The 227,917-nt window shown below is 73.3% G+C and carries 199 protein-coding genes, 2 pseudogenes and 4 riboswitches (1 of these 205 running past the window's edge); of the genes and pseudogenes, 104 read left to right on the top strand and 97 right to left on the bottom strand.

The window, feature by feature from the left end; genetic code table 11:
• Window positions 1–367 precede the first annotated feature (367 nt).
• On the top strand, window positions 368–961 hold the full coding sequence (locus ACZ4FH_RS09875; protein WP_467303605.1) for a TetR-like C-terminal domain-containing protein: 594 nt from the start codon (window positions 368–370) through the stop codon (window positions 959–961).
• A 60-nt stretch (window positions 962–1,021) separates the two neighbouring features.
• Entirely contained in the window at window positions 1,022–1,678 is a 657-nt protein-coding gene (locus ACZ4FH_RS09880) for a hypothetical protein (protein WP_467303606.1), read from the top strand.
• Window positions 1,679–1,852: 174 nt separating this feature from the next.
• Here the strand turns inward: ACZ4FH_RS09880 and ACZ4FH_RS09885 are convergent, their stop codons facing one another.
• The 4 genes from ACZ4FH_RS09885 to ACZ4FH_RS09900 all read right to left on the bottom strand — a co-directional run bounded on the left by ACZ4FH_RS09885 (window position 1,853) and on the right by ACZ4FH_RS09900 (window position 6,475).
• Complete coding sequence (locus tag ACZ4FH_RS09885; protein ID WP_467303607.1) at window positions 1,853–3,211, bottom strand: GH1 family beta-glucosidase; 1,359 nt, start codon at window positions 3,209–3,211, stop codon at window positions 1,853–1,855.
• Between the two features lie 20 nt (window positions 3,212–3,231).
• Window positions 3,232–4,071, bottom strand: coding sequence for a carbohydrate ABC transporter permease (locus tag ACZ4FH_RS09890; RefSeq protein ID WP_383648035.1), 840 nt, complete (start codon window positions 4,069–4,071; stop codon window positions 3,232–3,234).
• Window positions 4,072–4,144: 73 nt separating this feature from the next.
• Window positions 4,145–5,155 (bottom strand): carbohydrate ABC transporter permease, encoded by a 1,011-nt coding sequence (locus ACZ4FH_RS09895; protein ID WP_467303609.1) that lies wholly within the window; start codon window positions 5,153–5,155, stop codon window positions 4,145–4,147.
• A 9-nt stretch (window positions 5,156–5,164) separates the two neighbouring features.
• On the bottom strand, window positions 5,165–6,475 hold the full coding sequence (locus ACZ4FH_RS09900) for an ABC transporter substrate-binding protein (RefSeq protein ID WP_467303610.1): 1,311 nt from the start codon (window positions 6,473–6,475) through the stop codon (window positions 5,165–5,167).
• A 145-nt stretch (window positions 6,476–6,620) separates the two neighbouring features.
• On the opposite strand from ACZ4FH_RS09900, the gene ACZ4FH_RS09905 reads away from it, so the two are divergent.
• Window positions 6,621–7,979: an ROK family transcriptional regulator gene (locus ACZ4FH_RS09905; protein WP_467303611.1), complete on the top strand. Its 1,359-nt coding sequence runs from the start codon at window positions 6,621–6,623 to the stop codon at window positions 7,977–7,979.
• A 94-nt stretch (window positions 7,980–8,073) separates the two neighbouring features.
• Here ACZ4FH_RS09905 and ACZ4FH_RS09910 read toward each other — a convergent pair whose 3' ends face one another.
• From ACZ4FH_RS09910 to ACZ4FH_RS09920, 3 genes are all read right to left on the bottom strand, one after another.
• Complete coding sequence (locus tag ACZ4FH_RS09910) at window positions 8,074–8,625, bottom strand: hypothetical protein (RefSeq protein WP_467303612.1); 552 nt, start codon at window positions 8,623–8,625, stop codon at window positions 8,074–8,076.
• Between the two features lie 182 nt (window positions 8,626–8,807).
• On the bottom strand, window positions 8,808–9,893 hold the full coding sequence (locus ACZ4FH_RS09915; RefSeq protein ID WP_467303613.1) for a LacI family DNA-binding transcriptional regulator: 1,086 nt from the start codon (window positions 9,891–9,893) through the stop codon (window positions 8,808–8,810).
• A gap of 8 nt (window positions 9,894–9,901) precedes the next feature.
• Window positions 9,902–12,412: a glycoside hydrolase family 3 C-terminal domain-containing protein gene (locus ACZ4FH_RS09920; protein WP_467303615.1), complete on the bottom strand. Its 2,511-nt coding sequence runs from the start codon at window positions 12,410–12,412 to the stop codon at window positions 9,902–9,904.
• A gap of 298 nt (window positions 12,413–12,710) precedes the next feature.
• On the opposite strand from ACZ4FH_RS09920, the gene ACZ4FH_RS09925 reads away from it, so the two are divergent.
• Together ACZ4FH_RS09925 and ACZ4FH_RS09930 are read left to right on the top strand one after the other, a co-directional pair.
• Window positions 12,711–13,688 carry a hypothetical protein gene (locus ACZ4FH_RS09925; RefSeq protein ID WP_467303616.1) on the top strand — a complete coding sequence of 326 codons (978 nt, stop codon included), beginning with the start codon at window positions 12,711–12,713 and terminating at the stop codon, window positions 13,686–13,688.
• A 122-nt stretch (window positions 13,689–13,810) separates the two neighbouring features.
• The gene (locus ACZ4FH_RS09930; protein WP_467303617.1) at window positions 13,811–15,169 is read left to right on the top strand and encodes a transglycosylase family protein; all 1,359 of its coding nucleotides are present in this window, start codon (window positions 13,811–13,813) and stop codon (window positions 15,167–15,169) included.
• On the opposite strand, the gene ACZ4FH_RS09935 is transcribed toward ACZ4FH_RS09930, so the two are convergent.
• Window positions 15,139–16,377, bottom strand: a complete 1,239-nt coding sequence (locus ACZ4FH_RS09935; RefSeq protein WP_467303618.1) for a DMT family transporter — start codon at window positions 16,375–16,377, stop codon at window positions 15,139–15,141. The two genes, ACZ4FH_RS09930 and ACZ4FH_RS09935, sit on opposite strands and share 31 nt — an antisense overlap.
• 223 nt (window positions 16,378–16,600) lie before the next feature.
• Here ACZ4FH_RS09935 and ACZ4FH_RS09940 point away from each other — a divergent pair, with 223 nt between their 5' ends.
• Window positions 16,601–17,314 (top strand): (2Fe-2S)-binding protein, encoded by a 714-nt coding sequence (locus ACZ4FH_RS09940; protein WP_467303619.1) that lies wholly within the window; start codon window positions 16,601–16,603, stop codon window positions 17,312–17,314.
• A 58-nt stretch (window positions 17,315–17,372) separates the two neighbouring features.
• Here the strand turns inward: ACZ4FH_RS09940 and ACZ4FH_RS09945 are convergent, their stop codons facing one another.
• The 3 genes from ACZ4FH_RS09945 to ACZ4FH_RS09955 all read right to left on the bottom strand — a co-directional run bounded on the left by ACZ4FH_RS09945 (window position 17,373) and on the right by ACZ4FH_RS09955 (window position 20,910).
• Window positions 17,373–17,828, bottom strand: a complete 456-nt coding sequence (locus ACZ4FH_RS09945; RefSeq protein WP_467303620.1) for an ATP-binding protein — start codon at window positions 17,826–17,828, stop codon at window positions 17,373–17,375.
• A 188-nt stretch (window positions 17,829–18,016) separates the two neighbouring features.
• The gene (locus ACZ4FH_RS09950) at window positions 18,017–19,642 is read right to left on the bottom strand and encodes a sensor histidine kinase (RefSeq protein WP_467304020.1); all 1,626 of its coding nucleotides are present in this window, start codon (window positions 19,640–19,642) and stop codon (window positions 18,017–18,019) included.
• Window positions 19,642–20,910 carry a PP2C family protein-serine/threonine phosphatase gene (locus tag ACZ4FH_RS09955; RefSeq protein ID WP_467303621.1) on the bottom strand — a complete coding sequence of 423 codons (1,269 nt, stop codon included), beginning with the start codon at window positions 20,908–20,910 and terminating at the stop codon, window positions 19,642–19,644. The genes ACZ4FH_RS09950 and ACZ4FH_RS09955 overlap by 1 nt, the downstream gene beginning before the upstream one ends.
• Window positions 20,911–21,093: 183 nt before the next feature.
• Between ACZ4FH_RS09955 and ACZ4FH_RS09960 the strand changes: the two genes are divergently transcribed.
• Both ACZ4FH_RS09960 and ACZ4FH_RS09965 read left to right on the top strand, forming a co-directional pair.
• A complete protein-coding gene (locus ACZ4FH_RS09960; protein WP_467303622.1) occupies window positions 21,094–22,578 on the top strand; it encodes an SDR family NAD(P)-dependent oxidoreductase in 1,485 nt (494 codons plus the stop codon).
• 348 nt (window positions 22,579–22,926) lie between these two features.
• A complete protein-coding gene (locus ACZ4FH_RS09965; protein ID WP_383635514.1) occupies window positions 22,927–23,103 on the top strand; it encodes a hypothetical protein in 177 nt (58 codons plus the stop codon).
• A 76-nt stretch (window positions 23,104–23,179) separates the two neighbouring features.
• Here the strand turns inward: ACZ4FH_RS09965 and ACZ4FH_RS09970 are convergent, their stop codons facing one another.
• A complete protein-coding gene (locus tag ACZ4FH_RS09970) occupies window positions 23,180–23,554 on the bottom strand; it encodes a fluoride efflux transporter FluC (RefSeq protein WP_467303623.1) in 375 nt (124 codons plus the stop codon).
• The gene (locus ACZ4FH_RS09975; protein ID WP_467303624.1) at window positions 23,551–24,021 is read right to left on the bottom strand and encodes a fluoride efflux transporter FluC; all 471 of its coding nucleotides are present in this window, start codon (window positions 24,019–24,021) and stop codon (window positions 23,551–23,553) included. The genes ACZ4FH_RS09970 and ACZ4FH_RS09975 overlap by 4 nt, the downstream gene beginning before the upstream one ends.
• 197 nt (window positions 24,022–24,218) lie before the next feature.
• Between ACZ4FH_RS09975 and ACZ4FH_RS09980 the strand changes: the two genes are divergently transcribed.
• Genes ACZ4FH_RS09980 through ACZ4FH_RS10020 form a run of 9 tightly spaced genes read left to right on the top strand, consistent with a single transcriptional unit; the run spans window position 24,219 to window position 32,361 of the window.
• The gene (locus tag ACZ4FH_RS09980) at window positions 24,219–25,181 is read left to right on the top strand and encodes an urea transporter (RefSeq protein ID WP_467303625.1); all 963 of its coding nucleotides are present in this window, start codon (window positions 24,219–24,221) and stop codon (window positions 25,179–25,181) included.
• Window positions 25,182–25,233: 52 nt separating this feature from the next.
• On the top strand, window positions 25,234–25,539 hold the full coding sequence (locus tag ACZ4FH_RS09985) for an urease subunit gamma (protein WP_383635527.1): 306 nt from the start codon (window positions 25,234–25,236) through the stop codon (window positions 25,537–25,539).
• A gap of 2 nt (window positions 25,540–25,541) precedes the next feature.
• Window positions 25,542–26,432 (top strand): sirohydrochlorin chelatase, encoded by an 891-nt coding sequence (locus ACZ4FH_RS09990; protein ID WP_467303627.1) that lies wholly within the window; start codon window positions 25,542–25,544, stop codon window positions 26,430–26,432.
• Entirely contained in the window at window positions 26,429–26,881 is a 453-nt protein-coding gene (locus ACZ4FH_RS09995) for an urease subunit beta (RefSeq protein WP_383635532.1), read from the top strand. The genes ACZ4FH_RS09990 and ACZ4FH_RS09995 overlap by 4 nt, the downstream gene beginning before the upstream one ends.
• The gene (gene ureC / locus ACZ4FH_RS10000) at window positions 26,881–28,605 is read left to right on the top strand and encodes an urease subunit alpha (protein ID WP_467303628.1); all 1,725 of its coding nucleotides are present in this window, start codon (window positions 26,881–26,883) and stop codon (window positions 28,603–28,605) included. The genes ACZ4FH_RS09995 and ureC overlap by 1 nt, the downstream gene beginning before the upstream one ends.
• Before the next feature lie 5 nt (window positions 28,606–28,610).
• Window positions 28,611–29,360, top strand: coding sequence for an urease accessory protein UreF (locus tag ACZ4FH_RS10005; protein WP_467303630.1), 750 nt, complete (start codon window positions 28,611–28,613; stop codon window positions 29,358–29,360).
• Between the two features lie 27 nt (window positions 29,361–29,387).
• The gene (gene ureG, locus ACZ4FH_RS10010; RefSeq protein ID WP_467303631.1) at window positions 29,388–30,008 is read left to right on the top strand and encodes an urease accessory protein UreG; all 621 of its coding nucleotides are present in this window, start codon (window positions 29,388–29,390) and stop codon (window positions 30,006–30,008) included.
• Window position 30,009: 1 nt separating this feature from the next.
• Window positions 30,010–30,969, top strand: a complete 960-nt coding sequence (locus tag ACZ4FH_RS10015; protein WP_467303633.1) for an urease accessory protein UreD — start codon at window positions 30,010–30,012, stop codon at window positions 30,967–30,969.
• Window positions 30,970–31,011: 42 nt separating this feature from the next.
• A complete protein-coding gene (locus tag ACZ4FH_RS10020; RefSeq protein ID WP_467303635.1) occupies window positions 31,012–32,361 on the top strand; it encodes an ammonium transporter in 1,350 nt (449 codons plus the stop codon).
• A 36-nt stretch (window positions 32,362–32,397) separates the two neighbouring features.
• Here the strand turns inward: ACZ4FH_RS10020 and ACZ4FH_RS10025 are convergent, their stop codons facing one another.
• From ACZ4FH_RS10025 to ACZ4FH_RS10035, 3 genes are read right to left on the bottom strand one after another with little or no spacing between them, the layout of a single operon-like run.
• Window positions 32,398–33,813 (bottom strand): lipase maturation factor family protein, encoded by a 1,416-nt coding sequence (locus ACZ4FH_RS10025; RefSeq protein WP_467303636.1) that lies wholly within the window; start codon window positions 33,811–33,813, stop codon window positions 32,398–32,400.
• 34 nt (window positions 33,814–33,847) lie between these two features.
• Window positions 33,848–34,375 carry a DUF1990 family protein gene (locus tag ACZ4FH_RS10030; RefSeq protein WP_467303637.1) on the bottom strand — a complete coding sequence of 176 codons (528 nt, stop codon included), beginning with the start codon at window positions 34,373–34,375 and terminating at the stop codon, window positions 33,848–33,850.
• A complete protein-coding gene (locus ACZ4FH_RS10035; RefSeq protein ID WP_467303638.1) occupies window positions 34,372–35,226 on the bottom strand; it encodes a YndJ family protein in 855 nt (284 codons plus the stop codon). The genes ACZ4FH_RS10030 and ACZ4FH_RS10035 overlap by 4 nt, the downstream gene beginning before the upstream one ends.
• Before the next feature lie 198 nt (window positions 35,227–35,424).
• Between ACZ4FH_RS10035 and ACZ4FH_RS10040 the strand changes: the two genes are divergently transcribed.
• Window positions 35,425–36,597 carry a DUF6777 domain-containing protein gene (locus ACZ4FH_RS10040; RefSeq protein WP_467303639.1) on the top strand — a complete coding sequence of 391 codons (1,173 nt, stop codon included), beginning with the start codon at window positions 35,425–35,427 and terminating at the stop codon, window positions 36,595–36,597.
• 148 nt (window positions 36,598–36,745) lie between these two features.
• Here ACZ4FH_RS10040 and ACZ4FH_RS10045 read toward each other — a convergent pair whose 3' ends face one another.
• The gene (locus ACZ4FH_RS10045; RefSeq protein ID WP_467303640.1) at window positions 36,746–38,107 is read right to left on the bottom strand and encodes an FAD-dependent oxidoreductase; all 1,362 of its coding nucleotides are present in this window, start codon (window positions 38,105–38,107) and stop codon (window positions 36,746–36,748) included.
• A 284-nt stretch (window positions 38,108–38,391) separates the two neighbouring features.
• Here ACZ4FH_RS10045 and ACZ4FH_RS10050 point away from each other — a divergent pair, with 284 nt between their 5' ends.
• From ACZ4FH_RS10050 to ACZ4FH_RS10095, 10 genes are all read left to right on the top strand, one after another.
• A complete protein-coding gene (locus tag ACZ4FH_RS10050) occupies window positions 38,392–40,458 on the top strand; it encodes a SpoIIE family protein phosphatase (protein ID WP_467303641.1) in 2,067 nt (688 codons plus the stop codon).
• 196 nt (window positions 40,459–40,654) lie between these two features.
• On the top strand, window positions 40,655–42,076 hold the full coding sequence (locus tag ACZ4FH_RS10055; RefSeq protein ID WP_467303643.1) for a wax ester/triacylglycerol synthase family O-acyltransferase: 1,422 nt from the start codon (window positions 40,655–40,657) through the stop codon (window positions 42,074–42,076).
• Between the two features lie 119 nt (window positions 42,077–42,195).
• On the top strand, window positions 42,196–43,179 hold the full coding sequence (locus ACZ4FH_RS10060) for an aldo/keto reductase (RefSeq protein ID WP_467303644.1): 984 nt from the start codon (window positions 42,196–42,198) through the stop codon (window positions 43,177–43,179).
• A 1-nt stretch (window position 43,180) separates the two neighbouring features.
• Complete coding sequence (locus ACZ4FH_RS10065) at window positions 43,181–43,492, top strand: L-rhamnose mutarotase (protein ID WP_383635574.1); 312 nt, start codon at window positions 43,181–43,183, stop codon at window positions 43,490–43,492.
• Window position 43,493: 1 nt separating this feature from the next.
• The gene (locus ACZ4FH_RS10070) at window positions 43,494–44,351 is read left to right on the top strand and encodes an amidohydrolase family protein (protein WP_467303646.1); all 858 of its coding nucleotides are present in this window, start codon (window positions 43,494–43,496) and stop codon (window positions 44,349–44,351) included.
• Between the two features lie 34 nt (window positions 44,352–44,385).
• Entirely contained in the window at window positions 44,386–45,246 is an 861-nt protein-coding gene (locus ACZ4FH_RS10075; protein ID WP_467303648.1) for an Fpg/Nei family DNA glycosylase, read from the top strand.
• Between the two features lie 49 nt (window positions 45,247–45,295).
• The gene (locus ACZ4FH_RS10080; protein WP_383635583.1) at window positions 45,296–46,048 is read left to right on the top strand and encodes a LytR/AlgR family response regulator transcription factor; all 753 of its coding nucleotides are present in this window, start codon (window positions 45,296–45,298) and stop codon (window positions 46,046–46,048) included.
• Between the two features lie 65 nt (window positions 46,049–46,113).
• The gene (locus tag ACZ4FH_RS10085) at window positions 46,114–46,476 is read left to right on the top strand and encodes a hypothetical protein (RefSeq protein WP_383635586.1); all 363 of its coding nucleotides are present in this window, start codon (window positions 46,114–46,116) and stop codon (window positions 46,474–46,476) included.
• Window positions 46,473–47,954, top strand: coding sequence for a sodium/solute symporter (locus ACZ4FH_RS10090; RefSeq protein WP_467303651.1), 1,482 nt, complete (start codon window positions 46,473–46,475; stop codon window positions 47,952–47,954). The genes ACZ4FH_RS10085 and ACZ4FH_RS10090 overlap by 4 nt, the downstream gene beginning before the upstream one ends.
• A complete protein-coding gene (locus ACZ4FH_RS10095) occupies window positions 47,951–49,141 on the top strand; it encodes a sensor histidine kinase (protein ID WP_467303652.1) in 1,191 nt (396 codons plus the stop codon). Before ACZ4FH_RS10090 ends, ACZ4FH_RS10095 begins: the two co-directional genes overlap by 4 nt.
• A gap of 18 nt (window positions 49,142–49,159) precedes the next feature.
• Here ACZ4FH_RS10095 and ACZ4FH_RS10100 read toward each other — a convergent pair whose 3' ends face one another.
• Window positions 49,160–49,669 carry a hypothetical protein gene (locus ACZ4FH_RS10100; protein ID WP_467303654.1) on the bottom strand — a complete coding sequence of 170 codons (510 nt, stop codon included), beginning with the start codon at window positions 49,667–49,669 and terminating at the stop codon, window positions 49,160–49,162.
• A gap of 157 nt (window positions 49,670–49,826) precedes the next feature.
• Here ACZ4FH_RS10100 and ACZ4FH_RS10105 point away from each other — a divergent pair, with 157 nt between their 5' ends.
• On the top strand, window positions 49,827–50,024 hold the full coding sequence (locus ACZ4FH_RS10105) for a zf-HC2 domain-containing protein (protein ID WP_383635598.1): 198 nt from the start codon (window positions 49,827–49,829) through the stop codon (window positions 50,022–50,024).
• On the opposite strand, the gene ACZ4FH_RS10110 is transcribed toward ACZ4FH_RS10105, so the two are convergent.
• On the bottom strand, window positions 49,958–50,527 hold the full coding sequence (locus ACZ4FH_RS10110; RefSeq protein ID WP_450686216.1) for a sigma-70 family RNA polymerase sigma factor: 570 nt from the start codon (window positions 50,525–50,527) through the stop codon (window positions 49,958–49,960). The two genes, ACZ4FH_RS10105 and ACZ4FH_RS10110, sit on opposite strands and share 67 nt — an antisense overlap.
• 196 nt (window positions 50,528–50,723) lie before the next feature.
• Window positions 50,724–51,185 (bottom strand): universal stress protein, encoded by a 462-nt coding sequence (locus ACZ4FH_RS10115; protein WP_467303657.1) that lies wholly within the window; start codon window positions 51,183–51,185, stop codon window positions 50,724–50,726.
• 163 nt (window positions 51,186–51,348) lie between these two features.
• Here ACZ4FH_RS10115 and ACZ4FH_RS10120 point away from each other — a divergent pair, with 163 nt between their 5' ends.
• Window positions 51,349–52,188 (top strand): polysaccharide deacetylase family protein, encoded by an 840-nt coding sequence (locus ACZ4FH_RS10120; protein WP_467303658.1) that lies wholly within the window; start codon window positions 51,349–51,351, stop codon window positions 52,186–52,188.
• Window positions 52,189–52,190: 2 nt separating this feature from the next.
• On the opposite strand, the gene ACZ4FH_RS10125 is transcribed toward ACZ4FH_RS10120, so the two are convergent.
• On the bottom strand, window positions 52,191–52,853 hold the full coding sequence (locus ACZ4FH_RS10125) for a class F sortase (RefSeq protein ID WP_467303660.1): 663 nt from the start codon (window positions 52,851–52,853) through the stop codon (window positions 52,191–52,193).
• 313 nt (window positions 52,854–53,166) lie between these two features.
• Here ACZ4FH_RS10125 and ACZ4FH_RS10130 point away from each other — a divergent pair, with 313 nt between their 5' ends.
• A complete protein-coding gene (locus ACZ4FH_RS10130; RefSeq protein ID WP_467303662.1) occupies window positions 53,167–53,784 on the top strand; it encodes a hypothetical protein in 618 nt (205 codons plus the stop codon).
• Window positions 53,785–53,876: 92 nt separating this feature from the next.
• Here ACZ4FH_RS10130 and ACZ4FH_RS10135 read toward each other — a convergent pair whose 3' ends face one another.
• From ACZ4FH_RS10135 to ACZ4FH_RS10145, 3 genes are all read right to left on the bottom strand, one after another.
• Window positions 53,877–54,446: a hypothetical protein gene (locus tag ACZ4FH_RS10135; protein ID WP_467303664.1), complete on the bottom strand. Its 570-nt coding sequence runs from the start codon at window positions 54,444–54,446 to the stop codon at window positions 53,877–53,879.
• Window positions 54,447–54,631: 185 nt separating this feature from the next.
• Entirely contained in the window at window positions 54,632–55,399 is a 768-nt protein-coding gene (locus ACZ4FH_RS10140) for a bestrophin-like domain (protein WP_467303665.1), read from the bottom strand.
• Between the two features lie 15 nt (window positions 55,400–55,414).
• Complete coding sequence (locus ACZ4FH_RS10145; RefSeq protein WP_467303666.1) at window positions 55,415–55,546, bottom strand: hypothetical protein; 132 nt, start codon at window positions 55,544–55,546, stop codon at window positions 55,415–55,417.
• A gap of 1,058 nt (window positions 55,547–56,604) precedes the next feature.
• On the opposite strand from ACZ4FH_RS10145, the gene ACZ4FH_RS10150 reads away from it, so the two are divergent.
• On the top strand, window positions 56,605–57,423 hold the full coding sequence (locus ACZ4FH_RS10150; protein WP_467303668.1) for an SAM-dependent methyltransferase: 819 nt from the start codon (window positions 56,605–56,607) through the stop codon (window positions 57,421–57,423).
• Window positions 57,420–59,594 carry a putative bifunctional diguanylate cyclase/phosphodiesterase gene (locus tag ACZ4FH_RS10155; protein ID WP_467303670.1) on the top strand — a complete coding sequence of 725 codons (2,175 nt, stop codon included), beginning with the start codon at window positions 57,420–57,422 and terminating at the stop codon, window positions 59,592–59,594. Before ACZ4FH_RS10150 ends, ACZ4FH_RS10155 begins: the two co-directional genes overlap by 4 nt.
• Before the next feature lie 18 nt (window positions 59,595–59,612).
• On the opposite strand, the gene ACZ4FH_RS10160 is transcribed toward ACZ4FH_RS10155, so the two are convergent.
• Complete coding sequence (locus ACZ4FH_RS10160) at window positions 59,613–60,509, bottom strand: LysR family transcriptional regulator (protein WP_467303672.1); 897 nt, start codon at window positions 60,507–60,509, stop codon at window positions 59,613–59,615.
• 95 nt (window positions 60,510–60,604) lie between these two features.
• Between ACZ4FH_RS10160 and ACZ4FH_RS10165 the strand changes: the two genes are divergently transcribed.
• The 3 genes from ACZ4FH_RS10165 to ACZ4FH_RS10175 are packed head-to-tail and all read left to right on the top strand — an operon-like array spanning window position 60,605 to window position 64,006.
• Window positions 60,605–61,312 (top strand): succinate dehydrogenase, encoded by a 708-nt coding sequence (locus tag ACZ4FH_RS10165; protein ID WP_467303674.1) that lies wholly within the window; start codon window positions 60,605–60,607, stop codon window positions 61,310–61,312.
• Window position 61,313: 1 nt separating this feature from the next.
• Window positions 61,314–63,263, top strand: a complete 1,950-nt coding sequence (locus ACZ4FH_RS10170; protein WP_467303676.1) for a fumarate reductase/succinate dehydrogenase flavoprotein subunit — start codon at window positions 61,314–61,316, stop codon at window positions 63,261–63,263.
• A complete protein-coding gene (locus tag ACZ4FH_RS10175) occupies window positions 63,260–64,006 on the top strand; it encodes a succinate dehydrogenase/fumarate reductase iron-sulfur subunit (protein ID WP_467303678.1) in 747 nt (248 codons plus the stop codon). Before ACZ4FH_RS10170 ends, ACZ4FH_RS10175 begins: the two co-directional genes overlap by 4 nt.
• 81 nt (window positions 64,007–64,087) lie before the next feature.
• On the opposite strand, the gene ACZ4FH_RS10180 is transcribed toward ACZ4FH_RS10175, so the two are convergent.
• Window positions 64,088–65,854, bottom strand: a complete 1,767-nt coding sequence (locus ACZ4FH_RS10180) for a glycosyl hydrolase family 18 protein (protein WP_467303680.1) — start codon at window positions 65,852–65,854, stop codon at window positions 64,088–64,090.
• Between the two features lie 258 nt (window positions 65,855–66,112).
• On the bottom strand, window positions 66,113–68,533 hold the full coding sequence (uvrA, locus tag ACZ4FH_RS10185) for an excinuclease ABC subunit UvrA (protein ID WP_467303682.1): 2,421 nt from the start codon (window positions 68,531–68,533) through the stop codon (window positions 66,113–66,115).
• A gap of 136 nt (window positions 68,534–68,669) precedes the next feature.
• Between uvrA and ACZ4FH_RS10190 the strand changes: the two genes are divergently transcribed.
• Window positions 68,670–69,158 (top strand): phosphatase domain-containing protein, encoded by a 489-nt coding sequence (locus ACZ4FH_RS10190; RefSeq protein WP_467303684.1) that lies wholly within the window; start codon window positions 68,670–68,672, stop codon window positions 69,156–69,158.
• 37 nt (window positions 69,159–69,195) lie between these two features.
• On the opposite strand, the gene ACZ4FH_RS10195 is transcribed toward ACZ4FH_RS10190, so the two are convergent.
• Window positions 69,196–69,411 (bottom strand): dodecin, encoded by a 216-nt coding sequence (locus ACZ4FH_RS10195; RefSeq protein WP_383635651.1) that lies wholly within the window; start codon window positions 69,409–69,411, stop codon window positions 69,196–69,198.
• Between the two features lie 202 nt (window positions 69,412–69,613).
• Here ACZ4FH_RS10195 and ACZ4FH_RS10200 point away from each other — a divergent pair, with 202 nt between their 5' ends.
• The 3 genes from ACZ4FH_RS10200 to ACZ4FH_RS10210 all read left to right on the top strand — a co-directional run bounded on the left by ACZ4FH_RS10200 (window position 69,614) and on the right by ACZ4FH_RS10210 (window position 72,727).
• Window positions 69,614–70,870, top strand: coding sequence for an extracellular solute-binding protein (locus tag ACZ4FH_RS10200; protein ID WP_467303686.1), 1,257 nt, complete (start codon window positions 69,614–69,616; stop codon window positions 70,868–70,870).
• 190 nt (window positions 70,871–71,060) lie between these two features.
• Window positions 71,061–71,879: a GNAT family N-acetyltransferase gene (locus ACZ4FH_RS10205; RefSeq protein WP_467303687.1), complete on the top strand. Its 819-nt coding sequence runs from the start codon at window positions 71,061–71,063 to the stop codon at window positions 71,877–71,879.
• Window positions 71,876–72,727, top strand: coding sequence for a lysophospholipid acyltransferase family protein (locus ACZ4FH_RS10210; RefSeq protein WP_467303688.1), 852 nt, complete (start codon window positions 71,876–71,878; stop codon window positions 72,725–72,727). The genes ACZ4FH_RS10205 and ACZ4FH_RS10210 overlap by 4 nt, the downstream gene beginning before the upstream one ends.
• On the opposite strand, the gene egtD is transcribed toward ACZ4FH_RS10210, so the two are convergent.
• Genes egtD through egtA form a run of 4 tightly spaced genes read right to left on the bottom strand, consistent with a single transcriptional unit; the run spans window position 72,670 to window position 77,046 of the window.
• A complete protein-coding gene (gene egtD / locus ACZ4FH_RS10215) occupies window positions 72,670–73,632 on the bottom strand; it encodes an L-histidine N(alpha)-methyltransferase (protein ID WP_467303689.1) in 963 nt (320 codons plus the stop codon). The genes ACZ4FH_RS10210 and egtD overlap by 58 nt on opposite strands.
• A complete protein-coding gene (gene egtC / locus ACZ4FH_RS10220; RefSeq protein WP_467303690.1) occupies window positions 73,629–74,384 on the bottom strand; it encodes an ergothioneine biosynthesis protein EgtC in 756 nt (251 codons plus the stop codon). The genes egtD and egtC overlap by 4 nt, the downstream gene beginning before the upstream one ends.
• Window positions 74,384–75,733 carry an ergothioneine biosynthesis protein EgtB gene (egtB, locus tag ACZ4FH_RS10225; RefSeq protein ID WP_467303692.1) on the bottom strand — a complete coding sequence of 450 codons (1,350 nt, stop codon included), beginning with the start codon at window positions 75,731–75,733 and terminating at the stop codon, window positions 74,384–74,386. The genes egtC and egtB overlap by 1 nt, the downstream gene beginning before the upstream one ends.
• Window positions 75,730–77,046: an ergothioneine biosynthesis glutamate--cysteine ligase EgtA gene (gene egtA / locus ACZ4FH_RS10230; RefSeq protein WP_467303694.1), complete on the bottom strand. Its 1,317-nt coding sequence runs from the start codon at window positions 77,044–77,046 to the stop codon at window positions 75,730–75,732. Before egtA ends, egtB begins: the two co-directional genes overlap by 4 nt.
• A gap of 147 nt (window positions 77,047–77,193) precedes the next feature.
• Between egtA and ACZ4FH_RS10235 the strand changes: the two genes are divergently transcribed.
• Window positions 77,194–78,036 (top strand): TIGR02452 family protein, encoded by an 843-nt coding sequence (locus ACZ4FH_RS10235; RefSeq protein ID WP_467303695.1) that lies wholly within the window; start codon window positions 77,194–77,196, stop codon window positions 78,034–78,036.
• A gap of 132 nt (window positions 78,037–78,168) precedes the next feature.
• Here ACZ4FH_RS10235 and ACZ4FH_RS10240 read toward each other — a convergent pair whose 3' ends face one another.
• Window positions 78,169–78,636, bottom strand: coding sequence for a type II toxin-antitoxin system PemK/MazF family toxin (locus ACZ4FH_RS10240; protein WP_467303696.1), 468 nt, complete (start codon window positions 78,634–78,636; stop codon window positions 78,169–78,171).
• A 121-nt stretch (window positions 78,637–78,757) separates the two neighbouring features.
• Between ACZ4FH_RS10240 and ACZ4FH_RS10245 the strand changes: the two genes are divergently transcribed.
• Entirely contained in the window at window positions 78,758–79,780 is a 1,023-nt protein-coding gene (locus tag ACZ4FH_RS10245; protein ID WP_467303698.1) for a LacI family DNA-binding transcriptional regulator, read from the top strand.
• 370 nt (window positions 79,781–80,150) lie between these two features.
• Window positions 80,151–80,378 (top strand): hypothetical protein, encoded by a 228-nt coding sequence (locus ACZ4FH_RS10250; protein ID WP_467304022.1) that lies wholly within the window; start codon window positions 80,151–80,153, stop codon window positions 80,376–80,378.
• A 34-nt stretch (window positions 80,379–80,412) separates the two neighbouring features.
• Here the strand turns inward: ACZ4FH_RS10250 and trxA are convergent, their stop codons facing one another.
• Window positions 80,413–80,784 (bottom strand): thioredoxin, encoded by a 372-nt coding sequence (gene trxA, locus ACZ4FH_RS10255; protein WP_383635686.1) that lies wholly within the window; start codon window positions 80,782–80,784, stop codon window positions 80,413–80,415.
• 116 nt (window positions 80,785–80,900) lie between these two features.
• Between trxA and ACZ4FH_RS10260 the strand changes: the two genes are divergently transcribed.
• Window positions 80,901–82,352, top strand: coding sequence for a dihydrolipoyl dehydrogenase family protein (locus tag ACZ4FH_RS10260; RefSeq protein ID WP_467303701.1), 1,452 nt, complete (start codon window positions 80,901–80,903; stop codon window positions 82,350–82,352).
• A 9-nt stretch (window positions 82,353–82,361) separates the two neighbouring features.
• Here the strand turns inward: ACZ4FH_RS10260 and ACZ4FH_RS10265 are convergent, their stop codons facing one another.
• A complete protein-coding gene (locus ACZ4FH_RS10265; protein ID WP_467303702.1) occupies window positions 82,362–82,931 on the bottom strand; it encodes a histidine phosphatase family protein in 570 nt (189 codons plus the stop codon).
• A 139-nt stretch (window positions 82,932–83,070) separates the two neighbouring features.
• Window positions 83,071–83,164, top strand: a riboswitch (adenosylcobalamin (AdoCbl) riboswitch).
• A gap of 45 nt (window positions 83,165–83,209) precedes the next feature.
• On the opposite strand from ACZ4FH_RS10265, the gene ACZ4FH_RS10270 reads away from it, so the two are divergent.
• Window positions 83,210–83,425, top strand: a complete 216-nt coding sequence (locus ACZ4FH_RS10270) for a CbtB domain-containing protein (RefSeq protein WP_467303704.1) — start codon at window positions 83,210–83,212, stop codon at window positions 83,423–83,425.
• Between the two features lie 27 nt (window positions 83,426–83,452).
• Window positions 83,453–84,232: a CbtA family protein gene (locus tag ACZ4FH_RS10275; protein WP_467303705.1), complete on the top strand. Its 780-nt coding sequence runs from the start codon at window positions 83,453–83,455 to the stop codon at window positions 84,230–84,232.
• A gap of 72 nt (window positions 84,233–84,304) precedes the next feature.
• Here the strand turns inward: ACZ4FH_RS10275 and ACZ4FH_RS10280 are convergent, their stop codons facing one another.
• Together ACZ4FH_RS10280 and ACZ4FH_RS10285 are read right to left on the bottom strand one after the other, a co-directional pair.
• Entirely contained in the window at window positions 84,305–84,817 is a 513-nt protein-coding gene (locus ACZ4FH_RS10280) for a GNAT family N-acetyltransferase (protein ID WP_467303707.1), read from the bottom strand.
• 123 nt (window positions 84,818–84,940) lie between these two features.
• Complete coding sequence (locus ACZ4FH_RS10285) at window positions 84,941–85,297, bottom strand: tetratricopeptide repeat protein (protein ID WP_467303708.1); 357 nt, start codon at window positions 85,295–85,297, stop codon at window positions 84,941–84,943.
• A gap of 142 nt (window positions 85,298–85,439) precedes the next feature.
• Between ACZ4FH_RS10285 and ACZ4FH_RS10290 the strand changes: the two genes are divergently transcribed.
• The 3 genes from ACZ4FH_RS10290 (at window position 85,440) to ACZ4FH_RS10300 (ending at window position 87,740) form a co-directional block, all read left to right on the top strand.
• A complete protein-coding gene (locus ACZ4FH_RS10290) occupies window positions 85,440–86,405 on the top strand; it encodes a pirin family protein (RefSeq protein WP_467303709.1) in 966 nt (321 codons plus the stop codon).
• A gap of 159 nt (window positions 86,406–86,564) precedes the next feature.
• Window positions 86,565–87,008, top strand: coding sequence for a hypothetical protein (locus ACZ4FH_RS10295; protein WP_467303710.1), 444 nt, complete (start codon window positions 86,565–86,567; stop codon window positions 87,006–87,008).
• A gap of 369 nt (window positions 87,009–87,377) precedes the next feature.
• Window positions 87,378–87,740 (top strand): hypothetical protein, encoded by a 363-nt coding sequence (locus ACZ4FH_RS10300; RefSeq protein ID WP_467303711.1) that lies wholly within the window; start codon window positions 87,378–87,380, stop codon window positions 87,738–87,740.
• A 7-nt stretch (window positions 87,741–87,747) separates the two neighbouring features.
• On the opposite strand, the gene ACZ4FH_RS10305 is transcribed toward ACZ4FH_RS10300, so the two are convergent.
• Window positions 87,748–89,544, bottom strand: a complete 1,797-nt coding sequence (locus ACZ4FH_RS10305) for a hypothetical protein (RefSeq protein WP_467303713.1) — start codon at window positions 89,542–89,544, stop codon at window positions 87,748–87,750.
• Between the two features lie 369 nt (window positions 89,545–89,913).
• Window positions 89,914–90,137, bottom strand: a pseudogene (locus tag ACZ4FH_RS10310) (hypothetical protein); the annotation flags it as partial.
• A 19-nt stretch (window positions 90,138–90,156) separates the two neighbouring features.
• Between ACZ4FH_RS10310 and ACZ4FH_RS10315 the strand changes: the two are divergent.
• Window positions 90,157–90,327 (top strand): annotated as a pseudogene (locus tag ACZ4FH_RS10315) (ECF transporter S component); the annotation flags it as partial.
• Window positions 90,328–90,452: riboswitch (cobalamin riboswitch) on the top strand. It abuts the pseudogene before it with no gap.
• 47 nt (window positions 90,453–90,499) lie between these two features.
• A complete protein-coding gene (locus ACZ4FH_RS10320; protein ID WP_467303714.1) occupies window positions 90,500–90,892 on the top strand; it encodes a hypothetical protein in 393 nt (130 codons plus the stop codon).
• Window positions 90,893–90,947: 55 nt separating this feature from the next.
• On the opposite strand, the gene metE is transcribed toward ACZ4FH_RS10320, so the two are convergent.
• From metE to ACZ4FH_RS10345, 5 genes are all read right to left on the bottom strand, one after another.
• The gene (gene metE / locus ACZ4FH_RS10325; protein ID WP_467303716.1) at window positions 90,948–93,266 is read right to left on the bottom strand and encodes a 5-methyltetrahydropteroyltriglutamate--homocysteine S-methyltransferase; all 2,319 of its coding nucleotides are present in this window, start codon (window positions 93,264–93,266) and stop codon (window positions 90,948–90,950) included.
• Window positions 93,267–93,436: 170 nt separating this feature from the next.
• Window positions 93,437–93,653, bottom strand: a riboswitch (cobalamin riboswitch).
• A gap of 144 nt (window positions 93,654–93,797) precedes the next feature.
• Window positions 93,798–94,892: an NUDIX domain-containing protein gene (locus tag ACZ4FH_RS10330; protein WP_467303717.1), complete on the bottom strand. Its 1,095-nt coding sequence runs from the start codon at window positions 94,890–94,892 to the stop codon at window positions 93,798–93,800.
• 142 nt (window positions 94,893–95,034) lie between these two features.
• Window positions 95,035–97,335: a methyltransferase, FxLD system gene (gene fxlM / locus ACZ4FH_RS10335; protein WP_467303718.1), complete on the bottom strand. Its 2,301-nt coding sequence runs from the start codon at window positions 97,333–97,335 to the stop codon at window positions 95,035–95,037.
• 109 nt (window positions 97,336–97,444) lie between these two features.
• Window positions 97,445–98,929, bottom strand: coding sequence for an NUDIX domain-containing protein (locus ACZ4FH_RS10340; protein ID WP_467303719.1), 1,485 nt, complete (start codon window positions 98,927–98,929; stop codon window positions 97,445–97,447).
• Between the two features lie 64 nt (window positions 98,930–98,993).
• Window positions 98,994–100,925 (bottom strand): ATP-binding cassette domain-containing protein, encoded by a 1,932-nt coding sequence (locus ACZ4FH_RS10345; protein ID WP_467304023.1) that lies wholly within the window; start codon window positions 100,923–100,925, stop codon window positions 98,994–98,996.
• A gap of 483 nt (window positions 100,926–101,408) precedes the next feature.
• On the opposite strand from ACZ4FH_RS10345, the gene ACZ4FH_RS10350 reads away from it, so the two are divergent.
• Entirely contained in the window at window positions 101,409–102,629 is a 1,221-nt protein-coding gene (locus tag ACZ4FH_RS10350) for an alpha/beta hydrolase family protein (RefSeq protein WP_467303721.1), read from the top strand.
• Between the two features lie 93 nt (window positions 102,630–102,722).
• Here the strand turns inward: ACZ4FH_RS10350 and ACZ4FH_RS10355 are convergent, their stop codons facing one another.
• Window positions 102,723–103,184, bottom strand: coding sequence for a DUF1348 family protein (locus ACZ4FH_RS10355; RefSeq protein ID WP_467303723.1), 462 nt, complete (start codon window positions 103,182–103,184; stop codon window positions 102,723–102,725).
• 144 nt (window positions 103,185–103,328) lie between these two features.
• Here ACZ4FH_RS10355 and ACZ4FH_RS10360 point away from each other — a divergent pair, with 144 nt between their 5' ends.
• Entirely contained in the window at window positions 103,329–103,895 is a 567-nt protein-coding gene (locus ACZ4FH_RS10360) for a TetR/AcrR family transcriptional regulator (RefSeq protein ID WP_467303725.1), read from the top strand.
• A 172-nt stretch (window positions 103,896–104,067) separates the two neighbouring features.
• Here ACZ4FH_RS10360 and ACZ4FH_RS10365 read toward each other — a convergent pair whose 3' ends face one another.
• The 3 genes from ACZ4FH_RS10365 to ACZ4FH_RS10375 are packed head-to-tail and all read right to left on the bottom strand — an operon-like array spanning window position 104,068 to window position 105,949.
• Complete coding sequence (locus tag ACZ4FH_RS10365; protein WP_467303726.1) at window positions 104,068–104,268, bottom strand: CDGSH iron-sulfur domain-containing protein; 201 nt, start codon at window positions 104,266–104,268, stop codon at window positions 104,068–104,070.
• Window positions 104,252–104,935, bottom strand: a complete 684-nt coding sequence (locus tag ACZ4FH_RS10370) for a HemK2/MTQ2 family protein methyltransferase (RefSeq protein ID WP_467303727.1) — start codon at window positions 104,933–104,935, stop codon at window positions 104,252–104,254. The genes ACZ4FH_RS10365 and ACZ4FH_RS10370 overlap by 17 nt, the downstream gene beginning before the upstream one ends.
• A 51-nt stretch (window positions 104,936–104,986) precedes the next feature.
• A complete protein-coding gene (locus ACZ4FH_RS10375) occupies window positions 104,987–105,949 on the bottom strand; it encodes an iron-containing redox enzyme family protein (protein ID WP_467303729.1) in 963 nt (320 codons plus the stop codon).
• 540 nt (window positions 105,950–106,489) lie between these two features.
• On the opposite strand from ACZ4FH_RS10375, the gene ACZ4FH_RS10380 reads away from it, so the two are divergent.
• On the top strand, window positions 106,490–106,816 hold the full coding sequence (locus ACZ4FH_RS10380) for a plasmid stabilization protein (RefSeq protein ID WP_467303731.1): 327 nt from the start codon (window positions 106,490–106,492) through the stop codon (window positions 106,814–106,816).
• A 93-nt stretch (window positions 106,817–106,909) separates the two neighbouring features.
• On the opposite strand, the gene ACZ4FH_RS10385 is transcribed toward ACZ4FH_RS10380, so the two are convergent.
• On the bottom strand, window positions 106,910–107,431 hold the full coding sequence (locus tag ACZ4FH_RS10385) for a cysteine hydrolase family protein (protein ID WP_467304024.1): 522 nt from the start codon (window positions 107,429–107,431) through the stop codon (window positions 106,910–106,912).
• Between the two features lie 25 nt (window positions 107,432–107,456).
• Window positions 107,457–108,641, bottom strand: coding sequence for an alcohol dehydrogenase catalytic domain-containing protein (locus tag ACZ4FH_RS10390; protein WP_467303732.1), 1,185 nt, complete (start codon window positions 108,639–108,641; stop codon window positions 107,457–107,459).
• A 390-nt stretch (window positions 108,642–109,031) separates the two neighbouring features.
• Here ACZ4FH_RS10390 and ACZ4FH_RS10395 point away from each other — a divergent pair, with 390 nt between their 5' ends.
• Entirely contained in the window at window positions 109,032–109,481 is a 450-nt protein-coding gene (locus ACZ4FH_RS10395) for an Asp23/Gls24 family envelope stress response protein (RefSeq protein WP_467303734.1), read from the top strand.
• Between the two features lie 86 nt (window positions 109,482–109,567).
• Here the strand turns inward: ACZ4FH_RS10395 and ACZ4FH_RS10400 are convergent, their stop codons facing one another.
• Together ACZ4FH_RS10400 and ACZ4FH_RS10405 are read right to left on the bottom strand one after the other, a co-directional pair.
• Window positions 109,568–110,137: a DJ-1/PfpI/YhbO family deglycase/protease gene (locus tag ACZ4FH_RS10400; protein WP_467303735.1), complete on the bottom strand. Its 570-nt coding sequence runs from the start codon at window positions 110,135–110,137 to the stop codon at window positions 109,568–109,570.
• 131 nt (window positions 110,138–110,268) lie between these two features.
• A complete protein-coding gene (locus tag ACZ4FH_RS10405) occupies window positions 110,269–111,726 on the bottom strand; it encodes a serine/threonine-protein kinase (protein WP_467303737.1) in 1,458 nt (485 codons plus the stop codon).
• Between the two features lie 98 nt (window positions 111,727–111,824).
• A riboswitch (ZMP/ZTP riboswitch) is annotated at window positions 111,825–111,910 on the top strand.
• Window positions 111,911–111,932: 22 nt separating this feature from the next.
• On the opposite strand from ACZ4FH_RS10405, the gene ACZ4FH_RS10410 reads away from it, so the two are divergent.
• A complete protein-coding gene (locus tag ACZ4FH_RS10410) occupies window positions 111,933–112,799 on the top strand; it encodes a bifunctional 5,10-methylenetetrahydrofolate dehydrogenase/5,10-methenyltetrahydrofolate cyclohydrolase (RefSeq protein ID WP_467303739.1) in 867 nt (288 codons plus the stop codon).
• Between the two features lie 33 nt (window positions 112,800–112,832).
• On the opposite strand, the gene ACZ4FH_RS10415 is transcribed toward ACZ4FH_RS10410, so the two are convergent.
• Window positions 112,833–114,311 (bottom strand): aminotransferase class I/II-fold pyridoxal phosphate-dependent enzyme, encoded by a 1,479-nt coding sequence (locus ACZ4FH_RS10415; RefSeq protein ID WP_467303740.1) that lies wholly within the window; start codon window positions 114,309–114,311, stop codon window positions 112,833–112,835.
• 252 nt (window positions 114,312–114,563) lie between these two features.
• On the opposite strand from ACZ4FH_RS10415, the gene ACZ4FH_RS10420 reads away from it, so the two are divergent.
• Window positions 114,564–115,529, top strand: coding sequence for an LLM class F420-dependent oxidoreductase (locus ACZ4FH_RS10420; RefSeq protein WP_467303741.1), 966 nt, complete (start codon window positions 114,564–114,566; stop codon window positions 115,527–115,529).
• Window positions 115,530–115,568: 39 nt separating this feature from the next.
• On the opposite strand, the gene ACZ4FH_RS10425 is transcribed toward ACZ4FH_RS10420, so the two are convergent.
• The 3 genes from ACZ4FH_RS10425 to ACZ4FH_RS10435 form a co-directional block, all read right to left on the bottom strand.
• A complete protein-coding gene (locus tag ACZ4FH_RS10425; protein ID WP_467303743.1) occupies window positions 115,569–116,213 on the bottom strand; it encodes a LysE family translocator in 645 nt (214 codons plus the stop codon).
• 64 nt (window positions 116,214–116,277) lie between these two features.
• On the bottom strand, window positions 116,278–116,745 hold the full coding sequence (locus tag ACZ4FH_RS10430; protein WP_467303744.1) for a DUF2871 domain-containing protein: 468 nt from the start codon (window positions 116,743–116,745) through the stop codon (window positions 116,278–116,280).
• A gap of 112 nt (window positions 116,746–116,857) precedes the next feature.
• Entirely contained in the window at window positions 116,858–117,652 is a 795-nt protein-coding gene (locus tag ACZ4FH_RS10435) for an MmyB family transcriptional regulator (protein WP_467303745.1), read from the bottom strand.
• Between the two features lie 98 nt (window positions 117,653–117,750).
• On the opposite strand from ACZ4FH_RS10435, the gene ACZ4FH_RS10440 reads away from it, so the two are divergent.
• The gene (locus ACZ4FH_RS10440) at window positions 117,751–118,509 is read left to right on the top strand and encodes a dienelactone hydrolase family protein (protein WP_467303747.1); all 759 of its coding nucleotides are present in this window, start codon (window positions 117,751–117,753) and stop codon (window positions 118,507–118,509) included.
• Between the two features lie 174 nt (window positions 118,510–118,683).
• Window positions 118,684–119,007, top strand: a complete 324-nt coding sequence (locus ACZ4FH_RS10445) for a hypothetical protein (RefSeq protein WP_467303748.1) — start codon at window positions 118,684–118,686, stop codon at window positions 119,005–119,007.
• 25 nt (window positions 119,008–119,032) lie between these two features.
• Here ACZ4FH_RS10445 and ACZ4FH_RS10450 read toward each other — a convergent pair whose 3' ends face one another.
• Window positions 119,033–119,812, bottom strand: coding sequence for a class I SAM-dependent methyltransferase (locus ACZ4FH_RS10450; RefSeq protein WP_467303749.1), 780 nt, complete (start codon window positions 119,810–119,812; stop codon window positions 119,033–119,035).
• 56 nt (window positions 119,813–119,868) lie between these two features.
• Here ACZ4FH_RS10450 and ACZ4FH_RS10455 point away from each other — a divergent pair, with 56 nt between their 5' ends.
• Complete coding sequence (locus tag ACZ4FH_RS10455) at window positions 119,869–120,894, top strand: ArsR/SmtB family transcription factor (protein WP_467303751.1); 1,026 nt, start codon at window positions 119,869–119,871, stop codon at window positions 120,892–120,894.
• 52 nt (window positions 120,895–120,946) lie between these two features.
• Here ACZ4FH_RS10455 and ACZ4FH_RS10460 read toward each other — a convergent pair whose 3' ends face one another.
• The 8 genes from ACZ4FH_RS10460 to modA form a co-directional block, all read right to left on the bottom strand.
• Complete coding sequence (locus tag ACZ4FH_RS10460) at window positions 120,947–121,744, bottom strand: helix-turn-helix domain-containing protein (protein WP_467303753.1); 798 nt, start codon at window positions 121,742–121,744, stop codon at window positions 120,947–120,949.
• Between the two features lie 15 nt (window positions 121,745–121,759).
• The gene (locus ACZ4FH_RS10465) at window positions 121,760–122,521 is read right to left on the bottom strand and encodes an ABC transporter permease (protein ID WP_467303754.1); all 762 of its coding nucleotides are present in this window, start codon (window positions 122,519–122,521) and stop codon (window positions 121,760–121,762) included.
• Window positions 122,518–123,333 (bottom strand): ABC transporter ATP-binding protein, encoded by an 816-nt coding sequence (locus ACZ4FH_RS10470; protein ID WP_467303755.1) that lies wholly within the window; start codon window positions 123,331–123,333, stop codon window positions 122,518–122,520. Before ACZ4FH_RS10470 ends, ACZ4FH_RS10465 begins: the two co-directional genes overlap by 4 nt.
• Window positions 123,334–123,443: 110 nt before the next feature.
• On the bottom strand, window positions 123,444–124,706 hold the full coding sequence (locus ACZ4FH_RS10475) for an arginine deiminase (RefSeq protein ID WP_467303756.1): 1,263 nt from the start codon (window positions 124,704–124,706) through the stop codon (window positions 123,444–123,446).
• Between the two features lie 48 nt (window positions 124,707–124,754).
• Window positions 124,755–126,209: a basic amino acid/polyamine antiporter gene (locus ACZ4FH_RS10480; protein WP_467303758.1), complete on the bottom strand. Its 1,455-nt coding sequence runs from the start codon at window positions 126,207–126,209 to the stop codon at window positions 124,755–124,757.
• A 181-nt stretch (window positions 126,210–126,390) separates the two neighbouring features.
• Complete coding sequence (locus ACZ4FH_RS10485) at window positions 126,391–127,485, bottom strand: ABC transporter ATP-binding protein (protein WP_467303759.1); 1,095 nt, start codon at window positions 127,483–127,485, stop codon at window positions 126,391–126,393.
• Window positions 127,482–128,339 carry a molybdate ABC transporter permease subunit gene (gene modB / locus ACZ4FH_RS10490; RefSeq protein WP_467303760.1) on the bottom strand — a complete coding sequence of 286 codons (858 nt, stop codon included), beginning with the start codon at window positions 128,337–128,339 and terminating at the stop codon, window positions 127,482–127,484. Before modB ends, ACZ4FH_RS10485 begins: the two co-directional genes overlap by 4 nt.
• Window positions 128,336–129,157 carry a molybdate ABC transporter substrate-binding protein gene (modA, locus tag ACZ4FH_RS10495; RefSeq protein ID WP_467303761.1) on the bottom strand — a complete coding sequence of 274 codons (822 nt, stop codon included), beginning with the start codon at window positions 129,155–129,157 and terminating at the stop codon, window positions 128,336–128,338. Before modA ends, modB begins: the two co-directional genes overlap by 4 nt.
• Before the next feature lie 239 nt (window positions 129,158–129,396).
• On the opposite strand from modA, the gene ACZ4FH_RS10500 reads away from it, so the two are divergent.
• Entirely contained in the window at window positions 129,397–129,876 is a 480-nt protein-coding gene (locus ACZ4FH_RS10500; protein ID WP_467303762.1) for a molybdopterin-dependent oxidoreductase, read from the top strand.
• Here ACZ4FH_RS10500 and ACZ4FH_RS10505 read toward each other — a convergent pair.
• The gene (locus tag ACZ4FH_RS10505) at window positions 129,869–130,864 is read right to left on the bottom strand and encodes a DUF3533 domain-containing protein (RefSeq protein WP_467304025.1); all 996 of its coding nucleotides are present in this window, start codon (window positions 130,862–130,864) and stop codon (window positions 129,869–129,871) included. The two genes, ACZ4FH_RS10500 and ACZ4FH_RS10505, sit on opposite strands and share 8 nt — an antisense overlap.
• 226 nt (window positions 130,865–131,090) lie before the next feature.
• Between ACZ4FH_RS10505 and ACZ4FH_RS10510 the strand changes: the two genes are divergently transcribed.
• Both ACZ4FH_RS10510 and ACZ4FH_RS10515 read left to right on the top strand, forming a co-directional pair.
• Window positions 131,091–131,600, top strand: a complete 510-nt coding sequence (locus tag ACZ4FH_RS10510) for a DinB family protein (protein WP_467303763.1) — start codon at window positions 131,091–131,093, stop codon at window positions 131,598–131,600.
• A gap of 269 nt (window positions 131,601–131,869) precedes the next feature.
• Window positions 131,870–133,453 (top strand): TROVE domain-containing protein, encoded by a 1,584-nt coding sequence (locus ACZ4FH_RS10515; protein ID WP_467303764.1) that lies wholly within the window; start codon window positions 131,870–131,872, stop codon window positions 133,451–133,453.
• A gap of 67 nt (window positions 133,454–133,520) precedes the next feature.
• On the opposite strand, the gene ACZ4FH_RS10520 is transcribed toward ACZ4FH_RS10515, so the two are convergent.
• Together ACZ4FH_RS10520 and ACZ4FH_RS10525 are read right to left on the bottom strand one after the other, a co-directional pair.
• Window positions 133,521–134,477 (bottom strand): aldo/keto reductase, encoded by a 957-nt coding sequence (locus ACZ4FH_RS10520; RefSeq protein ID WP_467303765.1) that lies wholly within the window; start codon window positions 134,475–134,477, stop codon window positions 133,521–133,523.
• Window positions 134,474–136,393: a DUF8034 domain-containing protein gene (locus tag ACZ4FH_RS10525; protein WP_467303766.1), complete on the bottom strand. Its 1,920-nt coding sequence runs from the start codon at window positions 136,391–136,393 to the stop codon at window positions 134,474–134,476. Before ACZ4FH_RS10525 ends, ACZ4FH_RS10520 begins: the two co-directional genes overlap by 4 nt.
• A 133-nt stretch (window positions 136,394–136,526) precedes the next feature.
• Here ACZ4FH_RS10525 and ACZ4FH_RS10530 point away from each other — a divergent pair, with 133 nt between their 5' ends.
• From ACZ4FH_RS10530 to ACZ4FH_RS10540, 3 genes are all read left to right on the top strand, one after another.
• Window positions 136,527–137,351 (top strand): amidohydrolase family protein, encoded by an 825-nt coding sequence (locus tag ACZ4FH_RS10530; protein WP_467303767.1) that lies wholly within the window; start codon window positions 136,527–136,529, stop codon window positions 137,349–137,351.
• A gap of 122 nt (window positions 137,352–137,473) precedes the next feature.
• Complete coding sequence (locus ACZ4FH_RS10535) at window positions 137,474–138,460, top strand: acetylxylan esterase (RefSeq protein ID WP_467303768.1); 987 nt, start codon at window positions 137,474–137,476, stop codon at window positions 138,458–138,460.
• Window positions 138,461–138,528: 68 nt separating this feature from the next.
• The gene (locus tag ACZ4FH_RS10540) at window positions 138,529–139,236 is read left to right on the top strand and encodes a GntR family transcriptional regulator (RefSeq protein ID WP_467303770.1); all 708 of its coding nucleotides are present in this window, start codon (window positions 138,529–138,531) and stop codon (window positions 139,234–139,236) included.
• A gap of 118 nt (window positions 139,237–139,354) precedes the next feature.
• On the opposite strand, the gene ACZ4FH_RS10545 is transcribed toward ACZ4FH_RS10540, so the two are convergent.
• The 6 genes from ACZ4FH_RS10545 to ACZ4FH_RS10570 form a co-directional block, all read right to left on the bottom strand.
• Window positions 139,355–141,283 carry a right-handed parallel beta-helix repeat-containing protein gene (locus ACZ4FH_RS10545; RefSeq protein ID WP_467303771.1) on the bottom strand — a complete coding sequence of 643 codons (1,929 nt, stop codon included), beginning with the start codon at window positions 141,281–141,283 and terminating at the stop codon, window positions 139,355–139,357.
• Window positions 141,284–141,437: 154 nt separating this feature from the next.
• Window positions 141,438–142,352, bottom strand: a complete 915-nt coding sequence (locus ACZ4FH_RS10550; protein WP_467303772.1) for a carbohydrate ABC transporter permease — start codon at window positions 142,350–142,352, stop codon at window positions 141,438–141,440.
• A 10-nt stretch (window positions 142,353–142,362) separates the two neighbouring features.
• Window positions 142,363–143,292, bottom strand: coding sequence for a carbohydrate ABC transporter permease (locus tag ACZ4FH_RS10555; protein ID WP_467303773.1), 930 nt, complete (start codon window positions 143,290–143,292; stop codon window positions 142,363–142,365).
• Complete coding sequence (locus ACZ4FH_RS10560) at window positions 143,271–144,515, bottom strand: ABC transporter substrate-binding protein (protein WP_467303774.1); 1,245 nt, start codon at window positions 144,513–144,515, stop codon at window positions 143,271–143,273. Before ACZ4FH_RS10560 ends, ACZ4FH_RS10555 begins: the two co-directional genes overlap by 22 nt.
• A 186-nt stretch (window positions 144,516–144,701) precedes the next feature.
• Entirely contained in the window at window positions 144,702–146,720 is a 2,019-nt protein-coding gene (locus ACZ4FH_RS10565; protein ID WP_467303775.1) for a heparinase, read from the bottom strand.
• The gene (locus ACZ4FH_RS10570) at window positions 146,717–148,015 is read right to left on the bottom strand and encodes an alpha-L-fucosidase (RefSeq protein ID WP_467303776.1); all 1,299 of its coding nucleotides are present in this window, start codon (window positions 148,013–148,015) and stop codon (window positions 146,717–146,719) included. The genes ACZ4FH_RS10565 and ACZ4FH_RS10570 overlap by 4 nt, the downstream gene beginning before the upstream one ends.
• Window positions 148,016–148,124: 109 nt before the next feature.
• On the opposite strand from ACZ4FH_RS10570, the gene ACZ4FH_RS10575 reads away from it, so the two are divergent.
• From ACZ4FH_RS10575 to ACZ4FH_RS10585, 3 genes are all read left to right on the top strand, one after another.
• On the top strand, window positions 148,125–148,955 hold the full coding sequence (locus ACZ4FH_RS10575) for an RraA family protein (protein WP_467303777.1): 831 nt from the start codon (window positions 148,125–148,127) through the stop codon (window positions 148,953–148,955).
• A gap of 672 nt (window positions 148,956–149,627) precedes the next feature.
• On the top strand, window positions 149,628–150,422 hold the full coding sequence (locus tag ACZ4FH_RS10580) for a YhjD/YihY/BrkB family envelope integrity protein (protein ID WP_467303779.1): 795 nt from the start codon (window positions 149,628–149,630) through the stop codon (window positions 150,420–150,422).
• Between the two features lie 189 nt (window positions 150,423–150,611).
• A complete protein-coding gene (locus tag ACZ4FH_RS10585; protein WP_467303780.1) occupies window positions 150,612–154,889 on the top strand; it encodes a S8 family serine peptidase in 4,278 nt (1,425 codons plus the stop codon).
• A 41-nt stretch (window positions 154,890–154,930) separates the two neighbouring features.
• On the opposite strand, the gene ACZ4FH_RS10590 is transcribed toward ACZ4FH_RS10585, so the two are convergent.
• From ACZ4FH_RS10590 to ACZ4FH_RS10615, 6 genes are all read right to left on the bottom strand, one after another.
• Window positions 154,931–156,913: a SpoIIE family protein phosphatase gene (locus tag ACZ4FH_RS10590; protein ID WP_467303781.1), complete on the bottom strand. Its 1,983-nt coding sequence runs from the start codon at window positions 156,911–156,913 to the stop codon at window positions 154,931–154,933.
• A 184-nt stretch (window positions 156,914–157,097) separates the two neighbouring features.
• Window positions 157,098–157,658, bottom strand: a complete 561-nt coding sequence (locus ACZ4FH_RS10595; RefSeq protein WP_467303783.1) for a DinB family protein — start codon at window positions 157,656–157,658, stop codon at window positions 157,098–157,100.
• Between the two features lie 103 nt (window positions 157,659–157,761).
• Entirely contained in the window at window positions 157,762–158,595 is an 834-nt protein-coding gene (locus ACZ4FH_RS10600) for a phosphotransferase (protein ID WP_467303785.1), read from the bottom strand.
• Complete coding sequence (locus ACZ4FH_RS10605) at window positions 158,592–158,891, bottom strand: DUF1905 domain-containing protein (protein ID WP_467303786.1); 300 nt, start codon at window positions 158,889–158,891, stop codon at window positions 158,592–158,594. The genes ACZ4FH_RS10600 and ACZ4FH_RS10605 overlap by 4 nt, the downstream gene beginning before the upstream one ends.
• Before the next feature lie 73 nt (window positions 158,892–158,964).
• Window positions 158,965–159,537 carry an NUDIX domain-containing protein gene (locus ACZ4FH_RS10610; protein ID WP_467303787.1) on the bottom strand — a complete coding sequence of 191 codons (573 nt, stop codon included), beginning with the start codon at window positions 159,535–159,537 and terminating at the stop codon, window positions 158,965–158,967.
• Window positions 159,538–159,676: 139 nt separating this feature from the next.
• Complete coding sequence (locus ACZ4FH_RS10615; RefSeq protein WP_467303788.1) at window positions 159,677–162,403, bottom strand: hypothetical protein; 2,727 nt, start codon at window positions 162,401–162,403, stop codon at window positions 159,677–159,679.
• Window positions 162,404–162,625: 222 nt separating this feature from the next.
• On the opposite strand from ACZ4FH_RS10615, the gene ACZ4FH_RS10620 reads away from it, so the two are divergent.
• Window positions 162,626–162,808: a hypothetical protein gene (locus ACZ4FH_RS10620; protein ID WP_467303790.1), complete on the top strand. Its 183-nt coding sequence runs from the start codon at window positions 162,626–162,628 to the stop codon at window positions 162,806–162,808.
• A gap of 219 nt (window positions 162,809–163,027) precedes the next feature.
• The gene (locus ACZ4FH_RS10625) at window positions 163,028–164,839 is read left to right on the top strand and encodes an ABC transporter ATP-binding protein (RefSeq protein WP_467303792.1); all 1,812 of its coding nucleotides are present in this window, start codon (window positions 163,028–163,030) and stop codon (window positions 164,837–164,839) included.
• 42 nt (window positions 164,840–164,881) lie between these two features.
• On the opposite strand, the gene ACZ4FH_RS10630 is transcribed toward ACZ4FH_RS10625, so the two are convergent.
• Window positions 164,882–165,865 (bottom strand): helix-turn-helix transcriptional regulator, encoded by a 984-nt coding sequence (locus ACZ4FH_RS10630; protein ID WP_467303793.1) that lies wholly within the window; start codon window positions 165,863–165,865, stop codon window positions 164,882–164,884.
• A 297-nt stretch (window positions 165,866–166,162) separates the two neighbouring features.
• Here ACZ4FH_RS10630 and ACZ4FH_RS10635 point away from each other — a divergent pair, with 297 nt between their 5' ends.
• From ACZ4FH_RS10635 to gap, 3 genes are all read left to right on the top strand, one after another.
• A complete protein-coding gene (locus tag ACZ4FH_RS10635) occupies window positions 166,163–167,572 on the top strand; it encodes an aminopeptidase P family protein (RefSeq protein WP_467303794.1) in 1,410 nt (469 codons plus the stop codon).
• Window positions 167,573–167,649: 77 nt separating this feature from the next.
• Window positions 167,650–168,606: a GlxA family transcriptional regulator gene (locus ACZ4FH_RS10640; RefSeq protein WP_383635918.1), complete on the top strand. Its 957-nt coding sequence runs from the start codon at window positions 167,650–167,652 to the stop codon at window positions 168,604–168,606.
• 106 nt (window positions 168,607–168,712) lie between these two features.
• A complete protein-coding gene (gap, locus tag ACZ4FH_RS10645; protein ID WP_467303797.1) occupies window positions 168,713–169,711 on the top strand; it encodes a type I glyceraldehyde-3-phosphate dehydrogenase in 999 nt (332 codons plus the stop codon).
• A gap of 81 nt (window positions 169,712–169,792) precedes the next feature.
• On the opposite strand, the gene ACZ4FH_RS10650 is transcribed toward gap, so the two are convergent.
• The 3 genes from ACZ4FH_RS10650 to ACZ4FH_RS10660 form a co-directional block, all read right to left on the bottom strand.
• Window positions 169,793–170,794, bottom strand: coding sequence for an NEW3 domain-containing protein (locus ACZ4FH_RS10650; protein ID WP_467303798.1), 1,002 nt, complete (start codon window positions 170,792–170,794; stop codon window positions 169,793–169,795).
• A 23-nt stretch (window positions 170,795–170,817) separates the two neighbouring features.
• Window positions 170,818–172,248 (bottom strand): Gfo/Idh/MocA family protein, encoded by a 1,431-nt coding sequence (locus ACZ4FH_RS10655; protein ID WP_467303800.1) that lies wholly within the window; start codon window positions 172,246–172,248, stop codon window positions 170,818–170,820.
• A 153-nt stretch (window positions 172,249–172,401) separates the two neighbouring features.
• Entirely contained in the window at window positions 172,402–173,619 is a 1,218-nt protein-coding gene (locus tag ACZ4FH_RS10660) for a four-carbon acid sugar kinase family protein (protein ID WP_467303802.1), read from the bottom strand.
• Between the two features lie 157 nt (window positions 173,620–173,776).
• Between ACZ4FH_RS10660 and ACZ4FH_RS10665 the strand changes: the two genes are divergently transcribed.
• The 5 genes from ACZ4FH_RS10665 (at window position 173,777) to ACZ4FH_RS10685 (ending at window position 178,779) form a co-directional block, all read left to right on the top strand.
• Window positions 173,777–174,229 carry a flavodoxin family protein gene (locus ACZ4FH_RS10665; protein ID WP_467303804.1) on the top strand — a complete coding sequence of 151 codons (453 nt, stop codon included), beginning with the start codon at window positions 173,777–173,779 and terminating at the stop codon, window positions 174,227–174,229.
• Between the two features lie 183 nt (window positions 174,230–174,412).
• The gene (locus ACZ4FH_RS10670; RefSeq protein WP_383635937.1) at window positions 174,413–174,526 is read left to right on the top strand and encodes a putative leader peptide; all 114 of its coding nucleotides are present in this window, start codon (window positions 174,413–174,415) and stop codon (window positions 174,524–174,526) included.
• Window positions 174,527–174,599: 73 nt separating this feature from the next.
• Window positions 174,600–175,823 (top strand): LLM class flavin-dependent oxidoreductase, encoded by a 1,224-nt coding sequence (locus ACZ4FH_RS10675; protein ID WP_467303807.1) that lies wholly within the window; start codon window positions 174,600–174,602, stop codon window positions 175,821–175,823.
• An 18-nt stretch (window positions 175,824–175,841) separates the two neighbouring features.
• A complete protein-coding gene (locus tag ACZ4FH_RS10680) occupies window positions 175,842–177,233 on the top strand; it encodes an NtaA/DmoA family FMN-dependent monooxygenase (RefSeq protein WP_467303808.1) in 1,392 nt (463 codons plus the stop codon).
• A 91-nt stretch (window positions 177,234–177,324) separates the two neighbouring features.
• Window positions 177,325–178,779: a hypothetical protein gene (locus tag ACZ4FH_RS10685; RefSeq protein WP_467303810.1), complete on the top strand. Its 1,455-nt coding sequence runs from the start codon at window positions 177,325–177,327 to the stop codon at window positions 178,777–178,779.
• Window positions 178,780–178,802: 23 nt separating this feature from the next.
• Here the strand turns inward: ACZ4FH_RS10685 and ACZ4FH_RS10690 are convergent, their stop codons facing one another.
• Both ACZ4FH_RS10690 and ACZ4FH_RS10695 read right to left on the bottom strand, forming a co-directional pair.
• Window positions 178,803–179,735 carry an aminoglycoside phosphotransferase family protein gene (locus ACZ4FH_RS10690; protein ID WP_467304026.1) on the bottom strand — a complete coding sequence of 311 codons (933 nt, stop codon included), beginning with the start codon at window positions 179,733–179,735 and terminating at the stop codon, window positions 178,803–178,805.
• Window positions 179,736–179,816: 81 nt separating this feature from the next.
• Complete coding sequence (locus tag ACZ4FH_RS10695) at window positions 179,817–180,314, bottom strand: nuclear transport factor 2 family protein (RefSeq protein WP_467303812.1); 498 nt, start codon at window positions 180,312–180,314, stop codon at window positions 179,817–179,819.
• A gap of 209 nt (window positions 180,315–180,523) precedes the next feature.
• Here ACZ4FH_RS10695 and ACZ4FH_RS10700 point away from each other — a divergent pair, with 209 nt between their 5' ends.
• The 3 genes from ACZ4FH_RS10700 to ACZ4FH_RS10710 all read left to right on the top strand — a co-directional run bounded on the left by ACZ4FH_RS10700 (window position 180,524) and on the right by ACZ4FH_RS10710 (window position 184,622).
• Entirely contained in the window at window positions 180,524–181,903 is a 1,380-nt protein-coding gene (locus ACZ4FH_RS10700; protein ID WP_467303814.1) for a hypothetical protein, read from the top strand.
• Window positions 181,904–182,091: 188 nt separating this feature from the next.
• Complete coding sequence (locus ACZ4FH_RS10705) at window positions 182,092–183,333, top strand: AAA family ATPase (RefSeq protein WP_467303816.1); 1,242 nt, start codon at window positions 182,092–182,094, stop codon at window positions 183,331–183,333.
• Window positions 183,330–184,622, top strand: coding sequence for a vWA domain-containing protein (locus tag ACZ4FH_RS10710; RefSeq protein WP_467303817.1), 1,293 nt, complete (start codon window positions 183,330–183,332; stop codon window positions 184,620–184,622). The genes ACZ4FH_RS10705 and ACZ4FH_RS10710 overlap by 4 nt, the downstream gene beginning before the upstream one ends.
• A gap of 70 nt (window positions 184,623–184,692) precedes the next feature.
• Here ACZ4FH_RS10710 and ACZ4FH_RS10715 read toward each other — a convergent pair whose 3' ends face one another.
• A complete protein-coding gene (locus tag ACZ4FH_RS10715) occupies window positions 184,693–185,271 on the bottom strand; it encodes a TetR/AcrR family transcriptional regulator (RefSeq protein WP_467303819.1) in 579 nt (192 codons plus the stop codon).
• A gap of 253 nt (window positions 185,272–185,524) precedes the next feature.
• On the opposite strand from ACZ4FH_RS10715, the gene ACZ4FH_RS10720 reads away from it, so the two are divergent.
• From ACZ4FH_RS10720 to ACZ4FH_RS10735, 4 genes are read left to right on the top strand one after another with little or no spacing between them, the layout of a single operon-like run.
• The gene (locus ACZ4FH_RS10720) at window positions 185,525–186,088 is read left to right on the top strand and encodes a (2Fe-2S)-binding protein (protein WP_467303821.1); all 564 of its coding nucleotides are present in this window, start codon (window positions 185,525–185,527) and stop codon (window positions 186,086–186,088) included.
• Window positions 186,085–187,077 carry an FAD binding domain-containing protein gene (locus ACZ4FH_RS10725; RefSeq protein ID WP_467303823.1) on the top strand — a complete coding sequence of 331 codons (993 nt, stop codon included), beginning with the start codon at window positions 186,085–186,087 and terminating at the stop codon, window positions 187,075–187,077. The genes ACZ4FH_RS10720 and ACZ4FH_RS10725 overlap by 4 nt, the downstream gene beginning before the upstream one ends.
• Complete coding sequence (locus ACZ4FH_RS10730) at window positions 187,074–189,212, top strand: xanthine dehydrogenase family protein molybdopterin-binding subunit (protein ID WP_467303824.1); 2,139 nt, start codon at window positions 187,074–187,076, stop codon at window positions 189,210–189,212. Before ACZ4FH_RS10725 ends, ACZ4FH_RS10730 begins: the two co-directional genes overlap by 4 nt.
• Window positions 189,205–190,341, top strand: coding sequence for an XdhC family protein (locus ACZ4FH_RS10735; protein WP_467303825.1), 1,137 nt, complete (start codon window positions 189,205–189,207; stop codon window positions 190,339–190,341). Before ACZ4FH_RS10730 ends, ACZ4FH_RS10735 begins: the two co-directional genes overlap by 8 nt.
• Before the next feature lie 79 nt (window positions 190,342–190,420).
• Here the strand turns inward: ACZ4FH_RS10735 and ACZ4FH_RS10740 are convergent, their stop codons facing one another.
• Window positions 190,421–190,936, bottom strand: a complete 516-nt coding sequence (locus tag ACZ4FH_RS10740) for a GNAT family N-acetyltransferase (protein WP_467303826.1) — start codon at window positions 190,934–190,936, stop codon at window positions 190,421–190,423.
• A gap of 588 nt (window positions 190,937–191,524) precedes the next feature.
• On the opposite strand from ACZ4FH_RS10740, the gene ACZ4FH_RS10745 reads away from it, so the two are divergent.
• Window positions 191,525–193,714, top strand: a complete 2,190-nt coding sequence (locus tag ACZ4FH_RS10745) for an alpha-galactosidase (RefSeq protein WP_467303828.1) — start codon at window positions 191,525–191,527, stop codon at window positions 193,712–193,714.
• A gap of 42 nt (window positions 193,715–193,756) precedes the next feature.
• Here ACZ4FH_RS10745 and ACZ4FH_RS10750 read toward each other — a convergent pair whose 3' ends face one another.
• From ACZ4FH_RS10750 to ACZ4FH_RS10770, 5 genes are all read right to left on the bottom strand, one after another.
• Complete coding sequence (locus tag ACZ4FH_RS10750) at window positions 193,757–195,397, bottom strand: ABC-F family ATP-binding cassette domain-containing protein (RefSeq protein WP_467303829.1); 1,641 nt, start codon at window positions 195,395–195,397, stop codon at window positions 193,757–193,759.
• A gap of 66 nt (window positions 195,398–195,463) precedes the next feature.
• On the bottom strand, window positions 195,464–197,098 hold the full coding sequence (gene abc-f, locus ACZ4FH_RS10755; RefSeq protein WP_467303830.1) for a ribosomal protection-like ABC-F family protein: 1,635 nt from the start codon (window positions 197,096–197,098) through the stop codon (window positions 195,464–195,466).
• Between the two features lie 253 nt (window positions 197,099–197,351).
• A complete protein-coding gene (locus tag ACZ4FH_RS10760; RefSeq protein WP_467303831.1) occupies window positions 197,352–197,954 on the bottom strand; it encodes a TetR/AcrR family transcriptional regulator in 603 nt (200 codons plus the stop codon).
• Between the two features lie 48 nt (window positions 197,955–198,002).
• The gene (locus ACZ4FH_RS10765) at window positions 198,003–198,965 is read right to left on the bottom strand and encodes a quinone oxidoreductase family protein (protein ID WP_467303832.1); all 963 of its coding nucleotides are present in this window, start codon (window positions 198,963–198,965) and stop codon (window positions 198,003–198,005) included.
• A gap of 108 nt (window positions 198,966–199,073) precedes the next feature.
• Entirely contained in the window at window positions 199,074–200,738 is a 1,665-nt protein-coding gene (locus ACZ4FH_RS10770; RefSeq protein WP_467303834.1) for an IclR family transcriptional regulator domain-containing protein, read from the bottom strand.
• 164 nt (window positions 200,739–200,902) lie between these two features.
• Here ACZ4FH_RS10770 and ACZ4FH_RS10775 point away from each other — a divergent pair, with 164 nt between their 5' ends.
• The 7 genes from ACZ4FH_RS10775 to ACZ4FH_RS10805 are packed head-to-tail and all read left to right on the top strand — an operon-like array spanning window position 200,903 to window position 207,530.
• Complete coding sequence (locus ACZ4FH_RS10775; protein ID WP_467303836.1) at window positions 200,903–201,688, top strand: CoA transferase subunit A; 786 nt, start codon at window positions 200,903–200,905, stop codon at window positions 201,686–201,688.
• Window positions 201,685–202,332, top strand: a complete 648-nt coding sequence (locus tag ACZ4FH_RS10780; RefSeq protein WP_467303838.1) for a CoA transferase subunit B — start codon at window positions 201,685–201,687, stop codon at window positions 202,330–202,332. Before ACZ4FH_RS10775 ends, ACZ4FH_RS10780 begins: the two co-directional genes overlap by 4 nt.
• On the top strand, window positions 202,329–203,153 hold the full coding sequence (gene pcaH, locus ACZ4FH_RS10785; RefSeq protein ID WP_467303839.1) for a protocatechuate 3,4-dioxygenase subunit beta: 825 nt from the start codon (window positions 202,329–202,331) through the stop codon (window positions 203,151–203,153). Before ACZ4FH_RS10780 ends, pcaH begins: the two co-directional genes overlap by 4 nt.
• Complete coding sequence (gene pcaG, locus ACZ4FH_RS10790) at window positions 203,153–203,737, top strand: protocatechuate 3,4-dioxygenase subunit alpha (RefSeq protein WP_467303840.1); 585 nt, start codon at window positions 203,153–203,155, stop codon at window positions 203,735–203,737. The genes pcaH and pcaG overlap by 1 nt, the downstream gene beginning before the upstream one ends.
• Window positions 203,724–205,103, top strand: coding sequence for a 3-carboxy-cis,cis-muconate cycloisomerase (gene pcaB / locus ACZ4FH_RS10795; RefSeq protein ID WP_467303842.1), 1,380 nt, complete (start codon window positions 203,724–203,726; stop codon window positions 205,101–205,103). The genes pcaG and pcaB overlap by 14 nt, the downstream gene beginning before the upstream one ends.
• Window positions 205,104–205,155: 52 nt before the next feature.
• Window positions 205,156–206,352: a bifunctional 3-oxoadipate enol-lactonase/4-carboxymuconolactone decarboxylase PcaDC gene (gene pcaDC / locus ACZ4FH_RS10800; RefSeq protein ID WP_467303844.1), complete on the top strand. Its 1,197-nt coding sequence runs from the start codon at window positions 205,156–205,158 to the stop codon at window positions 206,350–206,352.
• A 2-nt stretch (window positions 206,353–206,354) separates the two neighbouring features.
• Window positions 206,355–207,530: a 4-hydroxybenzoate 3-monooxygenase gene (locus tag ACZ4FH_RS10805; RefSeq protein ID WP_467303845.1), complete on the top strand. Its 1,176-nt coding sequence runs from the start codon at window positions 206,355–206,357 to the stop codon at window positions 207,528–207,530.
• A 47-nt stretch (window positions 207,531–207,577) separates the two neighbouring features.
• On the opposite strand, the gene ACZ4FH_RS10810 is transcribed toward ACZ4FH_RS10805, so the two are convergent.
• Window positions 207,578–208,522, bottom strand: coding sequence for a TauD/TfdA dioxygenase family protein (locus ACZ4FH_RS10810; RefSeq protein WP_467303847.1), 945 nt, complete (start codon window positions 208,520–208,522; stop codon window positions 207,578–207,580).
• A gap of 593 nt (window positions 208,523–209,115) precedes the next feature.
• On the opposite strand from ACZ4FH_RS10810, the gene ACZ4FH_RS10815 reads away from it, so the two are divergent.
• The 7 genes from ACZ4FH_RS10815 to ACZ4FH_RS10845 all read left to right on the top strand — a co-directional run bounded on the left by ACZ4FH_RS10815 (window position 209,116) and on the right by ACZ4FH_RS10845 (window position 217,970).
• Window positions 209,116–210,321, top strand: coding sequence for an ROK family protein (locus ACZ4FH_RS10815; protein ID WP_467303848.1), 1,206 nt, complete (start codon window positions 209,116–209,118; stop codon window positions 210,319–210,321).
• 89 nt (window positions 210,322–210,410) lie between these two features.
• Window positions 210,411–210,491 carry a putative leader peptide gene (locus ACZ4FH_RS10820; protein WP_383636766.1) on the top strand — a complete coding sequence of 27 codons (81 nt, stop codon included), beginning with the start codon at window positions 210,411–210,413 and terminating at the stop codon, window positions 210,489–210,491.
• A gap of 413 nt (window positions 210,492–210,904) precedes the next feature.
• The gene (locus tag ACZ4FH_RS10825) at window positions 210,905–212,497 is read left to right on the top strand and encodes an ABC transporter substrate-binding protein (protein ID WP_467303849.1); all 1,593 of its coding nucleotides are present in this window, start codon (window positions 210,905–210,907) and stop codon (window positions 212,495–212,497) included.
• Window position 212,498: 1 nt separating this feature from the next.
• The gene (locus ACZ4FH_RS10830) at window positions 212,499–213,443 is read left to right on the top strand and encodes an ABC transporter permease (RefSeq protein WP_467303850.1); all 945 of its coding nucleotides are present in this window, start codon (window positions 212,499–212,501) and stop codon (window positions 213,441–213,443) included.
• Window positions 213,444–213,447: 4 nt separating this feature from the next.
• The gene (locus ACZ4FH_RS10835) at window positions 213,448–214,335 is read left to right on the top strand and encodes an ABC transporter permease (protein ID WP_467303851.1); all 888 of its coding nucleotides are present in this window, start codon (window positions 213,448–213,450) and stop codon (window positions 214,333–214,335) included.
• Window positions 214,332–216,191: an ABC transporter ATP-binding protein gene (locus tag ACZ4FH_RS10840; protein WP_467303852.1), complete on the top strand. Its 1,860-nt coding sequence runs from the start codon at window positions 214,332–214,334 to the stop codon at window positions 216,189–216,191. The genes ACZ4FH_RS10835 and ACZ4FH_RS10840 overlap by 4 nt, the downstream gene beginning before the upstream one ends.
• Window positions 216,192–216,305: 114 nt before the next feature.
• Complete coding sequence (locus ACZ4FH_RS10845; protein WP_467303853.1) at window positions 216,306–217,970, top strand: MFS transporter; 1,665 nt, start codon at window positions 216,306–216,308, stop codon at window positions 217,968–217,970.
• On the opposite strand, the gene ACZ4FH_RS10850 is transcribed toward ACZ4FH_RS10845, so the two are convergent.
• Window positions 217,967–220,093 carry an MMPL family transporter gene (locus tag ACZ4FH_RS10850; RefSeq protein WP_467303854.1) on the bottom strand — a complete coding sequence of 709 codons (2,127 nt, stop codon included), beginning with the start codon at window positions 220,091–220,093 and terminating at the stop codon, window positions 217,967–217,969. The genes ACZ4FH_RS10845 and ACZ4FH_RS10850 overlap by 4 nt on opposite strands.
• A gap of 212 nt (window positions 220,094–220,305) precedes the next feature.
• Complete coding sequence (locus ACZ4FH_RS10855) at window positions 220,306–222,597, bottom strand: exo-beta-d-1,3/1,6-glucosidase (protein WP_467303855.1); 2,292 nt, start codon at window positions 222,595–222,597, stop codon at window positions 220,306–220,308.
• Window positions 222,598–222,743: 146 nt separating this feature from the next.
• On the opposite strand from ACZ4FH_RS10855, the gene ACZ4FH_RS10860 reads away from it, so the two are divergent.
• Both ACZ4FH_RS10860 and ACZ4FH_RS10865 read left to right on the top strand, forming a co-directional pair.
• Window positions 222,744–223,343, top strand: a complete 600-nt coding sequence (locus ACZ4FH_RS10860) for a TetR/AcrR family transcriptional regulator (protein ID WP_467303856.1) — start codon at window positions 222,744–222,746, stop codon at window positions 223,341–223,343.
• Window positions 223,344–223,672: 329 nt separating this feature from the next.
• Window positions 223,673–226,672, top strand: a complete 3,000-nt coding sequence (locus ACZ4FH_RS10865) for a carbohydrate binding domain-containing protein (protein WP_467303857.1) — start codon at window positions 223,673–223,675, stop codon at window positions 226,670–226,672.
• Window positions 226,673–226,749: 77 nt separating this feature from the next.
• On the opposite strand, the gene ACZ4FH_RS10870 is transcribed toward ACZ4FH_RS10865, so the two are convergent.
• Window positions 226,750–227,634 (bottom strand): carbohydrate kinase family protein, encoded by an 885-nt coding sequence (locus ACZ4FH_RS10870; RefSeq protein WP_467304028.1) that lies wholly within the window; start codon window positions 227,632–227,634, stop codon window positions 226,750–226,752.
• A gap of 226 nt (window positions 227,635–227,860) precedes the next feature.
• Here ACZ4FH_RS10870 and ACZ4FH_RS10875 point away from each other — a divergent pair, with 226 nt between their 5' ends.
• A protein-coding gene (locus ACZ4FH_RS10875) for a hypothetical protein (protein ID WP_467303858.1) crosses the window boundary here: on the top strand, window positions 227,861–227,917 show its start. Its footprint extends 402 nt past the window's final position; 57 of the gene's 459 nt are visible here — the first part of the coding sequence; its start codon is at window positions 227,861–227,863; its stop codon lies beyond the right edge, outside the window.

Consider the following 227,917-nt stretch of genomic DNA (forward strand, 5'->3'; position numbering starts at 1 on the left):
CGCGGACGCGCACCGCCTCCCGGCGCGCCCGTTCCCTTGACACCTCCTCGGCCCCGACGCGACACTGACACGGCGAGGGAGAGCGCTCTCCCGGCTGAATGGAGGGGAAGGACCGACGGGTGGGACCGTCGGCCGGGCCGCGCGCCGGCCTTCATCCGGCCTTGGGGAGGAGAGCGCTCTCCGTCTTGCCCCGGAACTGCCCGTGCCGTCCCACTCCCCGCTGTCGGCGCGGTGCACCGGCCCGTGGCGGTCGCGACCCCGTGACCGCCGCGGGCCGAAGGTGTTCCCGGCCGGGCGGTCCGGATCCGGCTGTGTATATTCGGGACAAAGCTAAGGGGTCTAGGAAGCACGGCTGTGGGGGTACGGAATGGCACGCGCGGGGCTCACGACCGACCGGGTCGTGGCGGCGGCGGCCGATCTCGCCGACTCGATCGGCTTCGACCGGGTCACCATCTCCGCCCTGGCCCGCGGCTTCGGCGTCAAGGACGCCAGCCTCTACTCCCATGTCAAGAATCTCCAGGACCTGCGCACCCGGGTGGCCCTGCTGGCCGCGGGCGAGTTCATCGACCGCATCGAGGCGGCCGTCGCCGGCCGGGCCGGCAAGGACGCGCTGACCGCCTTCGCCGACGCCTACCGCTCCTTCGCCCTGGAGTGCCCCGGCCGGTACCGGGCCACGCAGATGCGCGTCGACCCCGAGACCGTCGCCGCGTCCCCCGCGTACCACCGCACCCTCGACACCACCGCGTCCATGCTCCGGGCCTACGGACTCACCGAACCCGACCTGACCGACGCCGTACGCCTGCTCCGCAGCACCTTCCACGGATTCGCCGCCCTGGAGGCGGCGGACGGCTTCGGCGCGGCCCGCTCCGTCCAGACGTCCTGGGAGCGCGGTGTCGAGGCCCTGCACTACCTCCTGGAGCACTGGCCGGCCGCCGTGGGGGAGGCGGACGGGCCGGAGTGAGAGCGGCCGGATACCGGCCTTCTCCTGTTCCGGCCGCCCCTCCCGGGGGAAGCTGTCCGTATGGACGCAACCGATCGGGCGGACGCCGTCGCCCGTGATCTCCGGACGGCGCTGGACCGGACGACCGACCTCACCGACGACCCCGTACGGACGGCCGTGCGGCGGCTCCTGACGGCCGCCGCCGACAGCGCCCTGGCCGCCGACTGGGTGGCCGCCCAGCGGTATCTGACCGCCGTGATCCACCTCGACGAACAGGCCGCGCCGATCGCCCGATCGTTCGCGCAGGCGCTGGAGTTTCCGTACGAGGTAACGGAGTTCGGGCGGCCCGAGGACGCCCGGCCCCGCCCGCACGCCCCCTGTGACGAGGACGTCCTCCAGACCAAGTCCGTCCGTGTGCCGCACCGACCGGCCGACGACGTCGTGACGACCGACGGCACCGGCCCCACCGGCATCGTCGAGTCGGCCGCCCAGGCGCTCGCGCGGCAGTCCGAAGCCGGGCTGATCAACGAGATCCTCGCCGGCGGGGCCGTGGCGGCCTCCGTGACCGCCGCCGCCTCCGTGGCCCGAGCGAAACTGGAGGCGACGACCCAGCGCCGCAAGGACACCCTCGACGCGGAGACGGAACGGCTCAGGATCGCGTCGGACGAACGGGTGGCACGCCTCCAGGCCCGGCACGGGGCGGGCGATGAGCCGGAGGCCGATGTGGAGGGGGGCTGACGCGGGGCGGGGACAAGCGCCGGGGTGACGGACGTGGGGACCGCTCCGACGGAGGCGGAACCCCGGGGCGACGGACTATGAGTCCGTTGCCCGGGACTTCCGGAACCCCGAAACCCCCGGCGGCGGCGGTGATCCGTCGCGGCCGGGGGTGGTGGGGGCCCTCGCGGGGAGGGGTCAGGAGGCTCTGCGGTTGCGGTGGGCGCGGGTCTCCTGGATCAGTTCGGCGTAGCGTCGGCCGCTGGTCTTCACCGTGCGGCGCTGGGTGGCGTAGTCGACGTGGACGAGCCCGAACCGCTTGTCGTAGCCGTAGGCCCATTCGAAGTTGTCGAGGAGGGACCAGGCGAAGTAGCCGGCCAGCGGGGCGCCCTTGCGGACGGCGCGGGCGCAGGCGGAGAGGTGCTCCTCCAGGTAGCGCGTGCGCTCGGGGTCGTGGACGGAGCCGTCGGGGAGGACGACGTCCTGGTAGGCGGAGCCGTTCTCGGTGACGTAGAGGCGCTGGACGCCGTACTCCTCGGTCAGGCGCAGCAGCAGTTCCTCCAGGCCCTGGGCGTGCACCTCCCAGTCCATGTGGGTGTGGCGGGAGCCGGGGAGGTAGACCTGCTTGGCGTGCGGGACGGGCCCGGCCGGGTCGGCGGTGACGACCTGGCGGAAGTAGTAGTTCACGCCGAGCCAGTCCAGCGGTGCGGAGATCAGCTCCATGTCGCCGTCCTGGACGGGGAGTTCGACTCCGTACAGATCGAGCATGTCCTGCGGGTAGCCGCGGCCGAGGATCGGGTCGAGCCACCAGCGGTTGGTGTGGCCGTCGCCGCGGACCGCGGCCGCGCGGTCCGCCTCGCGGTCGGTGGCCGGTTCCACCGGGCTGAGGTTGTTGACGATGCCGACCCGCGCGTCCGGGGACGCGGTGCGGATGGCGCGGACGGCCAATCCGTGGCCCAGGTGCAGATGGTAGGAGGCCCGGACCGCGGCGGTCAGATCGGTGAGACCCGGGGCCATGGTGCCTTCGAGGTGGCCGATCCACGCCGAGCACAGCGGCTCGTTGAGGGTCGCCCAGTCCTTGACCCGGTCGCCGAGGCGGTCGACGACGACCGAGGCGTACGCGGCGAAGTGCTCCGCGGTCTCGCGTACGGTCCAGCCGCCCCGGTCCTGGAGGGCCTGGGGGAGGTCCCAGTGGTAGAGGGTGGCGAAGGGGGTGATCCCGGACTCCAGGAGACCGTCGACGAGACGGTCGTAGAAGTCGAGACCGGCCTCGTTGACGGGGCCGTCGCCGCCCGGGACGACGCGCGGCCAGGCGACCGAGAAGCGGTAGGCGCCCGCCCCGACCTCCTTGATCAGGGCGATGTCCTCCGGCACCCGGTGGTAGTGGTCGCAGGCCACGTCGCCGGTGTCGCCGCCGGCCACCTTCCCCGGGGTGTGGGAGAAGGTGTCCCAGATGGAGGGGGCGCGGCCGTCCTCGGCCACGGCTCCCTCGATCTGGTACGCGGCCGTGGCGACGCCCCAGGTGAAGCCGGCCGGGAGGGCGCTGAGGTCGTTCACCGGATTCCTTTCCGTTGCGGTCACTTGACGGCTCCCGCGGTGAGCCCGGCCACCAGGTAGCGCTGGAGCAGCAGGAACCCGGCGACGATCGGCACGCTGACGACGAGCGAGGCGGCCATGACCTGGTTCCAGTACACGTCGTTCTGCGTGGCGTAGCCCTGGAGCCCGACGGCGAGCGTGCGGGTGGTGTCGTTGGTCATGACGGAGGCGAACAGGACCTCGCCCCACGCCGTCATGAACGCGTACACCGCGACGGCGACGATGCCGGGCACCGCGGCCGGGACGACGACCCGGAACAGGGCGCCGAGCGGCCCGCATCCGTCGACCAGCGCCGCCTCGTCCAGATCCCTCGGGATCGAGTCGAAGTAGCCGATGAGCATCCAGATGGAGAACGGCAGCGAGAAGGTCAGATACGTGAGGATCAGGCCGCCGCGCGAGCCGTACAGGGCGATCCCGGTGCTGTTCCCGATGTTGACGAAGATGAGGAACAGCGGCAGCAGGAAGAGGATGCCCGGGAACATCTGGGTGGACAGCACCGTGACGGTGAAGACGCGCTTGCCGCGGAACTTGTAGCGGCTCACGGCGTACGCGGAGAACACCGCGATGATCACCGAGAGGACCGTCGCCGTGCCCGCCACGATCAGCGAGTTGACGAAGTAGCGGGCGAGCGGGACGGTCTTCCAGATGTCGAAGTACGGCTTGACGGTCAGCCCGGACGGGATCCAGTGGAACTTCCCGGACACGTCCTGGAGCGGCTTGAGCGAGCTGCTGATCATGACGTAGACGGGCAGCAGGGCGAAGAGCGCCAGGAACGTCAGGATGACGCGGCGGGTCCACAGGAAGGACTGCGGCGCGGCCATCGGCGAACGGGTGCGGGAACGGGGGCGCGAGCGCGTTCCCCGCTGGGCCGGCAGCGCGGCCGGCTGGGCGTGGCTAGGCATGGGAACCCTTCCTTCCGCGCGAGGTGACGAACAGGTAGACGGCCGTCACGAGCAGCAGGAACAGCAGCAGGAGGACGGACATCGCGGATCCGGTGCCGAAGTTCCAGGTGACGAACGACGACTGGTAGATGTGGATCGAGATGAGGTCCGCGTTCTCCGGCGCCGCCTTCCCGAACAGCACGTACGGGGTGTTGAAGTCGTTGAACGTCCACAGGAACAGGACGAGGACCAGGACCTGGTTGACCGGGCGGAGCGAGGGCAGTGTGATCTTGCGGATCTGCTGCCAGATGCCGGCACCGTCGATCGAGGCGGCCTCGTACAGTTCGCGCGGGATGTTCTGGAGGCCGGCCATCACGATGAGGAAGGCGAACGGCCAGCCCTTCCAGACCGAGACGATGATCAGCGCGTAGATGCTGTTGTCCCCGATCAGCCAGAACGACGGCTGGTCGGTGAGCCCGAGCTGGTCGTGGATCACGTGGTTGATCAGCCCGTTGTCCCGCTGGAACATGAACGCCCAGGTGATCACGGCCGCGTAGACGGGCAGTGCGTACGGGACCAGGAAGATCGCCCGCAGGATGCCGCGGCCGCGGAAGTTCTCCTGGAGCATGATCGCCGCCGCGACACCGAACAGCCACGCCAGGCCGACGGCGAAGAAGGTGAAGACACAGGTCACGAAGAACGAGTGCAGCAGTGCCTCGCCGATCGGGGCGTTGATGTCGACGGCGACCTTGAAGTTGTCGAAGCCGCTCCAGGGCGCCCCGCCCCAGTTGTTGATGTAGAACTGCGTGAGCTGGCGGAAGCTCATCACGATCCCGATGATCATCGGGATCACATGGACGAGGAGTTCGAGCAGGACGGCCGGCAGGAGCAGGAGATAGGGCAGTCCGCCCTGGCGGATCCGGTCGGGGATGCGCGGCAGTCTCCTGCGCGCACCCCCGGTGCCCCGGCTCGTCACCCCGCCCGACGTCCGCTTCGGGTGGTCGGTGGTCACGGTGGCGGTCATGAAGCTGCCTTACTGCTGCATCGTCTGCTGGGCCTTTTCGAGGCGCGCCTTGACGGATTCGGTGGTCACGGGGCGTCCGGCCGCGGCATCGGCCCACAGTTCCTTGACGGCCGTGCCGACGGCGGTCTCGAACTGCGACTCGTTGGGCACCTGCGGCAGCGGCGCGGCGCTCTTGGCCAGGGTGTCGCGCAGCACCGCCAGGTCGGGCGCGGAGAACGCGGCGTCGGCCTGGGCGGTCTTGACCGGCGGGATGGACCCGTAGGTCTTGTTGAGGAGCTTCTGCTCGGCGTCGCTCGTCATGAACTTCACGAACTTCTTGGCGCCGTCGAGGTTCTTGGTGTTCTTGAAGACCGCCATGTTGATGCCGGCGACCATAGAGTTCACGTTCTTGCCCTGGCCGGGGGTGCCGGAGGCGACGGGCACGGGGGCCGCGCCCCAGTCCTCGGGCTTCATGCCCTGGGAGGCGAAGGTCGAGGCGGCGGCCTGCCACAGCACCATCGCGGTCTTGCCCTTGGCGAAGTCCGTCAGGGACTGGTTCTGGGCGTACTCGGCGTTGCCGGGCGCGATGATCTTGTCCTTGGCCATGAAGTCGATGTACTGCTTCACGGCCGCGACGGCGCCGTCGGAGGTGAAGGTCGGCTTGCCCTCGGCGTCGAAGAAGTCCGCGCCGTGCTGCTGGCCCAGGACGAAGGTCTGGTGGATGTTGTTGGAGAGGTTCGAGCCCTCCGCGCCCAGGCCCCACTTGCCGTCCTTGGACAGCTTCTTGCCGTCCTCGACCAGCTCGTCCCAGGTGGCCGGCGGCTTGGTGATGCCGGCCTCGGCGAAGCTCTTCTTGTTGTAGTACAGGGCGTACGCCAGGGAGTACAGCGGCACCGCGGACGGGTCCTTGCCCTCGGCGCCGGCCGAGGCCACCGCGGAGTCGACGAAGCGGTCCCGGCCGCCGATCGCGTCGAAGTTCTCCTTGCTCCACGGGAGCAGCGCGCCGGTCGCCTGGAGCGAGGCGGACCAGGTGTTGCCGATGTTGAGGACGTCCGGGCCCTGACCGGACGTGGTCGCCGCGAGGATCCGGTTGAGCAGGTCGGCCCAGGGCACGACCTCCAGCTTGACCTTGATGCCGGTCTGCTCCTCGAACTTCTTCAGCTCGGGGGTCAGGATCTTCTTGTCGGCCTCGATGCTGGGGCCCTGGTTGGACGCCCAGTAGGTGAGGGTCTTGGGCGAATCGTTGCTGCCGCCCGAGGACGTGCCCCCGCCGCAGCCGGTGACTCCGGCGGCGATGGAGACGGCGAGGGTGGCGGCTGCCGCGGCTCTGATGGTGCGCATACGGGATGGCCCCTTTCCGGGGAGGAAGGCCGTGTCCGGGAACCGAACGACCTTCAGGGCTTAATTTATGACGTGATTTAAGAGGTGAGAGAAGGTCGCGTCAAGTCCCGCGGTCGCGGTATGTTGCGGGAAGGGAAGGAGCCACATGGCTGAGCGCAACAGACGGACCGTGCGTGACCTGCGACGGGGCAATCGGGCCCGGGTTTTGCAACGGTTGTATTTCGACGGCCCGCTGAGCCGCCAGGAGCTGGGTCCCGCCACCGGGCTGAGCTCGGGTTCCATCAGCAACGTTGTTGCGGAACTCGTCGCGGAGGGCCTGCTGGAGGAGGCCGGCGTCGTCGACTCCGACGGCGGCCGCCCCCGCACGCTGCTGCGGGTCGCCCCCGGCGGGGGGCTCCTCGTCGGCATCGACATCGGCGAGACCCGGATCAGGGTCGAGCTGTTCGACCTCGCGCTCACCGAGCTGGCCCGTACCGAACGCCTGCTGGCCCAGCACGGCTACGACGTCGACCGCATCGTCGGCCATGTCCGCAGCGGCGTCTCCGACGTCCTGCGCGACGCGGGGGCCGACCCGCGCTCACTGCTCGGCATCGGCATCGGCGTCCCGGGCATCATCGAGCGCGACGCCCCCGACGGAGCGATCGGCGACGTCGGCTCGGTCGTCCACGGCCAGACCATCGACTGGAGCGCCGTCCCCTTCGAACGGCTGCTCCGCGACGCCGTCAAGGTCCCCGCCGAGGTGCCCTTCTTCATCGACAACGGCGCCAAGACGCTCGGCCAGGCGGAGATGTGGTTCGGCGGCGGACGCGGCGCGGGCGCCTCGGCCATCGCCCTCATCGGCTCCGGCGTCAACGCCTGCGTCAACCGAGGCGAACTGCTCGACGACGACCGCGACAGCATGGCCCTCGAATGGGGCCACACCACCGTGCAGCTGCGCGGCCGGCGCTGCCGCTGCGGCTCGATCGGCTGCCTGGAGGCGTACGCGGGCGCCGAGGCCATGCGCCGGCGCTGGCACGAGGCGGGCGGCCCGCTGCCCGCCGACGCCGACGACGAGACCGCGCTCGCGGCCCTGCTCGCCGCCGCCTACCCGGACGGCGGGGCGGACCCCGATCCGCTGGCCCTCTCCCTCCTGGACGAGACCGCCGAATGCCTCGGGGCCGCCCTCGGCGACCTGATCAACCTCTTCCTGCCCGAGCGGATCCTCATCGGAGGCTGGGCCGGCCTGCTCATCGGCCCCCATCTGCTGCCCGACATCCGCCGCTACGCCGAGGAGTACGCGCTGCGCCACGCGGCGGCCCGCACCACCATCGAGATGGGGCGCCTGGGTCCCGACGCCGTGACGGTCGGCGCCGCCACGCTGCCCCTCGCGGACTTCCTGGCCCGGGGCGGCAGCCGCCCGGCCCCCGAACCGCAGCCCGCCACCCCGACCCCCGGGTTCCGCACGGCCGCCGACACCGTACGGAGCAGGGAGCGCGCCCGCACCGCGTCGGACGCGACGGGGTGAGGCGCGCGCCGCGACCGGGGCGGGCCGGGCATCGCCCGCCCGGGCTCCGGCCCGTGGCGGCCCGGGGGCGGGTCCTGAGGCGGGGCGTCGCGGATCAGGACGAGGTCCTCGGCGCCGGGCGCCACTCCGCGGACCAGGGCACGTCCCGGGCCACGGCTCCCGGCACCCCGAGGCTCGCCCGCGCGTGCTCCACGTAACGGCTGCGTGCGGCGCGGAAGTCCTGGAAGGCCTCGTCCCAGTCGTGCTCGCCCTCCATCGGCACGCCCCGGGCCAGGCACTCCAGCCGCCACAGGCAGTGGTCCACGGTCTTCGAGGCGGTGTTCGCCTCCGTGTCGCCGAGCAGCCCGAGCGTCTCCGACAGGGCCGACCGGCGGGCCTCCAGCTCGCCGAGTTCGGCCAGCACCTCCGGAGTCGGCTCCAGCTCCACCGGGCCGGACACCAGCCCCCGGGCGGCGGCGACCCCGTGGTACCGGGCCGCCAGCTCCTTCACCGCGTGGGCGTACTCGGCATAGGCCGTCAGCCGCCGTTCGTCCCACCGGACGGACTGCTGCCTGCGCCACCGGGTCCGCTCGTTCAGGCTGGTCACCAGGAACGACAGGAGCGCCCCCAGGCCGACACCCGCGAGGGGAAGAATCCGTTCGGTCATGCTCACCAGGGCCCCCGATCACCACGCACCACGACCGTCCGATCCTTTACGGTGCCCACCGCCCGGCACAACACCCCGTGGGAGGCATGATCGAAAAGAGGGCCCCGGCCCGTGTCCGGCCGGTCACGGACGGGGCCGCGACGCCGACGGGCAGGCCACCCCAGGGCCGTGTCGGACCTTCTCTACGCCGAGTCCCGGACCACCAGGGCCGGTTCGAAGACCACCGAGGTCGCGGCGCCGTCCGGCTTGCCCAGGCGTTCGATCAGCAGCCGGGCCATCTCGGCCGCCATGGCCTCCACCGGCTGACGGACCGTCGTCAGCGGTGGCCGGCACGCGGACGCCGCGCTGCTGTCGTCGAATCCGATCACGGCCACGTCCTCGGGCACCCGCTTGCCGTGCTCCCGCAGCACATGGCACGCGCCCACGGCCATCAGATCGTTGGCCGCGAACACCCCGTCGAGATCCGGGTGCTCGGCCAGCAGCCGTTCCATGGCCGCCTCGCCGCTCTCCTGGGTGAACTGCCCCTCCGCGATCGGGGTGTACGCATGGCCGTGCCGCGTCATCGCCTCGCGGAAGCCGGTCAGCCGCTCCTGGCCTGCGGGCACGTTCAGCGGACCCGCGATCGTCGCCACCCGGCGGCAGCCCCGGGCCAGCAGATGCTCCGCGGCCAGCCGGGCACCGTCCTGGTGGGCCAGATCGACATAGCTGATCCGGACCGGCCGGGCCGGGCGCGCGTACAGCACCGCAGGGAGCCCGGCGTCGGTGAGCAGCCCCGGCAGCGGGTCCTCCGCGTGCGTCGACACCACCAGCGCGCCGTCCGCGCTGCCCTGCCGCAGGAACGACACCACGTCCTCGCGCGCCCGGGAGGTCTCCGCGAACATCAGCACCGGATGCATCCCGCGCGGCCGCAGATAGTTGACCACCCCGGTCACCACCCGCCCGAAGAACGGGTCGGCGAAGACCTGGGCGGTGAACGACGCCCCGTCGTCCGTCTCCGTCCCGTCCGCCCCCTCGACCGGCTCGGACTCCACGCCCGCCCCCGACACCACCAGCGCGATGGCGTCGGTGCGGCGCGTCACCAGGGAACGCGCGGCCCGGTTGGGCGCGTAACCGGTCTCGGAGACCGCCCGGCGCACCGCCTCCTGGATCACCGGGTCCACATTGCGTACGCCGTTGATCACCCGGGAGACGGTGGCGCGGGAGACCCCGGCCGCCCTCGCCACGTCTTCGAGAGTGGGTGTGCCGGCCGGTCGCGGGTCATCCGTCATGAGCGCATTTATAGCATCAGCGGAGAGCGCTCTCCATCGTGCTCCGAACCGTTACCGGATCCTTTCCCCGCCGAGTCCCGCGGCGCCTGGGCCACGAGCCCGGCGGCAAGCGGCAGATCGCCCGCCGAACGCCCCGCGAGCAGCGTGAACCCGCCCGGCTCCGTCTCCCAGCCGCCCCGCTCGGGCGACCAGTGGGCCAGGGCGCGCCCGCCCAGCCGGACCACCGCGACGGCGCTCCCGCCGGGATCGGCCTCCACCGCCGCGTATCCCACGAGACGGCGCACCGGCCGCTCCACGGCCGACTCCTTCCGCGCCAGATACACCTGCACCACCTCGCGACCGCGCCGCCGCCCGGTGTTGCGCACCCGGACGTGGACGTCGAAGGACTCCCCGGGCGCCACGGACGCGGGGGCGGTCAGCTCCTGGTACTCCCAGTCGGTGTACCCGAGGCCGTGGCCGAACCAGTACGCCGGCGCGGCGCCGGAGCGCAGCCAGGCCCGGTGGCCGATGTGCGGGCCCTCCTCGTAGCGCAGCGTCCCGTCCGGGCCCGGCGCGGTGGTGAGGACGGGGACGTCGCGCTGCGCGGCGGCCCAGGTCGTGGGCAGCCGGCCGCCCGGCTCGGCCCGGCCGAACAGCACGTCCGCCAGACCGTCACCGGCCTCCTGCCCGGGGAACCAGGCGAGCAGCAGCGCGGGCACCCGCGTGTGCCAGGGCAGGGCGACCGGACCCCCGGAGTTGACGACCACGACCGTGCGCGGATTGGCGCGGGCCACGGCCCCGACCAGCGCGTCCTGGCCGTCCGGCAGGGCCAGATCCGTACGGTCGTGCCCCTCCGACTCGCTCTGCTCCGTCGTTCCGACGACCACCACGGCGACATCGGCCACCCGGGCCGCCGACACCGCCTCGGCCAGCGCGCGTTCGGGATCGGCCGGGGGCGGTGCGGCGGCGAGGACCGTCGCCACGCCGGAGCCCGGGGTGAGCGAGCGCCGGGCCACCACCTCCACCTCCCGGTCCGCCACCAGCGCGGCGCGGCCGGTGCGCAGGGGCGGGGCGACGTGGACCCGGGTCGGGTCGTCGCTGTCCACGGGGAACGTGCCGTTCAGCACCTCGTGCCCGTCCACCGAGAGCGAGAGATCGCCCCAGCCGCCCACCGCCCAGGTCCACTCCCCGCTCGCGCCCGGCCGGAACAGGGCCCGGATCTCCACCAGGGCGGCCGCGCCGGCCGGGACCGACGGTTCCACGATCCGCCCGGACAGCCGGTGCTCGGCGTGCAGTTCGCGGCCCCCCGCGTCCAGCAGGCGGACGAGCACGCCGGGTTCGCCGGTGCGCGGATCGCGGGACCGGTCGCGGCCGAGCGGGACCGGGCGCGGCGACGGCGGCAGTCCCGGCCGGTAGGACACGGCGGCCGCCCCGTCCAGCGCCTTCTCGATCCCGGCCAGCGGGGTGACCACGCTCTCGGGGAACACCTCGGCGCTGCCGCCGCCCTGGACGCGCACGGCCGTGGCGTGCGGCCCGATCACGGCGACCGAGCGCAGGGCCGCCGGGTCGAGCGGCAGCAGGGCGGCGTCGTTGCGCAGCAGCACCGCACCGGCGGAGACGGCGCGGCGCAGCAGGGCGCGGCCGGCGTCGGGGGCGGGGGCCGGCCGCCGGGCGGGGCGGGCCGGTCCCAGCGCGTCCACCCGCCCGGCCAGCCGCAGCAGCCGGCGCACCTTGTCGTCGATCGTGCCGGCGGACACCAGCCCCCGTTCCACCGCGTCCAGCAGCCCCTCCGCCCACGGCCCCTGCGGGCCCGGCATCGCCAGGTCCTGGCCGGAGCGCGCGGAGTCCAGCAGGGTGCGCACCCCGCCCCAGTCGGAGACGACCGCCCCGTCGAAGCCCCAGGCGTCCTTCAGCGGGCTCTCCAGCAGGGGGGAGGCGGACATCGTGACGCCGTCCACCCGGTTGTACGCGGACATCACCGCCCACACCCCGGCCTCCACGGCGTCCTCGAACGGGGCGAGATAGACCTCGCGCAGGGTCCGTTCGTCCATGCGGACGTCGACGGTCAGCCGGTCCGTCTCCGCGTCGTTGCCCACGAAGTGCTTGGCGGTGGCCGCCACTCCGCCCGACTGGATGCCCCTGATGAGCGCGGCACCGGTCCGCCCGGTGAGCAGCGGGTCCTCGGAGAAGCACTCGAAGTGCCGTCCGCCCAGCGGGGAGCGGTGCAGATTGAGGGTGGGGGCGAGGAGTACGTCGACGCCCTTGCGGCGGGCCTCCGAGGCGAGCAGGGCGCCGAGTTCGGTCTGCAGCCGCTCGTCCCAGGAGGCGGCGAGTGCCGTGGGGGAGGGCAGGACGAGCGAGGTCTCGCGTTCGTCCCAGGTCTCGCCGCGCACCCCGGCCGGCCCGTCGGAGAGGGTGAGCTGCCGCAGCCCGAGCGCCGGCTCGCCGTGGGTGCGCCAGGTGCTCGCCCCGGTCAGCAGCCGCACCCTTCCCGCCGTGTCGAGCTTGTCGAGCAACGCATCGATCTCTTCGTCCGTCATGGCGGCCGTGCTCCTTCGCGCACCGCGCTCCCACACAGTCGGAGAGCGCTCTCCCGGGATATCGCGCCCAGCGTCGCTGGCCGACGCCGACCGTGTCAATGGGGGCCCGGGGCATCCGGACCGTCACGGCGGACGCGGAGCGGGCGGGTCCCGGCCGGGTCGCCAAGACCCCGCCGGCCCCGCGACGGCGGGGCCCGGGTGCCGTTCCGCAGGCCCCGGCCGACGTCGTACGCCCGTCGGGAACCTCGGGGCAGCGCGTAGGATGCCTGCGGTCTTCGGTCCCGGGGGAGGGTGCACGATGTCCGGTGGACGTACGAGACGGCTGCGCGGTACGGCCGTATGCGCCCTGCTCGCCCTGGTCGCGGCGTGCGGCGGAGGCGGGGGAGCCGGTCCGGAACCGGGTCCGTCGCCCTCCGCGGCCGTCTCGCTGAAGCTGGAGGAGATGGCCCCCTACACGGACTGGCTCGGCATGATGCTGCACCTCTCCAACGGGGACACCGCCCGGCCGGACGTCGTCGTACGGGTGCACATCGGATCCGGCCATTCCGGAGGCGCCCTGCCGGACGTGGAGGAGAAGTCGGGCCACGGCTGGACGGACCTGCCGCTCACCGAGGACGGGAACGGTGCCTCCGGCACGTTCCGGATGAGCCTCCCCAGCGGAGGGGCGACCGCCTTCCTGGGTCTCACCCCGCACGCGGGACCCCGGCTGGAGGGGGACGCGCTCCCGCTGGACATCAGCGTGTCCGACGGCAACCGCACGCTCGTCCGTGCCCACGGCGGCGTACATCCGATGGCGCTGTCGCTCGACCGCGCCCGGCTCGACGAACCGGCCCCGCTGGACCGCGGGACCTGGACCGAGGTGCGCTACACCGCCACCAACCTTTCGCGCACCGCCTATCCGCAGGCCACGGCCCTGGCCGAATTCCGCGCCTGCGTGACCGGGCTCGACGGTCCGCAGTCCTCCGGCACCTGCGGTCCGGGCTCGGACAACCGCCGGGTGACGGCGGAACTGCGCGTCCAGTGGTACGACGACGGCCGGTGGAAGGACGTGACCCCGCCGGACGACGGCTCCCTCGGCGGCGACACCCTCACCCTGGCGGTCGGAGAGCTGCCCGCGGGCGCCGTGCGTCCGATCCGGCTCCGCTTCGCCGGCGCCCGCACGCTGGACGGCGGCGTCCGCCTGCTCACCCTCACCGCCCGGGTGACCGGACAGGCCCCGGGCGCCTCCGCGCGCTCCGTGGGAACCGCCCCGTCCACCACCTTCGCGCTCCGCTGACGCCCCGTACGCCCCTCTTTCGGACCCTTGGCCGGAACTCGCTGTGCCCTTGTCATCACCCGTTGTCTGCACATAAGTTGACCGCTTGCGACGTGTCCTACAGCCAGTGGGGGAGCCAAAACATGGCCGCGAACGGACGGCACCGCAAGTACCAGCCGAGCCGCGTCAACCGTGTCTCGCTGACGGTGACGGCGGGCGGTGCGGGCATCGCCCTCCCGCTGATCACCGCCGCCTCCGCGGGCGCGGCGTCGGCGGACGTCTGGGAGAAGGTCGCCGCGTGCGAGTCGAGCGGCAACTGGCACATCAACACCGGCAACGGGTACTTCGGCGGGCTCCAGTTCACCCGGTCGACGTGGGCCGCGTACGGCGGGACGGTCTACGCGCCGCGCGCCGACCTGGCCACCCGGGACCAGCAGATAGCCATCGCCGAGAAGGTCCTCGGGGGCCAGGGACCGGGCGCCTGGCCGGTCTGCTCGGGGAAGGCGGGCCTGTCCCGGGGCGGGGACGCCCCCGACATCAGCCCGCAGACCGAGCACACGTCCCCGGTGACGAAGGCGAAGCCCGCCACCCGGGCGTCCGCGGCCCCCAAGGCCGCCACCCCCGCCGCGACCCCGACGACCGTGCCCGGTGTGCGCGACTCGTACACCGTGGCGCGCGGCGACTCGCTCTCCGGGATCGCCGCCGAGCGCCATGTCACGGGCGGCTGGCAGCGGCTCTACGCGGACAACCGCTCCGTCGTCGGCGACGACCCGGACCTGATCTTCCCGGGGCAGCGCCTCAGCATCGGGGGCGCGGCACGGACGGTCTCCTCCACGCCGGCGAAGAAGAGCGCCACCTCCCCGGACCACTCCAAGGACGCGTCCGCCGGCCAGAAGCGCGCGGCGTCGAAGGCGGCGCCCGAGGCGGCCCACCCCGCCGCGCCCAAGGCCGCACAGCCCGAGCACACCCAGCAGGCCCGGCCGGGGACGGCCGCCACCCAGAAGCGGACGCACCCCGCGCCCGCCGCGAAGCCCCGGCAGACGCACCCGGCCAAGCCCAAGAAGGCCGAGACCCACAAGCCGCAGCGGACACAGAAGCACACCGGGCTCACCGCCCCCGTCGCCGCCCGCACCGGCACCCCGTACCACCAGTCCGGTTCCTGGGCGAGCGGCTACCACACGGGTGTCGACTTCCCGGTGCCCACCGGCACCTCGGTGAAGTCCGTGGCGCCCGGCACGGTCGTCTCGGCGGGCTGGGGCGGGGCGTACGGCTACCAGGTCGTCATCCGGCACGGCGACGGCAAGTACAGCCAGTACGCCCACCTCTCCTCGCTGCTGGTCCGCTCCGGCCAGCACGTCGGCGGCGGACAGCGCATCGCCCGCTCCGGTTCGACCGGCAACGTCACCGGACCGCACCTGCACTTCGAGATCCGCACGGGCCCCGGCTACGGCTCCGACATCGACCCGCTGGCCTACCTCAGGGCGGGCGGCGTCAGCGTCTGAACGCCGGGCCGGTCACCGGTCCCGGCGGCGGAGCCCACGGGCTCGGCGCCCTTGCGCCCGCCGCCGCCCGGACGCGGCTCCGGTCCGAACTCCACCCGGTACAGCCGGTGGTGCAGCGGCGGTGCCGGGATCGCCTCCAGCACCACCGAGGGGCGCTTCGGGTTCTGGGGCGCGGGCAGGGGCACCGCGGCCGGGGAGACCGGCCCGTCCGCCGTCGGCGGTCCGTCCGGCCGGCCGGACGGTGTGCCCACCGGGGCCGGCGCGCCGGCGGGCCCGGCGAAATCCTGGCCCTCCGCGCGGGCGGGGGCGAGCGTGGAGGAGGAGGCGGATCCCGGGTCGGCGGAGTCCGCCGACGCGTCCGCACCGCGCTCCGCGCTCATCCGTTCGGTGGTGAGCATGATCAGACCGCCCGCCGCGACCGCCCCGCACACCAGGGCGAGCAGGGTCCCCGCCGTGCCGTGCCGGAACTGCTCACCGAACAGCGTGAGCCCGACCGCCGCCGCCACCACCGGATTGACCACGGTCACGGTGGCCAGCGGAGCCGTCAGCCCGGCACCCCGGTACGCGGCCTGGGACAGCAGCAGCCCCGCCCCCGCGAGCGCCCCGATCACCAGCAGCGACGGCAGCCCCTCGCCGACCTGACCGGACGTCCACCGCATCGCCACGGTCTTGGTGAACACCGAGGCGATCCCGAAGGCGACGCCCGCCGCACCGGCCAGGACCACGCTGCGCACCACCGGCCGCCGCATGACCCGCGAGAGCAGCATCAGCGCCGCCACCGCGCCGAACGTCACCACGGCGAGCATCAGCTGCTGCGGACCGCCGAGCGCGTGCGCGTCCGAACTCCCGGTCAGGGCCAGCAGTCCGGCCAGACCCGCGGTCGCCATGACCGCGCCGCGCCAGGCGGTCGCCCCGGCCCTGCGGCGCACGAACACGGCCGCCATCGGCAGGGCGAAGACTATGGTCAGCGCGCCGAGCGGCTGGACGAGGCTGAGCGGCCCGTACGCCAGCGCCACCACGTGCAGCAGCGCGCCCAGACCGTTCAGCACCACCGCCGCCCACCAGACGCGGTTGCGCAGCGGGGTGAGGGAACCGCCGTCCTCCGTGGCCGCCGCCACGCGCTCCTGGACGATCGCCCCGGCCGCGTAGGCGACCGCGGAGACCAGTGACAGCAGCACGGACAGCGCGAGGGAACTCATGTACACCACGATCTCCCTTCAAAGCCTCCGCGTCGTCGTCCCTGAGACGGCGATTTCACGTACTGCTTTGGTAGTACGGGAGCAGCCCGGGTGTCCTCCTCCCGACGGTAGTCCTCCTCGCGGGTGACGTCAGAACGATCATCCCGCGGCGGTACGGTGAACGGCGGACCGTGGCACGGCCGGTGGCCGCGGCACCACGGCACGTGACCGTGCGAGGGGAGGCGGGGACCGGATGACGAAGGGCGAACCGGCAGGTCCGGGCGGGTTCTTCGCGGTGGCGACGGCCCCGGTGCCGGGCGGCGCGCACCGGCCGCTGAGCCGGTTGTACGCGGGGGAGGACGCCCCGCTCACGGCGCGTGTCGACACCGTCGCCCAGCGGCTCGGAACACCGGAGCGGCGGGTCGCCGCCTCCGTCGCACAGCTGGGTCTGGCGTCCCGGCTCTGGTCGCTCGCGCTCGGACCGGCGGCGCTCACGGGCACCTTCCCCGACCCGCGGCCGGAGCTGCTGTGCTGGGACCCGGGGGCGGCCACCCCCGACGACCTCCGGCTCGACGCGGACAGCCGTCTGCCCGGCACCGCCGACCGGATCCGGGAGGCGGTCCTCCACGGCCATCTCGTCCCGCTCGTCGCGGCGGTCCGCCGTGACACCCGGGTGTCCGAACGGCTGCTGTGGGGCAACGCGGGATCCGCGCTGGCGGGCGCCGCCGGGCAGTTGACGGCGTGGGCGCGCACGCACGGACGGCCGGACGCCGCGGCCCGCGCCCGTGCCCTGGCCGCCGGACTCCTCGACGACCCGCTTCTGCGCGGCACGGGTGCGCCGTACGGCCCCCGCTTCCGGCGGCGCACCTGCTGCCTCTACTACCGGGCCCCGGGCGGCGGGCTGTGCGGCGACTGCGCCCTCGACCACGTGCCGCGCGGAGGCCGGGGAACGGCCGGGAGCGCCTGAGGGCGCCCGCTGTGGATGTGGGGCGGGCGGCGTCCCGCCCGCCCCACGGCTCGGGCGTTCAGCTGCTCAGCTGGAACTCGGCCCGGATGCGCTTGCCCACCGGCACCCGCTCGGCGGTCAGCCGGTCGCAGACCGCCACGACGATCTCCATGCCGTGCCCGCCGGGGCGCGTGGGATCGGGGGCGTACAGATGCGGAAGGGACGTGCTGCTGTCGTACACGGTCACACTGACGCGCTGCGCGGTGCCCTCCAGCTCCAGCAGGTACGGGCCCTGGCTGTAGCGGTCCGCGTTGGTGACCAGCTCGCTCACCGCCAGCATCAGATCGCTGCGGGTGTGCTCACCGAAGACCGCCAGCCATTCGACGGCCAGGCGGGCCAGGAATCGGTCGGCCAGGGCGCGGGCCCGCGCGATGCAGCCCGGCTCGCCGTCGAAGACCTCGGCGCTGTGCAAGACCTCCGGCGGCCGGTCCCGGTCGGGACACCCGGCCGACCGGGAGGTGACCTGTTCGTTCATGTGCTCCCGCCAGGGCGACGCAGGGGAGGTCGGTGACCATGTCTCGGCGTCCGCATACCCGCGCACGGCCGTCCCACTCCGGACAGGGCCCGGTGGATCCCCGGAGATCCGCCGCGCCCCGGCCTCCGGCCGCCGCGGCGGCGGGCGGTCGTGCCGGGACCCGTCGGACGGCCCGGGGCGCGGGGCGCTCACGCGGGTCCTCCCGGAGCGGGCACGGGGACGGCGGGGTCCGGGCGGTCGGCGGCCGGTCGCGGGCGCTGCCCGTCGACGGGCAGGGTGAACCGCACCCGGGTGCCCCCGGTGTGCTCGACGTCGATGCCGATCCCGCCGCCGTGGACCTCGACGATCTTGCGGCAGAGCGCCAGCCCGATCCCCGTGCCCTCGTAGGCGTCCCGGCCGTGCAGCCGCTGGAAGATCACGAAGACCCGCTCGGCCGACTCGGGGGCGATGCCGATGCCGTTGTCCGTCACCGACAGCTGCCAGGTCCCGTCCTGCCGGACGCAGTCGATCCGGATCCGGCACGGAACCTCCGGCCGCCGGAACTTCACGGCGTTGCCGATCAGATTCCGCCACACCATCGCGAGCGCGGTCGGATCGCCGGTGACCTCCGGCAGCGGGGCCTCGCGGACGACGGTGGCCCCGGACTCCTCGACGACGAGTGCGAGATCGGCCAGGGCGCGGTCCAGGCAGGCGTCGAGCGAAACCGTCCGCCACCGGTCGTGGACCCGGCCCACCCGCGAGAAGGTCAGCAGATCGTCGATGAGCACCTGCATCCGCGCCGCCCCGTCCACCGCGAAGTCGATGTACTGGTGGGCGCGCTCGTCCAGCTCACCGCCGTACCGTTTCTCCAGCAGCCGGCAGAACGAGGCGACCTTCCGCAGCGGCTCCTGGAGGTCGTGCGAGGCCACATAGGCGAACTGCTCCAACTCCGCGTTGGAGCGCCGCAGCTCCTGCGCCTGCCCGTCCAGCAGCGCCTCGCGCTCCCGGGACCCGGCCAGCTCGTCGACGATGCGCCGGCGCATGTCCTCGACGGCGGCGGCGACCGCCCGGACGTCGGAGGGGCCCCGCACCTCGATCCGGTTGCCGAAGGCCCCCGCCCGCACCCGGTCGGACGCGGCGCTCAGCCGGTTCAGCGGCCGGCCCACCGTCCGGTGCAGCAGCAGACTCAGCGAGACCACCGCCAGCAGCAGCCCCGCGACCAGGGCGATCACCACCTCGTCGCGCGTGGTGCGGGCCCGCTCCAGATCGGCGCGGGCATGGTCGCGCGCCGTGTCGAGATGGTCCTGCTGCGTGGCGTACAGGCGGCGCAGCGTGTCGAACCCGTCCTTGCTGCCCCGGATCGGCTGCGAGGTCTCCGAGGCCGGGCCGCTGCTGCGGACGGCGGCGATCAGCGGCTGCGCGTGATGCGCGCGCCAGCCGCGCGCTGCGGCCTCGATCCGGTCCAGGTCCTCGGCGAAGGGCTGTTCGTCCCCGACCAGCGCCCGGACCCGGGCCAGCCGCACCTGTTCGGCCCGCCGCCCCGCCTGGTACGGGTCGAGGAAGGAGTCGTCGCCGGTCAGCGCGAAGCCCCGCACCCCCGTCTCCTGGTCGAGCAGGGCGTTCTGGAGCTGGAAGGACGAGGACCTGGCGGGCTGGATCCGGTCCACCAGCTCCGTCGTGCGGTCGGACATCCGGGACAGGACGAGACCGCCGGTCACCAGCGCCCCGCACACCACGAGCACGAAGCCGCCGAGGATCAGATGGACCCAGTTCTGCACGGACAGCCGCGCGATCGCACCCGGACGGTACGGATCCGTCGAGGGGCGCGGACGGATCACCACGCACCCCCGCGCGCCCAGCCCAGATGCAGCACCGCCACGTCGTCGGCGAGCCCTCCGTAGGGTGCGGCGGCCCGGGACGCCTCGGCGACCAGCGTGTCGACGAAGGGGCGGGCGCCGAGCGAACCGTTTCGGCGGGCCAGGGCCAGCAGCCCGTCCTCGCCCAGCCGGGTCCGCGGGCCGGTGCGCCCCTCGAAGAGCCCGTCGGTGAACAGCACGATCCGGCCGTCCGCGGGCAGCGCCAGCTCGGACACCGTCCAGCGGCCGGTGCCGGGGAGCACCCCGAGGGCGAGCCCCGGATCCGGCTCGGACCAGCTCACCGACGTGCCGCTGCGCAGCAGCAGCCCGGGGTGCCCGGCCCTGACCACGTCGACCCGGTCGCCGCCGGGCGGGAACGACAGCGAGGTGAGCGTGGCGAACAGATGCGGGTCGGACCGCTCGGCGACCAGGATCTCCTCCAGGACCCGGACCTGTTCGAGCCGGTCGGTCCCGCACAGCACCGCCGTGCGCCAGGCCACCCGCAGACAGACCCCGAGCGCGGCCTCCGCCGCCCCGTGCCCCGAGACATCGCCGATCACCGCGTGCACGGTCCCGTCGGACGTCTGCACCACGTCGTAGAAGTCACCGCTCAGCAGCCCGTGGGCCCGTCCCGGCTCGTACCGTGCCACGGCCTCGAAACCGCCGTCGCGCAGCAGCGGCACCGGCAGCAGCCCGCGCTCCAGCCGGGCGTTCTCCTGCGCCATCAGCCGGTTGGCGCGCAGCGCGCCCGCCGCCCGCTCGACCTGCTTGCGCTGGAGCGCGTACCGCACGGAGCGGCCCAGGACCTGCGGATCGAGCCGGCCCTTGACCAGATAGTCCTGGGCGCCGGTGGCCACCGCGGCCAGCCCGGTGTCCGCCTCGGCCGTGCCGGTCAGCACCACCACGGCGGCGTCGGGCGCCGACTCCACGAGCCGGGTGACGGCGTCCACACCCACCGCGTCGGGCAGATGGAGATCGAGCAGCACACAGCAGGGCGTACGGCAGCCGGCCAGGAACGTGCGGGCCTCGGCCAGCGTCCGGCACCAGGTCAGCGCGGAGTCCAGCTCGCCGTCCGCGAGCATCTCCTCGACCAGCAGCGCGTCCCCCGCGTCGTCCTCGACGAGCAGGATCACGGCGTCGACGTCCCACACCGAACCACCGCCCGCGGGGCCGGGGCCGTGCTGGGCCGGGACGGCGTCGACGCGGACCGGGGACACCTCCGCCCCGCCCGCAGGAAGTTCCGTCACGTACCGCCCCCAGGGCCTCGCCTCGCCGTATCGCAGGGAAGCATATGTGACGCAACTGCGGCGGAAACGGCCGGTGCGCGGCCCGGCCGGGGTCCCCCTCCGCCGATGCGGAGCAGCCCCGGGCCCATGGCAGACTTGACCGGGGCGTTCGCCGCCACGAGGGACACAGACAGAGGAACGGCAATGACGGTGACAGAGGACAGCCCGCAGACCGGGCCCGGCATCGGGGAATTCGGTCCCGGGATCGACCCGGAGCGGCTGGCCGTCTGCCTGGGCGTGCTCGACGAGCTCGACTCCATCGAGGTCGACCACCCGGACGCGATCGCGGTGCGCCGGGCCACGGCCGGAATCTACCGGACCGTGAAGCAGCGCCGCCGCCAGGAGCGCCGGGCCGCCAAGACCGCGCACGACAAGGCCGTCACCGAGGCCACCGCGACCGGCTCCGCCGAGCGCATCGACGACGAGACGCAGGGCGTCCTGCCGTCGTCCACGGCCACCGCCGAGATCGCGGGCGTGCTGCGCCGCCCCCGCTCCTGCTACGTCTGCAAGACGCGGTACGTCGAGGTCGACGCCTTCTACCACCAGCTCTGCCAGGACTGCGCCCGCGAGAACCGGGCGCGCCGCGACGCCCGCACCGACCTCACCGGGCGCCGGGCGCTGCTCACCGGCGGACGCGCCAAGATCGGGATGTACATCGCGCTGCGGCTGCTGCGCGACGGCGCCCACACCACCATCACCACGCGTTTCCCCAACGACGCGATCCGTCGCTTCAAGGCGATGCCGGACAGCGACGCGTGGATCCACCGGCTGAAGATCGTCGGCATAGACCTGCGCGACCCGGCCCAGGTCGTCGCGCTCGCCGACTCCGTGGCCGCCGAGGGGCCGCTGGACATCCTGATCAACAACGCCGCGCAGACGGTCCGCCGCTCGCCGCAGGCCTACAGCGAGCTGGTCGCCGCCGAGTCCGCCCCGCTGCCCGCGGGCGAACTGCCCTCGGCCGAGGTGATCGGCACCTTCGGCAGCGGTTCGGTGGACCGGGTGGCCGCGCTGCCGGCCGCCCGCTCGGAGGGGCTGACCGCGCAGGACGTCACCGAACTCGCGCTGGTGACCGGTTCGGCGTCGCCGGCCCGGATCGCCGCGGGCACCGCGATCGACGCGGGCGGGCTCGTTCCGGACCTGCACGCCAGCAACAGCTGGATCCAGACAGTCGACGAGGTGGAGCCCATCGAGCTGCTGGAGGTCCAGCTCTGCAACTCCACCGCCCCCTTCATCCTGATCAGCCGGCTCCGTCCGGCGATGGCCGCGACCGCCGCCAAGTACGCCTACGTCGTCAACGTCTCCGCCATGGAAGGCGTCTTCGGGCGCGGGTACAAGGGCGCCGGCCACCCGCACACCAACATGGCCAAGGCCGCGCTGAACATGCTGACCCGCACCAGCGCCCAGGAGATGTACGAGAAGGACGGCATCCTGATGACCGCCGTCGACACCGGCTGGATCACCGACGAGCGCCCGCACCCGGACAAGATGCGCCTGGCCGAGGAGGGCTTCCACGCCCCGCTCGACCTGGTCGACGGCGCCGCCCGGGTCTACGACCCGATCGTGCGCGGCGAGTCGGGCGAGGCGCTGTACGGCTGCTTCCTCAAGGACTACGCGCCCGCCAACTGGTGAGCGCGGCCGCCACCGGGCGGCACACGGACCCCAAAAGACCCGGCCGGACACCATTCCGGCCGGGTCTTTCCCTGTGGAATGGCCGAAAGTGACTCACTGCACACGTTCCATCGAGCAGGGAAGCGCTCATTTGGTTACGCTGAGGGGAACGGACGCCACCAAGGGATCCACGAAGACCCCTCGGCCGTCCTGGGACAGGTCCGTCAACCGGACCGGCGTCCCGCCCCTCACCCGGCGCCACCGCGACCGAACAGATCCTGCCCTGCCCCGCACATGGGCGGTCGACGACCGGATATGACGCCGTAGCGTCGGTTGCGCCCGGGGCTACGCGACACAAAGGAGTGCGCGGTGACCACACCCGAACTGACGAAGCACGAGAACCGGCCCGCCGAACGACGCGGAGAGCGGGCCCGCCGGCCCGAGACCCTCCGCAACATCGAGGTCTGGGCCCGCTCCGCACCGATCCGGCTGGCCGGTTACGAGGACGACCTCGCCGAGCCGCACATCCTGCCCGGCATCGACTGAGTGCTCCGCCCCCGGTCACACCGGCTCCGGCCCCGCCCCGCCCAGGGACGGGGCCGGAGCCGTTCTCACGGAGCGGTCAGAAGACGGCGTCCGCCACGGCGGCCCCGCCGAACGAGAGCCCGACACCCGCGGCGACGGTGAGCACCAGATACCCGGCCGCCAGGGCCAGCCGGCGGGCCGAGGTCAGGGTGAGCAGTTCGTACGAGAAGGTCGACCAGGTCGACAGCGCCCCGCAGAACCCGGTGGCCAGCAGCAGGTTCAGCCGCGTGCTCAGCTCGCCGTCGGTCACCGCCTCCGCCAGGAAGCCGAGGATCAGGGCCGCGCCGGCGTTGGCCGCGAAGGTGCCCCACGGGAAGACGCTGTGCAGACGGAACTTGGCGTCGACGCCGAGCAGATAGCGCAGCGGCGCCCCCACCAGCCCCCCGGCCAGGACGAGCAGCATGTCGGTCACGGGGCGTCGTCCTCCGTGCGGTAGGAGCGCCCGAAGGCGAGATGGGTGAGGAGCGCGCCCGCGGTGACGGCGGCCAGCGCGGCGACCACCGTCAACACCAGACAGCCGACCGCGTATCCGGGCTCGTCGTTGTCGAAGAGCTGGCGCACGTTGTCCGTGTAGTGCGAGAAGGACGTGAAGCCGCCCAGGACCCCGGTGCCCAGCAGCGGGCTGATCAGCCGGGGTGCCTGTGGGAAGCGCAGCTTCAGGGTGACCATGAGCACGCCCATCAGAAAGCAGCCCACGGTGTTGACCAGCAGGATCGTCCAGGGGAAGGCGGTCACGGCCGTCGGCCAGATGTCCTCGGCGCCGTGCCGGGCGGCGGCCCCGGCGGCGCCGCCGACCGCGACGACGGCCACGACGGACCACTGCACCCCGGGGTGGTGGTCGGGGTGGGTACGGAGGTGCAACCTCATCTTCCGGCGCATGCCGCGAACCTACGGAACGGGTGCGCGCCCGGCAGGCCCGAGCGCGCCCACCGGACCGCGGCTGTACCTGACTGGCCTACCGGACGCGCACACGGGGTGAGAAGGTCACCACTCTGTGCGTGGATGGCATATGTCGTCATATGCCACACCGCACTCCCGCGCGTGGGGCATCGTCTGTCGCGCCCCTGGAGCACGTCATGCCCCTCGCCGAGCCGGACATCGTCCGGCGGCTGGAGAGCCGTCAGCCGTCCGCGTATCTGCTGGCCTCCTTACGGGGCGTCGGCCAGGTCGACTTCCAGTCGAGTCTGCTGACCGGGGCGGCGATCCTCGTCGGACTCTGGGTGGCGGGCTGGGAGACCGGCCTGTTCGCCACGCTCGGCACCTTGATCGCGACCGCCACCGCCTACGCGCTGGACGTCGACCGGGGCAAGATCGCGCTCGGCCTCCAGGGCTTCGCCGGCTGCCTCACCGGCATCGCCCTCGTCTCCTCGCTGGGCCACCACCCCGCCACCTATGTGCTGACCGTGATCGGCGCCGTCATGTGCACCGTCCTCATGGCGACGCTCAGCACGTTCCTCACCCCGTACGGCCTCACCCCCATGACCGCCCCCTTCTGCCTGGTCTCCGGGGTGATGGTGGTCGGAGCCCCGTCCTTCTCACGCGTCTGGCACGGGGCGCCCAAGGCGGTCTCCAGCACCACCAGCGGCGACACCGCCATGTCGTGGGACGTCCTGTGGCACGCGTTCTTCAACAACGTCTCGCAGATCTTCCTGGTCGAGAGCTGGTACGTCGGCCTCATCATGCTCGTCGGCCTGGCCCTGGCCTCCGTGCGCGTCGTGCTCTACGCCGCCCTCGGCAGCGTGACCGGGATCGTCGCCGCCTGGCTCCTCGGCGCCCCCACCGAGCTGATCTCCAACGGCATCTACGGCTACAACGCGGTCCTCGTCGCCATCGCCCTGGGCGCCGTCTTCATGGCCAACACCGTCTGGACCGGCGTCTACGCCCTGTTCGGCGCGGCGGCCAGCACCGGGCTCACCGCCTCGCTGACCTCCTTCTTCAAACCTTTCGGCGGCCACACCTTCACCTGGCCCTTCATCCTCACCACCTGGGCCCTGCTGGCCGCCGTACCGCTCCTGCCCCGTCTGCGCCGGAGCGACTGACCGCACCCGGCCCCGCCCCCACCCGCCCGTTCACCCCAGGAAGGTACCGACGATGAACCTCGCCCCCCGCGAGATCGACAAACTGCTCGTCTACGTCGTGGCCGATCTGGCGCGCAAACGCCAGAGCCGCGGACTCAAGCTCAACTACAGCGAATCGGTGGCGCTGATCACCGAGGCGATCCTCGAAGCGGCCCGCGACGGCAAGAGCGTCGCCGACTGCATGGAACTGGGCCGCCATGTCGTGGGCGAGGCCGACACCATGGACGGCGTACGGGAGATGCTCGGCCTGCTCCAGGTCGAGGCGTCCTTCGTGGACGGGACCAAGCTGGTGTCCTGCCACGACCCCATCGGCGGCTGACCGTGGCCGAACGCGGCGCCGTCATCGCCGTCTGCGGCCACGAGGCCGCCCACGGGAGCGCCCTGGACGGCCTCGCGGCCGACGGGGTGACCGTCGTCCCCGCCGGGCGCGCCCTGTTCCGGACCGTCACCGCCCACGGCCGCCGGGGCGAGGAGACCGTCGTCGTCCCCATGACGCTGGGCCGGGAGCCCGGACTCGTCGCGGACACCGCCCGCACCCTGCGCGCGGTCCCGCCCGGCGCGCGCGGCACCACCCTGCTCGCCGCACCCTTCGGCACCGCCCAGCACCTCGTCGGCTGGCTGCGCGCGGCGGCGGGACGGGTGGAGGAGAGCACCGCACTGCTGATCACCGCCCCGGCGGGGGACCCCTTCGAGGACGCCGAACTCCACCGCGTCGCCGCGCTGGTGCGCCGCTACGGCCGGCAGGGCCTCGTCGAGGTGGCGTTCTCCGGCGGCGACCCCGATCCGGCCGAGGGCGTCCGGCGGTGCCGGCTGCTCGGCGCGCGGCGGGTGGCGCTGCTGCCGGCCGCGTTCGCGCTGCCGGAGGCGGCCGGGGCCGACGGGACGGTGCCGGTGGACCCGGCGGAGCCGCTGCTCTCGCCACCGGCGCTGCGCCGGGTGCTCGCGGAGCGGGTGTCCGACGCCCGGCGGCGGTGGCGGGAGTACGGCGACGACGGCGTCGCCGCCGGTCTGACCGCCGCCGACGACCACGGCCACTCCCACACGCACCCGCCCGGCGAGGACCACGGCCACGGCCACGCGCACCCCCACCCCCACGCGCACCCCCCGGACGACGCGCACGGCCACGGGCCGCACGCGCCGGGACCCCCGCATCCGCACCACCCTCACCCGTCCGCCGCCGGCGCGGACCGAGCCATCGGGAGCATCGCATGACGTTCCGTCAGAAATATCTGTACGGCAAGGACCCCATCGAACTGAACGCGGGCCGCCGCACCCTCAAGGTCAAGGTGAGCAACACCGGTGACCGCGCGGTGCAGGTCGGCTCCCACTACCACTTCTTCGAGGTCAACTCGGCCCTGTCGTTCGACCGCCAGGAGACGCTGGGCATGCACCTCAACATCGCCGCCGGCACCTCCGTGCGGTTCGAACCCGGCGGTTCGCGCGAGGTCGAGCTCTGCGCGTACGCCGGAACCGGCCGGCTCGTCGGCTTCAGCGGACTGCTCAACGGCAGCCTCGCCTCCCACCCGGCCCGTTTCGAAGCCTTCCGCAAGGCCATCGAGATGGGCTTCCAGGGCGCCCGGGAAACGGCCGGTTCCGGCAAGGGCGCCAAGGGCTCGTCCGGTTCCAAGGCCGCCAAGGAAAAGAAGAAGGGTTCGCGCTGATGCCCATCATCCCGCGCAAGCAGTACACCGACATGTTCGGCCCGACGGTCGGCGATCGCTTCTACCTCGCCGACACCAACCTGCTCGTCGAGGTCGAGAAGGACTACAGCGAGGGCCTGTACGGCGACGAGGTCGTCTACGGCGGAGGCAAGACCATGCGCGACGGCATGGCCGCCGACCCGCAGGCCACCGCCGCCCAGGGCGCCCTGGACACCGTCATCACCAACGTGGTCGTCATCGACCCGGTGGTCGGCGTCGTCAAGTGCGACATCGGGATCAAGGACGGCTTCATCGTCGGCATCGGCAAGTCCGGCAACCCGCAGACCCAGAACAACGTCGACCCGGACCTCGTCATCGGCCCCGGCACCGAGGCCATCGCGGGCGAGCACCTGATCGCCACCGCCGGCGCCATCGACACCCACGTCCACCTGATCGCCCCGCAACAGGCCGAGCAGGCGCTGACCAACGGCATCACCACCCTCATCGGCGGCGGCACCGGCCCCTCCGACGGCTCCAACGGCACCACGTGCACCCCCGGCCCGTACAACATCGCCAAGCTGCTCCAGGCAGCGGAGACGATGCCGGTCAACCTCGGCATCATGGGCAAGGGCAACGGCAGTCTGCCGGCCGCCCTCAACGAGCAGGTGGAGGCCGGTGCCTGCGGGCTCAAGGTCCACGAGGACTGGGGCGCCACCCCGGCCGTCATCGACAACGCGCTGAACGTCGCCGACGCCCACGACGTCCAGGTCTCCATCCACACCGACAGCCTCAACGAGAGCGGCTTCTTCGAGGACACCCGCTCCGCGATCGACGGCCGCGCCATCCACACCTTCCACAGCGAGGGCGCGGGCGGCGGTCACGCCCCCGACATCCTGCGGATCGCCGGAGAGCCCAACGTCCTGCCGTCCTCGACCAACCCGACCCTGCCGTACACCAAGAACTCGGTCGACGAACTCCTCGACATGGTGATGGTCTGCCACCACCTCAGCCACGACATCCCCGAGGACGTCTCCTTCGCCGACAGCCGGGTCAGGGCCGAGACGATCGCCGCCGAATCGGTGCTCCACGACCTCGGCGTCATCAGCATCGTCTCCTCCGACTCCCAGGCCATGGGCCGCGTCGGGGAGTCCTTCACCCGCTGCTTCCAGATCGCGCACCACTGCAAGGACAAGCTCGGTGTGCTGGAGGGCGACTCCAAGCGGAACGACAACGAGCGGGTGCTGCGCTACCTCGCCAAGGTCACCATCAACCCGGCCATCGCCTCCGGCATCGCCGACCACGTCGGGTCCATCGAGAAGGGCAAGCTCGCCGACATCGTGCTCTGGCCCATCCACTCCTTCGCCGCCAAGCCGAAGATGGTGATCAAGGGCGGCATCATCTCCTGGGCGCAGATGGGCGACCCCAACGCCTCGCTGCCGACCCCGCAGCCGGTGATCTACCGGCCGATGTTCGGCCAGTACGGCAAGGCCCACCAGGCCACGCACGCCACCTTCATGTCGCAGGCGGGCATCGCCGCCGGGGTTCCCGAGGCACTCGGCCTGGAGCGCAAGGTCCTCCCGGTGCGCCGCACCCGGACCATCGGCAAGCACAACATGGTCCGCAACGACGCCCTGCCGGACATCCAGGTCGACCCGGAGACGTTCAAGGTCACGCTCAACGGCAAGGTCGCCACCATCGACCCGGCCGAGAAGCTGCCCCTCAACCACCTCTACTTCCTGGTCTAGGGGCGATGTACCGCAACGAGAGCGAAGCCCGCGAGGAGGCCGCCACCGCGACCGGTGGCGGCGCCGGGGCGGGCCTCGGGTCCCTGCTGGTCAGCCTCCAGCTCACCGACTCCGCCTTCCCCAGCGGCTTCTACACGCTGTCGCACAGCCTGGAGGGGTACGCGCAGGCCGGGGCCGTGGACGCCGAGAGCCTGCCGGACCTCCTGGGCGACCTGCTGCGGCACGGCGTCGGCCCCGCCGACGCCACCGCGCTCGCGCTCGCCCACCGCGCCACGGCGGCGGGCGAGCCGGACGCCGTCGTCCGCGTCGACCACCATCTGCTGGCCACCAAGCTCGGCCGGGAGATGCGCCAGGCCGCCACCCGGACCGGACGCCAGCTCCTCGACCTGGGCAGCGAGGTCTTCGGACGCCCGGAGATCGCCGGCTACTTCGAGCGCGTCGTGCGCGGCGAGGCACCGGGCACCCAGGCGGTGGCGGCCGGCGTCATCTACGCGGCGACGGGCGTCCCGGCCCGCCAGGCCGTCGCCGCCGATCTGTTCGCCTTCTGCGTCAGCTTCGCGGGCGCCGCGCTGCGGCTCCGGCTGACCGACCACCGAACGGCGCAGACCCTGCTGCGCGGCGCGGCCCCCGTCATCGAGGAGACCGTCGAGGCGGCCCTGCGCCGCGATCTCGACGACCTCGGTGCCACCGTCTTCGCCTCCGACATCATGTCCGGCCGCCACGAGCGCGCCGAGGCCCGGCTCTTCGCGAGCTGACACCCACTCATTCCCCGAGGGAGCACCATGGACGACAACGTACTGCGGGTCGGCATCGGCGGACCGGTCGGATCCGGCAAGACCGCGCTCATCGAGGCGCTGGTCCCCGTCCTGATCGGACGCGGCCACCGTCCCGCCGTCATCACCAACGACATCTACACCCAGGAGGACGCCCAGCACGTCCGCCGCACCCTGGCCGGAGTGCTCGAACCGGAGCGGGTCGTCGGCGTGGAGACGGGCGCCTGCCCGCACACCGCCGTGCGGGACGACCCCACGATGAACCTGGCGGCCGGCGCCGAGATGCTGGAGCGCTTCCCGGACGTCGACACGCTGCTCTACGAGTCCGGCGGCGACAACCTCACCCTGACGTTCAGCCCCGCGCTCGTCGACCTCTTCCTCTTCGTGCTGGACACCGCCGAGGGCGAGAAGATGCCCCGCAAGCGCGGCCCCGGTATCACCGACTCCGACCTGCTCGTCATCAACAAGATCGACATCGCGCAGTACGTCCGCACGGACATCGGCGTCATGGAGTCCGACGCCCACCGGGTCCGGGGCGAGCGCCCCGTCGTCCTCACCGACTGCCTGACCGGCGTCGGCATCGACGACATCGCGGTCTTCCTGGAGTCGCGCCGCAAGGTGCTGATCTGACATGACGCTCGCCCCGCACCGGCCCCGCGCCGACCGCCTCGCCGAGGACTACTACACCCCCGTCCGCGTCCCCCCGGAGGTGGCGTCCCTGGCCTCCGTACCGGACACGCTCGCCCCCGGCTCCCCGGCCAAGGTGGGCATCCTCGACCTGGCCTTCGCGGTGCGGGGCGAGCGCACCGAACTCGTCGAGCGCTACCAGAAGACCCCGCTCCAGATCATGCGGCCGCTCTGGATCGACCCGGCGCGGCCCGGCATGAGCTACGTCTACATGATGGCGACCGGCGGCGGGATCGCCCAGGCGGACCGCTACCGGATGGACTTCCGCTGCGGCCCGGACACCGAGGTCCACCTCACCACCCAGGCCGCCACCAAGATCTTCCGCATGGAGCACGACTACGCGAGCCAGCGGGTGCACCTGACGGCCGCGGCGGGGAGTTACGTCGAGTACCTGCCCGACCCGCTGATCCCGTTCCGGGACGCGCGCTTCTACCAGCGCACCGAGGTCACGGTGGCCCCGGGCGCCACCGTCGTCCTCGGCGAGACCGTCACCGCCGGACGCCTCGCCCGCGGCGAGCGCCACGCCTACCGGGTGCTCGCCACCGATCTGCGCATCGCCCGGCCCGACGGCGCGCTCCTCGCCCTGGACACCCTGCGGCTCGCCCCGGGGCGCGACGGCGCGGGCGTCCTCGGCCCCGGGGTCTTCGCCGGCCGCGACCACGTGGCCACGCTCTACGCGGTGACCGACCGGGTCCCCGCCGCCGCGCTGGCCGACGCCCTGCACGACGCGCTCGACGGGCTCGGCGTGCTCCACGGGGTGAGCGTCCTGCCCCACGACTGCGGCGCCTGGGCGCGGGTCCTGGACGACAGCCCGGTCCTGGTCGCCGCCGCGCACGAGGCGGCCCACCAGGCCGTACGCCGGCTGCTCACCGGTCACCCCGCGCCCGATCTCCGCAAGCCGTAAGCACCCGGCCCGCCCCGCCCCCACGACCCGAGGGATCCGCCGATGAACACCGCTCCCGCGCCGATGCCGGCCGCGTACGACTCCGGCGACACCGCCTGGCTGCTGGCCTCCACCGCCATGGTGCTGCTGATGACGCCCGGCCTCGCGTTCTTCTACGGCGGCATGGTGCGCACCCGTCAGGTGCTCATGATGATCAAGATGAGCTTCGCCGCGCTGGCCTTCGGCACGCTCGTCTGGTGGGCCATCGGCTACACCCTGGCCTTCGGCCCCGACGTCGGGGGCGCCGGACTCATCGGCAACCTCGATCACGTCTTCATGCACGACATCGGGCTCACGACCCTGACGGGCCACATCCCCACCTACGTCTACAGCACCTTCCAGATGGGCTTCGCCGTCATCACCGTGGCCCTGGTCAGCGGCTCGATCGCCGACCGCGCCACGATGAGGGGCTGGCTCGTCTTCGTCGTGCTCTGGCTGCTCATCGTGTACATCCCCATCGCCCACTGGGTGTTCGACCCCGACGGCTGGATCGTGAAGCACCTCGGCGCACTCGACTTCGCCGGCGGGCTCCCGGTGGAGCTCAACTCGGGTGTCGCCGGGCTGGCCGTCGCGCTGGTGCTGCGGGCACCGCGCGACTTCGCCCGCCGCGAGGAGCGCCCGAACAACATTCCGCTGGTGGTCATCGGTGTCGGGCTGCTCTGGTTCGGCTGGTTCGGCTTCAACTCCGGTTCCGCGCTGACCGACCAGGGCACCGCCGCCGCGGCCTTCATCAACACCCAGCTCGGCGCCGCCGGCGCGATGGTCACCTGGCCGCTGGTGGAGAAGTGGCGCACCGGCCGGGTCACCACGATGGGCGTCGTCTCCTCGGCCGTGGCCGGCATGGTCGCGATCACCCCGGCCTGCGGCGAGATCAACACCCTCGGAGCCGTGATCACCGGTCTCGTCGTCGGCGCGGTGTGCGCCTTCGCGATCACGCTCAAGTTCCGCTTCAACGTGGACGACACGCTCGACGTGGTCGGGGTGCACGGCGTCGGCGGGCTGATCGGCCTGATCATGGTCGGCCTCTTCGCCACCGCCCGGATCAGCGGCAAGGAGGGCCTCTTCTACGGCGGCGGCTGGGGGCTGCTCGGCAAACAGCTCGTCGCGATCGTCTCGGTGATCGCCTTCTCCTTCGTCCTGACCTGGATCATCGCCAAGGTGGTGGACCTGACCGTCGGCTTCCGCGCCAAGGAGGAGTACGCGAACGTCCCCGGCGAGGAGGTGGAGCGCGCCTACGACTTCCAGACCGCGGAGCGGCTGGGCGCGCTGGTCTCCGGCGCCCGGGTCAGCAGCGACGACGAACTCGTCAAGCAGATCAGCCGGCTGCTGCGCGCCCGCGACGCGGACCGCTAGGGCGTCGCCGAGCAGGCGGGACTTTCCGGACACGCCTTAGGACGGTCCGTTCCGGGTCGGGGCCATGAAGGTGCGGACGGGGACGCGGTGCCACCAGCGGCCGGTGGCCCGCAGTTCGCTCCAGGTGGTGTACCGGTAGCGGAAGACCCGGGCGCGGACGTACGCCGGGGGCGCGTCCGGGAACGGATCGTGCCGCAGCAGCCGCAGCGTGTCCCGGTCACCGGCCAGCAGCCGTTCCACGAACGGGCCGAACCAGGGCCGGGCGTACGCGGGGGAGAGCGCCGCGAACCACATCATCCAGTCGAGCCGCAGATGGTACGGGGCGAACTGGCGCGGCAGCCGCCGGGGATCGCCCGGTCTCCCGTGGAAGCCGTACTCCCGCCAGACCGTCCCCGGGTGGAGTTCCCGTTCGTTGGTGCCCTCGACCACCACCTCCAGCCGGACCCGGCTGACACTGCCGAAGGCTCCGTACGTGTTGACGAGGCGCAGTGGGTCGAAGGAGCGGTTCATCACCTGGTGGCGGGAGACCAGATTGCGGGCCGGGCGGTAACTGAGGGCCAGGACCAGCGCGGTGACGGCGACGACCAGCACCTCGTACCAGAGGGGAGCTTCCGGGAGGGCCGGCCGGGACCCGGCGACGAGCGGCCAGTCCACGGCCGGCAGCGCGAGCGCGATCGTCAGCCAGTTGAGCCAGGCGAAGTTCCCGGAGAGCACCAGCCACAGCTGGGTGACGATCATCAGGGTCGCCGCCGCGCCCGCCACCGGCTGCGGGGTGAACAGCAGGAACGGGACCAGCAGCTGGGTCACATGGTTGGCCGCCGCCTCGGCGCGGTGCAGGGGGCGCGGCAGATGGTGGAAGAACCAGCTGAGCGGCCCCGGCATCGGCTGCGTCTCGTGGTGGAAGTCCAGACAGGTCAGCCTGCGCCAGCACGCGTCGCCCCGGATCTTGATCAGTCCCGCGCCGAACTCCACCCGGAACAGCAGCCAGCGCAGCAGCCACAGCACGAGCAGCGGCGGCCCGGAGTCGTCGTTGCCCAGGAAGACGGCGAGGAAGCCCGTCTCCAGGAGCAGCGACTCCCATCCGAAGCCGTACCAGACCCCGCCGACCTGCACGATCGACAGGTACAGCACCCACGGCACCGCCCACAGCAGCAGACACGCCCACAACGGCACGGCGCGGTCCGCCCCCGCGAGCAGGGCGACGGCGACCGCGCACCCCGTCCACGCCACCAGGGCGAAGAGACGGTCGGAGAAACCGAACCGGAAGAGTCCCGGGGCGGTGCGCCAGGTCGTGCGCCGCAGCACGTCGCGGGCGGGCAGCATGCCGCGGTCGCCGATCAGCGCCCGGAACTGGAGGGCGGCGGTGAGGAAGGCGGTCAGATAGACCACGGCCAGGGCCTTCTGGAAGATCAGCCGGCCCAGCTCGTACCCGTCCGCGGTGAACCACTGCATCGCCTCCAGTATCGGCCCGCCACCGGCCCCCGGCTCATCGGCCCCGGGCCCGCCGCTCCTGTGCGACCAGCCGCCGCAGCGTGCGGCCCAGCCGGCGCGCGTACCAGCGTTGCGCCACGGGAACGAGCGGCCCGGCGAGCCGGGTGTACCAGCGGGCGGGCCGGCTGAACGCCATCACGGTGAAGGTGACCGTGCCGTCGTCCGCCAGCTCGGCCACGAAGCACTCCTCGCCGCTCTCGGGGTGCCCGGTCAGCGTTCCGTACGCGAAGCCGGTCCGCTCGTTCCCGTACTCGGCCCAGATCACCCGGCAGGGCGCGCTGATCCGCAGCCGGCCGAGGGCCGCCGCCACCCGAACGGACGCACCGGGCTCGGCGCGCGCGGACGAGGCGGTGACCCGGGCCCCGGAGGCCCGGTGCATCCGGAAGCCGGTGATCGCCGCGCCGGCGGCCTCGAAGTCGGCGCGGCCGTGCCCGACGCGGGTGCGGTGGTGCAGATGGTGGTAGCCGTCGGGCAGCGGGCCGAGCCGGGTGGCACCCGCTTCGGGGTAGCTGAGGGCGTTCACGCGGACCTTCCTCCGGTGGGGACGGGGCGGCCGAGCCGCTGCCAGGCGAGCAGGGAGCAGAGGGCGAAGCCCAGGGCGTTGCCGACGCCGTGGGTGGCGGCCATCCAGGCGAGGGTGGGGTGCGGGATCCCGGTGGCCTCGCCCAGCGCCCAGCTGAGCGCGAGGACCATCGTGACCGCGAGCACGGCGGACGAGGCGCCGAGCAGGAGCCGGGTGGTCCGGTCGCCCGCGCCGGGCCGCACTGTGCGCCAGGTCAGCAGGGCGACGCCCCACATCCCGGCGGTGAGCACGACGGCGCCGGCCAGTTCGGCGTAGTCGCCGACGAAGTAGCCGCCCAGGACCAGCAGGGTGCCCAGCGGCACGCTCAGCGCGGCGAACCGTCCCGCCGGACCGGCCTCGGCCCGGCAGACGAGCCCGGCGACCAGCGCTGCGGCGAAGCCCGCGAAGTGGAAATGCGGCACGGTCAGCGCCAGGATGCCGGTGCCGAAGCCGAGGAGCGGCTGTCCGGCGCGTTCGGCGACCAGAGCGGCCGCCGCGACGGCCGGAGTGACGAGCGCCGTCAGCAGCGCGATCTCGGCGGGCGCGGTCCGCCACGCCCGCAGCGGCGCGGGACGCCGAAGCAGCCGGGGCGGGGCGTGCAGTGCGAGGAGGAGGGCGCCGGCCGCGTAGCAGAGCGCCGGGGCTGTCGCGGCCGGACCGCGCGGCAGCCACAGGGAGACCGCCCCCGGTACGGCGAAGAGCGGCCAGAACCGCTGGATCCGGTCCAGCGACGGGTCCCGCGTCAGCCGCAGCCCCGTCGGCACGATCACCAGCATGCCCAGCATCACGATCAGGTCCACCAGGACCCCCATGGCGGACCACCCCCTTGATTGAACGTGTTCAAGCAGTGTCGCGGCCGACTCTAGAACCTTTCTTGAACGTGTTCAATACGGTGGGGGAGTGGCGGCCCGCACCCCGGGCGCACCGCACCCGCCCGCTTGCGGCCCACGGGGAACTGCGGCAGACATGAGGAGACCCGAACGGACCCGTGACCAGGCAGGAGACCCCACGTGCACGCACCCCCGCGCCTGCGCCACGCCGTCCTCGCCACGCTCTGCGCCGGCCTGCTCGCCACCACCGGCTGCGCGCGGAACGCCCCGGGCGGCGGCCTCGGGACCGAGGGCACGGCCGGTGCGGGCGAGATCCTGCTCCAGCCGGCCGCCGCGCACGGCCCCGACCCGTTCACCGCGTCCACGGCGCGCCGCTCCGGGGCGGCGGCGAGCGCCACCCCGTCCCACCGGGCCCCCGCCCCCGAGGGCTCCGGCCCGCACACCCTGCCCGGATCCACCCCCGGCCTCTACGGCGGCGTCCGCTCCGTCTCCTCGTGCGACGTGGCCCGCCAGATCCGCCTGCTCGCCGCCGACCCCGCCCGGCAGAAGGCCTTCGCCCGTGCCGCCGGGGTCCCCGCGGCCGAGGTGGCCGGCTTCCTGCGCGGGCTCACCCCGGTCGTCCTGCGCGCCGACACCCGTGTGACCGACCACGGATTCCGCGACGGCGCCGCCACCGCCTTCCCCGCCGTCCTCCAGGGCGGCACCGCGGTCCTGGTGGACGGGCGAGGCCTGCCGCGGGTCCGCTGCGCCTGCGGGAACCCGCTGGGCCGGCCCGCCGGCGCGGACGGTGTGCGGGTTCCGGAGCGGGGAGAGGCGTGGACCGGCTACGACCCGGCCCGGACCGTCGTCGTCGCACCGGCGGCCCGCGCCCTCACGGAACTGCTCGTCGTCGACTCCGCGCACGGCCGGTGGATCGCCCGGCCCACCGGCGACGAGGGGGCCCGCGACCACGCTCCGGCCGAGCCCCCGCCCTACGCGCCCGAGACGGACATCACCGGGCCGCTGCCCGGGACCTCCCCCGCGCCGAGCGCGCGGCCGAAGCCCGAGACCCCGGCGCCGGAGGACTGCCCGCCCGCCGGGACGACACCGCCGGGCGAGGCCGTCGTGGCGCCGCGTGAACCGGGTGCGGCGAGGGACTGCCCGGTGCCGAGCGGTGAGCCGACCGGCGGCCTGCCCGAACCGTTCCCCGGCATTCCGACCGACGAGCCCACCGGCACCCCGGCCGACCCCGACGCACCGCCGGAGGACCTGGTCCCGCTGATGACGGACGAGCCCCAGACCTCCATCCGGCTGCCGTTGCGCGAGAACGCGGGACGCCCGCCCGGGGACGGCCGGGGAACCGTCTACGGCTGACGGGCGGGCGGTCCCGGTGCCGTCCGGGGGCCCGCGCGGCGGTCGCGCTTCCCGGTCCTCCGGGTCCTCCGGAGCCCGTCACGGCCACGGCGAAGGCCCCGGTCCACCCATGCGGGTGGACCGGGGCCTTCGCCGTACGGACCGGGGCTCAGGCGCCCGAGGCGTCCAGCATGCCCTCGCGCTCCACGACCTTCACCCGCTCGCGGCCCTGGGCCTCACCGAGGGCGCGCTCGTGCGCGTCCAGCCGGTGCCAGCCCTCTCGGGTGGTGTAGCGGACGCCGCGCGCCTCCAGGAACTCGGTCACGGCGGACGGCTCCGGACGCTCGGGTGCGGGCAGCCGGCCCTCGGCGTGGTCCTCCAGGAGGCAGGCGACCGTCTCGTTGGCGTCGCCCTTGGTGTGCCCGATCAGCCCGATCGGACCGCGCTTGATCCAGCCGGTCACATAGACCGACTCCAGGGGCTCGCCGCCCTCGATCACCCGGCCCGCGGCGTGCGGGACCGTGCCGGAGGCCACGTCGAAGGGGAGCTTCGGCAGCTCCTGCGAGTAGTAGCCGACCGCGCGGTAGACGCTCTTCACGTCCCAGTCGGTGTGCCGGCCCGTGCCCCGGACGTTGCCCGTGCCGTCCAGCTCGGTGCGCTCGGTGCGCAGACCGGTGACCTTGCCGTCCTCGCCGAGGATCTCCACGGGGGACTCGAAGAAGTGCAGGAAGAGCTTGTGCGGACGGTCGCCGACATCGCGGATCGCCCAGTTCTCCAGCGTGGAGGCGACCATGTTGGCCTGCTTGTTGCCGCGCCGGGTCTCGATCGAGCCCTGGTCGTAGTCGATGTCCTCGGGGTTGACGATGACCTCGATGTTCGGCGAGTGGTCCAGCTCCCGCAGCTCCATCGGGCTGAACTTGGCCTGGGCCGGTCCGCGCCGCCCGAAGACGTGCACCTCCAGCGCCTTGTTGGCCTTGAGGCCGTCGTAGACGTTGGCCGGGATCTCGGTCGGCAGCAGTTCGTCGGCGGTCTTGGCCAGGATGCGGGCGACGTCCAGCGCCACGTTGCCGACGCCCAGCACGGCGACCTTCTCGGCCTCCAGCGGCCAGGTGCGGGCCACGTCGGGGTGTCCGTCGTACCAGGAGACGAAGTCGGCGGCGCCGTACGAACCGTCCAGGTCGTGGCCCGGGATGTCCAGGGCGCGGTCGGCGTCGGCGCCGGTGGAGAAGATCACCGCGTCGTAGAAGGTGCGCAGCTCGTCCAGGCCGATGTCGTTCGGGTAGTCGACATTGCCGAAGAGGCGGAGCTGCGGCTTGTCCAGCACCTGGTGCAGCGCCTGCACGATGCCCTTGATCCGCGGGTGGTCAGGGGCCACGCCGTAACGGATCAGGCCGAAGGGGGCGGGCATCCGCTCGAACAGGTCGATGGAGACGCCCGGGTCGGCGGCGGCATCGGATTTCAGCAGCGCGTCCGCTGCGTAGATGCCGGCAGGACCGGCTCCGACGATGGCTACGCGGACGGGGCGTGTCATGGAGGGCTGTTCCTTCGTACGGGTGTGCGGGAGCGGGGCGGGCCGTGGTAAGGCTTGGCTTACTCCGCCCCACGCACACGGTAGTCGCTGGTCGGGGCCGGTTCCGGGGCGGGGCGGCGTTCCGCGGCCGCGTCCGGTGGGCCGCGCGCGTGCCCGTCCGCGGAATTCCGTGCGATTCCCGGGGTGCGGCCCGGACGGCCGGGTCCGGAAATGTGTTCCATCCCACGTTCAGCAGATGGACGGCTCACTCGAAGAATCGGACAAATGGTGGCAGAGTGACCCACATGGATGATCGGGTAGCGGGTGCCCAGTCACTCCCGGACGCATGGCCCGCCCACCCGGATCTCAGCCTGGCCCTGAACCGTATGGGCACCTTCGACTGGGATCTCGACAGCGGCCTCATGTACATGGACCAGGCGGCCCTCGATGTCTTCGACCTGCGCGCCGACGAGTACGACAACAATCCGCTCACCCTCGGCAGCCGGGTGCCGACGGACGAGGGCGTACGGCTCGACGCCATGGTCACGGAGGCCCTGAAGAACGGCGAGGCCAACTACGGCGCGTACTTCCGGATGCTGCTGCGCGACGGCACCCTGCGCTGGACCCACACCCAGGGCTTCGTCCGCCGCGACGAGACCGGGCGCCCCCGCCGCATCATCGGCATCGTCCGCGACGCCACCCGGGAGCTGGCCGAATCCACCGCCCGCCAGGAGCTGGACGAGGAGCGGCGGCGGCGCACCAGCCTGGTCGAGGCCACCACGGCGGCGCTGGCCCACGCCCGTACCGTCAAGGACGTCATCGACGTGCTCAACAACTCCCGGCCGCTCGCCCACCTCGGCGCGACCAGCCTGGTCATGGGGCTGATCGAGGCCGGTCGCATCCACCTGGTGGCGGACGGGCCCGAGGGCTCCTTCGTGCCCGGGACGCGCTACACCCGCACCGACGAGCAGTACCCGATGAGCGAGGTCGTGCGGACGCTCGCCCCCCGCTTCATCGAGTCCGCGGACGACTTCGCCGAGTCGTACCCCGTCCTGTGGCCCCACATCAGCCATCTGGGCATCACCTCCGCCGCCTATATGCCGCTGATCGCCCAGGCCCGCCCCATCGGTGCCCTCGGACTGCTCTACAGCGACAAGGACGGATTCACCGACGACGAGCGCAACCTGCTGGTCGCACTCGGCAGCTCCATCGCCCAGAGCCTCCAGCGCGCCATGCTCTACGAGCAGGAGCACGACCTCGCCGAGGGGCTCCAGCAGGCCATGCTGCCGCGCCGCATCCCCGACGTGCCCGGTGCGCAGATCGCCGTGCGCTACCGCTCGGCGCGGCTGGGCCGGGACATCGGCGGCGACTGGTACGACGTCATCCCTCTCCCCGGCGGCCGGGTGGGCACCGTCATCGGCGACGTCCAGGGCCACGACACGCACGCCGCCGCGGTCATGGGCCAGCTGCGCATCGTGCTGCGCGCGTACGCCGCCGAGGGGCACAGCCCCGCCACCGTCATGGCGCGCGCCTCCGTCTTCCTCCATGAACTCGACACCGACCGCTTCGCGACCTGCACCTACGCCGAGGCCGATCTGACCACCGGTGTCGTCCAGATCGTCCGGGCCGGACACGTCGACCCCCTGGTGCGGGAACCCGACGGCAGCTGCCACAAGGTGTCCGTCGAGGGCGGGCTGCCGCTCGGCCTCTCCGCCGAGTTCGGCCGGCTGGAGTATCCCGTCAGCACCCTCGAACTGGACCCCGGCCAGGCCATGGTGCTGTTCACCGACGGTCTGGTCGAGATGCCGGGCGCGGACCTCGACGAGGGCGTGCAGCTGCTCACCGCGATGGTCACGAACGGCCCCCAGGACCTCCAGGCGCTCGCCGACCGGCTCTGCGCGGCGGTGGACGAACGCGGCGGCGAGGACGACGTGGCCGTGCTGCTGCTGCGCCGCAAGGCCGCCCACGCCCCGCAGCCCGGCGGCCGGCTCCAGCAGCACGTGGCGCAGAACGACCCCGAGGCGCTGAGCGCCGCCCGCCACATGATCCGCGCCGCCGTCCGGGCCTGGGGTGCCAAGGACCGCGCCGACGAGGTGGAACTGGCCGCGGACGAGCTGACGACCAACGCCCTCATGCACACCGACGGCGGCGCGATCGTCACCATCCGCGTGCTCGCCGGGGCCGAGCGGCGGCTGCGCGTCGACGTGGAGGACCGTTCCAGCGCGCTGCCCCGCCGACGCGACGCGGGGGAGTCGGGCGTCTCGGGGCGCGGGCTGATGCTCGTCGACCGGCTCGCCGACGCCTGGGGCGTCGAATCGCGCGGCACCGGCAAGTGCGTGTGGTGCGAGTTCGTCATGCCGCCGCGCGACTGAACGGGGGAGCGCCGCCGCGCGGTACCGGTCCGACGGCCGGTGCCCTGACGGCGTCTGAGCGCTACCGACAAGTAACAGAACGTAACATGTCTGTCCTTGACCGTAACCGACCGCTGGGGATTGACTGCGGGGAGTGGTCGCATCCGTTCGGCCATCCGCCCTCGACGAGCGTTCGCCCCCGACGACATGAGGAACCTTGGGCACCGAGCTACTGGCACCTCTCGACCTGGCCTTCTGGCACCTGGAGTCCGACGCGCATCCCATGCACCTCGGCGCGCTCGCCGTCTTCGCCCCGGGCCCCGGCTCCCGGCCCGGCCCCGACGCCCTGCTCGACCTGCTCGGCACCCGCGCCGCCGCGATTCCCCGGCTGCGGATGCGGGTGCGCGACGTCCTGCTGCCCGTCGGCGGCGCCGCCTGGTCGGTCGACAAGGACTTCGACGTCCACCGCCATGTGAAGCGGGTACGGGTCGACGCCGCGCCCGGCGGCGGCGAGGACGCCTTCATGGCGGGCGCCACCCGGCTCGCCGGCGAACTGATGGAACAGCCGCTGCGCCGGGGCAGGCCGCCCTGGCAGATGTACCTCCTCGACGGGGGCCCGGACGGTCCCTTCGCCGTGCTCGTCAAACTCCACCACGCCCTCGCCGACGGCATGCGCGCCGTCGCCATCGGGGCCGGGATCTTCGACGAGATCGCCTCGCTCACCCGTCGCGCCGGGAACGGTGTCCCGCCGGGCCGGGTCCGCCCCGTGCCGCCGCGCTCCTGGATGCCCGGCCCGCGCCAGGTCGCCGGACTCGCCCTCGGACGCATCGAGGGCCTCGGCCGGGCCTTCGGAGTGGGGGCCTCCCTGGTGCGCGCCAGCCGCCTCGATCTGCGCGGCGTGCCCGCCCTCAGCGCCGGCTCCAGCGGCACCAGGCGGCTGGCCACCGCCGATCTGGACCTGGACGCGGTGCGCCGCATCCGCCGCGAGACCGGCGGCACCGGCAACGACGTCCTGCTCGGCGTCGTCGCGGGGGCCCTGCGCCGCTGGATGCTGGAGCGCGGCGAGCCGCTGCCCGGCACCGAACCCCGGGCCCTCGTCCCCGTGTCGCGCCGCCGCCCCGGCGGTCCGGCCGCCGGGAACGGCAACCGGCTCTCCGCGTATCTGCTGGGCCTGCCCGTCGCCGAACCCGACGCCCGGGAGCGGCTGCGCCTGGTGCGCGAGGCGATGGACCGCAACAAGGCGGCCGGGCCGCTGCGCGGAGCCGGGGCCGTCGCCGTCCTGGCCGACCAGCTGCCCTCGCTGGCCCACCGGCTGGGCGCGCCGCTCGCGGGCAACGCCGCCCGGATGCTCTTCGACGTGCTCGTGACCAGCGTCCCGCTGCCCCGCTCCGCGCTCTCCCTCGCGGGCTGCCCGCTGCGCGCCCTCTATCCGATGGCGCCGCTGGCCCGGGGCCAGTCCCTGGCCGTCGCGCTCACCACGTACGGCTCGACGGTCCAGCTCGGGCTGGTCGCCGACGGGAAGGCGGTGCCCGACCTGGACCGGCTGGGCCGCTGCGCCGAGGAGGAGGTGTCCGCGCTCCTGGACCTGCTGCCCCCGGCCTCCCGTATCCCCGCCGGATCCACACCGACTCCAGAATAGATCGGACAGGTCCATGCGATTTCCCGATGGTTGGTGGTCACACGGGTGTTGACGCGCCCAAGTGATCCGATGAATATTCCTGTGTGCGGGAAGCGATCATCGGAGAGGGCGGCCGACACATGCGGCGCAGCAGACTGGGAAACAGCGCGGTCGACATCACCGAACTGTCCTTCGGGGCGGCCGCCATCGGCAATCTCTTCACCGCCGTGGAACCGGCGCGGGCCGCCGCGGCCGTGGACGCCGCCTGGGACGAGGGCGTCCGCTACTTCGACACCGCCCCGCACTACGGGCTCGGCCTCTCCGAGCGCAGACTCGGCGCCGCCCTGCGCCACCGGCCCCGCGACGCGTACGTGGTCTCCACCAAGGTCGGCCGGGTCCTCGACCCCCTCCCCGACACCGGACCCACCGCCCCCGGCACGCTCTCCGAGGGCTTCGACGTCCCCGCCACCCACCGCAGGCGATGGGACTTCAGCGCCGCCGGGGTCCGCCGCTCCCTGGAGGACAGCCTGGAGCGCCTGGGCCTGGACCGGATCGACATCGCCTACCTCCACGACCCGGACGACCACGCCGAGACCGCATTCCGCGAGGCCTACCCGGAGCTGGAGAAACTGCGCGCCGAAGGGCTGATCGGGGCCATCGGGGCGGGCATGAACCAGACGGAGATGCTCACCCGCTTCGTCGTCGAGACCGATGTCGACGTCGTCCTCTGCGCCGGCCGCTACACCCTCCTCGACCAGTCGGCCCTGCACGACCTGCTGCCCGCCGCCGAGGCGCGGGGCCGCAGCGTCGTCATGGGCGGCGTCTTCAACTCCGGACTCCTCGCCGACCCGCGCCCCGGCGCCACCTACGACTACGCCGCCGCCCCCCTCACCCTCCTGGACCGGGCGCTGCGGCTGAAGGCCGTCACCGAACGCCACGGCGTCCCGCTGCGCGCCGCCGCCCTGCGCTACCCGCTCGCCCACCCCGCCGTCGCCGGCGTCCTCGTCGGCACCCGCTCCCCGATCGAGGTGCGCGACGCGGCCGCCCTGCTCCGCACCGAGATTCCCGACGCCCTCTGGGACGAACTGCGCACCGAGGGCCTGCTCACCGAGAACGGACAGTGACATGCGCATAGCCCTGCACACCAAGGTCCGCGCCGACCGCACCGCCGCGTACGACGCCGCCCACCGCGAGGTCCCGGCCGAACTGACCTCGGCCATCCGCGCCGCGGGCGCCTCCTCCTGGACGATCTGGCGCAGCGGCACCGACCTCTTCCACGTCATCGAGTGCGACGACTACGCCCGGCTCATCGCCGCACTGGAGAAGCTCCCGGTCAACATCGCCTGGCAGGCCCGGATGGCCGAACTCCTCGACGTCGCCCACGACTACTCCGCCGACGGCGCCGACGCCGCGCTGCCCGTCGTCTGGGAACTGTGAGATGACCGCCCCGCACCGGACCGTCGACGCCCACCACCACGTCTGGGACCTCGCGGTCCGGGACCAGGACTGGATCACCGGGGAGGCCCTGGCCCCGCTGCGCCGCGACTTCACCCTCGCCGACCTGGAGCCCGAGGCCCGTGCCAACGGGGTGGACGCCACCGTGCTCGTCCAGACCGTCACCGTCGCCGAGGAGACCCCCGAACTCCTGGCCCTCGCCGCCGGCGGCGGCCTCGTCGCCGGAGTCGTCGGCTGGAGCGACCTCACCGCGCCCGGCCTCGCCGACACCCTGGCCGCCCTGCGCGAACTCCCCGGCGGCGACCGGCTCGTCGGACTGCGCCACCAGGTCCAGGGCGAGAGCGACCCGGAATGGCTGCTCCGCGACGACGTGCTGCGGGGACTGGCCGCGGTCGCCGACGCCGGACTCGTCTACGACCTCGTCGTCCTGCCCCGTCAGCTGCCCGCCGCCGTCCGCGCCGCGGCCCTGCTGCCCCGGCTCACCTTCGTCCTCGACCACGCGGGCAAACCGCCCATAGCCTCCGGCGCCACCCGCCCCTGGGCCGACGACCTGCGCACGCTCGCCGCCCTCCCCAACACCGTGTGCAAACTCTCCGGCCTGGTCACCGAGGCGGACGTGCACCACTGGACCGCCGACACGCTCCGCCCGTACGCCGACACCGTCCTCGACGCCTTCGGACCCGGCCGTCTGATGTTCGGCTCCGACTGGCCGGTCTGCCGGCTCGCCGCGACGTACACCCAGGTCGTCGACGCCGCACACACCCTCACCGACGGCCTGAGCGACACGGAGCGGGAGGCCGTCTTCGCCACCACCGCCGAACGCGTCTACGGCCTCCGGTAGGCAGGGCGCCACCGGCTGCGGCACGCTGGGAACCATGCCCGAACTCCCGGAGGTCGAAGCGCTGCGGGTCTTCCTCGACGACCATCTGGTCGGCCGGGACATCGCCCGCGTCCTGCCCCTCGCCATCAGCGTCCTCAAGACCTACGACCCGCCGCTCACCGCCCTGCACGGTGCCGAGGTCACCGGCGTCCGCCGGCACGGCAAGTTCCTCGACATCGAGGCGGCGGGGCTCCATCTGGTCACCCATCTCGCGCGCGCGGGCTGGCTGCGCTGGAAGGACTCCTTCCCCGCCGAGCCGCCCCGCCCCGGCAAGGGGCCGCTCGCCCTGCGCACCGTCCTCGCCGGCGGCGACGGTTTCGACCTCACCGAGGCCGGCACCCAGAAGCGCCTCGCCGTGTACCTCGTCCACGACCCGGCCGAGGTCCCCGGCATCGCCCGCCTCGGACCCGACCCGCTCGACCCCTCCTTCACCCGCGACGCGTTCGCCGCGCTGCTCGCGGGGGAGCGGCGGCAGATCAAGGGCGCCCTGCGCGACCAGTCCCTCATCGCCGGCATCGGCAACGCCTACAGCGACGAGATCCTGCACGCCGCGAAGATGTCCCCCTTCAAGCTCACCGCCCACCTCACCGACGACGAGACCACCCGCCTCCACACCGCCCTGCGCACCACGCTCGCGGACGCCGTCGCCCGCTCCGGCGGGGTCGGGGCCGGGCGCCTCAAGGCCGAGAAGAAGAGCGCGCTGCGCGTACACGGACGGACCGGCGAGGCCTGCCCCGTCTGCGGCGACACCATCCGCGAGGTCTCCTTCAGCGACTCCTCGCTCCAGTACTGCCCCACCTGCCAGACCGGCGGCAAGCCGCTCGCCGACCGCCGGATGTCCAAGCTGCTCAAGTAGAGGCGCCCCGCACCCCCGCCGACGGCCCCCGCACCCCTAGGATCCCGCCATGCTGCGCGTACTCGCCGTCGACGACGAAGAACCCGCGCTGGAGGAACTGCTCTACCTCCTGCGCGCCGACCCCCGCATCCGCAGTGCCGAGGGCGCCACCGGCGCCACCGAGGCGCTGCGCCGGATCGGCGGCGCCGTCGACGCCGGGCCCGACGACCCCTCCGCCATCGACGTCGTCTTCCTCGACATCCACATGGCCGGCCTCACCGGACTCGACGTCGCCCAGCTGCTGGCCGGGTTCGCCGCGCCCCCGCTGATCGTCTTCGTCACCGCGCACGAGGGCTTCGCCGTGCACGCCTTCGACCTCAAGGCCGTCGACTACGTGCTCAAACCCGTACGGCGCGAACGGCTCGCCGAGGCCGTGCGCCGCGTCGCCGAACAGGTCGGCGACCGCTCCGCCCCGGTCCACGACACCGCGCAGGACCAGATCCCCGTCGAACTCGGCGGGGTCATCCGCTTCGTCCCGATCGACGACATCGCCTACGCCGAGGCCCAGGGCGACTACGCCCGGCTGTACACCGCCACCGGAAGCCACCTCGTCCGGGTACCGCTGACCACCCTGGAGGAGCGCTGGCGCACCCGGGGATTCGTCCGCATCCACCGCAGGCACCTGGTCGCGCTCGGCCGCATCGACGAACTGCGGCTGGACGCGGGCAGCATGAGCGTGCGCATCGGCACCGCGGAGCTGGCCGTCAGCCGCCGGCACACCCGCGCCCTGCGGGATCTGCTGATGCGGCAGACCGGCCGCTGACCAGCGCCTACCCCGTACCCGGCCCCCTTCCCAGCGGGGCCGGGTGCCGCCTACACTCCGGCCCCATGTCCGCAGAGCCAGCGCCCCGGCGTGAAGTGGTGACGGGGGAGCCCCGCCGGGTGCGTCCGCTGCCGCGCTACCGCACCCAGTCGGAGATAGACGAGCAGACCGCGCTCGGCGGTGCCTACGTCCGCTCCCTGATGCGCAGCCAGCTGCGCGCCGGACTCACCGCCTTCACCGTCCTCGCCGTCGTCGTCGGCACCCTGCCCGTCGTCTTCGCCGCCCTGCACAGCTCCGCCGTCGTCTGGGCCGTCCTCGGCTTCGCCGCCTACCCGCCGCTCACCCTGACCGCCTGGTGGTACGTGCGCCGGGCCGAGCGCAACGAGCGCGACTTCGCCCGGCTCGTGGAAGGCCGCCCCGCCCAGTGAGCCGTACGTACGCGGTGGCGGCGGTCGCCGCCGTCGTCCTCGCCACCGTCCTCGTCGGCGGGTTCGGACTGCGGATCTCCCGGACCACCTCCGACTTCTACGTGGCCTCCCGCACCGTGCGCCCCCGGCTCAACGCGGCGGCGATCAGCGGCGAGTACCTCTCCGCCGCCTCCTTCCTCGGCATCGCCGGACTGGTGCTGGTGCACGGCCCCGACATGCTCTGGTACCCGGTCGGCTACACCGCCGGCTATCTGGTGCTCCTGGTCTTCGTCGCCGCCCCGCTCCGCCGCTCGGGCGCGTACACCCTGCCCGACTTCGCCGAGGGCCGCCTGGAGTCGCGGCAGGTGCGCCGCCTCGTCAGCGTCCTCGTCGTCGGCGCCGGCTGGCTCTACCTCGTCCCCCAGCTCCAGGGCGCCGGACTCACCCTGAAGATCCTCACCGGCGCCCCCGGCTGGCTCGGCGACGTGCTCGTCGCCTCGGTCGTCGTCCTCGCCGTCGCCGCGGGCGGCATGCGCTCCATCACCTTCGTCCAGGTCTTCCAGTACTGGCTGAAACTGACCGCGCTCCTGGTCCCCGCCCTCTTCCTGGTGCTGGCCTGGCAGGGCGACGGCCGCCCCCGCGTCACCTTCGACGAACACCTCTCCGTCTTCCGCGCCGACCATCCGCTGTACGCCACCTACGGACTCATCGTCGCCACCTTCCTCGGCACCATGGGCCTGCCGCACGTCGTCGTCCGCTTCTACACCAGCCCCAACGGCCGCGACGCCCGCCGCACCACCGTCGCCGTCCTCGCCCTGATCGGCGTCTTCTACCTGCTGCCCCCGGTCTACGGCGCCCTCGGCCGGCTCTACGCCCCCGAACTCATCCACGGCGGCGACGCCGACGCGGCCGTACTGCTGCTGCCCGGCCGGGTCATCGGCGGGCTCGGCGGCGATCTGCTCGGCGCCCTCATCGCCGGCGGCGCCTTCGCCGCGTTCCTCTCGACGGCCTCCGGACTGACCATGGCCGTCGCCGGCGTCATCACCCAGGACGTCCTGCCCTCGCGCGGCGTACGCCACTTCCGGCTGGCCACCGTCCTCGCCATCTCCGTGCCGCTGGGTGGATCGCTGCTGGTCAGCAGGGTCCCGGTGGCCGATTCGGTGGGGATGGCCTTCGCCGTGTCCGCGTCCTCCTTCTGCCCGCTCCTCGTCCTCGGCATCTGGTGGCGCCGGCTCACCCCGCCCGGCGCCGCCGCGGGCCTCGTCCTCGGCGGCGGCTCCGCGCTGCTCTCCGTCGCCATCACCGTCAGCGGCGCGGTCCGCCCGCCCGGCTGGGCGCACGCCCTGCTCGCCTGGCCCGCCGTCTGGTCCGTCCCGGTCGGCTTCCTCGCCATGATCCTGGTCTCGCTCGCCACCCCCGGCCGGATCCCCGCCGGGACCAACGCCGCGATGACCCGCTTCCACCTGCCGGAGGCCCTGACCGCCGGGAGACACCGATGACCGCGACCGCCTGGTCCGCCGTCGTGCTGCTCGCGCTGCTGCTGTTCGCCGCGGGGCTGCTGACCGGCCGGCGCACCGCGCGCCCCGTCCGCACCAGCGACGTCGGCACCCCCGTCGAGCACGCCACCTTCGAGACCCTCCACACGGCCTCGCTCGCCGCACCCCCGCTGCGCGCCGGACTCACCGAGGAGAGCGCCCGCAGGTCGGCCCGCCGGCTCCGCTCGCTGCTGGGCACGGACGCGCTGTGCCTCACCGACCGCGAGGGCGTCCTCGTCTGGGACGGCGAGGGCGGCCACCACGCCCGGCAGGTCATGGACGAGGTGGGCGACCTCCTGGCCACCGGCCGCGACACCGCCTTCCACAGCGACTGCGAGGACCTGGACTGCCCGCTGCGCTGGGCCGTCGCCGTGCCCCTCACCGTCGACCACCGGGTGCTCGGCGCCCTGATCGCCTACGCCCCCCGCGAGTCGGCGGTGCTGGCCCGCGCGGCCGGAGAGGTCGCCCGCTGGGTCTGCGTCCAGCTGGAACTGGCCGAACTCGACCGCTCGCGCACCCAGCTCATCGAGGCCGAGATCCGGGCCCTGCGCGCCCAGATCTCCCCGCACTTCATCTTCAACTCACTGGCCGCGATCGCCTCGTTCGTCCGCACCGACCCCGAGAAGGCCCGGGAACTGCTCCTGGAGTTCGCCGACTTCACCCGCTACTCGTTCCGCAGCCACGGCGACTTCACCACCCTCGCCGACGAACTGCACTCCATCGACCAGTACCTGGCCCTGGTCCGCGCCCGCTTCGGCGAACGGCTCTCCGTCACCCTCCAGGTCGCCCCCGAGGTGCTGCCCGTCGCCCTGCCCTTCCTCTGTCTCCAGCCCCTCGTGGAGAACGCCGTCAAACACGGCCTGGAGGGCGCGGTCACCTCCAGCCGCATCACCATCAGCGCCCTGGACGCCGGCTCCGAGGCCGAGGTCGTCATCGAGGACGACGGCACGGGCATGGACCCCGAACGGCTCCGCCACATCCTGCGCGGCGAGGGCGGCACCTCCACCGGCATCGGCCTGCTCAACGTCGACGAACGGCTGCGCCAGGTGTACGGGGACGACTACGGACTCGTCATCGAGACGGGCATCGGGGCCGGGATGCGCATCACCGTACGGCTGCCGAAGTACCGCGCCGGGGTGCACGGCTCCTGAGGCCGGCCGCCGACGCGCTCAGTAGAGGTGGATCGCCAGATGTCCCAGCGGCAGCCCCAGCTGCCAGGCCGGCGTCCACACCTGCGCGGCGTCCTCCGCGTCCGGCTCGCCGGCGCCGGTCTCCTCCCAGGGCAGCGGACCGATCGTCTCCAGGTCCGCGGCCAGCAGCTCCGTCTCCTCCAGCCACCGCCACGCCCCGCGCGCCAGCGCCAGATCCGGGTCGGGGCCCGGTGCGGCCGCCTCCGAGGCGTCGAGCCGCTCGCAGATCCAGCGCCGCCACGGTGTCCCGTACGCCGTCAGCAGCCGCAGTTCGTCCACCCGCGCGGCGGGCAGCGCCTCGGCCACCGCGCCGTCCGAGAGGAAGATGGTCAGCGCCAGCGCGTCCCGTCCCGCCCGGTACTCCAGGGTCGCCGGTTCCATCAGGTCCCCGGTCCGCAGCAGTTCGTCGGCGAGGTACTCCGCGTACATCCAGGCCATCGGGACCAGCAGTTCGCCCCCGCCGGCCGTGTCATGACGTTCCGGACGCATTCCGTCCCGTTCCTTTCCCTTCCCGGTACCGGACCGGGCGCCGTCGGCGGCCGGCTCCGGGCCGGCCCCCACGCAGCATTGAACCGGGGCGGCGCGCCCCGCGTGGCCAGAAGGGCAGGATCCGTCGGACCCGATCCGTCACAGACACGAGGTTGCGATGACCGCCGACCCGGGGGAGGGAGCACATGTGCGTGAGCTGCTCGGCGCCTATGTCCTGGACGCGCTGCCGGCCGAGGAGGCGGACGAGGTGGCCCGTCACCTGCGGCGCTGCGACCGCTGCACCGCCGACTACGCGGCCGTGCTGGAGGCCGCCGCGCTGCTGCCGCTGCTGAGCGCGGAGGACCTGCTGGAGTAGCCGGGCAGATTGCGGGAGAGCACGCGCAGGGCGTAGTAGGAGCGCGATTTGACCGTTCCCGCGGGTATGCCGAGCACCTCGGCGGTCTCGCCGACGCTGAGCCCGCGGAAGTAGATCTGGACGAGCACCGCCCGGTGTTCGGGGCTCAGCGTGCGGACCGCCTCGCGCACATCGAGCGCGGCGACGGTGGAATCGGCCGTGTCCCGGACGGCGGGGGCGCTCTCCAGCACGGCGTCGCCGACCTCCGCGGGCCGGGCCAGCCGCGATCTGCGGGCGTCGATGGCCAGGCGCCGCCCCACCGTGAACAGCCAGGGACGCATCGACTCGTACGGCCCGTCGAAGGCCTCCGGGTGCTGCCAGGCGCGCACCAGCGTCTCCTGGAGCAGGTCCTCGGCCCGCTGCCGGTCGCCGAAGGTCAGCCCCAGCAGGAAGTGGAACAGGGCGGGCCCGTGCTCACGCTGCAGATCCGCGAGTGCCCGCTCATCGGTCGTCGTCGTGGTCATGGTGATCGCCCTCTCCGCCCCGGGCCCCGCGGCCCCGCTGCCGACGGCGGTATACGAACGCATTCGCGCCACGGGCAACAGGACAAAAGCGGTCCCGTGCGACGAGCGGTCGCACCGAGCGGCGAATGGTGCGGTGAACGGTCGGACGGCGGCCCGGAAGGGGACGGAAGGGGTACGGGAGGCGAACGCGCGAGCGCTACGGGACCACGGTGACGGGCCAGCGCCCGGCCTTCACCAGGCGCACGGCCACCGATCCGACGAAGCGGTGCCCGGCCGATTCCGAGGCGCCCACCACGACGGCGTCCGCCTTCAGTTCGTCCGAGGCCGTCACGAGCCCGTTGTACGGATCGCCCCGGAAGGTGTGGAACTCCCAGCGCACGTCCCAGATGTCCTTCATCTTGTCCGTCGCCGTCCGGATCTCCTCGATCAGCCCCTCGGCGACCTCCGCGGTCGCGTCACCGACCGGCGCGCCCAGCGCGGCACCCGCCGCCAGGACCGGCTGGACGTAGACGAGGGCGAGCATGGCCCGCTGGCGCCGGGCCAGGCCGGCCGCGTACGCCGCCGCCCGCATCGAGGACTCGGAACCGTCGATGCCCGCAACGATCACTTTCGGTCCGTCTGTGCCACGTTCGAACTGGTGAGGCTGGTGTTCTGTCACGGCAGGAGGCTATCGGTCGCCGTGGCCCGTCCCGGTCCGGCCTCCCGTCCGCCCTGGCGCGCTGCTGCCGATGGCGCCCGTACGCTCCCTCCATCGGGTGCAGAACCGGACGGATCCGGTGTCGTTGTGCGGGCCGGCCGTGCGCACGTGCGAGCAGTGGGGCATGAGAGACGTTTCCACGCCGCGCAGCCGCCGCACCCTGCTGGGACTGGCGGCCGTACTGGGCGCCGCCACCGCCGTACGCCTGACCGCGGCGGACTCCGCGGGGCCGCCGCCCCACCGCCCCGCACCGCCCGCCGCGGCCGCCGGCCCGCAGCCCGCGGTGGCCGCCCGGCCGCTCGCGTACCGGCTCAGGCCCATGACGGCGGACAATCCGCCCCCGTACCGTCCGGCGGCGCCCCCGGTCCGCACCCGGCCGTTCGAGGAACTCCCCGACATCGGCCGGGCCATGGTCCTCAGCTTCGACGACGGCCCCGACCCCCTCTACACCCCGCACATCCTGGACACCCTGCGCACCCACGACGTCCGGGCGATGTTCTTCCTCTGCGGGGAGATGGCCCACGACAACCGGGACCTGGTGCGCAGGATCGCCGACGAGGGCCACACCCTGGGCAACCACTCCTGGACCCATCCGCTGGTCACCGGCCTGTCCCGGGCCGGGGTCACCGACGAACTGGGCCGCACCAGCGACGTCATCGAGGAGATCACCGGCGCCCCGCCGCTCTGGTACCGGGCGCCCTACGGGGCCTGGAACCGCAACTCCTTCGAGATCGGCGCGTCCCTGGGCATGGAACCGATGGCCTGGACCGTCGACACCCTGGACTGGACGGTGCCGGGCGCCGACACGATCGTCCGCCGGGTCCGCGACGGCGCGGCCCCCGGGGTCGTGGTGCTGTCGCACGACGCCGGGGGCAACCGTTCGCAGAGCGTCGCCGCCCTGCGCCGCTATCTGCCGGAACTGCTGGACGACGGCTACCGGCTCACCGTGCCGCGCAGGCGCTGACGTCAGCGGGTCGCGACCAGGCGGGCGAAGGCCACGACATTGCCGTCGTAGCCGTTGGCCTTCGTGTAACCGCCGCCGCAGGTGATGACCCGCAGTTCGGCGCGGCCGGTGTCGCCGTACACCCGGGCACCGGGGAAGTCGTTCTTGGAGAACACCTCCACGCCGTACACCTCGAACACCGCGACCCGGTCGTCGCTGCGGGTGATCTCGATCCGGTTGCCCTTGCGCAGCGAACCGAGCCCGTAGAAGACGGCGGGCCCCGCCTGGTTGTCGACATGGCCGACGACGACCGAGGTGCCGATCTGCCCGGGTGCGATGCCGTTCTGGTACCAGCCGGCGAGATTGGGGTCCTGCGGGGGCGGTGTCTCGATCCAGCCGTCCGGGTCGAGGTTCACGTCGATCACCGGCGCGTCGACCCGGATCGCCGGGATGGCCACCCGGTCGACGGGGGCGTACGCCAGCGGCTTCACGGCGGGACCGTTCGCCACGGGGGCGCCCGGCGCGTCCTTCTGGAGCCCCATCGAGGCGGCCGCCACCGGCTGCGGCGGACCCGGCGAGAGGTCCGCGCCGTTGCGCATCAGCGCGAGACCGGTGAGCATCGCCAGCGCCAGCGCGCCCCACGGCGAGTGTCTGATGCGTTCGGGGCGCCAGTTGTCCCGGCCCATGGTTCTCCCTTCGTCGCGACGAGGGGAACGCTAGGCCGGGGGCGCCCCGGCGGCATGACGGGAAGGGCGAACGGGTGGCGGCGAACCGGGGCACTTCTCTTCGGAGTAGTGCCCGGACAAAACTTCTGACGGTCCGTGACCTGCGGGTCCGTCAGCGCCGGTGCCGTCCGCCCGGCGTGTCGGATCACCGTAGTGGAGCAGTCCCGAAATGCGGTGGATCAAGGTTCTGGTGAGGGTTCGTCATGGGAGGCGTTCTCGTCGATCCATCCCGGCGCACAGAGCCCCGGGGCGCTTCCCGCTGGAGGTTCGTACGATGCGTGCTACACGCGCTCTCGTGGTCGCCGCGACCGCGGTCGCCGCCCTCGGGCTCGGCGCCCCGATGGCCGCGGCCGGTGGAGACGTCGGCGGCGGCCAGAACAACGGCAACAACCAGAACGACTGGAACGACCCGGGCAACTGGGACAACGGCGGCAACGGCAACGGCAACAACAACGGCAACAACAACGGTGACGGGAACGGGCGCGGCCGACCCAACGGTCCGAACAACGTGACCGTCGACCCCGAGCGCGTCCACCAGGGCGCGGCCATGCAGGTCAGCGCCGAGGGCTGCGGCCGGGGCGGCAGCGTCTCCTCGAACGCCTTCCGCACGACCCGCCTCTCCGCGGGCCGCGTCGGCCACGCCCGGGTGCGCATCCTCAACGACGCCACGCCCGGTTCGTACAACCTGACGGTGCGCTGCGACGGCACCGACCGCACGGCGAGCCACCGCTTCACGGTGCTCGACAGCCGCGGTGCGCAGGGCGGCCTGGGCGGTTCGATGGCCGCGACCCCGGCCGAGATGGGTGTCGGCGCCGGTCTGGTTGCCTCGGCGGCCCTCGGCGGAGGCATGTACGTCATGCGCCGCCGGAGGGCGGGCCATGGGGCGATCTGACCGCGGGGACGCCCCCGCCGGACCGATAACCGACGTCGCCCCGGGTCCTCCACGAGGACCCGGGGCGACGTGCGTTCCGCTGTCGGCACCGGTCAGTGCGAGCGGTTCTCCCTGCGCCGCCGCACCATGAAGACGGTGCCGGTGGCGGCGGCGACCGCCAGCGCGGTGCCGGCCACGATCTCACCGGTGTCCACACTGTCGATGCTTCCGCCGAGGCCGCCCTGCACCCCGGCCGGGGAGACCGTCGATCCCGGGGAGACGCCCGGTGCGGGCGAGCGGGTCGAGCTGGTGGTGGGCGAGGCCGAGGCGGCGGCGACGGTGAGGTTCACCTTGGCCGTGGAACTCGGCGAGGTGTTGCAGATGAACGTCACCTCGTAGACGGCACCGGGCTTGGCGTCCCAGTCGACCGTCGCCCGAGCGGTCCCGTTCCGGGGAATGGTGACGGTGTCGAACACTCCCGAGGACGCCGTGGCGGTGGTGGAGCAGCCCATGGCGGCCAGGGTGACCTGACCGCCCGGCGAGATCACCGATGGGGTGACGGTGTATCCGCCACCGCTGGGCGGACCGCCCGTGGTCGCGGCGTACGCGGTCACGGCCGGGCCGGACAGGGCGAGTGCCGCGGCACCGAGCAGGGCGACGGGAGCGACACGTATTGCGCGCATGGTGAATCCTCCGGGTCCCCGAGGAGCAGTTGCGGAACGGATTTCCACAAAGCGTCAGAAATGCACCTCGATGCGGCCACGCTAGAAGTGCCGCATTTCGCCCGCGATCGGGGAACGGCCAATGGGGCTTCGCTGTCCCCCGAGCGGCGGACCGCCCGGGGGACGGACGGCCCGCCGGACAGGACCTAACCCCCGGTCACCTGGGGGAACAGATCCAGGAACGGTGCCTCGGTGGCCGACAGGCCCCGGCCGAAGGGGGAGTCGAAGTCCCAGATGAGGAAGAGCAGGAAGGCGATCAGCACACTGAAGAGACCCGCCAGCAGCAGCTCGCGGAAGGTGCGCCGGATCTGGAGCGTGAAGATCAGCCCCACCGTCACCAGTGCCCCGGTGACGAGGCCGAACCAGACCACGCCCGGCATCGTGGCGCCGGCGCTCTGGCCGCGCGCGGTGCGGGCGTCGTCCGCGGCGGCGACCTGGTCGACCAGCGGCTGATAGGCCTGGCCCTCGTAGTCGTTCTTCGGGTGGTAATCCGTGACGTCGGCCCGGACCCGGTTCAGCAGTTCCGTGCCGCGGTCGTCGAGCCTGCCGTGGTCGGTCATGACACGCCATTCGTGGTGCACGACATAGCTCACATAGGCGTCGACATCGGCGCGGATCCGGGTGCGCACCTCCACGGGGTAGGCCGAGGAGCGGGCGCTGACCTCGTGCAGCGCCTGGGCCTCCTGCCGTACGTACTCCTGCGCGGCGCCGCGTCCCTCCCAGACGCCCGCGATGGCCAGGCCCAGCACGATCGCGTACACCACGCCGATCATCATCGTCATGTACTCGATGACGTCCGGTGTTTCGGACGGGTCGTCGTCCTCGGGCAGCCGTCGGTTGCTGAGGACGGCGATGGTCAGCACGACCGCGCAGGCCGCGGCCATGGCGAGGGTGAGAACAAGCCATTCCGACATGGATGCCTCCGTGGGTCATCGGGAGCGGGGCCGCAGCACGGCGACGGCGAACACCGCGGGCGCGGTGATCATGAGGGTGAGCGTGACCAGCGAGGTGTGGCGCCGGAGCGTCTTCCGGACGGGACGGCGGTACGTGGGCAGGGCCACGGGGGCCGCGGACGTCGGGCGCACGGACGGGGCCGGCGCGGGTGAGGGGGGTGGCGCCGGCTCGGGAGGCGAGGGTGAGGGCGGCGGCGGAGGCGGTGGCGCGGGCGTCGGCCGGGGCTCGGGCGACGGCGGTGGGGGAGGAGGTGGGGGTGGGGGTGGAGCGGGTGGCGGTGGCGGCGCGGGTGGCGGGGCCGGAGTGGGCGTGGGCTCCGGGGTGGGTGAGGGCTCGACCGGTCCGGCCCAGCAGTCGTCGTCGCCGCTGACGGCTACCGAGGAACCCGTGCCGTCCTCCCCGATCGACGCGTAGGCGCAGCTGTCGGCGACCGCGGGCGCGGGCGCGGTCAGCAGCCAGGTCAGGGCGACGGCCGCGGTCAGCCGGCCGATGAGTGATCCGTACACGACGGGGAGCATGTTCCGGGCCGGGGAACGGCACGCCGGAGTGTCGCCCGGTTCGCCCGATGGAGCGGACCTGGAGCACCCGGTGTTTGGGACCCGGGAACCCTCGGCGTACGGATGGGGCGGGTGCGCGCCCCGGGACGGGCGCTCCGGGACCGGTGGCAGCGGCATCTCTCGTCACAACAGGCCCTTCTTTCACGGGAGTTCACACCACGTGACCCGCTCGCGTGCGGGAGACCGGGCTCCCGCGTGTTGACGCCGGGGTGCGGTCGGAGTGCGGTCGGAGTGCGGCCGGGGCCGGGCGGGCGGCGGGAGCCGACGGGGAATTGCGAAGGCGACGGTGCGAAAGGCCGGTGCGGGTCAAGTCGGCCCTTCGCGGGGCCCGTCGTGCGAAGTGGCCGATTGTTGTGCCTGTGGCCCAATCTGTTCGGTGAGCTGGGGAAGAGGGCGGGAATGCGTTGTCCGGGCGCCCTTCCCGTTCGCCGTGGAACGGTGAATGTCACGCGTAGCGACGGGACGGTTGCACATGCCACTGGTGTGTGACCAATAACGGACCGCTAATTTCCGTTTCCGCTCGCTCTCTTGGCGGTGGATCAGTAGCCTCTGGTCAACACTGACCATGAACATGGCCGGATCGCCGTGGCGACTTGTTGGAGACATCGATGGAGCGTCCCGCCTGGGCACCGCAAGGCATTGACATTTCGGTGCCGAGCGTGTCCCGAATGTATGACTTCTATCTGGGCGGCTCGCACAATTTCGAGGTGGACCGGGAAGCGGCCCGCAAGGCCATGGAGTTCATGCCGGGACTTCCCAAGGTGATGCAGGCGAACCGCGCCTTTATGCGCCGCGCCGTGCGCTACGCGCTGGACGAGGGCGTCAACCAGTTCCTGGACATCGGATCCGGGATACCGACTTTCGGAAACGTCCACGAGGTCGCCCAGGCGATCGACCCGAAGTCGGTCGTCGCCTATGTGGATCACGACCCGGTCGCGGTCGCACACAGTCAGGCCGTCCTGGAGGGCAACGACCGCGCCGTGATCGCCACCGCCGATCTGCGCCGCCCCGAGGAGATCCGCGACCACCCCGAGGTCGCCAAGCTGCTCGACCTCGACCGGCCGGTGGCCCTGCTCCTCGTCGCCGTACTCCACTTCATCGAGGACGCCGACGACCCGCAGACCGCCGTCGCCGCCCTGCGCGACATGCTCGCCCCCGGCAGCCTTCTCGTCGTCACCCACGCCTCGTACGAGGGGATCCCGCTCACCCAGGAGCAGGCGGGCGGCGCGGTCGGCGTCTACAAGGACATCCGCAATCCGCTGATCATGCGCTCCAGCGCCGAGATCGCCCGGTTCTTCGACGGCTACGAGATGGTCGAGCCCGGTCTGGTGGCCATGCCGGACTGGCGTCCCGAGACCCCGGGCGCCCCGGAGAACGAGGACCCGTACGCCTTCTCGGGCTTCGCCGGAGTGGGACGCAAGGCGTGAGCATTCCCGCCCAGCAGTCCGAAGCCCCGGACGCGGAGCCCGACGGGCCCGAGGACCGGCTCCGGAGATTCGCCACGATCTGGAGCCGGGCCATCTTCCCCTCCACGGCCACCTCCATGACCCGGCCGGAGTTCGAGCAGCATCTGCTCCCCCTGGCCCGGACCCTCGACGGCATCCTGCACGCGCACCCCTTCGACGCGGCACCCGCCGCCGCCGTGGGCACCGCGCTCGTCGCCGCGCACTGCACGGACCCCGACGCGCTCAGCTCCACGCTCGGTGTCGTCGATTCGTACCTGGTGCTCTACCTCGGCGGCAACGGACCCCAGGCCCTGTCCACCGAGGACGGCAGGTCGCGGGCCGCGCGCATCCAGCACGCGGTCGCCGGAGGCTTCTCCCAGGCACTGCGCGAGCGCACCCTCGCCGAGCAGGAGGCGATCGCCCGTTCCGCGCTCGCCGCGCGCTCCCAGGCCGAACAGGCCCTGCACGCCACGGAGGCCCGCTTCCGCGCGGTCTTCAAGGACGCCGCGATCGGCATCGGCATCGCCGACCTCGACGGCCGTGTGCTGGAGGTCAACGACACCCTGACCCGGATGTTCGGCGGCCTGGAGAACCACGTCCTCAGCCACCGCATCAACGAGTGGGTGCACCCCGAGGACTCGCCGCTGGTCTGGAAGTACTACAACGAGCTGGTACGCGGCGAACGCGAGCACTACCGGGTCGAGAAGCCGTACTACCGCAACGACGGCACCGTGCTGTGGACCAATCTGACGGTCTCGCTGCTGCGCGACGCCGAGGGCCGGCCGGAATACCAGCTGGCGCTGCTGGAGGACACCACCGAGCGCCGGCTGCTCAACCTCCGGCTGCGCTACGAGGCCACCCACGACGCGCTCACCGGTCTGCCCAACCGCACGCTCTTCTTCGAGCGCCTGGAGAAAGCGCTCTCGGCGGGCGGCGGCCGGCGCTTCGGCCTCTGCTACCTGGACCTGGACGGCTTCAAGGCCATCAACGACAGCCTCGGCCACGCCTCGGGCGACCGGCTGCTCGTCGAGGTCGCGGACCGGCTGCAGAGCTGCGCCACCGCGCCCGGCGAGATGGTCGCGCGGCTCGGCGGCGACGAGTTCGTCGCCCTCACCACGGGCCCCGACACGGCGGACGAGGTCGACGAGCTGGCCTGCCGGATCCTCGGGGTCCTCGGCACGCCGATCCGGCTCGACGGACGCGAACTCAGCGTGCGCGGCTCCATCGGCGTCGTGGAGGGGCCGGCCGGTGAACGCAGCGCCGCCGAGGTGCTGCGGAGCGCGGACATCACCATGTACCGGGCCAAGTCCGCGGGCGGCAACCGCTTCGAGCGCGCCGACGCGGAGGCGGACGCCCGCGCGATCACCCGGCACGGGCTGACCACGGCGCTTCCGGCGGCGCTGGAGCGCGGCGAGTTCTTCATCGAGTACCAGCCGCTCGTCCATCTCGGCGACGGTTCGGTGCACGGTGCCGAGGCGCTCGTGCGCTGGTGCCATCCGCAGCACGGGGTGCTGGGGCCCGACCGCTTCATCGCGCTCGCCGAGCACACCGGGCTCATCGTGCCGCTCGGCCGGTGGGTGCTGGAGGAGTCGGTGCGGCAGGCCAACTTCTGGCAGGAGCGGCACAGCGACGGCGGTCCCCTGCGGATCAACGTCAACCTCTCCCCGGCCCAGCTGCACCACCCCAATCTGGTCGCCGAGACGGTGGACGTCCTGGAGCGCTCGGGGCTCGAAGCCGGCGCGCTCTGCCTGGAGGTCACCGAGTCCGCGCTCATCGGGGCCGACGAGGACCTGCTGAAGCCGCTGCGGCAACTGTCCGAGATGGGCGTCGACATCGCCCTGGACGACTTCGGCACCGGCTACTCCAACCTCGCCAACCTGCGACGGCTGCCGGTCAGCGTGCTCAAGCTGGACCGTTCCTTCACCCAGGGGATGCAGCACCACCCGGCCGACCCGGTGGACCTGAAGATCGTCGAGGGCATCGTCTCGCTGGCCCACAGCCTGGACCTGGCCGTGACGGTGGAGGGCGTGGAGACCGGGGCGCAGGCCGAGCAGCTGCGCAAGCTGGGCTGCGACACGGCGCAGGGCTGGTACTACGCCCGCCCCGGCGCGCCGGACCGGATCCACTCGCTGCTGCTGGCCGACGCCGTGTGAGCCGGCCGGGCGGACGCCTCAGACCGTGTCCGCCCGGCTGGTCAGCAGCATCCGCTGCAACTCGCGGGCCGCGCGCGGCGGAGCCACGTCGCTGCGGTGCGCCAGCGCGATCGTGCGCCGCAGGCCCGGCCGGGCCAGCGGCGTCGTCCGCAGATCGCGGCCCGCCCGGCCCGCCACCATGCTCGGGACGACGGCGGCGCCCAGCCCCGCCCGGACGAAGCCGAGGACCGCGTCCATCTCCCCGCCCTCCACGGTGAACGAGGGCTCGAAGCCCTCCGCCCGGCAGGCGGCCACGGTCAGCTCGCGCAGGTCGTACCCGTGACGGAACATCACCAGCGGAACGCCCTCCAGATCGGCGATCCGGACCTCGCCGCGCCGCCCCGGCCGCGGCGCGTCCGCCGCCGAGACCACGACCAGGTCCTCCTGGAGCAGTTCGACGGTGGTCAGCGCGGGGGAGGCCGCCGGCAGCGGGAGCACCACCAGGGCCAGATCGAGGGCGCCCCGGGCCAGCTCCCTGACCAGGTCGTGCGAACCGCCCTCCTCCAGGAGCAGCTGGATCCCCGGATGCCGGTCGTGGAAGGCGCGCAGCACATCGGGGAGGAGCCCGGTGCAGAGGCTGGGGGTCGCGCCCAGCCTGACCCGGCCCCGGCGCAGCTGGGCCAGCTCCTGGACCTCGTGGCGCGCGGTGTCCGCGTCGGCCAGGATGCGCCGGGCGAGCGGCAGCAGCGCCTCGCCGGCGTCCGTCAGTGCGATGTTCCCCCGGGCCCGGCTGAACAACTCGGCGCCCAGCTCGTTCTCCAGGGCCCTGATCTGCTGGGAGAGCGAGGGCTGCGAGACATGGACCTCCTCCGCGGCCCGGGTGAAGTGCCGGGTCTCGGCGACCGCCACGAAATAGGTGAGCTGCTGGAGCTGCATGGATCCAGCCTACCCCCATCGATAGGGAACCCCTATGGATATCAGCCGGTCCATGTCTTGGACTGATCGGGCCCTTCGCCCCTAGCGTCGTGCTCATGGCATTGGCAACGCGGACGGACCGACGGCCGTCCATGACGCGCACGCTCTGGGACTCGTCCGTCGGCAAGAAGACGATCATGGCCGTGAGCGGTCTGATCATGCTCCTCTACTTGGTCGTCCACATGCTGGGCAATCTGAAGATCTTCTTCGGGTCCGACGAGTTCAACGGCTACGCGCATTGGCTGCGGGTGATGGGCGAGCCCTTCCTGCACCACGAGTGGGCCCTGTGGATCGTCCGCGTCGTCCTCGTCGCCGCCGTCGTGCTGCACGCCGTCTCCGCGTACCAGCTCAGCCGGCGCGACCTGCGGGCCCGGCCCGACCGGTACGTCCACCGCAAGGCCCGAACGAGCTACGCCACCCGCACCATGCGCTGGGGCGGCATCATCATGGCGCTCTTCATCGTCTGGCACATCCTCGACCTGACCACCGGCACCGTGCACTCGGGCGGCTTCCAGTCCGGGCACCCGTACCAGAACGTCATCGACACCTTCTCCACCTGGTACGGCAACGTCATCTACATCGTCGCCGTGGTCGCCGTGGGGCTGCACGTCCGGCACGGGTTCTGGAGCGCCGCGCAGACCCTCGGCGCGGGGAGCGCGAGCCGCGACCGCGTCCTCAAGACCCTGGCCGACGCCCTCGCCCTGGTGCTGACGGTGGGCTTCGTCTCCGTACCCGTCGCGGTCATGACCGGAGTGGTGAGCTGACATGAACGACTACACCCGCTACACGACCGGGGAACCGGTCACCGACACCAAGGCGCCCGAGGGGCCCGTCGCCGAACGCTGGGACACCCGGCGCTTCCAGGCCAAGCTGGTCAACCCGGCCAACCGCCGCAAGCACACCGTCATCGTCGTCGGCACCGGCCTGGCCGGCGGATCGGCCGGCGCCACCCTGGCCGAACAGGGCTACCACGTCGTCCAGTTCTGCTTCCAGGACTCGCCCCGCCGGGCCCACTCGGTCGCCGCCCAGGGCGGCATCAACGCCGCGAAGAACTACCGCAACGACGGCGACTCGGTCCACCGGCTCTTCTACGACACGGTCAAGGGCGGCGACTTCCGCGCCCGCGAGTCCAACGTCCACCGGCTCGCCCAGATCTCCGTCGAGATCATCGACCAGTGCGTCGCCCAGGGCGTCCCCTTCGCCCGCGAGTACGGCGGCCTCCTCGACAACCGCTCCTTCGGCGGCGTCCAGGTCTCCCGCACCTTCTACGCCCGGGGCCAGACGGGGCAGCAGCTCCTGCTCGGCGCCTACCAGGCCCTGTCGCGGCAGATCGCCGCGGGCAACGTCGAACTGCACGCCCGTACCGAGATGCTCGACCTGATCGTGGTCGACGGCCGGGCGCGCGGCATCGTCGCCCGCGACCTGATCACCGGGAGGATCGACACCTACTTCGCGGACGCGGTCGTGCTGGCCAGCGGCGGCTACGGCAACGTCTTCTACCTGTCGACCAACGCGATGAACTCCAACGCCACCGCGATCTGGCGCGCCCACCGCCGGGGCGCCTACTTCGCCAACCCGTGCTTCACCCAGATCCACCCCACGTGCATCCCGCGCACCGGCGACCACCAGTCGAAGCTCACCCTGATGAGCGAGTCGCTGCGCAACGACGGCCGGATCTGGGTGCCGAAGGCCCGGGGCGACGACCGGCCCGCCGCCGAGATCCCCGAGGACGAGCGCGACTACTACCTGGAGCGGATCTACCCCGCCTTCGGCAACCTCGTGCCCCGGGACATCGCCTCCCGCGCCGCCAAGAACGTCTGCGACGAGGGCCGCGGCGTCGGACCCGGCGGCCAGGGCGTCTACCTGGACTTCGCGGAGGCCATCGAGCGGATGGGACGCGCGAAGGTCGAGGAGAAGTACGGCAACCTCTTCGACATGTACGCGCGGATCACCGCGGAGAACCCGTACGAGACCCCGATGCGGATCTACCCGGCCGTGCACTACACGATGGGCGGGCTCTGGGTCGACTACGACCTCCAGACCACGATCCCCGGACTGTTCGCGATCGGCGAGGCCAACTTCTCCGACCACGGCGCCAACCGCCTCGGCGCCTCCGCGCTGATGCAGGGGCTCGCGGACGGCTACTTCGTCCTGCCGTCGACCATCAACGACTATCTGGCCCGCAACCCCCACCACGACGAGATCGACACCTCGCACCCCGCCGTGGAGGAGGCCGTCGCCGAGACCGAGGACCGGCTCAACCTGCTGCTGGCCGTCGACGGCGACCGCACCCCCGACTCCTTCCACCGGGAGATCGGCGAACTCATGTGGGAGTACTGCGGCATGGCCCGCACCGAGGAGGGCCTGCGCAAGGCGCTCGACCGGATCCCGCGGATCCGCGAGGAGTTCTGGCGCCGCATCAAGGTCCCCGGCACCGGCGAGGAGTTCAACCAGTCCCTGGAGAAGGCCAACCGCATCGTCGACTACCTGGAGCTCGCCGAGCTGATGTGCCTCGACGCGCTGCACCGCGCCGAGTCCTGCGGAGGCCACTTCCGCGAGGAGTCGCAGACCCCGGACGGCGAGGCCGCCCGCCGGGACGAGGAGTTCTCCTACGCCGCGGCCTGGGAGTTCTCCGACACCGGCGAAGCCCCCGTCCTGCACAAGGAAGACCTCGTCTTCGAGTACGTCCACCCCACCCAGCGGAGCTACGCATGAAGCTCACCCTGCGCGTCTGGCGCCAGAAGAACGCCGACGCCCCCGGCGCCATGTCCACCTACCAGGTGGACGGCATCTCCCGGGACATGTCCTTCCTGGAGATGCTCGACACCCTCAACGAGGAGCTCATCCTCGCCGGCGAGGATCCCGTCGCCTTCGACCACGACTGCCGCGAGGGCATCTGCGGCGCGTGCAGCCTCGTCATCAACGGCGACGCCCACGGCCCGGAGCGCACCACCACGTGCCAGCTCCACATGCGGTCCTTCGAGGACGGCGACACCATCGACATCGAACCCTGGCGCGCCTCGGCCTTCCCGGTCGTCAAGGACCTGGTCGTGGACCGCTCGGCCTTCGACCGGATCATCCAGGCCGGCGGCTACATCTCCGCCCCGACCGGCACCGCGCCCGACGCGCACGCCACCCCGGTGCCGAAGCCGGACGCCGACTTCGCCTTCGAGCACGCCGAGTGCATCGGCTGCGGCGCCTGCGTCGCGGCCTGTCCCAACGGTTCGGCCATGCTCTTCACCTCGGCGAAGGTCAACCATCTGAACGTGCTGCCGCAGGGCGCCCCCGAGCGCGAGACCCGGGTGCTCGACATGGTGGAGCAGATGGACAGCGAGGGCTTCGGGGGCTGCACGCTCACCGGGGAGTGCGCCACGGCCTGCCCGAAGGGCATCCCGCTGCCGTCGATCTCGGCGATGAACAAGGAGTGGCTGCGCGCCACCCGCAAGGTCCGTCGCTGAACCGGGTCCGGACCCGCCGGTTCCCGGTCCCGGAGGCCGCCCGCCTCCGGGACCGGGAGGTCCCGCGCCGTGTCCGGTGCGTCAGGAGGCGACGGAGAGGTCGTCCGCGTAGACCGTGCCCTGTCCGTACCAGCCGTGCACATAGACCGTCACCGTGCCGGAGGCCCCGGTGGTGAAGGCCACCGACTGCTTGGCGTACCCGCTCGACGAGCCCCAGGTGCTGGCCGTGGCACCGCCCCGGACCCCGAGGTAGCCGTAGCTGCCCTGGACGTACCCCTGAAGCGTGTACTTCGTGTTGGGCGACAGGGTGAGCGTCTGGGTGCACTCACCGGTCTGCGAGCCGGTGGCCGCGACGGCCAGGGCGTGCGCACCGCCGTGCACCGGCGTGGAGACGACCGCGCCGCCGGACTCACAGGTCCAGGGGCCGAGCGCGCCGCTCTCGAAGTCACCGTTGACGAGCGCCCCGGTGCCCCCGCCAGGACCGGACACGGTCAGGGTGTACGGCGCCGAGTGGCTGAGCGTGCCCGCGGTGCCGGTCACATTGATGGTGTACGTGCCCGGCGCCACCGAGGAGGTGGTGGCGAGCGTCAGGGTGGACGTGCCGCCCGCGGTGACCGAGGCCGGGCTGAGCGTCGCGGTCACCCCGGCCGGGGCGCCGGTCGCCTTCAGCGCGACGGTCTGCGCGCTGCCCGAGGTGACGGCCGTCTTCACGGTCGCCGTGGCCGAACCGCCCGGTGCCACCGTCGCCGACCCGGGGCTGACCGCCACCGAGTAGTCGTCGGTCACCGGACCGGACCCGCCGCTGGTGAACGGGGCGAAGGTGTGGCTGAAGTACCAGGTGTCCTGCGCGATTCCGGAGCAGGTGTCGCTGCCGCCGGTGCCGGGGCAGCCCCCGTTGTCGCGCTGGAGCGCCCAGAACGACAGGGTGCTGACGCCCTTGGAGACCGCCCAGTTGTAGACCTGGACGGCGTCGGCCGTGGTGAACGTCTCGGCCGGGCCGTAGTCGTCGATGCCGGGCATCTCGATGATGCCGGTCATGCCCCACAGCTGGGCGTCGGTCTTCGACGGGTACAGGTTCGCCAGCTGGCCCTTGAGCCCGGTGATGGCGGTCTGGGTGTCGTTCGCCATGTTGTGCGAGGCGCCGTCGTAGTAGTCGAACGTCATCAGGTTGACGACGTCGACCTTGGCACCGTTGGACACCGCGTTCTGCAGCACCGCGAGTCCGCTCTCGGCGAGCCCGTGCGTGGTGGTCGGCAGGGTGTACGAGAACTGCACCGAGCGCCCGTTGGCCGCCGCCCAGTCCTGGACCTTCTTGATCGCCTTGTTGCGGCGGTCGATCCCGGCGCTGTTCTCCAGCGAGTTGTCCTCGATGTCCATGTCGAGGCGGGACACGTCGTAGGTCGTGATGACCTTCTCGTACGCGGCGGCGATGGCGTCGACGTCCGTACAGCTGTCGGCGATCTCGGTGCCGGTGTTGTCGGCGGTGAAGCCGCCGAACGAGGGGATGACGTCACCGCCGCGCGAGCGCATGGTGGTGAAGTCGGTGCCGAACTCGGACTGCGCGATCGGGGAGCCCGAATCGCCGTTCCAGTAGACGGTGCACGAGCCCTTGGTGGCGGCCTGGATGAAGGCCATGGTCAGGTACTTCGTACCGGACGCCTGGGCGAGCGCGGCCGGGCTGTCGCCGTTCCACGCCTCGAAGTACGGGGCGAAGACATGCGCGGGAAGGGGGGTGGCGGCGGTGGCGGCGGCCTGCGCGCCGGAGCCCGATCCGAGGACCAGACCTGCGGTGGCGACGACGGTGGCCATGGCGCTCAGGACGGCGCCGACTGTTCGTGGACGTCTCATGGGGCAGCTCCCAGCGGGGTGAGACAACGGGCGGATCGCACGGCTCTGCCGCGTCCGTGGGGGACGCGGTCCGTTCCTGTGATTCCCGGCCGGGGTCACATGCCGCACAGCCATGTGCGCCGTGGGCATGCCCATGATTGGTCTGGACCAGGTAACTGTCAACATTCTTTACTGTTTCATGTCCTGCGCCGACCCCAAGGGCAACTCATGCGGCGACGAGGAGAGTTGGAGAGGGCCGGATCCCTCGTCCGCAGCGCGTCACAGCCGCAGCGCGGCCCGCAGATACCCGGCCGTCCGGCTCTCCGCCGCCCCCGCGACCTCTGACGGCGGGCCCTGGGCGACGATCCGTCCGCCCCGGTCACCGCCCCCGGGGCCGAGGTCGATCACCCAGTCGGCACCGGCCACCACGGCCATGTCGTGCTCCACCACCACGACCGTGCCGCCCGCGTCGACCAGCCCGTGCAACTGCCGCATCAGCACCTCGACATCGGCCGGATGCAGCCCCGTCGTCGGCTCGTCCAGCAGATAGAGGGTGCGGCCCCGGCGGGCCCGCTGGAGCTCCGCGGCCAGCTTGATCCGCTGCGCCTCGCCCCCCGACAGCTCGGTGGCCGGCTGGCCGAGCCGCAGATATCCGAGCCCCACGTCGAGCAGCGTCCGCAGACTGCGCTCGGCCGTGGGCGTGTCCGAGAAGAAGCCGGCCGCCGACTCCACCGTCAGATCCAGCACCTGGGCGATGTTCAGCCCCCGCAGCGTGACGTCGAGCGTCTCCGGGTTGTACCGCGCGCCGTGGCAGTCCGGGCAGGGCGCGTACGTACTGGGCAGGAAGAGCAGTTCCACCGAGACGAAGCCCTCGCCCTGGCAGGTCTCGCACCGCCCGCCCGCCACGTTGAACGAGAACCGGCCGGCCCGGTACCCCCGCTCCCGGGCCAGGTCCGTGGCCGCGAACAGCTTGCGCACCACGTCGAACAGACCGGTGTACGTCGCCAGATTGGACCGGGGCGTCCGGCCGATCGGACGCTGGTCCACCTGGACCAGCCGGTCCACCGCCTCCAGCCCCTCGGCGGACGCGCACCCCGGCGCCGGATGCTCCTCGGCCCCCTCGTCGTCGCCGGCCGCCCGCCGGTCCGCGAGCACCCCGGCCAGCACCTGGCCCACCAGCGTCGACTTCCCGGAACCGGACACCCCGGTCACGGCCGTGAACACCCCGAGCGGGAACGCCGCGTCGACGCCGCGCACATTGTGCCGCTCCACCCCGCGCAGCCGCAGCCACCCCGTGGGCGCGCGGACCTCGCGCACCGGGGCGGGGGAGTCGTCGAACAGGAAGCGCCGGGTCGCCGACTCCGGGACCTGCGCGAGCCCCGCCGGAGGACCGCTGTGCAGCACCCGCCCGCCGTGCTCCCCGGCCAGCGGACCCACGTCGACGAGCCAGTCCGCCCGGCGCACCACGTCCAGCTGGTGCTCCACGACGAAGACCGTGTTGCCGGCCTCCTTCAGCCGCCCGAGCACCCCGAGCAGCGCCTCCGTGTCCGCCGGGTGCAGCCCGGCCGAGGGCTCGTCCAGGACGTAGACGACACCGAAGAGCCCCGACCGCAGCTGGGTGGCCAGCCGCAGCCGCTGGAGCTCGCCGGACGAGAGCGTCGGAGCCGTACGATCCAGGCTCAGATACCCCAGGCCCAGCTCCGTCACCGTCCCGATCCGGGCCAGCAGATCCGCCGTCAGCACCCGGGCCGTGCCGTCGCCGCCGGCCGACGCCAGGACGTCCGCCAGCTCCGTCAGCGCCAGACCCGCCAGCTCGGCGATCGTCCGGTCCGCGAACGTCACCGCCAGCGCCTCGGGCCGCAGCCGGCTCCCGCCGCAGACCGGGCAGGGCGCGCTCGTCAGGAAGCGTTCGGCCTTCGCCCGCAGCGCCCGGCTCCGGGAGTCGGCGAAGGTGTGCATCACATAGCGGCGCGCACTCATGTACGTGCCCTGGTACGGGCGCTGGATCCGTCCGGCGTCGCGCACCGGATGCACGGTCACCACCGGCTGCTCGTCGGTGAACAGGATCCATTCCCGGTCCGCCGGGTCGAGGTCCCGCCACGGCCGGTCGATGTCGTACCCCAGCGCGTCCAGCACATCGCGCAGGTTCTTGCCCTGCCACGCCCCCGGCCAGGCGGCGATGGCCCCGTCCCGGATCGACCGGCCCGGATCGGGCACCAGCAGCTCCTCGGTGGTGCGGTGCACCCGCCCGAGGCCGTGGCACTCCGGGCAGGCCCCGGCGGCCGTGTTGGGCGAGAAGGCGTCCGAGTCCAGGCGTTCGGCCCCCTCCGGATACCGCCCGGCCCGGGAGAACAGCATCCGCAGGGAGTTGGACAGCGTCGTCACCGTCCCCACCGAGGAGCGGGCCCCCGGCGCCGACCGGCGCTGCTCCAGCGAGACGGCGGGCGGCAGTCCGGTGATCTCCCCGACCTTCGGCGCCCCCACCTGGTGGATGAGCCGACGGGCGTACGGCGCCACGGACTCGAAGTAGCGGCGCTGGGCCTCGGCGTAGATGGTGCCGAACGCCAGCGAGGACTTGCCCGAGCCCGAGACGCCCGTGAAGACCGTCAGGGTGTCGCGCGGGATGTCGACCCGCACGTCCCGGAGATTGTGCTCGCGGGCGCCGCGCACCCGGACGTACGGATCGTGGGGGGTGGTCATGGGGGTGGGACTCCGTACGGTTCGGATGGGCTGACCGGGGCAAAGGGTCCGATTCCAGGGCGGGCCGACGATACCGCGCGGGCCGGTGCGCCGCTCCGGGTGGCAGGACGGGGCCGGGAGTTGATTTGCTGGGGCCATGACGGACGACGCCCGGCCGCTGGCCGTATTCGACCTGGACGGCACGCTCGCGGACACCGCGCACCGGCAGCACTTCCTGGAAGGATCCCCGCGCGACTGGGACGGCTTCTTCGCCGCCGCGTCCGAGGACCCGCCGCTGCCCGAGGGGGTCTCTCTGGCCGTCGGCAGCGCCGAGGAGTGCGAGGTCGTCTATCTGACCGGCCGGCCGGAGCGCTGCCGCCGGGCGACCGTGGCCTGGCTGGCCCGGCACGGGCTGCCGGAGGGGCGGCTGCACATGCGCGCCAACCACGACCGGCGCCCGGCCCGGCGGACCAAGCTGGAGATCCTGGAGCGGATGGGGCGCGAGCGCGCGGTCCGGATGCTGGTGGACGACGACGAGCTGGTCTGCGACGCCGCCGAGCGGGCCGGATTCACCGTGGTACGCGCCCGCTGGGCGGCCGCCTCGCCCGCGCTGAAGGACGCGCAGGAGCGCGAGGGGCGCACCTGAGGGTCCGACGGATGCCGGGCCCTCGGGCCCGGCCTGGTCAGGTCGGATCGTCGAGCCGGAACCCCACTTTCAGGCCGACCTGATAGTGCTCGATTCGGCCATCTTTGATCTGGCCGCGTACCTCTGTGATCTCGAACCAGTCGAGATTGTGCAACGTTTCCGAAGCTCTTGTGATGCCGTTGTGAATGGCCGCGTCCACCCCGTCATGGGAGGTTCCTACGATCTCTGTGACGCGATACGTGTGGTTTGACACCTTTTGTCTCCTCTCGCCTCTACCAAGGTGCCCCACCGCGGCGAGGTTCGCGAGTGATCGACTGCCGACGCGCCGCCCCCGAGCGCCTTGACCAAAGGATTTGGTACATACCAAAATCCAGCCACGCCCGTGCGAGCGCAGCCCGCAGTCCCCCACACCGGGTCCTCACATATTGTCGAGCCGTTCCGCAGAAGGTGACCCCGTGAAAAACCGTGTGCTCGTCGGATCCCTTGCCCTGGTTTCCTCCCTCGCCCTGGGCGGGTGCGGCTTGATTCCCGGTTCGGGCGGTTCGGGCAGCAAGAAGGTCACGATCTGGCTGATGAAGGACAGCGCGACCAGCGACTTCCTGGACCGGTTCAAGAAGTCCTACGAGGAGGAGCACTCCTCGATCGAACTGGAGTTCAAGATCCAGGAGTGGGGCGGAATCGGACCCAAGGTTCTCGAAGCGCTGTCGGGCAAGGACACCCCCGACGTCATCGAGGTCGGCAACACCCAGGTCGCCACCTACGCCCAGACCGGCAACCTGCGCGATCTCACCCTGGAGTCCATGCGTGACCTGGGCAGCGAGGACTGGATCCCCGGTCTCGCCGAGCCCGGCAGGATCGGCGGCGTCCAGTACGGAATACCCTGGTACGCGGCCAACCGCGTGGTGATCTACAACAAGGACCTCTTCGAGGAGGCGGGCATCAAGACCCCGCCGAAGACCAGGGACGAGTGGATCGAGGACAGCGAGAAGCTGAACCGCGACGGCAATCAGGGCATGTATCTGCCCGGCCAGAACTGGTACGTGCTCTCCGGATTCATCTGGGACGAGGGCGGCGAACTCGCCAGTGACAAGGAAGGCGACTGGCAGGGCAAGCTCGACACCCCCGCGGCGCTGCGCGGCATGGACTTCTATTCCCGGCTCCAGGCCATGGGCGACGGTCCCAAGGACGCCGACGAGGAAAAGCCCCCGCAGACCGATGTGTTCGCCAAGGGGAATGTCGCACAGATCATCTCCACCCCCAGTTCCGTGCCGCTGATCGAGAAGGCCAACCCCGAACTCAAGGGAAAGCTGGGCTTCTTCCCCATCCCGGGCAAGACCGCCAAGGCACCCGGCTCCGTCTTCACCGGCGGCTCCGACCTGATCGTCCCGCAGAAGGCCGACCAGCGCAGCGCCGGCTTCGAGGTCATCAAGGCCCTCGCCGGGGAGAAGTGGCAGACCGACCTCGCCAAGAGCATGAACTACGTGCCCAACAAGCACTCGCTCGCCAAGGTCGTCGAGGGCGACGAGAGCACCGCGGCCATGGCCGAGGGCGCCAGGCGCGGCCACGCCACCCCCAACTCGCCGCAGTGGGTGTCCGTCGAGTCCGACAACCCGATCAAGCCGTACATGACGGCCGTCCTCCAGGGCGAGGACCCGAGGACCGCGGCGAAGCGGGCCTCCGAGAAGATCACCGCCCTGCTCGCCGGCAGCTGACACACCGCAGGACGGCCCCGCCGCACCCCGGCGGGACCGCACCGCACCACGGGATTCAGCCGTCGCACATCCGGACGCTCCATGGCGGACACGTCGAATCCAGCCGGTCACGGAAGAAGTAAGGAGCCGGGCCCCGCACACCCGCGGGCGCCCGGCAGCCGCCCTTGCCGACCCGTCCCCGGAGTCCGTCATGCATGTGCTGCCCTCCGACCCGCCCACCGCCACCCCCTCCCTCCCGGCCCAGCGGCAGACCCGGACCACCGCACCACAACCGCCCCGCTACCGGGTCTGCCTCGCCACCGACCAGGCCGGAATCCGCGCCGCCCAGCGCCTGCGCCACCAGGTCTTCTCCGCCGAGTTCGGCGCCCGGCTCGACGGCCCCGAACCCGGACTGGACACCGACGCCTTCGACGCCTACTGCGACCACCTCCTGGTCCGCGAGACGGCCACCGACGAGGTCGTCGCCACCTACCGGCTGCTGCCGCCCGAACGCGCCCGCATCGCCGGCCGCCTCTACGCCGAGACCGAATTCGACCTCACCCGCCTCGCCCCGCTCCGCGACGACCTGGTCGAGGTCGGCCGCTCCTGCGTCCACCCCGCCCACCGCGACGGCGCCGTCATCGCCCTCATCTGGGCCGGACTCGCCCGCTACATGGAGCGCACCGGACACAACTGGCTGGCCGGCTGCTGCTCGATCCCGCTCTCCGACGGAGGCGCGGCCGCCGCCGCTGCCTGGGAGACCGTACGGACAACGCACCTGGCCCCCGAGGAGTACTGGGTCTCCCCGCACCGGCTCTGGCCCACCCCCGCCGCGCTCCCCGGCACCCGCACCGGACTCGCCGGACTGCCGCCGCTGCTCCGCGGCTACCTCCGGCTCGGCGCCCGGGTCTGCGGCGCCCCCGCCCACGACCCCGACTTCCACACCGCCGACCTCTACGTCCTGCTCTCCCTGCGCGCGACCGATCCCCGCTACCTGCGCCATTTCCTCTCGCTCGCCCCGCAGCAGTGAGCGCCTGGCTGCCCGTCTCGCCCTGCACCCCGGCCGGCTGCGCCACCCGCACCGGCCCGGCCCGCCACCCGCTCGCCGCGGCCGCCCTGCTGCTCACCGGGTGCGCGGCCGTCCTGACCGGAGTGCTGGGCGCCCCGCTCGCCCTGCTCCTGGGCCCCGCCGCCCGCGCGGGACTCGTGCGGACCTGGGCGTACGCGGTGATCCGCGCCTTCGGCGTACGGGTGCGGATCACCGGCCCGCCCCCGCGACGGCTGCCGGGGCCCGGCCCCCTGGTCGTCGCCAACCATGTGTCCTGGCTCGACATCCCGCTGGTCGCCGCGGTGTGCCCCGGCCGGATGCTCGCCAAGAGCGACATCCGGCACTGGCCGGTCCTCGGACCGCTGGCCGCGTTCGGCGGCACGCTCTTCGTGGAACGCGACCGGCTGCGGGCCCTGCCCGCCGCCGTGCGCACGGTCACCGGGGCGCTCGGGCGGGGGGACCGGGTGGTCGTCTTCCCCGAGGGGAGCACCTGGTGCGGGCGCGGATCCGGCGGCCGGTTCAGACCCGCACCCTTCCAGGCGGCGATCGACGCGCGCGCCGCCGTCCTGCCGCTGCGCATCCGCTATCGGGCACCGGGACCGGCCGGAGGCGTCCCGGTGCCCGCCGGGGCCGCCGCCTTCGTCGGGGACGACCCGCTCACCGCCTCGCTGTGGCGGGTGGTGCGGGCGGCCGGGCTGACCGCCGAGATCCACGTCCTGGCGCCGATCCCGGCGGGCAGCGTGCCCGGCCGCCGCGCGCTGGCCGCCCTCGCTCAGTCCACGGTCGCCAGCGACAGCGCGAACCGGCCCGCCGCGTCCGTCCACCACTGAGCCAGGCGCAGCCCGGCGCGGGCCAGTTCCTCCCGCACCCCGTCCTCGCGGAACTTCGCCGACACCTCCGTCCGCACCTCCTCGCCGTCCTCGAAGGGGATCACCAGATCCAGTTCCGGAATCTTCACGGTGAGCGCCCTCCGCGCCCGCAGCCGCATCTCGATCCACTCCTCGCGCGGATTCCACCGGGCCACGTGGGCGAAGTCCTCCGGCACGAAGTCGGCGCCCAGCTCCCGGTCCACGACCGACAGCACGTTCCGGTTGAACGCCGCGGTCACCCCCGCCGCGTCGTCGTACGCCGCGACCAGCACCTCCTCGTCCTTCACCAGATCCGTCCCCAGCAGCAGCGCGTCGCCGGGGGAGAGCAGGGCGCGCACCGACGCCATGAACACCGCCCGTTCGTCCGGGAGCAGATTGCCGATGGTGCCTCCCAGGAACACCACCAGCCGGGGCCCCGGCGTCACGGGCAGCTCCAGACGCGCGGTGAAATCGGCGATCAGCGCGTGCACGGACAGCTCGGGCCGCTCCGCCAGCAGCGCCTTCGCCGCCCCGCGCAGCGCGCTCTCGCTCACATCGACGGGCACATAACTGTGCAGCTCCGGCAGCGCGTCCAGCAGATGCCGGGTCTTCTCGGAGGAGCCCGACCCCAGTTCGACCAGGGTGCGGGCCCCGGTGGCCGCCGCGATCTCCTCGGCGCGGTCGATCAGGATCTCCCGTTCGGCCCGCGTCGGGTAGTACTCGGGCAGCCGGGTGATCTCCTCGAACAGCTCGCTGCCCCGGGCGTCGTAGAACCACTTCGGCGGCAGCGTCTTGGGACGCCGGGTCAGACCGTGCAGCACATCGGCGCGCAGCGCCGCGTCCGTCGCGTCCTCCGGCAGGGTGCGGGTCAGCAGGAAGGGACTCACTCGGTGGGCTCCTTGAGCGGGGTCAGCAGGACTTCGGAGCGGGTCGCGGTCAGCAGGGTGCGGTCGGGGACCTCGCGCCAGCGCGGATCGTCGTCGTACGGCTCCGAGGCGACGACGGTGTGCCGGCCGGGCTCGGACAGGTGCCACAGGGTGTCTCCCCAGGCGGTCGCCACGATGGTGTGCCCGTCGGTGAGCAGCAGATTGAGCCGGGAACCGGGGGCCGCCTCGTCGACCTCCCACACGGTGGCGGCGACGGCCCGGGGCAGGGCCTCGCCCGCCGCCAGCCGGTGGCGGACGAGCGCCCAGACCAGCGCGGAGTCGCAGCGGGCGGTGAGGCCGAGCAGTTCGGCCGGGGCGAGCGTGGCGGCGGGGCCCGTCAGGGAGCCGGGCCACCCCTTCACCGCACCGTTGTGGCTGAACAGCACCCCGTCCGCGCGGAACGGCGCGGCCGCCGCCTCACCGTCCGGATCCGCCTCGGTGGCGTCCCGGACCGCGGCCAGCAGCGCGTGGCTGCGCACCACGCGCGCCAGATCGGCGAAGGTCTGGTCTCCCCAGACGGGCCCCTGCCGCCGGTAGCGGGCGGGCTCCGGATCGCCCTGCGCGTACCAGCCGACACCGAACCCGTCGGCGTTGACCGTCCCGTACCGCTGCCGGCGCGGCTCCCACGACTGGCGCACCAGCGAGTGCGGCGGCTCGGTCAGCAGCACGCCGAGCGTCACCGAAGGTCCCAGATAGGCGAGATGACGGCACATCACAGATCCCTGGCGGTGCGGAAACCGGAGAAGATCTGCCGCCGCACGGGCAGGTCCCAGTTGCGGAACGTGCCCCGGCAGGCCACCGGGTCGACCGCGAAGGAACCGCCCCGCAGCACCTTGTGCTCCGGGCCGAAGAACACCTCCGAGTACTCGCGGTACGGGAACGCCGCGAACCCCGGATACGGCAGGAAGTCGCTGGACGTCCACTCCCACACGTCGCCGATGAGCTGACCCGCGCCCGACGGCGCCCGCCCCGCCGCGTACGCGCCCGCGGGCGCCGGACGCAGATGGCGCTGCCCGAGATTGGCGTGCTCGGGCGTCGGGTCCTCGTCGCCCCACGGATAGCGCCGGGAGCGCCCCGAGACCGGATCGTGCCGGGCGGCCTTCTCCCACTCCGCCTCGGTGGGCAGCCGGCGCCCGGCCCAGCGGGCGTAGGCGTCGGCCTCGTACCAGCTCACGTGCAGCACGGGTTCGTCGGCCGGCACGGGCTCGGTCACCCCGAAGCGGCGGCGCAGCCACTGTCCGGCGTCGCGGTGCCAGAACAGCGGCGCCGAGAGCCCGTGTGCACGGACCATGGCCCACCCCTCGGGGGCCCACCAGCGCGGCTCCGTGTACCCGCCGTCCTCGATGAACGCCTGGTACGCGGCGCAGGTCACCGGCGCCGTGTCGATATGGAATCCGGGCACCTCGCGGCGGTGCGCGGGGCGTTCGTTGTCGAGCGCCCACGGCTCGGTCGACGTCCCCATGGTGAACGGACCGCCGGGGACCAGGACCTCGGCCGGCAGCATCGCGGAATCCACCGCCCGGGGCGGTTCGGGAGCGTCCAGCGCGGCGGGCCCGGACCGCAGCTGATGGGTGATCAGCATGGTCTCGTCGTGCTGCTGCTCGTGCTGCGCGATCATTCCGAAGGCGAACGCGGACCGCATCAGCGGACGGTCGCCCAGCGGCGCGGACTCCAGGACGTCCAGCGCCCGCCCGCGCACCTCGCGGGCGTACGCGCGCGCCTCGGCGGGCGGCAGCAGCGGCAGCGAGGGACGGGTGGCGCGCGGATGCTCGAAGGCGTCGTACAGGCCGTCGATCTCCGGGCGCATGGCCTCACGGCCGGCCACACCGCGCAGCAGCCACAGCTCCTCCTGGTTGCCGATGTGCGCCAGGTCCCAGACCAGCGGCGACATCAACGGGGAGTGCTGGGCGGTCAGTTCGTGGTCGTCCACGCTGTCGGTCAGCAGCGTGGTGCGGGTACGGGCGGTGAGCAGCGCGTCGAGCGCGCGGGCGCGCAGCGCCTCGGGCTCCTCGTCCGTCGCCGTGCCGTGCGGTCCGGGCGCGGCACCGGGGGATTCGGTCATGACAGGGTCCCCTTCGCATGGGCGGGAGTCCGGTCCCGGCCGGTCGTCAGCAGTACGCGCAGATCGTCGGCGGGACATCGCCCGCGCGCGACGTAGCGGTCGCGGAAGGCGGCCACCGCGTCCTGCACGCGCGCGGTCGCGCCCCTGCGGGGCAGTGCCTCCAGCGCGAGGTCGAAGCAGACGGTGGCCGCCGCGCGCAGCTCCGGGTCGGTCAGCCCGTCCCGGGCCGCGGCGACCCAGAGCGGATTGCGCGGGGCGGACGGCGCGCCCGCCGTCTCGGCCAGGGGTTTGACGGTGCGGTACACGGTCTCGGCGGCCTCCGGGTCGTCGAACAGGGCGGCGGTCACGGCGAGCGGCACCAGCCAGCCGTCGTCGCCGGACTGGGCGTCGATCATGCGCAGTTCCAGATGCCCGCGCGGCCGTACCGGCGGGAACAGCGTGGTCATGTGGTAGTCGAGATCGGCCCGGTCCGGGCGCCGGGGGTGTCCGGACCGGATCCAGTCCCGGAAGGTCAGCCCCTCGGGCACCGCCCACGGCCCCTCGTCGCCCCGGATGCACAGCACCGGGGTGTCCAGCGCGTGGGCGGCCCAGGCCTCGCGCGGCGGCAGCTGCCCGGAGGGCGCCAGGGTGCGCAGCGGGTCCAGATCGGCCCACAGCGACTGGCGCGTCGACCGCCAGGGGGTCGGCCGCCCCAGCCGGAAGGGCGAGTTGGCGAACGCCGCGACCAGGACCGCGCCCAGCAGATGGGAGAGCTGCCAGCGCCGCCCGTACCCGAGCGGCCCCGGCTCCTCCTCCCCGGCGTCCAGACAGACCTGGACCGACGCGCTGGTGCACATCATGGCGCGGCCCGCCGGGCCGCACCGGTCGAAGGCGGCCTCCATGGCGTCGTACCGGGGTTCGCGCAGCGTCCGGTACGGCGGATTCCAGGGATCGACGCCGAGCCCCGCGGGGACGAGGTCCAGGGTGTCGAGGGTGTCGCGGACGGCGACGAGATCGGCGGCGGTTTCCTCGATGCACGCCATGAGGGAGGCGGCGGGGCGCGAGCTGAGCTCCAGCTGGCCGCCGGGTTCGAAGGTCAGTGCCGCGTTGAGGGGAAGCGCCCGGACGGCCTCTGCGGCGGTCCGGAGTCGGTGGGGCGAAACGGGTTTCCGCGGCTGTTCACGGTCGTGGAGCAGCCATTCGAGTTCGACGCCCACGATCCTGGGCGGTCCCGTCTTGAAGCAGATGCCATGCAGTAAATCCTCCGCCTCGCCCTCGCCGAGCGGGGTGCTCTGGCCGGGCGGACCGTGGCCGCCGGGTGTGTCGGATGACATGCCGGGCCTCCTGTTCCGGTGCGTCCGTCCTACCCAAACCCCTGCCGGGGGATCGCACAAGGGTGCCCCTGTGCGACGGAAATTCGTTTGCGGCCGGGCCGCCCGGGGGCCGACGATGCCCCGTATGCACCATAAGGGGGACGGGCCGTGAGCGCCCGGCTGCGCGGCATCGCGCGCGAGACCGAGACCATCGTCGCGGAGGGCGGCTACCGCACCGCCGACGGCCGCGAGGTCAGCATCCAACGGGCCCTGACGGCGGCCCTGTCCGGGACCAGGCTGTACGGCCCGGATCCCGTTCCGGTCGCGGTCCTCGACCGCGACCGCACCCCGGTCTTCGAGGTCACCGGGGAGAGCAGCCTCGCGGCGGCCGCCCGGATGACCCGGGAGGGTCCGGGCAAGGTCGCCGTGCTGAACTACGCGTCCGCGCGCAACCCCGGAGGCGGCTATCTCAACGGGGCGCAGGCGCAGGAGGAGGCCCTGTGCCGCGGCTCGGCGCTGTACGCGACGCTGCTGAGGGCGTCCGAGTACTACGCCCACCACCGCGCGGAACGCAGCGCGTTCTACACCGACCGGGTCATCCACTCGCCCGGCGTACCGGTCTTCCGCGACGACCGGGGCCGGCTCCTCGACGTCCCGTACACGGCGGGATTCCTCACCTCGCCCGCGCCCAACGCGGGGGTGATCCGCGCACAGACCCCGGAGAGGGCCCACCGGGTCCCGGCCGCGCTCGCCTCGCGCGCCGAACGGGTGCTGGAGGTCGCGGCGGTCCGGGGCTACCGGCGGCTGGTGCTGGGCGCCTGGGGCTGCGGGGTCTTCCGCAACGACCCGGCCGAGGTGGCGGGGGCCTTCCACGCCCTGCTCACCGGCGGCGGGCGGTTCGCGGGCCACTTCGAGCAGATCGTCTTCGGCATCCTCGACCGGAACGAGGACTCACCCACCCGGGCCGCGTTCGCCCGCACGTTCGCGGAACAGACCCGAGTCTCACCCTGAAGTCGAGGTCGAGGTCGCGGCGCGGCGGGCGCCTCTCAGCCCCCGCCCGGCCGGGCGTGCTGGGCCGTTCGGGTCGGTGACCGGCGGTCACCGAGGCCGGTCACCCGGGCGGGCGACCGGCCCTACCGGCCGTCAGCGCCAGCCGTAGCGCTCCCGGAGCCGCCCGGCCACCAGGTCGAACCTGTCCCGGTCGAGCGCGCACGCCTCGCGCCGCATCCCGTCCTCGTGCACCCGCAGCACCCGGTCCAGATCGACCCAGGACGGCCGTCCCGAGCTGTCCCAGGGCCCCGCGCCCAGCGCCACCCACTCGCGGTCCCGGTCGTGCTGCTTGCTGGAGAGCTGGACCGCGAGCAGCGTGCCCGCGGCCTCGCGGGCGACGACGAGCACCGGCCGGTCCTTGCCGCGCCCGTCGTTCTCCTCGAACGGCACCCAGGTCCAGACGATCTCGCCCGGATCGGGGTCGCCGTCGCGGTCGGGGGCGTAGGAGGTGCGGACCGGCCCCACGGCCTGCGGATCGGCCTCGGTGGTGGCGGAGGAGCCGGAACGGCCGGGGAAGGCGGCCGGGTCGTCGGTGCTGTCGCTGCGGTGCTGGAAGGTCATCGCCACACCGTAGGACGCGCGCCCCGGCCGGTGCGTACCGGGTCCGGCCGATGGAACCGGGGCCCAACACCCGCCCCGGGGCGGGTGTCCGCCGCACCGGTCTGGGAGACTGCCCGACGCCATGAGTCAGTTACCCAAGCAGCCCGCCGAAGGCCCCGTTCCGACCAGCGCCGATGTGGCGCGGCTCGCCGGCGTCTCCCGGGCCACCGTGTCGTACGTCCTCAACAACAACACGGCCGTACGGATCAGTGATCCGACCCGCCGTCGGGTGCGGGAGGCGGCCACCGAACTCGGCTACGTCCCGCACGCGGCCGCCCGGAGCCTGCGCGCCGGACACTCGCGCATGGTGCTCCTGCCGACGGCGCACTTCCCGTCCGCACCCCTGCACCAGCGCTTCCTGCACGGCCTCGAAGCCGGTCTGCGCCGTCTCGACTACACCGTCGTCCAGTACGGATCGCTGGGCCTGGGCCCGCAGGACGCCGCCCGGTCCTGGGCCGAACTGCGGCCCGTCGCCGTCATCGCCCCCGGCTCGGTCCCGCTCACCCCGTCCGGCATCGCCCTGCTGCGCCGCTCCGGCGCGAAGGCCATCCTCACGCTCGGACCGCAGCCGGTCGCCGGGGCCCACGCGCTGATCATGGATCAGCGGGAGGTCGGCGACAGCGCCACCCGCCATCTGCTGGCACGCGGAAGGCGCCGGATCGGTGTGGTGATGCCCGAGGAACCGGAACTCGCGCTCTTCGCCGAGCCCCGGCTGGCCGGCGCCCGCCGCGCCGCCGAGGCCGACGGGGCCGCGGTCGAGGTCCTCCCCCTCCGCTACACGGAGGAATCCGCCGCCGGACTCGCCGCCCGCTGGCCCGCGCTCGGCCTGGACGGCGTCTTCGCGTACGACGACACCTACGCGATGCTCCTGATGCGCGCCCTGCAGGACGCCGGAGTCTCCGTACCCGGGGACACCGCCCTGGTCGGCGCGGACGACTCCGTGCTGGGGCGGCTGCTGAGGCCGCGGCTGAGCAGCGTGCGGATGGAACTGGCCACCGTGGAGCCGCTGGCCGACCTCGTCGACCGCCTCGTACGCCACCCCGGTACGGAACCCGAACGGCACGATCTGCTGAGGGCCCGCACCGTCCCCCGGGAATCCAGCTGACCGGACCGCCCGACGGCGCGACGTGCGGGGCGGACCGCTCGTGCTTAGCGTCGTGACCATGAGCCATCCGCAGAGTTACGAGATCCTGATCGTCCCCGCCTTCACCGACGGCAGGCCCGTGGTGGAGCAGGAGACCGGCGCGGACGCACCCGGGGGCGGCGGTGGCGGCGGGACCGCGGCGGAGGATTCCGGAACGAAGGCGTCCGGCGGAGCGGCCGCGGCGGAGAGTTCCGGAACGAAGGGGTCCGGCGGCGCCGCGGAGGCCACCGCCCGCCCGGAGGGCTCCGACGCCCCGGCCCGCGCGGCGACGCCTGGCGGGTCGGGCACCGGCCCCGCCGGTGGTTCCGGCACGCCCACGGGCGCCACGCGCGTGTCCGGAGGGGACACGGGCAATCTGGGTCCCGGCCCCGCCATCCGCTCGGCGGTCGTCGCCGCCACGGGCGAGACCGGCGAGTCGGGCTATCCGCGCTACGCGGGCGACGGCATGGTCGCGGACATCGACCCCGCGACACACACCGTCGAGGCCCTGCTGGTCGACGGCGCCGAACTCGACTACGGACTCTCGGTCCGCGTCTCCGAGCGGAGCGTCGGGGGCTGAACCGCCCCGTGCAGGGCCTGCGGCGGCGGAGGGCCTACTTCTGGCCCTTCTGCTGCTCCTCGACGGACTTGCGGACCTCGTCCATGTCCAGCTTCCGGGCCTGGCCGATCACGTCCTCCAGGGCCGCCTCCGGCAGCGCGCCGGGCTGGGCGAACACCGCCACGTTGTCCCGGACGATCATCAGCGTCGGAATGGACCGGATCTCGAACGCCGCCGCCAGCTCCTGCTGCGCCTCGGTGTCGACCTTCGCGAACACGAGGTCCTGGTGACGCTCGGACGCCGCGTCGTAGACCGGCGCGAACTGCCGGCACGGGCCGCACCAGGAAGCCCAGAAGTCGATCAGGACGAATTCGTTGTCACTGACCACCTGATCGAAGTTTTCCTTGGTGAGCTCTACCGTGCTCATGCTCTGCTCCCTCTTTTCCGTGCCCGTATCGACGTGTCCGGCACAACGGTGTCCGTGCTCGCGGTATTCCGCCTGCCCATGTGGCCGCCCCGCACACCCATGGCCAGAATGGGCCCATGACATCTGCCTCTGCTGTGGAGCCCCTCGCGTACGACGTCGTGGTCATCGGCGCGGGCCCGGTCGGTGAGAACGTGGCGGACCGGGCGCGCGCCGCCGGGCTGAGCACCGCCGTCGTGGAGTCCGAGCTGGTCGGCGGCGAGTGCTCCTACTGGGCCTGCATGCCCAGCAAGGCCCTGCTGCGCCCCGTCGTGGCCCGTGCCGACGCCCGCCGCGTCCCCGGCCTCGCGCAAGCGGTGCGGGGCCCGCTGGACACCGCGGCGGTGCTCGCCCACCGGGACGCCTACGCCTCGCACTGGAAGGACGACGGACAGGTCGCCTGGCTGGAGGGGATCGGGGCGGTCGTCCACCGCGGACACGGCCGTCTCACCGGCCCCGGGGCGGTCACGGTCACGGCCCCCGACGGCACGGAGCACCCGCTCACCGCCCGGCACGCCGTGGCCGTCTGCACGGGCAGCCGGGCCGTCGTCCCCGCGCTGCCCGGCATCGACACCGCCCGCCCCTGGACCAGCCGGGAGGCCACGAGCGCCAAGGCGGTGCCGGACCGCCTGGTCGTCGTCGGCGGGGGAGTGGTGGGCGTCGAGATGGCCACGGTCTGGGGCGCGCTCGGATCGCGCGTCACCCTGCTCGTACGCGGCCGGGGACTGCTGCCCCGGATGGAGCCGTTCGCCGGCGAGCTGGTCGCCGAGGCGCTGAAGGAGGCGGGCGCCGACCTCCGTACGGGTGTCTCCGCCACCTCCGTACGGCGGGACGCCCCCGACGGACCGGTCGTCGTCACGCTCGACGACGGGGAGACCGTCGAGGCCGACGAGATCCTCTTCGCCACCGGCCGCGCCCCGCGCACCGACGACCTGGGCCTCGAAACGATCGGCCTGGAGCCCGGTTCCTGGCTCACCGTCGACGACAGCTGCCGCGTCGAGGGCACGCCCTGGCTCTACGCGGTCGGCGACGTCAACCACCGCGCCCTGCTGACGCACCAGGGCAAGTACCAGGCCAGGATCGCGGGCGCCGCCATCGCCGCCGGGGCACGCCGGGAGGGCGCGGGCCCCGAGGCGTCCCCCTGGGGCCCGTACACGGCCACGGCGGACCACGCGGCCGTGCCCCAGGTCGTCTTCACCGACCCCGAGGCGGCCTCCGTCGGTCTCACCCTGGCCGAGGCGGAACGGGCCGGCCACCGCGTCCGCGCCGTCGACTACGACCTGGCGGACGTCGCCGGGGCCGGGCTGTACGCGGACGGCTACCGCGGCCGGGCCCGCATGGTCGTCGACCTGGACCGGGAGATCCTGCGCGGGGTCACGTTCGTCGGCCCCGGCATCGGCGAGCTGCTGCATTCGGCGACGGTCGCGGTGGCCGGGGAGGTCCCCGTCGACCGGCTGTGGCACGCGGTTCCCGCGTATCCGACGATCAGCGAGATCTGGCTGCGGCTGCTGGAGACGTACCGGGACAGCTGAGGCGGGTGCTTACCGGGGTGCGAGGGGCCGCCCGCAGCGCAGGTTCCACCGCCCGGACCGGCCGCCGAGTTCGGTCAGGGTGAGCGGCGGGACGTCGAGCCGCCAGAACGCGGCCGCCGGGAGGTCCAGCGCGTGGACGGCGGCGGCCCGCACCACGGCGGGTTCGGCGACCGCCAGCACCCGGTCCCGTCCGTCCGCCGCGTCGGCGGCCAGGGCGTCGAGCCAGGCCCCGGCCCGTGCGCACAGGGCGAGCAGGGACTCACCGCCGTGCGGGGCGGCGCCGGGGTCCGCGAGCCAGGCGGCCACGGCATCGGGTTCACGCGCGGCCACCACGTCCAGCCGCTCCCCGGCCCAGCCGCCCAACTCCCAGTCACGGACAGCCGGTTCGACGTCACACTCCAAGCCCAGGGCGTCGGCGGTCGCGGCGCAGCGCCGGGAGGGCCCCGTCACGTACCGGTCGGCGGCCGGCACCTGCGCGGCGGCCGCCCGCGCCTGCCGGAGCGCGGCCCCGTCGAGCGGCCCGTCCCCGGCGAACCGGGCCTCGCGCAGCCCCTGGTTCATCGCCGGTGAGATCAACATCACCCGTACCGTCACAACCGCTCTCCACTCCCTGAACAAGGGTCACCCGCCCAGGCCCACCATGGCATCCGTCCCGTCCCGAGCCCTCCCCGGGCACCATGGCGGCAGCCGCGTACAGGCTGTATGGTCGCGTCGACATGACGAGGGTGTGACGGAAGTCCGGTGAGAATCCGGCACGGTCGCGCCACTGTGAACCCGCACCTGTGCGGGAAGTCAGACCCGGCACCTTCGTCTCAGGCACCACGATCGGGACGCGTGTTCCCTCAGGAGGTTCTGCCATGGCCCAGTCCGCTGCGCCCGCCACCGGCGCACCCGCCATCACCCCCCTCTCGCTGAAGGCCATCGCCCCCTGGGCCGCCTTCTTCGGCATCCTCATGCTGATCCTGCTCTACTTCGTCGGCGCCGAGCAGGGCGCCACCGCGCTCATCTCCGGTGAGGGCGTACACGAGTGGGTCCACGACGGACGCCACCTTCTCGGATTCCCCTGCCACTGATCCAGCCGCTCCATCCAGGGGAAATCCATGAACTCCATATCTGTCAGAGCCCTGCTGGTCCGCGGCATGCTGGCCGGCCTGATCGCCGGTGCCTGCGCGCTGCTGGTCGCCTACTTCCTCGGTGAGTCGCGGGTCGACGCGGCCATCGCGCTCGAAGAGGCGCACGCGCACGGCCACGACCACGGCGGCGGCGAGGAACTCGTCAGCCGCACCCTCCAGTCCACCGCGGGCCTCGCCACGGGTGTCCTCGTCTTCGGCGTCGCCGTGGGCGGCATCGCGGCGCTCGTCTTCTGCTACGCGCTCGGCCGCGTCGGCCGGTTCGGTCCCAGGGCGACGGCGGCGCTGATCGCGGGTGCCGCCCTGCTGACGGTGTACCTCGTGCCGTTCCTGAAGTACCCGGCGAACCCGCCGGCCGTCGGCAACCCCGACACCATCGGCAAGCGCACCACGCTGTTCTTCCTGATGGTGGCCCTCAGTGTGCTGCTGGCCGTGGCGGCCGTCATCATCGGCAAGCGCCTGGCCCCGCGGCTGGGCAACTGGAACGCGAGCATCGCCGCGGGCGCCGGCTATCTGCTGGTCATCGGCCTCGCGTACGCCTTCCTCCCCTCGTACGACGAGGTCGGGAAGGACTTCCCCGCCTCGCTGCTCTGGGAATTCCGGCTGGCCACACTGGCGGTCCAGGCCACCCTGTGGACCGCCTTCGGCCTGGTCTTCGGTCATCTGACGGAGCGCCTGCTGCTGCCCGCTCCGGACCGCTCGGCGGCCGGTAACGGCACGGCGAAGCGGACGGCGGCCGCGACCGGCTGACGTCGGAACGGACACGGACGGAGCCCGCCGGGAACGAACCGGCGGGCTCCGTCCGTTGAACGGGTGCCCCGTTCAACGGCTGTCGTCGTCGCGGCCGTCCCAGTCGACCCGGTAGTGCTTCAGCCGCTCGTCCTCCTTCACGAACCGCATACCGGCCGCGGTCATCACGTGCTGGGACGCGGTGTTGTCGAGGTCGGTGTCCCCGTGCACGCAGGCGACGCCCCGTTCCCGGGCGAACCGGAGGAGGGCGCGCAGCGCCTCGGAGGCGTAGCCCTTGCCCCGTACGGAGGGCACGAGGCCGTATCCGATCGTGACGTGACCCCGGCCGTCCGGCGCCCCGTGGAAGCCGATGCCTCCCACGACCAGGCCGTCCGCGCGGAGCTGTATCGCGTACGAGCCGAACGGTGTGGGGTCGCCGCTCGTCGCGCAGTCGGCGAGGAAGCGGGTGGCGGCGGCACGCTCGCCGGGGGAGGGGAAGCCGGGGGCCCACCGTTCCCCGGCGGCGGGGCCGCCCGCCGCCACCCGCTCGGCGTCGGCGACGGTCATCGGACGGAGCAGCAGACGCGCGGTGGCGAGATCGTTCATGCCCGTGGCGTATCACGCGCCCCGCCGGGCCCGCACCCGAATAGAAGGGGGATGCGGACCGGCGGGCTCCCGGACGTGTCCGGTCGCGGGCCCGGAACGGGGCTCCGGACCCGGCCCGGCATCTCAGGCGTCACCGTTCGACGGAAAGTCCCCGGCGAGCGCGGCGGCCATCCGCAAATGCGTGTCGGCCTCGGCCTGCCTGCCCTGGCGCTCCAGCGTGCGCCCGAGCATCAGCCGGGCGTACTCCTCGACGGGGTCGCGCTCCAGGACGGCGCGCAGCTCCGTCTCGGCCCGGACGAGGCGCGCCGAGTGGTAGTAGGCGCGCGCCAGCAGCAGCCGCGGCGCGACCTGCTCGGGAACCTCGTCGACGAGACCGGTCAGGATCCGGGCGGCGGTGGTGTACTCCTTCGCTTCGAAGAAGAACCGGGCCCGCTCCCAGCGCTCGGCGGCGGTGCCGAACTCGTAGTAGGCGTCGCTCATGTGACCCCCTCGGTCGAAGGCGGTGCCGGGCCGGTCCCGTACCTGTCCGTACGCCACAACACCGATAGATGGTTTAACATTCCACTAAATATTCGGCGTGGATTCCAGCCTGCCGGAGTCGCACGGGAATAGGTTGAGCGCCATGAGCAATCTCGATCGCCAGGCCGCACTCTCCGTCTGCGGAGGGAGGGGCTTCGTCGTAGCCGAGCCCGTACGCGAACTCCTCACCCCGCGCCACGTCCGGCTCGGTGAGTCGACCGAGGTCCGCAGACTGCTGCCGAACCTGGGCCGCCGCATGGTCGGCGCCTGGGCGTTCGTCGACCACTACGGCCCCGACGACATCGCCGACGAGCCCGGAATGCAGGTGCCGCCCCACCCGCACATGGGCCTCCAGACCGTGAGCTGGCTGCACGAGGGCGAGGTCCTCCACCGCGACAGCCTCGGCAGCCTGGAGACGATCCGCCCCCGCGAGCTCGGCCTGATGACCTCCGGCCGCGCGATCAGCCACTCCGAGGAGAGCCCCCGGCAGCACGCCGCCCTCCTCCACGGCGCCCAGCTCTGGGTCGCCCTCCCCGACGCCCACCGCGACGTCGAACCCCACTTCCAGCACCACACGGACCTGCCCACCGTGGTCGCCCCCGGCCTCACCGCCACGGTCATCCTCGGCACCCTCGACGGCGCCACCTCCCCCGGCACCGCCTACACCCCCATCGTCGGCGCCGACCTCGCCCTCGCCCACGGCACCGAGGCCCGCCTCCCCCTCGACCCCGACTTCGAGTACGCCGTCCTCTCCATGTCCGGCGAGGCCGAGGTCGACGGCGTCCCCGTCCTCCCCGGCTCCATGCTCTACCTCGGCTGCGGCCGCACGGAACTCCCGCTGCGCGCGGAGTCCGACGCGGGGCTGATGCTGCTCGGCGGCGAGCCGTTCGAGGAGGAGATCATGATGTGGTGGAACTTCGTGGGCCGCACCCAGGACGAGATCGAACGGGCCCGCGAGGCCTGGATGAACGGCGACCGGTTCGGCACGGTGCGGGGCTACGACGGCGCCCCGCTCGCCGCCCCCGAACTGCCCCCGGTCCCGTTGAAGGCGCGTGGCCGGGTGCGCTGACCTGAGCTTTCTTCGACCAGGTGTGCCAGGACGGATGCTGACCCTGTCCTGACTGTCCTGACTGTCCTGACTGCCCGTCAGGCGTGAGTCGGGTGCCGCTGGCGATGGTGTGGCAGACAGGGGAGGGAGGGCACGGAGGCGACGTGCGAGGATGCGGGGATGTCTCGTCGATCACGCCTTCTGTCGTGGGCCGCCGTAGCGGCCGTATCTGCCGCACTGCTCGGCCTGCTCCTCTACGCCTTGGACGACAAGCGTGACAACGAGGCCTTCCCGGCCGGCACGGAAGCCACGTCACCTGCGGTGGCTCGGACTGCGCGTGAGCATCTTCACCTGTCCCGCCCGTCGGGGAAGGAGAAGACGGTGCGGATGACGGTAGACGGCATTCTGCGCGAACAGCACTACAACAGCGTTTCGGGCACCCTGGACTTCCTCAACGATGAGGGCGAGGTCGTCGACCGGGTTCCCTTCCATCAACGGGCTCTCGCCGAAGGGCGGATAGAGAGCTCGACCAGCGAGCACACTCCGAACCAGCACGTCGAGGACATCACCTCGGTCAAGCTTGGACCCGGCCTGAAATTTTCACAGTGGCGCGCCGAGCCCTAAGCGTCGGCGGAGAGCCCATGGTGTCGTTCGGGCGTCTCGGCGAGATCGGCGAAAGGGAGTCTCGACTGCGGCAGATCCGTTCCGGCAGACCGTGCACGCGGACCTGATTCACGACAGGATCCTGACGAAGCTGAGCTCGTGAAAGTCAGGGTTCCGTGGCTGGTGGCGGTGTGCCCGTCAGCCGTTGCGCCGGACTGCCCAACTCGCTTTCAGGGGAGGTGGATTGGCGAAGGCTCACCCCCGTCGGGCGAAAATCGGGGCTCCACAGGTGCGGACCGCCAGGAGGACCGCGCGCGGGGAGGAGCCGGCGCGTGACGGGGCCAAGGGAGAGGGTGGCAGGTGACGTGGCCGCGTCCGTAGAGTGTCGGGATGGGACTCTTCAAGCGCAACAAGGCGACGTCCGGCCTGCTGCTCGTGTCCGACAGGGGCATCCAGCGAGTGGAGACCGCCTCGTACGGGATGGACCTCGTGCAGGAGGTCGCTCGTCTTCTCGGTTCGGAGCACATACGCTCCACCAAGGTCGGTGAGGAGCTCACCCTCTGGTACGCCGAGGACGGCCCGGGACGGGCGCGCTCCGGCCCGCCCAACCCCGTGGCCAGCCGGCTCGCGGCCGATCACGGCGCGGCGCCCGTAACCGGTCCCGCCGTCGTCACCGGTCCGCTGCTGTACGGCAGCCCGTACCCGCTGAGCGCCGAGGAGATCACACAGGTCTCGGGGCGCCTGCACGTATAGCCGCGGCTCAGCCGGCCATGGCCGCGACGACGCGGGGCAGGAGTACGGCGTTGGCGCTGCCGAGGGACACCCTCACCGGCTGGGGCCTGCCCCGCTCATGGATCCACACCAGGCCGTCCGCGACCTCGACGTCCGTGAGCGAACCCCAATCGGCCTCCATGACCCCGCGCAGCGTGAGCCCGCCGCGGTGCACGCGCATCTCGCCCACGGTGAACGACCCGCCGCGCCGGATCAGGTCGAGATGCTCCGCGAGCAGCCGGGGCTCAAGGACGCGCTGCGCGAACTCGACCAGGGCCAGCCACCCTTCGGGGGCTTGGGCCCTCTTTCCGCCCTTGCTCCATGTCAGATTCCCCAGGCTCTTAGGTGAGTTCCCGTATCTGCCCACGCCGAACGTGTACGTATTGGTGTACATGGAGGGGACCAGGAAGCCCGCGTGTTTGGTCCGCGAGACGGGATACCGGACCCACTCGATCTCCTCCCAGCCCAGCGCGTCATGGCCGTACGTGATCCGCTGCCGGTCGGCGACCACGTGTGTCGTCCAGCCGACCAGACTGTCCACGAAGGGGCGCTCGGGGGCCTCCGGGCGCGGGGCCGCGGGTCGCGGAGGCGCCGTGCGCGGGGATGTCGTGCGTGGGGATGCCGTGCGCCGGCCGTTCGCGCCTGCATAGGCCCGCAGCCACGCCGGTACGTCGGCCCGCGGGTAGGCGGCGAGGTCGTTGCGGTAGTGCGTGGGGGCGAGCAACTGCCCGTCGGGGAGCCGCTCGTCACCGTAGTCGTACTGGGTGGAGACCTGGGCGTCGCCGCCGGGCCCCTTGGTGACGGCGACCATCAGACGCAGCCACGGTCCGGCCGGCATGGCGGCCGCGAGGTGGCGCTGGCGGCGCACGAGGAGGGCTGTCTGCTCCGGCACCCGTGCCTCCATGGGCCGTTCCTGCTGCCAGAAGCACAGATCGGCCGTCTCGGCGGAGACGGCGCAGGAGAACGTTGCCACCATGCGCTCCCACCGCTGGGGTCCGCACAGCACCAGCTGGCGGGCGATCTCGTCGGTCAGCGCGGTCACGCGGGCCGCCGTCACGTCCTCGGGCGGCGTACCGACGACGGTGAAGTCAGCGATCGCGCCCGGCTGCCCGGACCGGGCATCGAGGCGCTCGAACTCCGCCTTGAGGCCGTTCATGAACGCCTCCTCGGCGGGCGGACGCCGTACGAAGGCCTCCTCCGCGGTGAACAGGGCGCGGGCCTGTTCGGGCGGGATCGCGGAGGTGACCTCCTTGATCCGCCCCGTGTCGCCGACCATGAACACCGAACGGCCGACGGGCATGTCGAGAAACGCCATGGGATCGCTGTCGTCGACGTCGACGGGCGCGTAAACGCTCCAGCCCGCGGCGAACCGATCCGCCACCAGGCCCTGGGCCGGGTAGTCCAGGCCGCCGGTGGCGATGTGCTCCTGGACCAGGGCGATGGCGCGCCGCTCGTCGATGCGTCCGACCGGACCCGGCTGCGGGGCCCTGCCCAGCGGATGGCTCGGGTCCGCCCCCTCCGGGCCCGGGTAGTGGTGCGTGAGCTCGAACCACAGGCGCATCTCGTCGGCGGTCACGGCGTCGGTCCCGGGGGTCACCGCATCCCACGTACCTCCGGGATCGCGGGCGTAGAGCCCGACGGACTCCCCCTGGGAGACGGTCACGTAGTCGCAGGCATGGATATCTCCGTACGCGGCGACCACGGCGAGCGATGGCGCGGCGGGGCGCTCTTCGCACGCGATTTCCCTGCCGTCCATGCCTATCGCGGCCAGTACATGGCGGGGCATCAGCACCACTCCCTCGCAGAAACGGAGGCACGACCGTAGCCCAGGACGACCATCGGGGCGAAGCAGGGGTCCCCTTTCGGGGCCGCCCCCTCAAACGGTGGGAGCGCTGCTACAACACCACCCGGACGACCGGGTACACGATGCGCGCGGGCCGCTCGTGCCGCCCCCATGGGAGTAAGGGGGAGGGGGCCACGGACTGCGAGCCCCGCGCCAGTCGTCGCGGCGGGCCACCCCGCGGGATGTCCCCTGGCTGGGAGGCGTTCTCCCCGTATGGATGGAGGACACCGGCGGGTCGTGCGTCCGGCGGAGGCCGGTGCCGCCGCGCAGGCGGGCCCGCGCCTCATGGTGCGGGCCCGCCGTCGGATGCCGTCAGGCGCCCCACCGCAGGGCGATCGTGTCGCCGACGCCGATGGAACGGTTGCGGGGGAAAGGGCCGAGCGGTCGACACTCGCCTTCCAGGTGTTGGACCCGCTGGTGACCTGGCCGGTGAGCGGGGTGAGCTGTCCGGTGCCGGAGGAGGGGGTGACGCCGCTGACGCTCGTGGCCGCATCGAGAACCGCCCCGAGCGTCGTCGTGGGGCCGGTCGGGGCGAGCTCGCTGTCCGGATACCTCTTCGACCTGGCCACCTCGCTCGGCTGGGACACCGGTCGCGCGGTGACGAACTTCGTCTGCGTCCTGCTGGCCGGTCCCGCCGTGCTCACCACGTTCCGCAGGGCGTCGCGCCGCGCCCGCTTCCGCGCTCCGGTCCGGTTCGCCGCTCCACGGGCGGCGGACGGTCCCCGGGCGCATGAGACGATGACCGCCGATCAGGGCGACGGGGATCAGAGGAAGCCGGTGTGAATCCGGCGCGGTCCCGCCACTGTGACCGGGGAGGACCCGGGAGCCAGAGACTCACTCCGTCGCCACCTCCACGACATTCCGGGGCGGACCTCCCCGGCGAGAGGCGGACGGCGGCATGCCGGAATCAGCGATCCCTTCGGCCACGGCCCCGAGCGCGGTGACAGCCTCCGCACCCAGCAGAGTGACGGTGTGCCGGGACTGCTGCTGCGGCACGGTCAAGGTGCCGGGCGACCACGCGGCCCAGGCCGCGCGGCTGCGTGCGGCCGTCCCGGTGCGCGTCTCGGTGTGTCTGGACGTGTGCGAACAGGCCAACGTCATCGTCGTGCAGCCGTCGGCCGAAGCCCGTCGCGCGGGAGCACGGCCGGTATGGCTCGGCCTGGTCAACGATTCCGACGCGACCGAGGACGTGGTCGCCTGGGTGCGCGCGGGAGGTCCGGGAGTGGCGCCGATGCCCGAGATCCTCGACCTGTACGTCTTCATTCCGAGGAGCCGCCCCGCGCCCTCGTAGAACAGCCGGCCGGGGGCCGGGACGCCCGTCGCGTCCCGGCCCCCGACCCCGCTCGTCAGCCGGCGGGCAGCTCGCCACGGACGGTACGGGCCGCGGCGACCAGGTTCTCCAGGGAGGCCCGGGTCTCGGGCCAGCCCCGGGTCTTCAGGCCGCAGTCGGGGTTGACCCACAGGCGTTCGGCGGGAACCGCCTCGAGGCCGGTACGCAGAAGAGCCGCGGCCTCCTCGGCGCTCGGGACACGGGGCGAGTGGATGTCGTAGACACCCGGCCCGGCCTCGCGCGGGTACCCGTGAGCGGCCAGTTCCCCGGCGACCTGCATATGGGAGCGGGCGGCCTCCAGGCTGATGACATCGGCGTCGAGGTCATCGATGGCCTGGACGATGTCGCCGAACTCCGCGTAGCACATATGGGTGTGGATCTGGGTGTCCGGCCGCACTCCGCCGGTGGTGATCCGGAACGCCTCGGTGGCCCAGGCCAGGTAGTCCGCACGATCGGAAGCCCGCAGGGGCAAGGTCTCGCGCAGCGCGGGTTCGTCCACCTGGATGACCGAAGTCCCGGCCGCCTCCAGATCGTTGACCTCGTCGCGCAGGGCGAGCGCGACCTGTCGCGCGGTCTCGCCGAGCGGCAGGTCGTCGCGGACGAAGGACCAGGCCAGCATGGTGACCGGCCCGGTGAGCATGCCCTTCACGGGACGGTGGCTCAGCGACTGGGCGTACGAGGTCCAGCGCACCGTCATCGGCTCGGGACGGGAGATGTCGCCGGCGAGGATCGGCGGGCGGACGTAGCGGGTGCCATAGGACTGGACCCAGCCGTGCCGGGTGGCGAGGTAACCGGTCAGCTGCTCGGCGAAGTACTGCACCATGTCGTTGCGTTCCGGCTCGCCGTGCACGAGGACGTCGATGCCCGCCTTCTCCTGGAAGGCGATGACCTCCTGGATCTCGGCCCGGATGCGCTCCTCGTAACCGGCGTGGTCGATGCGGCCGGCCCGCAGGTCGGCACGGGCCGCGCGCAGCTCACCCGTCTGAGGGAAGGAACCGATGGTCGTGGTCGGAAGCAACGGCAGACCCAGGTGCGCCCGTTGCGCGCGCGTCCGTTCGGAGTAGGGCTGCGAACGACGGCCGTCCGCGTCCGTCACGGCCTCGGACCGGGCGCGCACGGCCGGGTCCCGGGTGATCGGGGAGGCCGCGCGGGAGGCGAGGGCGGCCCTGTTGGCGGCGAGCTCGCCGGAGATGCTGTCGGTACCCCGGGCGAGGGCCGTGGCCAGGGCGACGATCTCCGCCGTCTTCTGACGGGCGAAGGCGAGCCAGCGGACGATCTGCGGCTCGGCGTCCCGCTCGGCGGTGGCGTCCAGCGGTACGTGCAGAAGGGAGCACGAGGCGGCCACATCGACGCGGTCGGCCAGCCCGAGAAGAGTGCCGAGCGTGGCCAACGACCCCTGCAGGTCATTGATCCAGATGTTGCGGCCGTTGACGACACCGGCCACCAGACGCTTGCCCGGCAGACCCCCGACGGCCGCCAGGGCGTCCAGGTTGGCTGCGCCGGTCCCGGTGAAGTCGAGTGCCAGCCCCTCGACCGGAGCCTTGGCGAGGACCGGCAGCGCGTCGCCGAGCCGGTCGAAGTAGGTGGCGACGAGCAGCTTCGGGCGGTCGGTGAGCCCGCCGAGGACGCGGTAGGCGCGCTCGGCGGCCTTGAGTTCGGCAGGGGTGCGGTCCTGGACGAGTGCGGGCTCGTCCAGCTGCACCCACTCGGCGCCGGCCGCGCGCAGATCGCCGAGCACCTCCGCGTAGACGGGCAGCAGCCGGTCCAGCAGGGTCAGCGGCTCGAAGTCCGAGGGGACGCCGGGGGCGGGCTTGGCGAGCAGGAGGTAGGTGACGGGGCCGACGAGCACGGGCCGGGCGGACAACCGCTCGGCAAGGGCTTCCCGCAGTTCGGCGACCTGCTTGGCGGAGTCGGCCGAGAACTCGGTGTCCGGGCCCAGTTCGGGGACGAGGTAGTGGTAGTTGGTGTCGAACCACTTGGTCATCTCCAGCGGGGCGACCTCCTGGGTGCCCCGCGCCATCGCGAAATAGCCGTCCGTCGCGTCGGCCGCGACGGCGGCGCGGTGACGCTCGGGGATCGCACCGACCATGACGGTGGTGTCCAGCACATGGTCGTAGTACGAGAAGTCACCGGTGGGGACCTCGTGGATTCCGGCGTCGGCGAGCTGGCGCCGGTTGTCGCGGCGGAGCCCGGCGGCGGTGGCGTGGAGGGCGTCGGCGCCGACGCGTCCCTTCCAGTAGCCTTCGACGGCCTGCTTCAGTTCACGGTTCTGCCCCTGACGGGGGTAGCCGTACACGGTGGCCCGTGCTGCCGCGGCTGCGGACTTCGGTGTCACGGAGATCTCCTTCGCGAGATGATTCCCTGAAATCCCGGGGACGGGACGAGAGCGCGAAGGCAACGACGAACCGGACGGCCATGATCCGCGAGGATGAGACGCGGTCGCTCCGTCTGGTGTGTACGCCGACCCGCCCACGAGGTCACCGGGATGGTCCGCACGCGGAACGGTCCGTGCGCGGGCAGTTGGCAGGTCTTCGGACTCGCGGGCACGCCCTCCGTACGGAGGACACCTACTGGCCGTCGCTTCCCAGACCCGTTCGGACCCAGTGCGTATGACGGCGGTCGTTCCCACTCACCGCTGCGGGGCAGTCCCGGATTCCCACCGGGTTCCCTCTTGCGACACCCCGCCTGGTGGACGGGGCGAACCAGCTGCACCGGCCACCTTACGCCGCGGCGCAAGCACGGAACGAAGACCGTCCAGCATCCGGAAGGCGGGACGAGGAGACCCGACCTTGGCGAGGCGAGGGAGGTGGCCCGCCATGTCCGAGTCCGCCGTGAGGGAGAGGGTGCGTGGTGAGCGGTCGTCGGGTCACCAGGAAGCGGGACCGCTGAGTTCGGTGACGGCCTGGGGAGCGGCTCGGGGGATTCCCAGGTGCCGGCGGGCTCGATGGACCGCGGCGAGCTGCTGGGCGGTCGCCGGACCCCAGTCGAACAGTTCGACGGCCTGCTCGGGTGTGGCCAGGACGCGGGTGTAGGTCTGGTCCGTGGCCGGATCGGGGCGGACGGGGCCGAGGCCGGTGAGCCGTGCCGCGTAGCGGAGGTATCCGCGCCGGGTGCCCGGGGCGGTGAGGTGTCCCAGGAACCGGGGGCGGATGAAGCGGGCAGCCGCTTCTTCCTCGGCCTCGCGGCGCAGGGTGGCTTCGGGATCGCCCAGGTCCTGGTCCTCGGGTGTGCCGCCGGGCAGCACGGCGCCTCCGGTGTCGGCTCCGAGGAGGACCAGGACGCGCCCGTCCGGTGCGAACAGCCAGCCCCACACCTGCTGGACAGGCAGCTCTCGCGGGGCGGGTCCGTCCCGCCAGGACAAGTGGTGGGCGGGGCGGGCGGTTCGCAGAATGCCGAGACGGTCCAGGACCGTCGGGGCGATGGGCCGGCCGTTCTCCAGCAGCGCGGCGCCTGAAGCGTTGATCCTGGACCGCAGCGCGGACAGGGCGCGCCGGGCGTCGGACGGGGCGAGCATTTCGGGCAGCCGCGCGGGTTCGACGAACTCGACCGCGGTGATCTCACTGGACGGCAGACGGATCGAGGCGATCCTGTCCTCGTCCCAGGTTCCCCCGTCGAAGACGTGGAGGATCTCACCGGGAAACCGCACGGCCGGCGGCGCCTTGGTGCTGCCGGCGGCGACCCAGTCGACGGCCAGGCCACGGACGGGGCTGTCGGTGATCCCGAGTTCCTCACCCAGCTCCCGGGCAGCGGCGTGAGCGGGCGACTCGTTCTTGTCGACGCCGCCGCCCGGCAGGAGGCAGGTGTCGAGATAGTCGACGTGCTGGACCAGGACCTGCCCCCGCGCATTGGTGATCAGCACGGACGTCCCGGCCCACAGGGCGGCCGAGGCGCGCAGGTCGCCGTACTCCTCGTCGGTCATGGCGCTGCCGGGCAGTTCGCCGGAAGCGGGTGTGGTGGTCATGGTGCTCCTCATCTGACTGCGTTCCGGGTGACGTACTCGGTGGCGAGGACGGTGTGCGGGGTGTCTTCGGGGTGGGCGAACACCCCGAGCAGGAACGGCACGGCGCGGATGGTGTCGCTCCTCCGGGGGCGGCTCGCGGGAGTCAGGCATGCTGTCCGCCTGCGGTCCAGGGGCTCGGTGCGTCGGTAGGGGTCCGGCCCGGCCACTGGAGGACCAGCCGCGCGCTCGGCTTGTCGAGTACGTCGCCGGGCGGCAGCTCGTCGTCGGGCGTCGAGGCCGGGTGGACGGTCATCGGAGGGTAGCCGCTCTCCCGTACCTCGCGGTCCCAGACGCGTACGCACTGCGCGAAGCGCTCCGCCAACTCCTCGGCCGCCGGGCCGTAGGCGTGGATGAAGAACTCCGACATCCGGTCGCCGGCCGCTGCTCTGCGGTGGGTCAGATAGGCGAGGGAGTCGTCCGCCAGGATCGCCGCCGCGTCCTGCTGTGCCACGAGCGGGGATCCCGTCGGCGCGGACAGGCGGCAGAAGCCCGCCAGGGTGGTCGCGGCATAGATCTGCAGGGTCTCGAAGTTGAAGACCCCGTGCACGACGAGGCCCGTGGAGCGTTCGTGCCGGGGGCCGCGCAGAGCGTCGTCGAGACCGGTGGTGTCACCGGGCGATCCGTCCTCCCACCGCACCGTGACCGCGCCGTCGGCCGGCGCGACGGTGGGGGCGGTCCGCGCGGCGGCGCCTCGGTCGCGTACGAATCCGCAGTACGTCCAGTGCTCGCAGTGCAGAGTGTCGCCGCGCCGGACCAGGGTGAGGGAGCGGGTGTAGCCGCCCATCTCCAGCGGCACGACCAGCCGGGCGCCTTCGGCGAGCTGTTGGCGCCATGCGGGCGCGATGTCGGACGCGTTGTGCGTGACGACGATCCCGTCGAACCCGCCGGCCGGGACATGGGCGGGCGCGCCGAGTCCGCCGTCGCCGAGGACGGCGGTGACCCGGCCGCTGCCGGCCTCCGCGCCCAGCCGCCTGGTCCGGTGCACCACGTACGGGTCGATGTCCACGGTCACCACCCGGCCGCGCTCGCCCAGGACGTGTGCCAGGAGTTCCGCGTTGTATCCGCCGGAGCCGACCTCCAGCACGGTCGACCCCGGCTCCAGGCGGAGCTGCTCGATCATGTCGGCCTGCAACCAGGCCGCGGAGACGGAACTGAGCGCCCTCCGGGGTGACTCACGGACCGTCACCACCGCGAGGTCGTCGTGATACGCCGTCTCCGGGCGCGTCTCGGGGACGAACCGGTGCCGGGGCACCGCACGCAACGCGGCCTGGACACGCGGCGAGGGAGCCCAGCCCTTGCCGATCACACGGTCCGCCATCCGCGCGCGCAGCCGGACCGCCGAGGCCGGCTCCCCGGACACCGGCGGGCCGCCCGGGGAGCACGGGTAGGAATGGAGCGGGGGGAGTCCCGGCAGCACCCCGGGCCACACCGCGATCAGGGCCTGCGCGCTGGGAGCGAAGATCTTCCCCAGACCGGCCAGGGTGTGCGGGTCGTGGAACTCCCAGCGCACGAAGCGGTGCGGTTCGGGCAGGGAGAGCTCACCGTCCCAGCGGGCGACACGGACCACGACGGAGACACGGCGGACGTCCAGCCGGTCGTCGTGCAGCACGGTGATGACATGGGCGTCCTCCGCGCGGGCCGTCAGCCCGGTCTCCTCGGTCAGTTCGCGCACAGCGGCCTCCGGTGCGCTCTCACCGGTCTCGACGCGGCCGCCGGGCAGCTCCCACATGCCCCGTACGGAACGGCCCAGCAGGACCCGGCCGCAGGCATCCGTGACCACCGCCGCGGCACCGAGGACGGCCTGCGGCTCGGGCCGCAGCTTCTCCGGCGCGCTGAACGATCCCGTCGCCCCGCGCAGGACCAGCACCGCCAGGCCGTCCGTGTCGATCCGCTCGGTGTGCGCGAACCCGTCGGTGAGCGCGTCGAGTTCCCGTTCGTCCAGGGCGATGTGCCGCCGCTCCTGCGGTGTGTGCTCCGCGATCGGTGTGATGACGACGAGCGCTCCGCGCTCGTGCAGCCGCGCGGCCAGAGCGCGGAGCACACGTGCGCGATCGCGGACGAACGCGATCGACAACCGCAGGACGATCAGGTCGTAGCCGTCCTCGGTGAGGTCCGCCAGGACGTCGTCCGCGTCCGGGCCCAGCCGGCGCGCCTCCGCCGCCCCGGCGTGCTCCTCGCGGGTCTGCTCCAGCCCGTCCCGCGCGAAGTCCGCGCCCTCCACGGTGTAGCCGAGCGAGGCGAGGTGGCCGGACAGCTCGCCCGTGCCGCAACCGATGGCGAGAGCACGGCCGTTCTCGGGGGCCGGTGTGTGCTCGGTGAGCAGGGCCTTCTCCCGGTCACCGAGCCGCCGGAGGTCGCGGGCGGCGTCGTAGTGCGTGGACCAGTCGGTCCTGGTGTCTCCCACAGCTTGCTCCTCGTTCGTGAAAGTCGGTTCCGGGGCAGTTCGACGGGACCGTGAAAGGCGGCCGGCTCCCGGGCCCGCAGAGAACGGGACGGCACCCGGGAGCCGGTGCTCATCGCTCGCCCCAGCCCAGCTCGGAGTACGTGCTGCCCCGAAGGATCCCGGCGATCGCCGTCCGGGTGTACGGCACGACCGCGTCCGGCAGGTCCCGCGGATCGCACCACCGCCACCGCACATACCGCCCGGGTTCCAGGACCTCCGGGTCGCCCTTCCAGGAGCGGGCCCGGAAGACGAGCGTGATCCCCGGCATGGCGTCGGGGGAGTCGACGTGGTGGACGGTGTGGATGAGGTCGACGTCCTCGGGGGCGATGGTGAGACCGGCTTCCCGTTTCGCTTCATGGACCAGGCGGTCGATCGCGGCTTCCCGCGCGCAGCGACCGGCCAGGAAGTGCCATATGCCCGCCGGGGACGAGGCGTCCGGGCGGCGCAGGCCGAGGAGGATCCGGCCCCGGTCGTCCTGGAGATGGAGGTGGACACCGACGACGTGCGGCTCGGGGTCCGGCGGTGTCTCGATCGGCGGCGGGGTGCTGCCGTCCCGCAGATGCTCATTCGCGGGGTGCTCGGCCGCGTGACGCAGGATCAGTTCGCGGAGTCCCGGGCTCAGGCGGAGCCGGTCGAGCATGTCCACGGTGCACCACATGAGCAGGACGCCTTCGTGGAGTTCGACTGCTGCGGCGTCACCGTTCCAGCGCCCGCTGTGGACGCTGACGGGCACGGACAGGCCGTCGACGCTCGTCGCCTCCTCCACGGCGAACGGCATCAGCTCCGTGGGCTCAAGGCCCGGCACCTCCTCGGCGAGTTCGCGCCGCAGGGTCGCCTCCAGGGAGGCGTCCTCCCGCGTACGGCCGCCCCCGAGGAGGGACAGGACCCAGGGCTCCCAGATCCCCTCCCGGTCGTCCCGCAGATGGAGCAGGTAGCGGCCGGCCCCGTCATGGATCAGGACGCTCGCGTTGACGGGCTCCGGGCGGCCGCCGAGACCGTCCGCCCCCGCTGCCAGGAGCTTCGCCCGCAGCGCGGGGGACGGAGCGTCGGCGTACGGGAGCCACCGGGCTCCGGTGACCTCCCGGCTCTGCGGCGTGGGGGCGGGCGGCCGCTCCGCCGTGAGGGAGAACGCGAAGCGGAAGTCGACGTGCAGGCGGGCCGGTTCGCCGGTTTCCGGGGCGGCGTCTGCGGCGCGGACCTCCAGGTCGAGCGGATCGTCGAGGAACTGCGGGGTGAAACAGAGATCACCCGGGCGGAGTCCGGTCTCGTCGCACACCCCGCGTACGGCCGCGCCGAGGAGCGTGCGATCGTCTGCCTCGGCGTGTCCTCCGGGGATACGGAGGGTCCCGGATCCCCGACGTTCCATGTGCAGCACCCGACGGTCAGGGCCGATGACCACAGCACTGCAGGTCACCCGGCCGGGCAGCGCGGTGCGGGCGGTCGTACCGGCAGGCTGCTCCAGCGCGGCGAGCAGCCCGGTCAGGGACTCGCGTTCGCCCGGGTGGCGGCGGACGTACGCGTGGACGACGGTGCGGATCGCGGAGGAGCTGACCATCGGTTCGCCTTCGACGTAGGGGCGGGTGTGCTGCCGGGTGAGGCTGTGCGCGGACTGCCGGAGTTCATCTCGCCGTGTCGTGACCGGGGGTGGGTGCGCTTCGGGGGCGGGGCAGCGTGCCGGTCGCGGGGGCGATGCCGTACTGGGCGGCCTGGGCGGTGAACATGCCCCGGTACAGCCCGTCCTCGCGGGCCATGAGCTCGTCGTGGGTGCCGTCCTCGACGACGTGCCCCTGGTCGAGGACGTAGATGTGGTCGGCATGCATGGTCGCGGCCAGACGGTGGGTGACGAGGACGACCGCGTGCCCTTCTTCGGCCAGGGACCACAGCCCGCGGAACGCGGCGATCTCGGCATGGGGGTCGAGGGCGCTGGTCGGCTCGTCGACCAGCAGGAACGGCGCCTGCCGGTATCTGAACCGCGCGGATCCCACCTTCTGCCACTGACCGCCCGACAGTTGGACACCCCGTTCGTAGCCCTTGAAGACGATCGAGTCCCAGCCGTGCGGCAGCCCTTCGATCAGATCGAGCACGTCCGCGTCCCGCGCGGCGCCGCGGACGCGGTCCATGTCCCGGGGGCGGTCCCCGGCGCCGATGGCCACGTTCGCGGCCGCCGTCATCTCCCAGCGCGGGAAGTCCTGCGCCAGCAGCCCGACACTGCCGAAAACCTGGGCACGGTCCGCCTCACGGAGTTCGACCCGCTCACCCGACTCACCCACCCACCAGGTGCTGCCGTCGGACGGCATCAGCAGGCCCGCCAGCACCTTCGTCAGCGTGGTCTTCCCCGAGCCGTTCGCACCCACCAGAGCCGTCACCCGTCCCCGGCGCACCCGCACACTCACCTCCTTCAGGGAAGGACTGCCGGCACCCGGGTAGGTGAACGACACCGCCTCCGTGCGCACCTCCACCACCGATGCGGGCAGCGGCGTCCCGGCGGTCGGGATGGCGTGCTCGCCCGCCACCGCGATGGCGTCCTCGGTGTCCGTGAGGAACAGCAACTCCTCGTACAGGCGGTTGACCTGCTGCACCAGCGAGGTGAGCCGCGCGGTGGATGTGCGGATGGCGATCACGGCGGTCCCGCCGACGGCGAGCGGCAGCCCACCCGACGCCAGGAGCCACCACAACAATCCGTAGCAGGCCAGCGAGGCCATCCCGGCGAAGCCCCCGGCGACCAGGTCCGTGCTCGCCTGTGCCCGAGCCAGGCGTCGCTGCTCCGCCTCCGTCTGCGCCGACATCTCCTCGTAGCCGGACAGCAGCTTCCTGCCCGCGGAGTGGACACGGATCTCCGCGGCCGCGTGCGGTCGAGTGAGGTAGGCCAGCAGCGACGCGATCGCCCGGCGGTGGTCGACCCAGTTCAGCCGGGAGATGTACTCCCGGCGCGCGGAGCGCACCGCCCCCCACCCCTTCGGCAGCGCGATCGCCAGCAGCATCGGCAGGAGCGCCCAGTGCAGCGACGCCAGCACGACCGCGGCCGCCGCCATGCCGATCACCACGTTGCCCACGCCGACCGAAAGCCGCAGCATGCTGCGGGCCGAGTCCGTGCCGAACCGTCCCGCCTCCAGGACCCGCTGGACTTCCGGCCGCTCCGTCGCCTCCACCTCCACGTGCGTGACCGCCCGGTAGTACCGGGCGGAGACCGCCCGCTCCACCTGCGGCTCCAGCCGGCCCGACATCGCCGTCGACCACGCCGACAGCACCGCCGACGCCACCGCCGCGACCGCGAGCACCACCAGCGAGGGCAGCGCCTCACGCAGCTTGTCCCCGGTCGGGCCGTCGGCGAACAACCGCGTCAGGACCTGGTTGACCGCCACCAGCCCCCAGCCCGCCGTCACCCCCTGCCCGAGCTGTGCGGCCACGACCCCGCAGAGCGCCCGCCGGTCCGCTTCCCAGCCCGTGCGCAGCACCATGCCCACCATGCGGGGCAGCGCGGCCGCCATGTGGCCGAAGCCCAGGCGGGTCAGCGGGCCTTCGTGCCGGACGAAGGAATCGGCGTAGCGCAGCCGGCCGCCGTACAGCTCCTGCTCGGCGTCCGAGACGCCGTCCTCGGCCCCGGCAGGGGGCTTCGGCAGGGCCGCGTTGTTCTCGTCCGTGTCCGGTTCACCTTGAGTCAACGTGGTCCCTCCCAGGCAGTGGTTGCGAGGCGTCGGGATGCTCAACGAGCAGCACGGATTTCGAGCACGTGTTCTTTCGGACGGCTTTCGCACGCCGCCGGCCAGCGGTGTTCGAAGGCTCGGGGGGCGCGGCCCTTGCCGCGTATGAGCCCACGATCGGGGCCGGGTTGGCCGAAAACCCGATACGAGCACGCCGTGGCAGCAGGTACGCGCACGGCCACGGTCCGAGGGTGCGGTCCGGTGTCCGCCGTATCGACCCACGGTTGTAGACCCGTGGGCCGATGCCGTACGGGAGGGCATGTGACAGCGTTCCGTCGTGCCCACGAAACCAGTCGTGACGGCACGATCGCCCCCTCGTGACATGGAGGTCCCATGGCCGTTCCGCCGTTCACCGCGTACCGGAGCCCGACACGTCGCCGCGTGCTGGGAGCCGCGCTGGCCACGGGGGCCGCCTTACCGCTCGGCGCGGTGGGGAGCCCCGCGTGGGCCGTTCCGGAGGGGCGCGGACCGGCCCCGGGGCGGCTCACGCTGCCGGAGCCCACCGGGCCGTATCCGGTGGGCACGGTCCCGCTGCATCTGGTCGACCGGTCACGGCCGGACGGGATCGCGGGCCCGGGGCACTTCCGGGAGCTGATGGCGACCGTGTGGTATCCGGCCCGGAGCGTCGAGGGCTGTCCGCGGGCGCCCTGGATTCCGGCCGGTGCCCTGGAGGCGTTCCTCGCGGATGTCGGGTTCGGGGAGTTGGCGCCGTTGGCACCGGTCACCGCCGGACACGTGGGGGCTCCGCTGAGGCGGTCGGGCCGACGACTGCCGGTCGTGGTGTTCTCCCACGGTGCGCACAGTCATCAGGGGGACCACACGGTCGTGGTCCAGGAGCTGGCCAGTCATGGCTACGCGGTGGTGACGGTGGCCCACCAGTACGACACGTACACGGTGTTCCCCGACGGGCGGGTCGCCGCCCCGCTCCAGGCCCCCGACACACCGACGCTGCCCGGGGACTTCGCGGCCGACCTGCGGTTCGTCGTCGACTGCGTCGAGCGGATCGCGGCAGGACACAATCCGGACGTGGACCGGCGGGACCTGCCGGCCGGGCTGCTCGGCTCCCTCGACCCGCGGCGCACGGGCGCGTTCGGCTGGTCGAAGGGCGGGACGGCCACGGCCTGCGCCACGCTCGCGGACACCCGGATCCGGGCGGGACTGAGCATCGACGGGCCGATGCAGATGAGGCCGCCGCTCGCCGGTGCCCTGGACCGGCCGTTCATGATGATGTCCGCCGAGTTCACCCGGGCCACGGACCCCGAGGCAGCCGCGTTCTGGTCGCTTCTGCGGGGGTGGCGGCGGGACGTACGGGCCGAGGGCGCCGTCCACATCTCGTACGGGGACAACGAGGCCCTGTACCCGCAGGTGGCGGACATCCTCGGATGGAGCGCGCAGCAACTCCAGGACGCCATAGGCACGCTCGATCCCGGTCAGGCGGTGCGCATCCAGCAGGCGTACCCGCTCGCGTTCTTCGACGCCCACCTGCGCCACCGCCGGGGGCATCTCCTGGACGGACCGTCACCGGACTTCCCCGCCGTCGCGTTCCTCTCCTGACACCTCGGGGCACGCCGTGGCGCCGGTGTCCCCGCTCCCGCCCGTGCCCTCGGCGGACACGGTCGGCCTGCCCCTCGCGGCGCGGCGAGGGGCCTACCGCAGCGGAAACTCGACCCCTCGCTCGTCCGCGGGCCGGGGGCCGTGGATCCGGCGGTCGGACGCGGAGATGACGACGTCGTTGATGCTCGCCTCACGGCGCCTCATGAGGCCGTGTCCATCGAACTCCCACAACTCGTTGCCGTAGCTGCGCCACCACTGGCCCTCGGCATCGTGCCACTCGTACTGGAAGCGCACGGCGATCCGGTTCTCGTGGAACGACCAGAGGTTCTTGCGCAGCGCGTATGCCTGTTCGCGCTCCCACTTCCGCGTCAGAAAGGCGGTGATCTCGTCGCGGCCGCGGAGGAAGGTGTCACGGTTCCGCCAGACCGAATCCGGCGTGTACGCGGAGGCCACGCGACGGGGGTCGCGGGTGTTCCAGGCGTCCTCGGCGGCCTGGACCTTCCGAAGCGCCGTCTCGTGGGTGAACGGCGGGAAGGGCGGGCGATTGTCGGTCACGGGATCCTCCACATCATCGGGAACACATCGAGAGCACAACGGAAAGGCAACTGAGAACGCATCGAGAACGCATTGAGAACGTACGTTCTCCATCAAGGTGACCTAAGGTAGGGAACGACCGTTCTCGATGTCAAGGAGTCCCGGATGCCCGCCCCGATCACCGACGAGCAGCACCGTCTGGACCGTGAGGCGCTGCTCGACGCCGCGGAAAGGCTCTTCTACGAGCAAGGCATCCAGGCGGTCGGGATGGACCTGATCCGTACGGCGTCCGGCCTGCCCCTGAAGCGGATCTACCGCTTCTTCCCGGCGAAGGAGGACCTGGTGGTGGCGGTGCTCGGCCGCCGCGACCGGCGATGGCGGGGGGCCCTGGCCGCGTACGTGGAGCAGAACCCGGATCCCCGTGAGCGGGTCCTCGCGGTCTTCGACTGGCTCGGCGCATGGTTCGCGGAACCCGGCTTCCGCGGCTGCGCCTGGATCAACGCCCACGGCGAACTGGGTACCTCGTCCGAGGCGGTGCTCGCCGAAGTCCGTACGCACAAACAAGCGTTCCACGACCAGATCGCGGACTGGACCCGGGCCGCAGGACTGCCGGCGGCCGAGCCGGTCTTCCTCCTGGCCGAGGGAGCCATAGTGACCGCCGGAATCACGGGCGACCCGGCCCCGGCCCGCCATGCGCGCGCGGCCGTCGCGACGCTTCTCGGGGGTGCGTGAGGCGGACGTCGTGGGACCGGTCCGCGACAGGCGGCGCCGCCCCGGGCGGGACGGCCGACCCGCGGACCCGGGTCTGTGGCGGCGTGAGCCGTCATCAGCCCGCGCCGCGGTGGCGTTCCGATCTCCGACCTCAGCGGGACCAGGAGTTCGTCCCGGTTCATGGCCGAGCGGCTCACGTGGGTCTGCGGGCACGGTGGCTCGTGTCGCACCACGGGTAGACGGCGCTGCGCCGGCAGGTGCAGAGGGCGACCACGAAACGGTCGGAGGTGTGCACGGACCCGTCGGGCGTGGTGACTTCCACCGGTCCCTCCACGAGGAGGGGGCCCCGCGGGGTCAGGGTGATGCGGCACGGGGAGTCAGGGGCGTTCGGCACGGATGACCACCAGTTCCTCGCTCGTCTCCCCGGCGGGCAGCAGTCGGCGTTCGCGCAGCCAGGCCAGGCGGGAGCGCAGCACCGGGCCGAGCGGGACACGGACCCGGCTGTGGACCCCCGCGTCCAGCCCCGCCCCTGCGAGCCGGTCGAGCGTGGCACCGGCGTCGCAGAGCCCGGAGTGCACGATGAGCAGGACGCCGCCGCGCCGCAGCACGGGCGGTACTCCCGCGCAGAGGCGGTCGATGACGGCCCGGCCGTCCACCCCCGCGTCCCAGGCGCGCGAGGCACCGCGCGGCGGGGCGCCCGGGGCGGGGACGTAGGGCGGGTTGCACAGGACGAGGTCGTACGCACGCGTGCCGACGGCGGACGTCAGATCGCTGCGGCGGGCCGTGATCGACCTGCGGTGCAGCAGGGCGTTGAGCCGCGCGGTGACGACCGCCCGGAGCGCGATGTCCACGGCCGTGACCTCGCAGCCCAACTGTGCGGCGCGGACGGCGAGGGCCCCGCTGCCCGTGCCGATGTCCAGCACGGAGGTGTCCGGGCCGGTGCGTTCCTGTTCGAGGGCGGCCAGCAGCAGCCGGGTGTCGCTCTGCGGCGTGTAGACCCCGGGCGGGGTGACGAGGAAGGGGCGCCCGGTCGGTCGTCGCGTGTCCGTGGGTGCGGCCATACGGTTCTTCTCCTTCGGGCGCGTGCCACCGGAGGTGTCGTGTCTCCGGTGTCAGGCCGCCCACTCGGCGAGGAGGCGCCGGCCGAGACGGTCTTCGAGGAAGGACGTGGCGGCGACGCCGAACGCGACGTCCGCTTCCAGATCGGGTGCGTCGTCGAGCAGCCCGCCGATGACCTCGTTGCGCACCACCTGTTCGTGCACGGCGTCCGCTTCGACGTGCTCGTCGTAGAAGAACTCGGCGGCCGGGCCCGCCCCCGTGCGGGCCATGGCGCGGGCGAGCTGCCGGGACGCGGGCGAGGACGTGATCTCGACGGCCGCGAAGTGCCCGACCAGCGTGCCGCGCAGGCTCCGGTGCAGTCCGAACAGCGACATGGCGTTGACCAGCGCGAGCATCTCGGCGAACCCGTCGTCCAGATAGTGCCCGTACCCCGTGTCCAGCCCGAGGTCCGCCATGAGGTCGGCGAACAGCCGGGCGTGCACGCGCTCCGCCCGGCCGCCGCCGAACTCGTCGAACTCCACGGCGGCCATCGCCGCCTTGGCGCGGCCGCTCAGCCGGGGCAGCACCCAGGCATGCGGATCGGCTTCCTTGAGGTGGTACAGCGAACGCTGTCGCGCGTACTCCCGCACCTGTGTCAACGTGCCGTGCCGGGCCAGGAAATGCGGCACCCCGTCGGAGTGCGCGGGCTGCACCAGCAGGTCCGCCAGAACGGTCTCCAGGGCGCCCGGGACGGGCACGTCCCGCCGCAGGGCGGCCAGGAAGCGCTCCTCCAGGGCCGCCCGCAGGGACAGCAGCGCGACGTCCCATTCGCGTTCCGGATCGACGCCCCGGAAGCCCCGGTAATGGAGTTCGTAACAGCTGTACAGGGCGAGTTGCAGATCGTCACCGTACGGATCGACCCGATCCGCCGGCAGGACGTCGCGCGGTGCGGTGCCGTCCCGCAGGGCCTCCGTCACCGCCGCCGACAGCACACCCCTGGGACGGGGCAGCCGTGGCACGGCGCTGACTCCGGGCATACGCACGATCCTCCGCACTGGACCCGGACGGGCCCGTCGGGGTGAAGCGGCTTCCACCTCCGATGCTCCCCGTGAACCGGTGTTCCCGCATCCGCGCCGGTCCGCGCCGGTCCGTGCCGGCGCGGGCCGCACGGGCGTCCGGAGAGACGCGTCCGGCCGGACCTTCGTACCCGGCACCCCGGCCGGCGGATTCCTCGCCGCCTCCGCGTACGGCGGACCGGTGGGGGCGTCGCCATGAGCCGGCCGTGGCGTGCGGACGCACCCTGCTCGACTCCGACGGAGCACTCCCCACCCCTGTCCACCGCGGGCCATGGAGGTCATTCCGGGCCGGAACCGCGTGAGTTCGCGCGGGTGCGTTCCGGGTGCGTTCCAGGTACGGGCCGCACCGGTCCACGCCGTCACCCGAGCGCACGGCCCGGTGAGCGGGCCCGCACGGGCGGTGCGATGTTGCGGAGACGGCCCGCCCGAACCGGGTCGGAGCGCGTGAACCGGGCAACCGGACCAATGGACACCCGCACCAGCGACCAGGAGGTCACCGTCATGCCGGCAGGATCCAACCGCAAGCGCGAGCGCCAGTACGAGCACGTGAAGGAGAGCGCGAAGAGCCGCGGCGAGTCGGAGAAGCGCGCCAAGGAGATCGCCGCCCGCACCGTCAACAAGGAACGCGCCCGCGCGGGGGAGTCGAAGACGGCGAGCAGGACATCCACACGCGACCCCAAGTCCGCGTCCCAGCGCGGCGGGGAGCGCTCGCACAAGGGCGCCCAGGGACGCACCAAGGACCAGCTCTACGAAGAGGCGAAGAAGAAGAACATCGAGGGCCGTTCCACGATGAACAAGGAGCAGCTCCTCAGGGCGGTCGGTCGCTGAGACACCTCTGACCTGCGGCGGCGTTCCGGTCGGCTCCGGCGAACGCCGCCCGGGGTGCCGAAAGGGGGCCCGGGGACGGTGCCCCGGCCGGGGTCACAGGTCGATGTCCTCGGCGGCGCACACCCGGGCGCCCATGTTGCGTTCCGCCATCCGCAGCGCGGCATCAGCCAGGTCCGCGTGGATGTGGGCCACCCCGTCCCGGGGGACGGTCAGGTCGATGTGCCGGATGTGGGCGTCGAGCGCGGAGTAGAGAACGCACTGCTCCGTCACCTGGCCGGTCAGGAAGAGGTGATCGATGCCCAGGTGGTGGAGCAGATACGGCAGCGGTGTCTCGTAGACGATCGAGTGCCGGGCCTTGACCACGAAGAGCGAACGGTCGTCCGGCCGCAGCGGTTCGACCAGATCCGGCCGGGCCCCGGCCGGCGCCGCCTCGACGATCTCCCCGTGATGGGAGCGCCAGTCACCGAAGTTGTCGTTGGCGTAGACGACACGCGTCCCGCCGGACCGGGCCACCTCCAGCATACGGGCGATGACGGGCACGGCCCGCTCGGCGGAGCGGAGCAACTGGTCGGCGTCCTCGTGGTCGTACGGGTTGATCATGTCGATGACGACCAGCGCCGTACGGGACTTCGCCCGCGGTTCAGGGTCGGAGCAGGGTCTTGACCATGCCGTCGGCCTTCGCCTGGAAGGCGGCGTACGCCTGCGGCGCGTCCTCCAGCGGCAGATGGTGCGTGGCGAATCCGTCGACGCCCAGCGGATCGTCGTCGCCGAGCAGGGGCAGGAGATCGGGAATCCACCGCCTGACGTTCGCCTGGCCCATCCGGAGCTGGATCTGCTTGTCGAACAGCGTGAGCAGGGGCAGCGGGTCCACCGCTCCGCCGTAGACGCCGGAGACGGAGATCGTGCCGCCGCGCCGCACCACGTCGATGGCTGTGAGGAACGCGGTCAGCCGGTCGACGCCGGCCCGTTCCATCACCTTGCGGGCCGCCGCGTCCGGGAGCAGCCCGGTGGCCCACTGGCCCGCCCTCCCGAGCGGCGCGCCGTGGGCCTCCATGCCGACGGCGTCGATGACCGCGTCCGTGCCCCGGCCGCCGGTGAGGTCGCGGATCGCCTGCGGCAGGTCCTTCCCGTACCGGCCCAGGTCCATCACCTGGATGCCGCGCGCCGCCGCGCGGGCCAGCCGTTCGGGGACGAGGTCGACGCCGACGACGAGACCGGCGCCGCGGTGCAGCGCGATCCGGGCAGCCATGTCGCCGATCGGTCCGAGGCCGAGCACCGTGACGCTGCCCCCGGGCGGCACCGAGGCGTACTCGACGGCCTGCCAGGCGGTCGGCAGGACGTCCGACAGATAGACGTAGCGGTCGTCGTCCGGGCCCTCGGGGACCTTGACGGGAAGGGTGTCGCCGAAGGGGACGCGCATGAACTCCGCCTGCCCGCCCGGCACCTGGCCGTAGAGCTTCGTGTAGCCGAACAGGGAGGCCCCCGTGCCGTACTCCTTCACCTGCGTCGTCTCGCACTGCGAGTGCAGCCCCTGGTCGCACATGAAGCAGGTTCCGCAGGAGACGTTGAACGGGACGACCACCCGGTCACCGCGTGCCAGGGCGGTCACCTCGGATCCGGTCTCCTCGACGATCCCCATCGCCTCGTGCCCCAGGATGTCCCCCGCGTCGAGATAGGGGCCGAGCACTTCGTACAGGTGCAGGTCCGATCCGCAGATGCCGGTCGAGGTGACGTCGATGACGATGTCGCGCGGATCCTCGATGACCGGATCGGGAACGGTCTCGACGCGGACGTCCCTCCTGCCTTGCCAGGTCAGTGCGCGCATGAGTCGTCTCCTCCGTGAAGAGTGCGTTCTCGGTTTCCGTGGCCGGCGTCCCGCGCCGAGCCGACCGCCCGAACGGGGTGCTTGCGACGGTCCGTCGCCGACGCGTCCCGGCAGGGCCCCAGGCCCCCCTCCCTGCCCATACTCCTCCTGTCGCCTCCGCCCGTCCTGCGCGCGGCCCGTCCGGGGGCCGGACTGCTCACGAGGGGGTTCGTGGAAATGCCCCCACCGTGAACGCCTCTCACCCGGAGTGAACCCCCGCAGCCGGCCCGCGGCCACCCGATTGGCGGGCGCCGGCGATCCGGAGGACCGTGGAAAAGGGCACGGGCCGGCGCCGACGAAGCCGCGCCGGCCCCGATCCGCCCCTCCCGGAGAACTCTGTGTGAGGCACTCATGACGAACGCAACGACCGGCGGAACAACACTGGGTACGGAAGGCTCGGACGGCGGCCCCCGGGGCACCACCACGATCGCGGATTCCGTGGTCGCGACGATCGCGGGCATCGCCGTACGCGAGACCGACGGCGTCTACTCGGTCGGCGGCAGCGCCACGCGGGCCTTCGGGGCCGTGAAGGACCGGGTGTCGCGCTCCAGCGACGCAGGTCGCGGGGTGAAGGTGGAGGTCGGCGAGAAACAGACGGCCGTGGACGTCGACATCGTCGTGGAGTACGGCGTTCCGATCCTTGAGACCGCGAAGAGCATCCGCTACCGCGTGACCGACGCGGTGGAGACGATGACGGGACTCGAAGTCGTCGAGATCAACATACGGGTCCTCGACGTCCACGTCCCGGGTGACGACTCCGACGACGAGGACGCGGCCTCGGAGCGGCCCCGCGTCCAGTGACCGCTGCTGCCCGCGCGGACCGCGCGGGCACCGGGCGGCCCGCGTCAGCGGGTCGGAGCGCGTGGGCGGTCATGCCCCGTGCACGGTCATGGGGTGTCCACCGTGAGGGCCGCGTCCACCTCGCGCAGGAAGTCGTCCAGGTCGCCGGGGTTGCGTGAGGTGATGAGGCGCCAGCCGTGCCGGTCGTCCGTGATGACCGGTTCGTCGGCCCAGTCGCCGCCCGCGTTGCGGATGTCCGTCTTCAGGGACGGGTAGGACGTCAGCCGCTTCTCCGCCACGACGTCCGCTTCGACCAGTGCCCACGGTCCGTGGCAGATCGCCGCCACGGGCCGGCCGGACGAGGTGAAGGAACGGACGATGCGCACGGTGTCGGACCGCTGGCGCAGCGCGTCGGCGTTCAGCGTGCCGCCCGGAATCAGCAGCAGATCGTAGGCGTCCGGGTCCACCTCGCTCAGGGTGAGCGCCGGCCGGACCGTTCTGCCGGGCTTCTCGTCGCCCACCAGGGTCCGGATCTCGTCCATGGACACCGCGGCGAGCGTCACGTCGGCGCCCCAGCCGTCCAGATGCCGCTGGGGCACGAGGAGTTCGTCCTGTTCGACACCGTAGTTGGTGACGATCGCCAGTACTTTTCGCCTGCTCACGTCGTCGGCACTCATACGGGCCCTTCTGTCGGAGGCGTTCCGGCCGCTCCGGCCGACACCGGGGCGAACCCTTGTCCCTCCCCTCCACTCTCGGCCGCACGGGCGAACCGGGCAACCGCCCGCAGCACGCGGTCCGCCCTCGTGCCTCACAGTCCGGCTCGGCCGAGTATCCGGCCCATGGTCTCGACGGGAAGCGCAGGGTTCGCGGCCGCCCCGGAGGCGAGGGCTTGGTCCTCGGCCCCCAGGAGGGCGAGGAGCCGGTCGGCGGGGAGCGACGGGTTGCTCGCCGCCCGGCGGCGCACGGTGTCCGAGCCGTCGGCCACCAGGGCCTCGACGGTGGCGGCCGGAAGCCCGGGATGCGCCGCGGCGACGGCCCGGTCGGCCGGGTCCTCGGAGAGGGCCAGCGCGGTGGCGGCCCCGGCGGGAAAGCCCTTGTGGGCGAGCATGTCCCAGCGGCTGTAGCTCTTCCAGTCGGCCGCGATCTCCGCCAGCAGCCGGCCGGGGGCGTTGGCCTGGTGTTCGCAGACGAACAGCCGTACGGCGAAGCTCTCGTCGCGGGCGAGGATCTCCACGGTCTCGTCGGTGAGGTCGCTGCGCAGGGTCAGCGTCAGACGGAAGGCCTGGTGGCGGCTTCGCGCGAGGGCGATCTGGTCGGACGCGGACAGCTCTTCGGTCAGCAGCCGGCCGATGGCGTTGCCGCTACTGGCGTCGTCGTACTCCACCGGCACCGATTCGCGCAGCTCCGGATCGAGGCCGCGGCGTGCGACGACGGCGGCCCGGACCTCGTTGTCGGGATCACGTGCCGGAGCCGGGAGACGCGCGGGGTCCAGGGACGGATTGGCCGCGACCCCGGCACGCGTCGTCGGGTCCGTCAGGAAGCGGTCGGTCAGTTCGGCGTCGAGGTCGGCGACCGCGGCGATCCCCGCGCGCAGGTCCGTGCGGACCGCGGGGGCGGCGGACGTGTCGGCTTCCGCGAGCAGCGCGCGGGCGGTCCGGGCCGGCAGCGGTCCGTCCAGGTGGCTCAGGAGCCGTTCGCGGTCGACGTCACGGGGCAGCCGTGAGAGGAGGTCGCCGATCCGGGCGACGGGCGCGGGATTCCACTCGGTGGCGGTGACGGCCGCCGTACGCGCGTTGCCGTCGTCGAGCATGCCGGCCCGGATGTCGTCGGGCACATGGCGGTTGAACGCCGGCGCACGGCGGACCTTCGGCTCCGGGTCCCGGGCCGGCAGTGCGTAGACCTCGTACGGCAACGGCTTCGGGGAGAGGAGCCCGTGCACGCCCACGGTCGTGAAGAAGGAAGCCCCTTCGGCCAGTTGGCCGCGCACCCCCGCGTCGGTGTCCCGGGCGAGGACGGTCTGGACCTCGGCCGGGAGATCCGGACGCGCGGCCAGGCTCCGCCGGAGGTGTACGTCGTCGTCGCGGGCGAGGATCGCCGCCGCCTCCGCGGGCAGGCCGGGGCGGCGGGCGAGACCGGTCCGGTCGGTCCTTGCCGCAGCGAGGCGTGCCAGGACCTCCCGCCCCGCGGCGGGGTTGCCCGCCAGTGCGTGGAGTACGGCCGGCAGGTTGCGCGAGGCCGGGACAGGACGGGGGAGGGAGGCGGGCATCGCGCCAGGATGACAGGTCACCGGCCGGGGCCGGAACGTGATGGTGCGGACCGCGATCACGTTCCGGCCCCGCGACACGACCGGGTCCATTAGGGTGACGGGCGGGCCGTGACTGGCGCTGAGGTGGAGTACCACCGGGGAGCGGTCCGACGGGATGTCGTTGCCGTGCGCCTGGGCGAGTGGTCGACCACGCCTGGAGGGCGCAGATGTCTTCGATTCGTACGGCCCGGCTCATGGACGGCACCGCCCCCGCCCGGCGCATGCTCGGCGCGGCGGCGGAAGCGGCGGCGGAGATCACCCGGCGTACGGGCACGCCGCCGTGTCTGGCGACGGTGCTGGTGGGGGAGGACCCCGCGTCGGTCACGTATGTGCGGATGAAGCGGGCGCGGTGCGAGAAGGCCGGGATCCGCTCCCGCCACGTCGCTCTGCCGGCCGCGACCACGACCGCCGAACTGATCGGCACCCTGGCGGGGTTGTCCGCCGAGCCGGACGTCCACGGCATCCTGCTCCAGCATCCGTGCGGACCGCACGTCGACGAGCGGGCCGCGTTCGAGGCGATCGACCCGGCGAAGGACGTCGACGGGGTCACGATGCGCTCCTTCGCCGCGATGGGCTTCGGGCTGCCGGGATTCGTCTCCTGCACCCCCGGCGGGATCATGCGGCTCCTGGAGGAGTACGAGGTGGACCCGGCCGGGAAGCACGCCGTGGTGGTGGGCAGGAGCGCGATTCTCGGAAGGCCGGCCGGGATGCTCCTCCTCGCGAAGGACGCGACGGTGACGTACTGCCATTCGCGTACGGCGGACCTGCCGGCGATCGTGCGGGAGGCGGACATCGTGGTGGCGGCCGTGGGGCGGCCCCGGCTGATCCGGGGCGAGGACGTCAAGCCCGGGGCGGTGGTGATCGACGCCGGGTACAACGCGGGCAACGTCGGGGACGTGGACTTCGGCACCGCGCGCGAGCGGGCGGGTCTGATCACCCCGGTGCCGGGTGGCGTCGGGCCGATGACGATCGCCGTCCTCCTCGCGCAGACCGTGGAGGCCGCCGCGCAGCAGCTGGGTGTACGGGAGCGGTGACGCGCCCGCCCGCGGGGCCTTTGGGACGGGGCGTCACCCCTCGTCGTCGGCGCAGACCCTGACGGTACGGAGCTGCGGGTCGGCCGGGTCGGGAAGGTTCATGCCGGCCGCGAGCCCGGTGAGCAGATAGCGGAGCACGGGTTCGGTGAGCCGCTCGCCGGGGAGGACGACGGGGATGCCCGGGGGATAGGGGGTGATCATCTCCGCGGCGATCCGCCCGGCGGCCCGCTCCACCGGGACGTCCTCGGTGGGGGTGAAGTAGGCGTCGCGCGGCAGCCTCTCCTGCTCCATGCGCAGCTCGGCCGGGGCGGGAACGTCCACCTCCGGGCCGCGGGGCAGCGTGGGCGCCCGGTGGGCGAGGTCCCGCAGCCCCGCGAGCAGACGGTCGGCGGTCTCCGCGTCGTCGGCGTGGGTGAGCTGGGCGCTGATACGCCGGTGGTCCACGAGGTGCATGTCGATGTGGTGGTGCTCGCGGAGCAGGTCCGCCGCGAGATACCCGGAGATCCCGAGGTCCCGGATGTCGATGACGACCGGCAGCGGATCGAACTCGCAGCCGGCGTCCGGCCCGCAGAAGTCGTCACGGTCGTTGACGTGCATGCCGTCGACGGTCTCGATCTCCTCGCGCACGGCGGCGGCCAGCGCGAGGGCGCGGGACATCAGGGTGTGCCCCTCCAGGACCATCTGGCGCCGCCAGCCGTCGATGCCCGCGTAGAGCAGCACGGACGGGCTGGTCGTCCCCAGCAGGTCCGCCCGGGAGGCCAGCGTGTCGTGGTCGATCAGATCGCCCCGCAGATGGAACACCGAACCCTGCTCCAGTCCGCTGCCCATCTTGTGGACGCTGGTGACGCAGACGTCCGCGCCGGCGTCCATCGCCCACGTCGGCAGGTCCGGGTGGAACGGCAGATGCGCGCCCCACGCCTCGTCGACGACGAGCGGGCGCGAGCGGCGGTGGCACACCTCGGCGACGGCACGCAGATCCGCCGCCACCCCGTAGGGCGTCGGGCTGGTGATCAGCGCGCCCCGCGCGTCCGGATGCGCGGCGAACGCGCGGTCGTACGCGTCGGCGGTCGGCGGGTGCGCGAGATGCCGGTCCTCGTCCCACCGCGGTTCGATCCACACGGGGCGGATGCCGGACAGGATGAGCCCCGAGATCACGGACTTGTGCGCGTCCCGCCCCACCAGGAGCTTCTGGCCGTGCGCGGCGACGCTGAGCATGGCCGCCTTGACCGAGAGCGAACTCCCGCACGTGGAGAAGAACGTGTGGTCGGCGTGGACCGCGTCGGCCATCAGCTCCTCCGCCCGCCGCAGTACACCGGACCCGGTCCGGCGGTCGTCGAGCCCGCCGGACGCCAGCAGGTCCCCGAGGAACACCGCGTCCCCGAGCAGCTCACGGACCTCGGGAGCGGCGCCCCGGGCCTGTTTGTGGCCGGGAGGTGTGAACGCCAGCTCCCCACGGCGCCGGTAGGCGGCCAGCGCGTCGAGGACGGGTGCCGCGTCGTGCTTGTTCGGCATGCCTGCCGCCTTCCCGTGGTCGGTCCGTCCCCGGGTGCCCGGCGGGGACCGGGGACGGGGTTCGCCGCCGGACGCGCCCCGCCTCTTCTTCGACGGTCCCACGGTTGCCCCGTCCGCGCCGACCGCACACCTTCCCACCTGCGCAAACATCCAGGAGACCGGACCGGTGCGCTCCAGTGACGACGACCGGCACCTTTCCGGTCTCCGTTCCTCCGGACGTTTCACAGGTCCACGATCGGACAACCTTCTCATATGCCTCAATTCGGATACACGATGATGACCGAACAGGCGGGACCGCGGGCCCTGGTCGACGACGTGGTGGCGGCCGAACGGGCCGGCTTCGACTTCTCCGTCACCTCCGACCACTACTTCCCCTGGCTGGCCTCCCAGGGGCACGCCCCGTACGCGTGGAGCGTGCTCGGCGCGGCGGCCGTCGCCACGTCCCGTATCCCGCTGATGACGTACGTGACCTGCCCGACGACCCGCTACCACCCGGCCGTCGTGGCCCAGAAGGCCGCGACCCTGCAACTGCTGTCCGAGGGGCGGTTCCGGCTCGGCCTGGGCTCCGGGGAGAACCTCAACGAGCACGTCGTGGGCGCGGGTTGGCCCGACGCCCGGGTGCGCCTGGACAGGCTCGAAGAAGCCGTCGGGATCATCAAGGCGCTCCTCGCGGGCGGATACGTCACGCACCGCGGCACCCACTTCGCCGTCGACAACGCCAGGTTGTGGGACCTGCCGTACGTTCCCGTGCCCGTCGGCGTCGCCGTCTCGGGCGAACGTTCCTGCGAGATCGCCGGCCGGCTCGCGGACCTCGTCATCGCCACCGAGCCCAAGGAGGACCTGCTCACCGGCTTCGAACGGCACGGCGGCGGCGGAAAGCCCCGCGTGGGCCAGCTCCCCGTCTGCTACGACCCCGACCGCGACGCGGCCGTCGCGCGCGCCCACGACCAGTTCCGCTGGTCCGTCGGCGGCTGGAAGGTCAACTCCGAACTCCCGGGCCCCTCCGCCTTCGAGCAGGCCACCCAGTACGTCACCCCGGACGACATCGCCGGATCCGTCCCGTGCGGCGACGACGTCGGCGCGTTCACCGACGCGGTACGGGCCTTCACCGACGCGGGATTCACCGAGGTCGCCCTCGTCCAGATCGGCGGCGACCACCAGCGGCCCTTCATCGACTGGGCGCGGGAGAAGCTGCTGCCCGCGCTGCGGGCGCTCTGAGGGGGTGCGGTCCGGTCCGTCGTCCCGGGCCGCAGGGGCTCAGTCCTTGCGCCCCGTCGCCGCGACGGTCACGCCCAGCCCGATCATGGCGAGCCCGCCGGCCCCGCCGACCAGGGAGAGCCGCCGCGGCGAGCGCGCGAACCAGTCGCGGGCCGTGGACGCGGCCAGGCCCCACACCATGTCGGAGAGCAGGGCGAGGACGGCGAAGACCAGGCCCAGCACCAGCATCTGAGCGGCGGCGTGGCCCTGGCCGCGGTCGACGAACTGCGGCAGCACGGCGGCGAAGAACACGATGGTCTTGGGGTTGGAGACGCCCACCGCGAAACCCTCCCAGAAGGTGCGCCGGCCGCCCCGCGCGGCACCGGCGCCCGCTCCGGTGACCGCGGCGTGCAGGGAGCCGCGGTCGCGCCAGGCCTTGACGCCGAGGAAGACGAGGTAGGCGGCGCCGGCCAGTTTGAGTGCCGTGAAGACGAGGACCGAGCGCTCCACCACGGCCCCGACCCCGAGGGCCACGGCGACGATCAGCACATAGCAGCCGGCGGTGTTGCCCACGACCGTGGTCAACGCGGCACGGCGTCCCTGGGCCAGCGCCCGCCCGATCACGAAGAGCACGCTGGGTCCGGGGATCGCGATCAGCAGGAAGGACAACGCGGCGAACGCGAGAAGACGGTCGGCAGACACCATGCGGCCCATGCAAGCACAGGGCGCACCCGTCGTTCCACGGGATTCCCGTCCGGCCCGCGCCCGGTCACGCCGCCGCCGTCGCGTCCTCCTCCGGGCCGGTCGCCGGGGCCGGGTGCTGCACGTGGGCGTTGACGCGCTTGCCGAGGAGGACGAAGAACAGGACGAGCCCGACCGTCAGCACGATGTGCCCGAGACCGGCGGTCAGCGGGACCGCCTCCGGTATGCGGTCCTCGTCGCGGCCGAGCACCGTCAGGATGCCGTGGACGCCCATCATCGCGGTCGAGAGCGCCAGTCCGGCGTTGTAGAGCCAGAAGAACGCGGTGAACAGGCGCGTCCCGGAGAGCTGGAAGACCTTGTCGAGGCCGAGGACGATCAGGAAGACGAGCATGCCGAGGGCGAGCAGATGGGTGTGCATCAGCGCCAGTTGGGTCTCGCCGTGGAAGTCCTCGGCCTTCGTGAACTCCCGGTAGAAGAGTCCCGAGACCACGCCCACGATCATGTAGACATGTGCCGCGTAGTACGACGTGCGCACGGTGCGCCCCCCAGTCGGTCCGGTGTGGTTGCGCCCATTCAAGCGGCGTCGCGCCGATCTTCGCGCGGCTTTTATGGAACCGGCGTTCGAGAGTGTGCCGGGTGGATGCCGTTCACCGGAGGAGCCGGGCGATTCCGGCCCCGTCCCCGCCCCTCGCGTGGAACGTGACCAGCTTCTGCTCGGGGGCGTCGGCCAGTTGGAGCACCACGTGCTCCAGCTCGATCACGCCCAGCTCCGGATGGCGCAGCCGCTTGGTGCCCGAACCCAGGGGGACGACCCGGTGTTCGGACCACCAGGCGCGCGCCTCCGGGCCGGCGTCGAGCAGCTCGTCCAGGAGGGCGGCGAAGGCGGGATCGCCGGGATGACGGGCCCACGCCGCACGGAAACGGCCGAGGAGCGCGGACGCCTCGGCCGGCCAGTCGGCCATCACCCGGCGGGCGTCCGGATCGGTGAACATCCACCGCAGGAGATTGCGGTCCCCGGGCGGCCGGGCCGACCAGTCGGTCCACAGCGCGCGGGCGGCCCGGTTGGCCGCCAGCACGTCCCAGCAGCGGCCCGTCACGTACGCCGGATCCGGGTCGAGCCGGTCCACGAGCGCGACGACCGCCGGTGCCGGGGTCTCGGCGACGGCCGGCCCGGCGTCCCGAGCGGTGCCGTGGACCAGCGCGTGGAGGTGGCCCCGCTCCGTGGCGTCCAGGCGCAGCGCCGCCGCCAGCGCGTCCAGCACCTGCCCGGACGGCCGCAGTTCGCGACCCTGCTCCAGATACGTGTAGTACGTGGGGGAAATGGCCGCGAGCTGGGCGACCTCCTCACGACGCAGCCCCCGCGTCCGGCGGCGGACCCCCGCGGGCAGACCGACGTCGGCCGGCTGGAGGCGTTCACGGCGGGAGCGCAGCAGAGCTCCCAACTCCCCTGAACGGGACGTGGATCGAGGCATCGTGGTACTCCGGTTACTGGGAAGAGCGGACTGTGGTCGCCGGTCCGCGCCGAGATTACGTTGACGCCATGAACGTCGGGAACACGGGCACCGGCACGACCGGGCCGTCCACCATCCGCACCGAGCACATCTCCCTCGCCGTCGACGACGGCCCGCCCATGGGCGCCTACCTCGCCCGGCCGGAAGGGCCCGGCCCCCACCCGGGCGTGGTGGTGGGCATGGAACTCTTCGGGGTCGACGCCCCCGTCCGCGCCGTCTGCGACCACCTCGCGGCACTCGGACACGTGGCGCTCGCACCCGACTTCCACCACCGCACGGCCCCCGGCTGCGAGCTGCCCCGCGACGCCGAGGGCCGCGCACGCGGCTTCGCCCTGCTGGAGCGCATGACGCGGACCACCGTGATCAGCGACGTACGTACCGCCGTCGACCACCTCCGTGCGACCGGCAGTCCGCACGTCGGCATGGTCGGGCTGAGCCTCGGCGGTCATATCGCCTACCTCGCCGCGACCGCCCTCGACCTGTCCGCCGTCGCCGTCTTCTACGGCGGCTGGCTGCCGACGACCGACATCTCCCTGAGCCGCCCCGAACCCACCCTGTCCCTCACCCCCTCCCTCTCCGGCCGGGTGCTCTTTCTCGTCGGCGAGCACGACCACGTCGTCCCGCCCGCCCACCGCCGGGCCGTCGCGGACGCGCTCCGCGCCGCCGGGGTGCCCCACGAGATGGTCGTCTACCCCGGCGCCGGGCACGGCTTCCTCCGGACCGATCCCGCCGCGGCCGCCGACGCCTGGCGTCGCGTGCGCACGGTGATGAGCCTCCGGCAGCACTGAACGCCCTGCGCCCCGGCGGGCTTCCGGCGGTGCCGGGGACCGGCAGCCTGCCGGTCGCCGACGCTGCCGGTCCCCGGCATGGCCGGGAACCGGCCTGCCCGGCGACGATGAGCACGTCTTCGGACCGGACGCCCTCGCGTGGCGGACCGCGTGGCTCGGGAGGGAAGAGGCGTCATGGCCTGGGTGGTGGGAATCGGTGCGGTGCTGGGGCTGCTGGTCATCGCCCTGGGGATCGTCACGCTGCGGACCGGCCGGGTCCTGCCGCCGGCGCGCCGCCATGTCGGGCGGCCCCGGCTGTACGCACTCGGAGCCCTGTGCACCGGCGGGTCCGTCGTCCTCCAGAGCCTGTTCCACTTCGGCGTCGTGCCCGGATTCCCGTGGGAGGCGCGGTTCTTCACCGGCAACGCCCTGCTGCTCGGCGGACTCCTGCTGATCGCCCTCGGCCAACTGCTCCCCGCACGCGCGAACACGGGGGCCGCCCGCACCCCGGCCGCGTGAGGGCACGGGGCGCGGGCGGCCCCCGTCACGGAGCGCCGTCCCCCGCGACGAGCAGCCGGTAGCCGTAGTCGACGGACTCCCGGGTCAGCAGGTCCGCGTGGCGCCGGTGCCAGGCACCCGAGGCGAGGTCCGCGCGCAGACGCTCCATCGCCGGCTCGACCACGGACGCGGGCAGCTGGGCGAACGTCGAACTCGCCCGGCGGACCACCGGGTCGAGATAGCACTCCGGACGCCTCCAGAAAGCGCACTGGAAGCCGTCGGTGAAATCGTGCGGGACGGGGAACGGCACCACCGTGTGCGCGTCCAGTGCCTCGGCCATCGCGGCGAGCGGGGCGAAACGGGAGCGGTCGAGGTCCCGGATCTCGGGCACGTACTCCTCGATCAGCCACAACTCGGTGCTGTGCCCCGGATCCCAGGTGAACACGAGCCGCCGGCCGGCGACCCGCCGCAGTTCGGCCAGGCCCCGGTACGGATCGGGCCAGTGGTGCACGGTCATCACCGCCATCGCGGCGTCGAAGGCCCCGTCCCCGAACGGCAGGGCCTCCGCCCCGGCCATCACCTTGTCGCGGCCGGGGTGCTGGTCGAGCATCACCCGCGACGGGTCCACCGCCGTGACCGCGAAGCCGTCCGGTTCGTAGGAGCCCGTTCCGGCGCCGACGTTGACGACCGTGCGCGCCCCGGCCAGCGCCCCGCGGATCAGGGCCGTCAGCCGTGGATCGGGCCGGCGGACCTTCCGGTAGCCCAGCCCGATGCGGTCGTACACGGCGGCGGTGTGCGGAGTGGCCCCGGAGGCAGAAGCGGTCATGCCCCGGATCCCACCAGGCCACGGAGCGCGGACGGAAGAGATTTAGGCTGGGCCGAATGTTGCGCCTCCGCCTGGACGTGGACGATCTGGCCTCCGTCCGCTTCGCCTGCTCGCCCCTCCAGGAGACCGTCCAGAGCCTGCGGGCCTGGCGCAGCCCCGTGCGCTACGCCGCGCACCGGCCCTTCCTCCGGCAGTCCGCCCCGCTGCTCCGCCACGTCGACTGGCCGCTCCTCCAGGCGCTCGTCGGTCCGACCCGGCTCGTCCCGGACTTCCTCACGCCCCACCCGCCGACGCCGGCCACGGACATCGACGACGAGTTCACCGCCCTGCGCGCCACGCCCGCCTGCCGCGTCGCCCACGAGATCGAACGGGCCGCCGACGGGCATCCCGTGCATCCGCTCCTCCGCGGGGCGCGCACGGACCCCGAAGGACTCCTGGACGCCGTCGCCGACGCCCTCCACACGTACTGGCTGCTGGTCGTCGCCCCGCAGTGGCCGCGCATGTACGCGGTGCTGCGCGCCGACATCGTGCACCGCGCCGGCCGGCTGGCCGACGGGGGAGCCGCCGCGCTGTTCGCCGGTCTGGACCCCGGCGTCCGGTGGCGCACCGACCGCGACACCGGCACCAACAGCGACGCCGGACCCCGCACCGGAGCGGCACCCGGCACCGGCATCCTCGAAGTGGACGCCTTTCCCGCCGAGCGGCACGAGATCGCCGTCGACGGCCACGGGCTGACCTTCACCCCCTCGCTCTTCTGCGACCACGCCGTCACCGTCGTCGACCTCGCCCTGCCGCCCCGGATCTGGTACCCGGCGAGGGGACCGGCCACGGTCTGGCACAGCGACACGCCCGCCCCGTCCACCGCGCTGGCCGAGCTGCTCGGCCGCACCCGCGCCCGTGTCCTCGCGGGACTCGACCGGCCGGAGAGCACCACGGGGATCGCCCGGCGGCTCGGCATCAGCGCCGGCTCGGCCAGTCAGCACCTCGGCGTCCTGCACCGCGCCGGCCTCGTCACCCGGGCCCGTCAGGGCCACCAGGTCCTCTATCTGCGCAGCCCGCTGGGCGACCGGCTCTCGGCATGACCCGGTGAAGCCGGCACCGGAGCGCGACCGGCGGCCCCGGCCGGATCCCCGCTCAGGACGGCGGGGACCCGCCCGGCAGCCGGCCGGGCGGCACCTGCTCGATGCGGGTCCAGCCCTTCCAGCCCCGCTCCCTGAGGACCTCCAGCACCAGGTCGGCGCCGGGCGCCGACTCGATCATCGACGCGTCCATCAGGGCGACGAACGCGTCGTCGAAACCGTCGGTCCCCACCTCCCCGGCCTCCACGGCGCGGATCATCAGACGCTCCAGGATGTCGGCGATCTCCACGATCCGCGGATCACCGGGGGTCCAGTCGCGGTCGGGATCCCCGGTGAAGTAGCCGTACAACCGCACCATGTCGGGGTCGTCCAGCTCCTCGTTCTTCTTGGCGATCACCGCGTCGATCATCTCCGGCACCTGGGCGGCGATCATGATCCAGGCGTCCCGCTCCAGCTCGATGTACCGCTCACCGACGCCGAGCCCCCGCAGCCGGTCCAGATAGGCCACGACGCTGCGGGGGAGCGCCAGTTGCTCTCCGGCGGCGAGCCGGGCGAGTCTGCGGCGGGTGTCGCTCAGCCGCCGGATCTCGGCCCGCACCCGGCGGTCGATCTCCTCGACGCCCCGGGCGAAGCCCTCCGCGTCCGCGTCGAGCAGCTCCTGGACCCGGGCCAGCGGGACGCCCGCATCGGCCAGGGTGCGGATCCGGATCAGCCGGACCACGGCGGCGGCGTCGTACGAGCGGTACCCGGAGCGGTCGCGTTCCGGCTCGGGCAGCAGTCCGACCTTGTGGTAGTGGCGGACCGCCCGGACCGTCACTCCGGCGTACGCCGCGAGCCGGCTGATGGTGAGCATGCGTCCCAGCCTGCCTCAGCCGATCTTCCGGCGGTAGGCGGCCATCGCGCCCGCGTACGCCACGACCAGGATGCCCGCGCACCACCCGAGCGCGCTCCAGAGCTCGTCCCCGGCCGGCCGGTCCGCCAGCAGCGCGCGGAGCGTGTCCACGATCGACGTCACCGGCTGGTGCTCGGCGAACCAGCGCACCGGACCCGGCATCGTGCCGGTGGGAACGAACGCCGAGCTGACGAACGGCAGGAAGATCAGCGGGTACGCGAACGCCCCCGCGCCCTCGACCGACGACGCCGAGAGCCCCGGGATCACCGCCAGCCAGGTCAGCGCCAGGGTGAACAGGAACAGCACCCCGGCGACCCCGAGCCATCCGGCCGCGCCGGCCGGCGAGCGGAACCCCATGAGCAACGCCACGCCCAGCACCAGCACGAGCGCGATCAGATTCGCGACCAGTGAGGTGAGGACATGGGCCCACAGCACCCCCGACCGCGCGATCGGCAGCGACTGGAACCGTTCGAAGATCCCGCCGCTCACATCGGTGAACAGCCGGAACGCCGTGTACGAGACGCCCGAGGCGACCGTCATGAGCAGGATGCCCGGCAGCAGGTACGCGACGTAGGGCACGGGCCCCGTGTCGATGGCCCCGCCGAACACGTAGACGAACATCAGCATCATCGCGACCGGGGTGATCACCGTGGTGACGACCGTGTCCGCGCTGCGGGTGACATGGCGCAGCGTCCGTCCGGTGAGCGCGGCCGTGTCGCCGAGGAAGGTCGAGGTCATCGCCCGCCTCCCGCCGTCGTGCCCGCCGCGCCGGGGGTGCCGGTCCGGCCGGCGCCGATGACCGCGAGGAAGATCTCCTCCAGGCTCGGCTGCTTCTCGACGTACTCGGCCTCGGCGGGCGGGAAGAGCCGCTTCAGCGCGTCCAGCGTGTCCTCGACGAGGATCCGCCCCTCGTGCAGGATCGCGATCCGGTCGGCCAACTGCTCGGCCTCCTCCAGGTGCTGCGTCGTCAGCAGCACCGTCCTTCCCCGGCCGGCCAGCTCCCTGACCGCCTCCCACACCTCGATGCGCGCCTCCGGGTCGAGACCGGTCGTCGGCTCGTCCAGGACGATCACCGGCGCGTCCCCGACCAGGCTCATCGCGAGATCGAGCCGCCGCCGCATCCCGCCCGAGTACGTGGAGACGCGCCGCGCCCCCGCCCCGGTCAGCGAGAAGCGGCGCAGCAGACCGTCCGCCACCGCACCCGGGTCCGCCAGGTGACGGAGCCGCGCGACGAGCACGAGGTTCTCCCGGCCGCTCAGGATCCCGTCGACGGCGGCGAACTGCCCGGTGAGACTGACCGACTCCCTGACCCGAGCCGGCCGGGCGACGGCGTCGAAGCCGTTGACCTCGACGGCGCCCGCGTCCGGCTTCAGCAGCGTCGCGAGGATCCGCACCGTGGTCGTCTTGCCCGCCCCGTTGGACCCGAGCAGGGCGAGGACGGAGCCGCGCTCCACGTCGAGATCGACGCCGCGCAGCACGCCGACCGTTCCGTACGCCTTCTCCAGACCCCGTACGCGGATCGCCGGACCGGCGGTCGATTGGGCCTCCATGCCCGTTCCCTCCTTCGTCTGCCGCATGCCGTCCGGCGGCTGCCGGACGGCATCTGAGGGAAGGATGGAGGGTTGACCCGGCGTCAAGGTCAAGCCGTCCGGGCGGCCCCTCAGAAGTCGACGGGATCCCGGACGAGCGGGCAGGTCATGCAGTGGCCGCCGCCCCGGCCCCGGCCCAGTTCCGCGCCGACGATGGTCACGACCTCCACCCCGGCCTCGCGCAGCAACGCGTTCGTCTGGGTGTTGCGGTCGTAGGTGAAGACGACGCCGGGCTCGACGGCGACGGCGTTGTTGCCGCTGTCCCACTGCTGCCGTTCGGAGGCGTACACATCGCCACCGGTGCCGATCACCCGCAGCTCCGGAAGCCCGAGGCCGCGGGCGACCACGTCCACGAACGGGGCCGAGCCCTCGTCGGTGACGTGCACGGGGTGCGCGGCGTCGCCGGGACGCAGCGAGAAGGTGTGCACCGCGTCCATGATCTTCGGGTAGAGGGTGACGACGTCCCGGTCGGCGAAGGTGAACACCGTGTCCAGATGCATCGCGGACCGGAGCCGGGGCATTCCGGCCACGATGACGTGCTCGGCCGCGCCGTTCGCGAAGAGGGCCGCGGAGACCTGGGTGATCGCCTGGCGCGAGGTGCGCTCGCTCATGCCCATGAGGACGACGCCGTTGCCCACCGGCATGATGTCGCCGCCCTCGAACGTGGCCTGGCCCCAGTCCTGCTCCGGGTCGCCCCACCAGACGGTCGCCCCGGCGAAGTCGGGGTGGAAGCGGTAGACCGCCTTCATCAGCAGGGTCTCGTCGTGCCGCGCCGGCCAGTACAGCGGGTTGAGGGTGAGGCCGCCGTACAGCCAGCACGTCGTGTCGCGGGTGTAGAGCGTGTTGGGCAGCGGGGGCATCAGGTACTCGCGGACGCCCGTGGACTCGCGGGCCAGCGCGACGTACGGGGAACGGCGGGCGTCCGGCAGATCGAAGGTCGCCAGCCCGCCGATCAGGTACTCGGCCAGCCGCCGGGGCTCCAGCGACTCCAGGAACGCGCGGGTGTCGTCGATCAGGCCGATGCCGACCTCGTTCGGCACGATCTTGCGGTCCAGGAGCCAGGACCGCGCCCCCTCGACGGCCATGGTCTCGGCCAGCAGCTCGTGCAGCTCCACCACCTCGACGCCGCGCCGCCGCAGCTCGGCGACGAAGTCGGCGTGGTCGCGCTGGGCGTTCTCCACCCACATGACGTCGTCGAAGAGGAGGTCGCCGGCGTTGGTCGGGGTCAGCCGGCGGTGCGCCAGACCGGGCGCGCACACCAGCACCTTGCGCAACCGCCCCACCTCGGAGTGGACGCCGTGGGGGAGCGGGGACGGAGTGCTCGGTGCGGTCATGGGGACCTCCCTGGACGGGGTGCGGAGGGGCGGGCGGGGGACGGGGTGTCAGAGGCTGATCCAGCCGGCGGCCAGGGCCACCACGCCGACGACGGCACCGGCCACGGAGACCGCGAGGACGACGGCCTCCCGGGGCGAGAAGAGCGTCCGGCCCTGTTCACGGCGGGCCATCACGAAGAGCACCGTGGCGGGGGCGTAGAGGATGAACGACATCAGGACGAAGCGGAGCCCGGCCGCGTAGACGAGGAACGCCGTGTAGAGCGTGGCGAGGGCCGCGACCGTCAGTTCGCCGCGCGAGGTGCGGCCGCCGGTGGTCAGCGGGTCGGTCCGCGTCCCGATCCGCACGGCGAAACCGGCGGCCAGCAGATACGGGATCAGGGACAGGGCGCTCGTGAGGTCGAGCGCGAAGGTGAACGCGTCGTCCGAGAACGCGGTGACCACCAGCACGACCTGGGTCAGCACCGTGGTCATCACGAGCGCGGGAACCGGCACGTCGGCGTGGTTGGCACGCGCCAGGAAGCGCGGCATGTCGTCGTCCTTCGCGGCGACGAACAGCACCTCGGCCGACATCAGCGTCCACGCCAGATAGGCGCCCAGCACCGACACGATCAGACCCGCGCTGATGAAGACCTTGCCCCAGGTGCCGACGGCGTCCTCCAGGACCCCCGCCATCGACGGCTGGCGCAGCTCGGCGATCTGCTCCATCGGCATGATCCCGTACGACACGATGACGACGGAGGCGAAGATCGCGAAGACGCCGAGGAAGCCGAGGAGCGTGGCCCGGCCCACGTCGGAGCGCTTCTTCGCGTGCCGGGAGTACACGCTCGCCCCCTCGATGCCGAGGAAGACGAAGACGGTGGCCAGCATGGTGCCCCGGACCTGGCTGAACAGCGACCCCGCGTAGTCGGCGCCGCCCCAGTTGTCCGCGAACACACCGGCGTCGAAGTAGAACAGGGCCAGCACGACGAAGACCAGGATGGGGACGATCTTCGCGACGGTCACGATCCGGTTGATCGCCGCGGCCTCCTTCACCCCCCGGCGGATCATGAGGAAGAACGCCCACAGCCCGGCCGAGGAGAGCACGATCGCCAGGGCCGTGTCGCCGTCGCCGAGCGCGGGCCAGATCGCCCCGACCGTGGACATGATCAGGAACCAGTACGTCACATTGCCCACGCAGGCACTGGCCCAGTAGCCGAACGCCGAGAAGAACCCCAGGTACTCGCCGAACCCGGCCTTCGCGTACGCGTACACCCCCGCGTCCAGATCCGGCCGGCGCACGGCCAGCGACTGGAAGACGAAGGCGAGCGTCAGCATGCCCGCACCGGCGATCGCCCACGCGATCAGCGCCCCCGCGACACCGGTCTCCTCGGCGAAACGCCGCGGCAACGAGAAGACGCCCGCACCGACCATGGAGCCGACCACCATCGTGGTCAGGGTGAAGAGCGTCAGCTTCGCGGGCGGCGGTGACTCCGGTGCGGCGTCGGTGGTGGCTGCGTGCGTCATGACGTCCTTCCCGCTCCGGCGGGGCCGGCGCTCACGGACGCCGTGGGCCGCGACAACCGGCCGCGGCGTAGTCACACCTTGTACTAATTGGGTGACTACAGCATCTTTTGAAGTCATGCGGGGTGAAGGAGCGGTTTCGCGCGGAGGCCGAGACGCACCCGATGCCGCCGCACCCGTCCGTTCACGCCGGGTACGCGTGCGTCTGCGTGGCCTTGACCGTGGCCCAGACCTCGGCCCCCGTGTGCAGGTCCAGCTCGGCCGCGGCCATCGTCGTCAGGGCCGCCGCCAGCGGCAGTTCGCCCGTGAGGGCCGCGCGGATCTGGTCGCCGTGCGTCTCCAGGCCCACCACCTCGCAGCGCCAGAGATTCCGCGCGCTGGACCCCGTCGGACGCTCGCGGTGCAGGGTGACCGCGCTGGGCGGGAACGCCACGAACACCGGACCCGACAGCTCCTCCGAGGTGGTGATCGCGGGGCCGCCGTCGAGCCGCACCGTATGCGCGTCGGCCCGCCCCCGGTACAGGTTCAGACCGACGAGATGCGCGATGTAGTCCGTACGCGGGCGGCGGGCGATGGCGGCGGGAGTGCCCTCCTGCACGATCCGGCCGTCCTCGACGACGACCAGATGGTCGGCCAGGACCATCGCGTCGAGCGGGTCGTGCGTCACGAGCACCGCGACCGCCTCGAAGCCCGCCAGATGGCGGCGGAGCTGCGCGCGCACATCGAGACGGGTGCGGGCGTCGAGGGCCGCGAGCGGTTCGTCGAGCAGCAGCAGCCGGGGACGGGTGGCCAGGGCGCGGGCGAGCGCCACCCGCTGCGCCTGCCCTCCCGAGAGCCGGCGCGGCTTGGCGGACGCGTGGGCGGACAGCCCCATGCGGTCCAGCCAGCCGGCGGCCTCGGCGCGCGCCCGCGCGCGGGAGGCGCCCCGGCAGCGGGGCCCGAACGCCACGTTGTCCAGCGCGCTCAGATGGGGGAACAGCAGATAGTCCTGGAAGACCACGCCGACCGGCCGCGCCTCCGGCGCCAGCCGGTCCAGCTCCACGCCGTCCAGCAGGATGTGCCCGTCCGTCAGCGGCACCAGACCCGCGAGGGCGCGCAGCGCGGTCGTCTTCCCGGCGCCGTTCGGCCCGAGGAGGGCGATCACGTCACCGGGCGCCGCACGCAGCGACACATCGAGGCGGAACGCCCCGCGTTCCACGAGCAGCCGGGCGTCCAGGCCCGCGTCCGACGAGGGCGCGGGGGATACGACGGGGCGAGGGGTCCTGCCGGTGTCGGTCATGAGGCGGTCATCCAGCGGTCGCGCAGTCCGGCCAGGACCGCGATGGACACGGCGAGCAGCACGAGGCTGAGGGCGATCGCGGCCTCCGGATCGCTCTGGAGGGCCAGGTACACGGCGAGCGGCATCGTCTGCGTCCGGCCCGGGAAGTTCCCGGCGAACGTGATCGTCGCACCGAACTCGCCCAGCGCACGCGCCCACGCCAGCACCGCCCCGGCCGCGATCCCCGGCATGATCATCGGGAGCGTGACCCGGCGGAACGCGGTGAAACGCGAGGCGCCCAGTGTCGTCGCGGCCTCCTCGTACCGCGGATCGGCGGCCCGCAGCGTGCCCTCCACGCTGATGACGAGGAACGGCATCGCGACGAACGCCTCCGCGACCACCACACCCGTCGTCGTGAACGGCAGCGTGACGCCGAACCACGCGTCGAGCCACCGGCCCACGACCCCGTTGCGCCCCAGCGCCATCAGCAGCGCCACACCGCCCACCACCGGCGGCAGCACCAGGGGCAGCGTCACCAGGGCGCGGACCAGGCCGCGGCCGGGGAACTCGACCCGTGCCAGCAGCCAGGCCAGCGGCACCCCGAGGACCAGGCTCACCGCCGTCGCCCCCGTCGCGCAGAGCAGCGAGAGCCGCAGCGCCTCCCAGACCCCGGTGCTGGTCAGCAGCGTCGGCATGCTGCGCCACGGGGCCCTGATCAGCAGCGCGACCAGGGGCAGCGCCAGGAAGGCGAGCCCGATCACGGCGGGGACCAGCAGGGGGAGCGGCGCGCCGGTCCGGCGCGGGGCGCGGCGGCGGGGCCGCGGGCCGCCGGGCGCGGGCGCGGTCCCGCCGGGCGCGGGGGAGGGTGCTGTCACGGCTTGAGGAACCCGGCCTCGTTCAGCACCTTCTGGCCCTCGGCGGATTGGACGAGCGCGATGAACGCCTTCGCGGTCTCCGTGTTCTTCGAGCCCTTGAGCAGTGCGATCGGGTAGTCGTTGACGGCGCCGGCCGATTCGGGGAACTCCACGCCCTCCACCTTCCCGCCGGCCGCCTTCACATCCGTCTTGTACACGACCGCGGCGTCGGCCTCCTTCAGCACCACCTTGTTCAGGGCCGACTTGACGTCCTGCTCGTAGGAGGCGGGGGTGAGCTTCAGCCCGCTCGCGTCCAGTGCCTTCTGCGCGGCCGCGCCGCAGGGCACGGTCTTGTCGCACAGCACGACCTTGAGACCGGACCCGGTGAGGTCCTTCAGCGAGGTCACCTTGTCGGGGTTGCCCGGCAGGGTCGCGATCTCCAGCTGATTGCGGACGAACGTGGCCGGTTCGGCCGCGTTGTCGCCGGCGTCCGTGACGATCTTCATCGTCTTCGGGCTGGCCGAGGCGAACACGTCCGCCGGGGCGCCGCCGGTGATGCTCGCCGCCAGCGAGTCGCTGCCGCCGAAGCTGAAGGTGACCGAGGTGCCCGGGTGGGCCTGCTCGAACTGCTTGCCCAGGGCCTCGAAGCTCTCCTTGAGCGAGGCGGCGGCGAACACGGTCACCGCGCCGGAGACCTTTGTGCCGCCGGCCGACGGCGAGGAGTCCGAGGGTGTGTCCGAGTCGGAGGAGGAGCAGGCGCCCAGGAGCAGCAGGGCGGCGGCGCCCGCGCCGGCCGTCTGCGCCATGCGTCGGGTCCGGCGCGCGGGTCGGGTCGTCATGGGGCACTCCCTCTGGTCCTCACGGACCCGTCCTCGGTCCTGCGGACCTGGTCGACGCATGCCCTCGGGCCGCCGCATCCCTGATCCGGTGGCTGTGCACGCGTCGATCATCATGCCGCAGATGCGAGGTGTATGTCTCCTGTCGCTTCGCATGAGCGGGGACGGTCGGGATTCGACCTGGCATGTGCGTTTCTACGGGGTGGCCGTGCGGGTACGGTCCAGCGGGGAGGTGGTAGCCCGTGAGTCAGTCCCTCGAAGCGGCCCGCACACCCGCCGGACCCGTGGCGGAGCTGGTCCTCAGCGGCGACCTCGACCGGCCGGGCCGGCTGACCGTGCCCGATCTGCTGGGCTGGCCGCAGCGCAGCGCCCGGGTCGCCTTCGAGTGCGCCACCAGCGGAGCCCGGCACCACACGTACACCGGACCGCTGCTGCACGACGTCCTCGCGGCGGCCCGTCCCGCCTTCGACCCGGGCCGCCGCAAGGACCGGCTGCGCTTCCTCGTCACGGTGCACGGCGCGGACGGTCACCACGCCCTGCTCTCCTGGGCGGAGATCGACCCGGACTTCGGACGGGCACCCGTCCTGCTCGCCGTCACCCTCGACGGCGCCCGGCTCGACGGCGTCGGACCGCAGCTCGTCCTCCCCCAGGACCGCTGCGGCGGACGCTACGTCAGCGGGATCGACGCCATCCGCGTGGACGGCCTGGTCCGTCTCAGGTGAGGGGCCGGGGCCGCCGTCCGTCGCTCACGGCGGCGGAACCGATGGCGACGACGATCCCCGCGAAGGCCCACGCGCCCAGGATCCACAGCGCACCGGTGGTCGCACTGCCGTCGAAGTACACCGTGTTGCGGACCACCGTCGTTCCCGCGCCCGGCGGCAGCGCCTGGCCGATCGCCGCCCAGAACGGCGGCAGCAGCGAGGACGGATAGACGCCGCCCGAGCTGGGGTTGCCCAGAATGGTGAAGATGAGGATGGTGAGGCCGAGCCCCACCGTGCCGGCCAGCGACTGGAGCGCCACCCCCACCGCACCGGAGGCGAACACCACCAGGGTGCCGATTCCCACCAGGTCCCAGAACGCGCCCGGCAGACAGTTCAGCACCGGACCCACGATGACCGCGCCGCCGATGCCGGAGACGAAGGCGTACGGCACCATCGCCGCGAGACGCACCAGCGTGCGGCGCAGGGTGGGGCGCTTCGAGCCCGCGGCCATGTTCAGCGCCGACGCGGCGAGGTAGCCGCCGATCGTCCAGCTGAGGACCAGATAGAAGGAGGACAGACCGCGTGAGTCGCCCGCCGCCGGCGGACGGATGTCCCGGACCACGAGGGAGCGCTGCTGGGTCCGCTCCACCTCCGCCACGATCTTCGCCGCGGCGTCGGCCGCCGACGGGCCGCCCGCCGAGGCCACCATCAAGGTGTCGGTGCGCCCGGCCGCGTTGACGATCAGGGCCGCGTCCGTGTCCCGTTCCAGGAGCCGGGACCGGGCCTGCGCCCGGTCCGCCGCGGCGGTGACGTGCAGGGGCTCGCCGGGCAGCGCGTTGAGCCGGGCCACCAGCTCCGCCTCGGCCGCCGCGGGCGCCACCACCACGATCGGCACCCGGTGCGGCTTCGGGGCATGGAAGGCGCCCATGTACGAGAGCGCGAAGCCGAGTTGGAGCAGCAGCACGCCCACCATGACGAGCACGGACCTGGTCGAGATCGCGTCGCGCAATTCCTTCCAGACCGTGTTCCCGCCCGGCTGGTCCGTCGCACTCGCCACGTGAAGTCCCTTTCCTGCCGACTGTGTTCGTTTCATTCCGAACCACCACATAGTCGGCGTGTCCGGCCGTCCGGCCGGGAGAACACGCGGCCCGGGGCGGCGCGTACCCCGTTCGGCCGTACGCCGCCCCCGTGGTCGATACTGGGCCCGGCACCAGGAGCGGACGAAGGGAACGGCCATGACGGACGACCACCGGGTGGGACCGCCCAGCCGGGGCGGCGAACGCGACACCCTGCGGGCCTTCCTCGACTACCACCGGGAGACCCTCGCCATGAAGTGCGAAGGGCTGAGCGACGAGGAGCTGCGGCAGCGCTCCATGCCGCCCTCCACCCTCTCCCTCCTCGGCCTCGTCCGGCATATGGCCGAGGTCGAACGCACCTGGTTCCGCCGGGTGTTCGAGGACCACGAGGTGCCCCTCGTCTGGTCGGACCGGATGGACTTCCAGGCCGCGTACGACGCGAGCACCGCCACCCGGCAGGAGGCCTTCGACGCCTGGCGGACCGAGGTGGAGCACGCCCGGCGCATCGAGCGCTCGATCGACTCCCTGGACCGGGCCGGGCTCCAGCCGCGCTGGGGCGAGGAGGTCTCCCTGCGGATGGTCATGATCCACGTCCTCCTGGAGTACGGCCGGCACAACGGTCACGCCGACTTCCTCCGCGAGGGAATCGACGGCACCGTCGGGGCCTGAGAGGCGGCGAACTCCCGCACAGGGCACCCCCGTTTAATCGGTGGTGCCCTTCGGGCGCGCCCCGTAGGCTGCCCCCGCGACCGCGCCCCCGATGCGCTCGGCTGCGGCTCCTTCCGTTCGGCACCATGTGACGCCGCCGCCTCTTCCTGAACTCGGGCGGCGCGGTCGTCCACTCCCCGGGCCACCGCGTCCGGGACCTTCCTGTTCCCGAACCCCTGGGGGAATCCCTGCGTCGCCACGCTCCGCGCGTCTCGAAGATCTGGACCGAGATGCTGGTGGCCCCGCCCGTCTCCGCGGCGGCCCGCGTCCTGCACGCTCCCCGCACCGCCGGACAGCCACACGCCCCCACCACCCGCCAGGGCGGCCCCGCCTTCTTCCGGCCGCCGAAGGAGGAACTGTTCCTCCTCGCCGTCGGCAACCTCGTCACCCAGCGGACCTACCACGAGGACGCCGCGGAGCGCGACGCCCGCTTCGCAGGCCTTGTCGGCCGGCTCGCGGTCGAGGAACCCACGTGGACCGCCGGACTGCTGCGCTGGCTCCGCGAGGACGCCCATCTGCGCACCGCCCCGCTGGTCGGCGCCGCCGCGTACGTACACGCCCGGCTCGCCGCCCGAGCGGCGCACGGCCCCTCCAACCGCTCCGTGATCGACTCCGTCCTGCGCCGCGCCGACGAACCCGGCGAACTGCTCGCCCACTGGACCTCCGCCTACGGACGCAACGTCCCCCAACCCGTGAAGCGCGGCATCGCCGACGCCGTACGCCGGCTGTACACCTCCCGCTCCCTGCTGAAGTACGACACCGCCTCGCACGGCTACCGCTTCGGGGACGTGCTGAACGTGGTGCACGCGGCCCCGCACCCGCAACGGCCCCGGCAGGGCGAGCTGTTCCGCCATGCCCTGGACCGCCGCCACCGTCCGGCGACGGCCGTCCCGCCGCCCCACGACACCGTGCTGCGCGCGCACCGCGAACTGACCGCCCTCCCCGTGGCCGAGCGGTACGCCGCGGTCACCGCACCGGGCGGCGCCGAACGGCTGGCCGCGGCCGGAATGACCTGGGAAGCCCTGGCCGGCTGGCTGCACGGGCCGCTGGACGCCGCCGTGTGGGAGGCGGTCATCCCGTCGATGAGGCCCATGGCCCTGCTGCGCAATCTGCGCAACTTCGACGAAGCGGGCGTCTCGGACGAGGCCGCCGCCCGGGTCGCCGCCCGCATCGCGGACCCCGACGAGGTCGCCCGGTCCCGGCAGTTCCCCTTCCGCTACCTGGCCGCCCACCGCAACGCCCCCTCCGGGCGGTGGGCCCCGGCCCTGGAGACGGCACTCGGCCACAGCCTGGCCCACGTGCCCGCGCTGCCCGGCCGGACCCTGATCCTGGTGGACCGCTCCGACTCGATGTTCTGGGACACCGTCTCCGACCGCTCCACCCTGACCCGGGCCGACGCGGCGGCCGTCTTCGGGGCCGCGCTGGCCCTGCGCGCCGAGCGGGCCGACCTGGTGGAGTTCGGCTGGCAGAGCAAGCCGGTCCCGTTCGCGCCGGGCGAACCGCTGCTCAATGTGGTCGGGCGCTTCCACGCGCTCGGCGGCACCTGCACCGAACGGGCCGTACGCACCCACTTCCGCGACCACGACCGGGTGCTGATCGTGACCGACGAGCAGACGACGGGCATCGGCAACCCCGTCGCGTCCGTGCCGTCCCGCGTCCCCGTCCACACCTGGAACCTCGCCGGCTACCGCCCCGCGCAGTCGCCCGCCGGACGCCACCGGCACACCTTCGGCGGCTTCTCCGACGCGGCGTTCCGCATGGTCGGGTACATCGAGGACGGGCGTGACGCGCGCTGGCCCTGGACCGTGCCGTGAACGGAACGCCGTCCGTCCGGGCGTCAGGACCCGGACGGACGGCGGGACGGGGAGGAGACGGCGCCGGTCAACCGGCGCGCGCCTCCAGCAGCCGCGGGGGCACGAACCCGGCGTCCGCCAGGCGCTCCCAGAGCGCGTCCGGGACGGGGAAGCGGGCCGCCGCCGCGTTCGCCGTCACCTCACCCGCCGAACGGCAGCCCAGGACCACCGAACTCACGGCCGGGTGGAGCAGCGGGAACTGCACGGCCGCCGCCGTGAGCGGCACCTCGTACTCCGCGCACAGCTCCCGGCAGCGGCGGGCCCGCTCCAGCGCCTCGGCGGGAGCGGGGCGGTAGTTGAACATCGCGCCGGGCGAGGGGTCGGCCAGCAGCCCGGTGTTGAACACCCCGCCGACCACGACGGCCGTGCCCGTCTCGGCGCACCGGGGCAGCAGGGTCTCCAGTGCCTCGTGGTCCAGGAGCGAGAAGCGGCCCGCGACGAGGACCGCGTCGACCTCGAACTCCGTGACGTACTCGGTCAGCGGGGCGCTGTGGTTCATGCCGAAGCCGATGGCCCGGATCAGCCCCTCGTCCCGCAGTCTGCGCACCGCCGGATAGGCCGTGCGGCGGACCTCGTCCGGATAGTTGTCCGGATCGTGGATGTAGAGGATGTCGACGCCGGAGCGGCCGAGCCGGGTGAGGCTGGACTCCAGCGACTCGCGGATCCCGCGCTCGGTCCAGTCGGTGACCACCTCGCCGGGGGAGCCGTCCGGCCGGGGACGCAGCAGCCACCCCGTCTTGGTGGAGATCACCGGGGCCGGGTCGCCGGCCGGCGGGAGCAGCCGGCCGAGCCGCCGTTCGGCGACCCCGTGGCCGTAGCGGGGCGCGGTGTCGAAGTAGGTGATCCCCTCCGCCAGCGAGGCGTCGACGGTCGCGGCGGCGTCCTCGTCGGACACCTCCTCGTACAGACCCCCGATCGGGGCGGTTCCCAGGCCGAGGCGGGGGAGTGCGAAGGGCAGCCGGTTGGCCGCGCGGGTGTCGTTCATGCCCGGTCCCAGGGAGAGGCGCAGGCCGCGCGGCCCGCGCGCAGCGTCATGGTCAGGGTCAGCCGGACCCGGGTGTTCCCGGGCAGGGCGAGGCGCACATACGGTCCGTCGACCGGCTGCTCGGGGCCGTCGTCGACCCGGACGGAGGCGATGCGGTGCTCGGCGAACGAACCGGCCTGCACCAGCAGGGAGCGGGCCGTGCCGCCGAGGTTCACCAGCTCGGCCACCGTGTGCTCCGGGCGGATGTCGGAGACCAGCGCGGCGACGTCGGCCGGCAGCCCGGGACGGCGGGCGTCCGCGTCGTGGTAGCGCAGATGGAGCTGGGCCAGACCGCCGTTGTAGAGGACCTGGGGGGAGCCGGTGGTCAGCTGGAGCAGGGCCTCCGTCACCACCGGATTGAGGTGCTGCCAGTGGTGGATGCCCAGCGCGTCGGGACCGGTCCGCGGATCGACGGTGTCCTGCTCGATGGCCTCGACCCGCTCGGCGCAACTCGCCAGCGCACTGGACAGCATCCGCTCCGGGTAGTCGGGATTGCGCCCGTGCAGGAACTCGTACCAGGGCTCCTCGTGCCCCGCCTCGTCCTTGATCCGCTGCGTGTGCACCTCGGACCAGTCCCAGGCGGCCCCGGCCCGCAGCCGCTCGATGCGGTCGCGGTCGGCCTCGTCACGGCTGAAGTGCCAGAGCGAGAGCGGGACCTGACCCGGCATGACCGTGAAGTCGAACCAGCCGGTGTCGTTGTGACGCTGCGGCACCATCAGGGTGGTCTCGCCGCTCATCGACCGCAGATGCGGGTCCCAGCGCTCGCCGAGCGTGCCCCGCCCCTCGGGAGTGCGCTGCTCGGCGTGGTCCAGCACCGCGTCCAGGGGGTTGCGGGCCAGGCCCAGATAGCCCGGGTCGCCGGTGAGGAGCGTCGCGTTCACGGCGCCGACGAGGGTGGCGCTGCCGACGGGGGAGAGGCCGTGCGGCCACGACCAGCCGTAGTGGCCGCCGTACCAGCGGCCCTCCAGATACTCGCCCACCGCACCGCTCAGCCCCGCGTTGTCGGGAACGACCTCGCGGTCGCCGAGCCGGTCCTGCCAGCCGCCGACGTACTCGGCGACCCAGTCCGCGTACCGCTGGTCACCGCCGAGCAGGAAGGCGTTCGCCGCCAGGCCCGTGGCCGCCAGGTTGACGATCGTGTCGCCCCGGCCCATCCGCTCCCACATCGCGCGCCCGTACTCCCGGGCCCGCTCCGGATCGGCGACCAGCTCGTCGAAGGAGCCGACGTCCGTCCCGTCCAGCGGAAGACCGTACGGGCGCAGCGCCTCGCTCCAGGGGAAGTACGCCTCCTCGTCGCTGAAGCCGAAGCGCGGCCCGGCCGCTCCGTTGTGCGGGGCCCGGATCACCCGGTGGACCGGGTCGTAGTTGGGGCCGCCGGCCAGATAGAAGTCGGCGAACCGCCGGGCCAGTTCGCCCAGCTCCGCGTCGTCCGGATCGGCCAGGCACAGCCCGTAGAACAACAGCAGGCCCTCGCCCTGGTGGAACCAGTCGTAGCCCCGCTCGAATCCGTCGACCAGCATCCCCATCTCGGTCAGCTGGGCGGTGACCCCCCGCCAGTGGCGGCGCGAGGCGGTCAGCAGGTCCGCGCTCCCGCCCAGCAGGTACAGCGTCGGCCAGTTGAAGAACGGCTCGTAGAAGTCGTCCACGCCGTCGCGGCCGTCCAGGCCCTCGCCGAGCGTGTCCCGGAAGACCAGCCGGCCGTCCCCCTCCGTGTAGCGGTCCGCGAACAACCGCCACGCCTTGTCCTGGACGGCGAACAACCGCCGCTGGAGTTCCGCCCATCGGGGGACCTCGGTGACGGCGCGGGTCCCGGTCAGCAAGGGGCCGTGCGCCGGACCCCTCGTCTGCGTGCCGCCGGTCCGCTCAGGCCTGAGCATCGAGAACACCTGCTCCCACATCACATACGGATTGAATAATCGCCCATCGATAGCCGATGGTTAGACTCACCGGCGGGGGCCGACGTGTCAATACGTCGGAGCGCCCCGCCCGGCCCCGACGAGGAGGCGCACCGTGATCGACTGCCATGTCCACCTGTGGGATCCGGCCCGGGGATTCCCGTGGATCAGACCCGGCAGTGAGCACCATCACACCTTCGACGAGGGCGACTTGGAGCGTTCGGGCAGCGGTCTCGGCCTGACCGGATCGGTGCTGGTGGAGGCCTCGCGGGGCGACGCCGGCGAGACCCTCGCCCTGCACGGCCTGCGGGTGCGCCGCCCCGATCTGGTCGCCGGATACGTCGCCAATCTGCATGTCCACGGGGACGGCGGACCCGTCCGGTTCCGGGAGCTGCTGGACGGGATGGGCGAGGCGCGGCCCAACGGGATGCGGCTCGGCGGCGCCACCTGGTCGGACACCCCGGAGGCGGCCCGCGCCCTGGTCCCGGTGCTGGCCGGGGCCGGAACCGTCCTGGAACTCAACCTCCACCGGGACGCCCTGACCGCGGCGGCCGACGCCGCGGCCGCCCATCCCGGGCTCACCGTCGTCGTCGACCACCTGGGCAATCCGCCCGACCCCCGCACCCCGGAGTCCGGCGAGTGGTTCCGCGCCGTGGAACGGGCGGCCGACCGCCCCGGCGTCGTCGTCAAGATCTCCGGACTGCTCACCCAGCACCCCGGCCTCCCGCGCGACCGCGTCACCGCCCTGGTCCGCCATGTGGTGGACACCCTCGGCCCGGACCGCTGCCTCATCGGCTCAGACTGGCCCATCTGCCTGCCCAGGGGCTCACGGGCCGACTCCCTGGCCCTCGCGCGCCTCGGCCTGGAGCACCTCCCGGCCCCCGACCGCGAGCGGATCCTGCACACCACCGCCGTCCGCGTCTACGGACTCCGGAGCTGACCGTTACGCGTGGTTGACAGTGCGCGAAGGCCCCTGATTCGATTCTCTCGATGATCGATAGGCGATGATCAGTGACCGACTCCGCCCCTTCCGAGAGTCGGCCGACCTCCGCGGAGATACGCATGGCACAGTTCGACCTGCCCCTGGAGGAGCTGGAGCGTTACCGCCCGGCCCTCCCCGAACCCGATGACTTCGACGCCTTCTGGCGCGAAACACTGGACCAGCAGCGGGGGTTCGCCCTCGAAGCGACCTTCGAACCGGTCCCCAACGGGCTGGTCACCGTCGACACCTTCGACGTGACCTTCTCCGGCTACGGCGGCCACCGCGTGCGCGGCTGGCTCCAGTTGCCCGTCACCCGCACCGGCCCGCTGCCGGCCGTCGTGGAGTACCTGGGCTACAACAGCGGACGCGGCGCCCCGCACGAGAAGCGGCTCTGGGCCGACGCGGGATACGCCCACTTCATCATGGACACCCGCGGCCAGGGCGCCGAGACCCCCGACCCCGACCCGGCCTCCGGCGACATCGCCGCCCCCGGCTTCCTCACCCGCGGCGTCCTCGACCCCGAGCGCTACTACTACCGCCGGCTCTACACCGACGCCGTCCGGGCCGTCGCCGCCGCGCGCAGCCATCCCGCGGTCGACCCGGCCCGTGTCGTGGTCACCGGCACCAGCCAGGGCGGCGGCATCACGCTCGCCGCGGCCGGGCTCGTCCCCGACCTCGTCGCGGTCATGCCGGACGTCCCCTTCCTCTGCCACTTCCCCCGCGCCACCACGATCACGGACATGCCCCCGTACGCCGAGGTCACCAAGTTCGTGAAGATGCACCGCGAGCACGCGGCCACCGTCACCCGCACGATGTCCTACTTCGACGGCGCCACCCTCGCCCGCCGGGCGAACGCGCCGACGCTCTTCTCCGTCGGACTGATGGACCACATCTGCCCGCCCTCCACCGTGTACGCCGCCTACAACCACTACGGCGCGCTCGGCGGGGTGGACCAGAGCGACAAGCGCATATGCGTCTATCCGTTCAACGACCACGAGGGCGGCGGACCCGCCCACGAGGTCGTCAAGCTGGAGTGGCTGGCCAAGCGGCTCGCCGCCTCCGCGTGATTCCATCGGGAGAAGACGGGTGCGTAACATGTCGCAACTCACGTGCCCCAGTGCAGGATTGGGAACTCATGGCATCGAACGCGTCGGGTGGATTCGTCTCCACGCTGGCCACCAACAAGGACCGGTTCCGTAAGACACTGATCTCGGACCAGGTGTACGAGCTGCTGCGCCAGGCCGTGGTCGAGGGCGATCTCGCGCCGAACGACCGGGTGGTCGAGTCCGAGATCGCCCGGCGGCTCGGGGTCAGCCAGGCCCCGGTGCGCGAGGCGGTCAAGAGGCTCGCCCGTGAGGGCGTCTTCACGCATGTGCCGCGCCGCGGCCACTTCGTCGTGGAGATCTCCTCGCAGGACGCCGAGTACGCCCGCCAGGTGCGTGAGCCCCTGGAGAGCCTGGCCGCCCGGCTCGCCGCCGAGCGCATCACCGAGGACGAACTCGCCCAGCTCGACACCCAGGTCGAGCGCATGCACCGGGCGGTCGCCGCGAGCGACGTGAGCGAGTTCCGCGATGCCGACATCGAATTCCACACCCTGGTGGGGCAGTTCGCGGGAAACCCCTTCCTGGCGAGGATGTGGGAGGTCATCGAGCCGAGCCTGCGGACCCTGCGGGCCATCTCGGACCCGCTGTTCGACGGCGACTGGCACGCCATGGCCGAGGAGCACGGACGCCTCGTGGAGCTGCTGCGCTCCCGGGAGCCCGTGAAGGCGGCCGAGGCCTTCGCCGACCACGCGGCCGGCCGCGGACCGGTGCCCGACGCGCGGGAGTCCAAGAAGGCCTAGGCCGGTGGCCGTCGGCGCGAGGGAGCACCGCGCCGACGGCCGGCTGGCGGAGAACAGGCCGGTGGGCCCGATCCGGAGTTCCGGGTCGGGCCCACCGGTGTGTGGTGGTGCGGAGCGGTCAGCGGCGGGCGCCGGCCGTCCAGGCGGGAGCCCCGTACTGGAAGGCGCCCAGGCTCGGCACGGCGTCGGTCGAGCCGTCGTTGATGCCGGGCAGCGGGATCGCCTGACCGCGCGCGGGCGACTGCGCGGTGAGCCGGTAGTCGTGGTTCGCCGCGTCCACGAAGAGCGGATCGACGTCCTGGAGCAGGTTGTTGGACAGTTCCAGACCGCCCGCCGTCGCGCCGTCCAGGCCCCGGATCATCCCGATGTTGTTGGAGATCTTCGTGCCGGTCGACTGCCCCGGCTCCTTGACGTAGAACAGCGTCATGCCGCCGGTGTTGTTGTACACGCCGTTGTCGTGCGAACCGGTGCCCAGGCCGTTGAGCATGACCGTGCCCTCGCGGTTGCCCCAGCCCACGTTGTTGGCGATGACCAGATCGCTCTGGCCGTTGTCGGCGTAGATCCCGGAGATGCCGAACGTCGTGGACGTGGTGGCCGGCGCCGGGTCGTGGAGCACGTTGTGGTCGAGGGAGGTGCCCATCATCCAGGCGCTGCAGCAGGTGTAGATCGCCGCGACGTCGAGGCTCATCCGGGCGTACCCGGAGATGTCGTTGTACGCGATGACGTCCTTGCCCGGGGTGAGGCCCTCCACCTCGTTCCACTGGAGGTTGATGCCGCTGCGGCCGACGCGCGAGATCGTGTTGTGGGTGACGGTCTGGCTGTTGCCCTGGACGGCGATCCCGGCCGCGTAGGTGCCCATGTAGTCGACGTCGTGGATCACGTTGTCGGTGGCGGTGTTGTTCTGCCCGCGCAGCGCGATCCCGTTGCCGGCGCTCAGCGACAGATCACTGTTGACGACCTTGTTGAAGGTGCCGTCCACGATGATGCCGGTGTCCCCGACGCCCCGCGTCACGGTGGAGCCGCAGTCCGTCGCCCCCCGGGTGATGTCGGTGTAGTGCGAGAGGTACTGCCCCGTGAGGGAGTCCAAGGTGACCCCGGTGCTCGTCGGCCCCGTCGCGATGGTCGTCGCGAACAGGCCGATGCCCTTCACCGTGGTGTGGCTGGCCTTCGTCAGGTCGAAGCCGAGCGTGCGGCGCTTGGCCTCGACGACATGGCCGTCCGGGTCGTCGGTGCCGTACAGGTACAGCTGCTTGGCGGCCGCGTCGTAGAACCACTCGCCGGGGCGGGCCAGTTCGCCGATCTTCCCGGAGAGCGCGTAGCGGGTCTCCTTGGGGACGACCTTGTGGACGCAGGGCGGTGCGACGTCCAGGGTGACCGAGCCGGGGTCGGAACTCTTCACCGTGGTGGTCGCCGAGATGTACCAGTAGCCGGTGAGGGCGCGGGCGCCGTTCCAGTACCCCGCCGGGCGGGTCTGGTCCGGGTCCGCGATGGTGGCCTCGGCACTGCCCGCCCCCGCGTACTGGAGCGTGGGGTCGAGCAGGTCGAGCCCGGGGTAGGGCCACTGGGCCTCGATGTTCATCTTCTTGTCGGTGAACACCTGCACGGTGGTGACGTCGGACCCGAGGTCGACGTCGGTGCGGTAGATGTGCCCGGCCGCGACCGCGTCGCTGAACTGGGAGTCCGCGGCGTACGGGTCGGTGCGGGCGATCTCGGTGACATCGGCGGAGGTGACCGGCTCGAAGCCGCCGATCCGGGACGCGCCGCTGACCGTGACCCGGGCGCCGGGCGCGGCGCGGTAGGTGATGGGCCGGTCGGCGGTGCCCGAGCGGGCCGGCACCACGGTCTCCTCGTACGTCCCCGACAGGACGAGGCAGGTGTCCCCGGGGACCATGACGTCGGCGCACTTCTGGATGTGCTGGAAGGGCGTCCTGGTGGATCTGCCGTTGGCCGTGTCCTTGCCGGACGGCGCCACGTAGTACGTCGAACCGGTCTGCGGCTTGACCGGCTTGACCGGGTGGGCGGCGGCGGGATGGCCGGCCGCGACCATGGTCAGGGATGCGAGCAGGGCGGCTGCGGACCACAGTCCCGGACGGGACGATGGCCTCCTTCTCCTCGGCACTCCGGAGTCCTCTCTGATCGGTGGGCTGGTGCTCGGACGGGGGATGGGACGTGGGGGGTGGGGGAGCCCGTGCTTCAGGGGCTCACCCCTTGACGGCGCCGACGGTGAGACCGCTGATGATGTGGCGCTGCATGTAGATGAAGAAGATGACGACCGGCGCGATCGCGAGCAGAAGGTTGGGGAACACCTTCGTGAGGTCGGTCGAGTACTGGCTGATGCCGGCGTAGACCGCCGTCGTCACCGTGTAGTGCCCGGAGGACGGGCTGAGCAGGATCTGGGGCGAGATGAAGTCGTTCCAGATCCCGATCGAGTTCAGGATCAGCACCGTGACGACCGCCGGACGCATCAGCGGGAAGATGATGGACCAGAACGTGCGGTACCGGCCCGCGCCGTCGATCGTCGCCGCGTGGTCGATGTCGACCGGGATGGTGCGGATGAAGCCGACGAACAGGAAGATGCTCACCGGCAGCGTGGACGCCACGTCGTGCGCCACCAGACCGGTCACCGTATTGGCGAGCCCGACCTCGCGCAGCACGTAGATCACCGGGATGATCACGGCGGCGCCCGGGATGAAGGTGCCCGCCAGGAAGTACAGCAGCACCAGCTGGGTGCGCCGCTTCAGGCTGCGGGCGATCGCGTACGCGGCGGGCCCGGCGAGCACGATGCACAGCACGTCCACGACCACGACGAGGAACAGCGTGAAGCCGTACCCGCCGATGACGTTGAACTGCGGACTCGTGATCGCCGCCGACATGTGCGCGAAGGTGAGCCCGCCGAACGGGATCGAGAACGGGTTGTCGAGGATGTCCTGCTGGGACTTGAACGCGTTCACGACCAGCAGGTAGACCGGCACGATCATGACGACGAACAGCACACCGAGCAGCACCCAGCGCACGGGGGAGCGGGGCTCCTTCCGCTCGGTCCGGGGGACGTCGCCCGTGCCCGCCGGCTCCGCCTTCGGACTGTCGCGGACCTCTGCCGCCTCTAGTACCACCACCACCGGCTCCTTACTGTCCTGTCGCGGCTTGGTCCTGGCGGTTGCGCAGCGCCGTCACCACCAGGGCGAGCACGGCGGACACCACCATGAGGAACACCGCCTGCGCGGTCGCGTACCCGACCTTGGTTCCCTCGAAGGACCGGGCGAGGATGAGATACGTGAACGTCTGCGTCGAACCGGCCGGCCCGCCGCCGGTCAGGGAGACGACGATGTCGTACGCCCGGATGAGCCCGACCAGGTTCAGCACCGTCGCCACGGTCACCACGGGCGCGATCATGGGGATCACGATCCGCAGATTGATCTGGCGCTTGGAGGCGCCGTCGATCGCCGCCGCCTCCAGCAGTTCGGCGGGCACCGTCTGCAGGGCCGCGACGAACAGCACGACGTTGAAGCCGAAGCCGGCCCACACGATCACGCCGATCAGCGAGACCAGGGCGAACTTCTCGTCGAAGAGGAAGCCCAGCGGTTCGATGCCGAACTTGGCGAGCGTGTTGTTGATGGCCCCGTTGGTCCCCAGGATCGCCGCCCACAGATACCCGAGGATCAGCGCGCTGATCACGTGCGGGAAGTAGGCGACGGCCCGGAAGAACGAGTTCGACCGCGAACGGCCCTTGAGGACCAGGGCGTAGACGAGCCCGAGCCCCACCATCAGGGCCGTCCCGAACACGGAGATGAGCCCCGTGACGTACCAGGCGTCCGACGAGCTGGGGTCGTCGAACAGGTGCTTGTAGTTGTCGAGCCCGGTGAACGCCGCGGTGGAGAAGCCGTCCCAGTCGGTGAAGCTCAGATAGATCGCGACCCCGACCGGGACGACGGTCATCAGCGTGTAGAGCAGGACGGCCGGGCCCATCATCCCGAGGGAGACCGCCGACTCCCTGATCCGGGCCCGTCGCCGTGCGCCCGCGTCCAGGCCCTGGTTCAGCCCTGCGAGTTCCACCACTTGTCCAATCCCTCGGCGGCCTTCGAGGCGGACGAGCCGGTGAACAGCGACTGCACCTGCTTGTTCAGCTCGTCACTGAATCCGGCTATCGGCTGGTTGGCGCCCGACTTCACGATGACGTTCGGGGCCTTGTCGAGGATCTGCTGCACCGAGGTGCCCAGGCTCGACATCGGGTACGTGAAACCGCCGCGCAGGTTCCCGTCGGAGGCGAGCTGGCTCTTGATGGCCTCGGGGTCGGTGGTGGCCCACTTCACGAACTCGATGGCCTCCGCCTTGTGGCGGGACTTGTTGACCACGACGTACGGGTTCGACATGTTGCCGAACTGCCCGGACGGGTAGGCGCCGTCGGTCGGCATGGAGAACACGCCGATCTCGTCGCTCTTCTTCGCCGCGTCCGCGGCCGGCACGAAGTAGGAGCCCATGATGTACATCGCGGACTTGCCGTTGAGGAACGCCGTCTGGCCGTCCGCGTACGTCAGGCCGAGGGCGCTCTTCTCCAGGTAGCCCTTGTCGATCCAGCCCTTGTAGTTCTCCAGGTAGGGCAGGTAGCCGCTCTTGGCGAACGAGGCCTTGCCGTCGTTGCGCTTGGCGGTCCACTGCGGGTCGGCGGTGAGGACGCCCGCGTCGGCCATCATGGAGAACTGTGCTCCGGTGACCCACTGACCCGAGGTCTGCAGCGGCTTGTAGCCGGCGCCCTTGAGCTTGCCCATCGCCTCGGTGAACTGGTCCATCGTGTGGATCGCCGAGGCGTCGAGGCCCGCCTTGGTGAACGCGGCCTTGTTGTAGAAGACGAGCGACTGGATCTGCTCGCCCACGCCGACCACGTAGTGCTTGCCGTCCAGCGCGTACTGGTCGGTGAGCGGGGCCTTGCTGGTCCAGGACTCGTTCGACAGGTCCGCGAAGAGGGAGGCGGTCTCGGTGGTCGGGATGATCTGCTGGGCGACGTCCGGTGGGTCGCCGGCTGCCAGGTCCTGCCGCAGTTTGGCGTCCGCCGAGATGGTGCCGGTCAGTTCGAGCTTGACCGTCACCCCCGGGTTGGCCTTCTCGTACCGGTCGAAGAGGTCGTTCCAGTACTTCTCCGTCAGGTTCGGGGTGATGTTCACGATGACCCGGAGGGTGGTGCCCTCCGAGGCCGAGTCGGACTCGCCGCCGCAGGCGACGGCGGACGCCATCACCAGGGGGGCGAGGGCGAGTCCGGAGGCACGGCGCCACATGGTCTTCATAAGGACACGCTCCGTTGCGTAGTCGTGAATAATCGATAGCTGGTGTTCAGCCGCAGGGTTCCCGGTGGAGCAGAGGAGGGAGGGTTCCCGGGCGGTCGGGGGTGTGGATCGCCCGGTCGGTGGTGCGTTGCGGTGGAGGTGGGGCGGAGCCCTCATCTCGTGTCTATCGTCTATCGATTGCTGATGCTAAAGGTGCTCACCGCGCTTGTTCAAGGGTGCTGCCGCAACCTCTGAATTCTGCTTCTCCCCGTCCCCCGGGCGCGGTTGCCCCAGGGACCACCGCACGGCGATGCGGCCCCGCCCCGCACGGGAGCGCGCGGTCAGTGTGAGCCGGGTCAGCCGGGGTCCCCAACTGCCCGTCAGCTGCGGGTCGTCCAGCGGACGGACGACGACGTCGGCGCTGGCCTCGGCGGGATCCCAGCGCATCTCCAGGACCGCGCCGCCGGGTCCGGTGACGGTGGCCCGGCCCGGACCGTGGACCACGTCACCGGCCAGCACATGACGGACCACCACGTGCTCCCCGCCCCCCTCCCACCGGTCGGCCACCTCCACGTACGCGCTGTCCCCGCGCACCAGCCGCGCCGTGCGCACCCAGCTCGCGACGGCCCCCGGGGGATAGGCGCCGCCGATCTCCGCGGTCATCCCCGCCTCCCGCGCCCCGAGCCCGACCCGCACGTCCCGTGCCGCGAAGCCGGCCCCCGGCCGCTGTCCGCACCCCGGCTCGGGCACGTTGTGCCAGTCGCTGCGCATCGGCCAGGCCGCGTACCGGTCGGGGCCGAAGGTCTGCGCGGTGTACGTGGGCCGGCCGACGTCCACCACCAGGGGTTCGCCGTCCGCCGCGACCCAGTACGTCCCGACGTCCAGATGGTTGTGGTGCTCGCCGTTGTGGCCGGCCTTCACCGCGAGGGTCAGCCCCGCGTGGCTGCCGGACTGCTCCCGGGCCACCAGGATCTGGAGCCGGGCCAGCCAGGACTCCCGGGCCAGCCATGGAGCCGCGGCGTCCGGGCCGCCGTCCGCGACCGCCCGGCACCACTCCGGGTCCGCCAGCGCCGCCAGCGCCCGGCCCAGACCCGCGCGCGGCGGGGCCGCGCACCCCTGGAGCCGGGCGCCCGCCACCGCGTGCGCCCGCGTTTCCGGCTGCCCGAGCAGCCCGCCCCAGCGGAACAGCACCCACCAGGGCTGACCTACCGTCAGGCGGGCGGGTGCGTCGCCCACGTTCACGTAGCGGTCGCCGCCCAGATGCATGCGCTGCGGATAACGCAGCAGGGCGGCGAGCAGGGGCAGCTCGCGGGCGTCCAGTGCCGGGCCGCCGACTCCGGCGAGCAGATCCAGGATCTCCAGCAGTCGGCACGCCCCCACCCACCAGTAGGCGATGCCCTCGTCGATGCCGCCGTCGTCGGGGAGCGTGGCCACGTAGTGCCCCAGTCCGTCCACGACGAGGCGGACGATCCTGGCCCGCCGGGTCTCGTCCTCGCAGAGCAGCAGCGCGGAGACGAGCACCGCGCCATGGATCCACGGGTTCCAGTTGTTGGCCCCGCCGTCCGCGCCGATCCAGCGCCAGTCCCGCCGCCGCTCGAACGGCAGCAGCACCCGCCGGTCCACCTCGCGCCGCAGCCGGCGCCGCAGCCCCGGCATCCTGCGGTCCAGGAGCGGCCCGAGCGCGTGGTCGGCCCAGGCGAACAGCGCGGCCACCTCGGCCGCGCCGAGATCGAGAAAGGGATCGTCCGGATCCGGGACCAGCTCGCCGCGCGCCGACGCGAACCGCTCGTGCGGCGCCCAGCACCACGTACTGGTCTCGGCGAATGCCACGAGCCCGTCGATCGCCGCGTCCAGGTACGGACAGGCGCCCGGCCCCGCCCCCGCGTCCGCCGACTCACCGGCGAGGACGGCGGCCAGGACCAGCCGGGAGACGCGCTCCTGGAGGGCCCAGGCCGCGTCCTCGTACGCGGCGCGCGAACCGTCCCGGAACGGCCGCGCCCACGCGCCGGCCGTCAGCAGCGGTGCCGGCCGGGCCAACTCCTCCTCCGCGTCGGCTCGTACGCGCCCCCGGAGCGGTGCCGGCACCGCCTCCCAGACCGCGCGGCAGGTGGCGTCGGGGACCCCGATCCGCGCGGCGGGGCCGGCCAGCAGGGCCGCGAGCCCCTCGTCCGGGGCGGCCCGCACCGCCGCGAAGTGCTCCGCCCACGGCCCCGCCGCGGCGCTCACTCCCCGTCCTCGGCGTCCTCGGTCAACTCCAGCTCGATCACCGGCAGCAGGACGTCGGGCCGTGCGATCGGGAGCGTGAGCGTGAGGGTGCCCGCCGGCTGTCCGGGCGGCGCGAGGTTGTTGTGCTCGTGCCGGACCCCGTCCGTCTCGTGGTAGCGGACCTCGGAGCCGTCGTGCAGGAACTGGGCGTAGCGGACCTTGCCGGCCAGGCCCGGCAGGTGCAGATGCTTCAGCGGCCAGGACAGCAGGTGCAGATACAGCTTGTTGCCCGCCTGGGTGTACAGGGCGTTCGCCGGTGCCTCCAGGTCGCTCGGCCCGGCGCCGTGCACGGCCCGCCCGTGCGGCAGGGCCCAGGCCCCGATCGCCCGCAGGGTCTCCCGGGCCCTCGGGTCCAGGGAACCGCGCCCGGTCGGGCCGACGTTCAGGATCAGATTGCCGCCGCAGGCGACCGATTGCACCAGCATCCGCACGAGCAGCGCGGGATCCTTGTAGTCGTGGTTGTCGCGGTCGTAGCCCCAGGAGCCGTTCAGCGTGTGGCAGGCCTCCCACACCACCCGCTTGCCGTCGCGCTCCAGCGGACGGTCCGGCTGGTACTGCTCGGGTGTCACGAAGTCGCCGGGAACACCGAGGCGGTCGTTGACCAGGATGCCCGGCTGGAGCTCGCGCACCAGGGACAGCAGCCGCTCGGCGCCCCACTCCTCCGGGCCCTTCTCCGGATAGGTGAAGTCGAAGAAGAGACTGTCGACCGGACCGTACCCGGTCAGCAGCTCCCGCAGCTGGCCCTCCATGTACGCGCGGTAGCGGGCCATGTCGCGGGGCTCGTCGGCGGCCTGTGTGTCCCGCAGCGGATGGTGCTCGTCCACGGGGAAGTCGGGGTGGTGCCAGTCGAGCAGCGAGTAGTAGAGACCGACCTTCAGCCCCTCGGCGCGCATCGCCTCCACGAACTCCCGGACCAGGTCCCGGCCCGCGGCCCGCACCGAGGTGTAGTCGGTGAGCGCCGAGTCGAACAGGCAGAAGCCGTCGTGGTGCTTGGTCGTCAGCACCGCGTACCGCATCCCGGACTCCCGTGCGGTGCGGGCCAGTTCGCGCGCGTCGAAGAGGTCGGGGTCGAAGCGGTGCAGATAACGGTCGTAGTCCTGGAGGGACATGGCCTCCCGGCTGCGCACCCACTCGTGCCGGGCCGCCATGCTGTACAGGCCGAAGTGGACGAAGAGCCCGAAGCGCGCGGCCTCGAACCAGCCCGTGGACGCGGCGGCATCGGGGGAAACGGGAGTGCCGGGGGAGGTGCGGGGCACGGAGGACTCCTGACGCATTGACATCACTAATCGATTGGCTGTTATCTACCATCGATAGGCGATGATGTCACTGGCGTGGCGTGCGACGAGCGCGCGGAGAGGCAAGTGCATGCACCCGATTGGGGATCAGGAAGCGCCGTCCACGGGCGGATCCCGGCTGAACGGGACGGAGGAGAGCCGCTACGCGTCGATGCGGGCCCCGGTCCACACCGCGGACTACGTACGGCCCACCGACCGGATGGTGGAGGCCCTGGCGGGGGTGAGCGCGGCGACGGCCTGCGCGAAACTGCATCAGATGGGGATCACCCGGACCTTCATCGACGGACCGGTTCCGCTCCACCGCGAGCCGGACGTCAAGGTCACCGGCGGCGCGGTCACCCTCCAGTTCCTGCCGCAGCGCGAGGACGTGTTCAACGGGGCCGAGCAGGAGGACATCGAGGCCAAGACCCCGCTGTGGGGCGTCCTCGAATCCATCCGCCCCGGCGACATCCTCGTCGTGGCGGCCCAGGGCAGCCACTTCACCGGCTGCCTCGGCGACATGCTGGTGCGCTACTTCAAACTGCGCGGCGGCGCCGGGATCGTCGTGGACGGCCGGATCCGTGACGCGGCCCGGATCCGCGCGCTCGGCGTGCCCGTCTGGTGCACCGGAGTCACCCCGCACTACGCCTCGCAGACCGAACTGTTCCCGGCCGCCTACAACGTGCCGGTCGGCGTCGGCGGCACCCTGGTGACACCCGGCGACCTGATCGTCGCCGACGAGGACGGCGCGGTCGTCGTCCCGCAGGACAGGGCGGTCCCGCTGGCCGAGGACGCCCTGCTGCACCAGGACCGCGAGGCCTTCGCCCGCCGGCGGCTGGACGAGGGCGGACGGCTCTCCGACTACTACCCGCTGACCGGGGCGGGGATGACGGAGTACCTGGCGAGCCGCAACGGCGGCTGAGCGCGGGACCGAGGCACTGGCGGAATCACGGCATGACGTGATCCCGCCGGCCCCGGCCCCTTCCTGGGGGAGCGGCCGGGGCCCGAGCATGGCGAGCGGTCAGGACCGGTGGCCGTGGCGGACATCGCGGCCACCGGGACCACCGCCCGCTGCCGCCCGGGAGCGGGTGCCGTGCCCCCGCCCACCCGGGAGCCCCCCATGCGGGCCCGATCCGTTCCGCGCGGCGGCCGAGCTCTCGTGCTCGCCGCCGCGCTCGCCGTCTGTTGGGCAGGTCCCCTGCCGGCGTGGTTCGACGGCACCCGGACGCTGACGGCGGCCGACGCCGGCACCGGCGCCACCTGGAGCGCCGCCGCCGAACCGCACGTACGCCCCGACGGCTCCGCCACCACCGTCCCGCACCGGGCACCCGCCGGAGCCGAGACCGTCACGCCGGGGGTCACCGCGTGGGACGGGGCGGGCAACCGCACCCGGCAGACCGTCGTCCGGGCGTTCGCGCTCAGGGACCGAGGTCCGCGCGGACGCCCCGGGTCCCGGTCCGCTCCCCCCGACGACACGGCGGAGTGGCCCGGGGCCGCCGTGTTGCGTCCAATGGGGGAGGACGGGTCGGGAGGCGGAATGTCGTGGACCAGCCGGGCACGGGACATGAGGGCAGGGGCGGAGACACGGTTCCCCGTGCTCTCCGAGCTGACGAACCGGCTGATGAGCGGCAATCTGCTCGACGCCGGGACCCGGCTCGCGGCCCAGGCGTTCCTGGCCTCCGTGCCGTTGCTCTTCGCCCTGGCGGCCTTCGCCCCGCAGAGCGTCCGGGACCAGCTGCGGGAGTCCCTGCGGTCGATGTTCGGGCTGACCGGACGCGCGGACCACGAGCTCCAGCAGGTCCTGGGCGGCTCCGGGTCCGAGGAGCTGCGCGAGACCACGGGCATCGTCGGCGCGTTCGTCGCCCTGGTCTCGGCGACCAGCTTCAGCCGCGCCATGGCCCGGGTGTGCGAACGGGCCTGGGGACTGCCCAGGGCCGGAACCCGGATCGCGGCCTGGCGCTGGGCGGTGTGGCTGCTGGCCCTCGTGGTCGTCGTCCTCCTCCAGGCACCGCTGCGGGACGGATTCGGCGCCGGGATGTGGCTGGGCGTGCCGGCCTTCTTCCTCGTCAGCACCGGGGTCTGGCTCTGGACCCAGCACCTGCTGCTCGCGGGCCGGGTGGACTGGCTGCCGCTGCTGCCCGGCTCCCTGCTGGGCGCCTCGGCCACCACCGCCCTCGGCCTCACCGCCCGGCTCTACATGCCGGGGGCGCTCGACCGGGCCCTGGGCGAGTACGGCTCGCTCGGCCTCGTCCTGACGATGCTGTCCTGGCTCATCGTCGTCTGCGGCGCGCTCACCTTCGCGTTCACGATCGGCGCCGTCCTGGCCCAGGAGCCCCCGCTCAACCGCCGCCTCGGCACCGGCCGGCCCCCGCAGGACCCCGGCCCCTGACCGCCGGGCGCCGCTGAAGTCCCGTGCCCCGTCCGCCGGTTCGGTCGTCGGGCGGGGCACCGTCGCGTTCCGCCCCGGGCACGGTGGCGTGCATACGACATGTCGACATCCCGCCACGCCGGGCCGCTGACGTGGACGGGGCCGGTCCCCTAGACCTTCCGGGAGGTACTACCGACCGAAAGAGGGACCGTGCGACCACCATCCACCTCCCGCGGGCGAGCGCTCACCGCCGTCGCTCTCGCGGCCACCCTGGCGGGCTCCCTGCTGAGCCTCGCCGGACCGACCGCCCAGGCCGCCCCGGGCGCGGAGATCCCGCGCCCGCTCGGCGCCCGCAGGGCCGACGTACCCAAGGACGTCCGGCACGACAAGCTCGGCGCCCACGACCGCACCCTGCTCGACAAGGCCCGGTCCGGCAGGAAGAAGACCGTCACGGTCCTGCTCGCCGCCCCGAAGGGCGCCACCGCCCGGCTGCGCGCCGACATCGCCGGACTCGGCGGACACGTCGCCACCGCCGACGACCGGCTCGGCTACGTACGCGCCACCGTGCCGACGGACAAGGCGGAGAAGCTCGCGGAACTCGGCAGCGTCACCGCGATCGACCTCGGCGAGACGTTCGCACTGCCGGACCCGTCCCCCGTCACCGCCGCAGACCGCACGGCCGGACAACCCGCGAAGAGCGCTCCCGCCCCCGGCCCGAGGACACCCGCCGCCAACCCCTATCTGCCGACGGCCGACACCGGTGCCGTCGACTTCGTCGCCGACCACCCCTCCTGGGACGGCCGGGGCGTCACCGTCGGCATCCTGGACACCGGAGTGGACCCGAGCCACCCGGCGCTGCGCACCACGACCACCGGAGCGCCCAAGATCGCCGACTGGGTCACCGCCACCGACCCGGTGACCGACCAGGACCCGACCTGGATCGAGATGCGCACCGAGGTGACCGGCCCGGCCTTCACCACCGGCGGCGTCAGCTGGAAGGCGCCCGAGGGCGACTTCCGGTTCCAGGTCTTCAAGGAGGGCGGCACCTGGGGCAGCGAGCTGGAGGGCGACGTCAACCGCGACGGCGACTACAACGACAGCTTCGGCGTCCTCTACCGCAGGTCCGACCACACCATCTGGGTCGACACCGATCTCGACCACTCCTTCGAGGCCGACGAGATCGTCCGCCCGTACGCCGAGAGCGGCACCACGGCCCGTTTCGGCACCGACGACCCGGCCACCCCCGTCGTCGAGTCGCTGCCCTTCACCGTCGAATACCGCGACGACGTCGACCTGTCCCCGCGCGGCGGCAGCAACGAGGGCAAGACCGCCGACTTCGTCAACATCGGCATCGTCTCCGGCGCCCACGGCACCCATGTCGCCGGCATCACCGCCGGTCACGGCATGTTCGGCGGGAAGATGAACGGCGCCGCGCCCGGCGCCCGCATCGTCTCCGAGCGCGTCTGCCTCTTCAGCTCCGGCTGCACCTCGTACGCCCTGGCCGAGGGCATGATCGACGCCGTCGTGAACAAGCACGTCGACGTCGTCAACCTCTCCATCGGCGGTCTGCCCGCCCTCAACGACGGCCAGAACGTCCGGGCCGTCCTGTACGACCGGCTGATCGACGAGTACGGCGTACAGATCTTCGTCTCCGCCGGCAACGACGGCCCCGGCATGAACACCGTCGGCGATCCGTCCGTGGCCGGCCGGGTCGTGAGCGTCGGCGCCTCGGTCAGCCGCGAGACCTGGTGGGCCGACTACGGCTCCGAGGTCACGGCCCGCCAGGCCCTCTTCCCGTTCTCGGCCCGGGGGCCCCGCGAGGACGGCGGCATGAAGCCGACCCTGCTCGCGCCCGGCGCCGCCGTCTCCTCCATACCGACCTGGCTGCCCGGCTCGCCGGTCCCCCAGGCCGGATACGGACTTCCGCCCGGCTACGGCATGTTCAACGGCACCTCGATGGCCTCCCCGATGGCCACCGGCGACGCGGCCCTGCTGCTCTCCGCCGCCGCGGCCACCGGCCGAGGGAAGATCACCCCGGCCGCGCTCCGCGCCGCCCTCACCGGCTCCGCCCGCTTCCTCGCCGACGAACCCGCGTACGCCCAGGGCGCCGGACTGCTCTCCGTGCCCGCCGCCTGGAAAACTCTGGGCCGGGGCGGCCGGACGGCCGAGCCCACCGCGTACGACGTGAAGGCGCCCGTCTGCGGCGCGCTGTCCGGCATGCTCGCCACCCCGGACAGCGGCGAGGGCGTCTACAACCGCTGCGCCACACCCCAGGACGGCGGCCAGGTCAGGGGCGAGACCCGCACCTACGACGTCCGGCTCACGCGCACGGGGGAGGGGAGCGCCACCACGCTGCTGTCCTGGCTCGGCAACGACGGCACGTTCGACGCGCCGCGCCGGGTCCGCCTGGACAAGGGACGCACCGTCACCGTGCCGGTCCGCGCCCGCACCGCGTCCACGGGCGCCCACTCCGCCGTCCTGCGCGTCGACGACCCGGCCACCCCCGGCATCGACCGGATGGTGCTCGTCACCGTCGTCGTCGCCGAGCGCCCGGCCGCCCCCGCGTACCGGACCACCGCCTCCGGCGAATCCGTGCGCAACCGGACCCGTTCGGTGTTCGTCACCGTCCCCAAGGGGGCCGCCGCCGTCCGCGTCGGACTGGACCGGATCGCGAAGGACTCCCAGACGCGCTTCCTGGCCGTCGACCCCCAGGGCCTGCCGGTCGACGACACCGCCGCCGGCCGCTGCTACACCCACTACTCCGACGAGAAGGACTGCGACTCCACCACCCGCGTGTACGAACACCCGATGCCCGGCGTCTGGGAGTTCGAGATCGAGAGCCGCCGCACCTCGCCGCTGCTGAAGAACCCCTACCGGCTGACCGCCACCGTCCAGGGGGCCGCCGTCGACCCGCCGTCGGCCGTGGTCGACGAGGCGGCACTGCACGCCCCGCTGGAGCGGAACGTCACCGCCGTCAACACCTTCGCCCCGGTCAGGGCCCACGCGGCCGGCGGTGCGCTGGGAGCCCTCGCGGTAGCCCGGCCCACCCTCGGCGACCAGCAGATGACCGGCAAGCAGATCACCGTGCCCCGCGACGCCTCGCGCTTCGAGGTGTCCATGGGCAACGCCTCCGACCCGAAGGCCGATCTGGACCTGTTCCTCGTCGCCCAGAGCGGTGCGCTGGTCGGCTCCTCCACCAACGGCGGCTCCCAGGAGACGATCACCGTCGACAAGCCCGCCCCCGGCTACTACCTGCTCTACATCGCCGGGGTCGACGTACCCTCCGGAAGCACCGCGTTCGACATCCAGGACACGCTGTTCTCCGACTCGCTCGGCTCCACGAGCGTCGAGGACGACACCCCCGCCGACCTCGCGTCCGGGGCGTCGCTGGCCGTCCGGGGCCGGATGGTTCCCGACACCCGGCCGCCCGCCGGCCGCCGTCTGGTCGGCCGCTTCTCCCTGGTCACCGACGACGACACCGTCATCGGCAGCTCCGACGTCCTGATCGGCGCGGTCACCCAGCCGAAGGCGGAGGTCACCGGGTCGTTCGGCCCGGCCATCGCCTTCGACCTCGACGACCGGGGCCGCGTCGTCGGGTCCAAGCAGACCGCCGGCCGCTCCCAGCCCATCCGCTGGGACGCGCAGAGCGGCGTCACGGCGCTCGACAACGCCGGCGCCCGCGAGGGCCACGCGCTCAACGCCAGCCCGGCAGCCGGCTACGCCGTCGGGCAGCTGACGCGTTCCGAAGGCGGCACCCGGGGCGGCGTCTGGGCCCCGGACGGCACCCTCACCACGCTGCCGCTGCCCGACTGGGAGACGTACGCCTACGACCGGGCGTACGCGGTCAACGACTCCGGGACCGTCGTCGGCAACGCCTCCGGCGTCCTCACCGACCCTGACACCGGACGCCGGCTCACGGTCAACGACGGCTTCGTCTGGACGAAGGACGGCGGATTCACCAGGCTGCCGCACCTGACCTCCCAGCGGGACCTCACCGAGCCGCTGGCCGTGAACGACGCCGGAGTGATCGTCGGCCACTCCCGCAAGGACGGACAGCGCCGGGCCGTGGAGTGGGCGCCCGACGGCACGATCACCGACCTCGGCACACTGCCCGGCATGGCCGACAGCGTCGCCCGGGACATCAGCGAGGCCGGGACCGTCGTCGGCACCAGCGGCCACGACGCGTTCGTCCTCAGGAAGGGCGGCACGATGACCCGGCTGCCGGACTTCGGTTTCAATGCCGACGCCCTGGCGGTCAACGAGGACGGCTGGATCGCCGGAACCGCGGAACTCCAGCCCGACGCCACCACGGCGGTCGTATGGGACCCACAGGGCCGGATGTACGACCTCTCGGCCATGATCGACACCCAGCACTGGGTGGCGACCGAGGGCATCGGGGTGAACAACCGGGGCGAGGTCGCGTTCTACGCCATGGACAAGACGGACGGCGGTTCGACGAAGGTCGTCACCGCCCGCCTGCCCGGCTGAGCCCGCACGCGGGACCGGCGCACCGCCGCCGGTCCCGCGCGTCAGCCGGACCCGGCCCGGAAGGCGATCATCGCGGTGTCGTCGCGGTGGTCGGACAGGACCAGCAGCCGGTGCAGCAGATCGTCCAGCGGCAGCCGCCGGTGCCGCAGCGCCGCCTTCACGAGGCGGTTCTGCCCCCGCGTGAGCGTGGTGGCCGGCCGCTCGATCAGGCCGTCCGTGTACAGCAGCAAGGTGTCACCGGGTGACAGGACATGGTGGTGCGTGGTGCGGACCAGACCCGGGTCCACGCACAGCGGAGGGTCCGTGCCGGGGCCCGTCAGATACCGCGGAGTGCCGCGCGCGGGGACGAGCAGCGGCGGCGGATGCCCGGCGTTGGACCAGGCGACGTTCCAGCCGCCGTCCTGCCGGGGCCGCAGATGGGCGTGGACCACCGTGGTGAACGGGGCCGCCTCCAGGCCCTCGGCGACCGCGTCCAGTTCTTCGAGCACATCGCACGGCGAGGCGTTGAGCCCGCAGCTGTACGCGAGCGCGCGGAGCATGCTGCGCATCTGGCCCATCGCGGCCGCGGCGGTCAGATCGTGCCCGGCGACATCACCGATGTCCAGGACGACGCTGCGGTCCGGGAGCAGGAAGGCGTCGTACCAGTCGCCGCCGATCTCCCGGGTGCTGCTCGCCGGCTGGTAGCGGGCGGCCAGCGCCGCGCCGGGGACCTCGGGCGGCCGGGTCAGCTGGGCGCGCTGGAGCCGCAGCGCGGTGCGGCGGGCCCGGCCGTGCTCCAGGACCCGGTGGATCGGCTGCTCCGCGTGGTGCAGGACGTCACGGAGCAGTTCGGTCTCGGCCGGACCCGGGACGGGGCTGTCGTCGCAGGTCGCCGCGACCGCGTAGCCGAGCAGGCCGTCCTCGGTCAGCAGGGGGACGAGAGTGACGCTGGTGGCGCCCGCCGCCGTCAGCCAGCGCTCGGTGACCGGGGGGACCAGACCCGGCGGAACGGGACCGCCGGGCGGCACGGCGAAGGTCCGCGGCGCCCCCTGCTCCAGCAGCTCACGGAGCGGGGCGGTGACCGGGACGCTCTGTCCCATCAGGGCCGGGGGCGCCGGCAGCCCGGCCCGCGTGGCGCTCGCGATCCGGCCGGCCCGCAGCGCCACGTGGGAGGGCACCGGCCACTCGTCGTGATCGAGCGTGAGGATCAGGCAGGCGTCGGCGACCTCCGGGACGATCGTGTCCACCACCGTCCCGAACGCCTGGGCCAGCGTCGTCCGCGGCCTGTCGGCGATCTGGGCCAGCAGGCGCTCGCGCAGCCGGGTGCGCCAGGCGTCCTCCACATCGGCGGTGGCGGCGATCCACTCCGCGACCGAACCGTCGCGCACCACCGGCACCGCCCGGGAGAACATGTGCCGGTACTCGCCGCCCGCCGTACGGACCCGGAAGGTGTGCTCGAAGACGCTCTGCGGTTCGGCGGCGGCCTCCATCCAGGCCGCGTGCAGGTCCTCCCGGTCGCGCGGATGGACGACGGCGAACCACGCGTCGTCCGCCCGGGAACGCCACGGCAGACCGGTGATCGCCTCCCAGCCGGGCACCAGCTCGTCCATCGTGCCGTTCGGCCACATCACCCACACCATCTGCGAGACGGCCGTGGCCAGGGCCTCGTACCGCTGGAGGGTGTACGTCTCCGCGGTGGTGTCCATCGCGATGGCGAGGATCCCGCCGCCGCGCCGGGTGGCGACGGGCGTACAGGAGTACACGAAATGCCGGGCCTGGGACGGCGCGCCGGGATCGGTGCGCCGCCGCCCGGTCACCTGGCGGGGACGCCCGCTGCGCCGGACGTCCTCCAGCACACCGAGGAACCGGCTCGCGTCCGGCTCCGGAAACGCCTCCTGGGCGGGCAGCCCGAGGGTGCGCGGGCCGAAGAGCCTGGTGAAGGCCGGGTTGACGTACAGCAGCCGGTGCTCGGGGCCCATCAGCAGCGCGACGGCCGCCACGGCGTCGTCGAACATCCCCGGGTCGAGGAACGGCGCTGCGCCCACCTCCGTCCCCTCTCGTTTCGGCCGCACACCGGCCAGTATCACGGCACGGCGGACCATCCGCCCTCCGGCGGAGTCCGGGGGAACGGCGCCGGGGCCCGAGGGAGCGGCACGGCCGGCCGGGACGCCCGGAGCGGCCCCCGGCACGAGGGAGCGGGCCCGCCGGACGGGCCGGCGGGCCCGCGGATCACTGGCCCACCCGTCCGTCCACGCATTCACGCAGCAGGTCGGCATGGCCGCAGTGCCGGGCGTACTCGTCGATACGGTGCACCATCAGCTCCCGGACCGCGATCTCCTCCCGGCCCAGACGTTCCCCGAGGTCGGCGTGGACGGCCAGTTCGTCGTCGAGCGCGGACTGCTCGCGCGCCAGATCGCCGAAGGCACTCTCGACCGCCGCCGGGTCGGCGACCGCCCCGTCGAAGTCCGCGTCCTTGGGACCGTACAGCCGGGGCAGCCGCTCCTCGTCACGGATCCAGTTGCGCCAGTCCCGCTCCACCTCGGCCAGATGCCGGACCAGACCGAGGAGCGACATCGTCGACGGCGGAACCGACCGCCGGGCCAGCTGCTCCGCGTCCAGCCCCTCGCACTTCATCCGCAGGGTCAGCCGGTAGTCGGACAGAAAGTCCCGCAACGTCTCGGCCTCCCCCTCCGGGCCCGGCCCTTCGCGCTCACGGGGGTCCTTGTCGGGATCCGTCCACATGTCGGGATATACGGTGGCGCTGGTCCAGCGCGCGGGTCGGTCGCTCATGCGGGTCATCGTCGCGGGCGCGGGGGCGCGGGGCCACAGGTTTTCGATCAGCGGTGGACGGGGCGGGCCGGCCGCACCCGGTTGCACCGGCCCGCCGCCCGCCTCACCCCTCGGACAGGCCCTCGGTCAGGGCGGCGGTGAACACCGCGCGGTTCTCCGCCAGCCAGGCCTGACGGCGGTCCCAGCGCTCCCAGCTGCCGCCGCGTGCGGCCCAGACCCGGGTGTAGGCGGGGTCCCCGTCCGCGAGCCTGCGGGCCACGAAGGCCCGGCAGGCGGCGGTGGCCTCCTCGATCACCCGGGGGAGTCCGGCCCGTTGCGGGGCGGGGAGGCCGTAGCCGTCCGCGAGGACGCGGAGCCGGCGCGGTACGTCGAGCCCGGCGGGGTAGGCGGAGGCGGCCGTCGCCGGGTCGACGGCCGGGGCCCAGTAGAGGGCGGTCATCGCGAGGTCCCAGAGGGGCCGGCCCGGGGCGGCCAGGTCGAAGTCGATCAGGGCGGCGGCGCGGCCGTCGCGGAAGACGACGTTCTCCGGGCAGACGTCGTTGTGGCAGAGCAGGGGGCCGCCCCCGGGGTCCGACAGATCGCCCGGCCACGGGGCGTCCGTGTCGACCGGGATGCCCGCCGAGACGTCGTGCAGCCGCCGGAGCAGTGCGCCGACCGAGCGCAGGGCGTCCTCCGTCATCGCCCAGGACGGGAACGGGGGGAGTGCCACGTCTCCCGGGAGGAACGTCAGGCGTTCGCGGCCGTCCGTCACGGGGCCGTCCGGCAGGGGAGCCCCGTCGAAGCCGTGCTCGCGCAGGGCCCGCAGATGAGCGTGGAGGGCGGGGGCGGACCGGGGTGCCGGACGCTCGACGAGATCGCCCCGGCGGACCACCGCGCCCGCGTTCACCATGCCGCCGGCCAGCGGCTCACTCTCCGCGCCCGCCGGTGCGCCGGTCATCGGGCGCCCTGGAGACGGACGGTCATCCGGACGCTCACATCGTCCCCGGCGGCCAGATTCCGCGACCGGCGGACCGCCGTCTTCAGCGGCAGCAGATAGCCGCCGTCCCGGGGGAACAGCGACGTCGTGAACACGGTCCCGCCGATGCGGGCCTCGACGGGGACCGCGCCCCAGCCGTACGTGGCCGTCGCCGCCACCTCCTGGATGTCGGCGGACTGTTCCTCGGGCACGGTGGCGAAGAAGTACGGCGAGGGACCACGCCATTCGACGACGCGGCCGGTGAACTCGACATGCATGGGGATCGATCCGCTCGGTGAGAAGGGTCCGGAGCCCGCGAGCGTACCGGGCCCGGACCGCCGCCCGCCGCCCTCAGCGCTCCCAGTCCCAGGCACCGACGTAGGCCGCCGTTCCGGAACGCCGGGCCTCCGCGACCGCCTCCAGCCGGACGAAGTCCCGCCGGGGCATCAGATCCCGCCACCGCCCCAGCGGAAGGACCCGCGCCGCGTCGTGCTCGGCCGGATCGAGGGTCAGCGCCCCCAGCTGCCCGGCGGTGAGCCGCCCGCCGTCGAAGACGAACCCGATGGTCGCGTACGGCCATTCCGCCCCGGGCTGGCCGAACACCGTGGCCAGCAGCGACGGCGGACCGTCGAAGACGATCCCGGTCTCCTCCCGGCACTCCCGCAGCGCCGTCTCCCAGGGCCGCTCACCCGGATCCATCGTGCCGCCGACCAGCTGCCAGGGGTGGCTGCGGGAGTACACCGCCCTGAGCTGGAGCGGCCGGTCCTCCTCGTCGGTGAAGTACAGGCAGGCGAAGGCGGTCGCCTTCAGCACCGTCTCGGCGTACTCCTCCGGCGGCAGCCAGCCCGGGATCCGGCCGTCGGGCTGGTGCGGAAGGTGCGGAATGTGTGACAGGTGCGGCGCGTGCACCGGGGAGGTGGGCATGGAGGCTCCGATCGTCGGTCCGGGCAAGGGGTTCCGGCCCCCTGAGAACGCCCGTACGGAAAGGGCGGTAACGGTCGGCGCGGGAGGACTCGGTGAACGGATGTCCAGACCGGAGGCCGGGGACCGGCGCGTCCCGGCCTCAGTCCAGGTCGTCCCAGGACCACGGGGCCGCGGGCGCCCCGTCCGGCTCCCGGCCGTACCGGAACCGTTCCCGGTGGCCGGGGGACCGGGCGAAGACGGCGAAGTGCCCGTCGGCGGGCAGCCGCGGATCGTCCTCGGGGGCCGGACGGTGCGCGGGCCCCTCCTCCCGCAGACCGCCCAGCAGCCCCGCCATGGCCCCGGGGTCGTCGAGGGCGTCCCGCGCGTCCGGATCCCGGGACAGCCGGGCCGCCACCTGCTCGTACAGACCGACCTCGGTCAGCCGTCCGCGCAGTCGGCCGCGCAGCCGGGCGCGCATCAGGGCCGGGGCGTGGGCGGTGCCGGACGCCGCGCGCTCGGCGGTGCGCCGGGCCAGCACCGCGACCGGGCCGTCGGCCGCGACCGCGCGCAGCGCGGCCAGCAGCCGGGCCACGGCATGCGGATTCTCCAGCGGTGCGTGGCGGGCGGCACGGTCGGCGAGCGCGGCGACCTGCTGCTCGGCACCGGCCGCGCGCAGACTGCCGAGCAGCCGGGCGATCCCGTACGGATTGTCGAGCGCCGCGTGTGCGGCGGGATCCCGGTCGAGCAGCGCCCGCACCTGCCCGGATGCGTCGGCCTCCCGCAGCCGGGTCAGCAGCCGACCGACCGCGTAGGCGTTGCCCAGGTCCACCGCGCGGGCCGGATCCCGGCCGAGCAGCACCGCGATCTGCCGGTGCGCGCCCGCCTCCCGCAGCCGTCCCAGCAACTCGGCCACCGCGTACGGGTTGTCCAGGCCGCTGTGCTCGGCCGCCCGGTCCGCCAGGGTCATGAGCTGCTGATGCGCCCCGGCCTCCCGCAGCCCGTGCACCAGATGGGAGACGGCGTACGGACTGTCGAGCGGGGTTCCGGCGGCGGCGCGGCGGGCCAGCAGCGCCACCTGCTCCCGGGCGCCCGCCTCGCCCAGCCGGCCGAGCAGCCGGGCCACGGCGCGCGGGCTGCCGACCGAGGCCCGCGCGGCGGGATCCCTGGCGAGCAGGGCCGCGGCCGGTGCGTGCGCGCCGGTGTCGTGCAGCCGGCCGAGCAACTCGGCGACGGCGAAGGGGTCGTCGAGCGCGGCATGCGCGGCCGCCCAGTGCGCGGGGCGCGGATCGGCGGCGTCCATCTCGTGGAAGTCGTCCACGAGCGCCGCCGCGGCGGCCGGGTCTCCGTGGGCCGTGGCGCGTTTGTGGAGCTGGGCGGCGTCCCGGTAGAGACCGCGGGCCCGCGCGGCCTCCGCGAGCACCGTGACGTCGGCCGGGTCGGCGTGGCGGGCGAGCGCGCTCCAGAAGCTGATCGGCGGGATCAGCCCCGTCCGGGACTGACGGCCGTACTGGTCGAGATAGTCCGCCAGCCGGTACTGGGGGCCGCCGTCCGGGGCGCTCTCACCGCGCGGTCGGCGGTCACGGGGGACGGGGACGCGGACGGGGCCCAGGATCCCGGGGATGCCGTTGCAGGGGGCCGTGACATGGGCCAGGGCCTCCGCCTGCCAGTCGTCCCCGGCGGCGTCCCACTCGGCCTCCGTCAGATAGCCCGGAGCCGCTTCGACGAGCAGGGCGTGCGGCAGCCGGGGGCCCGCGCCCAGGCGCCGCGCGTCCATGGCGGCGTGGACGAGTGCCCGGGTGGCGCCCCGGGCCTCGTCGTAGCGGTCCAGCAGGACCGGAACGCCCGCCAGGTACTGGGTGATCCGTCCGTCCCGGGCGTGCTCGGCCGCCTCGCCGATCCGGGGATCGCGCCCCGCCGCGTCGTCGAGGGCGGCCGAATCGGCGCTGCCGAACGCGTCCGGCACCCCGATCCGGTGGCCCTCCAGCAGGGTGCGCGCGTCGAGACGGCGGTCGGGTGCGGCACGGGTCGTCAGGGTGTCCCAGTTCTTCGGCCACAGCGTGGCCAGGACGAGGACCGGTCCGCGCGCGGGGTCGTGCAGCAGGCTCCGCAGTCCCGCCGCCACCCGCTCGCCGTCCCTGTCGGACTCCAGGTACGCCTGGGCCTCGTTGAGCCAGATCACCGTGTGCGGGGCGACCCGCGGGAGTTCGGCCGACAGGGCGTCCGGGCGCGTGGGTTCCAGGGGGTGCCAGAGCCGCCACGGCGCGCCGCGTCCGCGCAGCCGGCCCAGGGCCTCCCAGCACGAGCGGGTCTTGCCGGTCGAGGAACCGCCCACCAGGACCGCGATGCCGCTCGTGCCCGCCGCGGCCCGTTCGACCACGGCGGCGAGGCGGCGGTCGTGCTCCCGGGGGACGTAGGCGGGCAGCGCGGGCAGCCCGCTGCCGGGCGGGCCGATCGCCCGGTGCACCTCCAGATGGAACGGGTCGGTGACCTCGTCCAACGGCCGTCCCGGGCTCATGCGTTCCAGCACGGCCCGCGCCTGTCCCGCCTCCACCGCCGTACGGGTGGAGTCCGCGCGGCCCCGGGCCTCGGCCTCGTAACCGCGCCGCCACCGCCGCTCGTCCAGCACGGCCGCGGACTCGGGGTCGTCGCCGAGCCCGGCCGTCCCCGCCCCCGCCCGCACGGCGCGGACCATCGCGAGCAGCGGGTCGATCCGCTGGGGGAACCGCTCCAGGCGCAGCCAGTGCCCGATCGTCGTCGGGCTGACCCCGGCCGCCGCGGCCAGCGTCCGGTCGGACGGGCGCCCGCCCAGCCGCCCGGAACGGAACGCGGCCAGGGCGGCGACCAGTTCGGCGTACGAGAGGTCCTGACCCCGCGACGGTGCTTCCACACTGACCACGCTTTCCCGGTCCCGTGCGCGGCCGTCCACTCCGTACCTGGACACCCGTGGTGGACACACGAGAAGCCGTGGCGTGCACCCTAACGTTCTCCGGCGGTGTACGGGCCGCCGTGCGCGATCCGGCGCGGACTCCTCCTGGACGGAGGCCCGGACGGTCAGATTCGGAGACGTCCCGAACGGCCCGGCCGGGCCGTCCCGATCGTGGGAGCCCCGATGAGCCCCGTGCAGATCCTGTCGCTTCTCCTCGCCCTGTCCCTCGCGCTCCACCTGGCGTTCGCCGGCGGGCTGCTCGCCCGTCGCGCGGGATCCGGCCTCTCCCAGGCCGTTCTGACCGGGGGCGGTGTGGCGGCCACCGCGCTCGGAATCTACTTCGCGGCGGTCGCCGCCTACGGCTGACCGCCCGGAACCGGCCATCCCCGAGGGGGTGAAAGTGGCCGGTAAAAACGCGTGGACTCGTCGGACGCGACGGCGGGAGACTGGGGCGAATCGCCCACCTTCCTCCCTCCCACTCCGACACACCGCCGCCGACCGCGCGGGGGACGTTGCCGGCGCGTCGTCGTGGGCGGAGGGACCCGCCGGGGCGTGGGCACACCGCACGAACGACACAGGGTTGGCATGGGTACGCCTCAGACGCAACAAGGGCCCCGCAAGGGCTCCGTCCTCCTCGCACTCCGCTACTACGGGCGGGAGTTGACCCGCCGAAAACGGGTGACCGCGCCCGCGCTGCTGCTTCCGGCGCTCGGCAACATCGGCATCAACTACATCGCGCCGCTCGTCGTCGCGAAACTCGTCGGCCGGATCGCCGGCGACTCCGACCTCTCGGTCCGCTCGATGCTCCCCTACGTGGCCGGCTTCGCGGCGGTGCTGCTGCTCGCCGAGACCTGCTGGCGGATCGGACTGCACTTCCTGAACCGGCTGGACGCGCTCGGCATCGAGAGCCTCTACGTCCAGGGCATGGACGAGCTGTACGCCAAGGACGCCACGTTCTTCCACGACAACTTCGCCGGATCGCTGACCAAACGGGTCCTCAGCTTCGCCACCCGCTTCGAGAACTTCATCGACACGCTGACCTTCTCCGTCGTGGGCAGTTTCGTCCCGCTGCTCTTCGGATCCGTGGTGCTGTGGCGCTACGACCCGCTCCTCGTCGTCGGACTGCTGGCGATGATCCTGGTGACGGGGGTCTGCGCCGCCCCGCTCATCCGGCGCCGGCAGGCCCTCGTCGCCCGGCGCGAGGAGGCGATCGCCCGGGTCTCCGGCCATGTCGCCGACAGCCTGATGAACATGGACACGGTCAGGGCCTTCGCCGCCGAGCGGCGCGAGGCGGCCGAGCACCGCTCCCGCGTCGCCGAATCGCGCCGGCTCACCCTGCGCTCGTGGGACTACGGCAATCTGCGCATCGACACCTTCGTCGCGCCCATGTCCGTGCTGACCAACGCCCTCGGCCTGCTGCTCGCCGTCGCCCTCGCGGGCGGGGGCCACGGGGTGGAGGCCGTCGTCGTCGCGTTCACCTACTACTCCAACGCCACCCGGATCATGTTCGAGTTCAACCAGATCTACCGGCGGCTGGAGAGCTCGATGACGGAGGCCGCCCAGTTCGCCGAACTGCTGCTGACCCCGCCCGCGCTGACCGACCCCGAGCACCCCGAGCCGCTGCTCTCCCGCTCCGCCGACGTCCGCTTCGACCGGGTGAGCTTCGCCCACCCCGGAGCGGGGCCGCTCTTCGAGTCGCTGGACCTCGATGTGCCGAGCGGGACCAGGATCGGCCTCGTCGGCCGGTCCGGCGGCGGGAAGACCACGCTCAGCAGGCTCCTGCTGCGGATGTCGGACCTGGACGGCGGCCGCATCCTCATCGGCGGACAGGACATCAGCCGGATGCGCCAGGCGGACGTCCGCGCGCAGATCGCGTACGTGCCGCAGGACCCGGCGATGTTCCACCGGACCCTGCGGGACAACATCGCGTTCGCCCGGCCCGACGCCACCGAGGCCGAGATCCGCCGCGCGGCCAAGGCGGCCCACGTCACCGAGTTCGCCGACGCGCTCCCGGACGGCTTCGACACCATGGTGGGGGAGCGCGGCATCAAGCTCTCCGGCGGACAGCGCCAGCGCGTCGCCCTCGCCCGCGCCATCCTCCGCGACGCGCCGATCCTGCTCCTCGACGAGGCCACCAGCGCCCTGGACTCGGAGAGCGAGGTCCTGGTCCAGGAGGCCCTGTGGCGGCTGATGGAGGGGCGGACGGCCCTCGTCGTGGCCCACCGGCTGAGCACCGTGGCCTCCATGGACCGGCTGGTGGTCCTGGACCGGGGCCGCATCGTCGAACAGGGCTCGCACCACGAACTGCTCGCCACCGAGGGGGCGTACGCGAAGCTGTGGCAGCACCAGTCCGGCGGCTTCCTCGACGACCCCGGCCAGCCGGCCGAGGCGCGCTGAACCCGGCCCGGCGCGGCGGACCGCCCGCCGCGCCGGGCCCGTTCACAGCCAGCCCGAGCGCTGGGCCCGGAGCGCCATCTGGAACCGGTTCGCCGCGCCGAGCCGGGCCATCAGCGTCGACAGCCGGCGGAACAGCGTGCGCCGGCTCACGCCCAGCTCCCGGGCGATCACCTCGTCGCTCGCCCCGCCCGCCAGCAGCCACAGCAGCCGCCGGTCCGCCGGGGCGAGACCACCGGGCCGGGCGGTGCGCCCGTGGAACGGCAGGGCGCCGGACCACGACTCCTCGAACAGCGCCACCAGCGCCGAGAACAGACCGCACGGCCGCACGACGAGCATCGTGTGGTGCACGTCCGCCTCCCGGATCGACAGCGAGACCAGCGCGTACGCGTCGTCGATGATCACCAGCTTGACCGGGACCGTCGGCAGCACCCGCGCCTGCTCCCCGGCCCGGACGCACGGTTCGATGACGTCCTTGAGGTGCCCCGGGTGCTCCAGCGACGCGCGCGAGTAGACGACCCGCTGCGTCACCCCGCGCGCCAGCGTCGCCAGCGCGTCCTCGGTGGCCCCGGTCAGCGGGACGTACGGCGGCGACTCGAACTGCCGGATCTGCTCCCGCGCGCTCGCCCACGCCTGCCGGATCCGCGGACCGACCGCGTCCCCGGTCACCACCTCCACGAGATCGCCGGGCGAGGCGGCGAGCCGCTGCCGCCGGAACACGTCGAACGCGCCGCCGACCGCGATCCGCGACTCCTCGACCTCCGCCGCACGGTGCCGGGCCAGGACGTCGAGCCCCGCCGCGGGCGGCACCGGAACCACCACCGCGCCGGTCCCGTCCGCCGCGCCCGCCAGCCCGGCGTCCACCAGCGCGGCGTACGCCCCCGCCAGCTCCGCGCCCGTCAGACCGGCCGCCTCCCCGATCGCCTCCAGCGGGGCGGGCGCCCGCTCCAGCAGGGCCAGATACACCCGGCGCGCCGGCCCGTCGATGCCCAGCAGCCGCAGCGCCTCGCCGAGTCTCTCGTTCGTCATGGGCGCCACTATGACGCCTCCCCGGGCGGGAAACCGCACACGCCGTCGTCCGCGGCGGTGACGGCGTGCGCGGGCTCGCGCCGAGACGGTCCGGGCGCGCCGGGTGGCCGATCAGTGCCACTGGCACGGTCGGGCACCACGGGTCCGTCGCGAGGGATAGCCTCCGGAGGCCGACGACCGGCGACGGCGAGCGCGCGCCCACCGGCGCGCCCCGGTCCTCGTCGGGAACGGCCCGGCCCACCCCGGGCCCCCGACGCGGCCGCGCCGCAGGAGACCGTCCCGAAGAAGGAGCATGACGTGGCGAAAGGCCGGAAGAACCGCCTCTACCCGGAGATCTCACCGGAGCTGTCCGCGCTGATGCGGACCGGCTGGGCGGACACCGAGCAGCACGATCTGAGCCCCGACGAACAGGCCCCGCACGCCGCCCGCCGCCGGACCGCCCTCTCCGCGCGCTTCCCCGGCGAACGCCTCGTCGTCCCGGCCGGACGCCTCAAGACCCGGTCCAACGACGACACGTACCCCTTCCGCCCCTACTCCGGCTACGTCCACATGACGGGCGACCGGGCCCGCGACGGCGCACTCGTCCTGGAGCCGCGCGCCGACGGCGGCCACGACGCCTACTGCTTCCAGCTGCCGAGGGACGGCCGGGACGACGACGAGTTCTGGACCGGGCCCACGGCCGAGCTGTGGATGGGCCGGCGCCGCTCCCTGGCCGAGGCGGAGCGCGTCCTCGGCCTGCCCTGCCGCGACGTCCGCACCGCGGCCGCCGACCTCGCCGCCTCCGACGTGCCCACCCGCGTCGTCCGGGGCATCGACCCCGTCCTGGAGGCGGCGCTGCGCACCGACGCGGAGCGCGACGCCGGACTGGAGGAGGTCCTGAGCGAGCTGCGCCTCGTCAAGGACGACTGGGAGCTGGGCGAACTCCGCAAGGCCGTCGACTCCACCGTGCGCGGCTTCACCGACGCCGTCGCCGAACTCTCCACCGCCGTCGCCTCCTCCGAGCGCTGGATCGAGGGCACCTTCCTGCGCCGCGCCCGCCTCGAAGGCAACTCGGTCGGCTACGGCACCATCTGCGCCGCGGGCGACCACGCCACGATCATGCACTGGACGGACAACGACGGCCCCGTCCGCCCCGGAGAACTGCTGCTGCTCGACGCCGGGGTGGAGACCCACACCCTCTACACCGCCGACGTCACCCGCACCCTCCCCATCAGCGGCACCTTCACCCCCGTCCAGCGCAGGGTCTACGACGCGGTGTACGAGGCGCAGGAGGCCGGATTCGCCGCGGTCAAGCCGGGCGCGGCCTACCGCGACTTCCACGAGGCCGCCCAGCGCCACCTCGCCGGACGGCTCGTCGAGTGGGGCTTCATCGAGGGACCGGCCGACCGCGCGTACGAGCTGGGGCTCCAGCGGCGCTTCACCATGGCGGGCACCGGCCACATGCTCGGCCTGGACGTCCACGACTGCGCCGCCGCCCGCTGCGAGGAGTACGTCGACGGCGTCCTGGAGCCGGGCATGGTCCTCACGGTCGAGCCCGGACTGTACTTCCAGCGCGACGACCTGACCGTGCCCGAGGAATGGCGCGGCATCGGCGTCCGCATCGAGGACGACCTCGTGGTCACCGCGGACGGCCACGAGAACCTGTCGGCCGGCCTGCCCCGGTCCGCCGACGAGGTCGAGGACTGGATGGCCCGGCACGCCCGCTGAGCCCGGGGGCGGGCCGGGGCGGCAGGACCGCTCCGGCCCGTTCGCCCGCCCCGCCCGGCCCCTCGTACGCTGGGCCCGTGTCCGCCCACCGACTGCACCGCGCCGCCGTCCTCGTCCTGGAGGGCGCCAAACCGCTCGACGTCGGGATCCCCGCCCAGGTGTTCACGACCCGCGCGAGCATGCCGTACGAGGTCCGGGTGTGCGGCGCCGCACCCGGACTGGTCACCGGCGGCGACGGACTCTCGTACCACGTCGCCGACGGGCTCGACGCCCTGGAGTGGGCCGACATCGTCTTCATCCCCGGCTACCGCCACCCCGACCGCGAGGACCCGCCCCGGCCCGTCGTGGACGCGCTCGTCGCCGCCCATGCCCGGGGCGCCCGGCTCGCCGCGATCTCGACCGGCGCGTTCGCCCTCGCCGCCACCGGACTGCTCGACGGCCGGCGCGCCACCACGCACTGGCACTACGCACGGGCCCTGGCGGCCAAGCACCCCCTGATCCGGGTCGACGAGAACGTGCTCTTCGTCGACGAGGGCAGCGTCCTCACCTCGGCCGGTGCCGCGTCCGGCATCGACCTGTGCCTGCACATCCTGCGCGGCGACCTCGGCGTCGCCGCGTCCAACCACGCCGCCCGCCGGCTCGTCGCCGCCCCCTACCGCAGCGGCGGCCAGGCCCAGTACGTCCCCCGCAGCGTCCCCGAACCCCTGGGCGAACGCTTCGCCGCCACCCGCGAATGGGCGCTGCACCGGCTCGGCGAACAGCTCACCCTCGACGCGCTCGCCCGGCACGCGGCCGTCTCCCCGCGCACGCTCTCCCGCCGCTTCGTCGAGGACACCGGCTACACCCCCATGCAGTGGGTCATGCGGGCCCGCGTCGACCGCGCCCGCGAACTCCTGGAGCGCTCGGAGCACAGCGTCGAGCAGATCGCCGCCGAGACCGGCCTCGGCACCGGAACCAATCTCCGCCTGCACTTCCAGCGCATCCTGGGCACCACACCGAGCGAGTACCGGCGCACCTTCGCCCGCACCGAATAGCCCGTTCCGCACCCTGGCGCGATCCTTTCGAACCGTGGCGCCCGCGCCGCTGCCGGGCCGCCGTTCCCCGAGCGAAGCTGGGTGACGAAACGAAGGGACATCGCTCATGACTCGCATCGCCATCAACGGATTCGGCCGCATCGGACGCAATGTGCTGCGCGCCCTGCTGGAGCGCGACACCGACCTGGAGGTCGTCGCCGTCAACGACCTCACCGAGCCCGCCGCCCTGGCCCGGCTGCTCGCCTTCGACTCCACGTCCGGCCGGCTCGGCCGGCCCGTGGGTCTCGACGGCGACGTCCTCGTCGTGGACGGGCGGCGCATCACCGTGGTCGCCGAGCGCGAGCCGGCGAAGCTGCCCTGGAAGGCCCTGGACGTCGACATCGTCCTGGAGGCCACCGGCCGCTTCACCTCGGCGAAGGCGGCCCGCGCCCACCTGGACGCGGGGGCGAGGAAGGTGCTCGTCAGCGCCCCGTCCGACGGTGCCGACGTCACCCTCGCGTACGGCGTCAACACCGGCGCGTACGACCCGGAGCTGCACACGATCGTGTCGAACGCGTCCTGCACGACGAACGCGCTCGCCCCGCTGGCCGCCGTCCTCGACGAGCTCGCCGGGATCGAGCACGGGTTCATGACGACCGTGCACGCCTACACGCAGGAGCAGAACCTCCAGGACGGCCCGCACCGCGACCCGCGCCGGGCGCGCGCGGCCGGCGTCAACATCGTGCCGACCACGACCGGTGCCGCCAAGGCGATCGGCCTGGTGCTGCCGAACCTGGACGGCAAGCTGTCCGGGGACTCGATCCGGGTGCCCGTTCCGGTCGGCTCGATCGTGGAGCTGAACACCACCGTCGCCCGCGACGTGACCCGCGAGGACGTGCTGGCGGCCTACCGCGCGGCGGCCGAGGGCCCGCTCGCCGGGGTCCTGGAGTACTCCGAGGACGCCCTGGTCTCCTCCGACATCACGGGCAACCCGGCCTCGTCGATCTTCGACTCGGCGCTGACCCGGGTCGAGGGCCGGCACGTCAAGGTCGTCGCCTGGTACGACAACGAGTGGGGCTTCTCCAACCGGGTCATCGACACCCTCCAGCTCCTCGCCCGGGGCTGACCCCGGCGGAGCCGTCACGGCGAGCGTCCCGAGGCCGTCCGCCGCACCCTCGTCCGGGTGCGGCGGACGGCCTCGCCGCCGTCAGGGAGCGATCCCCATGTCGAAGAGGTGGACGTTCCCGTTGGCCGGCAGGACCACGAAGTCGACGGTCCTGTCCGGGTCCAGCGCGATGGAGTGCGCGAACACGCGGTACTTCACGGTGGCGTTGCCGTACCCGTCGGGCCGGTTGCGTCCGTCCGTGGAGGCCACCAGGGTGGCGCCGTGGGCGTCGGCCGGGTCGAACGACCAGTTCGGGAAGCCGAACGAGCCGGTCGTCGTGGTCCCGTCGGTGTAGTACACGGTGGCGCTGCCGGTGGCCCCGCTGCCGACGCCGGACCCCAGGAACACCAGTGTGGAGCCCCGGCCCGGGAGGGTGACGGCCTGTCCGGCGCTCGACACGTTGTCCTTGCTGCCGGCGGGGACGTCCGGCCAGGTCAGCTGGGCGCCCAGGGCGTCGACCCGGGCACCGGGGGTGAGTCCGACGGCGGCGAGCTTCTGGGCGGAGAAGCTGTTGCCCTCGCCGTCGTAGTTGCCCGGCTTCGTGTCGGCCTCGTCGGTGATCGCCACCGCGTTGTACGCCGCCGCCAGGTTCGCCTGCGGCGAGCCGGAGCGTTCGGTGCGGGTGCCGGTGGCCGTGCCGAGGCCGTCACCGCCCTGGTACGTCGCCGTCGCGGTGAACGCGCGGATCACGAACCCGGAACGCTTCTCCGGCACCTGGATCCGGAAGGTCGTGGACGCGGAGGCGCCCGTGGCCAGGGACCCGGACACGCTCCGCACGGCCGGCTGGACCGCCCAGCCGACCGGTCCGCCGAACGACACCTTCAGCGAACGCAGGCGCTGCGGCGCGGTGTTGCGGACGGTCACCTCCACCTCGGAGATCGCCGGCCCGTCCAGGTCCACGGCGGAGACGGTGACCTCGGTCCCCGGGGCGGACGCGGCGGCGGGCGGGGCGGGCGCGGCGGTGGCCGCCTGGGCGGGGACGAGCAGGACGGCGGCCGCCACGGCGGCGGCGCGCAGCGGGGCGATCAGTCGGGCCGGTCTCATGGCGTGCTCCTTCACGGGGGCGTTCATCGGACGACGGGGGGCATCTCGGTGGAGCGGGAGTCGAGACCGGTGCGCAGATTCACCCACGAGCCGCGGGTGAAGTCCGGGATGTCCACGGGCCGGCCCTTCGCGGCGAGGGACATCACGCTCAACGGCACGGGAGCGCACCACGAGGCGGAGTCGTACACGTCGATGTCGGGCACGAGGCCGGCCCGCATCAGCTGGACCGTGCGCCACTGGAGGACGTAGTCCATGCCGCCGTGGCCCCCGTTGTTCGCGGCGTCGTCACCGATCTTCTTCCAGAGCCAGTGGTCGAACTCCTTGAGATAGGTGTCGAAGTCGCGCCAGTAGTCACCGCTGTGGTCGGGCTCGACGTAGACGCGGGCACCGGTCGGCGAGTTCCCCGCGTAGTCCTCGAAGATGCCGCGGCTGCCCACGAGCGAGTTGATCCTGCTGTACGGGCGCGGCGCGCTGACCGCGTGCTCGGCCCGGATGGTCCGGCCGTTCGCGGTCCGGATCTGGCAGGTGACCAGATCCCCGTTGATGTACGTCTCCTGCCAGGACGGGTGCGACTTCGGCATGAAGCGCTCGCGGTAGTCGGCGAGCCCCTTCGGCGCGGTCGCGGTCGCGGTGAGGGTGGTCATCCGGTCGCCGCGGTTGATGTCCATGGCCGCCGCGATCGGGGCGAGGCCGTGCATGGCGTAGAAGGAGGCGGTGGAGCGGGTGTGCCACAGCCGGCGCCAGGAGTCGGTGTAGTAGGTGTCGGAGAACAGCAGCGCGCGCAGATCGTGCATGTAGCCGCCGTGACCGTTGGTCAGCTCACCGAACAGACCCTCGTGCGCCATCTTGAGCATCGCCAGTTCATTGCGGCCGTAGCTGCAGTTCTCGGAGAGCATCAGATTCCTGCGGGTGCGTTCCGAGGTGTCGACCAGGTCCCACAGCTGGTCGAGTTCGGTCGCGATGGGCAGTTCGACGACGACGTGCTTGCCCGCGAGCAGCGCCGCCTTGCCCTGCGGGTAGTGGAACTCCCACGGGGTCGCGATGTACACGAGGTCGATGTCGTCGCGCTTCAGCATCTGCGCGTAGCTGTCCGCGGACCCGCCGAACTCCGCGGGGCGCGGCTTGCCGGCCGCCACCAGCTGGTCGGCGGTGCGCTTGGCCCGGTCGGCGCGGATGTCGCAGACGGCCGTCACGACACTGCCGGGGACGGCGGCCCAGCCGGTGGTCATCCCGGATCCGCGGTTGCCGAGCCCGATGACGGCGACCCGGACCGTGTCGTGCGCCTCGAACGGGACGCCGATCATGGACTTCTGACCCGCCGCCCGGCGGGGCGCGGCGGCGGCCGGTGCGGCCGAGGCCGGTGCCGCGGCGGCTCCGAGGCCGACGGCGAGCGCCCCCGTGGCCAGTGTTCCTCCCAGGACCGAACGGCGTGAGATTTCAGGGATTTCGGGCATGGGGCATCGCTCCTCATGACGAGACCGGCATCACTGGCGGGACGACTCTCGCGGGAACGACCGTGACATGTCAATAGTTGTTCGTCGGGGCCGACTTTCGCGCATTAGCGCGCAGGGGATGCGTGTGGTGATGTGCGCCGAACCCGTCCGATGTCACGTCAGCAGTGGGGGACACGAAGCCGGCCGGGGCAGCTGCGCCCCCGCGTCCCCCGGGCGGCACAGCCGCACCAGGGCCTCCTCGTCCCCGAAGCCGCCCGCCTTGATCAGCACGGTGAAGCCGGGACGGCCGTGCGGCGTCGCGCGGGCGACGCCCGGTTCGGGCTCGTCGAGCAGATCCAGTCCCTCGATCCCGAGCGCCGGCAGCACGGTCGCGGCGGTCTCCCCGCCGGTGACGACCAGCGCGTCCACCAGCCCCTCGGCGGCCAGCGCCGCGGCGGCCGAAGCCAGGGTCCGGGCGAGCGCCCGCGCCCGGCCGGGGGCGGCGCGGTCGTCCGGGGTGCGCAGGGTGAGCACCGGGGCGGTCAGCGCGCGCAGTGCCGCGACCGCGGCCCCGGGATCGTCCCCGGCGACGACGCCCGCCGCGTCCGCCCGGCGGTGCAGCACCTCCAACTGGAGCCGGGTGACCGGATTGGCGCTGCCCGCCACCACCAGCGGGCGGCGGGCCGGAGCCGGCGGGGGAGCGGCCGGGCCGCCGCCCGGGAAACGGCGGGCCAGGGCCTGCGCCAGCCCGGGGGACCCCACCCACAGGACCTCCTCCGGGTGCGGCACCGCCGCCACCAGCCGGTCGAGGTCCGCGTCCGTCGCGGCCGAGCAGACGAACAGCCCGCCCCCGCCGATCAGCCCCGGCAGGCCCTCCACCCGCTCCGGCGCGAGGTGCGCCGCCCCGGGGAACAGCAGCCGCAGATCCCCGCACCGCACGGGATGCGCCGGATCGTCGGCGTACGCGCTCTCGTGCACCGGCACCCCGCCCACGTACTGCACCGCGTCCAGCGTCACCCGGCCCTCCGCCGGGAAGGCCGGGGCGAGGACGACGGCCCGGCGCCCCGACCCCGCCCACGCCGCCCGGACCTCCGCCCCCACATGCCCGCGCAGCGTCGAGTCGACCGTCTTGAGCAGCACCGGGGAACCGGCGAACCGGCGTGCCGCCCGCCCCGCCCGCGCGGCGGCCGCCTCCGCGTCCAGCAGCCGGGTCCCCAGGTCGACCGCGGTCACCCCGGTGCCATCCGCCACCTGGGGCGTCTCCGACGCGGCGGACAGCACGATGCGCGCCGTACGGCCGCCGCGACGGAACGGCGCCGCCCCGTCCCCGGCGCTCGTGAGGTCGTCGGCCAGCACGGCGATGCCCTGCCGGCGCGTCGTACGGGATGTCATGCGTCCGCCCCCTCCGCGTGCGGTCCCGGCCCGCCGCCGGGCCCCGGTCCCTGTCCGGTCCATGATCGACGACCCGGACGGTCCGGGACAACGCCCAGGTCGCACGCACGGCGGGGGCGCTTGCGGGTGGGCGGCCGGCACGGCAGGGTTCCGGGGTGTGGCCACTCTCCTGATCGTTCATCACACCCCCTCGCCGAACTGCCAGGCCCTCCTGGAGGCCGTCCTCGCCGGAGCGACGGCGGACGGGATCGAGGGGGTCCGCGTGGAGCGGCGTGCGGCGCTCGCCGCCACGGCCTCCGACGTCCTCGCCGCCGACGGCATCCTGCTCGGCACCCCGGCCAACCTGGGCTACATGTCCGGCGCCCTCAAGCACTTCTTCGACCAGATCTACTACCCCTGCCTGGACGCGACGCGCGGCCGCCCCTTCGGGTACTACGTGCACGGCGGCAACGACGTCACCGGCGCCGTGCGCGCCGTCGACTCCGTCACCACGGGCCTGGGCTGGCGGCGCGCGGCGGCCACGGTGGAGGTCACCGGCGAGCCCGCGAAGGCCGACATCGAGGCGTGCTGGGAGCTGGGCGCCACCCTTGCCGCCGGGCTGGCGGACTGACATCCGGTCATACCCGGCCCGCGCCCGGTCGATTCGGTGCGCCGGGGCGGAACAAACGTGTGCCGACGCGCTGTTGAGACCGGTGCGGCGAGTGCCGCGACCATGATCCGGCGCCATTGCGCGGCGACGCCGTCGCGCGTAGCGTTCCGGACGGGTCCCGAGTCCGGAGGGGAGGCGACGGTCATGACCGAGTCCCGGCCGCTCGCCGTCGCGCTCGTGCCCCGCCACCGCGTCCACCTGTACTCCCGCCCGCACATCGACCTCCAGCGCGTGTCCGCCGCGCTCTGTCGCCCCTGATCCGTACCTCCGACGCCGCACCCCCCGACGGGGCCCGGCGATCCTCCACGGTCGATCAGGAAGGCACCCTCACGTGTCCGCATCGTCATGGCCGCACCCTGCCCGCACCCCGCTGCACCTCGCCGTCGCCCTCGACGGCGCCGGCTGGCACCCGGCCGCCTGGCGCGAGCCCGGCGCCCGCCCCGCCGAACTCCTTGACCCCGCGTACTGGACCGACACCGTCACCGAGGCCGAGCGCGGTCTGCTGGACTTCGTGACCATCGAGGACGCCCTGCGCCTCCAGTCCACCCACTACGACGGACCCGACGACCGCACCGACCGGGAACGCGGCCGGCTCGACGCCGTGCTCGTCGCCGCCCGCGTCGCCCCCCTCACCCGGCACATCGGACTGGTCCCCACCGCCGTCGTCACGCACACCGAGCCCTTCCACCTCTCCAAGGCCGTCGCCACCCTCGACCACATCAGCGCGGGACGCGCCGGCCTGCGGGTCCAGGTCTCCCCGCGCCGCACCGAGGCGGCGCACTTCGGACGCCGCACCTTCCCGGCCTTCGGCACCGAGGACGGGGACACCCCCGCCGTCCGCGCCCTCACCGCCGAACTCTTCGACGAGGCCGCCGACTACATCGAGGCGGTCCGCCGGCTCTGGGACAGCTGGGAGGACGGGGCCGAGATCCGCGACGCCGCCACCGGCCGCTTCATCGACCGCGACCGGCTGCACTACACCGACTTCGAGGGACGGCACTTCAGCGTCAAGGGCCCCTCGATCACGCCCCGGCCCCCGCAGGGCCAGCCCCCGGTCACCGCCCTCGCCCACCAGACGGTTCCCTACCGCCTCGTCGCCCGGTCCACCGACCTCGGCTACGTCACCCCGCGCGACACCGCGCACGCCCGCGCGATCGTCGAGGAGATCCGCGCCGAACAGCGCGCCGCCGGACGCGACGGCGAACCCCTCCACCTCTTCGGGGACCTCGTCGTCCTCCTCGACGACACCCCCACCGCCGCCGAGGACCGCCTCGGCCGGCTGGACGCGGTGGCCGGAGCCCCGTACACGAGCGACGCCCAGGTGTTCACCGGGACCCCGGCCCAGCTCGCCGATCTGCTCCTGGAACGCGGCGAGGCCGGACTGACCGGCTTCCGGCTGCGCCCCGCCGTCATCGGCCACGATCTGCCCGCGATCACCCGCGGCCTCGTCCCCGAACTCCAGCGCCGCGGCGCCTTCCGGACCGCGTACGAGGCCGACACCCTGCGCGGACTCCTCGGCCTCGCCCGGCCCGCCAACCGCTACGCCACCGTCTGAGCCGGAGGGACCACCGACATGAGCAGCGACCGCGCCACCGGCAAACCGGTCAAGCAGATCCATCTCGCCGCCCACTTCCCGGGCGTCAACAACACCACCGTCTGGAGCGACCCGCGCTCCGGAAGCCATATCGAGTTCAGCTCCTTCGCCCATCTCGCCCGCACCGCCGAACGCGCCCGCTTCGACTTCCTCTTCCTCGCGGAGGGGCTGCGCCTGCGCGAACAGGGCGGACGGATCTACGACCTGGACGTCGTCGGACGCCCCGACACCTTCACCGTGCTGTCGGCCCTCGCGGCCGTCACCGACCACCTCGGCCTGACCGGCACCATCAACTCCACCTTCAACGAGCCCTACGAGGTGGCCCGCCAGTTCGCCAGCCTCGACCACCTCTCGGGCGGGCGCGCCGCGTGGAACGTCGTCACCTCCTGGGACGCGTTCACCGGCGAGAACTTCCGCCGGGGCGGCTACCTCCCGCAGGAGGAGCGCTACTCCAGGGCCCGGGAGTTCCTGACCACGGCCCATGAACTCTTCGACTCCTGGCACCACGACGACCTCGTCGCCGACCCCGCCACCGGCACGTTCCTGCGGGACGCCCGCGCCGGCTCCTTCGTGCACCGGGGACCGCACTTCGACATCGAGGGCCGCTTCAACGTCCCCCGCAGCCCCCAGGGCCGCCCGGTGATCTTCCAGGCGGGCGACTCCGAGGAGGGCCGCGAGTTCGCAGCGGCGGACGCCGACGCGATCTTCAGCCGGCACGCCACGCTCACGGCCGGCCAGGCCTTCTACGCCGACGTCAAGGGCCGCCTCGCCCGCTACGGCCGCACCCCCGACCAGCTCCTGATCCTGCCCGCCGCGACGTTCGTCCTCGGCGACACCGACGCCGAGGCGGCCGAACTGGCCCGTGAGGTCCGCCGGCAGCAGGTCAGCGGAGCCACCGCGATCAAGCACCTCGAATTCGTGTGGAACCGCGACCTCTCCGCGTACGATCCCGACGGCCCGCTCCCCGACATCGACCCCGACCCCGGCGAGCACACCGTCGCCCGGGGCCGCGCCCAGGTCCGCATGTACCGCGACCCGGTCGCCACCGCCCGTGAATGGCGGGAGCTGGCCGCCGCGAAGAACTGGTCGATCCGCGATCTGGTCATCGAGACGGGCAACCGCCAGTCCTTCGTGGGCTCCCCGGACACCGTCGCCACCGCTCTCGACGCCTTCGTCCAGGCCGACGCCGCCGACGGCTTCATCCTCGTCCCCCACCTCACCCCCGGCGGACTGGACGGCTTCGCGGACACCGTCGTCCCGCTGCTCCAGGAACGCGGCGTCTTCCGCACCGAGTACGAGGGACCGACCCTGCGCGACCACCTCGGCCTCGCCCACCCGGACACCGCCCGGACCCGGCGCGCGGCCTCGTGACGCTCCTCGCGACCGCCCTCGCCGCCCCCGCCCCGGTCCGCCCCGCACCGGGGCGGGGCACGGGAGGGGCCCCTCGGTAGGCTCCCGTCGCATGACCGACCCCGTCCTGCACCTCCTGCGCACCCGCCCCGAGCTCGCCGGGGCGGCCGCGTTCCCGTTCGACTTCGACGTGAGCCGGGCGTACCACGTGGAGGACGTGCATCTGGCGTCCGGCGCCTCCCTTGAGCCGATCGCCGGGGACGACACCGGAGGCACGTACTTCCTCTCCGGCGGCACGGCCGTGCTGTACGCCTCCTCGGAGGGCGACGCCGTGCTCGTCGCGGACAGCGTCACCGAGGCGCTGGAGATGCTGGTGCGGCTGCCCGGCTGGTGCGAGGGCCTCACTTCGGACCTGGACGAGGAGGAGCTGCGGGCCGTCGTGCGCGCCTGCGACGACGAGGCGCGCGAGGAGTTCGCCCCCGATCTCGACGCGGAACGGGCGGCGCTCGTCGCCGGACTGGGCCTCCCGGACCGGCCGCTCACCGAACTCCTCGCGCGGGCGGAGGCGGCCGCCGCCCGCACCGAACCGGACCACCTCCTCCTGAACTCCGCCGAACTCTGCGCCTACCGGCTGCCCGACGCGTACCGGATGTGCCTGCGGGACATCGTCCTCGGCCCGGCGCGCGAGGCCCTGGAGCGGATGCGCGCGGAGGGCGGCGGAGCGCCGGCCGACCCGGTGGCGCGCGCCGGAGTGCTGCGGGCCGCCCAGTTCGACCGCCGCGCCGACGATCTGCCGCTGCTGCGCGCCCTGTTGGCGGCCGAGTGCGCCGAACGTACGGAACGGTACGAGGAACGCGCGCTGGCCGCCGTCCTCGTCGCCCTGCACGGCCGGGACGAGGACGTGCCGCTCCTGCGCGAGGCCACGTCCGGGCGGGTCACCGACGCCCGGGGCGCCGTCGCCTGGGCACGGGCCGAGGACGCGAGCCGCTACGGGCGGGACCCCGCGGCCGTGACCGAGCTGACCTGGGCCGACCTGGCCCACCGCCAGGGTCTGACCGGGCACGCGCGCACCGCCCTGATCCGGATGCTCGACGACACGGGCCCGGACGCCGCACGGCTGCGCGAGCTGAGCCGGGCCCTGGAGGGGATCGGCGACCACGCACAGGCCGCCCGCGCCCAGTTCAACCTGCTGTCGCTCCAGGACACCCCGACGGACCGGGCCTCCGAGGCCTACGTCCTGGCCCGGCTGGAGCGCCGCAAGGGCGACCTCGCCGCGGCGGGCCGGGCGCTGGAACGGGCGAGGGCCGCGGTCGGCTCCGGCGGCCCGGCCCCCGACGAGCGGACGGCCGGATGGCACCGGCGCGGCCTCGGCCGGCTGATCACCGAACAGCACCTGGAACTCGTCCTCGCCGCCGCCGAAGCCGGAGACAGCGACCTCGCGCACACCACCATGGCCCACGCCCGGACCCTGCTCGGCCTCGTCGCCAAGGAATCGGCGAAGCGGCTCGCCCCCCTGTCCGGCCGCGCCGCATGGGCGGTGGCGGCCCTGCGCAAGCCCCGACCCTGACGGACCGGGACCGGCCGGGACGGTCAGACCCCGTCGGCCAGCTGCTCCGCCATACCGTCGGCGAACGCCACCAGCCCGTCGCGCCCGGATCCGCCCCGTGACCGCCGGAATCCGTGCCGGCGCCCCCAGAAGGCCGCCTGCACGGCCTGGAACTGGGCCCACCGGCGGACGCGTCCACGATCCAGCCCGGACGCCTCCGTGAACACGTCCAGCGCCCGTTCCAGCCCCGCCCGGACGTCACCGGCGGCGATCAGCGCCGGTGCCCGCGTCTTGAGGAAGGTCCCGCCGTCGTACGCGGGATCGCCGGCCAGGCCCTTCGGATCGACGGCCAGCCACGGCTCGCGGCGGGCGCGCAGGATGTTCCGCCCGTGGAGATCGCCGTGGATCATCAGATCCGGTCCGTCGGCGGTCAGTTCGCGGACCGTGGCCACGGCGGCGGCCACCGTGCGGCCGGGCAGCGGCCGGCCCAGCTCCTCGGAGTCCCGGCGCAGCCCCGCCTCCCAGTCCCCGGCGAGGTCCCGGAGCCGGGGGAGTCCGCGCGGCGCCGGGACGGCGAGCCGTCTGCCGACCGCGCCCGCCACCCGGGCCACCGCGTCCCCGTCCTCGGCCTCGCCCAGCGTGGTGGCCTCCACGCGCTCCAGCAGCATCGCGAAGTCCGCGTCGGCGCGGGCGTACAGCCGCACCGCCCCGCGCCCGTCCCACACGGTGAACGCGTCCGGCTCGTGGACGTTCCCCGGATGCGGGAACGACACCTTCAGCACGGCGTCCCCGCCGTCGCTCCGGCGTACCGGCAGCACGATCCCGACCCCGCCGTGGACCGTCTCCCCGGCGGGAACGCACTCCCAGCGCTCCAGCAACGCGCCGACGCGCGCGGGCAGTCCGGCGGTCCACGCCGCACCGGTTGCCCCCTCCCGCTCGACGGTGCTCCGTACGAACGCCTCCGGAATCCCGATCACCATCCCGGCACTCTAAGGGCTGCCCCCCGCCCCCCGGGCCGCCGTCGCACGCCCGCCGGAGGAAGGGACGGCGGGCCTCGTCTACCGGGGGCGCAAGGCGTCGGCCACCGCGAGGGTGTCCCAGTAGAACGGGTGCATCTCGGTGATGAGCCCGTCCCTCACGGTGATCATCTGCATCACCGAGGTGTCCAGGACGCGGCCGGTGGCGCGGGCCCGCAGCCGGCCCCGGTTCAGCACGACGACGACGTCTCCGTCGACCACGAACCGCTGCTCCAGGAACTCCAACGACTGCCATGTCTCGCTCATCGCGGCCATGAACGCCTCGATGCCGCGCGGTCCGCGCCACGTGCCCCCGTAGGGCAGTCCGGGTGCCTGGTACATCACCACCTCGGGATCGAGACACGCGGCCAGTCCGTCGAAGCTCGCCCGGCCCATCCCTCCGGCCGCGATGTACGCCGCTTCGGCGGCGTAGAAGTCCTTGAGCACGGCCAGGGCGTCAAGGGCGCCGCGCCCGTCCGTGTGCGGCCCCGCCGACGCCGGCGCGATCGGGTTCGAATCCCTCGTGTTCTCTGCGGTCATGAGCCCATCGTGATGATCCGGCGCGGCGGACGCTGGCGGGAATCGGACCTCGCACCCCGGGGGTCGTCTCCTCGGGAGACCCTTCCGGCGGTTCCCGCCCGGATCGAAAAAAGATCTCGACCCCGGGACGACCGAACGCTAGGCTGCCCCGCGATGACGAATCGGACTGTTCACAGATTGGGGGACCCGAACAAGCAAGGCGAGTGCTGATGACCACTCACCGAACGCTTCGGGATCCCTTCCTCACCTTCTGGCTGCGCGTGCGCGAGTTCGCCGTGCCGCCCTCCATGATCGAGACCGCCACTGCCCGCCGCACGGCCGGTGACTGGGCCGGTGCCTGCGCGGCTGCCGGGGTCGACGTCGACCTCGCACCGCGCACCCTGGCCGCCGCGCACGGCCGGGAGCTCGCCGACCGGGTCCGGGCCGACCTGCGCCATCTGGCACCGGACCTGCTGCGCTGGCATCTGCCGAGGATCGCTCCGCGCGGACTGCTGCGCCCGGGGCTGACGATCCCTCTGGCCCGGTACGAGACCGGCGAACCGGGTCCCCGGGCGGCCGTGCAGCTGGTCGTCCGGACCCCGCCCGCCTGGGCGGACGCCGGACAGCGGATCAGTCTCGCCCTGTGGGACGGGGCGCGCGCGGCACCGGTCCGCCACCCGCACCCCCGGCCCAGCACGCGCTTCCGGCTGGATCTGCACCGCCACCTCTGGGACGCGCGCCGGACCGCCGAACTGGGGGAGCGCTCCGGAGCCGGCCCCGCCGCGGCCGGTCCGCCGCCCGGTCCGGCGGTCGCCGCACTGGTGCCGCCGGGCCGCCGCTGCGCCGTGGACCGCTGGGCTGCCGAGGCGGACCTGCTGCTGCGGGCCGACTCCCGGACGGACCGGACCTTCGCCGTGCGCCTCGGCGGCGGGCACCGGCTCCTCCTCGAACGGGCGGCGGACGGCGACGGATCCGGCGCGCCGCCCGCGCTCCGGATCGCCGATCCGCCCGGCGAGCGGTCCGGCAGCATCCCGCCCGTGCTCCCCGACGCCGCCACCTGGGCCCTGCCCGACGCCGAGCTGGTACGGGACGGGGTGCTCGACCCCGGACGGCTGCACCCGCTCGTGCGCACCGCCCTGTTCCCGGACCGGCCCGCCTCCCCGGCGGCCGGGACGGAGGACGCGGCCGGGCGGGTCCGGCTGGTGGACTGCCGGGGCGAGCGGCACCGGATCGGCCTCGTCGACGGCGTCCTCGCCCCGCTCGACCACGATCCCGCCGAACTCCGCCGCGAAGAGCTGCTGGCCGCGCTGACGGGCACCCCCGTGCCCTGTCTCCAGGCCGTCGACGCGGCGCACCGCCGCCCGGACTGCCTCGGCGGCGTCCGCGAACGGCTGGACCACGGGGACATCCACGGCGCGCTCGCCGTGGTCGAGGGACTGCTCGGTCCGGACGCGGTCCTTCGCGACGGCCCGCTCCGGGACGAGCTGGAATCAGCGGCCCGGCGCCGGATCGCGTACGGACTCTTCCGCGCCGGACTCGCCGAGCCCGCCCCGCGCGCCCGCCGACGGGAGCCGGTCCGCACACGGTCCCCCCGCCGAAGCCGCCCCTGACCCGTCCGACCGCGTACGGGTGAGGTGCGCGCCCGCACGGCGTACGCACGCGCCCGACCTCTGCCCCGGCCCGCCCGGACGCCTCGTGGACGAGGCCCGGACCCCCGCCGTGTCCGCACCCGGACACGGCTCCCGCGACGGCCCCTCCGGTCCGCCGCCGACCTTCGAGAACCCAAGGTGATGCCTTCATGACGACGCCCCCGACCGCACCCGCTCAGGCCGGCCCGCTCGATGTCGCCGGCCGGCTGACGGCCCTGCTCGACACGACCGCGACCGAGCTGCGCCCCGACACACAGCTGGAGGCGCTGACCCTGGCCGTCGCCGCCGACCTGCCCGTCCTCCTCTGGGGCGAGCCGGGGATCGGGAAGAGCGCCGCGCTCACCCAGCTCGCCGACGCGCTCGGCCTCCCGCTGACGACGGTCATCGCCAGCGTCCACGAACCGTCCGACTTCTGCGGACTGCCGATCGTCGGCGACGACCCCGCCGAACAGGGCGTCCCGATGGCACCGCCGGACTGGGCGGTGCGCCTGGTCAGGGCCGGGCGCGGACTGCTCTTCCTCGACGAACTCTCCACCGCCCCGCCCGCCGTCCAGGCGGCGCTGCTCCGGCTCGTCCTGGAACGGCGCATCGGCGCCCTCCGTCTTCCGCCGGGGGTGCGGATCGTGGCCGCGGCCAACCCCCGTTCCTCCGCCGCCGACGGCTGGGAGCTGAGCCCGCCGCTCGCCAACCGCTTCGTCCACCTCCAGTGGGTCCACGACCACGATGTCGTCGTCCGCGGACTCGGCGGTACCTGGCCGCGCGCGACGCTGCCCCGGCTGGATCCCGAACGGCTCACCGGCGCCGTGGAGTTCGCCCGCCGGGCGGTGTGCGGACTGCTCGCCGCACGGCCCGCGCTGGTGCACCGGCTGCCCAGCGCGGAGACCCGGCGCGGCGGCGCCTGGCCCTCACCCCGCAGCTGGGAGATGACCCTGCGTCTGATCGCCTTCGCGACCGCCGCGGACGTCTCCCGCGAGGTGCTGTCCCTGCTGGTCAGGGGCGCGGTCGGGGACGGCCCGGGGCTGGAGCTGCTGGCCGCCGTCGACCGGATGGACCTGCCGGACCCGGAGACCCTGCTGGCCGATCCGGAGGCCGCGGACCTGCCGGAACGGGGCGATCTGCGCCAGGCCGTGCTCGACGGGGTGGTGGCCGCCGTCCGGAAGCGGCCGGACCGGGCCCGCTGGGACGCGGCGTGGCGGTTGCTGGTCCGGGCCCTGGAGACCGGCGCCCCCGACCTCGTGGTGGTGCCCGCGACCACGCTCGCCACCCTGCGGCAGGAGGACTGGGACGTGCCGGAGACCATCGAGCGGATGGCCGGCGTCGTCTCGATCTCCCGCCGCGCCGACCGGGCGGCGGCGGCCCGCACCACGGCCCCCGTCGGGGCCGGCCGGTGAACCCGGCCGAGCCGGGGCTCCTGGCCCGGGAGGCGGGCCCGGCCGGGGCGGCGGCCCTGGACCGCGACAAGCTGTTCGCCGCCAGGCTGTTCGCGGCCCGCGCCCGCCCCTACCTCGCCACCGCCCTGTTCGCCCTGCACACCGTCGAGTCGCGGCGGGTGCCGACCATGGCCGTGGACCGCTTCTGGCGGTGCTACGTGTCACCCGCCTTCGTGGCCGCCACCCCCGTGGCGGAACTGGCCGCGGTCTGGGTCCACGAGGTCGCGCACCTGCTGCGCGACCACCACGGGCGCGGCGACTCCTACGCCCGGCGGCACGGGCTGACCGGTCGCGCCGAACGGCTGCGGATGAACATCGCGGCGGACTGCGAGATCAACGACGACGCCTTCGACGAGGAGCTGCCGCGCCCGCCCGGCGCCGTCGTCCCCGCCGATCTGGCGCTGCCCGAGGGGCAGTTGATGGAGGAGTACCTGACCCGGTTCCGGCTCGGGCGGCTGACCGAGCATCTCGCCTGGCTGGACTGCGGCAGCGGCGCCGACGGGCTGGAGCGGGAATGGGACCTGGGACCGGACGGGGCGCACGGGCTGAGCGCCCAGGAACGGGACGCGGTGCGCTTCCGGGTCGCCCGGGGCATCACCGGACGGCCCGGTGACACGTCGGAGAGCTGGGCGCGCTGGGCCGAGGAGGTGTTCCACCCGCCCCAGCCCTGGCGGGAGCTGCTCGGCGCCGCGGTCCGCTCGGCGGCCACCGGACCCGGCGCCGGCGAGGACTACTCGTACGGCAGACCGGCCCGCCGCTCGGCGAGCGTGCCCGGAGCCGTGCTGCCGAGCCTGCGGCGCCGGCCGCCCCGCGTCGCCGTCGTCATCGACACCTCCGGCTCCGTCAGCGACACCGAGCTGGGCAGCGCGCTGCTGGAGGTCGCGGCCGTGTCCCGGGCCGTGGGCGGCCGCCGGGACCTCGTCACGGTCCTGTCGTGCGACGCGGCGACCCGGGTCGTGCACCCGCTGTGCCGCTCCGAGGGCATCCCGCTGGCCGGAGGCGGTGGCACGGACCTGCGCGACGGCTTCGCCCGCGCGCTGCGCACCCGCCCCGCCCCGGACGTCGTCGTGGCCCTCACCGACGGGCAGACGCCGTGGCCCTCGGCCCCGCCGCCCTGCCGCACCGTGATCGGCCTCTTCGACCGGACCCGGCTCCCGACGTGGGACGAGGACGACGACACCTACGTCCCGGACGAACCGCCCACCTGGGCGCGCACGGTGATGATCGGGGGCGGGGGCACGGGACGCTGAGGTCCCGGCAGCGGTACGGGCGGGGCGCGTCCCGGCAGGTGCGTGCGGGCCCCGCCCTCCCGTACGCGGGTCAGGCCGGGGGAGGGGACGCCGGGGCGCCCGCGCGCAGACCGTCCATCACCAGGTCCAGGAGCCGGGCCGCGCGCGGCTCCCACGCGCCGTGCGGGTCGAGCTGCCAGAGCCCCGCGATCGCGAGCAGGAAGTCGTCCGGGGTCATCCCGGGCCGGATCGTGCCCGCCCGCTCATTGGCCTCCAGCAGCAGGACGAGGGCGCTGGTCACCGGGCCGTGCCCGAGCTGGGACAGGCTGCCGTAGCGGCTCGCCGTCGTCCGCAGCGCGTCGGCCAGACCCGCCTTCGCCATCCCGTACCGCGCCAGCCGGTCCATCCACTCCCGCAGCGCCACGTCCGGGGGGCGCGTCGCCAGCAACTGGGACGCGGTCTCGGCGACCTGCTGCATCTCGTAGCGGTACACCTCCAGGACCAGGGCCTCGCGGTTGGGGAAGTTCCGGTAGAACGTGCCCTGACCGACCCCCGCCTTCTTCGCTATCGCGCTGACCGGGGTGTCCGCGGCGCGCGTCAGCTCGACCAGGGCGACGGCCAGGATGCGTTCGCGATTGCGCTGGGCGTCCGGGCGCTGAGGGGCACTCATATCGTCCCGCACACCTGCTCCTTCCGGACACACCCAACGGATCGGCCTTGCTGAGCGGACAGCTGTCCGCTAGGTTCGACGGACAACCGGACAGCTGTCCGCTCCCCCCGTACCCTAACGGTGCTTCCGGCCGGACCGGCCGACCCGTCTCCTGTGAACTGTTCACGCCCCACGTATCGCCCTGTTCCGTCCGGTGTGCCCACCGGATTCGTCTTGTTTCGACGCGCTCAAGCAATACGAAGGAAGGCCGACCATGTCCCCATCGACGTCCAGCGCCATCACGCTGCACATCAATGGCGAAAAATACACGCTTCCCGTCGACCACCGCACCACCCTGCTCGACGCACTCCGCGAACGTCTCGATCTCACCGGCACGAAGAAGGGCTGCGACCAGGGACAGTGCGGGGCCTGCACGGTCCTGCTCGACGGGCGGCGCACGGTCTCCTGCCTCCAGCTCGCCGTCGCCGCCGAGGGGCGCGCGGTCACCACCATCGAGGGCGTCGCCGACGGCGACCGGCTCCACCCGGTGCAGCAGGCCTTCCTCGACCTCGACGGCTACCAGTGCGGCTACTGCACCCCCGGCCAGATCTGCTCCGCCCTCGCGGTCATCGAGGAGCACGCGGCCGGCTGGCCCAGTGCCGCCACCGAGGACGTGCGGCCCGAGGCGGGACCGCCGGTGCTCACCGACGAGGAGATCCGGGAACGGATGAGCGGCAACCTCTGCCGCTGCGGCGCGTACATGTCCATCGTCCGGGCCGTCGCCCGCGCCGCCGAACGGACCGCGGCCGGCACCGAGTCCGAGGGGGCCGCCGCGTGAGGGAGTTCGGATACGAGCGCGCGCACACCGTCGCCGGGGCGGTCGCCCTGCTCGCGGCCGAGCCCGAGGCCCGGCTCCTCGGCGGCGGCACCAATCTCGTCGACCTCATGAAGGCCGGGGTGGAGCGCCCGGCCCTCCTCGTCGACGTCCAGGAACTGCCCCTCGGCGAGATCGTGTTCACCCCGGAGGGCGGGCTGCGCATCGGGGCGACCGTCACCAACAGCGACCTCGCCGCCCACCCCGAGGTGCGCCGCCACTACCCCGCCCTCGCCCAGGCCGTCCTGGCCGGCGCCTCCGGCCAGCTCCGCAACATGGCCACCGTCGGCGGCAATCTGCTCCAGCGCACCCGCTGCGGCTACTTCGGCGACACCTCCAAGCCGTGCAACAAGCGCACCCCGGGCAGCGGTTGCCCCGCCCTCGCCGGCGAACACCGCAACCACGCGATCCTCGGCGCCTCCGAGCACTGCGTGGCCACCCACCCCTCGGACATGGCGGTCGCCCTCGCGGCCTTCGACGCCGTGGTGTCGTACGAGACGGCCGAGGGCCCCGGCGTCCTGCCGCTGTCCGCGTTCTACCGGCCCGTGGGCCGGACCCCGCACCTGGAGACGGACCTGCCGCCCGGGGCGCTGATCACCGGTGTCACGGTGCCGCCGGCCGCCGCCGCGGCGCACTCCCGCTACCGCAAGGTGCGCGAGCGCGCCTCGTTCGCCTTCGCCATCGGCTCGGTCGCGGCCGGGCTCGACATCCGCGACGGCGTCGTGCGCGAGGCGCGTCTCGCCCTGGGCGCGGTCGCCTCCCGGCCCTGGCGGGCCCACGAGGCCGAACGGGTCCTGACCGGGGGCCCGGCGGACACCGCGGCCTTCGGCGCGGCGGCCGACGCCGAACTGGCCGCCGCACGGGCCCTGCCGGACAACGGGTACAAGGTGACGCTGATGCGCAACCTCGTCGTCGCCGTCCTCACCGAACTCGCCCAGGAGGCCGCCCGATGACCACGACGACCGACACCACGACGACCGGCCGTGCCGTCGGCACCGCACGGACGCGTGTGGAGGGCCGGGAGAAGGTCACCGGGGCCGCCCGCTACGCGGGCGAGATCCCGTTCGCCGGCCTGGCCCACGGCTGGCTCGTCCTGTCGACCGTGGCCCGCGGCCGCATCCGCTCCCTGGACGACGCCCCGGCCCTCGCCATGACCGGGGTCCTGGCCGTGCTCCACCACGGCAACGCGCCCCGCGTCGACACCGGGTACATCGGCATGCTCGGCCGGCCCAATCCGGTCGTCGGCCTCTTCCAGCACGACCGGATCCCGTTCATGGGCTGGCCCGTCGCCCTCGTCGTCGCCGAGACCTCCGAACAGGCCAGGGAGGCCGCGGGCGCGCTGCTCGTGGAGTACGAACAGGAGCCGCACGACGTGGAGTTCGCCGCCGGGCATCCCGGCGCGTACGTTCCCGAGGAGGCGATGCCCGGGGCGGGCACGGAGAAGGGGGACCTCGCGGAGCGGCTGGCGGCCTCCGCGTACGTCGTGGACGAGGAGTACACGACCCCCGAGGAGCACCACCACTCCATGGAGCCGCACGCGGCGACCGCGCGGTGGGACGGCGGCCGGCTGGAGGTCGTCGACTCCAACCAGGGCACCTCCTGGGTGGCGAACGAACTCGCCTCCCTGTTCTCCCTCGACCCCGGCTCCGTGCGCGTCCGCTCCGAGCACGTCGGCGGCGGCTTCGGCTCCAAGGGGCTCGCCCCCCACCAGGTCGGCGCCGTGATGGCGACCACGGTGCTGCAGCGCCCCGTCCGCGTGGTGCTGACCCGGCGCCAGATGTTCTCGCTCGTCGGCTTCCGCAGCCCCACCCACCAGCGCGTGACGCTCGGCGCCGACGCCGGCGGCAGGCTGCTGGCCCTCGACCACCAGGCGCTCAGCCTCACCTCCACCGTGCACGAGTTCATCGAGCCCAGCGCCACGGTGGCACGCGTCATGTACGACGCCGACGCGCACCGCACCGGACACCGCGTGGTGCGGCTCGATGTGCCGACGCCCACCTGGATGCGGGCCCCCGGCGAGACACCGGGTTCCTTCGCCCTGGAGTCGGCCATCGACGAACTGGCCGAGAAATGCGGCCTGGACCCGGTCGAACTGCGGCTGCGCAACGAGCCGGAGGCCGGACCCGTGTCCGGACTGCCCTTCAGCAAGCGGAATCTGCGGGCCTGTCTGGAGGAGGGGGCCCGCAGGTTCGGCTGGGCCGGCCGGGACCCGCGCCCCGGGACGCGCCGCGAGGGACGCTGGCTCCTCGGGACCGGGGTGGCCGCGGCCACCTTCCCCTCCGGCGTCGGCCCCTCCACGGCCTCCGCGACCGCCCTGCCGGACGGCCGTTTCACCGTACGGGTCAACGCGGCGGACATCGGCACCGGCGCCCGGACCGCGATGCTCTCCGTCGCGGCCGACGCGCTGGGCGTGGACCCGGGCCGCGTCCGGATCCTGCTCGGCGACAGCGACATCGGCCCCGCCTGGATCGCGGGCGGCTCCATGGGTACCCGCTCCTGGGCCTGGGCCGTACGGCTCGCGGCCGGGGAACTGCGCGAGACGCTCGCACTCGGCGGGACGATCCCGCCCGAGGGCCTCACCACCCGGTCGGACACCTCGCAGGCCGTCGAGGCCCTGGCCCAGCTGGAGCGGCACTCCTACGGCGCCCAGTTCGCGGAGGCGGCCGTCGACACCACCACCGGTGAGGTCCGGGTCCGCCGGATGCTCGGCATCTTCGCCGCGGGCACCGTCGTCAACCCGCTCACCGCCCGCAGCCAGCTCGTCGGCGGGATGACCTGGGGCCTGTCCATGGCCCTGCACGAGGAAGCGGTCCGCGACCGGCACTCCGGCGGCTACGTCAACGCCGACCTGGCCGGATACCACGTCGCCGCCCACGCCGACGTGACCCGCGTCGAGGCGGACTGGGTCGACGACCACGACCCGCAGGACCCGGTCGGGATCAAGGGCATCGGCGAGGTCGGCATCGTCGGTGCGGCCGCCGCCGTCGCCAACGCCGTCTGGCACGCCACCGGCGTACGCCACCGCAGCCTGCCGATCCGCCCCGACCGCGTCCTCACCGCGGCACAGGAGGGAACACCGGGTGCTTGACATCGCCGCCGACCTGCACCAATGGTCCCGGGAGGGCCGGGACTTCGCCGTCGCCACCGTGGTGCGGGTCGGCGGCAGCGCCCCCCGGGGCCCCGGCGCGGCCCTGGCCGTCGACACCGAGGGCACCGCCATCGGCTCGGTCTCCGGCGGCTGCGTCGAGGGCGAGGTCTACGAACTCTGCGTCCAGGCCCTCCAGGACGGCCGGACCGCGCGCGGCCGGTTCGGCTACAGCGACGAGGACGCCTTCGCCGTGGGACTCACCTGCGGCGGCGTCCTCGACGTCCTGGTCACCCCGGTGCGCGCGGGGACACCGGTGTTCGCGGCGGCGGTCGAGGCCGCGGTGCGCGGCGAGCCCGCCGCGCTCGCCCGCGTCGCCAGGGGCCCGGACGACCTCCTCGGGCAGGCCCTGCTGGTCCGCGCCGACGGCTCGTACGAGGGCACGCTCGGCCGGCGGCCGGAGCTGGACCGGGTGGCGGCGGCCGAGGCCCGCGCCCTGCTGGACACGGGCCGCACCGGCTCCGCCGAACTCGCGGAGGACGGATCGGGCTGCCCCGGCGGACTGACGCTCTTCGTCGAGTGCAGCGTGCCCCCGCCCCGGATGATCGTGTTCGGCGCGGTGGACTTCGCCACGGCACTCGTCCGGGCCGGCAAGTTCCTCGGCCACCATGTGACGGTCTGCGACGCCCGTCCGGTCTTCGCCACCCGCGCGCGCTTCCCCGACGCCGACGACCTCGTCGTCGACTGGCCGCACCGCTATCTCGCGAGCACCGCGACCGACGCCCGCACCGTCCTCTGCGTCCTCACCCACGACCCCCGCTTCGACATCCCCCTGCTGGAGACCGCCCTTCGGCTCCCCGTCGCCTACGTCGGTGCGATGGGATCCCGCCGCACCCACGAGGACCGCGAACGCCGGCTGCGCGAAGCCGGCCTCACCGACCGGGAACTGAACCGCCTCCACTCCCCGATCGGCCTCGACCTCGGCGCCCGCACCCCGGAGGAGACCGCCCTCTCGATCGTCGCCGAGATCGTCGCCGAACGCCGGGGCGGCACGGGCACCCGGCTGACCGGGGCGGGCACGCCGATCCACCACGACACCCGGGACCGGCTGCCCGCCACCACGGAACCGTGACCGGCGGGGACGCGGTGCGGGCCGCCACGGCCGGTCGGCCCGCCGCCTGACAGTGGCGGGCCGACCGGAGCGCTGTGCGTCAGACGCCGAAGGGCGCCGGATAGCGGATGACGCCCGACGGTACGGGAGCCGTGGAGTCGAGGGCGAGGACCATCATGGCCTCGTCGGGAACCTCGAAGGCGGGGCGGATGCCGTACCCCGAGGCCGGGACGAACCCGAACCGCGGGTAGTAGTCCGGGTGCCCCAGGCAGGTGACGACGTTCTCGCCCCGGACCCGCGCCGCTTCGAGCGCGGCACGGATCACGGCGGATCCCGCGCCCGTCCTCTGATACGCGGGAAGTACGGCGCACGGCCCCAGCACGAGGGCCGGGGAGTCGTCGATGCGGCACCGGGTCAGCAGCGCGAAGGCCGCGAGGGTCCCGTCCGGGGCGTCCGCGACCAGGGAGAGGCCGGGAATCCAGGCCGGATCGGTGCGCAGGGCCTCGACGAGATCGGCCTCCAACGGGGTCGGGAACGCGCCGAGGTTGACCTCGCGGATCGCGTCGATGTCGTCGGCCGTCTCGGGGCGGGTGGTCCAGGTGGCGGAGTCGTTCATGAGGAGAGCCGGGTCCGTTTCGTGGAGGGGGAGGGGGAGGCAAGGGGAGGGCGGGGGAGCGGTGATGCCGGCCGACCGGCCGGTGCGGATCGCCTCCGGGACCGCATCGGAGGACGACGAAGAGGTGAAGGAGGAGGACGACAACGTGAGAGACCTTTGAACGGGGGCCCCGTCAGGACGTCACACCACCGTGCGAGCGGACACGCTCAGAGCAGGGTGGAGAAGAACGGACTCAGACCGGGACCCGGGACGTGAGGACGACACGGGTGCTGCCGACAGCAGCGGTCTTGACCACGGTCATGAACCTCACCTCTCCCACATGGTCACCAGCCGAGAATTCCTCGACGAGGCTATCACCGAGGGCGGTCGGCCGGAGAGCGACGGAGGAGCCGCCGCGCACCGCTTCCCGGATCACGCGTGGGCGATCACCGGGGTTCCGACAGCACCAGCATGGGCATGCCATGGCGGGTGAGGTGTCGGCCCGGGTGCGGACCGGGAGGCGGTGACGGCTCCGGTCGTGCCTTCCGGGCGCCGGGGGCCGCCACGTCGCCGTGCCGTAGACCGACCCCGGACCGGAGAGGACCCCGCATGACCCGCAGCACCGCCCGGATCGTCTATCTGCGCGCGGGCGGGGTGAGCCTCGCCGTCGAACTGCTCGCCCCGGTGCCCCGCGTGCTCCACTGGGGCGAGGACCTCGGCCCGCTCGACGACGACGCGCTCGCGGCCCTCGCCCTGTCGGGGGACGGCGCCGGGCTGCACTGCGCCCCGGACGAGCCCCGCCGGTTCACGGTCTGGCCCGCCCAGGCCGAGGGCTGGTCGGGGACCCCCGGCCACGCGGGCCACCGCGCCGGCACCGCCACCACCCCGCGGCTCAGGACGACCGGCACCGAGGAGAGCGCCGACTCCCTCGTGATCGACCTCCACGACGACGACGCGGGACTCGACCACACGCTCACCTACCGGCTCGACCCCTCCGGCATCCTCGCCGTGCGCACCCGGATCGCCGCCCCGGCGGACGCCCCCGGCACCGCCCCGTACGACCTCGCCGCCGCCACCGTGATGCTCCCGCTGCCCGGCCGGGCCCAGGAGGTCATGGACTTCACCGGCACCTGGTGCCGCGAACGCGCACCGCAGCGCACCCCGCTCACCCACACCGGGCACGTCCGCGAGGTCCGCCGGGGTCGCCCCGGGCACGACGCCCCGCATCTGCTCACCGTCGGCGTGCCCGGCTTCGGCTTCCGTACGGGAGAGGTCTGGGCGGTCCACGTCGGCTGGAGCGGCAACCAGCGCTGGCTGGCCGAGCGCCGCCCCGAGGGCGCGGGCGTGCACGGCGCGGTCCTCGGCGGCGGGGAACTCCTCGTGCCCGGCGAGATCCGGCTCGCCCCCGGAGACTCCTACACCTCGCCCGAGTGCTTCTTCGCCTGGTCCGCCGACGGACTCGACGGCCTGGCCGACCGCTTCCACACCCTGCTCCGCTCCCGCCCCGGCCACCCCTCCTCCCCGCGCCCGCTGACCCTCAACACCTGGGAGGCCGTCTACTTCGACCACCGGCCCGAACGGCTGCTCGCCCTGGCCGACGCGGCGGCCGCCGTCGGCGTGGAACGGCTCGTCCTGGACGACGGCTGGTTCCTCGGCCGCCGCGACGACACCGCCGGCCTCGGCGACTGGACCGTGGACCCGGCCGTCTGGCCCGACGGGCTGGGCCCGCTGGCCGACCGGGTGCACGGCCACGGCATGGAGTTCGGCCTCTGGGTGGAACCGGAGATGGTCAACCTCGACTCGCGGCTCGCCCGGGAGCACCCCGAATGGATCCTCGGTCCGTCGGCCGGACTCGGACCGGCGTCCCGGCACCAGTACGTGCTCGACGTGGCCCACGAAGGCGCGTTCGCCCACCTCCTGGAATCGCTGGACGCGCTGGTCGGCGCGTACGGCATCGACTACCTGAAGTGGGACCACAACCGGGACCTGCACGAGGCCGTGCACCGCGACGCCCACGGCGGCGACCGGCCGGGCACACACGCCCAGACACACGCCCTGTACCGGCTGATGGACACGCTCAGGGCCCGCCGCCCCGGCCTGGAGATCGAGTCCTGCTCCAGCGGCGGCGGCCGGGTCGACCTCGGCGTCCTCGCCCGCACCGACCGCGTCTGGGCCTCGGACTGCAACGACCCCGTCGAACGCCAGGCGGTCCAGCGCTGGACCGGGCAGCTACTGCCGCCCGAACTCGTCGGCGCCCATGTCGGCGGACCCCGCAGCCACACGACCGCCCGGGTCACCGACGATTCGTTCCGCCTGATCACCGCCCTGTTCGGGCACGCCGGCATCGAGGACGACCTGACCGCCCGCACCCCGGACGAACGGGCCGCGCTGACCCGCTGGGCCGCGCTGTACAAGGAGGTACGCGGTCTGCTGCACGGTGGACGCGTCGTCCGCGCCGACCTGGGCGACGACGCCACGTATCTCCACGGCGTCGTCGCCCCCGACGCCCGCACCGCCCTGTACTGCTGGGCCCGCACCGCGACGTCCGTACCGGCCCAGTCGGGCCGGGTGCCCCTCCCGGGTCTCGCTCCGGAGCGCGCCTACCGCATCAGGATCCGCACCGAGGCCGGGCTGCCGTCCTTCCACCAGGTGACCGCCCCCGCCTGGTACGGGGCCGCGCTCGACGGCTGGGTGCCCATGCCCGGCACCGTGCTCACCCGCGCCGGGCTGCCCCTCCCGACCCTCGACCCGGCCCAGGCCCTCCTGATCGAGGTCGGCGAACAGCCCCCGGCCGGCTGAGGGAGACGGGCCGGGCCCCGGGGGAGCCGGGGCCCCGGGCGGTCACGCGCCGAGCCGGACCTCCCGCCCCTGCCAGCGCCGCCGCAGCCAGCGGTCGTGACTGGCCACGACCACCGCCCCGGGCCCGGGACCGAGCGCGTCCTCCAACTCGTCGCACAGGCGCGGCGACAGATGGTTGGTCGGCTCGTCCAGCAGCAGGAGCTCCGGCGGACGCGCCGTGAGCATCGCCAGGGCCAGCCGCCGTCGCTGACCGGCCGACAGACGCCCCACCGGGGTGTCGACGTCGTGCGCGTGGATCAGCCCCAGCGAGGCGAGCGGCACCGCCTCGGCCCGCTCGGCGCCGAGCGTGGCCTCGTACACCGTCCGGACCGTGCGCTCCGGACGGGCGAAGCGGGTGTCCTGGGCGAGCATCGCCCAGAACAGGTCCGGCCGCCGCTCCACCTCGCCCCGCGCCTCCAGCCGCCCGGCGATGACCGCCAGCAGCGTGGACTTGCCCACGCCGTTGCCGCCGGTCACCAGCAGCCGGTCCCGTGCCGTCACATCGAGACGGTCGACCGAGAGCCGGCCCGGGACGCTGACGCCGCGCAGCGACACCAGCGTGCCGTCCTCCGACTCCCCGGTCAGGGCGGTGTGCCGGAACCGCAGCGGCGGGGGCGGCTGGGGGACCCGGGTGCGCTCCAGTTCCTCCACCCGGCGCGAGGCGTTGCGGACCCGGCGGGCGATCTGGCTCTGTACCCGGCCCGCCCGCAGCCCGTAGCCCATCTTCTCGCTGTCGCGCGGGCCCCGGTCCGGCGCGACGGCACGGGCGGTCACGTCCGCCGACCGCCGCAGCGCGGCCAGCTCCTGCTCCTCCGCGGCGAACCGCCGCTCCCAGCGCGCCCGTTCGGCACGCTTCCCGGCCAGATAGCCGGTGTAGTCCCCGCCGTACCGCACCGGACCGTCGACCGCGGGATCGAGGTCGACCAGATCCGTGCAGACGGCGTCCAGGAAGGCCCGGTCGTGGCTGGCGATCACCACCGGACCGGTCACGGCCCGCATCTGCTCCTCGACGAACGCCGCCGCCTCGTCGTCGAGATGGTTCGTCGGCTCGTCCAGCAGCAGGGCGCCGGGCCGCCGCACCAGCAGCGCGGCGAGCGCCAGCCGGCCGCGCTGACCGCCCGACAGCGAACCGAGCGTCCGCCCGTGCTCCAGCGCGCCGAGACCGAGCCCGGTCAGCAGGACCCCGGCGCGCCGGTCGGCGTCCCAGACCTCACGCTCCTCGGCCCGCTCCAGCAGCCCGCCGTACGCCTCCAGCAGCGCGGCGTACTCCGGGGAGCTCTCGTCGGTCCCGGCGAGCCGTGCCGAGAGCCGCTCCAGCTCCGCGACATCGGCGCGGGCCTCGCGCAGCGCCTCGTCCAGGACGTCGGCGATCGTCGCCCCGGCGTCGTACGCCATCTCCTGGTGGAGGAAGCCCACATCGGCGGGGCGGGTCACGGAGCCGGAGTCCGGTGCGTCCGCACCGGCCAGCAGCCGCAGCAGCGTCGACTTGCCGACCCCGTTCTCCCCGATGAGGCCGATGCGGTGGCCGGGGGACGCGGTGAGGGAGACCCCGTCCAGGACGCGCCGTCCGCCGAGGACGCGGACGAGGTCGTGGGCGAGCAGGGCGGACGGGGTGGAAGGGGACAGAGGATGATGCCTAGCCATGAAAGGACTCCCACGGGGTCGTTGGACGGCCCGCCGGTCGACGGGCCGGAACCGCACGTCAGGAGGTCATGACAGCGGCACCCCGGTCTCCGTGAGCACCCCGTCGGCCAGCCGCAGCCGGCGCTCCACCCCGATCCTCTCCAGGAACCGCTCGTCGTGGCTGACGACCACGAACGCGCCCCGGTACGAGCCGAGCGCGCTCTCCAGCTGGTCGGCGCTGACCAGGTCGAGGTTGTTGGTCGGCTCGTCCAGGAGCAGCAGCTGCGGGGCCGGCTCCGCGCAGAGCACGCAGGCCAGGGTGGCGCGCAGCCGCTCCCCGCCCGACAGCACGGCGACGGGCAGATGGGCGCGGTCCCCGCGGAACAGGAAGCGGGCCAGCAGGTTCATCCGCTCCGCCTCCGTGCGGTGCGGGGCGAAGTCCGCGAAGTTCTCCGCCACCGTGCGGGCGGAGTCCAGCAGATCGAGGCGCTGCGACAGATAGGCGATCCGCCCGTCCGCCCGCCTGATGCTGCCCGCGGACGGTTCCAGATCGCCGGTGACCAACCGCAGCAGGGTGCTCTTTCCCGCCCCGTTGGGGCCGGTCAGCGCGATGCGCTCGGGGCCCCGGACCGTCAGGTCGATGCCCGGCGCGGCGAACTGCTCCCGGTCGCCGAGACGGACCTGGAGCCCCTCGGCGAGCAGCACCGTCCGCCCGGCCGGGACATCGGTGTCCGGCAGGTCGAGCGTGATGTGCTGGTCGTCGCGCACCGCGCGCCCGGCCTCGTCGAGCCGGGCCTTGGCCTCGCCCACCCGGGCGGCGTGGGTCTGACCGGCCCGGCCCGCGGACTCCTGGGCGCCGCGCTTCATGTTCCCGGCGAAGATGCGCGGCAGGCCCGCGTTCTTGAGATTGCGGGCGGCGTTGCTCGCCCGGCGCTCGGCCCGCTCCCGGGCCTGCTGCATCTCCCGCTTCTCGCGCTTCAGCTCCTGCTCGGCGTTGCGGACGTTCTTCTCGGCGACCTCCTGCTCGGCCCGGACGGCCTCCTCGTACGCGGTGAAGTCGCCCCCGTACAGCCGCAGTTCGCCCGCGTTCAGCTCGGCGATGCGGTTCATGCGGTCGAGCAGGGCCCGGTCGTGGCTGACGAGCAGCAGCGTGCCGTTCCACGTCTCCAGCGTGTCGTAGAGGGCATGGCGGGCGTCCAGGTCCAGATTGTTCGTCGGCTCGTCCAGCAGCAGCACGTCCGGCGACTTCAGCAGCTGTGCGGCCAGCCCCAGCGAGACGACCTGGCCGCCGCTGAGCGTGCCGATGCCCCGGTCCAGGGCGAGGCCGCCGAGACCGAGCCGGTCGAGCTGGGCGCGGGTGCGCTCCTCGATGTCCCAGTCGTCGCCGATCACGGCGAAGTGCTTCTCGTCCACGTCGCCGGACTCGACGGCGTCGAGCGCGCGGATCACCGCGTCGACGCCCAGGACCTCGGCCACCGACAGATCGCCGGTCAGCGGAAGGGTCTGCGGGAGATAACCCAGCGTGCCCTCCACGGTGACGGAGCCGCCGGTGGGGCGCAGCTCGCCCGCGATCAGCCGGAGCAGGGTGCTCTTGCCCGATCCGTTGGGCGCGACGAGGCCCGTGCGGCCGGGGCCCACGGTGAAGGAGAGCCCGGCGAAGACGGGGGTGTCGTCGGGCCAGGAGAAGGAGAGCTGGGAGCAGATGATGGATGCGTCGGACATACGGAAGACCTCGGTGTGTGCATTCCGGAGTCGGCACGGACTGCCGTCCGGAGAATGGCCGAAAGGGACAACGACATGGCCACTTCGCCGACGCTTCTGGGCGCCCGCGGTGGCCGATCACTACCGGGTCTCACCCGGAGATGTCGTCGTCGCCTGCCATGTCTGGTCTCCTCGTCACACGCGGCCCGCTGCCGGACAGCACGACGATCTTAACAGCCGGCCCCCGACGGGGCCCGTGGATTGATGCGGCCCCTCACGGCGCGACGGCCGTGCGGCGCCGCAGATCGGCGATCCCCTGGTCGAGCGCGGCCTCCAGGTTCCCGATGCGGCCGGTGGTCAGGAGGATCACCACGCCGCCCTGGATTCCGGCCAGCAGGGCCGCCGCCGAGCGGTCCGCGTCCCGGTCCCCGTCGATCTCCCCGCGGGACTGCATATGGCGGATCCCGGCGGCCAGTTCGGCCTGCCAGTGCTCCAGCAGCCCGGTCGCCACGGCGCGGGCCCCGTCCGTGGACGCGCCGACCCGCGACAGGGCGATGTCCAGCGGGCAGTCGCTTCCCTGGGAGCGGTAGCGGGCGACGACCTTGTCCCGCCAGCGCTCCCAGGCCGCCCACGAGGTGAGGGCGCCCAGCTCCGGCTGCTGGTCGCCGATGATCCGGTCCGCCTCGTGGCGGGCGACCGCCAGCATCAGTTCGTCCTTCCCGCCGGGGAAGTAGTGGAACAGCTGGCTCTTGCTGGTCGACGTCGCGGCGAGCACGTCGTCCAGGGTGAGCGCGAACACGCCGTGGAGCCGGATCGCGTCGGCGGCGCCCTCGACGATGCGCCCGCGGGTCGCGGCGCCCTTGGGGGTCAGTGGCACGGGTCTCCTTCTGCGGCAGGGGAGTCCATTGAACCGCCGGTCCGGCGGTCAGGGCAGGAGCAGCAGCTTGCCGGTGGTGCGGCGGGATTCGAGGGCGCGGTGGGCCCGCGCGGCCTCGGCGAGCGGGTAGCGGCCGCCGATCCGGGGGACGACGTGTCCCGAGCGGACCAGGTCGAACACCTCCGCGGACCGGTCGAGCAGCGCCTGCCGGGTGGGCACGTGGTCCTGAACGGTCGGGTACGTCAGCAGGATGCTGCGCGGCAGATCGGTCACGGAGAGGGACGGCACGCCCATGAACGGCCCGTAGTAGGCGTGCACCCCGTGCCGGCGCAGCGCCAGCTGGGAGGAGCGGAACGTGGCCGTGCCGCCGCCGTCGTACACCACGTGCGCGCCCTCGCCGCCGGTCAGCTCCCGCACCCGGTCCTCGAAGCCGGGGCCCGAGGAGACGAGGACGTGGTCGGCGCCCGCCTCCTCGGCGGCTGCGGCCTTCTCGGGCCGCGACACCAGACCGATGACCCGCCCGCCGCGCGCCTTGATCATCTGGGTGAGCACCAGCCCCACCCCGCCGGCCGCCGCGTGCACGACCGCCGTGTCACCGGGCCGGACGGCGTACGTGGCGGTGGTGAAGTGGTGTGCGGTGAGCCCCTGCATCATGATCGCCGCCGCGGTCTCGTCCGGTACGTCGTGGGGGACGGGGACCAGCGCGGCGGCGGGCACGGCCAGCAGCTCCGCGTAACTGCCCGGGTGGTAGAACCAGGCCACCCGGTCGCCGACGGACAGGCCGGCCACGCCCTCGCCCAGCGCCGTCACGTACCCCATGCCCTCGACGCCGAGTCCCGTCGGGGCGGGCCATGTGGCCGCCTCGCCGGAGCGGGCGCCGACGTCCATGAAGTTGACCCCGGCGGCGGCGAGCCGGACCAGGGCCTCGCCGGGACCGGGGGCCGGGTCGGGCCGGTGCGACCAGAGCATCGCCTCGGGACCGCCGTGGTGCTCGATGTGAATCGCGTGCATGACAGACGCCTCTCGCCTCGGGAGGTGCGCCCGGCCGGTTCGCCGGACGCGGTCCCCGCACCGTAGAAAGCGAGAAATGGACTGGCAAGTCCACTCTGGCGGGCCGGCTCAGAGGGCGGGGACGCGGACGAACCGTTCGGTGAGGTGAAGATCCGCCTCGATGCGGGCCGCCGCCTCGCGCAGGGCGGGCAGCACCTCCGAGGCGCACTCCTCAAGGGTGCGGCTGCCGGCGTGCATGGCCACGTTCACCGCCGCGACCACCGATCCGTGGCGGTCACGGACCGGAACGGCCAGTGAGCGCAGACCCGCCTCCAGTTCCTCGTCGACGAGCGCCCACGCCTCGGCGCGGACCCGGTCCAGGACGGTGCGCAGCTCGTCCCGGTCGGTGACGGTGCGCCCGGTGAGGGCGTGCGGCGTGCTCCGCGCGAGCCGGGCGTCGCGTTCGGCCTCCGGCAGGGCGGCCAGCAGCACCCGGCCCATCGAGGTGGCGTACGCCGGAAAGCGCGTCCCCACCGTGATGTTGACGTTCATGATGCGCCGCGTCGCGACCCGTGCGACGTACTGGACCTCGTCCCCGACGAGTACGGCCAGGGAGGCCGAGTCCCGGACCCGCCCGGTGAGCGCCGCGAGGTGCGGCTGGGCGATCTGCGGGAGCGCCGCCCGGGACAACGGCGGGTAGCCGAGGGCGAGTACGCGCGGGGTGAGGTGGTGCGTCCGGTCGCGCACGGTGACGTAGCCGAGGTGTTCCAGGGTGATCAGGGCCCGTCGGGCGGTCGCCCTGGCCAGACCGGTGGCGCGGGCCACCTCGCTCAGGGTGAGCGCGTCCCGGCCGGCGCCGAAGGCGGCCGGCACGCTCAGGCCCCGGGCCAGGGACTCGTTGAAGTCGCGGCCCAGCTCCTGTTTGGACGCGCCGGTCCAGGAGGCGAGCGCGGTGGGGGAGTCCGGGGCGGCGGGCGGCGCCTCGCGCAGCTCCCGTGCCATCTCCCCGGCCGCCGCCAGCAGCCGGGGCAGCAGGGTCTCGCGCAGGGAGGCGGCGGTGTGCCGGCTGGTGTGGCTGACGACGCTGAGGAAGCAGGCCGGGGCGCCGTCCGGGGCAGGCACCGGTACGGCGAGGGCGACGAGCCCCGGTTCGATCAGCTGGTCGTCCAGGGCCCAGCCGTCCCGCCCCGCCCGCCCGGCCCGTGCGGCGAACTCCGCCTCGTCGGCCGGCGGACGGGGCGGCGCCGCCGGGAAGGCCCCGCCGTCCGGGTCGGCGGCCCGGCGCTCCCGCCACCTCCGCCACTCCTCCTCGTCCCAGCCGGCCGCCAACAGCGGTCCGGGAGCGGTCCGTTCGACGGGCAGCGGATCGCCGATGCGGAAGCTGAGCGACATCGCGCGGCGCCGGGTGGCCTGATGGACGAAGCGGATGCCGTCGCCGTCGGCCACCGCGAGGGAGACCGATTCGTCGAGCGCGTCGGCCAGCGCGTCGGCGCGCCCGCCGAGCAGGTCCGGGAGGCGCAGCGCGGAGAGATAGGCGTTGCCCAGCTCCAGCAGGCGCGGGGCGAGCACCACATCGCGGCCCTCCACCCGGACGTATTCCATCCGGGCCAGGGTCGCGACGATCCGGTCCACCGTGGAACGGGCCAGTCCGGTGGCGCGTTCGAGGGCGCTCGGGCTCATCGCGCCGCCCTCGTCGGTGAGGCGGCGCAGCACGGCGATGCCCCGGATCAGCGGGGTGACGGCCTCGGCGGGCGGCTCCGTGCCGGTCGCGCGGTCGGTGGGGGTCGGTGGCATCGGCTCTCCGTGGTGCGTGGTGGGGACACAGTAGTGAAGCGGGCGACGGGCGGCCCGGCGGTGGTGGCGGGCCGCCCGTTGACAGGGGCGCGGGGGCGGCGGCAGACTCCGGGCCAAGAATAGTGAAAAAAACTTCACTATGCGAACACCTGGGGAGTCGTCCCATGGACAAAGTGGTCGCCTCCGCCGCGCGGGCCGTGGCCGATGTGCCGGACGGCGCCTCGCTCGCGGTGGGCGGATTCGGGCTCAGCGGCGTCCCCGACACCCTGATCGCCGCCCTCCACGCCCAGGGCACCCGCGATCTGCGCGTCGTCTCCAACAACTGCGGCGCCCAGGAGTCCGGGCTCGCCACCCTGCTCGCCGCCGGCCGCATCAGCCGGGTCACCGGCTCGTACATCGGGGCCAACAAGGAGTTCGGCCGCCAGTACCTGGCCGGCGAACTGGAACTGGAACTCATCCCGCAGGGCACCCTCGCCGAGCGGCTGCGGGCCGGCGGCGCCGGCATCCCCGCCTTCTACACCCCGGCCGGGGTCGGCACGCTCGTCGCCGACGGCGGCATGCCCTGGCGCTACGACGGACGCGGCGGCGTCGCGGTCGCCTCCCCGGCCAAGGAGGTCCGCGACTTCGACGGCGTCCCCCACGTCCTGGAGCACGGCATCCGCACCGACTTCGCCCTCGTCCGGGCCGCCCGGGGCGACCGGCACGGAAACCTCGTCTTCGGCAAGGCCGCCCGCAACTTCAACCCGCTCGCCGCCATGGCCGGTCGGATCACCGTCGCCGAGGTCGAGGAACTCGTCGAACCCGGTGCGATCGACCCCGACCAGGTCCACCTCCCCGGCGTCTTCGTCCGGCGCGTCGTCCCGCTCACCCCCGCGCAGGCCGCCGCCAAACGGATCGAGAGGCGCACCGTGACCCCACGCCCCACCCCCGACGAGGACGGCCGCCGATGAGCTGGACCCGCCAGGAGATGGCCGCCCGCGCGGCCGCCGAACTCCGCGACGGCGAGTACGTCAACCTGGGCATCGGCCTGCCGACGCTGATCCCCAACCACCTGCCCCCGGACGTGCACGTCGTCCTGGAGTCCGAGAACGGCATCCTCGGCACCGGCCCCTTCCCGTACGAGGAGGACGTCGACCCCGACCTCATCAACGCGGGCAAGGAGACCGTGACGGTCCTGCCCGGCGCCTCGTTCTTCGACTCGGCGCTCTCCTTCGCCATGATCCGGGGCGGCCACATCGACACGGCCGTCCTCGGTGCCATGCAGGTCTCCGCGCGCGGCGACCTCGCCAACTGGGCCGTGCCCGGACAGCTCGTCACCGGCATCGGCGGCGCCATGGACCTCGTGCACGGGGCGCGCCGCGTCATCGTGACCATGACCCACACCGCCAAGGACGGCAGCCCCAAGCTCGTCGAGCGCTGCACGCTGCCGCTCACCGGCCGCGCCTGCGTCCACCGCGTCATCACCGACCTGGCCGTCCTGGACGTCACCCCCGCCGGACTGCTCCTGGTCGAGACCGCGCCCGGCGTCGACGCCGCCGAGGTGCGCGCCCGCACCGACGCCCCCGTACACGAGAGTGAGGACCGACCCGTATGACCGCCCCCGCCACCCCGCGCATACCGGACCGGGCCGGAACCGGTGCCGCCCCGCGCACACCCGGCCAGGCCGCGATCACCGCCGAGATCGACGCCGCCCGCACCGCCTACGCCGCCGCCCGCGCGGCCGGCGCCCCCGCCCGCCCGCACCCCGCCCGGGACTACGCCCCCTACCGCTCCACCACCCTGCGCCACCCCCGCACCCCCCTGACAGCCGTCGGCGACGACCCCGAGGCCGTCGAACTCTCCGGCCCCGTCTTCGGCGTCACCGACATCACCGACCTCGACCACGACCTCACCCGGCAGCACCACGGCGAACCGCTCGGCGAACGCATCACCGTCTCCGGCCGCGTCCTCGACCGCTCCGGCCGCCCCGTGCGCGGCCAGCTCGTCGAGATCTGGCAGGCCAACGCCTCGGGCCGCTACGCCCACCTGCGCGACCAGCACCCCGCCCCGCTCGACCCCCACTTCACGGGCGTCGGCCGCTGTCTGACGGACGACCGGGGCGGCTACGCCTTCACCACGGTCAAGCCCGGCGCCTACCCGTGGCGCAACCACACCAACGCCTGGCGCCCCGCGCACATCCACTTCTCGCTGTTCGGCACCGCGTTCACCCAGCGGCTCGTCACCCAGATGTACTTCCCCGGCGATCCGCTCTTCCCCTACGACCCGATCCTCCAGTCCGTCACCGACGACGCCGCGCGCGAACGGCTCGTCGCCGCGTACGACCACGAACGATCCGTCCCCGAACGCTCGCTCGGCTACCGCTGGGACATCGTCCTGGACGGCCCGTCCGCCACCTGGACCGAGGAAGGCCGCTGATGCCCGCCACCCCGCCGCCCGGCCCCACCCCGTCGCAGACCGTCGGACCCTTCTACGGTTACGCCCTGCCCTTCACCGGAGGCGGCGACCTCGCCCCGCCCGGACACCCCGGCGCGCTCGTCGTGCACGGCCGGGTCCTCGACGGGGCCGGGGATCCGGTCCCGGACGCGCTCGTGGAGGTGTGGCAGCCCGCGCCCGACGGATCGCGGCACGGGGCACCCGGCTCCCTGCGCCGCGACCCCGTCACCGGTGCGGTCGCCGGCCGCCACGGCCTCGCCTTCACCGGCTTCGGCCGGGTCCCGACGGACGCCGACGGCCACTACGCCGTACGCACCCTGCCCCCGGGCGGCGCCCCCTACCTCGCCCTCGCGGTCTTCGCCCGCGGACTGACCCACCATCTGTACACACGCGCCTACCTGCACGACGCCCCGGGCCTCGGCAGCGACCGGCTCCTCGCCCGGCTGCCCGGTGAACGGCGCGCGACCCTGATCACGGTGGCGGAGGGCGACGGCGTCCACCGGTTCGACATCCGCCTCCAGCACGACGGCGTACACGAGGAGACGGTCTTCCTTGACTTCGGCTGACCCCGCCGCCGACATCGGACTGCTGGCACCCGTACGGGCCGGAACGGCCGTGGCGGACGCGACCGGTGACACGGCGTACCTCCAGGCCCTGCTCGACGCCGAGACCGCCCTGGTCCGCGCGCGCGAAGCGCTCGGCCAGGCCCCGCCCGGGACCGCGCGCGCCGTCGCCGCGGCCGGGGACGTACGCGGATACGACCTCCGCTCCCTGGCGGTCCGCGCCCGCGCCGGCGGCAACCCGGTCATCCCGCTGGTCGCCGACCTGACGGCCGCCGTCGCCGCGCACGCCCCGGAGGCCGCCGCCCAGGTGCACCGGGGCGCGACCAGCCAGGACATCCTGGACACGGCGGCCATGACGGTCGCGGCCGGAGCACTGCGCACGGTCCTGGCCGATCTGGACCGCACCGCGACCGCCCTCGCCCGCCTCGCCGCCGAGCACCGCGACACGCCGATGGCGGGCCGCACCCTCACCCAGCACGCCGTCCCGACCACCTTCGGCCTCAAGGCGGCCGGCTGGCGCGCCCTGGTGCTCGACGCCCGCGACCGCCTCGCCGCCGTCCTCGCCCGGCTGCCGGTCCAACTCGGCGGCGCGGCGGGCACCCTGGCGGCCTTCACGGACCCGTCCGACCCCGACCCGGGGGCCGCGATCCGCCTGGTCGAGGCCTACGCGGCCGAGACCGGACTCGCCGTACCCACGCTGCCGTGGCACACCCTGCGCACCCCCGTCGCCGACCTCGCGGGGGCGCTGGCCCTCACCTCCGGAGCCCTCGGGAAGATCGCGGCGGACGTCCTCGTCCTCTCCCGCACGGAGATCGGCGAACTCGCCGAGGGCAGCGGGGGAGGCTCCTCCGCCATGCCCCACAAGGCGAACCCCGCCCGAGCCGTGCTCATCGCCTCGGCCGCCCGGCAGACGCCCGCGCTGGCCGCCGTCCTGTACGGCGCGCTCACCGCCGAGGACGAACGCCCGCCCGGCGCCTGGCACGCCGAATGGCAGCCCCTGCGCGAGGCGTTGCGCACCACCGGCGGAGCCGCCGAGGCCGCCGCCGCGCTCATCGAGGGGCTCCGGGTCCACCCCCGGCGCATGCGCGCGAACCTGGACGCGACCGGCGGACTCGTCGTCAGCGAACGGATCGCCGCCGCGCTCGCCCCACGCCTCGGACGCGCCGCCGCCCGGACGGCGGTCGCCGAGGCGGCGGCCCGCACCGCCCGCGAATCCCTCGCCTTCCGCGACGCCCTCACCGCACACCCCGCCCTCGCGGGCACCCTGTCCGACGACGACCTCGCCCCCCTCACCGACCCGTCCGGCAGCACCGGTGCGGCCGGCCCCCTCGTCGACCGGGCCCTGCGCCGGGGCCCGGCCCCGGTCTGAGGCGGCAGGCCACCCCCGCACCCGTTCCGACCCGCCGCATCCAGGAGGACCCATGCCACCCCCGGACCCTTCCGGAATCGCCCCCACCCGTCCGCTCCACCACCGCGAGGACGGCCCCCCTGCCGCGCCCCCGCTCCTCCTCGGACCCTCGCTCGGCACCTCCCTGTCCGTCTGGGACGCGCAGACCGGGATCCTCGCCCGGGACCACCGGGTCGTGCGCTGGGACCTGCCCGGACACGGCGGCTCGCCGGCCGCGACCGGCGGCGGGGTGGCCGGACTCGCCGCGCAGGTGCTTCACCTCGCGGACGCGCTCGGCATCGACAGGTTCGCGTACGCGGGGATCTCTCTCGGCGGCGCCGTCGGCACCTGGCTCGCCGTCCACCACCCCGACCGGGTCAGTGCGCTCGCCCTGGTGTGCTCCTCGGCCCGGTTCGGCGATCCGCGCGCCTGGCACGACCGAGCGGCGCTCGTACGCGACCGGGGGACGGGGGCCGTGGCCGCCACGGCGGCGGGCCGCTGGTTCACCCCGGACTTCGCCGGCGAACCGGCCGCCCGCACCCTGATCGCCGGGCTCCACGACGTCGACCCCGGCGGATACGCCGCGCTGTGCGAGGCCCTCGCCACGTACGACCTGCGCGACGCCCTGGGCCGGATCACCGCGCCCACCCTCGTCGTCGCGGGGCGCGAGGACCCGGCCACCCCGGTGGCCGACGCCCGCGCGCTCGCCGACGGCATCCCCGGGGCCGCCCTCCTCGAACTGCCGGGCGCCGCCCATCTCGCCAACGTCGAACGGCCCGCCGCCGTCGCCGCCGCGCTCCGCGGCCACTTCGCCGCCGCACCGCACCGCCCCGCCGACGACGCGTCCCGGCACTCCGCCGGAACGGCCCGGCGCCGCTCGGTCCTCGGGGACGCCCACGTCGACCGGGCCGCCGCCCGGACGACCCCGTTCACCGCCGACTTCCAGGACTTCATCACCCGCTACGCCTGGGGCGAGATCTGGACCCGGCCCGGCCTCGACCACCGCACCCGGCGCTGCCTCACCCTCACCGCCCTCATCGCCCTCGGCCACCACGAGGAACGGGACCTGCATCTGCGCGCCGCCCTGGAGAGCGGCGACCTCGGCCCCGAGGAGGTCCGCGAGGTGCTGCTCCAGGCGGCCGTCTACTGCGGGGTCCCGGCGGCCAACGCCGCCTTCGCCGCGGCCGACCGCATCCTCACCGAACTCGCCCGCCCCGCAGAGGAGAAGTGACCGTGCACACCACCGTGGGAATCGTCGGGGGCGGCCCGGCCGGACTGCTGCTGGCCCGGCTGCTGCACCGCGCGGGCATCGACTGTGTGGTCCTGGAGAGCCGCGACCGCGCCTACGTCGAGCGGCGCCAGCGCGCCGGCATCCTGGAACAGCCGACCGTCGACGCGCTCCGCGAGGCCGGGGCCGCCCAGGGCCTCGACGCGCGGGGACTGGTCCACGACGGGATCGAGCTGCGCTGGGACCGCCGGTCCCACCGGATCGACTTCCCCGCCCTGACCGGGGGCCGCAGGGTCTGGGTCTACGCGCAGACGGAGGTCGTCAAGGACCTCGTCGCCCTCCAGCTCGACGACGGCCCGCCCCTGCTCTTCGAGGCGACCGTCACCTCCGTGGAGGGGGCCGACACCGACCGGCCGGTCGTCCGCTACACGCACCGCGGCCGGGAGGAACGGCTCGACTGCGCCTATGTGGTGGGCTGCGACGGCTTCCACGGGGTGACCCGCGCCGCGATCCCCGAAACGGCCCGGCGGACCTACGACCGGGTGTACCCGTACTCCTGGCTCGGCATCATGGCCGACGTGCCGCCCTCCTGCGACGAGCTGATCTACGCCCACTCACCGCGCGGATTCGCCCTGCACAGCATGCGCTCGCCCCAGGTCAGCAGGCTCTATCTCCAGGTGCCGGGCGGCACCGACCCGGCCGACTGGTCCGACAGCCGGATCTGGGACGAGCTCGACGCCCGCTTCGCCGTGGACGGCGACTGGGAGCTGCGGCGCGGCCCCATCACCGCCAAGTCCGTGCTCCCGATGCGCAGTTCCGTCACCGAGCCCATGCGCTACGGGCGCGTCCTGCTGGCCGGCGACGCCGCCCACATCGTCCCGCCGACCGGGGCCAAGGGCCTCAATCTGGCCGTCGCCGACGTCGTCGTCCTCGCCCGCGCCCTGGAACGGCTCCGCATGACGGGCTCCGCCGATCTGCTGGACGCGTACTCCGACACCTGTCTGCGGCGGGTGTGGCGGGCCGAGCACTTCTCGTCGTTCATGACCACGACCCTGCACACCGCGCCGGACCGGAGCGGCTTCGACACCCGGCTCCAGCGTGCGCAGCTCGACAGGATCGCGGACTCGCCGCACGCCGCCGCCGAATTCGCGGAGAACTACGCGGGACTGCCGCTGCCGTGACCCCGCGGGCGGACGGCACGGGGCCGCCCGCCCGCGACTGCCCCGGGCTACGACGCGGCCGCCGCCGTCGACGCGCCGGAGGGGATGCCGAACGACGGGTCGGGCACGGTCTCCGGGCTGAGGAGCGTGGAGGTGCGGCCGTCCGTGCCGACGGGGACGTCCCCGTCGATGGTGACGCGCCGCAGCTTGCGCTCGTGCGTGTCGGAGTCGTCGACGCCGTAGTGCTGGGTCGCCCGGTTGTCCCAGATGGCCACGTCGCCCACCTGCCAGTCCCAGCGCACGGTGTTCTCCGGGCGCTCGATGTGCGACTGGAACAGGTCGACGAGCGCCCGGGAGTCCCGTCCGTTCAGCCCGGCGATCCGCTGGACGAAGTTGCCCAGCAGCAGGACGCGCTCACCCGTCTCCGGGTGCACCCGGACCACCGGGTGCTCGGTGAGGAACTTCGTGGACGTGAACACCTCCCGGTACTGGGCCAGGGCCTCCGGCAGGGCGTCGGGACGCACCGCGGCGTAGTCGTAGTCGTTGCTGTGGACCGCGCGCAGTCCGTCGGCCAGGGTGCGCAGCCCGGCGGGCAGCTCCGCGTACGCGGCCGCCGTGTTGGACCACAGGGTGTTGCCGCCGTACGGCGGGACGACGACGGCCCGCAGGATGGAGAAGGCCGGGTACGCGGGCACGAACGTCACATCGGTGTGCCACTGGTTGGCCCGGCCGCCGTGGTCCGAGTCGATGCCGAGCGAGTAACGGCCGTCGGCCGACGGGACGGTGGGGTGGGCGACCGGGGTGCCGAGCAGCCGGCCGAACGCCTCGTGGCTCTCCTCGTCCAGATGGTCCTGGCCCCGGAAGAAGACGACCTTGTGGGCCAGCAGCGCGGCCCGGATCGCGGCGACGGTCTCGGGCGCGAGGTCGCCGCCCAGGCGTACCCCGGAGACGACGGCGCCGATCCGGCCGCCGAGCTTGTGGACGGTGACGGTGGCGGGTGCGGTGGTGGTCATGACGGGTGGATCCCTTCGGAGAGGACGTTCCCCGCCCCGCACCGGCACGGGGCCGGCGGGCGGGGGAGTCGATTGATTTCGGAGCGGAAATAAAGACGGCCGGATGCCGCCCGGTGCCGGACGTGGAGCCGTCACGAGGGCGGGTGGTACGGGAGGACGGGCCGTCCCGGAACGGAACGGCGCGTGGCCGGCGTGCGGGGCGGGAGCCGCGGGGGCCGCGGTGCGGAACCGGTCAGGCGGCGGGACAGCGGCCCGGACACACGGGGCGCGGTGCGGGGCGGCCGGCGCGGACCGGCCGCGCATCGGTGGAGGCCGTCGCGAACATGTTCCGGAGACTCGCAGCGCGCCCCGGCGTGCGTCAAGCGCCCCCGGCCGCCCCCGAACGCCGTGCGGAGTGGTTCAATCGGCGCCTGTGCGGGGCCCGTCGGCCCGCCGGACGCACACCAGGAGAACGCCCCTGAACTGCGCTTTCCCCGGCCGGTCGGGGAGTGGCGCACGCACGGCCCCGCAGACGGCTCCGGGGCCCGGCACGAATTCACGCCCCCGCAATGTTGCGACCGCCCCCGGGGGTCGCGGAACCGGAGGAAGGCCCCATGACCGCAGCCCCGTACGTCTTCCGGGCGGCCGGTGACGGCCGGCGCGAGGCCAACGCGGCCACCGTGCTGCGCACCGTCCTCGACCACGGACCGGTGGCCCGCCGCACGATCGCGGACCTCTCCGGACTCAGCCCGGCCGCGGTCTCCCGCCAGTGCACCGACCTCGTGGAGCGCGGCCTGGTACGGGAGTTGGCCGGGCGGGAGGCCGTCACGAAGGTGGGCCGCCCGCAGATCCCCGTCGATCTGCACACCGGTGAGAGCACGGGCCCGGTGGTGGGCGGCGTCCACATCGGCGTCCCCTCCTCGACCTTCGGCCTGGTCGACCTGCGCGGCCGGCTCCTCGCCCGGCGCACCCTGCCCGACGACGGCACGGACCCCGGCGCCCGCGCCCACCGGATCGCCCGGGGGCTGCGCGCCTTCCTCGCCGACGCGGCCCCGGGCCGGCGGCTGCTCGGGGTGGGAGCGGCGCTCGGCGGCTGGGTCGACCCCGGCACCGGAACGGCCGTGCGGCACGACGCCCTCGGCTGGCGGCAGCGGCCGCTCGCCGCCGAACTCGGCCGCGACCTGGGCGGGGTCCGGGTCCGCGTCGACAACCACGCCCGCGCCGTCGCCCAGTCCGAGATCCTGTTCGGCCGGCCCGCGGCCCGCCGCAGCCTCGTCCATCTCTTCGTCGGCAACGTGGTCGACGCGGCGTTCGGCATCGCGGGCGTGGTCCACCAGGGGCCGGGATCGCGCGCCGGTGACGTGGCCCATCTGCCGGTGCCCGACTCGACCGCGGACTGCCCGTGCGGGCGGTCCGGCTGTCTGGAGGCCACCGCCTCCAACACCGCTCTGGCCCGGACCGCCGTGCGGCGCGGGATCGTGCCCGACGCCGACGCGTTCCTGGTGGTGGACGCCGCGGCGGCGGGGGACCGGCGCGCCGACCGGCTGCTGCGCGAACGGGCCCGCGCGGTCGGCCGGGCCCTCGCGCTGCTCCTCGACGTCCTCAATCCGGACGTCGTCGTGGTCACCGAGCACGCCAGCCTGGTGCACCCCGACTACCTGGAGGAGATCCGCGGCGCCGCCGTGGACCTGTCCCATGTCTGCCGCGACCCCGAGCGCATCGTCAGTCCGCATGCCGGGACGGCGGTGCTCCCGGTCGCCGCCGCCACGGTCGTCCTGAATCCGCTGTTCAGAAGCCCTCTGGCGGCCGACGGGCGCTGACCGCGCGGCGCCGGACGGACCGTCACCGCCGTCCAGGATCCGGACAGGGCCGGTTGACCGTCCGGCGGAGCCGCTGTCATATTGCTCCCGTGAACCCGGACAAGCGCCTCGTCTCCCGCAGGCACGTCGACCTCTGTCGACAGGCCAGCGCGGTCTGTGCCGTCCGCTGACCGGCCCGGCCCCGCGCGCCCGGCTCCTTCCGGGCGGTCCCCGCTGTCCTGACGCCCCCCGGGGCTGATCCCCGGGCGGGCCCCTGCCCGGATCCCACCTGCCCGGAGCGGACGACCGCCGGCACGACCCGCGCGTCCTTCCGTCCCGGAACGTTGCGGCGCCGAACCCCGCCCGTGCTCCTTCCGCCCGCGCTCCCTGCTTCTTCCGTACGCGCGCGACATGCCGTCAAGCGCCCCTGAACGGCGCCCTTTTCCCTGCCCCGGGACCGGGGCACCTCCTTTCTTCCGCAGCGGAACGAACGCGGGCGGGCGGGTGGTGCGCGGCCTCGCGCGCCCGCCCGTTCCCTCCGGCCGTCCCTCCCCTCCGCCGTCCCTCTCCTTCCACCGTCCCTCCCCGTCACAGGCAGGCTTCGATGACCGAGCTGAATCCCCCGACCCCGCCCGGCCCCTCCCGGCGCACGGCCCTGCGCGCCGCCTCGGGCGGCGCCCTGCTTCTCGGAACGGCGCTCGCGGGCTGCCGCTCGGCGGTGTCGGACGCCTCCTCCCGTGCCCGGGACGCCGATGGCCGGCCCCGCCGCGGCGGGGTGCTGGACATCGCGGTGAACAGCGACTTCACCCCCGCGCTGCTCTTCTCCCAGAGCGCGCAGTCCCTTCAGCACCGGCTGGTCTTCAACACCCTCACCCGGTACGACGACCGGCTCGTGCCGCAACCGGAGCTGGCCCGCTCCTGGACGTACGCGAAGGACGGCCGCTCCCTCACCCTGGAGCTGCGCGACGACGTGACCTTCCACAACGGGCGCGCCTTCACCGCGGACGATGTGATCTTCGCGGTGAAGAACCTTCAGAAACCCGTACGCGCCGCCCAGTTGAGAGCGACGGCCGCCGCCGTCACCGGATTCGAGAAGCGCGGCCCGCACACGCTGGTCCTGCGACTCGCACATCCGGTGAACAACCTCTTCGACCTCTTCGAATTCATGATCATCACGGACCCGGAGTCGGTCGAGGACGCCGTGGCCGGCCGGCGGCTCATCGGGACCGGCCCCTTCACCCTGAAGAAGTGGAGCCCGGGATCGGGCCTCAGCCTGGTGCGCAACCCCGACTACTGGCGGCCCGGCCGCCCCTACCTCGACGGTGTCGAACTGCGCGTCGTCCCCCAGGCCGACGCCCTCGTCTCCTCCCTGCGCTCCGGCCAGTCGCAGCTCTCCTTCAACGTGCCCGGCAAGAGCCTCGTCACGGTCCGCGACGCTCCCGGCCTCACCATCACCGACTACGCGACCGGCGGCGGAGCCGTCTACCTCGGCGTCAACACCACCGTCGCCCCGCTGGACGACCGCACCGTACGCCAGGCGCTCGCCCGGGCCGTCGACCGCGACCGGCTCCTCGCCCAGTCCCTCGGCGGCTACGGCCTCGCCTCCGCCGCCCCCTGGCCCCGGTCCTCGCCCGCCTTCACCGAGGCGCACCGCACCCACTACACCCACGACCCGGCCAAGGCCCGCGCCCTGCTGCGGTCCGCCGGCCACAGCGGTCTCGCCTTCCCCCTGCTCCACCTCGCCCTGCCCGGCGAGACGGCCATCGCCGAATCGATCCAGTACGACCTCAAGCAGGTCGGCGTCCGCGTCACCCTCCAGCCCACCGACCCCGCCACGGCGCAGAAGAAGCTGATCTCCCAGGACATGCCGGCCCTGTGGACCCTCGGCCACGGCTTCGCCCAGGTCCAGCCCTCCACCCTCGCCGTGAGCGCCTATCCGTTCAACGAGGCCAGGAACACCTCCCGTTACCGCTCCGCCCGCTACACCGAACTGGTCCGCGAGGCCTGGACCGAGCCCCCGGCCGACCGGGCCGCCGCCCGCGCCCAGTACGAGAGGATCTCCACGCTCCTGCTCGACGAGGCCTTCCTCATCGACCTCGTCGTCCGCGGACAGATCCAGGTCTCCGCCGACCGGCTGCACGGGGTGAGGCTGAACAAGTTCTCCTACCTCGACCTCGACGACGCGTACCTGGCCTGACATGCGCACCTATCTGATCCGACGGGTGCCGTCGGCCCTCCTCGTCCTGCTCCTCGCCTCCTTCCTCGTCTTCACCGTGCTGCGGCTCGTCCCCGGCGATCCGGCCACCACCCTGGCCGGCCCCGACGCCGACGCGGCCACCGTCGCCGCGATCCGGGACCGGCTCGGTCTCGACGCCCCGCTGCTCACCCAGTACCTCCACTGGCTCGGCTCGCTGCTCACCGGCGACCTCGGCCCCTCGTACGCCATCGGCGGGCAGACCGCCGACCTGATCCGCGACGGGCTCGGCGCCACCACCGAACTCACCCTGGCCGCCCTGCTCCTCGTCGTCGCCCTCGGCACCGCCTTCGGGGTGCTCGGGGCCACCTCCCGCAGCCGGTGGATCACCGGGGCCGTCCGGGCCGCCACCACCGCCGCGCTCGCCGTGCCGCCCTTCGTCAGCGGGGTCCTGCTGGTTCTGCTGTTCGCCGTGGTGCTGGGGGTGCTGCCGCCGGGCGGACGCGTCGCCTTCCTCACGGCACCGGACCTCTCCGTCCAGTACCTGCTGCTGCCCGCGCTCTGCCTCGCCCTGCCGAGCGCCGCCGTCCTCGGCCGCGCCCTCCAGGACGGCATCGAACGCGGACGGGCCGAGGACCACATCCGCACCGCGCGGGCCGCCGGGATCGCGCCGCGCCGGCTGCTGTGGCGCCACACCCTGCCGAACGCGCTGCCCCCGGTCGTCACCCTGCTCGGCATGCAGACCGGGCACCTCCTCGGCGGCGCCGTCCTCGTCGAGGCGATCTTCGCCTGGCCCGGCCTCGGCCAGCTCGCCGAACAGGGCCTCCAGCGCCGCGACTACCCGGTCGTCCAGGACCTGCTGCTGCTCCTGGTCGCCGTCTTCGTCCTCGTCCAGCTGCTCACCGACCTCGTCCATGCCTTGCTCGACCCCCGGATCAGGTGGGAGTAACACCATGACCTCCACGACCGCCCCCACCGGACGCCCCGCGTCCCCGGACCCCCGCCCGGCCACCGGCCGGGGCCGCGCCCCCCACCCGTACCGCAGGGCGTTGTCCACCACCCGCGCCCGCACCGGGCTCGTCCTCGTCGGCGCGGTGGTCCTCGCCGGACTGCTCGCCCCCCTCCTCACCGGACACGGGCCCACCGACCAGAGCGGACGGAGCCTCGCGGGGATCGCCGCCCCCGGGCATCCGCTCGGCACCGACGACCTGGGCCGGGACCTGCTCAGCCGGGTCCTGTTCGGCATCCGCGCCGACCTGGGGATCATCGCGCTCGCCGTGCCGCTCGGCGCCGCCCTCGGCTGCCTCTTCGCCCTCGCGGCCGCCGCGCACCCGGCCGTCGACACCGCCGTCCAACGGGTCTTCGACCTGCTCCTCGCCTTCCCCGGACTGATTCTCGCCCTCGCCGTCACCGCGATCCTCGGCCCCGGGCGCACCCCCGTGATCCTGGTCGTCGCGCTGGCCGAGATCCCGGTCTTCGGCCGGCTGCTGCGGACCGGGATCCTCGCCCAGCGCGAGCGGGAGTACGTCACCGCCGCCCGCGTCGGGGGCACGTCGGCCCGCCGGGTGCTCGTCCGGCACATCCTGCCCAACGCCGTCGACCCCCTCGTCGTCCAGATCGCCGTCTCCCTGACCGTCGCCGTCTTCATCGAGGGCGCCATGAGTTTCCTCGGCGTCGGCGTGCGCCCGCCGGAACCCACCCTGGGATCCGTGCTCGGCCAGTCCATGCCCTATCTCGCCCAGGCACCCCACTTCGCCGCCGGACCCCTGATCACCGTGACCGCACTCGTCCTCGGCCTCTCGCTCGTCGCCGAGGCGCTCAACCGGGAGATACGCCGATGACCGCGCACCCCCTGCTCCGGGTCCACGACCTCGGTGTCGACTTCACCGCCCCGGACGGCTCCGCGCTGCACGCCGTACGCGGGGTCTCCTTCACCCTGGAACGGGGCGAGACCCTGGCCGTCGTCGGCGAGTCCGGCTCCGGGAAGTCCACCACCGCCCTCGCCCTCAACCGGATGCTCCCCGGCACCGGCCGCATCACCACCGGCACCGTGCACCTGGACGGCCAGGACCTCACCGCCGCCACCGAACCGGAGCTGCGCGCCGTGCGCGGCGCCCGGATCGGCATGGTCTTCCAGGACCCCATGACGGCACTGAACCCCGTCCTGACCGCCGGGGCCCACATCGAGGAGGTGCTGCGCGCCCACGGCCACCACGACCGGGCCGCACGCCGCGCCCACGCCGTCGACCTGCTGGGCCGGGTCGGCATCCCCGAACCCCGCCGGCGCGCCGCCGACCACCCGCACCGGTTCTCCGGCGGACAACGCCAGCGCATCCTCATCGCCATGGCCCTCGCCGGGGAGCCCGACGTCCTGCTCGCCGACGAACCCACCACCGCGCTCGACGCCACCGTCCAGGACCGGATCCTCACCCTGCTCGGCGACCTCAACCGGGAGACCGGCACCGCACTCGTCCTCATCACGCACAACATGGGCGTCGTCGCCCGCTCCTGCGCCCGCGTCCTCGTCATGTACGGCGGCACGGTCGTCGAGGACGGCCCCACCGCGCAGGTCCTCACCCGCCCCCGCCACCCGTACACCGCCGGACTCCTCGCCGCCGTGCCCCGGCTCTCCACCCCGTCCGGGACCCGGCTCACCGGCATTCCGGGGAGCCCGCCCGACCTCGCCCTCCTCGGACCCGGCTGCGCCTTCGCCGACCGCTGCGCCCTCGTCGAGGACCGCTGCCGTACGGCGGCGCCGCCGCTCGCCCCGGCCGGTGACGGGGTGGGCGTCGCCTGCCCGCCCGCCGTCCGGCGCGCCGGACCGCTGCCAGCCCCGGCCCCGCCCGCGCCGCTCCGCCGGCCCGCGCCCGGCGCCGTCGTCCTGGAGGCGGAGGGACTGCGCAAGACGTACCGGGGACGCGGCATCGGCCGGTCCCCCGCCCCCGCGCTCGACGGCGTGTCCCTCACGCTCGCGGCGGGGGAGACCCTGGGCATCGTGGGCGAGTCGGGCTCCGGCAAGTCCACCCTGGCCCGGATCCTCGCCCACGCCCACCGCGCGGACGCCGGCACGCTCCGGCTGCGCGGCCAGGACATCACCCGGCCCTCGCGGCGCACCCTGCACACCGTGCGCCGCCAGGTCCAGATGGTGTTCCAGGACCCGTACGCCTCGCTCAACCCCCGGATGACCGTCGGCGAGATCGTGGCGGAGCCCCTGATCGCCTTCGGCCTCGGCGACCGCGCGGCACGGGCCGCCCGCGTCGCGGACCTGCTGTGCCTGGCCGGTCTCGACCCCGAGGCCGCCGGCCGCCACCCGCGCGCCTTCTCCGGCGGACAGCGCCAGCGCGTCGGCATCGCCCGCGCCCTGGCCCCCGGACCCTCGGTCCTCGTCTGCGACGAACCCGTCTCCGCCCTCGACGTCTCCGTCCAGGCCCAGATCGTCGGTCTGCTCACCGACCTCCAGCGCGATCTGGGCCTCGCCCTGGTCTTCATCGCCCACGACCTGGCCGTCGTCCGCCAGGTCAGCCACCGCATCGCGGTCATGCACCGGGGCCGGATCGTGGAGACGGGCCCCGCCGACGAGATCTGCGACCACCCCCGGGACCCGTACACCCGGACCCTGCTGGCGGCGGCCCCGGACCCCGTACCGGTGCCGCACCGCGAGCGCGCGGCGGACCGCAGGACGGGGGTGCCGGCCTGACGACACGCCCTGGTCCGGCCCGGCGTCGCCCGAATGGCGGGTGGCCCCGGGCGGGGCTAACGTCGGGGGAGTGAACGGTCGCGTTCACCGACGGCCCGAGCGCCACACAGTCCTATGACGGGTTCCCACGCCACATCCCCGCACGCTGCCCGACCCCCGAAGACGGGGCACGGCAGCGGGATCGCGCTACTCGTCATCTGCTCGTGCCAGTTGATGGTGGTCCTCGACATCACCATCGTGAACATCGCCCTTCCCCACATCCAGACCGCCCTGGGCTTCTCCACGGAGAACCTGTCCTGGGTGGTCAACGCGTACACGCTGACCTTCGGCGGACTGCTCCTGCTGGGCGGCCGGCTGGGCGACATCCTGGGGCGGCGCCGGGTCTTCATGTTCGGCGTCTCGCTCTTCGTGCTCGCCTCGCTGCTCGGCGGACTCTCCCAGGAGTCCTGGCAACTGCTCGCCGCCCGCTCCCTCCAGGGCGTCGGCGGCGCCATCGCCTCGCCCACGGCCCTGTCGCTGATCACCACGACCTTCCGCGAAGGCCCCGAACGCAACAGGGCGTTCGGGGTGTTCGCCGCCGTGTCGGCGGGCGGCAGCGCCATCGGGCTGCTGGCGGGCGGGGTGCTGGTGGAATGGCTCGACTGGCGGTGGATCTTCTTCGTCAACGTGCCCATCGGCATCCTCATCGTCCTCGCCACACGCCGCTACATCCGGGAGTCGGAACGCCACCCCGGACACTTCGACCTGCTCGGCGCCCTCACGGCCACCGTCGGCATGGTCGCGCTGGTCTACGGCTTCATCCGCGCCTCCGAGGAGGGCTGGAGCGACACCCTCACCCTCGTCGCCTTCGCGGCGGCCGTGGTCCTGCTCGTCTCGTTCGTCGTGATCGAGAACCGGTCCCGGCAGCCGATCACCCCGCTGTGGATGTTCCGCGACCGCAACCGCGCCGGTACGTACGGCATGATGCTCAGCCTGGCCGCCGCGATGTTCGGGATGTTCTTCTTCCTCACCCTGTTCGTGCAGAACATCCTCGGCTTCAGCCCGCTGCGCACCGGGCTCGCCTTCCTGCCCGTCAGCGTCGTCGTCGCGATCGGCGCCGGCTTCACCTCCCGGCTGCTGCCGAAACTGGGCCCGAAACCCTTCATGGTGACCGGGGCGGTCCTCGCCGCGGCGGGGCTGGCGTGGCTGACGCAGACGGATGTGCACAGTACGTATCTGGGCAGCCTGCTCGGACCGGTGCTGGTCTTCGGCCTCGGCATGGGCCTCCAGTTCGTGTCGCTGACGCTGATGGCCGTCTCCGGGGTGCAGCCCAAGGAGGCGGGTGCGGCCTCCGGCATCCTCAACACCACCCAGCAGGTCGGCGGCTCGCTCGGCCTCTCCATCCTGGTCACCGTCTTCGGCACGGCCAGCCGCAACGAGGCCCATGACCAGGTCCCGAAGTTCCTCGCCCAGGCGAACCCCGCCGAGATCGCGCAGTTCCGCCGCACCGGGCAGCTGCCGCCCCCGTGGGGCGAGCAGGTCCTCGCCGCCGGGGTCTCCCGCGCCTTCGTCGCCGCCGCGCTCTTCGCCCTGGCCGCCGCGCTCATCGCCCTGCTCGTCATCCAGGTGCGCCCCTCGGACCTGGCCCGGCTGCGCGGCGGGGCGACGGTGCCCGGCGCGGACACGTCCGTCGAGATCCCGGCGTCCGGAACGACCGGACCCTCCGGCACCGCCGGGGACGACCCCGGCACGGGGAAGCCGGGCTCCGGCGGGGGAGAGCGGGACGGGCCAGGGGCCTAACGTCCGCCGGACCCCGCCCGCTCGCGCGCCAGGCGGCTCGGCCACCACACCTTCGCCCCGATGTCGAGGAAGAGCGAGGTGACCAGCACCGACCGGACGACGAAGGTGTCGATCAGCACGCCGAGCGCCACCGCGAACCCGATCTCCGAGAAGACCACGACCGGCAGCGTGCCGAGCGCGGCGAAGGTGCCGGCGAGGACGAGCCCCGCCGAGGTGATGACCGCGCCCGTCGTCGCGAGTCCCGCCACCACCCCGGCCCGGGTGCCCCGGTGGACCGCCTCCTCCCGGATCCGTGTCGTGAGGAAGATGTTGTAGTCGATGCCCAGCGCCACCAGGAACACGAAGACGAAGAGCGGGAAGTCCGTGGACTCGGCCGGGTAGTCGAAGACATGACGGAAGGCCAGGGCGCTGATCCCGAGGGCCGCCGCGAACGACAGCACCACCGTCGCCACCAGCACCAGCGGCGCCACCACGGCCCGCAGCAGCACGGCGAGGACGATCAGGACGACCAGCAGCACCAGCGGGATGATCAGCCGGTTGTCGTGCCGCGTCGCCGCGTCCATGTCCACCGAGGCCGCGGTCGTCCCGCCCACCAGGGCGTCCGCCCCCGGCACCGCGTGCACCACGTCGCGGACCCGCTCCACCGTCCGCTTCGCCGCGTCGCTGTCGGCCGGGTCCGTCATCGTCGCCTCCAGGATGACCCGGCCGCCGGCCTCGGGCCGGGCCCCGGGCGGCGTGCCCACCGAGGCGGGCACCACTCCGGGCGTCGCGGCCACCGCCGCCTTCACCGCCGCCCCGCGCTCCGCGGCGGCGACGACGACCAGCGGGTCACCGCTGCCGCCCGGGAAGTAGCGGTCCAGGACCTTCTGACCGGTGATCGAGTCCGGTGTGCCGGTGAACGATTCGGCGTTGCTCAGCCCCGAGGCGTTCAGCTGCGCCAGACCCGCCGAGCACGCGGCCAGCACCACCGCCGTGACGATCCAGACGGTACGCGGCCGGTGCGCCAGCCGCTCGCCCGTGCGGGCCCAGATGCCGTGCTCGGTCGGCTCGGCCGAGCCGAAGTGCGGGACGACCGGCCAGAACACCCACCGGCCGAAGATCACCAGCAGGGCGGGCAGCAGCGTCAGCATGGCGATCAGCGCGACCGCCACCCCGATCGCGGCCACCGGCCCCAGCCCCCGGGTCGAGTTCATCTCCGCGACCAGCAGCACCAGCATGCTCAGCACCACCGTGGACCCGCTCGCCAGGATCGCGGGCCCGGCCCGGTGCAGCGCGCGGGTCATCGCCTCGTGCCGGTCCTCGTGCCGGCGCAGCTCCTCCCGGTAGCGGGCCACGAGCAGCAGCGCGTAGTCCGTGCCCGCCCCGAACACCAGCACCGTGAGGATGCCCGCGCTCTGCCCGTTCACCGTCAGACCCGCGTGCGCGGCCAGCAGATAGATCAGGGCCTGCGCGCTGAAGAGCGCGACCACCACCGCGAGCACCGGCAGCAGGAGGAGGGTGGGGCTGCGGTAGGTGATCAGCAGCATGACGACGACCACCGCCAGCGCGGCGAGCAGCAGCGTCGAGTCGATCCCGGAGAAGGCGTCGGCGGAGTCCGCCGTGACCCCGGCCGGACCCGTGACGTGCACGGACAGACCGCCGCCGCTCGTCCCCACGGTGTCGCGGATCGAGCCGACCGCCGAACCGATCCGCTCCCAGCCCTGCGTCCCCATCGTGATCGGGACGAAGACCTGCGCCGCCGACGGCGCCGACGCCCGGTCGTACACCGGGCCCCTGGTCTGCGCCCCGAGCACCCCGTGGTCGCGCAGCGTGTGCAGGGCGGCGGTGTCCTCGGTGATCCGGGCGCGGTCGGCGGGGGTCAGTCCGCCGTCGCGCGCGTACACCACGACGGCCGTGATGATCTCGGGCCGGAACTCCTCGGACTCGTCCAGCACCCGGGTGGACTCCGCGCTGGCCGGCAGCCACGATCCGGCGTCGTTGTCCTCCGCGCCGGTGAGCTTCTGCGCCAGGGGCCCGGAGACCACCAGGACGATCAGCCACAGGGCGAGCACGACCCACTTGGCGCGGCGCCCGCAGACGAGGCGGCCCACCCCCGGCGCTCGGCGCTGCTCCAGGTCCGGCATGCCACTCCCCGTACGTCATGAGGGGTGGCGTCGTCATCGGGGGTGACCGGGACGCCCGGGGCGCGGGCGCGCACAGCGCCGCTGCCGCAACGTCACCCGCTCGCAGGTTCCGTGCCGGAGACAGTAGGCGGCGGGGCGCGGAGCGCCCCCGCGACATGCCGCCCGGTACCGGCCGGGCCCCGGTTCGGACCAGGGCCCGGCCGGCCGGGGGCTCAGCCCTTGACGGTGAACCCGGCCCGCAGCAGCGCCGCCTCGCGCGACGAGGGTCCGACGAGCAGTTCGAACGCGCCGGGCTCCACGATCCGCCGCCCCCCGGCGTCCACCAGGCTGCACGCGGAGACCGGCAGTTCGAGGTCGACGACCCGCGACTCGCCCGGCTCCAGCGCCACCTGGCGGTAGGCCTTGAGCTCCTTCTCGGCCCAGGTCACGGAGGTGACGGTGTCGCTCACGTACATCTGCACCGTCTCCAGCGCCGGGCGCCCGCCCGTGTTGGCGACCGTGACGCGGGCCCGCAGGGTGTCGCCCGCGCCCACCACCCCGGTCAGCACCTCCAGATCCGTGTACGCCACCGTGGTGTAGCTCAGGCCCTCGCCGAAGACGAACGCCGGGCTCTGCGTCAGATCGGCGTACCGGGTGCCGTGCTGGCCGCGCACCTGGTTGTAGTACGTCGGCTGCTGGCCGGCGTGCCGGGCGAAGGAGATCGGCAGCCGTCCGGTCGGCTCCACGAGTCCGAGCGCGAGTTCGGCGATCGCGCGACCGCCGAGCATGCCGGGGTTGAAGGCGTGCACGATCGCCGCGGCGCGGTGCGCGGACGGCGGCAGCACCAGCGGCTTGGAGCTGATGACCACGACCACGAGCGGGGTCCCGGTCTCCACCAGCGCGTCCAGCAGCGCGACCTGACCGCCGATCAGCTCCAGGGTCGCCGTCGAGCGGCCCTCGCCGATCAGCTCGATGCGGTCGCCCACCACCGCGACGGCGTAGTCCGCCGCCCCGGCCGCCGCCACGGCCTCGGCGATCATCGCCGCGTCGGGCTCCGCCGGGACGACGATCTCCGGACGGGGCTGCCCGTCGGGGAAGAACGCGCCCTCCGGGTCCGGGCCGACGGTCAGGATGTCGGCGCCCCGGGCGTGCGTCACGGTCCAGCCGTCCGGCACGTGCTCGCGGAAACCGTCCAGCACCGTGCGGATCATCCCGCGCGGCTGGCCCTCGGGCAGCCAGTCCGCCTGGCCGGACGAGCCCGCCCAGTCGCCGAGCTGCGTCTGCGCGTCGTCGGCGTTCGGCCCGATGACGGCGACCGTACGGGGAGCGCTCCCGCCGTCCGCGAGGGCCCGCCCGTCCGGACCGGCCGTGAGCCCGCCGGCCAGCGGCAGCGTGCCGTCGTTCGTCAGCAGGACCAGGGAGCGGCGCGCCGCCTCCAGGTTCAGCGCGGCGTGCTCGCCGCTGCCGATGACCGCCGCCTGCCGCTCCCGGTCGGGACGGCGCGGATTCTCGAACAGGCCCAGTTCGAACTTGAGCGTGAGGATGCGCCGGACCGCGGCGTCGACGTCCGCCTCGTCGAGCGTGCCCCCGGCGACGGCCTCCTGCGCGCCCTCGAAGAAGCCGGGCGTCGTCATCACCATGTCGTTGCCCGCCCGGACCGCGGCGGCGGCGGCCTGCGCGTGGTCGGCGTACACATGCTGCTCCCACACCATGCGGCCGACGTTGTCCCAGTCCGTCACCAGCGTGCCGGTGTAGCCCCACTCACCGCGCAGCACCTCGTTGAGCAGCCAGTCGTTGACCGTGACCGGGACGCCGTCCATCGACTGGTAGCCGAGCATGAACGTGCGGCAGCCCTCGCGGGCGACCCGCTCGAAGGGCGGCAGGAACCAGGAGCGCAGCTTGCGCCGCGAGATGTCCGCCTCGCTGGCGTCCCGGCCGCCCTGGGTCTCCGAGTACCCGGCGAAGTGCTTGGCGCAGGCCAGGATCGCGGTCGGGTCGTCGAGACCGTCGCCCTGGTAGCCGCGCACCATCGCCGAGGCCAGCTCGCCGATCAGGAACGGGTCCTCGCCGAAGGTCTCGCTGACCCGGCCCCAGCGCAGGTCGCGGGTGATGCACAGCACCGGCGAGAACGTCCAGTGGACACCGGTGGCCGCGACCTCGACGGCCGTCGCCCGCGCGATGCGCTCCACGAGCTCCGGGTCCCAGCTCGCGGCCATGCCCAGCTGCGTCGGGTAGATGGTGGCCCCCTCCCAGAAGGAGTGGCCGTGGATGCAGTCCTCGGCGACCAGCAGCGGGATCCGCAGCCGGGTGCGCTCGGTGAGGGCGGCCGCCTCCAGGACCCGCTCGGGGGAGGCGTGGAGGATCGATCCCGCGTGCATGTCCTCGATGAGGTGCCGCACCCCGTCCTTCGCGTTCAGCTGGAGCATCTGACCGACCTTCTCGGGCAGAGTCATCCGGCCGACGAGGTCGGCGACGCGCTCCGGCACGGACAGCGCGGGGTCGAGATACGGCAGGGAGGAGCCCACAGGAGTTCCTTTCACAGATCGGCGGGACGGCACGGTGCGGCGTCGGCCGCGGGCCCTACCGTACGCTGAATCCCGACCGAGTGGTAAGTATGTGAGGATGCGACTGTACGCAGGTTGCCGTCCGACACGACCGGGGAGGCTGGCGAGTGACGGGTGAGGCGCGTCGCGGCTATGCGAAGGGCCGCGCCAAGCGGGTGGAGATTCTTGACCAGGCCATGACCTTGTTCGGCGAGTCCGGGTACCGGGGCACCTCGCTGCGGGTCATCGCGAACCGCTGCGGGATCTCCCACCCCGGGCTGCTGCACCACTTCCCCACGAAGGGCTCCCTGCTCCTCGCCGTGCTCGAACACCGCGACGAGGTCGACGAACAGTGGCTCGCCGAGGGCCGGCCCAGGGGCGTGGACCGGCTGCGCCGGATGATCGGCCTCGCCGCCCTCAACTCCGAACGCCGCGGCATCGTCGAGCTGTACTCCGTCCTCGCCGCCGAGGCCACGTCCGCCGACCACCCCGCCCACACCTACTTCGTCGAGCGCTACCGCAACTCCGTCCTGACCACCGGCACGTCCTACACGCAGGCCCGCGACGAGGGCGCCCTGCGGGAGGACATCGACCCCGGCGAGGCCGGACAGCAGCTGATCGCCCTCATGGACGGCCTCCAGACCCAGTGGCTCCTCAGCGACGGCGCGACCGACATGGCGGGGGTGCTGCGCGCCCATGTGCAGGCGCAGTTGACGGTGCGGCTGTGAGGTTCCCCGCGCGGGGCGGGGACCCGGCGGCCGGATCCCGCTGACCGCGCGTCCGGCTTGTCGGCCGGGCAGCGAATCGGAGTAGCTGACTCCGCTTGAGGAGAGCGCGGCGGAGGGCTCCGCGCCTCTTTACGGCCTTGTCATGTGCCGGTAACTTCCCTGCTGCAAGAGATTGCAGCAACATTCCGGTTGGTCTTCCAGTCGGAATGGCCCCCTTCGCACGGACCTTGAGGCGCGTCAGGGTTTCCGGCGGGAGGCGCGGTTTCCCGATTCCCGCGCCCCGGACGCCACGGCTTCGCCGTCGCCGTGGCCCTGCCCTGGAGACACCGATGAGACGCACCCCTCACAGGCTGCCGAGACGCCCCCTGGCGGCAGCCACGGCCGCGGCGGCGGTACTCGCCCTGTTCACCGCCCTGCCCGAACCGGCCGAACTCGACGCGCAGCCCGTCGCCTCCGCCGAGAACTCCGCGACCGTCTTCTACTACACGAAGACGCGGAACTGGTCCGCGTACAACCTGCACTACGCCCCCGACGGCGGCTCCTGGACCACGGTCCCCGGCGTCGCGATGCGGGCCGCCTGTACCGACTGGGTGAAGCTGACCGTGCCGCTGGGCGCCGCCGAGGGGCTCCAGGCGACCTTCAACAGCGGCTCGGGCGTCTGGGACAACAACAACGGCAAGAACTACGCGCTGGGCACCGGCACCCTCACCGTCAAGGACGGCGTCGTGGCCCACAGCGACCCGTGCGCGGACGGCACCGGGCCCGACCCGAGCCCCAGCCCCTCCGAAGGCGGCAACACCGCCTCGGTGTACTACTCGACGGCCACCACCGGCTGGACCACCACGAACCTCCATTACCAGCCGGCCGGCGGCTCCTGGACCGCTGTGCCGGGCGTCGGCATGGAAGCGGCCTGCACCGGCTGGGTCAGGAAGACCGTCGACCTCGGCACCGCGACCTCCATGAAGGCCGCCTTCAACAACGGCAACGGCGTCTGGGACAACAACAACGGCGGCGACTACACCATCCCCGCCGGTCTGAGCACCGTGAAGGACCGCACGGTCGTCAAGGACGCCGCCGACCCCTGCGTCGCCGAACCCCCGGACACCGAGGCGCCCACCGCGCCCACCGGAGCGAGCGCCAAGGCCGACGGCGTCGCGGTCGTGCTGACCTGGGAACCCTCCACGGACAACAAGAAGGTGACCGGATACCAGGTCACCCGGACCGGCGGGACGAAGGGCAGCGTCGTCACCGACGTCACCTCCACCGTGCTCTCCGAGTCGAACCTGGAGGAGAACACCGCCTACACGTACACCGTCAAGGCGGTCGACGCGGCCGGCAACACCTCCGCCGCCTCCGCCCCCGCCTCGGCGACCACGGGGGAGAAGCCCCCGGCCGCGGCCCAGGGCAAGCCGCTCGGGGGCGACCCGCGCAAGGACCCGATCTACTTCGTCCTGACCGCCCGCTTCAACGACGGCGACTCCGGCAACAACCGCGGCGGCAGCCAGGACGTCAAGTCCGGCAACGCGGCCAACAACGACCCCATGTTCCGCGGTGACTTCAAGGGGCTCGTCAAGAAGCTCGACTACGTCAAGGCGCTCGGCTTCTCGGCCATCTGGATCACCCCGGTCGTCCTCAACCGCTCCGACTACGACTACCACGGCTACCACGGATACGACTTCTACAAGGTCGATCCCCGCCTGGAGTCCGCCGGAGCCTCGTACCAGGACCTCATCAACGCCGCCCACGCCAAGGGCATCAAGATCTACCAGGACGTCGTCTACAACCACTCCTCGCGCTGGGGCGCCAAGGGCCTCTACACCCCGACCGTCTACGGCGTCCGCGACGCGCAGTGGAGCTGGTACTACGACGAGAAGAACGAGGGCTTCGAGTACGACGGACTGACCGTCGACCCCAAGACCGGAAAGTCCTACTACAACGGCGACCTGTGGTCCACGGCCGAACCCGCCGGGAACACCTGCCTCAACTGGGGCAAGCCGACCGGCGGCAAGTCCGCCGAGGGCTACACCATCTACAACTGCCAGTGGCCCAACCCCACCTCGGGCATGTTCCCCAAGGCGTACTACCACACGTGCTGGCTGGGCAACTGGGAGGGCGAGGACTCCCGTTCCTGCTGGCTCCACGAGGACCTGGCCGACTTCAACACCGAGTCCGCACCCGTCCAGAACTACCTGATCGGCGCCTACAACAAGTACATCGACATGGGCGTCGACGGCTTCCGCGTCGACACGGCCGTGCACATCCCGCGCACCACCTGGAACCGCCGCTTCCTGCCCGCGATCCAGGAGCGCGTGACCCAGCAGTTCGGCGCCGACGCGGCCAGGAACTTCCTCGTCTTCGGTGAGGTCGGCGCCTTCGTCAACGACAAGTGGAACCGCGGCTCGGTCAACCACTCCGCGCAGTTCTTCACCTGGAAGGAACGCAAGGAGTACGACGCCGACGACGCCAAGGCCGCCCTCCAGATGTACGACTACGAGGAGCAGCTCGGGACCGGCGCCCAGCCCACGTCCACCAACGCCTTCCTCGACGGGAACACCTACCACACCCCCGACCACAGCCAGTTCTCCGGCATGAACATCATCGACATGCGCATGCACATGAACTTCGGTGACGCCACGAACGCCTACAACAACGGCAAGGACTCCGACGACTCCACCAACGACGCCACCTACAACGTCGTCTACGTCGACAGCCACGACTACGGCCCCAACAAGAGCAGCGAACGCTACGCGGGCGGCACCGACGCCTGGGCCGAGAACATGTCCCTGATGTGGACCTTCCGCGGCATCCCGACCCTCTACTACGGATCGGAGATCGAGTTCCAGGCCGGCAAGAAGATCGACTGCGGCCCCACCTGCCCGCTGGCCACCACCGGCCGCGCCTACTACGGCGACCACCTGGCGGGCGACGTCACGGCCTCCGACTTCTCCGAGGTCGGCTCCGCCACCGGAGAGGTCGCCACGACCCTGGCCAAGCCCCTGGTCAAGCACGTCCAGCGGCTCAACGAGATCCGCCGGGCCGTCCCCGCCCTCCAGATGGGCCAGTACTCCACCGAGGGCATCACCGGCCAGATGGCGTTCAAGCGCCGCTACACCAGCGGGACGACCGACAGCTTCGCCCTGGTCACCGTCACCGGAGGTGCCTCGTACACCGGCATCCCCAACGGCACCTACAAGGACGCCGTCACCGGTGACACACAGGTCGTCACCGACGGAAAGCTGACCGTCGCCGCCCCCGGCAAGGGCAACCTGCGCGTCTACGTGCTGAACGGTCCCGGAAAGATCGGGACGGCGGGTCCCTACCTCAAGTAACCGCCCCCCACGGCCGAGCGCCCCGGCGGACCGGAACTTCTCCGGCCCGCCGGGGCGCTCGCGCGCGACCGGAGCGGTTACGCCCCGGGCTCCGCCGCCAGCAGCGCCTCCCGGCCGATCATCGCGGTGGACCCGGGCGCCGTGCACGCGAAGGCCCCCGCCACCGCGCCCAGCCGCGCCGACCCCAGCGCGTCCCGGCCGTTCAGCCGCCCGTACAGGAAGCCGGTGACGAACGCGTCCCCCGCCCCGTTGCTGTCCACCACCGGCGCCGGCGGCGCCGTCGCCGGCACGTGCACCGGATCGGGTCCGCCCTCCCGGGTGAGGACGTACGAGCCCTCCGCGCCCGCCGTGGCCACGACCGTGGAGGCCCGGCCCCCGGCCAGGATCTCCCGCATCACCGAGGGCGTGCGCGTGCCCGTCGCCGCCGCGCTGAAGAACACCAGGTCCGAGCGGAGCGCGAACTCCCGCTGGTGCTCGGCCCGTCCGTCCCAGTCGTGCAGATCCGTGGAGACCGGGATGCCCAGCGCCTCGATGTCGTCGTACAGGAACCGCGTGAAGTGCATGATCGACAGATGGACGTGACGGGCCCGCCGCAGCCGGGGGAGATAGAACTCCCGGGGCATCCGCAGATCCTCCGGGTCACGGGCGTCGTAGAACGACATCCGCCGCCCCGTCGCGTCCACCAGATTCACCGCACGCCGGGTCCCGGCCGCCGAGATCAGCGGATGGAACTCCACCCCGCCCCCGGCCAGCCGCTCCCGCACCTGCGCCCCGGTCCAGTCGTCGCCGATGCAGTCGAGCAGAGCCGTCCCCAGCCCCAGCGCGCGGGCACCGAGCGCCACATTGCCGCCGGTGTGGCCGGGCCACTCCTCGATCGGGCCGACCATCACCGAATCGGCGAGCGGGACCGGCAGGGCGTCGACGCGGACGATCGTGTCCACCCCGCTGCCGCCGACCACCAAGACGTCGTATTCCGTTTGTTGTTGGACCACCGTGCCGCCTCTCCGTACCCGCCACCGCCAGTATCGCCGACGGGCGGCACGGTGATCACGCGCGGCCCGGGGCGGACCGCCCGGCGGGGGAGCCGCCCCGCGGGGCCCCGCACCGGCCGCGCTCCTCGCGCGCCCCGGGGCCCCGCTGACTATGCTCGCGACCGGGGGCCGACGACCGGAACCATGGAGGCACCCCATGCCGTTGCCCGAAGCCCGCGACATCCCGCCGCGCCTCGCCACCGGGGCGTTCATC

The organism is Streptomyces sp. NPDC024555 (assembly GCF_055559335.1).

Coding starts and splice junctions, on each gene's coding strand:
- ACZ4FH_RS10605 (WP_467303786.1), bottom strand. CDS start 158,891: ATGCATGTCGAGTTCACCGGCCGCGTCGTCGAATGGCGTGGTCCCTCG.
- ACZ4FH_RS10045 (WP_467303640.1), bottom strand. CDS start 38,107: ATGACACGCCCCGTCCGCGTAGCCATCGTCGGAGCCGGTCCTGCCGGC.
- ACZ4FH_RS09895 (WP_467303609.1), bottom strand. CDS start 5,155: ATGACCGCCACCGTGACCACCGACCACCCGAAGCGGACGTCGGGCGGG.
- ACZ4FH_RS10160 (WP_467303672.1), bottom strand. CDS start 60,509: ATGCAGCTCCAGCAGCTCACCTATTTCGTGGCGGTCGCCGAGACCCGG.
- ACZ4FH_RS10815 (WP_467303848.1), top strand. CDS start 209,116: ATGACCGCAGCCCCGTACGTCTTCCGGGCGGCCGGTGACGGCCGGCGC.
- ACZ4FH_RS10005 (WP_467303630.1), top strand. CDS start 28,611: ATGTACCGCAACGAGAGCGAAGCCCGCGAGGAGGCCGCCACCGCGACC.
- ACZ4FH_RS10275 (WP_467303705.1), top strand. CDS start 83,453: ATGAACTCCATATCTGTCAGAGCCCTGCTGGTCCGCGGCATGCTGGCC.
- ACZ4FH_RS10445 (WP_467303748.1), top strand. CDS start 118,684: ATGGCCTGGGTGGTGGGAATCGGTGCGGTGCTGGGGCTGCTGGTCATC.
- uvrA (WP_467303682.1), bottom strand. CDS start 68,533: ATGACCACCCCCCACGATCCGTACGTCCGGGTGCGCGGCGCCCGCGAG.
- ACZ4FH_RS10375 (WP_467303729.1), bottom strand. CDS start 105,949: ATGCCCGGAGTCAGCGCCGTGCCACGGCTGCCCCGTCCCAGGGGTGTG.
- ACZ4FH_RS10285 (WP_467303708.1), bottom strand. CDS start 85,297: ATGAGCGACGCCTACTACGAGTTCGGCACCGCCGCCGAGCGCTGGGAG.
- ACZ4FH_RS10395 (WP_467303734.1), top strand. CDS start 109,032: ATGACGAACGCAACGACCGGCGGAACAACACTGGGTACGGAAGGCTCG.
- abc-f (WP_467303830.1), bottom strand. CDS start 197,098: ATGTCCGACGCATCCATCATCTGCTCCCAGCTCTCCTTCTCCTGGCCC.
- ACZ4FH_RS10480 (WP_467303758.1), bottom strand. CDS start 126,209: ATGACGCACGCAGCCACCACCGACGCCGCACCGGAGTCACCGCCGCCC.
- ACZ4FH_RS10400 (WP_467303735.1), bottom strand. CDS start 110,137: ATGAGTGCCGACGACGTGAGCAGGCGAAAAGTACTGGCGATCGTCACC.
- ACZ4FH_RS10370 (WP_467303727.1), bottom strand. CDS start 104,935: ATGGCCGCACCCACGGACACGCGACGACCGACCGGGCGCCCCTTCCTC.
- egtA (WP_467303694.1), bottom strand. CDS start 77,046: ATGTCATCCGACACACCCGGCGGCCACGGTCCGCCCGGCCAGAGCACC.
- ACZ4FH_RS10180 (WP_467303680.1), bottom strand. CDS start 65,854: ATGAGACGTCCACGAACAGTCGGCGCCGTCCTGAGCGCCATGGCCACC.
- ACZ4FH_RS10380 (WP_467303731.1), top strand. CDS start 106,490: ATGCCGGCAGGATCCAACCGCAAGCGCGAGCGCCAGTACGAGCACGTG.
- pcaH (WP_467303839.1), top strand. CDS start 202,329: ATGACCGCCCCCGCCACCCCGCGCATACCGGACCGGGCCGGAACCGGT.
- ACZ4FH_RS10260 (WP_467303701.1), top strand. CDS start 80,901: ATGACATCTGCCTCTGCTGTGGAGCCCCTCGCGTACGACGTCGTGGTC.
- ACZ4FH_RS10825 (WP_467303849.1), top strand. CDS start 210,905: ATGACCGAGCTGAATCCCCCGACCCCGCCCGGCCCCTCCCGGCGCACG.
- ACZ4FH_RS10650 (WP_467303798.1), bottom strand. CDS start 170,794: ATGAGACCGGCCCGACTGATCGCCCCGCTGCGCGCCGCCGCCGTGGCG.
- ACZ4FH_RS10770 (WP_467303834.1), bottom strand. CDS start 200,738: ATGCCACCGACCCCCACCGACCGCGCGACCGGCACGGAGCCGCCCGCC.
- ACZ4FH_RS10465 (WP_467303754.1), bottom strand. CDS start 122,521: ATGACCTCGACCTTCCTCGGCGACACGGCCGCGCTCACCGGACGGACG.
- ACZ4FH_RS10075 (WP_467303648.1), top strand. CDS start 44,386: ATGCCCGAACTCCCGGAGGTCGAAGCGCTGCGGGTCTTCCTCGACGAC.
- ACZ4FH_RS10020 (WP_467303635.1), top strand. CDS start 31,012: ATGAACACCGCTCCCGCGCCGATGCCGGCCGCGTACGACTCCGGCGAC.
- ACZ4FH_RS10100 (WP_467303654.1), bottom strand. CDS start 49,669: ATGCGTCCGGAACGTCATGACACGGCCGGCGGGGGCGAACTGCTGGTC.
- ACZ4FH_RS10595 (WP_467303783.1), bottom strand. CDS start 157,658: ATGAGCGACCGACCCGCGCGCTGGACCAGCGCCACCGTATATCCCGAC.
- ACZ4FH_RS10485 (WP_467303759.1), bottom strand. CDS start 127,485: ATGACCGACACCGGCAGGACCCCTCGCCCCGTCGTATCCCCCGCGCCC.
- ACZ4FH_RS10740 (WP_467303826.1), bottom strand. CDS start 190,936: ATGAACGACTCCGCCACCTGGACCACCCGCCCCGAGACGGCCGACGAC.
- ureC (WP_467303628.1), top strand. CDS start 26,881: ATGCCCATCATCCCGCGCAAGCAGTACACCGACATGTTCGGCCCGACG.
- ACZ4FH_RS10510 (WP_467303763.1), top strand. CDS start 131,091: ATGACGGACGACCACCGGGTGGGACCGCCCAGCCGGGGCGGCGAACGC.
- ACZ4FH_RS10750 (WP_467303829.1), bottom strand. CDS start 195,397: ATGGCTAGGCATCATCCTCTGTCCCCTTCCACCCCGTCCGCCCTGCTC.
- ACZ4FH_RS10060 (WP_467303644.1), top strand. CDS start 42,196: ATGCGGCGCAGCAGACTGGGAAACAGCGCGGTCGACATCACCGAACTG.
- ACZ4FH_RS10470 (WP_467303755.1), bottom strand. CDS start 123,333: ATGGAGGCCCAATCGACCGCCGGTCCGGCGATCCGCGTACGGGGTCTG.
- ACZ4FH_RS10865 (WP_467303857.1), top strand. CDS start 223,673: ATGAGACGCACCCCTCACAGGCTGCCGAGACGCCCCCTGGCGGCAGCC.
- ACZ4FH_RS10405 (WP_467303737.1), bottom strand. CDS start 111,726: ATGCCCGCCTCCCTCCCCCGTCCTGTCCCGGCCTCGCGCAACCTGCCG.
- ACZ4FH_RS09920 (WP_467303615.1), bottom strand. CDS start 12,412: ATGACGGACGAAGAGATCGATGCGTTGCTCGACAAGCTCGACACGGCG.
- pcaDC (WP_467303844.1), top strand. CDS start 205,156: ATGCCACCCCCGGACCCTTCCGGAATCGCCCCCACCCGTCCGCTCCAC.
- ACZ4FH_RS09980 (WP_467303625.1), top strand. CDS start 24,219: ATGCCCCTCGCCGAGCCGGACATCGTCCGGCGGCTGGAGAGCCGTCAG.
- ACZ4FH_RS10520 (WP_467303765.1), bottom strand. CDS start 134,477: ATGAACGACACCCGCGCGGCCAACCGGCTGCCCTTCGCACTCCCCCGC.
- ACZ4FH_RS10150 (WP_467303668.1), top strand. CDS start 56,605: ATGGAGCGTCCCGCCTGGGCACCGCAAGGCATTGACATTTCGGTGCCG.
- ACZ4FH_RS10270 (WP_467303704.1), top strand. CDS start 83,210: ATGGCCCAGTCCGCTGCGCCCGCCACCGGCGCACCCGCCATCACCCCC.
- ACZ4FH_RS10240 (WP_467303696.1), bottom strand. CDS start 78,636: ATGACCTTCCAGCACCGCAGCGACAGCACCGACGACCCGGCCGCCTTC.
- ACZ4FH_RS10095 (WP_467303652.1), top strand. CDS start 47,951: ATGACCGCGACCGCCTGGTCCGCCGTCGTGCTGCTCGCGCTGCTGCTG.
- ACZ4FH_RS10515 (WP_467303764.1), top strand. CDS start 131,870: ATGCTGGTGGCCCCGCCCGTCTCCGCGGCGGCCCGCGTCCTGCACGCT.
- ACZ4FH_RS09875 (WP_467303605.1), top strand. CDS start 368: ATGGCACGCGCGGGGCTCACGACCGACCGGGTCGTGGCGGCGGCGGCC.
- ACZ4FH_RS09890 (WP_383648035.1), bottom strand. CDS start 4,071: ATGGCCGCGCCGCAGTCCTTCCTGTGGACCCGCCGCGTCATCCTGACG.
- ACZ4FH_RS10745 (WP_467303828.1), top strand. CDS start 191,525: ATGACCCGCAGCACCGCCCGGATCGTCTATCTGCGCGCGGGCGGGGTG.
- ACZ4FH_RS09975 (WP_467303624.1), bottom strand. CDS start 24,021: ATGCGCCGGAAGATGAGGTTGCACCTCCGTACCCACCCCGACCACCAC.
- ACZ4FH_RS09880 (WP_467303606.1), top strand. CDS start 1,022: ATGGACGCAACCGATCGGGCGGACGCCGTCGCCCGTGATCTCCGGACG.
- ACZ4FH_RS10460 (WP_467303753.1), bottom strand. CDS start 121,744: ATGCTCACCATCAGCCGGCTCGCGGCGTACGCCGGAGTGACGGTCCGG.
- ACZ4FH_RS10540 (WP_467303770.1), top strand. CDS start 138,529: ATGGCATCGAACGCGTCGGGTGGATTCGTCTCCACGCTGGCCACCAAC.
- ACZ4FH_RS10780 (WP_467303838.1), top strand. CDS start 201,685: ATGAGCTGGACCCGCCAGGAGATGGCCGCCCGCGCGGCCGCCGAACTC.
- ACZ4FH_RS10125 (WP_467303660.1), bottom strand. CDS start 52,853: ATGGGCCGGGACAACTGGCGCCCCGAACGCATCAGACACTCGCCGTGG.
- ACZ4FH_RS10245 (WP_467303698.1), top strand. CDS start 78,758: ATGAGTCAGTTACCCAAGCAGCCCGCCGAAGGCCCCGTTCCGACCAGC.
- ACZ4FH_RS09925 (WP_467303616.1), top strand. CDS start 12,711: ATGTCCGGTGGACGTACGAGACGGCTGCGCGGTACGGCCGTATGCGCC.
- ACZ4FH_RS10655 (WP_467303800.1), bottom strand. CDS start 172,248: ATGCCCGAAATCCCTGAAATCTCACGCCGTTCGGTCCTGGGAGGAACA.
- ACZ4FH_RS10300 (WP_467303711.1), top strand. CDS start 87,378: ATGGGACTCTTCAAGCGCAACAAGGCGACGTCCGGCCTGCTGCTCGTG.
- ACZ4FH_RS09910 (WP_467303612.1), bottom strand. CDS start 8,625: ATGACCGAACGGATTCTTCCCCTCGCGGGTGTCGGCCTGGGGGCGCTC.
- ACZ4FH_RS10705 (WP_467303816.1), top strand. CDS start 182,092: ATGACGACGCCCCCGACCGCACCCGCTCAGGCCGGCCCGCTCGATGTC.
- ACZ4FH_RS09940 (WP_467303619.1), top strand. CDS start 16,601: ATGACGAAGGGCGAACCGGCAGGTCCGGGCGGGTTCTTCGCGGTGGCG.
- ACZ4FH_RS09960 (WP_467303622.1), top strand. CDS start 21,094: ATGACGGTGACAGAGGACAGCCCGCAGACCGGGCCCGGCATCGGGGAA.
- ACZ4FH_RS09930 (WP_467303617.1), top strand. CDS start 13,811: ATGGCCGCGAACGGACGGCACCGCAAGTACCAGCCGAGCCGCGTCAAC.
- ACZ4FH_RS10455 (WP_467303751.1), top strand. CDS start 119,869: ATGTTGCGCCTCCGCCTGGACGTGGACGATCTGGCCTCCGTCCGCTTC.
- ACZ4FH_RS10110 (WP_450686216.1), bottom strand. CDS start 50,527: ATGACCACGACGACGACCGATGAGCGGGCACTCGCGGATCTGCAGCGT.
- ACZ4FH_RS09915 (WP_467303613.1), bottom strand. CDS start 9,893: ATGACGGATGACCCGCGACCGGCCGGCACACCCACTCTCGAAGACGTG.
- ACZ4FH_RS10845 (WP_467303853.1), top strand. CDS start 216,306: ATGACGGGTTCCCACGCCACATCCCCGCACGCTGCCCGACCCCCGAAG.
- ACZ4FH_RS10085 (WP_383635586.1), top strand. CDS start 46,114: ATGTCCGCAGAGCCAGCGCCCCGGCGTGAAGTGGTGACGGGGGAGCCC.
- ACZ4FH_RS09995 (WP_383635532.1), top strand. CDS start 26,429: ATGACGTTCCGTCAGAAATATCTGTACGGCAAGGACCCCATCGAACTG.
- ACZ4FH_RS10600 (WP_467303785.1), bottom strand. CDS start 158,595: ATGACCGGCGCACCGGCGGGCGCGGAGAGTGAGCCGCTGGCCGGCGGC.
- ACZ4FH_RS10685 (WP_467303810.1), top strand. CDS start 177,325: ATGACCGACCCCGTCCTGCACCTCCTGCGCACCCGCCCCGAGCTCGCC.
- ACZ4FH_RS10165 (WP_467303674.1), top strand. CDS start 60,605: ATGGCATTGGCAACGCGGACGGACCGACGGCCGTCCATGACGCGCACG.
- ACZ4FH_RS10330 (WP_467303717.1), bottom strand. CDS start 94,892: ATGACCACCACACCCGCTTCCGGCGAACTGCCCGGCAGCGCCATGACC.
- ureG (WP_467303631.1), top strand. CDS start 29,388: ATGGACGACAACGTACTGCGGGTCGGCATCGGCGGACCGGTCGGATCC.
- ACZ4FH_RS10700 (WP_467303814.1), top strand. CDS start 180,524: ATGACCACTCACCGAACGCTTCGGGATCCCTTCCTCACCTTCTGGCTG.
- ACZ4FH_RS10720 (WP_467303821.1), top strand. CDS start 185,525: ATGTCCCCATCGACGTCCAGCGCCATCACGCTGCACATCAATGGCGAA.
- ACZ4FH_RS10775 (WP_467303836.1), top strand. CDS start 200,903: ATGGACAAAGTGGTCGCCTCCGCCGCGCGGGCCGTGGCCGATGTGCCG.
- ACZ4FH_RS10440 (WP_467303747.1), top strand. CDS start 117,751: ATGAACGTCGGGAACACGGGCACCGGCACGACCGGGCCGTCCACCATC.
- ACZ4FH_RS10415 (WP_467303740.1), bottom strand. CDS start 114,311: ATGCCGAACAAGCACGACGCGGCACCCGTCCTCGACGCGCTGGCCGCC.
- ACZ4FH_RS10265 (WP_467303702.1), bottom strand. CDS start 82,931: ATGTTGATCTCACCGGCGATGAACCAGGGGCTGCGCGAGGCCCGGTTC.
- ACZ4FH_RS10620 (WP_467303790.1), top strand. CDS start 162,626: ATGAGCCCCGTGCAGATCCTGTCGCTTCTCCTCGCCCTGTCCCTCGCG.
- ACZ4FH_RS10625 (WP_467303792.1), top strand. CDS start 163,028: ATGGGTACGCCTCAGACGCAACAAGGGCCCCGCAAGGGCTCCGTCCTC.
- ACZ4FH_RS10660 (WP_467303802.1), bottom strand. CDS start 173,619: ATGACATCCCGTACGACGCGCCGGCAGGGCATCGCCGTGCTGGCCGAC.
- ACZ4FH_RS10340 (WP_467303719.1), bottom strand. CDS start 98,929: ATGGTCAGCTCCTCCGCGATCCGCACCGTCGTCCACGCGTACGTCCGC.
- ACZ4FH_RS10695 (WP_467303812.1), bottom strand. CDS start 180,314: ATGACCGCAGAGAACACGAGGGATTCGAACCCGATCGCGCCGGCGTCG.
- ACZ4FH_RS10715 (WP_467303819.1), bottom strand. CDS start 185,271: ATGAGTGCCCCTCAGCGCCCGGACGCCCAGCGCAATCGCGAACGCATC.
- ACZ4FH_RS10120 (WP_467303658.1), top strand. CDS start 51,349: ATGAGAGACGTTTCCACGCCGCGCAGCCGCCGCACCCTGCTGGGACTG.
- ACZ4FH_RS10810 (WP_467303847.1), bottom strand. CDS start 208,522: ATGACCACCACCGCACCCGCCACCGTCACCGTCCACAAGCTCGGCGGC.
- ACZ4FH_RS10390 (WP_467303732.1), bottom strand. CDS start 108,641: ATGCGCGCACTGACCTGGCAAGGCAGGAGGGACGTCCGCGTCGAGACC.
- ACZ4FH_RS10560 (WP_467303774.1), bottom strand. CDS start 144,515: ATGAAGACCATGTGGCGCCGTGCCTCCGGACTCGCCCTCGCCCCCCTG.
- ACZ4FH_RS10360 (WP_467303725.1), top strand. CDS start 103,329: ATGCCCGCCCCGATCACCGACGAGCAGCACCGTCTGGACCGTGAGGCG.
- modA (WP_467303761.1), bottom strand. CDS start 129,157: ATGACGACCCGACCCGCGCGCCGGACCCGACGCATGGCGCAGACGGCC.
- ACZ4FH_RS10575 (WP_467303777.1), top strand. CDS start 148,125: ATGCACCCGATTGGGGATCAGGAAGCGCCGTCCACGGGCGGATCCCGG.
- ACZ4FH_RS10070 (WP_467303646.1), top strand. CDS start 43,494: ATGACCGCCCCGCACCGGACCGTCGACGCCCACCACCACGTCTGGGAC.
- ACZ4FH_RS10140 (WP_467303665.1), bottom strand. CDS start 55,399: ATGTCGGAATGGCTTGTTCTCACCCTCGCCATGGCCGCGGCCTGCGCG.
- pcaG (WP_467303840.1), top strand. CDS start 203,153: ATGCCCGCCACCCCGCCGCCCGGCCCCACCCCGTCGCAGACCGTCGGA.
- ACZ4FH_RS10670 (WP_383635937.1), top strand. CDS start 174,413: ATGACCGAGTCCCGGCCGCTCGCCGTCGCGCTCGTGCCCCGCCACCGC.
- ACZ4FH_RS10295 (WP_467303710.1), top strand. CDS start 86,565: ATGTCTCGTCGATCACGCCTTCTGTCGTGGGCCGCCGTAGCGGCCGTA.
- egtB (WP_467303692.1), bottom strand. CDS start 75,733: ATGACCGAATCCCCCGGTGCCGCGCCCGGACCGCACGGCACGGCGACG.
- ACZ4FH_RS10320 (WP_467303714.1), top strand. CDS start 90,500: ATGCCGGAATCAGCGATCCCTTCGGCCACGGCCCCGAGCGCGGTGACA.
- ACZ4FH_RS10105 (WP_383635598.1), top strand. CDS start 49,827: ATGACCGCCGACCCGGGGGAGGGAGCACATGTGCGTGAGCTGCTCGGC.
- ACZ4FH_RS10835 (WP_467303851.1), top strand. CDS start 213,448: ATGACCTCCACGACCGCCCCCACCGGACGCCCCGCGTCCCCGGACCCC.
- ACZ4FH_RS09945 (WP_467303620.1), bottom strand. CDS start 17,828: ATGAACGAACAGGTCACCTCCCGGTCGGCCGGGTGTCCCGACCGGGAC.
- ACZ4FH_RS10290 (WP_467303709.1), top strand. CDS start 85,440: ATGAGCAATCTCGATCGCCAGGCCGCACTCTCCGTCTGCGGAGGGAGG.
- ACZ4FH_RS10425 (WP_467303743.1), bottom strand. CDS start 116,213: ATGGTGTCTGCCGACCGTCTTCTCGCGTTCGCCGCGTTGTCCTTCCTG.
- ACZ4FH_RS10065 (WP_383635574.1), top strand. CDS start 43,181: ATGCGCATAGCCCTGCACACCAAGGTCCGCGCCGACCGCACCGCCGCG.
- ACZ4FH_RS10630 (WP_467303793.1), bottom strand. CDS start 165,865: ATGACGAACGAGAGACTCGGCGAGGCGCTGCGGCTGCTGGGCATCGAC.
- ACZ4FH_RS10850 (WP_467303854.1), bottom strand. CDS start 220,093: ATGCCGGACCTGGAGCAGCGCCGAGCGCCGGGGGTGGGCCGCCTCGTC.
- ACZ4FH_RS10205 (WP_467303687.1), top strand. CDS start 71,061: ATGCATGTGCTGCCCTCCGACCCGCCCACCGCCACCCCCTCCCTCCCG.
- ACZ4FH_RS10535 (WP_467303768.1), top strand. CDS start 137,474: ATGGCACAGTTCGACCTGCCCCTGGAGGAGCTGGAGCGTTACCGCCCG.
- ACZ4FH_RS10035 (WP_467303638.1), bottom strand. CDS start 35,226: ATGGGGGTCCTGGTGGACCTGATCGTGATGCTGGGCATGCTGGTGATC.
- ACZ4FH_RS10350 (WP_467303721.1), top strand. CDS start 101,409: ATGGCCGTTCCGCCGTTCACCGCGTACCGGAGCCCGACACGTCGCCGC.
- ACZ4FH_RS10450 (WP_467303749.1), bottom strand. CDS start 119,812: ATGACCGCTTCTGCCTCCGGGGCCACTCCGCACACCGCCGCCGTGTAC.
- ACZ4FH_RS10015 (WP_467303633.1), top strand. CDS start 30,010: ATGACGCTCGCCCCGCACCGGCCCCGCGCCGACCGCCTCGCCGAGGAC.
- ACZ4FH_RS10025 (WP_467303636.1), bottom strand. CDS start 33,813: ATGCAGTGGTTCACCGCGGACGGGTACGAGCTGGGCCGGCTGATCTTC.
- ACZ4FH_RS10730 (WP_467303824.1), top strand. CDS start 187,074: ATGACCACGACGACCGACACCACGACGACCGGCCGTGCCGTCGGCACC.
- trxA (WP_383635686.1), bottom strand. CDS start 80,784: ATGAGCACGGTAGAGCTCACCAAGGAAAACTTCGATCAGGTGGTCAGT.
- ACZ4FH_RS10765 (WP_467303832.1), bottom strand. CDS start 198,965: ATGCACGCGATTCACATCGAGCACCACGGCGGTCCCGAGGCGATGCTC.
- ACZ4FH_RS10170 (WP_467303676.1), top strand. CDS start 61,314: ATGAACGACTACACCCGCTACACGACCGGGGAACCGGTCACCGACACC.
- ACZ4FH_RS10130 (WP_467303662.1), top strand. CDS start 53,167: ATGCGTGCTACACGCGCTCTCGTGGTCGCCGCGACCGCGGTCGCCGCC.
- ACZ4FH_RS10190 (WP_467303684.1), top strand. CDS start 68,670: ATGACGGACGACGCCCGGCCGCTGGCCGTATTCGACCTGGACGGCACG.
- egtC (WP_467303690.1), bottom strand. CDS start 74,384: ATGTGCCGTCATCTCGCCTATCTGGGACCTTCGGTGACGCTCGGCGTG.
- ACZ4FH_RS10420 (WP_467303741.1), top strand. CDS start 114,564: ATGCCTCAATTCGGATACACGATGATGACCGAACAGGCGGGACCGCGG.
- ACZ4FH_RS10280 (WP_467303707.1), bottom strand. CDS start 84,817: ATGAACGATCTCGCCACCGCGCGTCTGCTGCTCCGTCCGATGACCGTC.
- ACZ4FH_RS10135 (WP_467303664.1), bottom strand. CDS start 54,446: ATGCGCGCAATACGTGTCGCTCCCGTCGCCCTGCTCGGTGCCGCGGCA.
- ACZ4FH_RS10545 (WP_467303771.1), bottom strand. CDS start 141,283: ATGGTCGCGGCCGGCCATCCCGCCGCCGCCCACCCGGTCAAGCCGGTC.
- ACZ4FH_RS10475 (WP_467303756.1), bottom strand. CDS start 124,706: ATGACCGCACCGAGCACTCCGTCCCCGCTCCCCCACGGCGTCCACTCC.
- ACZ4FH_RS10050 (WP_467303641.1), top strand. CDS start 38,392: ATGGATGATCGGGTAGCGGGTGCCCAGTCACTCCCGGACGCATGGCCC.
- ACZ4FH_RS09985 (WP_383635527.1), top strand. CDS start 25,234: ATGAACCTCGCCCCCCGCGAGATCGACAAACTGCTCGTCTACGTCGTG.
- ACZ4FH_RS09905 (WP_467303611.1), top strand. CDS start 6,621: ATGGCTGAGCGCAACAGACGGACCGTGCGTGACCTGCGACGGGGCAAT.
- ACZ4FH_RS09900 (WP_467303610.1), bottom strand. CDS start 6,475: ATGCGCACCATCAGAGCCGCGGCAGCCGCCACCCTCGCCGTCTCCATC.
- ACZ4FH_RS10680 (WP_467303808.1), top strand. CDS start 175,842: ATGAGCAGCGACCGCGCCACCGGCAAACCGGTCAAGCAGATCCATCTC.
- ACZ4FH_RS10305 (WP_467303713.1), bottom strand. CDS start 89,544: ATGCCCCGCCATGTACTGGCCGCGATAGGCATGGACGGCAGGGAAATC.
- ACZ4FH_RS10830 (WP_467303850.1), top strand. CDS start 212,499: ATGCGCACCTATCTGATCCGACGGGTGCCGTCGGCCCTCCTCGTCCTG.
- ACZ4FH_RS10410 (WP_467303739.1), top strand. CDS start 111,933: ATGTCTTCGATTCGTACGGCCCGGCTCATGGACGGCACCGCCCCCGCC.
- ACZ4FH_RS10525 (WP_467303766.1), bottom strand. CDS start 136,393: ATGCTCAGGCCTGAGCGGACCGGCGGCACGCAGACGAGGGGTCCGGCG.
- ACZ4FH_RS10080 (WP_383635583.1), top strand. CDS start 45,296: ATGCTGCGCGTACTCGCCGTCGACGACGAAGAACCCGCGCTGGAGGAA.
- ACZ4FH_RS10610 (WP_467303787.1), bottom strand. CDS start 159,537: ATGCCCACCTCCCCGGTGCACGCGCCGCACCTGTCACACATTCCGCAC.
- ACZ4FH_RS10840 (WP_467303852.1), top strand. CDS start 214,332: ATGACCGCGCACCCCCTGCTCCGGGTCCACGACCTCGGTGTCGACTTC.
- ACZ4FH_RS10175 (WP_467303678.1), top strand. CDS start 63,260: ATGAAGCTCACCCTGCGCGTCTGGCGCCAGAAGAACGCCGACGCCCCC.
- gap (WP_467303797.1), top strand. CDS start 168,713: ATGACTCGCATCGCCATCAACGGATTCGGCCGCATCGGACGCAATGTG.